The organism is Ruegeria sp. BG8 (genome assembly GCF_056538325.1).
In genome coordinates, this window is sequence record NZ_JBQFSZ010000001.1 from 1 (window position 1) to 222,609 (window position 222,609).

The 222,609-nt window shown below is 54.8% G+C and carries 228 protein-coding genes, 5 tRNA genes and 1 other RNA gene (1 of these 234 only partly in view); 118 read left to right on the forward strand and 116 right to left on the reverse strand.

Annotation, left to right across the window (positions count from 1 at the left end; translation table 11 throughout):
• The coding region (locus ACR0DG_RS00005) for an FAD binding domain-containing protein (RefSeq protein ID WP_480707004.1) at positions 1–626 on the forward strand (626 nt) is incomplete at its 5' end.
• Between the two features lie 36 nt (positions 627–662).
• On the opposite strand, the gene ACR0DG_RS00010 is transcribed toward ACR0DG_RS00005, so the two are convergent.
• Complete coding sequence (locus ACR0DG_RS00010; RefSeq protein WP_480693344.1) at positions 663–1,562, reverse strand: MurR/RpiR family transcriptional regulator; 900 nt, start codon at positions 1,560–1,562, stop codon at positions 663–665.
• 85 nt (positions 1,563–1,647) lie between these two features.
• Between ACR0DG_RS00010 and ACR0DG_RS00015 the strand changes: the two genes are divergently transcribed.
• The 3 genes from ACR0DG_RS00015 (at position 1,648) to ACR0DG_RS00025 (ending at position 4,201) form a co-directional block, all read left to right on the forward strand.
• The gene (locus ACR0DG_RS00015; protein ID WP_480693345.1) at positions 1,648–2,427 is read left to right on the forward strand and encodes a beta-keto acid cleavage family enzyme; all 780 of its coding nucleotides are present in this window, start codon (positions 1,648–1,650) and stop codon (positions 2,425–2,427) included.
• Positions 2,424–3,740 carry an aspartate aminotransferase family protein gene (locus ACR0DG_RS00020; protein ID WP_480693346.1) on the forward strand — a complete coding sequence of 439 codons (1,317 nt, stop codon included), beginning with the start codon at positions 2,424–2,426 and terminating at the stop codon, positions 3,738–3,740. Before ACR0DG_RS00015 ends, ACR0DG_RS00020 begins: the two co-directional genes overlap by 4 nt.
• Positions 3,741–3,811: 71 nt before the next feature.
• Entirely contained in the window at positions 3,812–4,201 is a 390-nt protein-coding gene (locus ACR0DG_RS00025) for a hypothetical protein (RefSeq protein WP_480693347.1), read from the forward strand.
• 50 nt (positions 4,202–4,251) lie between these two features.
• Here ACR0DG_RS00025 and infC read toward each other — a convergent pair whose 3' ends face one another.
• The 7 genes from infC to cobA all read right to left on the reverse strand — a co-directional run bounded on the left by infC (position 4,252) and on the right by cobA (position 9,874).
• Entirely contained in the window at positions 4,252–4,842 is a 591-nt protein-coding gene (gene infC, locus ACR0DG_RS00030; protein ID WP_480694947.1) for a translation initiation factor IF-3, read from the reverse strand.
• A gap of 117 nt (positions 4,843–4,959) precedes the next feature.
• Positions 4,960–5,793, reverse strand: coding sequence for a ferredoxin--NADP reductase (locus tag ACR0DG_RS00035; protein WP_480693348.1), 834 nt, complete (start codon positions 5,791–5,793; stop codon positions 4,960–4,962).
• Between the two features lie 104 nt (positions 5,794–5,897).
• Entirely contained in the window at positions 5,898–6,305 is a 408-nt protein-coding gene (locus ACR0DG_RS00040; protein ID WP_480693349.1) for a DUF934 domain-containing protein, read from the reverse strand.
• On the reverse strand, positions 6,302–7,063 hold the full coding sequence (locus tag ACR0DG_RS00045) for a phosphoadenylyl-sulfate reductase (protein ID WP_480693350.1): 762 nt from the start codon (positions 7,061–7,063) through the stop codon (positions 6,302–6,304). The genes ACR0DG_RS00040 and ACR0DG_RS00045 overlap by 4 nt, the downstream gene beginning before the upstream one ends.
• The gene (locus ACR0DG_RS00050; RefSeq protein WP_480693351.1) at positions 7,053–8,717 is read right to left on the reverse strand and encodes a nitrite/sulfite reductase; all 1,665 of its coding nucleotides are present in this window, start codon (positions 8,715–8,717) and stop codon (positions 7,053–7,055) included. Before ACR0DG_RS00050 ends, ACR0DG_RS00045 begins: the two co-directional genes overlap by 11 nt.
• Positions 8,718–8,783: 66 nt before the next feature.
• Positions 8,784–9,098, reverse strand: coding sequence for a DUF2849 domain-containing protein (locus tag ACR0DG_RS00055; protein ID WP_480693352.1), 315 nt, complete (start codon positions 9,096–9,098; stop codon positions 8,784–8,786).
• Positions 9,098–9,874, reverse strand: a complete 777-nt coding sequence (gene cobA / locus ACR0DG_RS00060) for a uroporphyrinogen-III C-methyltransferase (protein ID WP_480693353.1) — start codon at positions 9,872–9,874, stop codon at positions 9,098–9,100. The genes ACR0DG_RS00055 and cobA overlap by 1 nt, the downstream gene beginning before the upstream one ends.
• A 140-nt stretch (positions 9,875–10,014) precedes the next feature.
• Here cobA and ACR0DG_RS00065 point away from each other — a divergent pair, with 140 nt between their 5' ends.
• Positions 10,015–10,494 carry an Lrp/AsnC family transcriptional regulator gene (locus tag ACR0DG_RS00065; RefSeq protein ID WP_480693354.1) on the forward strand — a complete coding sequence of 160 codons (480 nt, stop codon included), beginning with the start codon at positions 10,015–10,017 and terminating at the stop codon, positions 10,492–10,494.
• 5 nt (positions 10,495–10,499) lie between these two features.
• On the opposite strand, the gene ACR0DG_RS00070 is transcribed toward ACR0DG_RS00065, so the two are convergent.
• Positions 10,500–11,681, reverse strand: coding sequence for a cytochrome P450 (locus ACR0DG_RS00070; RefSeq protein ID WP_480694949.1), 1,182 nt, complete (start codon positions 11,679–11,681; stop codon positions 10,500–10,502).
• Between the two features lie 47 nt (positions 11,682–11,728).
• On the opposite strand from ACR0DG_RS00070, the gene ACR0DG_RS00075 reads away from it, so the two are divergent.
• The 6 genes from ACR0DG_RS00075 (at position 11,729) to ACR0DG_RS00100 (ending at position 18,694) form a co-directional block, all read left to right on the forward strand.
• On the forward strand, positions 11,729–13,462 hold the full coding sequence (locus ACR0DG_RS00075; RefSeq protein ID WP_480693355.1) for a sensor histidine kinase: 1,734 nt from the start codon (positions 11,729–11,731) through the stop codon (positions 13,460–13,462).
• Complete coding sequence (locus tag ACR0DG_RS00080; protein ID WP_480693356.1) at positions 13,459–14,688, forward strand: sigma-54-dependent transcriptional regulator; 1,230 nt, start codon at positions 13,459–13,461, stop codon at positions 14,686–14,688. The genes ACR0DG_RS00075 and ACR0DG_RS00080 overlap by 4 nt, the downstream gene beginning before the upstream one ends.
• Positions 14,689–15,057: 369 nt before the next feature.
• Positions 15,058–16,059: a DctP family TRAP transporter solute-binding subunit gene (locus ACR0DG_RS00085; protein ID WP_480693357.1), complete on the forward strand. Its 1,002-nt coding sequence runs from the start codon at positions 15,058–15,060 to the stop codon at positions 16,057–16,059.
• 114 nt (positions 16,060–16,173) lie between these two features.
• Positions 16,174–16,851 carry a TRAP transporter small permease gene (locus ACR0DG_RS00090; protein WP_480693358.1) on the forward strand — a complete coding sequence of 226 codons (678 nt, stop codon included), beginning with the start codon at positions 16,174–16,176 and terminating at the stop codon, positions 16,849–16,851.
• Positions 16,851–18,227, forward strand: a complete 1,377-nt coding sequence (locus ACR0DG_RS00095; RefSeq protein WP_480693359.1) for a TRAP transporter large permease — start codon at positions 16,851–16,853, stop codon at positions 18,225–18,227. The genes ACR0DG_RS00090 and ACR0DG_RS00095 overlap by 1 nt, the downstream gene beginning before the upstream one ends.
• A gap of 155 nt (positions 18,228–18,382) precedes the next feature.
• Positions 18,383–18,694, forward strand: a complete 312-nt coding sequence (locus ACR0DG_RS00100; protein WP_480693360.1) for a DMT family transporter — start codon at positions 18,383–18,385, stop codon at positions 18,692–18,694.
• A 9-nt stretch (positions 18,695–18,703) separates the two neighbouring features.
• On the opposite strand, the gene tpiA is transcribed toward ACR0DG_RS00100, so the two are convergent.
• Entirely contained in the window at positions 18,704–19,453 is a 750-nt protein-coding gene (tpiA, locus tag ACR0DG_RS00105; RefSeq protein ID WP_480694951.1) for a triose-phosphate isomerase, read from the reverse strand.
• 54 nt (positions 19,454–19,507) lie between these two features.
• On the opposite strand from tpiA, the gene ACR0DG_RS00110 reads away from it, so the two are divergent.
• Positions 19,508–20,488, forward strand: a complete 981-nt coding sequence (locus ACR0DG_RS00110) for an isopenicillin N synthase family dioxygenase (RefSeq protein ID WP_480707006.1) — start codon at positions 19,508–19,510, stop codon at positions 20,486–20,488.
• On the opposite strand, the gene ACR0DG_RS00115 is transcribed toward ACR0DG_RS00110, so the two are convergent.
• The gene (locus ACR0DG_RS00115) at positions 20,485–20,850 is read right to left on the reverse strand and encodes a HesB/IscA family protein (RefSeq protein WP_480693362.1); all 366 of its coding nucleotides are present in this window, start codon (positions 20,848–20,850) and stop codon (positions 20,485–20,487) included. The genes ACR0DG_RS00110 and ACR0DG_RS00115 overlap by 4 nt on opposite strands.
• A 197-nt stretch (positions 20,851–21,047) precedes the next feature.
• Between ACR0DG_RS00115 and ACR0DG_RS00120 the strand changes: the two genes are divergently transcribed.
• Positions 21,048–21,374, forward strand: a complete 327-nt coding sequence (locus ACR0DG_RS00120; protein WP_480693363.1) for a hypothetical protein — start codon at positions 21,048–21,050, stop codon at positions 21,372–21,374.
• 71 nt (positions 21,375–21,445) lie between these two features.
• Here ACR0DG_RS00120 and ACR0DG_RS00125 read toward each other — a convergent pair whose 3' ends face one another.
• The 3 genes from ACR0DG_RS00125 to ACR0DG_RS00135 all read right to left on the reverse strand — a co-directional run bounded on the left by ACR0DG_RS00125 (position 21,446) and on the right by ACR0DG_RS00135 (position 23,071).
• Positions 21,446–21,808: an SUF system Fe-S cluster assembly protein gene (locus tag ACR0DG_RS00125; RefSeq protein ID WP_480693364.1), complete on the reverse strand. Its 363-nt coding sequence runs from the start codon at positions 21,806–21,808 to the stop codon at positions 21,446–21,448.
• A gap of 94 nt (positions 21,809–21,902) precedes the next feature.
• Positions 21,903–22,181 carry an NfeD family protein gene (locus ACR0DG_RS00130; RefSeq protein WP_480693365.1) on the reverse strand — a complete coding sequence of 93 codons (279 nt, stop codon included), beginning with the start codon at positions 22,179–22,181 and terminating at the stop codon, positions 21,903–21,905.
• Complete coding sequence (locus ACR0DG_RS00135) at positions 22,181–23,071, reverse strand: SPFH domain-containing protein (RefSeq protein ID WP_480693366.1); 891 nt, start codon at positions 23,069–23,071, stop codon at positions 22,181–22,183. Before ACR0DG_RS00135 ends, ACR0DG_RS00130 begins: the two co-directional genes overlap by 1 nt.
• 175 nt (positions 23,072–23,246) lie before the next feature.
• On the opposite strand from ACR0DG_RS00135, the gene ACR0DG_RS00140 reads away from it, so the two are divergent.
• Together ACR0DG_RS00140 and tgt are read left to right on the forward strand one after the other, a co-directional pair.
• Complete coding sequence (locus tag ACR0DG_RS00140; protein ID WP_480693367.1) at positions 23,247–24,158, forward strand: nucleoside hydrolase; 912 nt, start codon at positions 23,247–23,249, stop codon at positions 24,156–24,158.
• Between the two features lie 62 nt (positions 24,159–24,220).
• The gene (gene tgt, locus ACR0DG_RS00145) at positions 24,221–25,351 is read left to right on the forward strand and encodes a tRNA guanosine(34) transglycosylase Tgt (RefSeq protein ID WP_480693368.1); all 1,131 of its coding nucleotides are present in this window, start codon (positions 24,221–24,223) and stop codon (positions 25,349–25,351) included.
• Here the strand turns inward: tgt and ACR0DG_RS00150 are convergent.
• Positions 25,348–26,214: a hypothetical protein gene (locus tag ACR0DG_RS00150; RefSeq protein WP_480693369.1), complete on the reverse strand. Its 867-nt coding sequence runs from the start codon at positions 26,212–26,214 to the stop codon at positions 25,348–25,350. The two genes, tgt and ACR0DG_RS00150, sit on opposite strands and share 4 nt — an antisense overlap.
• Positions 26,215–26,555: 341 nt before the next feature.
• Between ACR0DG_RS00150 and lon the strand changes: the two genes are divergently transcribed.
• The 3 genes from lon to ACR0DG_RS00165 all read left to right on the forward strand — a co-directional run bounded on the left by lon (position 26,556) and on the right by ACR0DG_RS00165 (position 31,326).
• Positions 26,556–28,964: an endopeptidase La gene (lon, locus tag ACR0DG_RS00155; RefSeq protein WP_480693370.1), complete on the forward strand. Its 2,409-nt coding sequence runs from the start codon at positions 26,556–26,558 to the stop codon at positions 28,962–28,964.
• Between the two features lie 799 nt (positions 28,965–29,763).
• A complete protein-coding gene (locus ACR0DG_RS00160; RefSeq protein WP_480707008.1) occupies positions 29,764–30,717 on the forward strand; it encodes a hypothetical protein in 954 nt (317 codons plus the stop codon).
• Positions 30,718–30,846: 129 nt separating this feature from the next.
• Positions 30,847–31,326 (forward strand): hypothetical protein, encoded by a 480-nt coding sequence (locus tag ACR0DG_RS00165; protein WP_480707010.1) that lies wholly within the window; start codon positions 30,847–30,849, stop codon positions 31,324–31,326.
• Between the two features lie 872 nt (positions 31,327–32,198).
• Here ACR0DG_RS00165 and ACR0DG_RS00170 read toward each other — a convergent pair.
• The 5 genes from ACR0DG_RS00170 to ACR0DG_RS00190 form a co-directional block, all read right to left on the reverse strand.
• Positions 32,199–32,681, reverse strand: a complete 483-nt coding sequence (locus ACR0DG_RS00170) for a hypothetical protein (RefSeq protein WP_480693373.1) — start codon at positions 32,679–32,681, stop codon at positions 32,199–32,201.
• A gap of 44 nt (positions 32,682–32,725) precedes the next feature.
• On the reverse strand, positions 32,726–33,241 hold the full coding sequence (locus ACR0DG_RS00175) for a hypothetical protein (RefSeq protein ID WP_480693374.1): 516 nt from the start codon (positions 33,239–33,241) through the stop codon (positions 32,726–32,728).
• Positions 33,242–33,778: 537 nt separating this feature from the next.
• Positions 33,779–34,786 carry a tyrosine-type recombinase/integrase gene (locus tag ACR0DG_RS00180; protein ID WP_480693375.1) on the reverse strand — a complete coding sequence of 336 codons (1,008 nt, stop codon included), beginning with the start codon at positions 34,784–34,786 and terminating at the stop codon, positions 33,779–33,781.
• A gap of 129 nt (positions 34,787–34,915) precedes the next feature.
• A tRNA-Val gene (locus tag ACR0DG_RS00185) sits at positions 34,916–34,990 on the reverse strand.
• Between the two features lie 108 nt (positions 34,991–35,098).
• Positions 35,099–35,833: a hypothetical protein gene (locus ACR0DG_RS00190; protein ID WP_480693376.1), complete on the reverse strand. Its 735-nt coding sequence runs from the start codon at positions 35,831–35,833 to the stop codon at positions 35,099–35,101.
• Positions 35,834–36,173: 340 nt separating this feature from the next.
• Here ACR0DG_RS00190 and ACR0DG_RS00195 point away from each other — a divergent pair.
• From ACR0DG_RS00195 to uvrA, 3 genes are all read left to right on the forward strand, one after another.
• A tRNA-Asp gene (locus tag ACR0DG_RS00195) sits at positions 36,174–36,250 on the forward strand.
• Positions 36,251–36,295: 45 nt separating this feature from the next.
• Positions 36,296–36,372, forward strand: a tRNA-Asp gene (locus ACR0DG_RS00200).
• Between the two features lie 176 nt (positions 36,373–36,548).
• On the forward strand, positions 36,549–39,407 hold the full coding sequence (gene uvrA, locus ACR0DG_RS00205) for an excinuclease ABC subunit UvrA (RefSeq protein ID WP_480693377.1): 2,859 nt from the start codon (positions 36,549–36,551) through the stop codon (positions 39,405–39,407).
• Between the two features lie 27 nt (positions 39,408–39,434).
• Here the strand turns inward: uvrA and ACR0DG_RS00210 are convergent, their stop codons facing one another.
• The 6 genes from ACR0DG_RS00210 to ACR0DG_RS00235 form a co-directional block, all read right to left on the reverse strand.
• Positions 39,435–40,091 carry a site-2 protease family protein gene (locus ACR0DG_RS00210; protein WP_480693378.1) on the reverse strand — a complete coding sequence of 219 codons (657 nt, stop codon included), beginning with the start codon at positions 40,089–40,091 and terminating at the stop codon, positions 39,435–39,437.
• A 132-nt stretch (positions 40,092–40,223) separates the two neighbouring features.
• Positions 40,224–40,610 carry a hypothetical protein gene (locus tag ACR0DG_RS00215; RefSeq protein ID WP_480693379.1) on the reverse strand — a complete coding sequence of 129 codons (387 nt, stop codon included), beginning with the start codon at positions 40,608–40,610 and terminating at the stop codon, positions 40,224–40,226.
• 95 nt (positions 40,611–40,705) lie between these two features.
• A complete protein-coding gene (mmsB, locus tag ACR0DG_RS00220; protein WP_480693380.1) occupies positions 40,706–41,578 on the reverse strand; it encodes a 3-hydroxyisobutyrate dehydrogenase in 873 nt (290 codons plus the stop codon).
• A 1-nt stretch (position 41,579) separates the two neighbouring features.
• Positions 41,580–42,620 (reverse strand): enoyl-CoA hydratase/isomerase family protein, encoded by a 1,041-nt coding sequence (locus ACR0DG_RS00225; protein WP_480693381.1) that lies wholly within the window; start codon positions 42,618–42,620, stop codon positions 41,580–41,582.
• A 7-nt stretch (positions 42,621–42,627) separates the two neighbouring features.
• Entirely contained in the window at positions 42,628–43,770 is a 1,143-nt protein-coding gene (locus ACR0DG_RS00230) for an acyl-CoA dehydrogenase family protein (protein ID WP_480693382.1), read from the reverse strand.
• A gap of 117 nt (positions 43,771–43,887) precedes the next feature.
• Positions 43,888–45,003, reverse strand: coding sequence for a carboxylate-amine ligase (locus ACR0DG_RS00235; protein ID WP_480693383.1), 1,116 nt, complete (start codon positions 45,001–45,003; stop codon positions 43,888–43,890).
• Between the two features lie 130 nt (positions 45,004–45,133).
• Here ACR0DG_RS00235 and ACR0DG_RS00240 point away from each other — a divergent pair, with 130 nt between their 5' ends.
• Entirely contained in the window at positions 45,134–45,985 is an 852-nt protein-coding gene (locus ACR0DG_RS00240) for a class I SAM-dependent methyltransferase (RefSeq protein ID WP_480693384.1), read from the forward strand.
• Between the two features lie 70 nt (positions 45,986–46,055).
• Positions 46,056–46,532, forward strand: a complete 477-nt coding sequence (locus tag ACR0DG_RS00245; protein WP_480693385.1) for a fasciclin domain-containing protein — start codon at positions 46,056–46,058, stop codon at positions 46,530–46,532.
• A gap of 49 nt (positions 46,533–46,581) precedes the next feature.
• On the opposite strand, the gene ACR0DG_RS00250 is transcribed toward ACR0DG_RS00245, so the two are convergent.
• Positions 46,582–47,181: a L,D-transpeptidase gene (locus ACR0DG_RS00250; RefSeq protein WP_480693386.1), complete on the reverse strand. Its 600-nt coding sequence runs from the start codon at positions 47,179–47,181 to the stop codon at positions 46,582–46,584.
• A 178-nt stretch (positions 47,182–47,359) separates the two neighbouring features.
• Positions 47,360–48,859, reverse strand: coding sequence for a CoA-acylating methylmalonate-semialdehyde dehydrogenase (locus tag ACR0DG_RS00255; protein ID WP_480693387.1), 1,500 nt, complete (start codon positions 48,857–48,859; stop codon positions 47,360–47,362).
• A 103-nt stretch (positions 48,860–48,962) separates the two neighbouring features.
• On the opposite strand from ACR0DG_RS00255, the gene ACR0DG_RS00260 reads away from it, so the two are divergent.
• The 3 genes from ACR0DG_RS00260 to coaD all read left to right on the forward strand — a co-directional run bounded on the left by ACR0DG_RS00260 (position 48,963) and on the right by coaD (position 50,940).
• A complete protein-coding gene (locus ACR0DG_RS00260; protein ID WP_480693388.1) occupies positions 48,963–49,865 on the forward strand; it encodes a LysR family transcriptional regulator in 903 nt (300 codons plus the stop codon).
• Between the two features lie 60 nt (positions 49,866–49,925).
• Positions 49,926–50,363, forward strand: a complete 438-nt coding sequence (locus tag ACR0DG_RS00265; protein ID WP_480693389.1) for a CBS domain-containing protein — start codon at positions 49,926–49,928, stop codon at positions 50,361–50,363.
• An 85-nt stretch (positions 50,364–50,448) separates the two neighbouring features.
• Positions 50,449–50,940, forward strand: a complete 492-nt coding sequence (gene coaD, locus ACR0DG_RS00270; protein ID WP_480693390.1) for a pantetheine-phosphate adenylyltransferase — start codon at positions 50,449–50,451, stop codon at positions 50,938–50,940.
• Here coaD and gap (ACR0DG_RS00275) read toward each other — a convergent pair.
• From gap (ACR0DG_RS00275) to gap (ACR0DG_RS00285), 3 genes are all read right to left on the reverse strand, one after another.
• Positions 50,932–51,936 carry a type I glyceraldehyde-3-phosphate dehydrogenase gene (gap, locus tag ACR0DG_RS00275; RefSeq protein WP_480693391.1) on the reverse strand — a complete coding sequence of 335 codons (1,005 nt, stop codon included), beginning with the start codon at positions 51,934–51,936 and terminating at the stop codon, positions 50,932–50,934. The genes coaD and gap (ACR0DG_RS00275) overlap by 9 nt on opposite strands.
• Before the next feature lie 82 nt (positions 51,937–52,018).
• Positions 52,019–52,162, reverse strand: a complete 144-nt coding sequence (locus tag ACR0DG_RS00280) for a hypothetical protein (protein ID WP_480693392.1) — start codon at positions 52,160–52,162, stop codon at positions 52,019–52,021.
• Between the two features lie 71 nt (positions 52,163–52,233).
• Positions 52,234–53,235: a type I glyceraldehyde-3-phosphate dehydrogenase gene (gene gap, locus ACR0DG_RS00285; protein ID WP_480693393.1), complete on the reverse strand. Its 1,002-nt coding sequence runs from the start codon at positions 53,233–53,235 to the stop codon at positions 52,234–52,236.
• 183 nt (positions 53,236–53,418) lie between these two features.
• On the opposite strand from gap (ACR0DG_RS00285), the gene ACR0DG_RS00290 reads away from it, so the two are divergent.
• Positions 53,419–54,357, forward strand: coding sequence for a DUF808 domain-containing protein (locus tag ACR0DG_RS00290; RefSeq protein ID WP_480693394.1), 939 nt, complete (start codon positions 53,419–53,421; stop codon positions 54,355–54,357).
• Between the two features lie 47 nt (positions 54,358–54,404).
• On the opposite strand, the gene ACR0DG_RS00295 is transcribed toward ACR0DG_RS00290, so the two are convergent.
• Both ACR0DG_RS00295 and tkt read right to left on the reverse strand, forming a co-directional pair.
• Positions 54,405–54,755 carry a hypothetical protein gene (locus ACR0DG_RS00295; protein WP_480693395.1) on the reverse strand — a complete coding sequence of 117 codons (351 nt, stop codon included), beginning with the start codon at positions 54,753–54,755 and terminating at the stop codon, positions 54,405–54,407.
• A 163-nt stretch (positions 54,756–54,918) separates the two neighbouring features.
• Positions 54,919–56,940, reverse strand: a complete 2,022-nt coding sequence (gene tkt, locus ACR0DG_RS00300; protein WP_480693396.1) for a transketolase — start codon at positions 56,938–56,940, stop codon at positions 54,919–54,921.
• A gap of 234 nt (positions 56,941–57,174) precedes the next feature.
• Here tkt and ACR0DG_RS00305 point away from each other — a divergent pair, with 234 nt between their 5' ends.
• From ACR0DG_RS00305 to ACR0DG_RS00315, 3 genes are all read left to right on the forward strand, one after another.
• Positions 57,175–57,972 carry a hypothetical protein gene (locus ACR0DG_RS00305; RefSeq protein WP_480693397.1) on the forward strand — a complete coding sequence of 266 codons (798 nt, stop codon included), beginning with the start codon at positions 57,175–57,177 and terminating at the stop codon, positions 57,970–57,972.
• Positions 57,972–58,367 (forward strand): cell division protein ZapA, encoded by a 396-nt coding sequence (locus ACR0DG_RS00310; RefSeq protein ID WP_480693398.1) that lies wholly within the window; start codon positions 57,972–57,974, stop codon positions 58,365–58,367. The genes ACR0DG_RS00305 and ACR0DG_RS00310 overlap by 1 nt, the downstream gene beginning before the upstream one ends.
• Before the next feature lie 65 nt (positions 58,368–58,432).
• A complete protein-coding gene (locus ACR0DG_RS00315; RefSeq protein WP_480707012.1) occupies positions 58,433–58,714 on the forward strand; it encodes an MliC family protein in 282 nt (93 codons plus the stop codon).
• Here the strand turns inward: ACR0DG_RS00315 and grxD are convergent, their stop codons facing one another.
• The 5 genes from grxD to ACR0DG_RS00340 all read right to left on the reverse strand — a co-directional run bounded on the left by grxD (position 58,715) and on the right by ACR0DG_RS00340 (position 65,378).
• Positions 58,715–59,077: a Grx4 family monothiol glutaredoxin gene (gene grxD / locus ACR0DG_RS00320; protein ID WP_480693400.1), complete on the reverse strand. Its 363-nt coding sequence runs from the start codon at positions 59,075–59,077 to the stop codon at positions 58,715–58,717. It lies immediately after the preceding gene.
• Positions 59,078–59,259: 182 nt separating this feature from the next.
• The gene (locus ACR0DG_RS00325) at positions 59,260–59,496 is read right to left on the reverse strand and encodes a BolA/IbaG family iron-sulfur metabolism protein (protein ID WP_170354080.1); all 237 of its coding nucleotides are present in this window, start codon (positions 59,494–59,496) and stop codon (positions 59,260–59,262) included.
• A gap of 135 nt (positions 59,497–59,631) precedes the next feature.
• Positions 59,632–61,791, reverse strand: coding sequence for a phosphoribosylformylglycinamidine synthase subunit PurL (purL, locus tag ACR0DG_RS00330; protein ID WP_480693401.1), 2,160 nt, complete (start codon positions 61,789–61,791; stop codon positions 59,632–59,634).
• Positions 61,792–61,943: 152 nt separating this feature from the next.
• Positions 61,944–64,190 (reverse strand): mechanosensitive ion channel family protein, encoded by a 2,247-nt coding sequence (locus tag ACR0DG_RS00335; RefSeq protein WP_480693402.1) that lies wholly within the window; start codon positions 64,188–64,190, stop codon positions 61,944–61,946.
• Positions 64,191–64,469: 279 nt separating this feature from the next.
• Entirely contained in the window at positions 64,470–65,378 is a 909-nt protein-coding gene (locus ACR0DG_RS00340) for a LysR family transcriptional regulator (RefSeq protein ID WP_480693403.1), read from the reverse strand.
• Positions 65,379–65,547: 169 nt separating this feature from the next.
• On the opposite strand from ACR0DG_RS00340, the gene ACR0DG_RS00345 reads away from it, so the two are divergent.
• The 10 genes from ACR0DG_RS00345 (at position 65,548) to ACR0DG_RS00390 (ending at position 76,961) form a co-directional block, all read left to right on the forward strand.
• Positions 65,548–68,967 carry an indolepyruvate ferredoxin oxidoreductase family protein gene (locus tag ACR0DG_RS00345; RefSeq protein ID WP_480693404.1) on the forward strand — a complete coding sequence of 1,140 codons (3,420 nt, stop codon included), beginning with the start codon at positions 65,548–65,550 and terminating at the stop codon, positions 68,965–68,967.
• Positions 68,968–69,046: 79 nt separating this feature from the next.
• A complete protein-coding gene (locus ACR0DG_RS00350) occupies positions 69,047–69,925 on the forward strand; it encodes a lysophospholipid acyltransferase family protein (protein WP_480693405.1) in 879 nt (292 codons plus the stop codon).
• Positions 69,926–69,933: 8 nt separating this feature from the next.
• Complete coding sequence (locus tag ACR0DG_RS00355) at positions 69,934–70,743, forward strand: glutamate racemase (protein WP_480693406.1); 810 nt, start codon at positions 69,934–69,936, stop codon at positions 70,741–70,743.
• 93 nt (positions 70,744–70,836) lie between these two features.
• Positions 70,837–71,865 carry an N-acetyl-gamma-glutamyl-phosphate reductase gene (gene argC / locus ACR0DG_RS00360; RefSeq protein ID WP_480693407.1) on the forward strand — a complete coding sequence of 343 codons (1,029 nt, stop codon included), beginning with the start codon at positions 70,837–70,839 and terminating at the stop codon, positions 71,863–71,865.
• A 7-nt stretch (positions 71,866–71,872) separates the two neighbouring features.
• Positions 71,873–72,319, forward strand: coding sequence for a cytochrome c maturation protein CcmE (ccmE, locus tag ACR0DG_RS00365; protein ID WP_480693408.1), 447 nt, complete (start codon positions 71,873–71,875; stop codon positions 72,317–72,319).
• Positions 72,320–72,437: 118 nt separating this feature from the next.
• On the forward strand, positions 72,438–73,049 hold the full coding sequence (locus tag ACR0DG_RS00370; protein ID WP_480693409.1) for a holin-associated N-acetylmuramidase: 612 nt from the start codon (positions 72,438–72,440) through the stop codon (positions 73,047–73,049).
• Complete coding sequence (locus tag ACR0DG_RS00375; RefSeq protein ID WP_480693410.1) at positions 73,040–73,618, forward strand: holin family protein; 579 nt, start codon at positions 73,040–73,042, stop codon at positions 73,616–73,618. Before ACR0DG_RS00370 ends, ACR0DG_RS00375 begins: the two co-directional genes overlap by 10 nt.
• A gap of 75 nt (positions 73,619–73,693) precedes the next feature.
• Positions 73,694–75,658 (forward strand): heme lyase CcmF/NrfE family subunit, encoded by a 1,965-nt coding sequence (locus ACR0DG_RS00380; protein WP_480693411.1) that lies wholly within the window; start codon positions 73,694–73,696, stop codon positions 75,656–75,658.
• A complete protein-coding gene (locus ACR0DG_RS00385) occupies positions 75,655–76,110 on the forward strand; it encodes a cytochrome c-type biogenesis protein (RefSeq protein WP_480693412.1) in 456 nt (151 codons plus the stop codon). The genes ACR0DG_RS00380 and ACR0DG_RS00385 overlap by 4 nt, the downstream gene beginning before the upstream one ends.
• Before the next feature lie 74 nt (positions 76,111–76,184).
• Complete coding sequence (locus tag ACR0DG_RS00390) at positions 76,185–76,961, forward strand: enoyl-CoA hydratase-related protein (RefSeq protein WP_480693413.1); 777 nt, start codon at positions 76,185–76,187, stop codon at positions 76,959–76,961.
• Between the two features lie 3 nt (positions 76,962–76,964).
• Here ACR0DG_RS00390 and bmt read toward each other — a convergent pair whose 3' ends face one another.
• The gene (gene bmt, locus ACR0DG_RS00395) at positions 76,965–77,978 is read right to left on the reverse strand and encodes a betaine--homocysteine S-methyltransferase (RefSeq protein WP_480693414.1); all 1,014 of its coding nucleotides are present in this window, start codon (positions 77,976–77,978) and stop codon (positions 76,965–76,967) included.
• Between the two features lie 119 nt (positions 77,979–78,097).
• Complete coding sequence (locus tag ACR0DG_RS00400; protein ID WP_480693415.1) at positions 78,098–78,415, reverse strand: DUF1476 domain-containing protein; 318 nt, start codon at positions 78,413–78,415, stop codon at positions 78,098–78,100.
• A gap of 186 nt (positions 78,416–78,601) precedes the next feature.
• On the opposite strand from ACR0DG_RS00400, the gene purC reads away from it, so the two are divergent.
• The 7 genes from purC (at position 78,602) to ACR0DG_RS00435 (ending at position 87,979) form a co-directional block, all read left to right on the forward strand.
• Positions 78,602–79,357 carry a phosphoribosylaminoimidazolesuccinocarboxamide synthase gene (gene purC, locus ACR0DG_RS00405; RefSeq protein ID WP_480694953.1) on the forward strand — a complete coding sequence of 252 codons (756 nt, stop codon included), beginning with the start codon at positions 78,602–78,604 and terminating at the stop codon, positions 79,355–79,357.
• Positions 79,358–79,540: 183 nt separating this feature from the next.
• The gene (purS, locus tag ACR0DG_RS00410) at positions 79,541–79,771 is read left to right on the forward strand and encodes a phosphoribosylformylglycinamidine synthase subunit PurS (RefSeq protein ID WP_480693416.1); all 231 of its coding nucleotides are present in this window, start codon (positions 79,541–79,543) and stop codon (positions 79,769–79,771) included.
• 4 nt (positions 79,772–79,775) lie between these two features.
• Positions 79,776–80,819 carry a zinc-dependent alcohol dehydrogenase family protein gene (locus tag ACR0DG_RS00415; protein ID WP_480693418.1) on the forward strand — a complete coding sequence of 348 codons (1,044 nt, stop codon included), beginning with the start codon at positions 79,776–79,778 and terminating at the stop codon, positions 80,817–80,819.
• 12 nt (positions 80,820–80,831) lie between these two features.
• Complete coding sequence (gene purQ / locus ACR0DG_RS00420; RefSeq protein WP_480693420.1) at positions 80,832–81,500, forward strand: phosphoribosylformylglycinamidine synthase subunit PurQ; 669 nt, start codon at positions 80,832–80,834, stop codon at positions 81,498–81,500.
• A 36-nt stretch (positions 81,501–81,536) separates the two neighbouring features.
• Positions 81,537–83,315: a sensor histidine kinase gene (locus ACR0DG_RS00425; RefSeq protein WP_480693421.1), complete on the forward strand. Its 1,779-nt coding sequence runs from the start codon at positions 81,537–81,539 to the stop codon at positions 83,313–83,315.
• Positions 83,316–83,327: 12 nt separating this feature from the next.
• The gene (locus tag ACR0DG_RS00430; RefSeq protein WP_480693423.1) at positions 83,328–84,662 is read left to right on the forward strand and encodes a sigma-54-dependent transcriptional regulator; all 1,335 of its coding nucleotides are present in this window, start codon (positions 83,328–83,330) and stop codon (positions 84,660–84,662) included.
• Positions 84,663–85,168: 506 nt separating this feature from the next.
• On the forward strand, positions 85,169–87,979 hold the full coding sequence (locus ACR0DG_RS00435; RefSeq protein ID WP_480693425.1) for an Rne/Rng family ribonuclease: 2,811 nt from the start codon (positions 85,169–85,171) through the stop codon (positions 87,977–87,979).
• A gap of 44 nt (positions 87,980–88,023) precedes the next feature.
• On the opposite strand, the gene ACR0DG_RS00440 is transcribed toward ACR0DG_RS00435, so the two are convergent.
• A complete protein-coding gene (locus ACR0DG_RS00440) occupies positions 88,024–88,257 on the reverse strand; it encodes a sulfurtransferase TusA family protein (protein ID WP_480693427.1) in 234 nt (77 codons plus the stop codon).
• 105 nt (positions 88,258–88,362) lie between these two features.
• Here ACR0DG_RS00440 and ACR0DG_RS00445 point away from each other — a divergent pair, with 105 nt between their 5' ends.
• The 4 genes from ACR0DG_RS00445 (at position 88,363) to ACR0DG_RS00460 (ending at position 92,693) form a co-directional block, all read left to right on the forward strand.
• Complete coding sequence (locus ACR0DG_RS00445; protein ID WP_480693428.1) at positions 88,363–89,115, forward strand: cytochrome c biogenesis CcdA family protein; 753 nt, start codon at positions 88,363–88,365, stop codon at positions 89,113–89,115.
• 63 nt (positions 89,116–89,178) lie between these two features.
• Complete coding sequence (locus ACR0DG_RS00450) at positions 89,179–90,393, forward strand: hypothetical protein (RefSeq protein WP_480693430.1); 1,215 nt, start codon at positions 89,179–89,181, stop codon at positions 90,391–90,393.
• On the forward strand, positions 90,390–91,739 hold the full coding sequence (locus tag ACR0DG_RS00455; RefSeq protein WP_480693431.1) for a cytochrome P450: 1,350 nt from the start codon (positions 90,390–90,392) through the stop codon (positions 91,737–91,739). Before ACR0DG_RS00450 ends, ACR0DG_RS00455 begins: the two co-directional genes overlap by 4 nt.
• A 72-nt stretch (positions 91,740–91,811) precedes the next feature.
• A complete protein-coding gene (locus ACR0DG_RS00460; protein ID WP_480693433.1) occupies positions 91,812–92,693 on the forward strand; it encodes a fructose bisphosphate aldolase in 882 nt (293 codons plus the stop codon).
• A 6-nt stretch (positions 92,694–92,699) separates the two neighbouring features.
• Here the strand turns inward: ACR0DG_RS00460 and ACR0DG_RS00465 are convergent, their stop codons facing one another.
• The 4 genes from ACR0DG_RS00465 to fumC all read right to left on the reverse strand — a co-directional run bounded on the left by ACR0DG_RS00465 (position 92,700) and on the right by fumC (position 95,149).
• Entirely contained in the window at positions 92,700–93,302 is a 603-nt protein-coding gene (locus ACR0DG_RS00465) for a DNA-3-methyladenine glycosylase I (RefSeq protein WP_480693435.1), read from the reverse strand.
• A 64-nt stretch (positions 93,303–93,366) separates the two neighbouring features.
• Entirely contained in the window at positions 93,367–93,582 is a 216-nt protein-coding gene (locus tag ACR0DG_RS00470) for a ribbon-helix-helix domain-containing protein (RefSeq protein WP_480693437.1), read from the reverse strand.
• Positions 93,579–93,755: a DUF4169 family protein gene (locus tag ACR0DG_RS00475; protein WP_480693438.1), complete on the reverse strand. Its 177-nt coding sequence runs from the start codon at positions 93,753–93,755 to the stop codon at positions 93,579–93,581. Before ACR0DG_RS00475 ends, ACR0DG_RS00470 begins: the two co-directional genes overlap by 4 nt.
• Positions 93,755–95,149, reverse strand: coding sequence for a class II fumarate hydratase (gene fumC, locus ACR0DG_RS00480; RefSeq protein WP_480693439.1), 1,395 nt, complete (start codon positions 95,147–95,149; stop codon positions 93,755–93,757). Before fumC ends, ACR0DG_RS00475 begins: the two co-directional genes overlap by 1 nt.
• A gap of 249 nt (positions 95,150–95,398) precedes the next feature.
• On the opposite strand from fumC, the gene ACR0DG_RS00485 reads away from it, so the two are divergent.
• A complete protein-coding gene (locus ACR0DG_RS00485; RefSeq protein ID WP_480694955.1) occupies positions 95,399–95,920 on the forward strand; it encodes a hypothetical protein in 522 nt (173 codons plus the stop codon).
• A gap of 26 nt (positions 95,921–95,946) precedes the next feature.
• Here ACR0DG_RS00485 and ACR0DG_RS00490 read toward each other — a convergent pair whose 3' ends face one another.
• The 6 genes from ACR0DG_RS00490 to ACR0DG_RS00515 all read right to left on the reverse strand — a co-directional run bounded on the left by ACR0DG_RS00490 (position 95,947) and on the right by ACR0DG_RS00515 (position 99,937).
• On the reverse strand, positions 95,947–96,405 hold the full coding sequence (locus ACR0DG_RS00490; RefSeq protein WP_480693441.1) for an SspB family protein: 459 nt from the start codon (positions 96,403–96,405) through the stop codon (positions 95,947–95,949).
• Positions 96,406–96,480: 75 nt separating this feature from the next.
• Positions 96,481–97,734 (reverse strand): chromate efflux transporter, encoded by a 1,254-nt coding sequence (gene chrA, locus ACR0DG_RS00495; RefSeq protein ID WP_480693443.1) that lies wholly within the window; start codon positions 97,732–97,734, stop codon positions 96,481–96,483.
• A gap of 165 nt (positions 97,735–97,899) precedes the next feature.
• Positions 97,900–98,331: an ester cyclase gene (locus ACR0DG_RS00500; RefSeq protein WP_480693445.1), complete on the reverse strand. Its 432-nt coding sequence runs from the start codon at positions 98,329–98,331 to the stop codon at positions 97,900–97,902.
• A gap of 91 nt (positions 98,332–98,422) precedes the next feature.
• Positions 98,423–98,795: a transfer-messenger RNA gene (ssrA, locus tag ACR0DG_RS00505) on the reverse strand.
• A 37-nt stretch (positions 98,796–98,832) separates the two neighbouring features.
• Complete coding sequence (locus tag ACR0DG_RS00510) at positions 98,833–99,195, reverse strand: DUF4345 family protein (protein WP_480693447.1); 363 nt, start codon at positions 99,193–99,195, stop codon at positions 98,833–98,835.
• A 10-nt stretch (positions 99,196–99,205) separates the two neighbouring features.
• Positions 99,206–99,937, reverse strand: a complete 732-nt coding sequence (locus tag ACR0DG_RS00515) for a FadR/GntR family transcriptional regulator (RefSeq protein WP_480693448.1) — start codon at positions 99,935–99,937, stop codon at positions 99,206–99,208.
• A gap of 86 nt (positions 99,938–100,023) precedes the next feature.
• Here ACR0DG_RS00515 and ACR0DG_RS00520 point away from each other — a divergent pair, with 86 nt between their 5' ends.
• From ACR0DG_RS00520 to ACR0DG_RS00605, 18 genes are all read left to right on the forward strand, one after another.
• Complete coding sequence (locus tag ACR0DG_RS00520; RefSeq protein ID WP_480693450.1) at positions 100,024–100,815, forward strand: DUF2182 domain-containing protein; 792 nt, start codon at positions 100,024–100,026, stop codon at positions 100,813–100,815.
• 4 nt (positions 100,816–100,819) lie between these two features.
• Positions 100,820–101,524 (forward strand): DUF1326 domain-containing protein, encoded by a 705-nt coding sequence (locus ACR0DG_RS00525; protein WP_480693452.1) that lies wholly within the window; start codon positions 100,820–100,822, stop codon positions 101,522–101,524.
• Positions 101,524–102,030 carry a DinB family protein gene (locus ACR0DG_RS00530; protein ID WP_480693453.1) on the forward strand — a complete coding sequence of 169 codons (507 nt, stop codon included), beginning with the start codon at positions 101,524–101,526 and terminating at the stop codon, positions 102,028–102,030. The genes ACR0DG_RS00525 and ACR0DG_RS00530 overlap by 1 nt, the downstream gene beginning before the upstream one ends.
• Positions 102,031–103,134, forward strand: coding sequence for a dimethylsulfoniopropionate demethylase (locus ACR0DG_RS00535; RefSeq protein WP_480693455.1), 1,104 nt, complete (start codon positions 102,031–102,033; stop codon positions 103,132–103,134).
• A 49-nt stretch (positions 103,135–103,183) separates the two neighbouring features.
• Positions 103,184–104,179 carry an acryloyl-CoA reductase gene (acuI, locus tag ACR0DG_RS00540; protein ID WP_480693456.1) on the forward strand — a complete coding sequence of 332 codons (996 nt, stop codon included), beginning with the start codon at positions 103,184–103,186 and terminating at the stop codon, positions 104,177–104,179.
• Between the two features lie 185 nt (positions 104,180–104,364).
• Positions 104,365–104,928, forward strand: a complete 564-nt coding sequence (gene frr / locus ACR0DG_RS00545; RefSeq protein WP_480693457.1) for a ribosome recycling factor — start codon at positions 104,365–104,367, stop codon at positions 104,926–104,928.
• Between the two features lie 8 nt (positions 104,929–104,936).
• Positions 104,937–105,668: an isoprenyl transferase gene (locus tag ACR0DG_RS00550; protein WP_480693459.1), complete on the forward strand. Its 732-nt coding sequence runs from the start codon at positions 104,937–104,939 to the stop codon at positions 105,666–105,668.
• Positions 105,665–106,447: a phosphatidate cytidylyltransferase gene (locus ACR0DG_RS00555; protein ID WP_480693460.1), complete on the forward strand. Its 783-nt coding sequence runs from the start codon at positions 105,665–105,667 to the stop codon at positions 106,445–106,447. The genes ACR0DG_RS00550 and ACR0DG_RS00555 overlap by 4 nt, the downstream gene beginning before the upstream one ends.
• Positions 106,447–107,619, forward strand: a complete 1,173-nt coding sequence (gene dxr, locus ACR0DG_RS00560) for a 1-deoxy-D-xylulose-5-phosphate reductoisomerase (RefSeq protein ID WP_480693462.1) — start codon at positions 106,447–106,449, stop codon at positions 107,617–107,619. Before ACR0DG_RS00555 ends, dxr begins: the two co-directional genes overlap by 1 nt.
• 4 nt (positions 107,620–107,623) lie before the next feature.
• Positions 107,624–108,976 carry an RIP metalloprotease RseP gene (rseP, locus tag ACR0DG_RS00565; RefSeq protein WP_480693464.1) on the forward strand — a complete coding sequence of 451 codons (1,353 nt, stop codon included), beginning with the start codon at positions 107,624–107,626 and terminating at the stop codon, positions 108,974–108,976.
• Positions 108,977–109,064: 88 nt separating this feature from the next.
• On the forward strand, positions 109,065–109,193 hold the full coding sequence (locus ACR0DG_RS00570; RefSeq protein ID WP_480693465.1) for a hypothetical protein: 129 nt from the start codon (positions 109,065–109,067) through the stop codon (positions 109,191–109,193).
• A gap of 223 nt (positions 109,194–109,416) precedes the next feature.
• Positions 109,417–111,681 (forward strand): outer membrane protein assembly factor BamA, encoded by a 2,265-nt coding sequence (bamA, locus tag ACR0DG_RS00575; protein ID WP_480707014.1) that lies wholly within the window; start codon positions 109,417–109,419, stop codon positions 111,679–111,681.
• A gap of 7 nt (positions 111,682–111,688) precedes the next feature.
• Positions 111,689–112,273, forward strand: coding sequence for an OmpH/Skp family outer membrane protein (locus tag ACR0DG_RS00580; protein WP_480693469.1), 585 nt, complete (start codon positions 111,689–111,691; stop codon positions 112,271–112,273).
• A 72-nt stretch (positions 112,274–112,345) separates the two neighbouring features.
• Positions 112,346–112,819: a 3-hydroxyacyl-ACP dehydratase FabZ gene (gene fabZ / locus ACR0DG_RS00585; RefSeq protein WP_480693471.1), complete on the forward strand. Its 474-nt coding sequence runs from the start codon at positions 112,346–112,348 to the stop codon at positions 112,817–112,819.
• Positions 112,816–113,601, forward strand: a complete 786-nt coding sequence (gene lpxA, locus ACR0DG_RS00590; protein WP_480693473.1) for an acyl-ACP--UDP-N-acetylglucosamine O-acyltransferase — start codon at positions 112,816–112,818, stop codon at positions 113,599–113,601. The genes fabZ and lpxA overlap by 4 nt, the downstream gene beginning before the upstream one ends.
• Before the next feature lie 4 nt (positions 113,602–113,605).
• Positions 113,606–114,400: an LpxI family protein gene (locus ACR0DG_RS00595; RefSeq protein WP_480693475.1), complete on the forward strand. Its 795-nt coding sequence runs from the start codon at positions 113,606–113,608 to the stop codon at positions 114,398–114,400.
• Positions 114,400–115,554, forward strand: coding sequence for a lipid-A-disaccharide synthase (lpxB, locus tag ACR0DG_RS00600; RefSeq protein ID WP_480693477.1), 1,155 nt, complete (start codon positions 114,400–114,402; stop codon positions 115,552–115,554). Before ACR0DG_RS00595 ends, lpxB begins: the two co-directional genes overlap by 1 nt.
• Before the next feature lie 3 nt (positions 115,555–115,557).
• Complete coding sequence (locus ACR0DG_RS00605; RefSeq protein WP_480693479.1) at positions 115,558–116,133, forward strand: cadmium resistance transporter; 576 nt, start codon at positions 115,558–115,560, stop codon at positions 116,131–116,133.
• A 42-nt stretch (positions 116,134–116,175) separates the two neighbouring features.
• Here ACR0DG_RS00605 and mnmA read toward each other — a convergent pair whose 3' ends face one another.
• The gene (gene mnmA / locus ACR0DG_RS00610) at positions 116,176–117,321 is read right to left on the reverse strand and encodes a tRNA 2-thiouridine(34) synthase MnmA (RefSeq protein WP_480693481.1); all 1,146 of its coding nucleotides are present in this window, start codon (positions 117,319–117,321) and stop codon (positions 116,176–116,178) included.
• A gap of 128 nt (positions 117,322–117,449) precedes the next feature.
• Here mnmA and sciP point away from each other — a divergent pair, with 128 nt between their 5' ends.
• The 5 genes from sciP (at position 117,450) to ACR0DG_RS00635 (ending at position 123,104) form a co-directional block, all read left to right on the forward strand.
• Positions 117,450–117,743: a CtrA inhibitor SciP gene (gene sciP, locus ACR0DG_RS00615; RefSeq protein WP_480693483.1), complete on the forward strand. Its 294-nt coding sequence runs from the start codon at positions 117,450–117,452 to the stop codon at positions 117,741–117,743.
• A gap of 82 nt (positions 117,744–117,825) precedes the next feature.
• Positions 117,826–118,542, forward strand: coding sequence for a response regulator transcription factor CtrA (ctrA, locus tag ACR0DG_RS00620; protein WP_480693485.1), 717 nt, complete (start codon positions 117,826–117,828; stop codon positions 118,540–118,542).
• Between the two features lie 124 nt (positions 118,543–118,666).
• A complete protein-coding gene (gene ligA / locus ACR0DG_RS00625; protein ID WP_480693487.1) occupies positions 118,667–120,793 on the forward strand; it encodes an NAD-dependent DNA ligase LigA in 2,127 nt (708 codons plus the stop codon).
• Positions 120,790–122,880, forward strand: coding sequence for an ATP-dependent DNA helicase RecG (gene recG, locus ACR0DG_RS00630; protein ID WP_480693488.1), 2,091 nt, complete (start codon positions 120,790–120,792; stop codon positions 122,878–122,880). Before ligA ends, recG begins: the two co-directional genes overlap by 4 nt.
• Before the next feature lie 101 nt (positions 122,881–122,981).
• Complete coding sequence (locus ACR0DG_RS00635; RefSeq protein WP_480693489.1) at positions 122,982–123,104, forward strand: hypothetical protein; 123 nt, start codon at positions 122,982–122,984, stop codon at positions 123,102–123,104.
• 184 nt (positions 123,105–123,288) lie between these two features.
• Here ACR0DG_RS00635 and ACR0DG_RS00640 read toward each other — a convergent pair whose 3' ends face one another.
• Together ACR0DG_RS00640 and ACR0DG_RS00645 are read right to left on the reverse strand one after the other, a co-directional pair.
• Positions 123,289–123,927, reverse strand: coding sequence for a MarC family protein (locus ACR0DG_RS00640; protein ID WP_480693490.1), 639 nt, complete (start codon positions 123,925–123,927; stop codon positions 123,289–123,291).
• Positions 123,928–123,985: 58 nt separating this feature from the next.
• Entirely contained in the window at positions 123,986–124,438 is a 453-nt protein-coding gene (locus tag ACR0DG_RS00645; RefSeq protein WP_480693492.1) for an iron-sulfur cluster assembly scaffold protein, read from the reverse strand.
• A 48-nt stretch (positions 124,439–124,486) separates the two neighbouring features.
• On the opposite strand from ACR0DG_RS00645, the gene hisI reads away from it, so the two are divergent.
• Positions 124,487–124,876: a phosphoribosyl-AMP cyclohydrolase gene (gene hisI, locus ACR0DG_RS00650; RefSeq protein ID WP_480693494.1), complete on the forward strand. Its 390-nt coding sequence runs from the start codon at positions 124,487–124,489 to the stop codon at positions 124,874–124,876.
• On the opposite strand, the gene gluQRS is transcribed toward hisI, so the two are convergent.
• From gluQRS to ACR0DG_RS00670, 4 genes are all read right to left on the reverse strand, one after another.
• Positions 124,862–125,758: a tRNA glutamyl-Q(34) synthetase GluQRS gene (gene gluQRS, locus ACR0DG_RS00655; protein WP_480693495.1), complete on the reverse strand. Its 897-nt coding sequence runs from the start codon at positions 125,756–125,758 to the stop codon at positions 124,862–124,864. The genes hisI and gluQRS overlap by 15 nt on opposite strands.
• Positions 125,755–126,369 (reverse strand): class I SAM-dependent DNA methyltransferase, encoded by a 615-nt coding sequence (locus tag ACR0DG_RS00660; protein WP_480693497.1) that lies wholly within the window; start codon positions 126,367–126,369, stop codon positions 125,755–125,757. The genes gluQRS and ACR0DG_RS00660 overlap by 4 nt, the downstream gene beginning before the upstream one ends.
• A gap of 37 nt (positions 126,370–126,406) precedes the next feature.
• Complete coding sequence (trmFO, locus tag ACR0DG_RS00665) at positions 126,407–127,747, reverse strand: methylenetetrahydrofolate--tRNA-(uracil(54)-C(5))-methyltransferase (FADH(2)-oxidizing) TrmFO (RefSeq protein WP_480693499.1); 1,341 nt, start codon at positions 127,745–127,747, stop codon at positions 126,407–126,409.
• 252 nt (positions 127,748–127,999) lie between these two features.
• On the reverse strand, positions 128,000–128,785 hold the full coding sequence (locus ACR0DG_RS00670; protein ID WP_480693501.1) for an enoyl-CoA hydratase: 786 nt from the start codon (positions 128,783–128,785) through the stop codon (positions 128,000–128,002).
• Between the two features lie 57 nt (positions 128,786–128,842).
• Here ACR0DG_RS00670 and ACR0DG_RS00675 point away from each other — a divergent pair, with 57 nt between their 5' ends.
• Positions 128,843–129,286, forward strand: coding sequence for a PaaI family thioesterase (locus ACR0DG_RS00675; protein WP_480693502.1), 444 nt, complete (start codon positions 128,843–128,845; stop codon positions 129,284–129,286).
• A gap of 58 nt (positions 129,287–129,344) precedes the next feature.
• Here the strand turns inward: ACR0DG_RS00675 and ACR0DG_RS00680 are convergent, their stop codons facing one another.
• A complete protein-coding gene (locus ACR0DG_RS00680; RefSeq protein ID WP_480693504.1) occupies positions 129,345–129,572 on the reverse strand; it encodes a DUF1127 domain-containing protein in 228 nt (75 codons plus the stop codon).
• Positions 129,573–129,671: 99 nt separating this feature from the next.
• On the opposite strand from ACR0DG_RS00680, the gene ACR0DG_RS00685 reads away from it, so the two are divergent.
• From ACR0DG_RS00685 to ACR0DG_RS00700, 4 genes are all read left to right on the forward strand, one after another.
• Positions 129,672–131,075, forward strand: a complete 1,404-nt coding sequence (locus ACR0DG_RS00685) for an aminotransferase-like domain-containing protein (RefSeq protein WP_480693505.1) — start codon at positions 129,672–129,674, stop codon at positions 131,073–131,075.
• A gap of 163 nt (positions 131,076–131,238) precedes the next feature.
• Entirely contained in the window at positions 131,239–131,697 is a 459-nt protein-coding gene (gene rplM / locus ACR0DG_RS00690; RefSeq protein WP_170354147.1) for a 50S ribosomal protein L13, read from the forward strand.
• Positions 131,698–131,703: 6 nt separating this feature from the next.
• A complete protein-coding gene (gene rpsI / locus ACR0DG_RS00695) occupies positions 131,704–132,189 on the forward strand; it encodes a 30S ribosomal protein S9 (protein ID WP_170388395.1) in 486 nt (161 codons plus the stop codon).
• A gap of 162 nt (positions 132,190–132,351) precedes the next feature.
• Positions 132,352–133,842, forward strand: coding sequence for a tyrosine-type recombinase/integrase (locus ACR0DG_RS00700; protein ID WP_480693506.1), 1,491 nt, complete (start codon positions 132,352–132,354; stop codon positions 133,840–133,842).
• Positions 133,843–133,926: 84 nt separating this feature from the next.
• Here ACR0DG_RS00700 and ACR0DG_RS00705 read toward each other — a convergent pair whose 3' ends face one another.
• From ACR0DG_RS00705 to ACR0DG_RS00735, 7 genes are all read right to left on the reverse strand, one after another.
• Positions 133,927–134,397 carry a hypothetical protein gene (locus ACR0DG_RS00705; RefSeq protein WP_480693507.1) on the reverse strand — a complete coding sequence of 157 codons (471 nt, stop codon included), beginning with the start codon at positions 134,395–134,397 and terminating at the stop codon, positions 133,927–133,929.
• 24 nt (positions 134,398–134,421) lie between these two features.
• Positions 134,422–134,907 carry a hypothetical protein gene (locus ACR0DG_RS00710; protein ID WP_480693509.1) on the reverse strand — a complete coding sequence of 162 codons (486 nt, stop codon included), beginning with the start codon at positions 134,905–134,907 and terminating at the stop codon, positions 134,422–134,424.
• A gap of 4 nt (positions 134,908–134,911) precedes the next feature.
• Positions 134,912–135,358 (reverse strand): hypothetical protein, encoded by a 447-nt coding sequence (locus ACR0DG_RS00715; RefSeq protein WP_480693510.1) that lies wholly within the window; start codon positions 135,356–135,358, stop codon positions 134,912–134,914.
• Between the two features lie 40 nt (positions 135,359–135,398).
• Positions 135,399–135,974 carry a tyrosine-type recombinase/integrase gene (locus tag ACR0DG_RS00720; RefSeq protein WP_480693512.1) on the reverse strand — a complete coding sequence of 192 codons (576 nt, stop codon included), beginning with the start codon at positions 135,972–135,974 and terminating at the stop codon, positions 135,399–135,401.
• A gap of 162 nt (positions 135,975–136,136) precedes the next feature.
• Positions 136,137–136,421, reverse strand: coding sequence for a hypothetical protein (locus tag ACR0DG_RS00725; protein ID WP_480693514.1), 285 nt, complete (start codon positions 136,419–136,421; stop codon positions 136,137–136,139).
• A 158-nt stretch (positions 136,422–136,579) separates the two neighbouring features.
• Positions 136,580–137,167: a hypothetical protein gene (locus ACR0DG_RS00730; RefSeq protein ID WP_480693515.1), complete on the reverse strand. Its 588-nt coding sequence runs from the start codon at positions 137,165–137,167 to the stop codon at positions 136,580–136,582.
• A complete protein-coding gene (locus tag ACR0DG_RS00735; RefSeq protein WP_480693516.1) occupies positions 137,151–137,453 on the reverse strand; it encodes a hypothetical protein in 303 nt (100 codons plus the stop codon). Before ACR0DG_RS00735 ends, ACR0DG_RS00730 begins: the two co-directional genes overlap by 17 nt.
• Positions 137,454–138,186: 733 nt before the next feature.
• On the opposite strand from ACR0DG_RS00735, the gene ACR0DG_RS00740 reads away from it, so the two are divergent.
• Complete coding sequence (locus ACR0DG_RS00740; RefSeq protein ID WP_480693517.1) at positions 138,187–139,023, forward strand: heparin lyase I family protein; 837 nt, start codon at positions 138,187–138,189, stop codon at positions 139,021–139,023.
• A 49-nt stretch (positions 139,024–139,072) separates the two neighbouring features.
• Here the strand turns inward: ACR0DG_RS00740 and ACR0DG_RS00745 are convergent, their stop codons facing one another.
• The 9 genes from ACR0DG_RS00745 to ACR0DG_RS00785 all read right to left on the reverse strand — a co-directional run bounded on the left by ACR0DG_RS00745 (position 139,073) and on the right by ACR0DG_RS00785 (position 149,323).
• Entirely contained in the window at positions 139,073–140,233 is a 1,161-nt protein-coding gene (locus ACR0DG_RS00745) for an ABC transporter substrate-binding protein (RefSeq protein WP_480693518.1), read from the reverse strand.
• Between the two features lie 28 nt (positions 140,234–140,261).
• Complete coding sequence (locus tag ACR0DG_RS00750) at positions 140,262–142,148, reverse strand: AMP-dependent synthetase/ligase (protein WP_480693519.1); 1,887 nt, start codon at positions 142,146–142,148, stop codon at positions 140,262–140,264.
• 4 nt (positions 142,149–142,152) lie between these two features.
• Positions 142,153–142,926 carry an ABC transporter ATP-binding protein gene (locus ACR0DG_RS00755; protein ID WP_480693520.1) on the reverse strand — a complete coding sequence of 258 codons (774 nt, stop codon included), beginning with the start codon at positions 142,924–142,926 and terminating at the stop codon, positions 142,153–142,155.
• Complete coding sequence (locus ACR0DG_RS00760; RefSeq protein ID WP_480693522.1) at positions 142,923–143,687, reverse strand: ABC transporter ATP-binding protein; 765 nt, start codon at positions 143,685–143,687, stop codon at positions 142,923–142,925. The genes ACR0DG_RS00755 and ACR0DG_RS00760 overlap by 4 nt, the downstream gene beginning before the upstream one ends.
• The gene (locus ACR0DG_RS00765) at positions 143,684–144,781 is read right to left on the reverse strand and encodes a branched-chain amino acid ABC transporter permease (RefSeq protein ID WP_480693523.1); all 1,098 of its coding nucleotides are present in this window, start codon (positions 144,779–144,781) and stop codon (positions 143,684–143,686) included. Before ACR0DG_RS00765 ends, ACR0DG_RS00760 begins: the two co-directional genes overlap by 4 nt.
• Positions 144,782–144,785: 4 nt before the next feature.
• The gene (locus ACR0DG_RS00770) at positions 144,786–145,661 is read right to left on the reverse strand and encodes a branched-chain amino acid ABC transporter permease (protein ID WP_480693524.1); all 876 of its coding nucleotides are present in this window, start codon (positions 145,659–145,661) and stop codon (positions 144,786–144,788) included.
• Positions 145,662–145,734: 73 nt separating this feature from the next.
• Positions 145,735–146,763, reverse strand: a complete 1,029-nt coding sequence (locus tag ACR0DG_RS00775) for a zinc-binding dehydrogenase (RefSeq protein WP_480693525.1) — start codon at positions 146,761–146,763, stop codon at positions 145,735–145,737.
• Positions 146,764–146,963: 200 nt separating this feature from the next.
• Positions 146,964–147,422: a hypothetical protein gene (locus ACR0DG_RS00780; RefSeq protein ID WP_480693526.1), complete on the reverse strand. Its 459-nt coding sequence runs from the start codon at positions 147,420–147,422 to the stop codon at positions 146,964–146,966.
• Between the two features lie 263 nt (positions 147,423–147,685).
• Complete coding sequence (locus ACR0DG_RS00785; RefSeq protein ID WP_480693527.1) at positions 147,686–149,323, reverse strand: winged helix-turn-helix domain-containing tetratricopeptide repeat protein; 1,638 nt, start codon at positions 149,321–149,323, stop codon at positions 147,686–147,688.
• A 167-nt stretch (positions 149,324–149,490) separates the two neighbouring features.
• On the opposite strand from ACR0DG_RS00785, the gene ACR0DG_RS00790 reads away from it, so the two are divergent.
• Positions 149,491–149,907 (forward strand): hypothetical protein, encoded by a 417-nt coding sequence (locus ACR0DG_RS00790; protein WP_480693529.1) that lies wholly within the window; start codon positions 149,491–149,493, stop codon positions 149,905–149,907.
• A gap of 200 nt (positions 149,908–150,107) precedes the next feature.
• Here ACR0DG_RS00790 and ACR0DG_RS00795 read toward each other — a convergent pair.
• Positions 150,108–150,197: transfer RNA gene (locus ACR0DG_RS00795), tRNA-Ser, on the reverse strand.
• A gap of 124 nt (positions 150,198–150,321) precedes the next feature.
• Here ACR0DG_RS00795 and ACR0DG_RS00800 point away from each other — a divergent pair.
• The 9 genes from ACR0DG_RS00800 to ACR0DG_RS00840 all read left to right on the forward strand — a co-directional run bounded on the left by ACR0DG_RS00800 (position 150,322) and on the right by ACR0DG_RS00840 (position 157,312).
• Positions 150,322–151,164: a DUF2059 domain-containing protein gene (locus ACR0DG_RS00800; protein ID WP_480693530.1), complete on the forward strand. Its 843-nt coding sequence runs from the start codon at positions 150,322–150,324 to the stop codon at positions 151,162–151,164.
• On the forward strand, positions 151,164–151,964 hold the full coding sequence (locus ACR0DG_RS00805; protein ID WP_480693531.1) for a DUF2059 domain-containing protein: 801 nt from the start codon (positions 151,164–151,166) through the stop codon (positions 151,962–151,964). Before ACR0DG_RS00800 ends, ACR0DG_RS00805 begins: the two co-directional genes overlap by 1 nt.
• A 209-nt stretch (positions 151,965–152,173) precedes the next feature.
• A complete protein-coding gene (locus ACR0DG_RS00810; RefSeq protein ID WP_480693533.1) occupies positions 152,174–152,788 on the forward strand; it encodes a 50S ribosomal protein L21 in 615 nt (204 codons plus the stop codon).
• 11 nt (positions 152,789–152,799) lie between these two features.
• Positions 152,800–153,069 carry a 50S ribosomal protein L27 gene (gene rpmA / locus ACR0DG_RS00815; protein WP_010440093.1) on the forward strand — a complete coding sequence of 90 codons (270 nt, stop codon included), beginning with the start codon at positions 152,800–152,802 and terminating at the stop codon, positions 153,067–153,069.
• Positions 153,070–153,163: 94 nt separating this feature from the next.
• Positions 153,164–153,322, forward strand: coding sequence for a hypothetical protein (locus ACR0DG_RS00820; RefSeq protein ID WP_480707016.1), 159 nt, complete (start codon positions 153,164–153,166; stop codon positions 153,320–153,322).
• On the forward strand, positions 153,319–153,855 hold the full coding sequence (locus tag ACR0DG_RS00825; RefSeq protein ID WP_480693534.1) for a GNAT family N-acetyltransferase: 537 nt from the start codon (positions 153,319–153,321) through the stop codon (positions 153,853–153,855). Before ACR0DG_RS00820 ends, ACR0DG_RS00825 begins: the two co-directional genes overlap by 4 nt.
• 37 nt (positions 153,856–153,892) lie before the next feature.
• Positions 153,893–154,927 (forward strand): GTPase ObgE, encoded by a 1,035-nt coding sequence (gene obgE / locus ACR0DG_RS00830; protein WP_480693535.1) that lies wholly within the window; start codon positions 153,893–153,895, stop codon positions 154,925–154,927.
• Positions 154,915–156,021: a glutamate 5-kinase gene (proB, locus tag ACR0DG_RS00835; RefSeq protein ID WP_480693537.1), complete on the forward strand. Its 1,107-nt coding sequence runs from the start codon at positions 154,915–154,917 to the stop codon at positions 156,019–156,021. Before obgE ends, proB begins: the two co-directional genes overlap by 13 nt.
• A gap of 28 nt (positions 156,022–156,049) precedes the next feature.
• A complete protein-coding gene (locus ACR0DG_RS00840; RefSeq protein WP_480693538.1) occupies positions 156,050–157,312 on the forward strand; it encodes a glutamate-5-semialdehyde dehydrogenase in 1,263 nt (420 codons plus the stop codon).
• Here ACR0DG_RS00840 and ACR0DG_RS00845 read toward each other — a convergent pair.
• The gene (locus ACR0DG_RS00845) at positions 157,309–157,905 is read right to left on the reverse strand and encodes a histidine phosphotransferase family protein (RefSeq protein ID WP_480693539.1); all 597 of its coding nucleotides are present in this window, start codon (positions 157,903–157,905) and stop codon (positions 157,309–157,311) included. The two genes, ACR0DG_RS00840 and ACR0DG_RS00845, sit on opposite strands and share 4 nt — an antisense overlap.
• A gap of 43 nt (positions 157,906–157,948) precedes the next feature.
• On the opposite strand from ACR0DG_RS00845, the gene ACR0DG_RS00850 reads away from it, so the two are divergent.
• The 5 genes from ACR0DG_RS00850 to tsf all read left to right on the forward strand — a co-directional run bounded on the left by ACR0DG_RS00850 (position 157,949) and on the right by tsf (position 161,743).
• Complete coding sequence (locus tag ACR0DG_RS00850) at positions 157,949–158,131, forward strand: DUF3553 domain-containing protein (RefSeq protein ID WP_480693541.1); 183 nt, start codon at positions 157,949–157,951, stop codon at positions 158,129–158,131.
• A gap of 97 nt (positions 158,132–158,228) precedes the next feature.
• Positions 158,229–158,984 (forward strand): L-ornithine N(alpha)-acyltransferase, encoded by a 756-nt coding sequence (gene olsB, locus ACR0DG_RS00855; RefSeq protein ID WP_480693542.1) that lies wholly within the window; start codon positions 158,229–158,231, stop codon positions 158,982–158,984.
• A complete protein-coding gene (olsA, locus tag ACR0DG_RS00860; RefSeq protein ID WP_480693543.1) occupies positions 158,971–159,825 on the forward strand; it encodes a lyso-ornithine lipid O-acyltransferase in 855 nt (284 codons plus the stop codon). Before olsB ends, olsA begins: the two co-directional genes overlap by 14 nt.
• Positions 159,826–159,990: 165 nt before the next feature.
• Positions 159,991–160,791 (forward strand): 30S ribosomal protein S2, encoded by an 801-nt coding sequence (gene rpsB, locus ACR0DG_RS00865; protein ID WP_480693544.1) that lies wholly within the window; start codon positions 159,991–159,993, stop codon positions 160,789–160,791.
• 76 nt (positions 160,792–160,867) lie between these two features.
• The gene (tsf, locus tag ACR0DG_RS00870; protein ID WP_480693545.1) at positions 160,868–161,743 is read left to right on the forward strand and encodes a translation elongation factor Ts; all 876 of its coding nucleotides are present in this window, start codon (positions 160,868–160,870) and stop codon (positions 161,741–161,743) included.
• Positions 161,744–162,126: 383 nt separating this feature from the next.
• Here tsf and ACR0DG_RS00875 read toward each other — a convergent pair whose 3' ends face one another.
• From ACR0DG_RS00875 to ACR0DG_RS00885, 3 genes are all read right to left on the reverse strand, one after another.
• Positions 162,127–162,882 (reverse strand): LuxR family transcriptional regulator, encoded by a 756-nt coding sequence (locus tag ACR0DG_RS00875; RefSeq protein ID WP_480693546.1) that lies wholly within the window; start codon positions 162,880–162,882, stop codon positions 162,127–162,129.
• On the reverse strand, positions 162,879–163,328 hold the full coding sequence (gene aroQ, locus ACR0DG_RS00880; protein WP_480693547.1) for a type II 3-dehydroquinate dehydratase: 450 nt from the start codon (positions 163,326–163,328) through the stop codon (positions 162,879–162,881). The genes ACR0DG_RS00875 and aroQ overlap by 4 nt, the downstream gene beginning before the upstream one ends.
• A gap of 135 nt (positions 163,329–163,463) precedes the next feature.
• The gene (locus ACR0DG_RS00885; protein ID WP_480693548.1) at positions 163,464–164,459 is read right to left on the reverse strand and encodes an NADPH:quinone oxidoreductase family protein; all 996 of its coding nucleotides are present in this window, start codon (positions 164,457–164,459) and stop codon (positions 163,464–163,466) included.
• Positions 164,460–164,596: 137 nt separating this feature from the next.
• On the opposite strand from ACR0DG_RS00885, the gene ACR0DG_RS00890 reads away from it, so the two are divergent.
• Positions 164,597–165,415 (forward strand): SDR family oxidoreductase, encoded by an 819-nt coding sequence (locus ACR0DG_RS00890; RefSeq protein ID WP_480693550.1) that lies wholly within the window; start codon positions 164,597–164,599, stop codon positions 165,413–165,415.
• 24 nt (positions 165,416–165,439) lie between these two features.
• Positions 165,440–166,480, forward strand: a complete 1,041-nt coding sequence (locus ACR0DG_RS00895; protein ID WP_480693551.1) for a phosphotransferase family protein — start codon at positions 165,440–165,442, stop codon at positions 166,478–166,480.
• Here the strand turns inward: ACR0DG_RS00895 and ACR0DG_RS00900 are convergent.
• Positions 166,455–167,069, reverse strand: coding sequence for a DsbA family protein (locus ACR0DG_RS00900; RefSeq protein ID WP_480693552.1), 615 nt, complete (start codon positions 167,067–167,069; stop codon positions 166,455–166,457). The two genes, ACR0DG_RS00895 and ACR0DG_RS00900, sit on opposite strands and share 26 nt — an antisense overlap.
• 179 nt (positions 167,070–167,248) lie before the next feature.
• On the opposite strand from ACR0DG_RS00900, the gene ACR0DG_RS00905 reads away from it, so the two are divergent.
• Positions 167,249–168,478 carry a serine hydrolase domain-containing protein gene (locus ACR0DG_RS00905; protein WP_480693553.1) on the forward strand — a complete coding sequence of 410 codons (1,230 nt, stop codon included), beginning with the start codon at positions 167,249–167,251 and terminating at the stop codon, positions 168,476–168,478.
• Between the two features lie 49 nt (positions 168,479–168,527).
• A complete protein-coding gene (locus ACR0DG_RS00910; RefSeq protein ID WP_480693554.1) occupies positions 168,528–169,391 on the forward strand; it encodes an acyl-CoA thioesterase in 864 nt (287 codons plus the stop codon).
• Positions 169,392–169,393: 2 nt separating this feature from the next.
• Here ACR0DG_RS00910 and ACR0DG_RS00915 read toward each other — a convergent pair whose 3' ends face one another.
• From ACR0DG_RS00915 to ACR0DG_RS00970, 12 genes are all read right to left on the reverse strand, one after another.
• On the reverse strand, positions 169,394–170,161 hold the full coding sequence (locus ACR0DG_RS00915) for an SDR family oxidoreductase (RefSeq protein WP_480693555.1): 768 nt from the start codon (positions 170,159–170,161) through the stop codon (positions 169,394–169,396).
• 111 nt (positions 170,162–170,272) lie between these two features.
• Complete coding sequence (locus ACR0DG_RS00920; protein ID WP_480693556.1) at positions 170,273–171,502, reverse strand: acyl-CoA dehydrogenase; 1,230 nt, start codon at positions 171,500–171,502, stop codon at positions 170,273–170,275.
• 124 nt (positions 171,503–171,626) lie between these two features.
• Positions 171,627–172,316 carry a phosphate regulon transcriptional regulator PhoB gene (gene phoB / locus ACR0DG_RS00925; protein ID WP_480693557.1) on the reverse strand — a complete coding sequence of 230 codons (690 nt, stop codon included), beginning with the start codon at positions 172,314–172,316 and terminating at the stop codon, positions 171,627–171,629.
• 3 nt (positions 172,317–172,319) lie between these two features.
• Complete coding sequence (gene phoU, locus ACR0DG_RS00930) at positions 172,320–173,030, reverse strand: phosphate signaling complex protein PhoU (protein ID WP_480693558.1); 711 nt, start codon at positions 173,028–173,030, stop codon at positions 172,320–172,322.
• 16 nt (positions 173,031–173,046) lie between these two features.
• The gene (pstB, locus tag ACR0DG_RS00935; protein ID WP_170354173.1) at positions 173,047–173,844 is read right to left on the reverse strand and encodes a phosphate ABC transporter ATP-binding protein PstB; all 798 of its coding nucleotides are present in this window, start codon (positions 173,842–173,844) and stop codon (positions 173,047–173,049) included.
• A 10-nt stretch (positions 173,845–173,854) separates the two neighbouring features.
• A complete protein-coding gene (gene pstA, locus ACR0DG_RS00940) occupies positions 173,855–175,216 on the reverse strand; it encodes a phosphate ABC transporter permease PstA (RefSeq protein WP_480693559.1) in 1,362 nt (453 codons plus the stop codon).
• Entirely contained in the window at positions 175,213–176,685 is a 1,473-nt protein-coding gene (pstC, locus tag ACR0DG_RS00945; RefSeq protein ID WP_480693560.1) for a phosphate ABC transporter permease subunit PstC, read from the reverse strand. The genes pstA and pstC overlap by 4 nt, the downstream gene beginning before the upstream one ends.
• A gap of 83 nt (positions 176,686–176,768) precedes the next feature.
• Entirely contained in the window at positions 176,769–177,809 is a 1,041-nt protein-coding gene (locus ACR0DG_RS00950) for a substrate-binding domain-containing protein (protein WP_480693561.1), read from the reverse strand.
• Between the two features lie 185 nt (positions 177,810–177,994).
• Positions 177,995–179,041 (reverse strand): ATP-binding protein, encoded by a 1,047-nt coding sequence (locus ACR0DG_RS00955; protein WP_480693562.1) that lies wholly within the window; start codon positions 179,039–179,041, stop codon positions 177,995–177,997.
• A gap of 21 nt (positions 179,042–179,062) precedes the next feature.
• A complete protein-coding gene (locus ACR0DG_RS00960) occupies positions 179,063–179,584 on the reverse strand; it encodes a gamma carbonic anhydrase family protein (protein ID WP_480693563.1) in 522 nt (173 codons plus the stop codon).
• A complete protein-coding gene (gmk, locus tag ACR0DG_RS00965; RefSeq protein ID WP_480693564.1) occupies positions 179,581–180,222 on the reverse strand; it encodes a guanylate kinase in 642 nt (213 codons plus the stop codon). Before gmk ends, ACR0DG_RS00960 begins: the two co-directional genes overlap by 4 nt.
• Before the next feature lie 16 nt (positions 180,223–180,238).
• Positions 180,239–181,129, reverse strand: coding sequence for a YicC/YloC family endoribonuclease (locus ACR0DG_RS00970; RefSeq protein WP_480707018.1), 891 nt, complete (start codon positions 181,127–181,129; stop codon positions 180,239–180,241).
• A 243-nt stretch (positions 181,130–181,372) separates the two neighbouring features.
• On the opposite strand from ACR0DG_RS00970, the gene ACR0DG_RS00975 reads away from it, so the two are divergent.
• On the forward strand, positions 181,373–182,047 hold the full coding sequence (locus ACR0DG_RS00975; protein WP_480693566.1) for a PAS domain-containing protein: 675 nt from the start codon (positions 181,373–181,375) through the stop codon (positions 182,045–182,047).
• A 56-nt stretch (positions 182,048–182,103) separates the two neighbouring features.
• On the opposite strand, the gene ACR0DG_RS00980 is transcribed toward ACR0DG_RS00975, so the two are convergent.
• Positions 182,104–183,474 (reverse strand): class II 3-deoxy-7-phosphoheptulonate synthase, encoded by a 1,371-nt coding sequence (locus ACR0DG_RS00980; protein ID WP_480693567.1) that lies wholly within the window; start codon positions 183,472–183,474, stop codon positions 182,104–182,106.
• 169 nt (positions 183,475–183,643) lie between these two features.
• Here ACR0DG_RS00980 and ACR0DG_RS00985 point away from each other — a divergent pair, with 169 nt between their 5' ends.
• Entirely contained in the window at positions 183,644–184,648 is a 1,005-nt protein-coding gene (locus tag ACR0DG_RS00985) for a GlxA family transcriptional regulator (protein WP_480693568.1), read from the forward strand.
• Here ACR0DG_RS00985 and ACR0DG_RS00990 read toward each other — a convergent pair.
• A complete protein-coding gene (locus ACR0DG_RS00990; RefSeq protein WP_480693569.1) occupies positions 184,645–185,742 on the reverse strand; it encodes a PQQ-dependent sugar dehydrogenase in 1,098 nt (365 codons plus the stop codon). The genes ACR0DG_RS00985 and ACR0DG_RS00990 overlap by 4 nt on opposite strands.
• Positions 185,743–185,892: 150 nt before the next feature.
• Here ACR0DG_RS00990 and ACR0DG_RS00995 point away from each other — a divergent pair, with 150 nt between their 5' ends.
• The 6 genes from ACR0DG_RS00995 to ACR0DG_RS01020 all read left to right on the forward strand — a co-directional run bounded on the left by ACR0DG_RS00995 (position 185,893) and on the right by ACR0DG_RS01020 (position 191,996).
• Positions 185,893–187,074: an ABC transporter substrate-binding protein gene (locus ACR0DG_RS00995; RefSeq protein WP_480693570.1), complete on the forward strand. Its 1,182-nt coding sequence runs from the start codon at positions 185,893–185,895 to the stop codon at positions 187,072–187,074.
• A gap of 127 nt (positions 187,075–187,201) precedes the next feature.
• On the forward strand, positions 187,202–187,990 hold the full coding sequence (locus tag ACR0DG_RS01000; RefSeq protein ID WP_480693571.1) for an ABC transporter ATP-binding protein: 789 nt from the start codon (positions 187,202–187,204) through the stop codon (positions 187,988–187,990).
• The gene (locus ACR0DG_RS01005; RefSeq protein ID WP_480693572.1) at positions 187,987–188,817 is read left to right on the forward strand and encodes an ABC transporter ATP-binding protein; all 831 of its coding nucleotides are present in this window, start codon (positions 187,987–187,989) and stop codon (positions 188,815–188,817) included. The genes ACR0DG_RS01000 and ACR0DG_RS01005 overlap by 4 nt, the downstream gene beginning before the upstream one ends.
• A gap of 427 nt (positions 188,818–189,244) precedes the next feature.
• On the forward strand, positions 189,245–190,255 hold the full coding sequence (locus ACR0DG_RS01010; RefSeq protein WP_480693573.1) for a branched-chain amino acid ABC transporter permease: 1,011 nt from the start codon (positions 189,245–189,247) through the stop codon (positions 190,253–190,255).
• Positions 190,252–191,565 (forward strand): branched-chain amino acid ABC transporter permease, encoded by a 1,314-nt coding sequence (locus ACR0DG_RS01015; protein ID WP_480693574.1) that lies wholly within the window; start codon positions 190,252–190,254, stop codon positions 191,563–191,565. Before ACR0DG_RS01010 ends, ACR0DG_RS01015 begins: the two co-directional genes overlap by 4 nt.
• A 176-nt stretch (positions 191,566–191,741) precedes the next feature.
• Positions 191,742–191,996, forward strand: coding sequence for a hypothetical protein (locus ACR0DG_RS01020; protein ID WP_480693575.1), 255 nt, complete (start codon positions 191,742–191,744; stop codon positions 191,994–191,996).
• A gap of 41 nt (positions 191,997–192,037) precedes the next feature.
• On the opposite strand, the gene ACR0DG_RS01025 is transcribed toward ACR0DG_RS01020, so the two are convergent.
• The gene (locus ACR0DG_RS01025; protein ID WP_480693576.1) at positions 192,038–193,579 is read right to left on the reverse strand and encodes a helicase HerA-like domain-containing protein; all 1,542 of its coding nucleotides are present in this window, start codon (positions 193,577–193,579) and stop codon (positions 192,038–192,040) included.
• 435 nt (positions 193,580–194,014) lie between these two features.
• On the opposite strand from ACR0DG_RS01025, the gene ACR0DG_RS01030 reads away from it, so the two are divergent.
• Positions 194,015–194,605: an invasion associated locus B family protein gene (locus tag ACR0DG_RS01030; protein WP_480693577.1), complete on the forward strand. Its 591-nt coding sequence runs from the start codon at positions 194,015–194,017 to the stop codon at positions 194,603–194,605.
• Between the two features lie 57 nt (positions 194,606–194,662).
• Here the strand turns inward: ACR0DG_RS01030 and ACR0DG_RS01035 are convergent, their stop codons facing one another.
• The 4 genes from ACR0DG_RS01035 to ACR0DG_RS01050 are packed head-to-tail and all read right to left on the reverse strand — an operon-like array spanning position 194,663 to position 198,900.
• On the reverse strand, positions 194,663–195,871 hold the full coding sequence (locus ACR0DG_RS01035; protein ID WP_480693578.1) for a beta-ketoacyl-[acyl-carrier-protein] synthase family protein: 1,209 nt from the start codon (positions 195,869–195,871) through the stop codon (positions 194,663–194,665).
• 9 nt (positions 195,872–195,880) lie between these two features.
• The gene (locus tag ACR0DG_RS01040; RefSeq protein WP_170760709.1) at positions 195,881–196,138 is read right to left on the reverse strand and encodes an acyl carrier protein; all 258 of its coding nucleotides are present in this window, start codon (positions 196,136–196,138) and stop codon (positions 195,881–195,883) included.
• A gap of 32 nt (positions 196,139–196,170) precedes the next feature.
• Positions 196,171–197,262: a UDP-3-O-(3-hydroxymyristoyl)glucosamine N-acyltransferase gene (gene lpxD, locus ACR0DG_RS01045; protein ID WP_480693579.1), complete on the reverse strand. Its 1,092-nt coding sequence runs from the start codon at positions 197,260–197,262 to the stop codon at positions 196,171–196,173.
• A 36-nt stretch (positions 197,263–197,298) separates the two neighbouring features.
• Positions 197,299–198,900 carry a L,D-transpeptidase family protein gene (locus tag ACR0DG_RS01050; protein ID WP_480693580.1) on the reverse strand — a complete coding sequence of 534 codons (1,602 nt, stop codon included), beginning with the start codon at positions 198,898–198,900 and terminating at the stop codon, positions 197,299–197,301.
• 353 nt (positions 198,901–199,253) lie between these two features.
• Here ACR0DG_RS01050 and mepK point away from each other — a divergent pair, with 353 nt between their 5' ends.
• Positions 199,254–199,823, forward strand: coding sequence for a peptidoglycan L,D-endopeptidase MepK (mepK, locus tag ACR0DG_RS01055; RefSeq protein WP_480693581.1), 570 nt, complete (start codon positions 199,254–199,256; stop codon positions 199,821–199,823).
• Between the two features lie 330 nt (positions 199,824–200,153).
• Here the strand turns inward: mepK and ACR0DG_RS01060 are convergent.
• From ACR0DG_RS01060 to iscR, 10 genes are all read right to left on the reverse strand, one after another.
• A tRNA-Arg gene (locus tag ACR0DG_RS01060) sits at positions 200,154–200,230 on the reverse strand.
• 66 nt (positions 200,231–200,296) lie between these two features.
• Positions 200,297–201,517 (reverse strand): cysteine desulfurase, encoded by a 1,221-nt coding sequence (locus ACR0DG_RS01065; protein ID WP_480693582.1) that lies wholly within the window; start codon positions 201,515–201,517, stop codon positions 200,297–200,299.
• A 13-nt stretch (positions 201,518–201,530) separates the two neighbouring features.
• A complete protein-coding gene (locus tag ACR0DG_RS01070) occupies positions 201,531–202,097 on the reverse strand; it encodes a YIP1 family protein (RefSeq protein WP_480693583.1) in 567 nt (188 codons plus the stop codon).
• Positions 202,094–202,579 (reverse strand): YIP1 family protein, encoded by a 486-nt coding sequence (locus ACR0DG_RS01075; RefSeq protein WP_480693584.1) that lies wholly within the window; start codon positions 202,577–202,579, stop codon positions 202,094–202,096. The genes ACR0DG_RS01070 and ACR0DG_RS01075 overlap by 4 nt, the downstream gene beginning before the upstream one ends.
• The gene (locus ACR0DG_RS01080) at positions 202,579–203,859 is read right to left on the reverse strand and encodes a SufB/SufD family protein (RefSeq protein WP_480693585.1); all 1,281 of its coding nucleotides are present in this window, start codon (positions 203,857–203,859) and stop codon (positions 202,579–202,581) included. Before ACR0DG_RS01080 ends, ACR0DG_RS01075 begins: the two co-directional genes overlap by 1 nt.
• Positions 203,859–204,614, reverse strand: coding sequence for a Fe-S cluster assembly ATPase SufC (sufC, locus tag ACR0DG_RS01085; protein WP_480693586.1), 756 nt, complete (start codon positions 204,612–204,614; stop codon positions 203,859–203,861). The genes ACR0DG_RS01080 and sufC overlap by 1 nt, the downstream gene beginning before the upstream one ends.
• Before the next feature lie 96 nt (positions 204,615–204,710).
• Positions 204,711–204,980: a hypothetical protein gene (locus tag ACR0DG_RS01090; RefSeq protein ID WP_480693587.1), complete on the reverse strand. Its 270-nt coding sequence runs from the start codon at positions 204,978–204,980 to the stop codon at positions 204,711–204,713.
• Between the two features lie 3 nt (positions 204,981–204,983).
• Positions 204,984–206,504, reverse strand: coding sequence for a Fe-S cluster assembly protein SufB (gene sufB / locus ACR0DG_RS01095; protein WP_480693588.1), 1,521 nt, complete (start codon positions 206,502–206,504; stop codon positions 204,984–204,986).
• A gap of 19 nt (positions 206,505–206,523) precedes the next feature.
• A complete protein-coding gene (locus ACR0DG_RS01100) occupies positions 206,524–207,567 on the reverse strand; it encodes a cysteine desulfurase family protein (RefSeq protein WP_480693589.1) in 1,044 nt (347 codons plus the stop codon).
• A 60-nt stretch (positions 207,568–207,627) separates the two neighbouring features.
• On the reverse strand, positions 207,628–208,086 hold the full coding sequence (gene iscR / locus ACR0DG_RS01105; protein WP_480693590.1) for a Fe-S cluster assembly transcriptional regulator IscR: 459 nt from the start codon (positions 208,084–208,086) through the stop codon (positions 207,628–207,630).
• 177 nt (positions 208,087–208,263) lie between these two features.
• On the opposite strand from iscR, the gene ACR0DG_RS01110 reads away from it, so the two are divergent.
• From ACR0DG_RS01110 to ACR0DG_RS01135, 6 genes are all read left to right on the forward strand, one after another.
• Positions 208,264–208,917: an alpha/beta hydrolase gene (locus ACR0DG_RS01110; protein ID WP_480693591.1), complete on the forward strand. Its 654-nt coding sequence runs from the start codon at positions 208,264–208,266 to the stop codon at positions 208,915–208,917.
• The gene (locus ACR0DG_RS01115; protein ID WP_480693592.1) at positions 208,917–209,162 is read left to right on the forward strand and encodes a hypothetical protein; all 246 of its coding nucleotides are present in this window, start codon (positions 208,917–208,919) and stop codon (positions 209,160–209,162) included. The genes ACR0DG_RS01110 and ACR0DG_RS01115 overlap by 1 nt, the downstream gene beginning before the upstream one ends.
• The gene (locus ACR0DG_RS01120) at positions 209,159–210,316 is read left to right on the forward strand and encodes an HD domain-containing protein (protein WP_480693593.1); all 1,158 of its coding nucleotides are present in this window, start codon (positions 209,159–209,161) and stop codon (positions 210,314–210,316) included. Before ACR0DG_RS01115 ends, ACR0DG_RS01120 begins: the two co-directional genes overlap by 4 nt.
• 184 nt (positions 210,317–210,500) lie before the next feature.
• The gene (locus ACR0DG_RS01125; RefSeq protein ID WP_480693594.1) at positions 210,501–210,836 is read left to right on the forward strand and encodes an SMR family transporter; all 336 of its coding nucleotides are present in this window, start codon (positions 210,501–210,503) and stop codon (positions 210,834–210,836) included.
• A gap of 76 nt (positions 210,837–210,912) precedes the next feature.
• Positions 210,913–212,730, forward strand: a complete 1,818-nt coding sequence (gene typA, locus ACR0DG_RS01130; RefSeq protein WP_480693595.1) for a translational GTPase TypA — start codon at positions 210,913–210,915, stop codon at positions 212,728–212,730.
• A gap of 576 nt (positions 212,731–213,306) precedes the next feature.
• Entirely contained in the window at positions 213,307–214,059 is a 753-nt protein-coding gene (locus tag ACR0DG_RS01135) for a hypothetical protein (RefSeq protein ID WP_480707020.1), read from the forward strand.
• 99 nt (positions 214,060–214,158) lie between these two features.
• On the opposite strand, the gene ACR0DG_RS01140 is transcribed toward ACR0DG_RS01135, so the two are convergent.
• The 4 genes from ACR0DG_RS01140 to recA form a co-directional block, all read right to left on the reverse strand.
• A complete protein-coding gene (locus tag ACR0DG_RS01140; protein ID WP_480693597.1) occupies positions 214,159–214,782 on the reverse strand; it encodes a transglutaminase-like cysteine peptidase in 624 nt (207 codons plus the stop codon).
• A gap of 363 nt (positions 214,783–215,145) precedes the next feature.
• On the reverse strand, positions 215,146–215,433 hold the full coding sequence (locus ACR0DG_RS01145) for a DUF1330 domain-containing protein (protein WP_480693598.1): 288 nt from the start codon (positions 215,431–215,433) through the stop codon (positions 215,146–215,148).
• Position 215,434: 1 nt separating this feature from the next.
• Positions 215,435–218,104, reverse strand: a complete 2,670-nt coding sequence (gene alaS, locus ACR0DG_RS01150) for an alanine--tRNA ligase (RefSeq protein WP_480693599.1) — start codon at positions 218,102–218,104, stop codon at positions 215,435–215,437.
• A gap of 176 nt (positions 218,105–218,280) precedes the next feature.
• Positions 218,281–219,345: a recombinase RecA gene (gene recA / locus ACR0DG_RS01155; RefSeq protein ID WP_480693600.1), complete on the reverse strand. Its 1,065-nt coding sequence runs from the start codon at positions 219,343–219,345 to the stop codon at positions 218,281–218,283.
• Positions 219,346–219,537: 192 nt separating this feature from the next.
• Here recA and ACR0DG_RS01160 point away from each other — a divergent pair, with 192 nt between their 5' ends.
• Positions 219,538–220,131, forward strand: coding sequence for a gamma-glutamyl kinase (locus tag ACR0DG_RS01160; RefSeq protein WP_480693601.1), 594 nt, complete (start codon positions 219,538–219,540; stop codon positions 220,129–220,131).
• Positions 220,132–220,135: 4 nt separating this feature from the next.
• Here the strand turns inward: ACR0DG_RS01160 and ACR0DG_RS01165 are convergent, their stop codons facing one another.
• Together ACR0DG_RS01165 and ACR0DG_RS01170 are read right to left on the reverse strand one after the other, a co-directional pair.
• Positions 220,136–222,427: an ATP-binding protein gene (locus ACR0DG_RS01165; RefSeq protein ID WP_480693602.1), complete on the reverse strand. Its 2,292-nt coding sequence runs from the start codon at positions 222,425–222,427 to the stop codon at positions 220,136–220,138.
• Between the two features lie 104 nt (positions 222,428–222,531).
• Positions 222,532–222,609, reverse strand: the 3' end of a protein-coding gene (locus ACR0DG_RS01170) for an RsmB/NOP family class I SAM-dependent RNA methyltransferase (protein ID WP_480693603.1). It continues 1,080 nt past the right edge of the window; 78 of the gene's 1,158 nt are visible here — the last part of the coding sequence; its start codon lies beyond the right edge, outside the window; its stop codon occupies positions 222,532–222,534.

The window sequence follows — 222,609 nt, forward strand, 5'->3', positions numbered from 1 at the left end:
TGCAGGGGGTCTGTGTTGAGGATGACGGGTCCCTGGCTGTGGGCGGTGCGACAACCCATGCCACGGTGGCGCGCGAGGCCGCCGCGTCGTATCCGGCGCTGGCGGCGCTGGCGGGGCAGATCGGGGATCCGGCGGTGCGCAATCGTGGCACAATCGGTGGCTCGGTGGCAAATAACGACCCTGCGGCCTGTTATCCGGCCGGTGTGCTGGGGTCGGGCGCGACCATCGTGACGAATACGCGGCAGATCGCGGCGGATGATTTTTTCCAAGGCATGTTCACCACAGCGCTGGAGGACGGCGAGATCATCACCGGCGTCCGCTTTCCGGTGCCGCAGGCGGCGAGCTATCAGAAGTTCCTGCAGCCTGCGTCTCGGTTTGCATTGGTCGGCGTCTATCTGGCGCGGTTCGCAGATGGTGTGCGCGTTGCCGTCACCGGTGCCAGCGAGGATGGCGTGTTCCGCTGGTCCGAGGCAGAGCAGGCTCTGAACACAGAGTTCCGCGCCGATGCGCTGATGGACCTGCGTATCAACCCAGCCAACATGATCGGCGATCTGCATGGCAGCAAAGAATACCGCGCCCATCTCGTCAGCGTCATGACTAAACGCGCAATCCAAGCCTGCGCTTAAATCATTCAAAAGCCCCGATGTAACGGGGCTTTTGGATTATCTTTTGCCTATTCTGGGCAATTTGGCGGGCTGCAGATATGCACCTGTGTCTTCGCGCGCTTTTTCGTAGCGTTCGATCCGCACCCGCGCTTCCTCGCCACCAGCATCGAACAAATGACCCAATAGGCAATCCAAGACTGCGGCGGCACCTGAAAAGCTGGAGAAATGGTGGCGCGATTGGGTGCTGATCTGGAATGTAATATCCGGTTGGATGCCCGGCGCGATTACATCACTTTCCGATACAAGGATGACTTTCAGCTTCTTTTTGAGCGCGTAGCGCATGGTTTCGATTGTGTCAGCCGAGTAGGGCTGCATCGTAATAGCCAGCAAACAGTCACTGGGATCGGCGTCTAATAGATCGTCGATCGCAGACCCCATATGCCTAGGGATAAGGTGAATGCCGGGATGAGCCATCCGTCCTGCATAGGCAAAGTAATAGGCGAGGGCATAGCTGGCTCGTGTCGCTGTAACATAGCACCGTGGTGCTGTTTCGATGTATCCCAATGCTTGCGCCACTTTTGCGGGACTCATCAGGCGCAGAGAACGCATTGTCACGTTTTGTGCGTTCTGCGCAAGCTTGGCCTGCTTTTGGCTAAACGCGTCGCCTTCATGCATCGTCTTAAGCCAATCATTGCCTAAGTCCTCTTCCTTGTCGGTGACCAAAGCGTGGCGAAAGGGCGCTCGAAATTCCTCGAACCGTTCAAAGCCCATGTGCTGTGCAAGGCGCACAAGTACATTTGGGCTGACGCCAATATTCTCAGACGTAATGCGAATGGGATCCAGGCCGAAGTCGCCGGGATAATCTATCACGTATTTGGCCGCGGCCTGTAGGGCAGGCGGCATCCGTTCGATGGATTTTCGAAGTTTGGCGATAAGTTGGTTTGCGCTGTAGCTCATGAAAAAACATTTGTTATGGATTTTTAATATACAAAACGAAACCCCTGTTGGATAGGCGATTGTGGAACAAAGAAGAGTTTTCGTCATGCAGAAGGCCCAACAATCTGAAGTCTTGGCGAGGAAGCCGTATATCCTGGTTGCACCGAACGGGGCGCGTCGGTCTACGCGTGATCATCTTCGATTGCCAATACGCACGGAAGAAATTGTCGAGACGGCAAGAACTTGTTTTCGCGCAGGCGCAAACGGAATTCATTTACACATACGAGATGAACAGGGCGTGCATTCATTGGATGCGGGACGATACCGCGAAACTATCAGCGCCTTGGAGGAAGCTTGCCCCGAAATGGACGTGCAAATCACCACTGAGGCGGCAGGTCTATACGATGTGGCCGCTCAGTTGGATTGTCTGCGGCACGTGCGACCGAACTGGGCTTCGATCGCTGTTCGGGAAATTGCAAGATTACCGGAATTGGCTGACCACGTTTACGGGGCCTGCGCAGAACAGGGGACTCGCGTGCAGCATATTCTTTATGACACGCAGGATTTGACGCGACTGTCGCATTGGCAGGAAAGCGGAACAGTGAGACGCGGTCAGACGGATCGGTTGTTTGTTTTGGGGCGGTATACTCAGCGCATGACTTCCTCTCCTGAAGAGATGGATCAGTTTCCTGTTTCCGGCACGGACTGGATGGTTTGCGCTTTTGGCCCGCAAGAACACGCTTGTTTGCGTTTGGCCGCCAGCCGCGGTGGAGACGTCCGTGTTGGCTTTGAAAACAGTTTGACGGATTATCAGGAGACCCCTTGGGCGGACAACGCTGCATCCGTTGCCGCTTTGGCAGTGAGTTTGAGAGAGGTTAGGACATGAGCAAAGTCTTTCCACGTCATACCAAGTCGGTTCTGCCCATCGCAGCGGGCGGTGACGGAGCCTATTTGATCGACGATCAGGGAAAACGCTATCTGGATTGTGGTGATGCCGCCGTGTCCTGTTTGGGTCATTCGAATCCGGCTGTGATCAAGGCGGTTCAGGATCAAGTCGCTAAAATAGCATTTGCCCATACCGGTTTTATGACGTCGGAACCCGCTGAGGAACTGGCAGAACTGCTTATTAAGTTTGCCCCGGGCGCTTTGGACCGTGTCTATTTCGTATCGGGCGGGTCGGAGGCGACCGAAGCGGCAATCAAACTGGCGCGTCAGTATTTTCTGGAAACAGGGCAGCCGGAACGGCGTCATGTGATCGCCCGGCGCCAAAGCTATCATGGCAACACTCTAGGTGCATTGTCTGCAGGAGGTAATGCTTGGCGCCGTGCCCAGTTTGCGCCGATGTTGATTGAAATGACTCATATCGCGCCGTGTTACGAATACGCGGAAAAGCAAGAAGACGAGAGCAGTTTCGAATACGGCCAGCGTGTCGCAAGTGAGTTGGAAACCGAGATTTTACGCTTGGGTCCTGAAACGGTCATGGCCTTTATGGCCGAGCCCGTTGTCGGAGCGACACTGGGTGCGGTTCCTGCCGTCGATGGCTATTTTAGGCGTATCCGAGAAATTTGCGATCAATACGGTGTTTTGCTGATACTCGACGAAGTCATGTGCGGAATGGGACGCACGGGTTACCTTTTTGCCTGTGAGTACGAGGGGGTCTCGCCCGATATCCTATGTATCGCAAAGGGTCTGGGGGCAGGGTACCAGCCTATCGGAGCAATGTTGTGCACCGGTGCAATCTATGATGCGATCCGTGACGGATCGGGGTTTTTTCAGCACGGACACACCTATGTCGGCCACCCGGTCGCGACCGCCGCCGCGCTTGCGGTCGTGCGCGAACTTACAGAGCGGCAACTGCCGGAACGCGCCAGATTGATGGGGCACCGATTGCAGCAGGCTCTTGAATCAGCATTCGGTCAACACCTGCATATTGGCGACATTCGCGGCCGTGGATTGTTCCGGGGAATAGAACTTGTTGCTGACCGCGGTCAGAAAACGCCGTTTGACCCGAGTGTGGGCCTTGCAGGGAAAATCAAGAAAGCAGCGATGAACGAGGGGCTGATCTGTTACCCGATGTCGGGCACTCGCGATGGGCGTGTAGGCGATCACGTTCTGCTTGCACCACCCTTCATCATTGAAGACACACAATTGGACGAATTAATTGGCAAGCTAGGCAAAGCGATATCTGGCGTGATATAACACCTTTGTGATCTGACTTTCCGTTTTAACTCAATACAATGACGGAAAAATTTTTGACTAGGGCAGTGGTAATGATTGGTGATATTTGGTCGAGCTTTCGGAATCTCCCTACATGGGTTCAGGTTTGGGTTGCTTTGATACTTGTGCCAATCAATCTCGCGCCATTGGCGTTTCTGGATCAACCTCACGGTGAGTTGATTGCCGTTCTGGCCGTTACCGGAATGGCCCTGAATATTCCAATAATGCTGGCCGCACGGGGTATGAGCAAAGCTATGTCTCTGCCGCATTTATTGTGCTGGGGGCCCTTGGTCTTCGTGATTTCACTGGCTCTTGCCAGCGATGCACCGCTGTCACCCGAATACGCGGCGTTTTTGATCGTGCTGCTGACTGTAGATACGATCTCATTGGCGTTCGATCTGCACGACTCTTTTCACTGGGTAAAGTCTCGCGCCACCAAATAAAAAAGCCCCCTTAACGCGAAGGAGGCTTGGATGATCGCAGAAGCGTCTCGTTACTTCTGCGGAAGCGGTCCGATCATCATGATCATTTGACGACCTTCCATCTTGGGCATGTTTTCAATCTTACCCAAATCCTTGATGTCTTCAGCGACGCGTTCCAGCAATTCACGGCCCAAATTCTGGTGGGCCATTTCCCGCCCGCGGAAGCGCAGCGTAACTTTGACTTTGTCGCCCTTTTCGAGGAACTTGAAGACGTTCTTCATCTTAACGTCATAGTCATGCGTATCGGTGTTGGGTCGGAATTTGACCTCTTTCACCTCGATGACCTTTTGCTTTTTGCGGGCTTCGCTTTCGCGTTTCTGCTGTTCGTACTTGAACTTGCCAAAATCCATGATTTTGCAGACCGGCGGGTTCGCATTGGGCGAAATCTCTACCAGGTCAAGCCCGGCATCGGCAGCAAGTTGCATGGCTTTGGCGGGATGAACCACCCCGACGTTTTCACCTTCGGCACCAATCAGGCGGATTTCGGGGGCACGGATTCTTTCATTTACACGCGGGCCGGTATCTCTCTGAGGCGGCGCGTTGTGAGGTCTGCGAGCTATGGGTTCATTCCTTTGATGATTGCAGAAATTCGAGCCCGAAATTTAGACCGCCCGGCGCGCCGTTTCAAGCGCCATCCGCGGTGAAAAGGTCGAAATAATCAGGATTCACAGCAGGTTTATGCGCCGGTCAGGCCTATTCATAAGACCGGCGCAGTCAGTTTAGCCGACAAAGGCCTTTTCGATCACGAATTCCTTGGGCTCAGAGTTTGCGCCTTCGCGCAGGCCGAACTCTTCCAAGATCGCTTTGATATCCAGGTTGAACGCCAGAGAGCCACATACCATCGCACGGTCGGTTTCAGGCTTGATCCCGCCTTCGATGCCAAGATCTGCAAAGACGGTTCCGTCTTTAAGCAGGTTGGTGATGCGGCCCATCTTGGGGCTCTCTTCCCGCGTTGTGGTCGGGTAGTAGCGGATCTTGTCTGCAAAGCCTTCGCCCATCAGCTCTGCCAGCATCTCGTCCTGCCGGATGTTTTCAATCAGCTGCCGACCATATTCCAGCTCGGCCACTTCGCGGCATGTATGGGTGATGATGACTTCGTCATAGTCCTCATATGTCTGAGGTTCGCGCAGCAGCGAAGCAAAAGGTGCAAAGCCGGTGCCGGTGGCAAAGAACCACAGGCGCTTTCCGGGCAGCAAAGCGTCATGCACCAGCGTACCAACGGGCTTGGGGCGCAGAATGATCTGATCGCCTGTCTTGATGTGCTGCAACTTCGAGGTCAGAGGGCCGTCCTGTACCTTGATCGAGTAGAACTCAAGCTCTTCGTCCCACGAGGGCGAGGCGATGGAATAGGCGCGCAGCAGCGGCTTGCCGTTGTCACCCAGAAGGCCGATCATGACAAACTCGCCCGAGCGGAACCGCAGCGATGCGGGACGCGACACCTTGAAAGAAAACAGGCTGTCGGTCCAATGCTTGACGTCTGTCACGGTCTGGGCGTCCGGAAGGACGGGGGCCTTAACGGCGGTTGCTTCGGTCACGGGTTTCATCTCTGTCATCGTTTCACTGCCGGTTCGCTAAACCGACATCTCCGTTTAATCTTTGATCCACATCAGGAAAAGGGGCGAATTGCCCCTCTCGTTGCTTGCTGGCAAAGGCGGTGTTAACCGCGTAGGCGCGCTTGGTAGTTGTTTTCTTCCCAATTCGCCCGCGCCAACCATTGATCTTCGGGTTGGCGGCTGGCGAGATTGTGATCGATTTCGACCTCATCAAAGCCACTGCGGCGGGCCATGGTGAACTGATCCGCCAGTACATGGCCTTTGGCGCGCAAGCGACCAGTGTAGCCTTTCAAGCGCAGGGTACGCGCGATGGTAAAGCCGCGGCCGTCAGCGAAAGACGGGAAGTCAACGCGCACCATCCGCGCGTTTCCCAGCCGTTCAAACAACTGATCTGGATCGGTGTCCGAGCTGACATCCAGCGCGACCACATCGTTCGCAGCGTCTTCCAACGTGACGAACCCATCTGTCCAGTCGTCGGGGGCAAAGCCCTCATCCGTTACGATTACATTCATGTTTTCTCTCCGGCGCGTACCATCTTGCCGTCGACAAAATGGATACCGCATTCTTCTTTGTTCTGGTCGCGCCAACGCCCGGCGCGTGGGTCTTCGCCTTCTTTGACCGGAGATGTGCACGGCGCACATCCGATCGAAGGATATCCTTTAGCCACCAACGGGTGCCGAGGCAGGTTGTTTTCCACCATATAGGCACGCACATCTTCGGGCGCCCAATGGGCCAGCGGGTTGACCTTGATCCGGCCCGTTCCGTCCTCGACTTCAAAGAACTCGAGCGCGGCGCGGGAGCCCGCCTGAAACCGCTTTCGCCCCGTGATCCAACCGCAATAACCCGACAGGGCCTGTTGCAGCGGAAAGGTCTTGCGCAGATTACAGCACGCATCCATGTCCCGTATGCGCAATGCGCCATAGGGGTCTTCGCGCTGCACGTCTTCTTCATCCGCCCGGATGATCTTGACGTTCTTCAGGCCCAGACGCTCGCTGACTTCCTGTTGGTATTCCAGCGTTTCCGTAAACAGCATCTGGGTATCGATGAACAGCACCGGGGTCATTTTGTCGACCACCGCCGCCATATGCAGCAACACCACGGACTCGGCCCCAAAGCTAGAAACCAGGGCCAGGTCCTCAATCTCTTGGTTGGCACCATGCATCACGTCATGTGCACTGTGGTGCCGGAACCGGGCATTGAGCGCCTCGACCTTTTCGGTCAATTCGCGTCTTTCCTTGCCCAGCTCCGTCTGGATCAGGTCAAGCGGCATTCGCCCGAGCCTCGGGGTAGAGTGCTGCTTTGAACGGCGCCATGCCGACACGCCGGTAAGTCTGCAGGAATTCTTCCTCGGGGCTTTCGCGTTGTTCCAGATAAGTGTTCACGATCCGCTCGATGGCAGGGACGATCTCATCATAGGCAAAGCCCGGACCCGTGCGATCACCGATAGCAGCCGTCTCGGTGCCGTCGCCGCCCAGCGTGATCTGGTAGTTTTCGACGCCAGCGCGATCCAGACCCAGAATGCCGATATGACCCACGTGGTGGTGACCACACGCGTTGATGCAGCCCGAGATCTTGATCTTCAGGTGGCCGATATCATGCTCAAGCTTCAACTCATCGAAACGAGTTGCGATCTGCTGGGCGACCGGGATCGAACGTGCCGTGGCCAGAGCGCAGTAGTCCATTCCGGGGCAGGCGATGATGTCGCTGATCAGGCCAATATTGGCAGTGGCCAGTTCGTATTCCTTCAGCTTCGCGTGGATCGCGGGCAGGTCGGACTTGTGGACATGCGGCAGGATCACGTTCTGCTCATGACTGATGCGCAGCTCGTCATAGGCGAACTCTTCGGCCAGGTCGGCCATCACGCGCATCTGTTCAGCGGTCGCATCACCAGGCGTAGCGCCGTGCTTTTTGATCGAGATCGTGACAATCGCGTGGTCGGCGTTCTTGTGCGGCGCGATGTTGGTATCGACCCACGAGCGGAAGACCGGATCGTTGGTGTAAGCACTTTCAAAGGACGCAACCGAGGCTTCGCGGAAGGCTGGGGCCGCAAAGTGGGTTTTGATCTCTTCCAGCAGTGCCATGTCGGCGCCTTTGAACTGCGGGCGGACCTGCAGGAAACGCTCGTTGACCTTGGCGCGGATGGTGTCGATGCCGTTTTCATGAACGGTGATCTTGATACGCGCTTTGTACTTGTTGTCGCGGCGGCCGATCTGGTTCCAGACGGACACGGTCGCTTCAAGATAGGCCAGCAGATCGTCAAAGGCGACGAAATCGGACAATTCCTTGCCGATCATGGGCGTACGGCCCAGACCACCGCCCACGATCACGCGGGCACCCAGAACACCGTCACGCTCAACCAGTTGCAGGCCGATATCATGCGCTTTGATGACGGCGCGGTCGTTTTCGCTGCCGGTGATCGCGATCTTGAACTTGCGCGGCATGAACTGGAATTCCGGGTGATCGGTCGACCACTGGCGCAGCAGTTCGGCATAGGGGCGCGGGTCGGCGACTTCATCGGCGGCAGCGCCGGCAAAATGGTCGGCGGTCACGTTGCGGATGGTGTTGCCCGAGGTCTGGATGGCGTGCATGCCAACCTCGGCCAGCGCGTCCAGCATATCCGGCACGTCCTTCAGTTTCGGCCAGTTGTACTGGATGTTCTGACGGGTGGTGAAATGGCCATACCCCTTGTCCCACTTCTCAGCCAGCAGGGCCAGTTGGCGCATCTGCGCGCTGGACAGTGTGCCATAGGGAATGGCGACCCGCAGCATGTAGGCGTGCAGCTGCAGGTAGAGGCCGTTCATCAGGCGGAAGGGTTTGAATTCATCTTCGGTCAGAGAGCCGTCGATACGACGCTCAACCTGAGCACGGAACTGTGCGTTGCGTTCTGCCAAAAATGCTGTGTCGAACTCGGAGTAGCGATACATGATTAGCTGTCCTTAGTTGCAGCCCCGAACTTTGGGGCCTTGAAAGGGGAGAGAGAGGGCCTTTGATCAGGTCCGGGGCTGCGGGGAAGTTTCCTGTTTGCCATGGGCATAGTTGGACGGACCAGTCCGGCGGAAATCCTCCCGGAAATGGGTGGGTTCGGGGCCGTTCGCGCCGGCTACGGCATCAGCCAAATACGCACCGACTACCTTGCTTGCCTGACGTTCGGCATCCAGCAGGCGAACCTGCGCATGGGCCTCATCCGTGATCAATTCGGCCTCAGCCAGCTCACGCGACCAACGGTCATCTGCGGTCAGGTAGATGACGTCACCTTCCAACAGATCGTTGGCTGTGACGACTTTGGGGGTAAAAGCGCGGGCCATCAGGCGTGCTCCTTCTTGAATTCGGTCAGGGCTTTGGCCGCTTGGCGCGGTTCCAGCCCGTAAAAGGTCAGGGTCGGGCCGTACATTTCGGCGGCGTTCAAATCGTTGGGCAACTGGTCCAGATTGGTTGTCAGCACACGCTCGTCCGGGCGCGAAGCGTTTTCGACCAATGTGATGGGCGTGGCGCGATCCGCACCGTGCATGATCAGGCGGCCCTGAATAAACCGTGCGGATTTCTTGCCCATGTAAATCGCGGCAACCGAACCCGGACGCGCCAGCGCGACCCAGTCATGATCGGCGAAGCCTTTCATGTCATGCCCGGTCAGGAAGCGGACAGAAGAATTCCGACCACGGCGTGTGAGACTTTGACCTATGCCAGCAACAGCGGCTGAGGCTGCAGTGATACCCGGTACGATCTGCCACGGGATACCGGCGGCTTCGACGGCTTCGATCTCTTCATCCAGACGAGCGAATACGGTGGGGTCGCCCGACTTCAGGCGCACAACGCGGTGGCCTTTCGCGGCGTAGTTGACCAGCAGGGCGTCAATGTCTTCCTGTTTCCACGAGGGACCAAATCCCGCTTTGCCCACATCTACGAGAATGGCGGTTTTCCCGGCCAACTCCAGCACCTCGGCGCTGATCAGGCGGTCATGCAGAACGACATCAGCCTGCCCAAAGGCATTCAGTGCCTTGAGTGTCAGCAATTCCGGATCGCCCGGTCCCGCGCCGACAAAGTCGACGTGGCCTGTGCCATCATGTGAATGCGTTAACTGCATGTTTCGTTCCGTTCGTTTGACTTGACCTGCAATATAGGAAATATTCCCGGTATTGCGCCATATGGGCGATTAAATAAGAACACACGTTCCGTCAATGGCCTGATTTGGAACGTACGTGTCGAAACGAAGGGAAAATTGGAATGTCGGTGCGGATTGATGATACGGATCGGAAAATTCTGGTTGAGCTACAGCGTGATGCCAGTCAATCGCTGGACGAAATAGCAGCCCGCGTCGGTAGTTCCAAGACCCCGGTTTGGAATCGCATACGCAAGCTGAAAGGGGCTGGCGTCATCGGTCAACAGACCGTCCTATTGGATGCCGAAGCGCTGGGTTTTGAGGCGACATTCTTTGTGTTGATCCGTACCTCGGAACATGAGGCTGACTGGCAACGTCGGTTCCTAAAGGCCCTGCGCGATCGGCCCGAGGTTCAGGAAGCTCATCGGTTGGCGGGCGACATTGATTACATTCTGAAAGTTCGGGTCAAAAACGCCCGGGCCTATGATGAATTCTACCAGACCCTGATTTCAGAAGTGCGCGTTCATAACGTGACCGCTTTGCTGTCGATGGAAGAGATCAAGTCCACGACAATGCTGCCTTTGAACGCGCTGGCCAATGGCTAGAGGCACTAGACCTCGACCATTAGCCTGGTAAGCCCGTGAAAGTGATAACTGTTGGCGTATTCCGGCGCTGCGGCCAGTCTAAGGTTGGGGCAACGTTCGAACAGCACGGTCAACGCGATTTTCATCTCAAGACGTGCGAGCGGCGCGCCGACGCAAAAGTGCAAGCCGCCTCCAAAGCTTGCATTGGTCACGATTGCCCGCGATGGATCAAAACGATTGGGATTGTCCCAGACCGAAGGATCACGGTTTGCAGCACCAAGCAGTAATGCGACCTGATCGCCGCGCTTGAACCGATTTCCGAAAACTTCGGTGTCTTCGTATGCATAGCGTGTGAACATGTGCAGCGGCGGGTCGTAACGCAGCACTTCTTCAACCGCCAGATCGATGGGCTGTTGAAGAAACACGGCGATCCCCTGTGGTGTCTGCAAAATGGTTTTCACACCATTTCCCAGAGAATGCACCGTGGCTTCGTGACCTGCGTTCAGCAATAAGATGCAAGTCGCAACAAGCTCATCGTGGCTGAGCTTTTCCCCATCTTGTTCGGCTTCGATCAGACGTGTGATCAAATCATCCCGAGGGTCACTGCGGCGATCTTCGATGTAGTTTGTCAGAAACGCCGTGAACTCTTTCGCTGCCTTTGCGGCGTTGTCTTCGGTTTGACGGGTTCGGCTGGCCTGATACATGGCCACCATATCGTGGGACCATTGCAGAAGGCTGGGAGACATGTCTTCGGGTACACCCAGAAGGCGGCAAATGGTTATGACGGGGATCTGCGTGCAGTAATGTTCGAGCAGATCGAAAGCCCCGGTTGGGAACCCTTCGATCAGTGCATGGCTGAGGGCGTGGATCGAGGGCTCAAGCTGCGCTATGGCGCGTGACGTAAAAGCCCGCAACACCAAGGCCCGCAAGCGGGTGTGGCGCGGGGGTTCGGCCTCAAGCAGGGAATGCGCTTCGACGGCTAGCCAGGGTGCTATATGATCCGGTCCTTCCGTGATCAATTCGGGCGGTATTTCGCGGCCGAAACGACGGTCCTTCAAAAGGGAATGTACGGCCCTGTGCGAGACGGCCGCCACCATCTGATAGTCTTCCCAGAAAACGAGATCGCCTGATGCTCTGGCGTCGTCATAAAAAGGGTAGGGGTTTTGAACGAAATCCGGATCGACCGGAGATTGAATGACCGTCTTCATGCGGCGCAGACTTGCCATGCCGCGCGTCGAATGCAAGACCCTATGTCATGCAAAGAGTTTGGATCATCCTGAGTTTTCTTCTGGCGGTCGGAGCGCTGTCCGCCGGGGTGTGGTCATACGGCTACCGACAGGCGCTGTCACAGCTCAGCGAAAAGGCTGAGGCCGACCTTGAGCTTGCCGCAGACCGTCTAAGCACGCAGATGCAGGTTTATCAGGAACTGGCGGTTTTGATGGCAACGCATCCGGGTTTGCGTTTTCTGGAAACCGAGGCGCAACGTAAGACTGCGCAGGCCATGTTGCTGGACGTGGCCGATAAGACGGCGGCGGTAAACATGATGTACCTAGATCAACGTGGTCAGGTTTTGGCCGCCGCTCAGCCGGTCGCGCAGGGCAGCATGGCGGATCATCCAGCCTTCGAACGTGCGATGCAGGGCGCATTGGGCAGCGCGCATGGTGTGGATCCCAGCAACGAGGCTCGTATCTACACCTACGCAGCGCCCTCCTTTGATGCCGCTGGTCAGGTTGCAGGCGCGTTGATGGTCGTCGCGGACGTACAGGATGTTGAACAGACATGGCGCGGCAGTACCGAGGCCGTCTTCTTTGTAGATGCGGACGGTGTGGTCTTTATCTCGAACAGGTCCGACCTTTTGTTCTGGAGGCGCGCGCAAGGCCAGCAGGGACTATCGCCCCCAGAAGGCAACGCGGTTGATTTCGCGTCCAGCTTTGTTGGTGATCATGAATTGTGGCAACTGGGTTGGGGGCGTTATCTTCCTGAACGCGCTTTGCATTTGACGCTGGACTTACCGGTCATCGATATGACGGCCGAGGTGCTGGTGGATGTTGCACCGGCGCGCCGCCTTGCAGGCCTGCAGGCCGCAGCGGTTGCCGCCATCTGTTTTGCATTCGGCGCTTTGTTGTTTTTGGCAACGGAACGGCGCCGTGCGCTGGCGCAAGCCAATGTCGTACTCGAAAGCCGGGTGGCGCAACGCACGCAGGCGCTAACCGCGGCGAATACTGCATTGAAACGCGAAGTGCACGAACGGCAAGAGGCCGAGATCGCCCTGAAGCAAGCTCAGGAAGAGCTGATTCAGGCAGGTAAGCTAAGTGCGTTGGGTCAAATGTCAGCGGGGATCAGTCATGAGCTGAATCAACCCCTTATGGCTATTCAGCAGTTCGCAGATAACGGCGCTGCGTTCCTGTCAAAAGGCCGCGAAGAGCGCGCATCCGAGAACTTGACGCGTATCTCGGATATGGCATCCCGAATGGCGCGGATTATCAAGAATTTGCGCGCTTTTGCGAGAAACGAAAGTGAACCAATGGGAAAGGTTGATTTGGTTCAGGTAATCGAAACTGCTGTGGAACTAACCGAGGCTCGACTAAAGACGGAAAACGTTGCTCTGGATTGGACAGCTCCGCCGGGGCCGGTGTTCGCTTGGGGCGGGGAAGTGCGCTTGGTGCAGGTCTTCGTCAACCTTATCAACAATGCCGCTGACGCCATGAGCCAACAGGCGGACCGGCGAATTGGGATCGAGATACGCACGACAGACAAGCTGGAGGTCACGGTGCGTGATATCGGACCGGGGATCGAGAATACCGAAAAACTGTTTGAGCCGTTTTATACAACCAAGGCGGTTGGCTCCTCCGAAGGGATGGGATTGGGGCTTTCGATCTCATATGGTTTGGTTCAAAGCTTTGGGGGAAATATTCGGGGCGCTAACGTTCAGCCCGGAGCAGAGTTCACGGTTGAACTGGAGTATTACCGCGAAGATGAGGTCGCATGATCAGTAAAGTCCTTTTGGTTGATGACGATGCCGCTGTTCGCGAGGCTTTGGCGCAGACGCTAGAGCTTGCCGACTATGCGCCGATCACTGCGGGCTCGTTTGTGGCGGCCAAAGACCATATTCGCGAGGATTTTCCCGGTGTGATCGTGTCAGACATACGTATGCCCGGGCGGGACGGTTTTCACCTGCTGAGCTTTGCGCACGAGGTCGATCCCGAATTGCCTGTCATTCTTTTGACCGGGGAAGGTGATATTCCGATGGCTGTTCAGGCCATGGGCAAAGGCGCGTTCGATTTTTTAGAGAAACCCTGCGCTGCATCCGATCTTTTGGCGGTGCTGGAAAGGGCGATTTCAGCGCGCAATCAAGTGCTGGAGCAACGCGCGGTCAAACAGGAATTGGAGCGCGGTGATCCTGCTGCAAGGCTGTTGTTTGGTCTATCTCCGCAGGCCGAAGCGTTGCGGGATCGCGTGCGTACGGTTGCTCCGACCGGTGCCGAAGTACTGGTAACAGGTCCCGCAGGCAGCGGTATTTCCAAGGTGGCCGAAGTCATCCACCTGATGTCGCCGTTTGGACAGGGCCCGTTTGTAAAGCGGCCTGCATCAGGATTGACGGTTCAGGATTTGACCCAAATCTGCGAAGGGGCTGACGGAGGCTCTTTGTTCCTGGATGAAATTTCCGCAATGCCGCAAGCGACCCAGTATGCCGCGCTTGAATTGGTCGAGCAGGGGATAGGGGCGCGTATTCTGGCCGGAACGACGACGGATCTGGCGGAACTTTCGTCGAAAGGTGCGTTCAACGCCGATTTGTTTTACCGGCTGGACGTGATGCGTGTGCGCATACCATCATTGTCTGAGCGTCCCGAAGATATTCCTGTGATATTCAGGCACTATGTGGCGCAGGCGGCTGAGCAGGCTGGAATTGCGCCTCCGGACATCAGCTCGGAACATCTGGCATCCTTGATGGCGCAGGATTGGCCGGGTAATGCACGATCCCTAATGTCCGCTGCCATGAGGTTCGTTCTGGGAATGCCAGAGGAGGGAGCGCATTCCACCGAATTGGGGCTGAGTGAGCAAATGGCGCAGGTCGAACGCTCGTTATTGATCGCAGCGTTGGGGCGCCACAACGGCAAGGCCTCGGACGCGGCTAAAGCGTTGAAAGTGCCGCGTAAGACGTTCTACGACAAGCTTGCCCGGTACAAAATTCGACCAGAGGACTATCGAAGGTAGTAGAAGCTCCCGCCGACTTTTACTGCATTGTCATGCAGTTAAAGTCGTTGGGCCGAGCAGCCCGCTGACGCGGCCTGCGGACGCGCTGAGATTTTTGAGAACCGATTCTAAGGCGGCGAATCACAAACAGTGCGAAATTCCGCACAAATTGGGAATTGGGTGTGTGGATTTCCGCACTGCGAGCCCAGTGGCGCGAGCCCAGGTCCCGAATGCCTGCCTATAAGTGATTATGTTTTAATCAAAAATTTACCGAGTGCATCAATGGTCAACAAAAAGTTGAGTGGTACATATCGATTCGGTTCACTCCCCGTCATGTGGCGCATTGAGCGCTTCGAAGATCTATCTATGAAGTCTGGGAGGAAGAGACTGATGAAATTCCTGACAACGGCCGCAACCGCTGTTGCGCTGACAGTAACCGCCACCGCTGGCATGGCTGCCTGCGAAGACGGTGAAATTGTCGTCAAGTTCGCTCATGTAACCAATACAGACAAACACCCCAAGGGGATTGCGGCATCTTTGCTCGAGCAGCGGGTGAATGACGAAATGAACGGCGTCATGTGCATGGAAGTGTTCCCGAACTCGACCTTGTATAACGACGACAAAGTGCTTGAGGCGATGTTGCAAGGCGATGTGCAACTGGCCGCACCCTCACTGTCAAAGTTCGAGAAGTTCACCAAACAGTTCCGTCTGTTTGACTTGCCGTTCATGTTCAAGAACATCGACGCAGTGGACGCGTTTCAGGCTTCGGACGCAGGTCAGGCGATGAAAGACAGCATGCAGCGCCGCGGCCTACAGGGGCTGGCGTTCTGGCACAACGGTATGAAGCAGATGTCGGCGAACAAACCATTGGTTGATCCGTCGGATGCAGATGGTTTGAAATTCCGCGTGCAGTCTTCTGACGTTCTGGTGGCGCAAATGGAAGCCATCGGTGGAAGCCCGCAGAAAATGGCATTCTCGGAAGTATACGGTGCGCTGCAGCAGGGTGTTGTGGACGGTCAAGAAAACACTTGGTCGAACATCTACGGCAAGAAGTTCTTTGAAGTGCAGGACGGTATTACCGAAACGAACCACGGCATCATCGACTATCTGGTCGTGACATCGGTCGATTGGCTGGACAGCCTGGACCCAGAGGTTCGTGAACAGTTCCTGACCATCTTGTCCGAAGTAACCGAGACACGGAACAAAGAAGCGTTTTCTGTGAATGAAGCCGCCAAACAGTCTGTGATCGACGCAGGTGGAACCATTCGTGAGCTGACACCGGAACAACGTCAGGCGTGGGTCGACACGATGAAGCCCGTTTGGGACAAATTCGCGGGTGATGTCGGTCAGGACAAGATCGACGCTGCACAAGCAATCAACGCCGGGTTCTGATCCCGGTTCAGACAGCGCGTCGGGGGACTGGGGAGTTATCGACGCGCGGTCAGGGCGGGCCTGGAAGGCCCGCCACCCTTTACTCTCATCTACAAAAAATGCGGGGACAGAGAGATGTCTGGTGCGAAACCCGGCCAAGGCGGGCTGGTCGACCATATCGAAGAGACAATGATCGCGCTGTTGTTGGGCATTATGACGGTTGTCACATTTGCCAACGTGATCGCGCGTTTTGTCTTTAACTCCAATATTCTGTGGGCGCTGGAGCTGACGGTATTCACCTTTGGCTGGCTGGTGCTTTTGGGCGCATCCTACGCGGTGAAAAAGCACGCGCATCTGGGTGTAGACGCGATCCTGAACATGCTGCAACCCGCGCCGCGCCGTATTCTGGCGCTGATTGCGGTGGCCTGCTGTCTGGTGTTCTCGCTGCTGCTGCTCAAAGGGTCGTACGACTATTGGGCTGTTTTTGCAGACTTGCCGCCCACCTCAGGCCGATGGTTCCCAACCGGGTTCGATACCAGCGCGCGCAGTCAGAGTTTCTACGAAGTTGACGATATCCCAATGGTCGCTCCGCTGCGATTTCTGGAAGACATGATCAACTACGGCGAAGGATACGAGAAGATTCCCAAAGTCATACCTTACCTGGTTCTTCCAGTTTCGATGGTGCTGTTGGTGTTTCGGTTCAGCCAGGTTGCCGTTCAAATCTGGCGCGGCGAAACCGACCGACTTGTCGCCAGCCATGAAGTCGAGGACGAGATCGAAGAAGTCCGCGCTCAGCAAGGGGAGCAAAACTGATGGACGTCGTACTTCTATTCTCGATGGTCATCGGCCTGCTGCTGATCGGTGTTCCGATTGCGGTTGCGCTTGGCCTCAGCTCGACCCTGTTCCTGCTGATCTACTCTGACAGCTCGCTGGCTTCGGTCGCGGGAACGCTGTTCGAGGCGTTCGAGGGGCACTTTACCCTGCTGGCGATCCCGTTCTTTATCCTTGCCTCGTCGTTCATGACGACCGGAGGGGTGGCACGCCGGATCATCCGGTTTTCGATTGCTTGCGTGGGGCATTTGCCCGGTGGTCTGGCTATTGCGGGCGTGTTTGCCTGTATGTTGTTTGCCGCTTTGTCGGGGTCATCTCCGGCGACTGTTGTGGCCATCGGTTCGATCGTGATCGCGGGCATGCGTCAGGTGGGGTACTCCAAGGAATTCGCCGCCGGTGTGATTTGTAACGCGGGTACGTTGGGCATTCTGATCCCGCCGTCCATCGTTATGGTCGTCTACGCCGCCGCCGTTGAGGTTTCGGTCGGCCGCATGTTCCTTGCCGGTGTCATTCCGGGCCTGATGGCTGGTCTGATGTTGATGATCACCATCTACATAATGGCCAAGGTCAAGAACCTGCCCAAAGGCGACTGGAAGGGTTGGGGCGAAATCTTCACCTCGGCGCGCGAAGCCGGTTGGGGCCTGTTCCTGATCGTCATCATTCTGGGCGGTATCTACGGCGGTATCTTTACCCCGACCGAGGCTGCAGCGGTGGCCGCCGTCTACGCCTTCCTGATCGCCAGCTTTGTCTACAAGGATATGGGGCCGCTCAGCACAGAAGAGGGTACGCCGAACCTGCCGCTGATGAAGAAGCCCTATGCGCTGGTGACTGCGTTTTTCCACCCCGACACCAAGCATACGCTGTTCGAGGCAGGCAAGCTGACCGTCACGCTGCTATTCGTGATCGCCAACGCGTTGATCCTCAAACACGTACTGACCGACGAGCAGGTGCCCCAGCACATCGCCAGCGCCATGCTGTCGGCGGGTCTGGGTCCGGTGACCTTCCTGATCGTAGTCAACGTTATTCTGCTGATCGGCGGTCAGTTCATGGAGCCTTCGGGCCTGCTGGTCATCGTCGCACCGTTGGTGTTCCCGATTGCCATTGAGCTGGGCATCGACCCGATCCATCTGGGCATCATCATGGTGGTGAATATGGAGATCGGGATGATTACCCCTCCGGTTGGGCTGAACCTGTTCGTAACCTCGGGCGTCGCTGGTATGCCAATGATGGGCGTGGTCAAGGCAGCACTACCATTCCTGGCCGTGCTGTTCGTCTTCCTGATCATGGTCACGTATATCCCCTGGATATCGACTTTCCTGCCCAATACCTTCATGGGGCCAGAGATCATAACCAACTGACGACGATAAAACTATTCAGAACCGGGCAGGGAGACTTGCCCGGTTTTTTCATTCATACATTGTGAAATCAATTTGAGACCTTAAGTAAGGACCAAGGACGACCTTCCCATCATGGGCAATCATTCGGGACGACCCGAACGGATATGAGGTCCGACATGGCTTGGATTTATCTTCTCTTCGCTGGTCTTCTTGAAATCGTGTGGGCAATTTCCATGAAGCAATCGGCAGGCTTTACCCGGCTCTGGCCGACTGTGGTGATGAGCGTGTCAATGATAGGCTCATTTGGTCTTTTGGCCATGGCAATGCGCACCCTACCACTGGGAACCGCCTATGTGATCTGGACTGGTATTGGCGCTATGGGCGCGTTCTTGGTTGGGGTCACGTTTTTGGGCGAAAGCCTGAACGCCACAAGGGTGTTTGCGGCCGTGTTGGTTTTGGCCGGTCTTGTCACAATGAAACTGGCCTGAGCTGAACGCTCAGGCCTTTTGCAATGCTTCAATGATTCCCGAGAAATCCGAAGCCTTCAGGCTTGCGCCGCCGACCAGTGCACCGTCGACATTGGAAACGGCGAAGATTTCAGCCGCGTTGCTGGGTTTAACGGATCCACCGTAAAGCAGGCGAACCGACCGTCCGACACCTTCGCCAAAGCGGCGCTCAAGCCGCGCGCGGATAAAGTCGTGCACTTCGCCGATCTCGTCCAATGTCGGGACCTTTCCGGTTCCGATGGCCCAAATTGGCTCATAGGCCACGATCAAGTTTTCACCTGTGGATTGATCAGGAATCGACCCGGACATCTGACCGCCGATAATATCCAGCGTATTTGCGGCGTCACGCTGTTCCAGACTTTCGCCGACGCAGATGATGGCTTTCAGACCTGCATCCATGACGGCCCGTGCCTTGGCGCGGACATCTTCGTTCTGTTCACCATGGTCTTCGCGCCGTTCCGAATGCCCCAGAATGACCATGTCGGCCCCTGCATCGACCAGCATTTCGGCACTGACATCACCGGTATGCGCCCCAGATTCCGCCGCATGACAATCCTGCCCGCCGACCGAGATGCCGGAATTGCCAACAGTCTGAGCCGCACGATGAAGCAAGGTCGCGGGAGGGCAAATCAAAACGTCGACCGAAGGGGAAGGGAAGGCTTTGGCCAAAGTGTCGAGCTCTGCCAAGGCTGATGACGTTCCATTCATCTTCCAATTTCCCGCCGCTAGCTTGCGCCGCATCATAGATACCCCCAAATAAGCTGTTGTTTGCACTCCGGATAACACCACACAGGCGTGCTGACAATTCTGGTTGCGGAAGACGCCCCAAAACGGCAGATATCCCATGCAATCAATGAGGCCGGTATGATCAACGAACTGAACCTATCCAAGCTGGACCAACGCGACCCGACCGAGGTTGCTCGTTTGCTGCAGTCGATCAGCGAGGTTGGTTTCCTGACGGTTTCCAATACCGGACTCGATGCTGCCCGATGCCAACAGGTCATTGGCGCGTACCGAGAGTTTTTTCACTTACCCGTCGCGGAAAAAGAGCAGGTTGATATGGCGGCGACTGGCTCAAACCGGGGTTGGGGGGCATCACAGTCTGAACATGTCGACCCGAATGCAAACCCGGATTTCAAAGAGGTGTTCGATTGCGGCTATGAACTGCCAGCCGGCAACGCCTATCTTGATCGCGGGCTGAGCGTCTATGCACCCAATCTCTGGCCAAAGGTCCCAGGCGATTTCCAGAGGGTTGTTCAGGCCTACTACGCCGATGCCTGTGCGGTTGCGATGCGCGTTTTGCGAGCGATCGCATATGCCCTTGGCCGCAGCGCGGACAGTTTTGACAGCGCTTTCGAAACCCCGATGGCTTTGTTACGCGGAAATTATTATCCCGAGCGTCCTGCGTGGGCTGGCTCTCGGGATTTTGGCATCGGCGCACATACCGACTACGGATGCCTTACGCTTTTGGCGACAGACGGCACTCCGGGTCTTGAGGTGAAGATGCCCGATGGTCATTGGGAACAAATCACGGCGTCGCCCGGCACGTATGTTATTAACTTCGGAGAGATGCTGGAGTTTTGGACAGCAGGTCGGGTCAAAGCGACCCTTCACCGGGTAATCGGCGGGAATGAAGAAAGAATCTCGGTGCCGTTATTTTTCAACCCGTCTTACGACACCAATGTTGCCCCGCCTGAAGCGGACAAGGTTATCCGCGCGGGCGATCATCTGACACGCCGGTTCAACGAAACATACGTCCATTTGAAAGCGTCTTAGCCTTGGGTCGACAGGCTTTCATCAAACTTGATCGACTCACCGCAGCCACAGGCATCAACGACGTTCGGATTTCTGAACTTGAAGCCGGATTCCAGTAACGACACTTCGTAGTCGATCTCGGTGCCGAACAAAAACATCTGTGCCATGGGCGCGATCATGACGCGTGCGCCATCTTGCTCGACCACTTCGTCGTTGGCATCCGCTTCGTCGACATAGTCCATGGTATATTCCATACCCGCGCAGCCACCTTTTTTTACGCCAATGCGCAGGCCCGCGTGTCCGCCCGTTTCCATCAGGCGTACGATTTGAGCCGCCGCTTTAGGCGTCATCGTCACGGCTTGTTTGCCGGGAATGCCGAACATGGTGATCTCCGTTGTCGCGCGTCACACATAACTTAGTGGGGCGAGGCGACAGTCTCAAGTCATAGCAGGGCTTCTTACCTAACTTTTACGGTCAGGCAAATGTCGATGGTCGTCGATTTAACTTTGCTTGCCTTATGAAGCCTACGCGTCCTAGCCTTGTAAATATCGAGCATTTTCTGAAGAAACAGGAGGCAATCATGCACACAGGATTTAGAAAACTAACAATATTACATTTGCTTGTCCTTCTGTCCTTAACTGGCACCGCCGTAAATGCCGCGACTGAGGACAAGCGTCACCCAGTCAATTGCGCAACGGCCGAAGGTGATTTGCGTGCCATAGCGGCAGAACGAAAACATGCACAGGATCAACAGGTGGAAAGTGTAGCCGCCATTACACCAGCCGGAGCGTTGTTGGGCCTTGTGACAGGGACCGAGAAGAAAAGGTTATCCATGCTTTCAGGGGATTACGTAAAGCAGCTCGACCAAAGAGCTGACGAAATCAGGACCACTTGCGGGGTAGAATGACCCCTAAAACTTAAAAACCGCTGCACGGTGACAGCGGTTTTTCAAAGAAATCTTGTGTGTTTCGGCTGGGTTTACATGAAACCCAGTTCTAGACGTGCTTCGTCTGACATCATCTCCATGCCCCAGGGGGGCTCCCAAGTCAGTTCCACGTCAACATCTTTAACGCCGGCAACCGGTTCAATTGCCTCGACGATCCATCCCGGCATTTCGCCGGCAACCGGGCAGCCCGGAGCTGTGAGCGTCATGATCACCTTGACCGCATTGTCCTGAGCGATGTCTATCGTATAGATCAGGCCCAGATCGTAGATATTCACCGGTATTTCAGGGTCATAGACGGTGCGGCAAGCCTCTACCACTGCGTCATACAGCGGGTGCTCAATGGTCGAAGGCGCGATTAGTGGTGTGCCTTCAAACTGTTCACTCGGGTGAGTCATTCGTGCCTCGGGTCTGTTTCCTGAGCTTTTATATAGGGAAAGCCACGGGCAGCGTCCAGTAGTGCCGTGGCGCCCATTGAGGGCGCCGACGGATTTATTCGTTGATGTCGTGCTTGAATGTCTTCACCTGACCATGCGGCAAGGAAAACATTCGACGCAGAGCCAGCCATGCAACAAGCGACAATACCGCAAAGATCAAAAGCAGCACCGGCAGTGACGGGGCAATTCCTGGAACAACCAGCAACAGGCCCGTTATGGCGGCCCCGATGGCAAACCCGAGGAAGATGAACCCTGGCAGGACGATCTCCAGAATTCCCAGCGCCAAAGCAGCAGCCAGCCAGATCCACCATGTCAGCCAGAACGGATCGGCCATTATTTACCTCCCCTCAGCATTTTGAACGCATCGCCAAACGCCTCAAGCGCATTTGCGGGTAGGACAATTGTTTGTGCGCCATCGCCATTACCCAGAGCGTTAAGGGCTTCGACTTGTTTCAGTGCTACTTGATATTGAGCAGCCTCGATGCCGTTGTCCTGGATCGCTTTGGCGACAACGCCTGTTGCGTAGGCTTCGGCCTCGGCCTCAATCCGACGGGCTTTAGCAGATTGTTCAGCGGCGTAGAGTTCGGCATCCGCCTGCAACTCGACCGAGCGTTTCTGTCCTTCGGCTTCTGTCACCTGGGCACGGCGGGCACGTTCAGCGTTCAACTGCTGCAACATCGCATCACGCGTTGCCTGATCAAGGTTAACATCCAGAATTTCGGCGCGCGTCACTTGGATACCCCAATCATCCACGGCGGTTTCTACGCTTTCCTGAATGCGGGTGATCAACTGCGCGCGGTTCGACTGAACTTCGTCCAGATCCATCTTACCAATTTCTGCACGGACAATACCTGCAACGGTGGTCGCGATGGCGCCATCAACGTCGCGGATACGGTAAACGGTCTTTTCAGGCTCGAGAATCCGGTAGAAAACCGATGTGTCGATTTGAACAAGAACGTTGTCCTTGGTGATCGCGTCTTGCGTAGCGTTCGGCAACTGGCGCTCTAGAATAGATATCTTGTGACGCGCAACATCAAGAAAAGGGACGATAAAGTTGATGCCGGGGCCAAGTACCGAGTGAAGGCGTCCAAACCTTTCGACCACATATTTTTCCGATTGCGGCACGATTTTTATGCCTTTGAAAATCACAACGACGATCAGAACCGCCGCAAGCAGGTAAATGATATTCGATGAAAGCAATCCTATAATCTGGTCTTCGGTCATATCTGTCCTCGTTTATTGTGTACTATAGTATACATTTGGGTATTGAATCGCCCATTTTCAACTCAGGTATGGATGGAATAGCTGGTGATGCAAGTCTTTGAACCTGTATATGTGTTGGGGAAACAGCTAAATGTGGCTGCTTTGCATCCCTGGTTGATTGCGCTATCGGGCAGGGATGAAACTGATTATCGACACAGATCCCGGTATCGACGACGCAATGGCGATTGCCTATGCCGTTGCCGCGCCCGAGATAGACTTGCTTGGGCTAACAACGGTCTTCGGCAACACACACGTGCGTCAATCCAGCCGCAATGCCCGGTTTTTGCTGCATAAACTTGGATCGCCCGCTTCGGTCGCCGAAGGTGCAAAGGCCGCGCAGGGCAAGGATACTCACATACCATCTGATGGCGTGCATGGGCCCGAAGGGTTTGGTGACGTGGTCGATATCCCTCAGATCGGTGAAAATCATCGGTTGCAAGCAGCGGAATACCTAGTCGAAATGGCCAGAGCGCATAAGGGCGAACTGGTTGTTTGTGCAGTGGGTCCATTGACTAATGTCGCCGCCGCAATGCGCTTGGATTGTCAGTTTTCGTCCAATATCAAACGGTTGGTCATTATGGGTGGCGCTGTGTTTTGTCGCGGCAACGTCACAGACCACGCCGAGGCGAATATTTACCATGACGTCCAGGCGGCGGATGAGGTTTTCGCAGCTCCGCCAGAAACGGTTTTGGTGGGCTTGGATGTGACGCTAAAGACGCTCTACAAATCGGCCGATTTCGAGGCTTTGGCGTTACAGGCACCTGAAATCGGCGGTTTTATTCGAGATATTTCCAAGTTCTACCTGCGTTTCTACAAAGAAGTCAGCGGTTTGGATGGATGCGGCTTGCACGACTCAACAGCGGTAATCGCCTGCACACATGCAGCGATGTTTGATATGGTTGAAACCGGTATTTGTGTTGTTACAGATGGCCCAGAGTTTGGTGCAACACGAGTTGATGCGACACGGCCTGCGGTCCGCGTTTGTCGCGACGTCGATGGGGCGGGGGTCGTCGATCTGTTTACGAGACGGGTCGCATCACTTGCGTGACGGGTTGCAATAGGCACTTAGATCAGGCAAATGCTGGCCGGTTCTGATACCCTGAGGCCCCAATGACCGACCGTTTCTCATTTGATTTGAAAGCCACAGACGGCAAGGCCCGGACCGGTGTAATTCGTACACCACGTGGCGATGTGCGGACGCCCGCTTTCATGCCGGTTGGAACCGCGGCGACAGTCAAAGCGATGATGCCCGAAAGCGTGCGAGAAACTGGCGCGGACATTCTGTTGGGCAATACTTACCACCTGATGTTGCGTCCGACGGCCGAAAGGATCGACCGTCTGGGTGGATTGCATAAGTTCATGAATTGGGAACGACCGATCCTGACGGACTCGGGTGGGTTTCAGGTCATGTCGCTGGCCGGGTTGCGAAAATTGACGGAAAAAGGCGTGACCTTCAAATCCCATATTGATGGTTCGAAACATGAACTTACACCTGAACGTTCCATGCAAATCCAGCGATTGCTCGGGTCAGATATCGTGATGTGTTTTGACGAATGCCCTGCCTTGCCCGCGGATCGGGATCGCATTGCCGAGTCGATGCGGCTTTCAATGCGGTGGGCGCAGCGTTCGCGCGATGCGTTCGGTGATCGGCCGGGGCATGCTTTGTTTGGTATTCAACAAGGTGGGCTAGAGCAGGATTTTCGTGAGGAGTCCGCCCAATCACTTAAGGAGATCGGGTTTGAAGGGTACGCTGTCGGCGGTCTGGCCGTTGGAGAAGGTCAGGAGGCCATGTTTAGCGTCCTGGATTTCGCCCCTGATATGCTGCCGCAAGACAAACCGCGCTACCTGATGGGGGTCGGCAAACCTGATGATATCGTCGGTGCGGTTGCGCGGGGTATAGATATGATGGATTGTGTACTGCCGTCTCGGTCGGGGCGGACGGGGCAGGTCTTTACACGTTACGGTGTCGTGAACATCAAAAACGCCCGCCACGCTGACGATCCTAGGCCACTGGATGAAAAATGCACATGCCCCGCGTGTTCGCATTATTCCCGGGCCTACTTGCATCACGTTTTCCGCGCCAACGAGATGATCTCAGGTATGCTGCTGACATGGCATAACCTTCATTACTTTCAAGAGATTATGCAGGGTATGCGAATTGCAATATCCGCAGGGAGATTCGATCTGTGGCAGGCTGATTTCCATGCGCAACGCGCGCAAGGCGATATCGAACCTATTTAGCCGCGCAGCATCTGGCGTCCCTGAAGCGTTCCATCCCGTCGCCCCTGAAAGCGACGCTTCATGCTGTGAACGGTGTCCCGAAAGTCATTGGACAGGTACAGGAATAGTCGCCGCCCAGCGGGAACATTAATCAATTGTCGTGTATATTCGACGATGCACTTGTTCCCTTTTGGAAAAATTTTGACCTCAACGATTTGATCCGGGTCCCAGCCACCGGGTTTTGATTTTGCGCGGTACCGGAATGCCGTGTAAGGCTCGGCGTGTTCAACATAGACCTCCAGCGTGCCATTCTCAAAACCGTCCCGCCGCGGAAGGGTCATGACAAAACTGGCATCGCTGTTGTGCCCTGACGGCATGTATTCCACGTTTGGCCAATAAAAGGCGTTTTGGTTTTCGGGGGTCGGGAAAAAGGCTCGCCAAATTTCCTCGGGCGTTCCGACAAGACGAAACCTCTTGGTGTGCTTCTTCATGTCCTTCCTGTAAACATCTGAAAACCAAGGTCCATATAGTGCTGAAAAAACGGCCAATGGCAGCAGGCCGAGTAAAACACAGCTTGCCCAAGTTGGAATTTCAAACGCGGGCGCAAAGGTCCGAATACCTTGGTCAATTATCATGGCAAATGTCAGGCCAACCAAGAACACTTCGAGGAGAGGCAAGAGAACTGGCGCAATAACGGCCAGTACAACGATCGGAGTGCCCACGCAGATTGCAAGGACGATTGCCGCTGCGACCACCGCTAAGGGGCCACGGACTTCTACGGGCCAGTCTGCATAGCCAAATGCGATTCCGAAGGCATAGAAGATCGACAGCAAAACACTGCACAGAACAAATCGCCGATATTGAAGAAAAATGCGTGTTATCATTTGGCTGTCAGGTCCATACGAACGATGTTGCCTGAGGCAACTGAAGGTTGTTTTGCCATAACAAGACGTTTGTATTTGGGCTAAACTTTGACCATCGCTGGACAATGGCGCGCGTTTTTCACAGCTTTTTCAAACCGGTGTTACTTATCCCCAAAATTTGTCAAAGCGTCATGAATGTCGCCTTGCCCTTGCCGGGCACAACGTTCATTCTGCAACTTGAAAACCCGGCGATGAGGTTGAAAAAGGGCACGGAAGCCCCACCTTTATCGTCCAAACAGGAGACGGTCAGGCGTTGCCTCTAGAAGGGACCGGTGCCGTCTTGCCAATGATAAGGATAGAGCATGCAAGAGCCTCTTAATTCCTCGTACCCTGTACTGCCGCTGCGCGACATCGTGGTGTTCCCACATATGATCGTGCCGCTGTTTGTGGGTCGGGAAAAATCCGTCCGCGCACTGGAAGAAGTGATGCAGGACGACAAGCAGATTCTGCTGTCCAGCCAGATTGATCCGGGCGACGATGATCCGGTCGAGGACGGGATTTACCGGTCCGGTGTTCTGGCAAACGTTTTGCAGTTGCTGAAACTGCCGGACGGCACTGTGAAGGTGCTGGTCGAAGGGCAAGCACGCGTGCAGATCACCGAGTTTCTGGAAAACGAAGAGTTCTTTGAGGCACGCGCGGAATATCTGACCGAGATACCCGGCGACGTGACTACGACCGAGGCACTTTTGCGCACCGTCGCGGACGAATTCGAGCGTTATGCCAAAGTACGCAAGAACATCCCCGAAGAAGCGCTGACTGCTGTTGGCGAGACCACAGAGCCCGCAAAACTGGCTGATCTTGTGTCCGGTCACTTGGGCATTGAAGTCGAGCAAAAGCAGGAACTGCTTGAGACGCTTTCGGTCAGCGAGCGGCTTGAAAAGGTCTACGGCCTGATGCAGGGCGAGATGTCGGTGTTGCAGGTCGAGAAAAAGATCAAAACCCGCGTCAAATCCCAGATGGAGAAGACGCAGCGCGAGTACTACCTGAATGAGCAGATGAAAGCCATTCAGAAGGAGCTTGGCGATGGAGAGGACGGCAGTAACGAAGTTGCCGAACTGGAAGCCAAGATCACTGAGACCAAACTGTCCAAGGAAGCGCGCGAGAAGGCGGAGGGCGAGCTGAAAAAGCTCAAGAACATGTCGCCCATGTCGGCCGAAGCTACCGTGGTGCGCAACTATCTGGATTGGATCCTCGCCTTGCCGTGGGGCACGAAATCGCGTGTCAAAAAGGACCTGGGTCGCGCGCAAGACATTCTGGATGCCGATCACTATGGGCTTGAGAAGGTCAAAGAGCGGATCGTTGAGTATCTGGCGGTCCAGCAGCGCTCGAAAAAGCTGAAGGGCCCGATCCTGTGCCTTGTCGGCCCTCCGGGTGTGGGTAAAACCTCGCTGGGTAAGTCGGTTGCCAAGGCGACCGGGCGTGAGTTCATTCGCATCTCGCTTGGTGGCGTGCGCGACGAATCCGAGATTCGGGGTCACCGCCGGACTTACATCGGCTCGATGCCCGGTAAGATCATTCAAGCGCTGAAAAAGGCGAAAACCACGAACCCGCTGATCTTGTTGGATGAAATCGACAAGATGGGGCAGGATTTCCGTGGCGACCCGGCCTCGGCCATGCTCGAAGTGTTGGACCCAGAACAGAACAGCACGTTTATGGACCACTACCTTGAGGTCGAATACGACCTGTCCAACGTGATGTTCCTGACCACGTCGAACAGTTACAACATGCCCGGGCCTCTGCTGGACCGGATGGAGATCATCCCGCTGGCCGGTTACACCGAAGAGGAAAAGTCCGAGATCGCCAAGCAGCACCTGATCAGCAAGCAGGTCAAAAACCACGGCCTCAAAGCCAAGGAGTTTGAGCTGACAGATGACGCGCTGCAGTCCATCATCCGCACCTATACCCGTGAGGCGGGTGTTCGGAATCTGGAGCGTGAGATCGCCAAGGTGGCGCGGAAATCGCTGACCAAGATCATCAAGAAAGAGGCCGAATCCGTTACGGTAACGCCCGACAACTTGGATGAGTTCCTTGGCGTGCCCAAGTTCCGTTATGGTTTGGCGGAACAGGACGATCAGGTTGGTGTTGTGACCGGTCTGGCGTGGACTTCGGTCGGTGGTGACCTGCTGCACATCGAGGCGCTGAAATTACCTGGAAAAGGTCGAATGAAGACCACGGGTAAACTGGGCGACGTGATGAAGGAATCCATTGATGCAGCTTCGTCCTATGTGCGGTCGATCTCTCCGCAGATTGGGGTAAAGCCGCCCAAGTTCGACACGTTGGATATTCACGTACACGTTCCGGACGGGGCAACGCCCAAGGACGGACCAAGCGCCGGTCTGGCGATGGTGACATCCATCGTGTCCGTGCTGACCGGAATCCCGGTTCGTAAGGATATCGCCATGACGGGCGAGGTGTCACTGCGTGGTAACGCGATGCCGATCGGTGGCCTTAAAGAAAAGCTGCTGGCGGCTCTGCGTGGTGGGATCAAGACTGTGCTTATCCCCGAGGAAAACGAAAAGGACCTAGCCGATATTCCCGACAATGTGAAGGAAGGGCTAGAGATTATTCCGGTGACCCATGTATCCGAGGTGCTGAAGCAGGCATTGGTTCGTGAGCCTGAAGCGATCGAATGGGACGAAGCGGCTGAAGAAGCTGCTGCTGCTGCCGCTAAGACATCCGACAGCTCGGGTGCGGCGGCGACAACCCATTAATTTCAGAAAACTGTGGGCGGGGCTTATGTCTCGCCCATAGTTCTATCACACACGCACTTCGTCGGTAGTGAGACTAGTCCGGCAAAGAGGGGAATGGTGGGTGATAAGAGATTTGAACTCCTGACATCTTCGATGTGAACGAAGCGCTCTACCCAATCCTCACATGCAACAAGGTGCTGTATTCCACTGCCGCTACCAGCACCCTATTGGTTGGATGTCTAGAGTTGTCAGTGGTTTGAGCCTCTCATAGTCCAAATCAGTGCGCAAGCCCACAAGCGTGCTCCGCTCCAAGAAACTGTCTGCAAATCTGACCAGCATTGCAGCGCATGTGCAGCGGTGGCCACCTCATAAAAAGGGGTGTACGGGGGGATTTTGCTGCGCAGGATACTTAGATACCAGCTCGAAAAAATCTGCCGAAAATTTCTGTTCGGTTCAGGGCCGAACTCTGTCCATAAAGAGTGATTATTTGTGCAGCCCCATTTCTGTTAGTGGCATTGTACAAGCCTCTAGCATAGTTGTGAGATAGTAGAGCTAGTTAACCGCCTGCAACTGCTTCGGTGCTGAGCTTCAAGAACGGCAGCGGCCGTTTGAACCGTCGTCCCCGCCAAGTCCAACGAGTATCCCGGTTCTGTCCGCGAGCCGATATGCTACGAAAACGCTCTTCGATCTCTAGCTTATCGAAAATGCACTCTCAGCCATAGGTTGCATGGCGACCGAAAAAATGAAAAGTAACAGAAGACTGTCTTGAAATCAGAGTAAGCCATTGGATCAGCACAACAGAAAAGTCGCTATTTGCGACATGTTCGTAACTACGAACAAGAAACACGTTCTTCCAGAAAAAATGCTAGACCTGTTGAAGTTATTGGAAGCAAAGCTAGACGCGCTCGATACTTCAATGTCGAGAGTTGGTGGAGCGCGACAATACAATATTACCGACATTGATATACAGGAAAATGAGCAGATTGCGCTGCTATACATCTGTAAGAAAGACGAGTACGACGTCGATCCGGCATTTTCAAAGTCTGTCGGCAAAGGCAAGTTCCAGACCAGAATTGTCGAAAAGGAAGCTGGTGAAGGGGGTGGAGCCGGTGCACACGTAGCTATCCATCTTGTCCCAAAACCGATTAAAGACGGCTTCAGTTATTACATTGCAATTGAGAGTTCGAAGGGTTTGGGAAGGGCGATTACACAAGATTTACTGCGTGCAGCTTTCAAAGCAATTTACGACGACGACCAGCAATCCATGAAAGCGCTAAGAACGACGGGTGGCAATAAGAAACCCGAGCCATATCGACCAATGTTCACCGTGTCAGGTATGCCGAGAGACTTTTTGGAGGACGATTTAAAGAAGGGCGTGGGTGTCGGGCTGTTCATGCAGAAATACGTAAAAGAGACGAAGATAGCTGGAAAAGTCTCACACCTGCGTTCCGAAGAACGGCTTGCTCTTCTTCCAAACCCCGACAAAAAGGTAAATTTGCCGAAGACTGTTGATGGGCTAATTCAGCTTGTCAAAGGAATTCCGGGCAGGGCCACCGCCGCAGAATATCGTTACAAACGCGATGGTAGGCCACACAAGATTGCCTTCCGTATAATGGGCGCAAACGTAACTCTAGATGAGTTCCTAGTAATGTCTATAGACGTCGGTCCCACTCAGACAAAGATGGCTGCGATGTCAAAGGACGGAAAGATAATTGAAGAGTTTGCCGCGCTGATGAAAGCTAGCCTTCTTGCAAAAATTGCCTCTCTCAACTAGGTTTCAAATGAGAACAGAGGAAGAACATTGAGCTGGTACGAAGTAACGCGATGGTATGCTTATAGACGCATAGAGCACCCCTCTATGCGGTTCTACAACTTTACGTTCCCAATCGCTTTTGCCACTGGGATGACCGCGTTCACCGCGTTGGCACCGGCAGGAATTTCTTTGACAGATGTATCCAAAGCGATGGTGAGCGCCACAGCATTGCTGCCCGGTTTTTACATCGCCTCGTTGGCGGCGGTGTCGACGTTTGCGGGCATTCACATGGATGAAACTATGCCGGACCCTGCACCGGAACTATATATCAAGACCTTGCAAACTGAAGGCTCTGAGCAACTTACAAGGCGTATGTTCCTCTGCTACCTGTTCGGCTATCTATCTGTAGCGAGCCTATTTTTGGTGTTTTTTTCCATAGCTCTTGAGATGGTCCTTCCATCCGCCCGGCAATTGGTTGTTGCCCTACTTCCAATAGACTATGTCGAGGGTTTCATCTTTGGTGCGAAGACGTGTGTGTTGTTTGCGTTGTTTGCAATGCTGGGGAGTATTTTCATTACTTCATTGCAGGGCATTTACTATCTTATGGAGAGAATTTTTCAGCCAAACTGAGATTTGACGGCCTGCCTGAGCCGAAAACAATTCGTGGTTGTGGCATGTCTGGCACCATCTCAGTGATTTGCTTGTTGTCAATGTGGCGGGCTCGTCCGTCGCGTTGGAGAGGCAATTCGGCTTACGGTTGGCAACCCACCAGTGCAAATGCAGGACATAGCTTATAGGCAATGATCTTTAGAAACTCCGAGCCTGTGCGCGATCTCGGGACATAACATCCTAGAATTATGCGATCTGATTGCTGTCTCATGCGAACTAGCACTTGTTACGAGCGAGTGCGGAGAAAGTTGGCATTAAGCCTTTGCGCCGAATGCTTAATAACGGTCACGGTAGAACCACTTATGACACCTACCGTGTTCAAAGAAGACAGATGCCAACCCGCACGGGCGAGGCTTATGCCCCGCCCTTTGCTAAGTTGTCCCGCTTCCAAAGAGGTTGTAGGTTGCTGTAGTGGCAAAGTTCGATGAGGTGTTCCAAAGACCGGGCAGCCGAGAGAGGGGTAATGTGGTCCACCTCCCATTGACCGTACCGATCCCATGTCATGCCGTCCGAGAACCGAGCCTCTATGTGCCGCTTGAGTGTGTCCTTAGAGCAGCCGACCGAGTTGGACGGCCTCGCCCGACCCATAAGCACTTGTCCTGATCGGTTCAGTACCGACCTAAACATACGGTAAGAGGGATCGGTTGCCCGACATCTCCGATCCCGCTCCACTGTTTTCTCTGCGTTGCACTGCACGCATTGGCCGTTGCTAACGTACCGCTCAGCCATGTGCCCATACCTGCACGGACGACCCGTCCAGAAACGAGAAAGGCCGCGCAAGGCGGCCTCTTTACGGGTTAGGAACGTCTGTTCCGCTGTTATGTCGAATGGCATTAGGCTACTGCCGCCACCTGTCGACCCTCTACTCGGGCAAGCAACTCAATCTGTCGTTGGCCTTTGGCGCGAACCGGCCCACTGTTGACCTCACCCGAAAGCAGCCAGTTCAGCAGTAGGTTCCGCATTCTCCGAGATGGTATGTAGAGCGTAACTCTACGCCTTGGTGTGTAGGCGCGTTCGGTACCATTTAGCCCACCCACACGTATTGCAGACCGGAATAGCCACTGCACCAGTTCGGTCAACGCATAAGCATCAGAGAACCTATGAGCCTCCTTGCTGTCGCGCTTCATGCCTAGGAAGGTCAAGAGTTGCGGGTTGGGGTATTGGTCATATAGGTATACCGCTGTTGTGCACCCAATATGGTCATTGGTCCCGCGTGTGGTGTTTGGCACGAAGCTAACGCCGCTTGTGGTCCACACTTCATCAAAGACTTCTGTGTCCTTGTTGTACATCTCTTCTTTTAGGGCGCGTCCGAACATACGCGTATGCGTTGAGAGCCTGCCTGCCTTTGGCTTTTGGCCGGTCACTGCCCCATGCCACAGGTCACGTGCGCAAGTAAGCATAACGGTGTTGAGGTTTTTGCCATGCCAAGGCCGAGGTAAGCTGCATCAAAGTCAACTTTTCGGACTGTCTGTTCCACCTCGAAGGGGTTTACGACTTCGTCGATGATCATGTTGTATCTATCAAGTAGGTGATCGACTTCGATTGTCGGTTTGCCGTGGCTGTCGAACTCAGTACATCTCACAACCCCGGTGTCTTGGGTTGCCAGAGTTCCAAGTCGGTAGAAAAGTGCGTGCGTACAAGCGATTGATTTGCCTGCCCGGATCAACTTCTCGCAGTGATCGCTTTTGTTGCTACCGTTGTTAACGGGTTGTGTAAGAATGAAATCGGAGCCTTTTCGTGCATCTTCGATGAACCGTTCCACCTCACTCAGGTAAGGCACAACCGCAATGTACTTCTCCGACTTTTTGAAGCTGCGGTTGATCTCTGTGGATTTTCCATAGCCACACGGTTTATCGGCAATAGTGATATGCGGCATATAAGCCTCCTGTGTTCGGCCCATTGGACCAGATTGGGGAATGCGCTCAGGTGGATACCGAGCAAATGGAATTGCCCCGTTGGGGCGACTGGGAGAAAATCCCGGTGAACACGCAATGGTTAAATTGGAGGGATCAATAGCCCTCTATTCAGTACCTTTGCTTACAGGTCTGCGTGATTTTATGTTTACTTACAGGTTCTTATGCACCATCTACTCCACTCGCATTGGAGCGAGGAAAGTCGAAGATGATAGTGCACCCCGATCAACGCGGACCAAGCGCAATCTGATGCTCAATTGACGGAGGGGTTTTGCTCAATTGAGGGAGGGGTGACGCCGATTAGTTCATTAGACGGAGGGCTAACCCCGGTGTGTTCATAAGAGGAAGGGCTAATGCCATCTCCAAACGCGCGCGGGACAGAAAGCCAGCCACCGGACAGCCAAAAGGCAAGGGGGCACTGTTGTCGCTTGTTAGGGGGTAGGGTGGTCAAATCTGACGCTTCGCGAGACTACGACCACCCCGCACAGTATCATGCGGATTTAGGCATGTTCGACGGCTGCCAACTTTGCCACGATGTCATCGGTCTGCAGGTGCGTGTAACGCATCAACATCCGCAAATCCCGATGCCCGCTGATCATTTGGACCTGTGCCAGCGATAACCCGCTTTCCACAAAGCGGGACACGGCCTCGTGCCGAATGTCATGAAATGTAAGGTCAACCACGCCTGCCCGTTGTCTGAGACGTTCAAAGGCTAATCGCACGGAGTTACCAGACAGGGGCAAACACCGCTCGTCACCGCGTGGCAGGTCCATCAACACGGCAACGGCATTTGGGCTGAGAGGAACAGTACGGGCGCGACCGTTTTTTGTTTGAGGCAAGAACACTGTCCGACGTTCAAGGTCGACGTTCTTCCATTGCATTGACAGCAATTCCCCACGTCGCATCCCGGTCGCTAAAGCGAGCTTAAGTAGCGGTTCCATCAGCGGAGACCGAGCTTGGTTCACGGCACCCAACAGCGCGTGCCATTCACCTTCTTGCAATCGCCTCTCGCGGCGATTTTCAATCTTGGGTCTCCGAACAGGTCTGACCGGGTTTCCTTGCGGCAGGTTCTGCCCCCAATCCTCACAGGCGACATCTAGGGCGTGCTGTAACCAACCCAGCTCCCTCACCACAGTCGCCGCCTTCATGGCTTTAATGCGCTGGTCACGATAGTGGACAAAGTCAGGGGATCGTAACTTGCTGATCTTCATACCGGCCAGCTTGCGACCCCTCCGCAGGAACCCGTCGATTGCATAGGTTTCATTGTTCGCGCACCGTTTTGCGCTGGTCACGTCGTCCCGATATTTCTGAAGTACCTCACCCAAAGTCATCTCTGGAACATTGGCACCGGTTCTTGGAGCTAGCAATCCTCTGTCGGCGCTTAACTCCGTCTCTCGCGCCCACTTTGCCGCATCAGCACGCTTTAGGAAGGTCTTGGATCGGGATTGCCCGTCCTTCCGAACAGTCGCCTGCCACTTCCCGCTAGGCCGTTTTACGATTGTTGCCATGGCCCATATCTCCTGTGTTGGAGACATCTTTTCCGTTTAAGTGCAGCGGAGGCGCAGCGGGCACAGTTTCATGCGCAGCACAGTAACAGGTGCTAATCGCTTAAGTCCTTGATGAAATGAGAAGATTGATGGTGGGTGATAAGAGATTTGAACTCCTGACATCTTCGATGTGAACGAAGCGCTCTACCACTGAGCTAATCACCCATGAGCCGGCCTATTAGCGCGAGTCTTTTTGCTGCGCAAGGCAGGGTCGATATCTTCCCAAAGACATCAGGCAAAACGCGCCCCGAAGGTTTCGGGGCGCATTGTTTGTTATCCCGGCAGACCAGGCAATCTGGCCAGTACGCCGCGGCGTCCAAAAGTCGTTCCGCGTTCGTTGCCAAAGTTCACACGTACACCCACGTTGATATAGGCCTCATTCGAGCTGCCAGAGACCAGCGGTGAAGAGATATGGGCGACACCGACTTTGCCGTAAACCTCTGCATTGTCAGCAGCGGCATACGTAGCACCAAGGGCAAACAGGTTGTAATCCAGTGCGCCGATGAAATTGTCTACGATGTCAAAACTGGCGTTTAGTTCCCAATTGTCATTCAGGTCAGTCTTGGCCGCGATACCGAAAATAGTTCCGTCGAGATCAGAGACATTGCTTAGGTCATGACGGCCCAGGTAACCTTCGATCTCGGCGGGGCCGGCATCAAATCCGGCTTCGATTCCGTAGAAGTCAAAGTCGGCTTCGTCCAGATCCTCTTGGCCATAGAATGCACCGAAAGAGGCGTTTCCGCTTGTGTGCCAGTTGCCGTGCACTGTCCAGTTTGTGGCAGTTTCACCAAAGTCCTGAAAGCGGTATGCTCCCAGGTCCAATTGCGCGCTGAATGCGCGTGAGAAAGCAAGCTCACCTGAACCGTTTAGGTTGTACACATCGCCGAGGTCGGTATCAGTGAAAGTCGAATAGCCTAAATCAATGTAGCCACCGGAAATTTCGACGGCTTGCGCAGTTCCTACACTAAATGATGCAATTAATGCGCTGCAAATAAACAGTTTATTCACGTTTCTGCTCCGTTTTTGGTTTTGTTGCTTCAGGTTCTGAATTGAGACCTGATCAGCGGGCGCAGCCTTATGGTGATTCCTCTCCAGGGTGTATCGGTTGGCCGGAAATTTCCTATCCTGTTGCCAGGTAAACACATGCGAATATACACGTGCTGGGCCTGGGCCTTCGAAGCCCCCGAAAACGAATGCCTATATCAAGTGTGCAGGTCGGTACGCATCACGCCATTCAATCACGCACGGCGTAAAATTCCGGAATTCGGAAAAAACTTCAAAACGCCGCTTGACGCTGCCCGAGCCTAGCCATAATACACCCAAACGTTCAGCGACGAACGTGCAGCGGGCGGTTGTAGCTCAGTTGGTTAGAGTACCGGCCTGTCACGCCGGGGGTCGCGGGTTCGAGCCCCGTCAACCGCGCCATCGCTGCCATCCTTGGTCCAGGTCAAAGGCCACGAAAATAGATGCGCGGTTGTAGCTCAGTTGGTTAGAGTACCGGCCTGTCACGCCGGGGGTCGCGGGTTCGAGCCCCGTCAACCGCGCCATTTTTTTCTCAATCTTCGGTTTTAGACGATCCCTGCTCGGCAAAACGACAATCGTGATGAAATTTGTCAGTAGAGATCGGCAATAAACCGATTGTTCACTATTCGTTCTAACTTTTCTGTTGGAGACTCAGTGCCGCTCGCCTATTTCTAGGACACTTTTGTTTTGGGGGCCTAGCATGGCTGAGCTGAAGAATATTGAGGTGCGCGGAGCGCGCGAGCATAACCTCAAAGGTATCGACGTAGATATCCCACGGGACCAGTTGGTGGTTATCACCGGGCTGTCCGGGTCGGGTAAGTCGTCCCTTGCGTTTGATACCATTTATGCCGAGGGTCAGCGTCGCTATGTCGAAAGCCTGTCGGCCTATGCGCGCCAGTTCCTGGATATGATGGAAAAGCCCGATGTAGATCATATCAGCGGATTGTCCCCGGCAATTTCGATCGAACAAAAGACGACTTCTAAGAACCCACGTTCGACCGTAGGAACCGTGACTGAGATTTACGACTATCTTCGACTGCTTTTTGCACGTGCGGGAACCCCTTACAGCCCGGCCACAGGGTTGCCAATCGAAGCCCAGCAGGTTCAGGACATGGTGGACCGCATCATGGCCATGGAGGAGGGCACACGTGGCTATCTGCTGGCCCCGATCGTTCGCGACCGCAAAGGGGAATACAAGAAAGAATTCCTGGAGCTCCGTAAACAGGGTTTCCAACGCGTAAAGGTGGATGGAGAGTTCTATGAATTGGACGAACCGCCCACGCTGGACAAAAAGTTCCGCCATGACATTGACGTGGTCGTGGATCGTCTGGTTGTGCGTGAGGGTATGGAAACCCGGCTGGCGGATAGCCTGCGAACGGCGTTAGACTTGGCAGATGGGATCGCCATCCTTGAGACCGCGCCACGCGAAGGCGACCCCGAACGGATAACGTTCAGCGAAAACTTTGCCTGCCCGGTAAGCGGCTTTACGATCCCTGAAATTGAACCGCGCCTCTTTTCCTTCAACGCTCCGTTCGGCGCTTGCCCGGATTGCGACGGGTTAGGGGTGGAACTGTTTTTTGATGAACGCCTCGTCGTTCCCGACCAGACACTTAAGCTGTATGACGGTGCCTTAGCGCCGTGGCGCAAGGGGAAGTCCCCGTATTTTCTGCAAACGATCGAAGCGATTGCCCGGCACTACGAATTCGACAAGAACACTGCGTGGAAAGATCTGCCTGAAAAGGTCCAGCAGGTATTCCTGCGTGGTTCAGGCGACGAAGAGATACAGTTCCGCTATGACGAAGGTGGCCGCGTTTATCAGGTAACGCGCAACTTTGAAGGCGTGATCCCAAATATGGAACGGCGCTATCGTGAGACAGATAGCGCCTGGATTCGCGAAGAATTCGAACGCTATCAAAACAATCGCCCTTGCGGGGCGTGCCATGGGTTCCGGTTGCGGCCCGAAGCGCTTGCGGTAAAGATCGCTGGGCTGCATGTAGGCGAAGTTGTTCAAATGTCGATCAAAGACGCTCTGCACTGGGTTGAACAGGCTCCGAACCATCTTAGCACCCAGAAGAATGAGATCGCGCGTGCCATTCTCAAGGAAATTCGCGAGCGTTTGGGATTTTTGAATAATGTTGGTTTGGAATATCTTACACTGTCTCGTTCAAGCGGGACGCTTTCGGGTGGTGAAAGCCAGCGAATTCGCTTGGCCAGCCAAATCGGCTCAGGTTTGACTGGCGTTCTGTATGTGTTGGACGAACCCTCGATAGGTCTGCACCAGCGCGACAATGACCGGCTGCTTGGAACGCTGAAGAACCTTCGCGATCAGGGCAACACGGTGATTGTGGTCGAGCACGACGAAGAAGCTATCCGCGAGGCCGATTACGTTTTTGATATTGGCCCCGGCGCTGGTGTGCATGGCGGACAAGTGGTGAGCAAAGGAACACCAAGTGAAATCGCAGCGGATGCGGCGTCGATGACCGGTCAGTATCTGTCGGGTACCAGAGAAATCTCGGTACCGGCGGATCGCCGAAAAGGTAACAAAAAGAAAGTCAAAGTCGTCAAAGCTACGGGCAACAACCTCAAGAACGTTTCGGCCGAATTCCCGCTTGGGAAATTCGTGTGCGTGACCGGGGTTTCCGGTGGTGGAAAATCAACTTTGACCATCGAAACGCTGTTCAAAACGGCCTCTATGCGTCTGAACGGCGCGCGGCAAACTCCGGCCCCGTGTGAAACCATCAAGGGGTTAGAGCATCTGGACAAAGTTATTGATATTGACCAACGCCCAATCGGGCGGACACCGCGTTCAAATCCAGCAACTTATACCGGTGCCTTCACCCCAATCCGGGATTGGTTTGCGGGATTGCCCGAAGCGAAAGCACGTGGCTACAAACCCGGTCGTTTCAGCTTTAACGTCAAGGGTGGCCGGTGTGAGGCGTGCCAGGGTGATGGCGTCATCAAGATCGAAATGCACTTTTTACCGGACGTCTATGTGACCTGTGAAACGTGCAAAGGCGCGCGGTACAACCGTGAAACGCTTGAGATCAAATTCAAGGGTAAGTCCATCGCCGATGTCCTTGATATGACAGTGGAAGATGCACAAGAGTTCTTCAAGGCTGTGCCATCGATCCGGGATAAAATGGATGCACTGGCGCGCGTCGGTTTGGGTTACATCAAGGTGGGCCAGCAAGCCACGACTTTGTCGGGTGGCGAGGCACAGCGGGTCAAGCTGTCCAAGGAATTGTCCAAACGTTCGACGGGTCGGACATTGTACATCCTTGATGAGCCAACCACAGGATTACATTTCGAAGACGTCCGTAAGCTGTTGGAAGTTCTGCATGAACTTGTTGATCAGGGAAACACCGTCGTCGTGATCGAGCATAACCTGGACGTGGTTAAAACGGCTGACCACATCATTGATATTGGTCCCGAAGGTGGTGATGGCGGCGGTGAAATCGTTGCGACTGGCACCCCGGAAGAGGTTGCTCTGGTCGAGCGCAGTCATACTGGGCGCTACCTCAAGCAAATGCTTAATCCTGAACAGGTTGCGGCAGAATAAGTTCTGCCGCAGCTGTTGTTTCTTAGCCTAGTAGTGGGCGTATCTGAGCATGTGCCAATGAAGCAATAACGGCGGGAAAAACAGAAAAACAAAGCCGAAATAGTAGTAGGCAAAGAACATCAGCGGCAGCCAGAGTAGAACACCGATCAGGCCGACAAAACCCGAGATACGGGTTGCGATGTCAGGGGTTACAACCCTGTTCAAGCCGGCATGAAGCAGACGCCCTCCATCCAGCGGCATCAATGGCAACATGTTAAATACGGTTAGCCACAAGTTCAGTTCGGCTGCCACGGCCAATACCCATCCAAGCTGGGGCGAGGCAACCATCGGCTCCAACAGTGAACAAATTGCCCACAGGGAAAGGTTTACGATGGGGCCCATCGCAACAATCAGTTCGTCCTCATAGGATGAAGTTGATCGGGCATGTTCGCAAAACCCGCCGCCGCCCCAAAGGACCACGCGTTTGACGGGAATACCCTGAACAAGGCAGCCCCAAGCATGACCCAATTCGTGCAGAAGGATTGAGGCAAGTAAAATGGCCACAAATCCAAGCGCGTAGGGCAGGCTGTCTGGATCAAAGTTAAACCCAACAACGATCAGAACCAGGAAAATCAGGCTTTGACTAAACTGTATCGGAACATTCCACGGGCCGCGGAACTCAAATATCGTGGCTTCGCTGTTCATATTCAATCCTCGTAATAACGAGAATCGTGGTGACGCTAAATTGCGTCAAAAGTTAGGAGCTACCGCCATAGTTGCGTAAACGCGGTTCAATCCAACAAATTCTGTGGCTCGTTGGCCGCAGGTCTGCGTTTCTCAATAAAGGATATCAGCGACGGCACCGATCAGGTTCAGCACTTTCCGCGTCTCTGGATCAACGCGATAGACGTAATCGCCCGCGCGAATATAGCTGCCGCCCCGTTGCAGCCCATAGCGATAGGGGTCATTGATCCAACGGTAATCGCGGTTGATGAAGTCCCCATTTCGGTAGAGTTTCTTCGCCTGACCAGGAGGGACACAGGGAGCGTTTTTCTTGGCAAGGCCCGGCGGACAGTGTCCGGCTTTGCCTTTTACCAGTTGAGGATCGACACGGAACACTTTGTCACTGTGTTTGCTATGCCCTTTTCCATTACCTGCAATCCCTGCTGCAGGGCTAAGGGTCAGAGCCAATATGGACAGTGCGATAGGCAGCGCGCGCGACATGATGTTTTCCGAATACAACGATATGGTTTCATCATTACATGCGCACGCGGTGCTTTTGGGTCAACCCTATGGGCGACAACACGCCGAGCGCTGTGTCAACTTCGCCCACGCTTTTCAAAGCGCGGCAACATCGCCGAGAAATCCTTGCCCAGACCATCTTCTTCCTCGACAAACCGGGCGTAGAGTTCGGTTGCCGATTGACCCATGGGTGTATCTGCATCCGAGCTTTCGGCAGCTTGTTGGCTAAGACGCAGGTCTTTCAGCATAAGTTCTGCAGCAAAACCGGGTTGATATTCATTATCTGCAGGGCTGGCAGGACCAACGCCCGGGGCAGGGCAATAGGCGTTCATCGTCCAGCTATACCCCGAAGACGTGCTGACGACATCGAACATCTTTTGTCGGTCCAGCCCAAGCTTGTCAGCCAGCGCGAACGCTTCGCACGTCGCGATCATGGTGACACCCAAAATCATGTTGTTGCAGATCTTTGCGGCTTGCCCCGCGCCGGATACTCCGCAATGCACCGCTTTCTGACCCATGATGTCAAACAGCGGGGCGGCCTTGGCAAAGGCTTCGTCGCTCCCTCCGGCCATAAAGGTCAGCGTACCGGCCGCGGCGCCGCCAATACCGCCCGACACCGGAGCGTCCATGGCTTGCACGCCAACCGCGCTAGCCTGATCCGCAACTGCACGTGCGCTGTCCACATCCACCGTAGAACAGTCTACCCAAACAGAGCCGGAATCCATGGCAGGCAGGATCTCGTCCGCGACCGAGCGAAGGATTGGGCCGTTGGGCAGCATGGTTATGACAATGTCCGCTCCGGCAACGGCTTCGGCCCCGGACGATGCCATACTGACACCCGGGACATTAACATCTGCCATATCAAAACCGGTCACCTCGTGTCCGGCTTTGGCCAGATTGGCGGCCATTGGGTTTCCCATATTCCCGAGGCCGATAAACCCGATTTTCATTTCAATCCTCCTCGAATGTCAGGGTGTCCTTACCCAATGGCTGTAGCATTTTTGAAACGTCTACAGCCGGCACTGGTTGATCTTTGTACCGCCATTGCGGGTTGCGATCTTTGTCGATGATCTGGGCTCTGATGCCTTCCAGAAAATCACCATGTTCCATCGCGCGAAATGTAAACCGGTATTCCAGTTCAAGCGCTTTTCTGATGCTCAGGTTGGTGGAACGCAGCCGATGGAGTATCTCAATCGTGCATGCCATCGAAAGCGGCGCACTACGGTTCATAAGCTTTAAGGCATTCGCGGCGATCTCTTTGTCGGAATGGCGTAAGGTGTTTAGAACGTCCTGCAAGGTTTCGCCGTCAAAACACGCGTCTATATCGGTTTGAATGCTTGCCAAGGCACTGTCCTGCGGCGTTTCCGCATGGCTGGCCAAATGCTCAGGATCACCCGAAGCCTCAAGCATTTCGATTAGGTTAGGCCAATTCGCCTGTGGTATGTAGTGATCGGCAAACCCGGCGAAGATCGCGTCACTTGCGTTCATCCGATAACCGGTTGTTCCTAGGTATTCTCCGATCCGGCCGGGTGCGAGCGACAGCATCAAGGTGCTTCCGACATCAGGAACCAGCCCAATTCCACATTCAGGAAGGGCGATCTGACTGCTTTCGCCGACAACGCGATGGCTTCCGTGGCACCCGATACCTACGCCTCCGCCCATAGTGAAGCCTTGCAAAAAGCTCACGATTGGTTTGGGGTATTCGAAGATCAGGGCATTCAGTCGATACTCGTCGCGCCAGAACGTGCGGCCATAGCTGAAGTCACCTTGTGTGCCTGTGTCATACAATTCGGCGATATCGCCACCAGCGCAAAACGCCTTTTCACCTTCGGCGTCCAGAATGATCAGGTCAATTGAATCGTCTTCGCGCCAGTTACGCAGCGTGGCATCAATAGCCATGCACATATCGTAACTGAGAGCGTTCAGAGCTGACGGGCGAGTGAGGGTGATGCGCCCAGCGCGGCCCGTGGTTCGAATGTCGATATCTGCCATCTGATCCTCAGCGGTTGGCGATCATTTGCCGGGATACGATCACGCGCATGATCTCGTTCGTGCCCTCAAGGATCTGATGAACCCGCAGGTCGCGGACCAGTTTTTCGATGCCATAGTCGGCAAGGTATCCGTAGCCGCCATGCAACTGAAGACATTGGTCGACGACTTTGGAACCGGTTTCGGTGACGAACTTCTTGGCCATGGCACAGAACTTTGTTGCGTCCGGAGCATCCTGATCCAGTTTCCATGCCGCCTGTCGCAAAAAGGTGCGCGCAGCCTGCAACTCGATCTCCATATCGGCCAGACGGAACTGCAAAGCCTGAAACTGGTCGATCGATTGACCAAAGGCGCGGCGTTCCGACATGTATTGCAACGTCATATTCAAACCAGCCTGCGCCGCACCAAGCGAGCATGACGCGATATTCAAGCGTCCACCATCAAGGCCCATCATGGCGTATTTGAACCCGTCGCCTTCGATGCCGACAAGGTTTTCGGCCGGGATGGTACAATCATCGAATTGCACCTGCGCCGTGGGTTGGCTTTTCCAACCCATCTTCTGCTCAAGCGCGCCAAAGCTTAGACCTGGGGTGCCGTCTTCGACGTAAACGGTCGAAATTCCCTTTGGGCCGTCTTGTCCAGTTCGAACCATGCAGACATAGGCGTCGGAATAGCCACCGCCAGAGATAAACGCCTTACTGCCGTTCAGCGTGTAGCCGAGGTTTGTGCGGTCCGCGCGTGTTTTCAATGCCGCCGCGTCCGAGCCCGACCCAGGTTCCGTCAGGCAGTAGCTAAGCACAGTGTTCAAGCTGAGCACGTCGGGCATAACGCGGGCTTTGAGGTCGTCTCCGGCAAAGCTGTCCAGCATTTTGGCGCACATGTTGTGAATGGACAGAAAGGCAGCAACAGACGGACAGGCCATCGACAACGCCTCAAAAACCATCGTTGCATCAAGTCGGGACAAGCCCGAGCCGCCGTTGGTCTCGGGTACATACAAGCCACCGAACCCAAGTTCGCCCACGCGCGGCCATAGATCTTTGGGGATTGTGCCGTCTTCTTCCCATTGGCGGGCAAACGGGGCGATGTGTTCTTGCCCAAAGTCGTATGCCATGTCGAAGATCGCTGTCTGCTCTTCGGTCAGGGCGAAATCCATATCTTGCCTCCCACGTCGCCGGTCGAATTGAACGAGTGTTTATTTCTTAATCCTTACAGAAATTTTGCACGGTCAGCAATTGCCACAGCGCGAGAGTCCGCGGTTTAGGATCTGTCTTCACAAGTCGTGGTGGAACTCATCTATCAGATGCCGGACGACCGCTCTGCCGGGGTCTTCTCCGCGCGCTGCGGCTTCGGCGTAAACGCGGCGTTGGCGCGTTGCCGAGGTTCCGTTTTGCGCAATCTGCTGAAGCCGGGCCAGCTCGGTCATTGTGCCCAGCGCCTCGGTATCTTCAGCCAGCATACCCATCAATTCACCAATGAGTTCGGGCATGGGTTTGATGGATCGATCTCCAAAGTCGATCATGCCTTCGCCAACACCGTATCTTTGGGCCCGCCACCGGTTTTCGCCGATCAAAAACTGATCGTAGTGGCGCCACCGCAAATTTCGGTCTTTCAAGCGCATCAGCATGCGCGTCAGTGCCTGCACCATGGCTGCAAGGGACAGGGCGTGTTCCAATCGGGGCTGTACGTCCATGATCCGGGTTTCCAAGGTCGGAAAGCGATGCGAAGGGCGCAGATCCCACCAGATTTTGGACGTGTCTTCTATGACGCCTAGCTCGACCAGAATACCTGTGGTGCGTTCATAATCGCCCCAACTGGCATGTACTGGCGGCAACCCTGTGCGCGGCAGGTTGTCAAAAACGGTCAGCCGATAGGATGAAAGGCCAGTATCTTCGCCGTTCCAATAGGGGGACGATGTGGACAGAGCCAAAAGATGGGGCAGGAAATAGGATAATTGCGGCATCAAATCTGCGCGCAGGGCAGGGTCCTCGATGCCGATATGGACATGCATACCGCAAATCAGCATGCGCCGCGCGACACCGCCCAAAGCATGATGCAATGCATCGTAGCGGTCTTTCCGCGTATGGTGCTGTTTTTTCCAATCCGCGAACGGGTGACAGGATACGGCGATGGGCGCCAGGTTGTATTCGGCGGCACGCTGGGCCACGCAGCTGCGCAAACGTTTCAGGTCTTCCCGCGCTGAGCCGATTGTCGGATGGGGGCGGGTGCCCACTTCGATCTGGCATTGCAGGAATTCGGGGCTGACCTGACCCTGAAAATCGTTTTGACACGCTTCCATCAAAGCCGCGGGTGCCTCGGCCAGTTCAAGCGTATCGCGATCGACCAGAAGATACTCTTCTTCGATGCCCAGCGTGTATTCCTGCTGCATGGCGACCCTCGCTGCTGTATTCCGAACAGTGAATACGGAATTCAACTTCTTGCCAAGTGTTTAGCTTGCGAACCCCCCAGCCACAGCGATATGCAGCATGCAGGTATCTGTCAAAACCCGGAGTCCGCGCGTGAAACCCAGGAAATTCCCAAAGATCAACGCCGCATTGGACGAGTTGGGTGTAAAGCTTGTCGACAAAGTCGTCGAAAACGATGAGCGCGCCCGGCTGGAGGCATTCGAAAAAGCAGGTGGATTGACCAAACCAGCATATGCGTTGTCACCGGGGATGGAGGCGTTTGATATTGCCCCGCTGGTTTCGGAATATGCCGAACACGCCGATGCTTTGGCCGCGCTAAAGGATCCGGAACGGAACCAAACTGGGTACCGAACGGAAAACGGATACTACGACAGCCCTGACGCTGACGCGCTATATCTCATGATCCGGCGGTTTCAGCCCAAAAGAGTGATCGAGGTCGGCTGTGGAAACTCGACCCGCGTCACACGGCAAGCGATTATTGACGGCGGGCTGGACACAAAGATCACGGCAATTGATCCGTATCCGCGCGCAGATATCGCCCATGTCGTGGATCAATTCGAGCAAAAGCGGTTGGAAGAGGTTGATCCCACAGTGTTCGACCAGCTTCAGGCTGGGGACGTTCTCTTTATCGACTCCAGCCATGTTGTCCGCATGAGCAATGATGTCGCGCATCTGTTCTGCCGCATCATTCCTACCCTGAAGCCGGGGGTGGTGATCCACGTGCACGATGTTTTTTTACCGTATGAATACCCGAAACGTTTTTTCTATGACTGCCCTGGCTGGGGTGAGCAATACATGCTGCATGCGCTTTTGCAATCTGGCGCGTTTTCAATGCTTTGGCCCGGATACTACCTGCAGCAGGACCGCCCCGATGCAGTCGATGCGCTACCATTCTTAAGGGACGGCAGGGCACAGAGTATCTGGTTGCAGATCAAAGAAAATTGATATCAATGTGATCCGGTGCGACGATAGGTCCGTAACCCTTTTCATAACAAGCTGGAGAGGAGTTACAGCCATGTTCCGTCGCACACTCATGGGCGCCGCCGCCGCACTTGCACTGACACTGCCCGTCAAAGCACAAGCTGCCGACATCGTCGATACAGCCGTATCTGCAGGGTCGTTCAACACTCTGGTTGCCGCAGTGCAGGCCGCAGGTCTGGTCGAAACCCTGAAGGGTGATGGCCCGTTCACAGTTTTTGCCCCGACTGATGAGGCATTCGCGGCTCTGCCTGAAGGTACAGTTGAAACCCTGCTTCTGCCGGAAAACAAAGATCAGCTGGTCGAGATCCTTACCTATCACGTTGTGCCTGCGAAGGTGATGTCCGGTGACATCGCTGGTAAACGCGCCAAGGTTCTGACGGTTCAGGGCGACCGCCTGAGCGTCAACGCCAAGCGCGGCGTCAAGGTGAACGATGCCGAAGTTGTGCAGGCCGATATTGAGACAAGCAACGGTGTGATCCACGTCGTCGACTCGGTAATCTTGCCGGAATAAGATTGATATTAACAAAAAAGCCCCGGTCCTTGCGGCCGGGGCTTTTTTGTCAGACCAGACGGACTTGGGTTCCGATCTGGACCAGAGGATACAATTCCTCGACGTGCTGATTATAAAGTCCGATGCACCCGGACGAGCTTTGCCGTCCAATCTTGCGCGTATCGTGGGTGCCATGCACCAGATAAGCAGGCCATCCCAGATACATCGCGCGTGTACCCAGCGGGTTACCCGGGTCGCCGCCTTCCATCCGGATCGGCAGGGACGGATCACGCTCACGCATGGACGCGGTGGGGGTCCAGCTTGGGTGCTCGCGCTTGCGGACAACTTCGGTATATCCACGCTTGGTCAACTCTTCGCTCATCGGAACAGAACTGGGGTACAGTTTGTACGTCCCGTCGGGCCCCCAGTAGTGCACGGCGCGGCTTGTGATATCTGCCAGCAGGCAACCGGCACCTAACTCATCAAAATGATCCTGCCAGTTCTGCTGAGAAAAGGACGACACGTTACGACGCACCGGAAGTTGCGTGCTGATCGCATCTTCGGATTGCGGGAAAGCATCAGTACTTTGCGCGCGGACAAGCGCAGGCGTCGCCAAAAAGGATGCTGCCCCCAATAAGGCAGAGCGACGGGTGATACGAGGATTAGACAATTTCGCCTCCGGATCAGAAACTGCTCGAGCTTAATTTAGCCTAAAAATATTGGGAAAGACCCGCTTTTTAAAGATGTTGCAGTCTGAATTTATCGTGAGGCTCACAAAAACGTGGGTTTTGGCAGGTCGCCGCCGAAAAAACCGGCCCACAGGGGCCGGTTTCTGGTGTCGAAAAGACTTAGTCCATGGCTTTGAAGTTGAACTCGCCGCCCTCCTTGATGCCTGATGGCCACCGGGCCGTCACGGTTTTGGTGCGGGTGTAAAACTTGAAGCTGTCTGGTCCGTGCTGGTTTAAGTCGCCGAACATAGATTTCTTCCAGCCGCCAAAGGTGTGGTAGGCCAGCGGAACCGGGATCGGCACGTTAATACCGACCATCCCAATGTTAATGCGGCTGGCAAAGTCACGGGCTGTGTCACCGTCGCGGGTGAAAATAGCGGTGCCGTTTCCGTATTCGTGGTCCATCGCCAGTTTCAGCGCTTCTTCGTAAGAACCTGCGCGGACTGTCGACAGAACCGGGCCAAAAATCTCTTGCTTGTAGATGTCCATGTCCGGGGTGACATGATCAAAGAGGTGAGGCCCGACAAAGAAGCCGTCCTCATAGCCCTGCAAGCTGAAGTCCCGATTGTCTACGACCAGCTTGGCACCTTGTTCGACGCCAGAATTGATCAGACCAAGGATACGCTCTTTGGCAGCACCGGTTACAACCGGACCCATGTCGACGTCATCGCCAGCAGTATAAGGGCCAACTTTTAGCTTTTCGATACGGGGTACCAGCTTTTCGATCAGCGCGTCGGCAGTCTCTTCTCCGACTGGGACAGCGACGGAAACAGCCATGCAGCGTTCACCTGCGGCCCCAAAGCCCGCACCAACCAATGCGTCCGCGGCCTGATCCATATCTGCGTCGGGCATGACGATCATATGGTTTTTGGCACCGCCGAAACACTGTGCGCGTTTGCCATTCGCTGTGGCGCGGGAATAGATGTATTGCGCAATCGGGGTCGAGCCTACAAAGGACACGCCCTGAATGACTTCGCTATCCAACAACGTATCGACGGCCTCTTTGTCGCCATTTACGACTTGGAACACGCCTTTTGGAAGGCCCGCTTCGATGAACAGTTCGGCCAGCATCAATGGAACAGAAGGATCACGCTCGGACGGTTTCAGAACCACTGCGTTACCGCAGGCAAGCGCCGGACCCACGTGCCACAGCGGCATCATGGCCGGGAAGTTAAAGGGCATGATCGACGCCACAACGCCCAGCGGTTGACGCATCGAGTACATGTCGATGCCGGGGCCAGCGCTATCGGTGTATTCGCCTTTCAGCATCTGCGGTGCGCCAATGCAGTATTCGATGACTTCCAGCCCGCGTTGAAGATCACCCTTGGCATCGGGGATTGTTTTGCCGTGCTCGCGGCTTAGTGCTTCGGCCAATTTGTCCATGTCGCGATTCATCAGGTGAACCATCGCCATCATGACACGCGCGCGTCTTTGCGGGTTGGTCGCACCCCATTCTGGTTGCGCTGCAGCAGCGCTTTCAATCGCGGCTGTCGTCTCGGCAGCGCTGGCCATCGGGCATTTATACTGCACTTCGCCTGTGGCCGGGTTGAATACATCGTCAAAACGGCCGGATGTGCCAGCGACGTTCTCACCGTTGATGAAGTGGGACAGTTCGGTCATTGCGAATTCCTCCGATAATTTTGAGCGCAGAATAGGCTTGCATAAATCCTGTGAACAGAGGCAATGTCCCAAAGATGTTTTGCAAAAATGCAAAGGTTGATACGTGACTCCTAACTGGGATGACATGAGGGTTTTTCTGGCCGTCGCCCGCGAAGAAAGCCTTTCGGCGGCGGGGCGTCAGCTAAAGATTGATCCGGCCACTGTTGGGCGAAGGATCGCGCGGCTTGAGGCGTCGCTGGATACATCCTTGTTCACGAAATCGCAGCTCGGTTATGTCCTCACATCGGCTGGTGAGCGGTTATTGGACCACGGCATTAAGGCCGAAGAGGCGATGCGTTCGGCTGCAGGGGCTGTGGCAGGTTCTTCAAAGACCCTGAGCGGCCAGATTAGGATCGGTGCGCCAGATGGGTGTGCCAATTACCTGTTGCCGCAGGTTTGCGAAAAAATCTGCGATGCGAATCCCGATCTGGATATTCAAATTCTGGCGCTCCCACGCGTGATTAACCTGTCTCGTCGCGAGGCTGACATGGCCGTGACAGTCAGCGCGCCAACGGCAGGTAGGCTGGTGGTGCAGAAAATCACTGACTACAAATTGCACCTTGTCGCCAGCAAAGACTATTTGGCGAACCGCACTGGCATAGCAAAACCAAACGATCTGAACGGTCACAGGATGATCGGCTATATCCCAGACATGATTTTTGACCGGGAACTCGACTACCTTGTGGATATCGGAGTTGACCGTGTCGCGCTTGCATCGAATTCGGTGTCTGTGCAATTGCGTCAGGTTTCGCTAGGATCAGGTATTTGCATGGCTCATGATTTCACGCTGCCTTTTCACCCAAGTCTGAAAAAAATCCTGACAGAACAGGTGAGTTTGACGCGCAGCTTTCACCTGGTTCGACATCAGGGTGATCAGCGAAATGAACGGCTGAATCGTTTTGCACAGGCCTTAACCATTGGTATTCGGGAAGAAGTTGAGCGGCTTGAAGCCGAAGCTTCACCTTGACACATTCAAACATTCCGGCAACGCTTTGTAAAACAGACAGTTATTTCGGAGGTTACGTATATGCTTGTTCAGGCCATTCTGAAATCCAAGGCCACCGAAGGGGTTGAAACGGTCAACCCGGATATGACTGTGTCCGACGCGTCCAAAATTCTTGCGGAAAAGCGGATCGGTACGGTCGTGGTGTCCGAAGATGGCGGCGAAACAGCATCCGGCATTCTATCGGAACGTGATATCGTACGCGAATTGGCTGCCAGTGGCAGCGGATGCCTTAGCCAGCCTGTCAGCGCATATATGACCCGTGATCTGGTTACAGCGACCCGGCAAGACTCGGTCCAGGACGTTCTGAGCCGAATGACAGAGGGTCGTTTTCGCCATATGCCGATTGTCGAAGAGGGTAAATTGATCGGAATCGTTACACTGGGCGATGTCGTCAAAGCGCAGTTGTCTGAATTGGCGATGGAAAAAGAAGCGCTCGAAACAATGATTATGGGTCACTAATTCCAGGTGGCGACGCACCCGTCTATTGAACCTGCCGCAGAGTTGTGTTTGCTTGCGCAGAAATTTTGTTGCGCAGGAGGTCGCGATGAGGGTTGGATTATATCCCGGAACTTTTGATCCAATCACCTTGGGTCATATCGACATCATACGACGTGCGGCTGCCTTGGTGGATAAGCTCGTGATCGGGGTCGCCATCAACCGGGATAAGGGACCTCTGTTCACCTTGGAAGAACGCGTCGCGATGATCGAGGCCGAGTGCGCCCATCTGACAAAACAGACGGGAACCGAGATTGTTGCCCATCCTTTCGAAAACCTGCTGATCGACTGCGCCCGCGATGTTGGGGCGCAAATCATCGTGCGTGGCCTGCGGGCTGTGGCCGATTTCGAGTATGAGTTTCAGATGGTTGGGATGAACCGCGCGCTGGACGACTCGATCGAAACCGTTTTCCTTATGGCAGAGGCACGGCATCAGGCGATTGCGTCAAAGCTGGTTAAAGAGATCGCGCGTTTGAACGGAGACGTGTCGAAGTTCGTCACGCCCAGCGTCAACACAGCTTTGCGCGAGAGGCTAGGTTAGGGCACCCATTTTCGCAGCGGTATCCAGCATACGGTTCGAGAATCCCCACTCATTGTCGTACCAGGCAAGAACGCGCACCAACGTGCCGTCTGTCACCTTCGTTTCGGGCAACGACACGGTTGAACTGTGGGCGTCGTGGTTGAAGTCGACCGAGATCAACGGGCGGTTTTCTGCCGCCAAGACACCCGGAATCTTTGCGGCGGCCTCAATGAATAGGGCGTTAACCTCTTCCTCCGTGGTCGGGCGGGATACTTCTGCCACCAAATCAACAACCGAGACATTGGGCGTCGGAACACGAATTGCCTGACCTGTGAGTTTTCCAGCGAGTTTCGGTAAAACCAAGCCAACCGCTGATGCAGCGCCTGTTGTCGTTGGGATCATCGACAAGGCGGCCGCACGGGACAGATACGGATCTTTTCCCGCAGTGTCGTGGACGGGTTGGCTGGCGGTGTAGGCGTGGATCGTTGTCATATTGCCATGAACGATTCCCAAGCCACTGTCCAAAGCTGCCGCGACAGGCGACAAGCAGTTCGTAGTGCAAGAGGCATTCGAAACAACTGTGTCCTCAGCGGTCAGTTCGTTATCGTTCACCCCAAAGACGACAGTTTTCACAGCACCATCACCACGCGCTGGCGCGGAGATAAGAACCTTTTTTGCACCGTTTTCAAAATGGCGAGTCGCAGCTTCGCGTGTTCTGAAAACGCCGGTGCATTCCAAAACGACATCGACGTCGGACCAATCCAGTTTCTCAGGATCGCGTTCGCTGGTCAGCCGGATCGGACCTGCGCCGACATCCAGACCCGCATCTGTCAGTGTAACGGGTTTGGAGTATCTTCCGTGAACACTGTCAAATTCGAACAGATGAGCGTTCATCTCGGGTTTTGCCAGGTCATTGATGGCGACGATTTCTACATCTGTTCGACCGGTCTCTGTCAGGGCGCGCAGCACTCCGCGGCCAATACGTCCAAATCCGTTAATCGCCAGCTTCAATGTCATGGTCTTCTCCGTGCGGGTAGTGGCCAAAATCTGGTTAGCGCTAACAAAGCGGGATTGCTGAAAAAGTCAAGAAAAACCTATGTCAGCGCCAGAACGCGAGCCAGTCCAAAAACGCGTAAAGCTTTTTACCTAAAAAGATAAAATGCTCGGTGCCGAAAATGGCAAAATCCAGAATAAAGCCACCAAGAATCAGAAGGCCCAGCCAGATAGCTATTTGATTGGTCATGGTGGTCCCGAATAAAAACGCCCGCTCAGATAACCTGAGCGGGCGAATAGGTTCAAGAATTCGGTGGGGTCTTAGTTAAGGCGACCCATTGCAACCGCGACATCGGCCATACGCACCGAGAATGCCCACTCGTTGTCGTACCAGGCCAGAACGCGGACCATGCGGTCATTCACAACGCGGGTTTGGTCAGGTGCGAAGATCGAGCTTTCTTCGGTGTGGTTGAAGTCTGTGGAAACAAGCGGTGCAGGCTCATAGCCAAGAACACGCTGCATTGGACCTTGTGAAGCGTCGCGAACGATGGCGTTCACTTCGTCAACAGTCACATCGCGCCCCGCGCGGAAAGTCAGGTCGACTGCCGACACGTTCGGGGTAGGCACCCGGATGGCCGAGCCGTCCAAGCGTCCCTTGAGGTTTGGAAGGACTTCACCCAGTGCCTTTGCTGCACCGGTGGACGTCGGAATCATCGACATGGCAGCGGCGCGCGCGCGGTACAGGTCGCTATGGCGACGGTCCAGTGTCGGCTGGTCGCCGGTATAGGCGTGGATCGTTGTCATGATGCCGTGTTCGATGCCGATACCTTCGTCCAGCACCTTAGCAAGCGGAGCAAGGCAGTTCGTCGTGCACGACCCGTTAGATACCATACGATCATCTGCCGACAGGCTGTTGTGGTTGACGCCATAGACGATCGTTTTGTCGACGTTTTTACCCGGAGCGGACAGCAACACTTTGTGCGCACCACGTTCCAAGTGTGTTTTGGCTTTCAGACCATCGTTGAATTTGCCCGTACATTCCAGAACGACGTCGCAGCCTTCCCAGTCCAGCTCGTTCATGTCATAGGTCGAAAACATCTGCATCGGCCCGCGACCCAGATCCATTGTGTTGCCTTCGATGGACACGTCACGCGGAAAGCGACCGTGAATGCTGTCGTATTTCAACAGATGAGCTGTTGTCTCGAGCGGGCCGGTTGCGTTGACCTTGATCACTTCGATGTCGTTACGGGCAGAAGCCGCGATATGCGACAGCGTGCAGCGGCCGATACGGCCAAAACCATTGATGCCGACCTTGATGGTCATCTGACGTCTCCAAAATGCGCTTGCTCTTAGGGCCATATAGCGGCCCTCAAGCATTCCCAAAAGCCCAAAAGTGACATATTTTTAACGTGTTAGCGCAAACCTCTGCCGATTGCGCTAACGCTTGCGCTAGCTGTCCGATCAGGTAGGGTCACGCGTGCGACAGGTGGATAGAAAGGAATTGCCATGAGCGGTCTTTTGGCGCTGTTGGATGATGTTGCCGGGATTGCAAAAGTTGCTGCAGCCTCAGTGGATGACGTAGTAGCTGCGGCTGGCAAGGCAGGGGCAAAGACGGCCGGCGTGATCATCGACGACGCGGCTGTGACGCCAAAATACGTTCAGGGTTTCGCACCAGCGCGCGAGCTTCCAATAATCTGGCGCATTGCGCGCGGGTCGATCTTTAACAAGATCATTCTATTGCTGCCGGTCGCTTTGCTGCTGGCCAATTTTGCACCGTGGCTGATTACTCCGCTTTTGATGTTAGGGGGGTCATATTTGTGTTTTGAAGGGGCCGAAAAGATCTTCCATGTGCTGTTTCCTCACGGAAGCCACGTCATCGACGAGGACATGAAAATCCGAGACCCCGGCCACCTGGAGGAGCAGAAGGTCAAAGGCGCCATCAAAACAGATTTCATCCTGTCGGCCGAAATCATGACGATCGCACTTGCCGCCATTGAAGCGCCGAACTTTTGGATGCAGGCGGCGACGCTGGCGGTTGTTGGTATTGGAGTAACGGTGGCGGTCTATGGCTCGGTTGCGTTGATCGTCAAGATGGACGACGTGGGCCTGTTTCTTGCCAAAAACGCACTCACGCCGATTGGCCGCGGGACAGGACGAGGTCTGGTCAAGGCGATGCCAATCGTAATGAAGGTACTGTCAATTGTTGGGACTGCGGCAATGCTCTGGGTCGGTGGATCGATCATTATCCACGGGCTTGAAGTGCTGGGTTTTGGTTGGTTGGGCCACCACGTCCACGATTGGGCGCATGCGATAGGGCTGGCGGTTTCGGCACAGTACAGCGCTGCGGTGGAGTGGATAGCCAAGGCCACAATGGATGGTGTGTTTGGTCTGGCGTGGGGTTTGGTTCTGATCCCGGTGGCGACCAAACTGCTTAAACCGCATTGACCACATTGTGTGACCGCGCCGCCAAGTTGAGCGGCGCGGCGTGATACTTAGAACGCGTTGGGATTGCCGGATACGACGACGCCGGCACCGTCAACTTTGCCGTCCTTGAACAATGTGACTGCGGCCCCTTCGATCTTAAGGTCCCAACAGTTTTCCGGGTCGGTGCCATATTGGAAACACATACCGCTATCCGTCGCCTTCCACTTTCCGGTGTAGCCGTCGCCTTTGATGGTACCATCCGCAGCGTAGTATTCCGTGAATGCCCCTGAAAGCATCCCACCCTGATAGGTATGGTCACTCATGGCGTTTTGGATTTCATCCTTGGATGCAAAGTCACCGGCAAAAGCTGAAGTTGCGGTAGCGAGCGTGACGGCGCAAAGCGCAGCGCGGAGTTTCATGGCTCAATTCCCTGTGTTTATTCCAACTTCCTGCAGTTAAGTTGAATTGACCATAGGGACAGGGCAGGGTGGCTCACGTCCTGTCACCGTTCTGTGACAGATGTCCATGGCAACAAAAAAGGCGACCACAATGGGCCGCCTTTCCAGACAGATTAGTTGATGATCAACCCAGCAGTTCTTTGACTTTGGCAACAGTTGCTTCGGCAGTGATGCCGAAGTGCTTGTAAAGCTCGCCTGCAGGGGCGGACGCACCAAAGCTGGACATGCCGATAAAGCCTGCCTTGGCTTCGCGACCACGCTCACCCAGCAGCCAGCGGTCCCAGCCACCGGCCCGCACGGCGGCCTCGATGCCAACGCGGACGGCTCCAGCGGGCAGAACGCGTTTGCGGTAGGCTTCGTCTTGTTCAGCGAACAGCTCCATACAGGGCATGGAAACGACGCGAGTGCCGATGCCGTCAGCTTCAAGCATCGCTTTGGCTTCCATTGCCAGCGACACCTCGGACCCGGTGGCAATCAGGATGGCCTGACGTTTGCCTTCAGCCTCGGCCAGAACATAGGCACCTTGGGCAACCAAGTTTTTGGTCTTGTGATCCTTGCGCACGGTCGGCACGCCCTGACGGGTCAACGACAGGACAGATGGGCTTTCCTTGAAGGTCAGCGCCAACTCCCATGCTTCAGCGGTTTCAACGGTGTCGGCAGGGCGGAACACATATGTGTTGGGTGTTGCACGGCTGATGGCCAGATGTTCGACCGGCTGGTGGGTCGGGCCGTCTTCGCCCAGACCGATGGAATCGTGGGTCATCACGAAGACCGACGGGATTTTCATCAGCGCAGCCAGACGCATGGACGGGCGGGCATAGTCGGTGAAGGCCATGAAGGTCCCGCCATAAGGGCGGATGCCACCGTGCAACGCCATGCCGTTCATCGCAGCGGCCATGCCGTGTTCCCGGATCCCGTAATGGATGTAGCGGCCCTTGCGATTTTCCGGCAGGAACACACCCATATCGGCCGATTTGGTGTTGTTAGAGCCCGTCAGGTCAGCCGATCCGCCCACGGTTTCGGTCATGATCGGGTTCACGACGTTCAGAACCTTTTCAGAAGACGCGCGGGTGGCCAGCTTGGGCTGATCCTCGGACATCTGTTTCTTGAACGAACGGATCGCACCAGCCAGTTTCTTGGGTGCCTCAAACGCATAGGCGCGGTTGAACTCGGCCTGTTTGCGCTCGGACAGTTGCGCAAAGCGTTCTTCCCAAGCGGCACGTTCGGCAGCACCGCGCGCACCAATCGCTTCCCACGCGGCTTTCACATTCGCAGGAATCTCGAACGCGTCATGAGGCCAGCCATAGCCTTCTTTGGCGGCTTTCAACTGGTCTTGATCGGTCAGCGCACCGTGGCCTTTCGACGTATCCTGCGCCGCGTGACCCAGAGCGATGTGGCTTTCGCAGGCAATCATGGTCGGCTTGTTTGACTTTTTCGCCTGTACGATGGCTGCATCAATCGCCTGTGGATCATGGCCGTCGATCTCGATTACATGCCAGCCCGAGGCCGCGAAACGGCGCACCTGATCGGTGCGGTCGGCGATGTCGACAGTGCCGTCGATGGTGATGTTGTTGTTGTCCCAGAAAACGATCAGCTTGCTTAGTTCATGGCGCCCGGCCAGAGTGATCGCCTCTTGGCTGACACCTTCCATCAAACAACCATCGCCTGCGATCACGTAAGTGTAGTGATCGACGACTTTCTTACCGTAATGCGCGCGCTGAATCTCTTCGGCCATGGCAAAGCCTACAGCGTTCGAAATGCCCTGACCCAGCGGGCCGGTGGTGGTCTCGATCCCGTCGACCAGGAAATTCTCGGGGTGACCTGCGGTTTTGGCACCCAGCTGGCGGAAGTTCTTGATCTCGTCCAGCGTGACGTCCGAATGACCTGTGAGATACAGCAACGAATAGATCAGCATCGAGCCGTGACCGGCGGACAGGATGAACCGGTCGCGATCTGGCCAGCTTGGGGCCGAGGCGTCGAATTTCAGGTGCTTCTCAAACAGAACGGTGGCAACATCAGCCATGCCCATTGGCATGCCGGAATGGCCGGAATTGGCGGCGGCGACGGCGTCCAGGGTCAGGGTGCGGATGGCCGCAGCTTTGTCCCAATGTTCGGGGTTTGCATTGCGCAGCGCAGTCAGGTCCACGGGCGTTGTTCCTTTGGATTAAGGGCAGATTGCGCGCTCAATACCATTCAGTCCCCAAAGTGCAAGCAGAACTGGGGGTTACGATGCGATTGAGGTTCAAGAACGCATTCCAAGTGGTTGAAAGCAAACAGTGGGTATTTTCTACGGCATTGGGTTAGACTAGGCCAATACGTGGATTAAATTGATTCGTACAAACCACAGTACAAGGGACCTTGGACAAGAGGTGGCAGGGGCATGAGCCAGATCGAAGAATTACAGCGCCGTATTATCGCTGCGATGGAGCGGATCGGAACCGGGGTCGATGCCTTGCAAAACGCGGCGCCGGTCGAAGCCGGTGAAGATGAGACGCTGCGCGCGGCATTAGATGACGAACGGGTTGCGAACGCTCAATTGGAAGAGCGGCTGAAAACGCTTAAGCTGCGTCACGAGCAAGAAGTCGACGCCATGCGCGCCGACATGGAAAAGCTTCGAAACGTACCCACCGAAAGCCCTGAAACGGGCATGCTGCGCGAACAACTGGCCGAGGCGACCGCGAAACTAGCAGCGGTTGAGGCCGCGCGATCCGAGTTGGCAGAGGCAAAGGCCGCGCTCGAAAATCAGGACGAGGTGAATGCGCTTCGGGCTGAAAACGATCAACTGAAAAGTATCGCTACTGCGGCAGAGGCCCTTCAAACCGAAAACACTCGGTTGAAATCCGAACTTGCCGATAGTGAACGTGTCGCTGAGCTTAGCGCAGAGCTAGAGATGCTTCGCGCAGAACGCAGCAGCCACGGGGCAGCAATGTCTCGACTGGATGACGACTTGCAGCGCATGCGCAAGGCAAACGAACAATTACGCCAATCCGTAGATGAGCTGCGCGCGGCATCGGAAAACGGAATGACGGATGCGGAACTGTTGAACCGCGCCACAGTTGCCGAATTGGAAGCGACGCGTGCGGCGCAGGCGACGGATGCAGCCGAAGCCCATGCCGTGCTTGCACGATTGGAGCCCTTGTTATCGCAAGCTAAGCTGGCTGAAGGAGAGGTAGAGTAATGCCCGAAGTTACCATTCAAATCGGCGGGCGCGGCTTTGATGTATCGTGCCAGGACGGTGAAGAGGTTTTCCTGCAAGCTGCTGCCAAGTTGCTAGACGATGAGGCGCAGGTTCTGTCTGACCAGATCGGACGTATGCCAGAGTCCAGGATGCTGCTGATGGCGGGCCTTATGCTGGCTGACAAGACCGCCGCGACCGAGGACAAAATCCGCTCGCTAGAAGGGCAACTGGCTCAAGCTCAGGCAGAGGTTCAAGCTTTGCAAAATAAGCCGCAGCCTGCACCTGAAAGGGTAGAAGTTGCTGTCGTTCCTCCATCGGTGACGGATACGCTTGCTGAACTCGCAGCGCGTGCCGAAGCGCTGGCCTCGGTTGTCGAAGAGAAATCGGACGGATGATCCAGCGGACAGCATGTGTTGTGGGGCTGTGCGCGGGCGTTTTCGCTACATCAGCTTGGGCTCAGATGGATATTTTGCCCGTGACCTTTAACTGCGACGGTGGGGTCCAGTTGCAGGTGGCGTATTTCAACGCGCCGGACGGAACAAGCGCTGCTGCGATGATGGTCGATAACCAACTGGTCGCACTGCAGCAAACTGTAAGTGGATCAGGGATACGCTACGAATCCACCGGACCGAGTGGGCGTTACATCCTGAGGTCTAAAGGTTGGGATGCCACAGTCAGCTTCCTGGCGGCCGGTGATGCCGCCAGTGAAGATATCGTTCTTGAGAACTGTTCCAGCCGCTAATCAGGCGTTGGCTTCGCGAATTTTGTCGGCTGCATCCTTGTTGTAGCCGACTCCATTGTCGTCAAACAACGTGTCCAGCTCGCCGGACAAGGTCATCTCGGTGATGATGTCGCATCCACCTACGAATTCGCCTTTGACGTAAAGCTGCGGTACGGTCGGCCAATCAGAATAGTCTTTGATGCCCTGACGGACCTCTTCGTCGGCCAGAACGTTCACATCGGTGTAATCAACGCCCATGTAATTCAGAACACCAGCAACGCGGGATGAGAAACCACATTGCGGCATCTCCTTGGTACCTTTCATGTACAGCACCACATCGTTAGCTTTGACTGTTTCGTCGATCTGGGTTTTCACATCGATCATTTTGCGTTTCCTTCATAGATCGCGTCTATGGCTGACGTTTATTCCTTGTCGCCACGCGTTTTCGTCGTTTGTTTTCTTAACCAGGTCTAGGTCAGTTGCTTCCATTCCCAACGGTGATTTTTCATTTGGATCGGGCGGTTTCCAACCACCCATTGATTTGAGAACTTTCCAAAGAAACTTGATCATTCCGGCACTTTAGTAGTCAGCGCAAGCGCGTGCAGCTCTCCATCTGGGCCATCCATCTTGCCTTTCAAGGCCGCATAAACTGCGCGCTGTTGCTGGACACGGTTTTTACCGCGAAAGCTTTCATCCACGACCATGGCGGACATATGGACGCCGTCGCTGCCGCCAACCTGTATTTCCGCATCCGGAAAGGCTTCGCGCAGCAGGTGTTCGATTTCGTGGGCGCTCATCGGCATGTAGGTTACTCCTGAAAGTCTTTCCCAAGATGTAGAGCGCCAACGCGAGGCGCGCAAGGGTGTGAAAGGGGCTGTAAAACGACAAAACCTGCGCTCGGCAAAGCGCAGGTTTTTTAGCCATCCTATGATGAGGTTTTAAGCGACAGCCTCAGCAAAACTGTTGCGGAAGGTGGCAGTCATTTCGGACAGAGGGGCCTCGGAACTACCGATCCGCACATTTTCGCCGGTGAACCGACCGACTGAAACCAATGGAACGCCAGCCTGACCGGCCGCGATCATCAACGCTTCGGCCTGATCAAAGTTGCACGCTACGAGATAACGTGCCTGATCTTCGCCAAACAGAAAGTCAGTTGAAGCATCATCAAGATGCACACCAACCCCAGCCGCCTCTGCCAATTCGAAAGCTGCCAGTGCTAGGCCGCCGTCACCCAGATCTGTGCAGGCCTTGATCATCTCGCGGTTGGCACGGATGAAGTCGCCGTTGCGCTTTTCAGCCTCCAGATCGACATGAGGGGCGTCACCGTCTTCGCGGTTGAACACCTCCGCCAGCAGGGCGGACTGGCCCAGATGGCCCTTCGTTTCGCCAATAACCAGCGCGACATGGCCTTCGCGGACCTCATTGCCGATGATCTCATCGGTGTGGTTAAGCAGGCCGACCGCGCCAATGGTCGGGGTCGGCAGGATCGCCTGGCCGTCGGTCTCGTTATAAAGCGAGACGTTGCCAGAAACGATGGGCATATCCAGCGCGGCGACGGCTTCGCCGATGCCTTTGATCGCCCCAACGAACTGGCCCATGATCTCTGGCTTTTCAGGGTTGCCGAAGTTCAGGTTGTCAGTGGTTGCCAGGGGCTTGGCGCCGACCGCTGTCAAGTTGCGGTAAGCCTCGGCAACTGCTTGTTTACCGCCTTCAATCGGGTTCGCACGGACGTAACGCGGTGTGACGTCGCTGGTGAAAGCCAGTGCTTTGTCTGTGCCATGCACGCGGACCATGCCAGCACCCAACCCCGGAGTGCGGGCTGTGTCGGCCATGACCATTGTGTCATACTGCTCGTAGACCCACTGTTTCCCAGCGTAGTTGGGCGAAGAGAGCAGGGCGCGCAGACCGTCGATTGGGTCGATCTGCGGAACCTCGGCCAGTTCCTCGGCCTCTGGTGTGGCGACCCACGGGCGGTCATATTCCGGCGCGGTCGAGGAGAGTTTGGACAGGACCAGATCGGCTTTGACCTCGCCATTATGGACGATGAGGAAGCGGTCTTCGGCGATTGTTTCGCCAACAATGGCGAAATCCAGATCCCATTTTTCGAACACGGCGCGGGCCTCGGCTTCAAGCTCGGGCTTGAGGACCATCAACATCCGTTCCTGAGATTCCGACAGCATCATCTCATAGGCGGTCATGTTTTCTTCGCGCTGGGGAACGTTTTCCAGATCAAGGCGCACACCAAGACCGCCCTTATCACCCATCTCAACGGCGGAACAGGTCAGGCCCGCAGCACCCATATCCTGGATCGAGATTACGGCACCGGTCTGCATCAACTCCAGCGTCGCCTCCATCAGGCGCTTTTCGGTGAACGGGTCGCCGACCTGAACGGTAGGGCGCTTTTCTTCGATCGTGTCGTCGAATTCGGCCGAGGCCATGGTCGCGCCGCCGACACCATCGCGGCCGGTTTTGGCACCCAGATAGACGACCGGCATACCAACGCCCGAAGCGGCCGAGTAGAAAATCTTATCGCTGTCAGCCAGGCCAGCGGCAAATGCGTTTACTAGGCAGTTGCCGTTATAAGCTGGGTGGAAGCGAACCTCGCCACCAACGCACGGCACGCCAAAACAGTTGCCATAGCCGCCGATGCCTTCAACCACGCCGTTGACCAACTGACGGGTTTTGTGGTGACCGGGTTCACCAAACGACAGAGCGTTCATTGAGGCGATGGGCCGCGCACCCATGGTGAAGACGTCACGCAAAATTCCGCCGACACCGGTTGCGGCACCTTGGTATGGTTCGATGTATGAGGGGTGGTTGTGGCTTTCCATCTTGAACACCACCGCCTGACCGTCGCCGATATCTACAACGCCGGCGTTTTCACCGGGACCGCAGATCACCTGAGGGCCAGAGGTCGGCAGAGTGCGCAGCCATTTCTTGGAAGATTTATACGAGCAGTGCTCGTTCCACATGGCTGAGAAAATGCCCAGCTCTGTAAACGTCGGCTCGCGCCCAATGATCTCGAGGATCATATCGTATTCTTCGGGCTTGAGCCCATGTGCAGCAATCAGATCCGGGGTGATGGCGGGCTCTTGCATCGTTTGTCCTGTGTCCAAAGGGGCCGAGATTTCGCGCCTTTTAGGGCAAGGGCGCGCCCGTGGGAAGGGTCAAGACACCGCAGAGGTCAAAAGCACGGAAAATTTGGGGGTTTGAACCGCACCCAATACCATTTTGGGTGCGGTCAATAGGGTTAACCTTGGGCCGGGCCCTGGCCCTGATTAACGGCGTCGCTGGCCGCCGCGCCGATAGCTGCCTTTTGTTGATCGGTGATGTGCTCAGCTTCTTCTAACCCCGGAATCGCCACACGAACCTCGCGGCGGGCAAAGTCGATCCCGTTTTCCTTAAAGGCCGCTTTGACGCGGTTGAAGATTTCCTTACGAAGGGTGAACTGCTTGCCTGGCTTGGCCATGAATTTGCCGCGGATGATCATGCCCACGTCGTCAAAATCGAACACACCTTGCGACTTGAAGGGCTGCAGGAATCCGTCCTTGTGCAGTTCGTCTTCCATCATCTCGGCACCGATCTTCTTGAAGATCTTCTTGACCTTGTTGGGGTCGGTGTCGAAGGGCACTGTGAACTTCAGCTTCATGATGACCCAGTCGCGACTGTAGTTGGTCAACTTCTGAATCTCGCCGTACGGAATGGTGTGGACCGGGCCGCGATGATGGCGCAGCTGCATTGACCGGATTGAGATTTTTTCGACAGTTCCGGTCGTTCCGCCAACGTCGACATACTCACCCACCCGGAACGCGTCATCGATCAGGAAGAAAATACCCCCCACGATGTCCGACACCAGTTTCTGAGCACCAAAGCCAATGGCGAGGCCCAGGATACCGGCACCGGCCAAAAGCGGCGTGATGTCCAGACCCAGCGCGCCTAGCGCAAGAAGTATGAAGATCACAGCTATAGCAATCTGAGCCGTAACCCGCAGAAGGGGTAAAACAGTGGCCAGACGCGAACCACCCGCGCCGCCGCCTTCGCCAGCTTCTTCGTCTGGGCTCTGCCCAGAGGCGGTCATCTCTTTGGCAAGGCGGCGGTTAATCCAGAGTGAGACGACTTCGTTCAGAATGTAGCCCACCGCAATGATAATGAAGAACTGGATCAGACGACTGCCGGATTCGTCGCCGCCTCCCGCGATTTCTCGCAAGTCCAGGTCCCAGGCATTGGCGATCATCAGTATCACCAGAATGCCAGCCAATACGCGACCGATGCGAATGTAACTGCGTTTTGTCGACTTATAGGCCTGTTCGGCAATCGGGCCTTCGCCCAGCATGGGGGGCTGCAGGTGGCGTACAAGGCCGCGGATCAACGTATCCAGCGCGGGCGCGATCAACAGCCAGAACATCGTGGTGAAATGTGCGCCTTTGACCAACAGCGCAATCGTGGTTGGATCACGTTGAGCGACAAGGAACTCAACCAAAACCCAACTGGCGGCTGACACTCCAATTGCGAAGTAGGGGTAGTAATGGGCGACTTGCTCGTCGAACTGACTGTAGTCCGGATCGGTCCCCAACATCATTTGCGACAGACCTTCGCGTGCTGTCCACGCGATCAAGCCGATGTAAATATGAATGGCTGCGTTGAACCAGAAGATGATGCGCGTGTCTTCGCCAGTAACGCCATTCAGGTCGTTGAAGTGGATCAGGAACAAGGTGAACCCGATCAGGAACAAGAGGCCAATCAGATTTCGGTGCAAATACTGCGCCCAGTGGTCGTCGGTGTTAACCAAACGGTATTTTGGCTGTTTTGGGGCCAGCAGGAAGCGTGAAACAGCGGCACCAAGGCGGGGAATCCAGATCAGATAGAACACGAAAGGTGCGGCATAGGTGATCTGCTCTTGTGTGAGCACTGCGCGCCCTAAGGCGCGGATCACGACGTAGAACACCACAAGTCCAGCGATTTCGCGGCAAAAGCGGCGAAACAGGTAGTTAACGGCGCCCCAAAGGTCACCTTCATCGCCGACTTTCGATGTTTCGTGCCACTTGCGGGTCAACAGGTTGAACAGTTTTTCGGCCACAAAACCCGCGACAAGAACCGACAAAACCAAACCGAACAGAACAAATACGCCGGTTTCCCCGAATGTGGTGGAAAAGTTGCTGAACGCGACGACCTGAGCCGAGAAGATATTCGGTATCGTTGTCAGGACATGGGTCCAGGAGCCGACCATCTCGGCCCAGATTTCACTTATTTCCGTAAGTGGGTCTTCGACGTTTGCCTGTTCCGCGGCGCGTTGTTCGGCGACGGCGTCCAGACGCTCCAGCAGGATGGCGCGCACTTGATCGTCAGACATTCTGGCAACAAGATCATCGACCTGCTCGGGCGTTAAATTCTCAGGGATGGTGACTGGCGTAGGGGTGCCTGCCTCCTGAGCGGTAACAGGCCCGGCGACAATAACGGCCAAAATCAACGCCAGCAAAAGGCGGATGGGGTGAAACATCGAATCTGTCCTCGATCATGCGTCTTGGTAATTTTTTCGTGATCATACGGATAAGTATCGGATTTTCCCAGATGTTTCGTCGTGTTGAAGCGGGCTTCTGAACGCAAAGCCAAAAAAAAGGCCGAGCACTAAGCTCGGCCGTAGTCCAACAGGGAGGTATGAAGATGATGAGCGTTTCAGCATCACCGCCTTCGAGTGCTCATTTAGGGATCAGTTTGTTAACGATCAAGATTTAACAGGCTGTAGTTTCGGCATGTCCGCTATGCTTAGGGTGCATAGCTAGAGTTTTCCCATTTGCTTCAGCTGTTTGCGCTGCGCAATGATCTCATCCTGGACAAAGTCCCTAAAGGCTGCAACGCGTTTGGAATGGCGCAGTTCCTCGGGGTACGCGAGGTACACCGGTACGTCAGCCGTTTCTATGTCTGACAAGATGGGCACCAGATGCGAGAAATCCTGTGTCACATAGTCTGGCAAAACACCGATGCCCAAATTGTGAAGCACCCCTTGAAGCACCCCGAAGTAGTTGTTCACCGTCAACAAAGAGCCGGGATTGTACGTCATCAGATGGCGGACCATTGCGGCGCTGGCACCAACCTGCGGTGCAGCCGGTGTCTGGCAAATCAGACGATGTTTCGCGATGTCTTCAAGGGTTTTTGGGTGGCCAGCGCCACCGTCAAGATATTCCTGCGTTGCATAGAGCTGCATCTGGACCGTCATTAGCCGTTTGCGAACCAAATCAGCCTGACTGGGTTCTTTCATACGGATTGCGACGTCAGCTTCGCGCATTGGCAGATCAAGGACCCGTTCTTCAAGCATCAGGTCGATGTTAAGGTCTGGGTATTGTTCATAAAGTTTCGGCAGACGCGGTGCGAGCCAGAGCGTTCCGAAACCAAAAGTTGTAGTAACGCGCAGAACACCGAACACTTCTTCTTCGCTGTCCCGAATTCTGGCAGCTGCGGCGTCCAGGCGTTTTGACATGGCCGAAGTCGCATCGAACAAAAGCTCACCCTGTTCTGTCAGGATCAGGCCGCGTGCGTGCCGGTGGAACAATGTCGAATCAAGGGATTCTTCCAGTGCCCGAATTTGCCGGCTGACGGCGGATTGCGACAGATTCAGCTTGTCACCAGCGTGTGTCAGGCTGCCCGCATCCGCGACCGCGTGAAATATCCTAAGCTTGTCCCAATCCATCGCCGCAACTTTCGTTATCCTTCGGAACGCCTATATGAAATAGGTGATAACTTCCATAATCAAAGGCTGAAATCCTTATGATTCAGTGGATAAACTCTATGCAGGTCAGAAATGATGACCTATTATGTTCATAAATGAAGCACACTGATCTGACGAGGGGAGACGTCTGATGAGTCAGCCACATATAACTCTGAACGACAGGTTCGATCTGAAGAAAAGCCCGGTCTTATTGAACGGCACGCAGGCGCTTGTGCGCCTGATGTTGATGCAAAAAGCCAGAGATCGAAAGCTGGGGTTGAACACCGCTGGTCTTGTGACCGGATACCGTGGATCGCCCTTGGGCGCGGTCGATCAACAGATGATGCGCGCGCAGAAGCAGTTGGCCGAAAGCGATGTGACCTTCCAGTTTGGGTTGAATGAGGATCTTGCTGCGACGGCGTTATGGGGCAGTCAGCAGGCAGGTTTGCGCGGAGATGGTCTGTACGATGGTGTTTTCGGGCTTTGGTACGGCAAAGGTCCCGGGGTGGATCGTTCCGGCGACGTGATGCGCCACGCCAACATGGCCGGAACGGCCGAGCACGGTGGTGTTCTGATGGCGATGGGTGATGACCATACCGGCGAAAGCTCGACCGTCTTACATCAATCCGAATGGTCACTGGTCGACATGTACATGCCTGTCGTCAGTCCCGCAGGTGTCCAAGAGATACTGGATTACGGGATTTATGGGTTTGCGCTCAGCCGTTTTGCGGGTGTTTGGGTGGGGCTAAAGACTATGAAAGACACGATCGAGGTGACCTCGGTTGTGGATGGAAGCCCTGAGCGCATGAACGTAATCGTACCCGAATTCGACATGCCCGAAGGTGGTCTGAATATTCGGCTAGGCGATACGCCCCACCTGCAGGAGGGGCGTATTATCGACTACAAGCGCTTTGCGGCCGAGACGTTTTCTCACGCCAACAAGATGGACAAGCGCGTATGGGGTAAACCTGGTGCAAAGATCGGTTTCGTTGCGGCCGGTAAAAACTGGCTGGATCTTACCCATGCGCTGTCGCTTTTGAATATTGACGCCACCGAAGCTGAACGTCTAGGTATCACCACCTACAAGATTGGTCAGACATTTCCCTTGGACATGGCGGGCTTTCACGACTGGGCCGAAGGTCTTGATCTGATTGTTATCGTTGAGGAAAAGCGCAAGCTGATTGAGGTTCAGGTCAAAGAGGCCATTTTCGACGACCGGCGTGGTCGCCGTGTTTATGGGTGGTACAAGGGCGGGGCTGGAACGCTGCACCGCGAAGAGCTGTTCCCAACGCGCGGTGCCCTTGATCCCAACATGATCGCGGAAAAGCTGGGTGGAATTCTGATCGAAGAAGGTCGCGACACAGATGGTGTGCGGGCAGGTCTGGAAAAACTGACCGAGGCACGGCGGGCCGACAACGCCGAAGAGATCGCGACGCGACTTCCGTATTTCTGTTCAGGCTGTCCGCATAACAGTTCCACCAAAGTTCCCGACGGTAGCCGGGCTTATGCGGGCATCGGATGTCACTACATGGTCCAATGGATGGATCGGAACACCTCGGGTTTTACGCAGATGGGGGGTGAAGGGGCCAACTGGATTGGTGAGGCGCCGTTTTCAAAAACCAAGCATGTGTTCCAGAACCTCGGCGATGGAACTTACAACCACTCGGGCGTACAGGCGATACGGGCTGCTTTGTCTGCGGGCACCAATATTACGTTCAAGATCCTCTTTAATGACGCTGTTGCAATGACAGGTGGGCAAGAGAACGAAGGTGACCTGACCGCCGAACGCATCGTGGCCGAGGTCAAAGCCATGGGCGTCAAAGACGTGGTGGTCGTCTATGACGAAAAAGAGGATGTGAATTTCAAGGCTCTGCCCTCCGGGATCGAAGCATTTGAACGTGCTGAGTTGATGCATGTTCAGGAAAAGCTGCGTGAGGTCGAGGGAGTCTCGGTCATTGTGTACATCCAGACCTGCGCCGCGGAAAAGCGGCGCAGGCGCAAGCGTGGAACGTTCCCAGATCCCGACAAACGCGTGTTTATCAATACTGACATATGCGAAGGCTGCGGTGATTGTGGAACTCAGTCGAATTGCGTGTCAATCGTCCCCAAAGAGACCGAGCTTGGCCGAAAACGCGCGATCGATCAATCAAGCTGCAACAAGGATTTCTCTTGTCTTAAGGGGTTTTGCCCGTCTTTCGTGACGCTGGAGGGCGCGCAAATCCGCAAAGAGGCAACAACCAATATCGACCTGCCGGATTTACCCGCACCGACTCTGCCGCAGATCAACGGTACCCATAACGTGGTCATTACAGGGATTGGCGGAACCGGGGTTGTCACACTGGGTGCTGTGCTTGCACAGGCGGCCCAAATTGACGGGAAAGGGGCCGGCATGATGGAGATGGCCGGTTTGGCGCAGAAAGGCGGGGCGGTGCATATCCATTGCCGTCTTGCGAACCGACCTGAAGACATCAGCGCCATTCGCGTAGCAACGGGTGAGGCCCATGCGTTAATCGGCGGCGATCTTGTCGTCTCGGCAGGTGCAAAGACGCTTGGTTTGACGCGGTCCGGGCAAACAGGTGCCGTCGTGAACAGCCACGAAACGGTTACCGGCGATTTCACGCGCGATACCAAGTTCAGAATACCGGGTGACCGGCTAGAGCTTGCGTTACAGGCACGGCTCAAAGACGATGTTTCGTTGTTCGATGCAACCGACCTTGCGCGCGCTGTGATGGGGGACTCGATCTATTCGAACATGATGGTCTTTGGGGCCGCGTGGCAGCGAGGGTTGCTGCCGATCAGCCATAATGCCGTAATCGCTGCAATTGAACTGAATGGAACGGCGGTTGAGCGTAACAAACGCGCGTTTGATATCGGTCGCTGGGCCGTGTTGCACCCAGAAAAGGTGCGCGAGGTTTTGCAGCCGAACGTCACCGAACTCCCCCAAACGCCGGAACAGCGTATCGCATTCCGCGCGGATCATCTGAAGGCTTACCAAAGTGGCCGGTTGGCCAAACGGTATCGCAAGCTTGTCGAAGCGTTTGATGATGTCGAAATCCGCGATGCCGTTGCGAAAGGGTATCATAAGCTGTTGTCCTATAAGGATGAATACGAAGTGGCGCGATTGTTGCTGTCCACGCGGGAAAAAGCGGCTGCTGAATTCGATGGCGATTTCAAAATGACGTTTCACCTTGCACCACCGATCCTGGGTGGAACAGGTACTGACGGTCGTCCACGTAAACGGTCTTACGGAGAGTGGATGCAGGGCCCGTTGAAACTGATGAGCAAGCTCAAGGTTTTGCGCGGCACACCGCTGGATATCTTTGGCTACAGTGCCGAACGTCGCATGGAACGGGCTCTGATCAAGCAGTATGAACGCGACCTGAAAGAGGTTATGCCCATGATCTCTGACCAAACGCGTGATGCCGTCATTGCCTTGGCGCAGCTGCCTTTGGACATACGCGGGTTCGGCCCAGTGCTGAAGGAAAACGAAGCCAAAGCGGCAAAACGCCGAGAAGAGCTTTTGACCGTCATACGAAACGGAGGGCCGGATTTGCAGGCTGCTGCCGAGTAAATCGTCACAACTCTGTCACGATCACTAGGCAAAATCGTCTCTTACACCTATTTTGCAGGCACAAAATCTGGAGACTCCAATGCCCTCGCGCCGCCATGTCGCACGTGACATCTCGTATGCCTATTCCGCCGAGACAAAAGGCGGAAGAATGGTCATCAAGTTGATGGAGAACACGACGGGCCGTATGCGTCTGATTAAACGTGCTGACGGGTACGAAGAAGAGGTCGCTCAGGGCCGGGATTTCTGGGCTGTTATGGTTGAACGGTATGGGCTGTCATTGGACATAGTTAGCGGTTCGTTGTCGAATATTCCGAAGACCGGGCCGCTTATTCTGATTGCCAATCATCCTTACGGGATTCTGGACGGGATGATGATGGGGCATATCCTGTCGCAAGCGCGTGGTGATTTCAGGATTTTGGCCAACCACGTGTTCAGAAAAGCCCAGGACTTGAACAAAATTATCCTGCCGATTTCGTTCGATGAAACAAAAGAGGCAATGAAGCAAAACCTGGAGACTCGGAAAACGGCCTTGAATTACCTGAGCGATGGTGGCGCCATTGGAATATTCCCCGGCGGAACGGTCAGTACAGGTGTGAAACCGTTCTCGTATCCAATGGATCCGGGATGGCGTGGTTTCACTGCTCGGATGGTGGCAAAATCGAACGCAACGGTCGTGCCAGTATTTTTTGAAGGTCATACGTCGCGCTTGTTCCAGATCGCCAGTCATTTGCACAACACGCTGCGGATGGGCCTGCTGATAAAAGAGTTCAAAAAACGCGTCGATACGCCGGTTAAAGTGGTGATTGGCAATCCGATCGACCGCGACGTCTTGGATCCTTTGGCAAAGGATACGCGCAAGATGATGGATTTCCTTCGCAAAGCCACGTATGAGCTGTCTCCGAAGCCGTTGAAGTCTTATGATTACGGCTATGAATTCGAGGAACGGCATCGCGCCTGAAGGGGCAAATGGCAGTAGGTATTTTTGATTCAGGGCTGGGCGGTCTGACCGTATTGGACGCCGCGCAGAAGCATCTGCCTGAGGTGGATTTTCTGTACTATGCGGACAGTGCGCATGCGCCATACGGCGTGCGTGATGCTGAAGACATCTACGGGTTAACGCGCGGAGCGGTAAATGATCTGTGGTCCCGTGGATGTGATCTGGTGATTCTGGCCTGCAACACGGCCAGTGCGGCAGCGTTGCGCCGTATGCAGGAAGAAGGCGTTCCAGAAGGCAAGCGCGTGTTGGGCGTGTTCGTTCCGCTGATCGAAGCTTTGACCGAGCGGCAATGGGGTGACAACAGTCCGCCGCGCGAAGTGGCCGTGAAACACGTAGCCTTGTTCGCCACGCCTGCGACGGTTTCAAGCCGAGCGTTTCAGCGTGAGCTTGCCTTCCGAGCGATCGGGGTTGATGTCGAAGCACAGGCCTGTGGTGGGGTCGTCGATGCGATCGAAGACGGCGACATGATCTTGGCTGAAGCCTTGGTGCGCAGCCACGTTGATGCGCTCAAGCGCAAGATGCCCGAGCCTCAGGCTGCTATTCTGGGATGTACGCATTATCCGCTGATGGCCGAAACGTTCCAGCAAGCGTTGGGAGATGAAGTTCAGGTTTTCAGCCAGGGAGACTTGGTTGCAGAGAGCCTTGGAGATTATCTAAAGCGCCACCCAAATATGTTGGGGCAGGGCGCTGGCGGATTTCTGACGACAGGAAAGCCCGATGTGGTAAGCGACCGGGCCACGCAGTTCCTCCGACGAAAGATCACCTTCAAAGCGGTCTGACCTAGGTCAAGGACGACGTCCACCCGTTCCCGTAGTTCAAAAACCGTCGCATAGGCGGTCAAATCATGTGGCACACTAGAATAGAGGTCTGACATGGCCCACAAAATCGCAATCTTAGGCGCGTCCGGTTACACCGGGGCCGAGTTGGTGCGGCTGATCGCCGAACATCCGAATATGGAAATCAGGGCTCTTGCGGCTGAAAGAAAAGCTGGTCAGTCGATGGCGCAGGTTTTTCCCCATCTGCGCCACATGCAACTGCCGGACCTGTGCAAAATCTCAGAGATCGACTTTTCGCAGATTGACCTGTGCTTTTGCGCCTTACCGCACAAAACCAGCCAGGAGGTTATTCGTGACCTTCCCCGAAATTTGAAGATCGTCGATCTGTCCGCAGATTTCCGACTGAACGATCCCGCCGAGTACGAAAAGTGGTATGGAAACGCGCACGCCGCTTTGGATCAGCAGGACGAGGCGGTTTACGGTCTGACTGAATTCTACCGCGAAGACATCCGCGCCGCGCGGCTGGTCGCAGGAACGGGCTGTAACGCAGCAACCGGACAATACGTCCTTCGACCTCTAATCACAGCGGGTGTAATTGACCTGGACGATATCATTCTGGACTTGAAATGCGCGGTGTCAGGCGCGGGCCGGTCGCTCAAGGAAAACCTGCTGCACGCCGAGTTGAGCGAAGGCTACAACGCCTATGCTGTTGGCGGAACGCACCGTCATCTGGGCGAATTCGATCAGGAGTTTTCAGCCCTAGCCGGGCGTCCGGTGCATGTTCAGTTTACACCTCACCTTGTACCCGCCAATCGCGGGATTCTTGCTACGACTTACGTCAAAGGTGACCCGGCCAGCGTCTATGATACACTGGCGAAAACCTATGAGCACGAACCATTTATCCAGATGCTCCCTTTTGGTGAGACGCCGTCGACCCATCATGTTCGCGGCTCGAACTATTGCCACATAGGCGTAGTCGGCGACCGTATCGAACGTCGCGCCATAGTGATCGGTGCATTGGATAACCTGACAAAAGGTAGCAGTGGGCAAGCCTTGCAGAATGCTAACCTGATGTTAGGTGAAACTGAAACCGCAGGCCTGTTGATGGCCCCTCTGTTTCCGTGAGGATGACATGAAAACGCTCAAGAAACGCCGTCGCGTCCAAATCATATTGGTGGCTGTTGTCGCCCTTGTAGCCTCGACAGCGTTTATTGGGATCGCGCTAAAGGACGGGATCAATTTCTTCCGTTCACCAAGCGAAGTCATCGCTGAACCTCCTAAGCCGACCGAAGTGTTCCGGATTGGCGGTCTGGTCGAAGAAGGTTCGATTGTTCGCGGGCAGGGCGAAACGGTTCGTTTCGTTGTAACCGACGGCGGAGAAAGCGTGCCTGTAGCATTTACCGGCGTTCTGCCGGATCTGTTCACTGAAAACCAAGGTATGGTGGGCACGGGCAGCTACGTAAACGGCGTGTTTGAAGCCACTGAAATACTTGCGAAGCACGATGAAACCTACATGCCAAAAGAGGTCGTGGATGCCTTGAAAGAGCAGGGTGTCTACAAGGAAGCCGACGAAGGCTGATCCGCTAGAAAACTTGGTTTTTCGGGCGTTGCCTCTTTGAACAGGGCAGCGCCCGATTTTGTTGGAACACTTTAATTCTTTTCTTTCAGCCTTTGTGCAGCTCAACACAGAGGTTTCAATGCGTACAGTCCGGCAATTGGCCAATGAAATAGTATCGCGGGAAGGTGGGTTTGTTGATGATCCCGACGACCCGGGCGGCGCAACGAAATATGGCGTGACAATCCATACGATGCGGCAATTGGGTTTGGATTTAACCGGCGACGGGCAGGTCACGACAGCTGATGTTAAAATGCTCAGCAAATCTCAGGCGATGGACCTTTTCGTATCGCATTACTTCTACCGACCTCGGCTCGATCTTCTGCCGAAGGCAGCACAAGCGTCGGTATTCGATATGTACGTAAACGCCGGAAATCAGGCCGTTCGAATACTGCAAAAACTGCTGAAAGATATGGGTTTTGCGGTTGTCGTTGACGGTATGATCGGCCCGCAGACAGCACAGGCCTGTGCTGACGCGTCCAAGCCACATCCCACGTCGCTTAGGGATGCTTATGGGGTTGCGCGTCGAAACTACTATTTCCGTCTGGCTGACCGGCGACCGAACTCTCGAAAATATGCCCGGACACGGGCCGGTGGAAAGGGCGGGTGGATACGGCGGGCAGAGGAGTTCATCTCGGAAAAGTATCATCTTAGTGACGCGGAATTTAGACAAAGGATTTCAGGATGGGATTGATTTCAGGTTTCCTAAGTTTCTTGTTCGGCGATGGCCGCAACGTTGTCCGTGAAACCGCAGAAGTGTTTCGCGAAAACGCTGAAAAAGGTGCCCAGCGGGATTTGTCCTTGCGCCAACATGCGTTGATGCAATTCAGCGCCGAGTTCAATCATTCCGGAAAAGGTGTCTATGACCGGTTCATAGATGGTTTGAACCGTTTGCCCCGACCTGCACTTGCACTGGGAACCTTGGGCTTGTTTGTAGCGGCGATGGTGGACCCGTTGTGGTTTGCATCCCGCATGCAGGGAATTGCATTGGTGCCAGAGCCTTTGTGGTGGCTTCTTGGGGTGATTGTTTCATTCTATTTCGGTGCGCGTCATCAGGCAAAAATGCAGGATTTTCAACGCGAGATCGGAACTTCGATTGAACGCGTACCGATGGTTTTGCAAAACCTGCAATCACTCCAGAATTTGCGGGCAGAGTTTGTCGGCACTGCCGATACTGGCACGGATGTTGTTTTGGCGGAAAGTGTTACCAAACCGGACTCTAATCCAGCGCTGGAAGACTGGCGGCGTGAACGGAGGGCATAACCCGCGACACTTTGTGCTGTCCGTTGAGGCGAAAGTTATTGGTGATCGACGCCCTACAGGACTATATCCCAAGCCATGGTTACAGAGCTTGGACACTTCGCCCTTATTCTCGCATTTCTTGTTGCGATCGTTCAGTCGGTGGTTCCGTTGATCGGGGCCGCCAAACGTTGGTCGGGCTGGATGACATTCGGGGAAACGGCCGCGATTGCCCAGCTGGCATTGGTGGCGTTTTCTTTTGGCGCGTTGGTGTGGGCGTTCGTGACGTCGGATTTTTCCCTGCGGGTGGTGGTTGAAAACAGCCATTCCGCCAAGCCGATGCTCTACAAGTTCAGCGGCACTTGGGGGAACCACGAAGGCTCGATGCTGTTATGGGTTCTCATCGTCGCACTATTTGGCGGGATGGCAGCGGTATTTGGGGCGGGATTACCGCCCACACTTAAGGCGAGGGTCCTGGCGGTCCAGGCAGCCGTGGGTGTCGCGTTCTATGCGTTTATCCTGTTCACCTCTAACCCATTTGATCGTCTGGTCGTTGCCCCCTTTGACGGTCAGGACCTTAACCCCCTGCTGCAAGACCCCGGCTTGGCCTTCCATCCCCCGTTCTTGTATTTGGGGTATGTCGGCCTGAGCATGGCCTTCAGCTTTGCCGTTGCCGCGTTGATCGAAGGACGCGTGGACGCGGCCTGGGGCCGTTGGGTGCGGCCCTGGACGTTGGCGGCCTGGGTGTTCCTGACGATCGGGATCGCGCTTGGGTCGTGGTGGGCTTATTACGAGCTTGGCTGGGGTGGTTTCTGGTTCTGGGACCCGGTCGAGAACGCGTCGTTCATGCCTTGGCTATTGGCCGCAGCCTTGTTGCATTCGGCCATTGTGGTTGAAAAACGCGAAGCACTGAAAAGCTGGACCATTCTGTTGGCGATTATTGCCTTTGGCTTTTCACTCATTGGAACGTTCATCGTTCGCTCAGGCTTGCTGACATCGGTTCATGCCTTTGCCAACGATCCTGAACGCGGGGTTTTCATCCTGCTTATTCTGGTCGTTTTCATCGGTGGTGCACTGACCTTGTTTGCAGCGCGTGCCCAAGCGATGGAAGCTAAGGGCGTATTCGGAATGGTCAGCCGCGAGAGCGCGTTGGTGTTGAACAACATCCTTCTGGCTGTCAGCTGTTTCGTTGTTTTCTTTGGCACGCTTTGGCCCATGGTGGCCGAGATGGCTTTTGACCGGAAGTTGTCGGTTGGTCCTCCGTTTTTCAACGCAGCGTTTACACCGTTCATGATCGCGCTGGGTATTGTTCTGCCAGTGGGAGCGATGATGCCGTGGAAGCGCGGAAAGATCGGGAAAGCGGTTCATTCGCTGCGTTTTGCCTTCATACTTGCTGTTGCGCTGGCCCTGTTGGTTTGGGCGATGCAAACGGGACGCAGCGCGTTGGGGCCTGTCGGTTTGTTCCTTGGCGCTTGGATCACCTTCGGCGCGATCGTGGACTTGTGGAGCCGCACCGGACGAAAAGGAAACCTGCAACGCCTGTTCCGGTTGCCGGGTGCAGACTGGGGTAAAGCTGTCGCGCATAGCGGGCTTGGCGTGACGATGTTCGCCATCGCTGGGCTGACCGCGTGGGAAGTGGAAGACATTCGTGTCGCGCAACCCGGCCAGCCTTTTACAGTTGGTCAGTTCACTCTTACGCTTGAAGATGTGCGCCGGGTCGAAGGACCGAATTACTTCTCAACCACGGCTGATGTTCGGGTTGAGCAGAACGGACGCCAAATCGGTTCGCTGCACCCCGAGAAAAGGGATTACCCGGTTGCCCGCATGCCGACCACCGAGGCCGCGATCGACTATAAATTCCTTCGCGACTTGTATGTCGTAATCGGCGACCAGCAGGCCGATGGTGGATGGGTTATTCGAACCTATATAAAGCCGCTGGCCAACTGGATCTGGGGCGGGTGTATCCTGATGGCCCTCGGCGGTTGCCTTAGCCTGTCTGACCGCAGGTTCCGTGTTGCGGCTGGTGCGCGCAAGACACCTGCTGGCGGAGTGCCCGCGGAATGAAGCGCCTGATCTTGATCCTGGCGTTGCTCGCTTCGCCGGTTTTTGCAGTTCAGCCAGACGAGATCCTGGACGACCCCGCTTTGGAACAGCGCGCCCGCGATCTAAGCACCGGTTTGCGTTGCCTCGTTTGCCGGAATGAGAGCATTGACGAAAGCAATGCCGATCTGGCGCGTGATCTGCGCCTTTTGCTACGCGAACGCCTTGTTGCAGGGGATACCGACGAAGAAGCGATCGAGTTTATCGTCGCCCGTTATGGCGAATATGTTTTGCTGAGACCCAACGTGTCCGGGTCCAACATTGTGTTGTGGCTGGCCGGGCCCATCATGTTGTTGATCGCGGCTGCGATGGGGTGGAACTTTCTACGAAAGCGGTCACATGCGGAACATTCGGGTGAATCCGATACGCTCAGCGACGCTGAAAAGAAGCGATTAGAGCAAATTCTCAAAGACTGACCCTTGGTCGGTCTTTCCCTTATGGTCAGTTTGCGTCAGGGTCACCTCAAGGACTGACCCCGGGGGAGGCGCAAATGGACTACGAAACTCTTCTGCTTGATATCGCGGACGATCTGGCTGTTGTGACGTTGAATCGGCCCGACAAAATGAACGCCATGACCGCGCAGATGAGGGCCGAAGTGACCCATGCGATGAAACACGCGGCGCAAAATGCACGCGCGGTCGTGTTGACCGGGGCAGGGAAGGCGTTTTGCTCGGGTCAGGACTTGGGTGATGCTTCGAGCACGGGAAAAATCGATCTGGAGCGTACGCTGCGGGATGAGTATGAGCCCATGCTCGAAACAATCTACAACTGCCCGGTTCCCACAATTGTCGCAGTCAATGGACCTGCCGCCGGTGCGGGTGCCAACCTCGCGCTTAGCGCAGATATCGTGATTGCGGCGGAAAGTGCCTATTTCATGCAGGCTTTTGCGCAATTGGGTTTGCTGCCTGATGCGGGTGGGACGTGGTTCATGCCCCGACAGATGGGGTTTGCCAAAGCAATGGGTGCCGCCCTGTTTGCTGAGAAAATCAGCGCCCGACAAGCCGACGATTGGGGCCTGATCTGGGAGGCCGTTGCCGATGACGCGTTCGACGAACACTGGCGCCAGCGTGCCGCATACCTTGCTAAGGGTCCGACCGCGGGGTTCAGTGCCATCAAAAAAGCGATCCGTGGGACCTATGAAAAGTCACTGCCGCAGCAGTTAGAGATCGAAGCACATTTGCAAGGTGAATGTGGGCGGACGCGTGATTTCGCAGAAGGTGTGGTTGCGTTCATGCAAAAACGCCCCCCGAAATTCGAGGGGCGCTGATCGTTAAGCGCGACGGCGGCGACGTGTTCGGCGTTCGGGCGCGGCACCCTCTTCGGTTCCGTCTGAAGCAGAGGAAAACGGCCCAAGCGCATCCGTGATCTGATCCAATGTCGGACGCGCGCCACGCTCGGTCGTGTCCAACGCCTCGCGCATTTTGCGCAAGTGATCCGGCATTGTGCCGCAGCAACCGCCGATAATAGTGGCGCCCGCATCACGGGCCATTGCAGCATATTGGCCCATCAGTTCGGGCGTGCCGTCATAATGGATATGGCCATTGACGTATTTGGGAATGCCGGCGTTGCCTTTGGAAATCACCGGGCGTTCGGTACCCTGAGCGGCAAAGCCCAAGACGGTGCGCAAAATATCCGACGCACCAGTTCCGCAATTCGCGCCAAAAGCTAGCGGTGGGTTGGGCAACGTCTCGACCAGTTGCGCCAAATCAGCTGAGGTTACACCCATCATGGTGCGCCCGGCCGTGTCAAAGCTCATGGTTCCACACCAGGGCATGTCAGCCATCGCAAAGGCTTCGGCCGCCGCGCGGAATTCTTCTGGCGCGCTGATGGTTTCCAACCAAAGAACATCAGCCCCGCCTTCTTTGAGGGCCTCGGCCTGTTCGTGGAACATTTCAACGGCACCTGCGTGGGACAGGGCACCCACCGGTTCCATGATTTCACCTGTGGGACCGACAGAACCCGCAACAACAACGGTCCGACCGGCCTTGTCGGCCACTTCGCGTCCAAGTTCAGCGCCAATGCGGTTCAGTTCCCCGACCCGTGTATGCGCGTCATGCAATTTCAAACGTGCAGCCGTACCGCCAAACGTGTTGGTCAGGAAAAGATCGCTGCCCGCGTCGACTGAGCCTTGATACAAAGCGCGAATTTTATCTGGTGCATCTACATTCCAAAGTTCAGGAGCGTCACCCGATTGCAAACCCATATTGAAAAGGTTTGTTCCCGTAGCACCGTCGGCCAGTATAGCGTCTTTGGTTTCCAGGAGTTTACTAAGCGCGTTTGTCATTCAAGTTTTCCAAAACAGTCGTCACAGACGATAAAAACTAAGACGCCCCGTGTCTCACGACCGGGGCATCAAATCAAATTCATAAATCTCATGAAGATCATGAGGTGGGCATTTTGACCTTATTCAGCCTCGGTCAAAACCTGCGCTTTGGCCTCGGGCAGAAGCTCAGCCATTTTGGCACGAATCTCGTCGTCAGAGGACAAAGCACCAAGATCGCCCGAAACTTTGCGGACGACATCTTCGTGCCCGGCTTCTTCCATGTCCGCGATCACGACAGTTTTCGCATATTCTTCGGCGTCGGCACCGGCTTTACCCAGCTTTTCCGCGGCCCATAGGCCCAAAAGCTTGTTGCAGCGCGCCTGAGCTTTGAACTGCATTTCCTCATCATGAGCGAACTTGGCTTCAAAAGCGTTTTCGCGTTCGTCAAACGTGGTCATTGGTTGGGGACCTCTTGGATTACATCTTCTTGATTCATGATATGACTATTGCATCTCTCTGGTGCAAGGGATTTGCGCTGCGTCAAACCCTCTCGGTCTACTGAACTTGCGGGAACCGGGGCCTTGGACTATGAGAGCGCCAAGAAGCAGGGAAATCCCCCGCTCGTCAGTCTGGAAGGGTCGCTTATGGCGCGTCGCAAGAAAATCTATGAAGGCAAGGCCAAGATTCTGTACGAAGGCCCCGAGCCGGGCACAATTGTGCAGTATTTCAAGGACGACGCCACCGCTTTTAATGCGGAAAAGAAAGACGTCATTGACGGCAAAGGTGTTCTGAACAACCGCCTGAGCGAGTTCTTCATGACGGGCCTGAACCAGATCGGGGTGCCGACTCATTTCATTCGCCGCTTGAATATGCGCGAACAACTTGTCCGTAGCTGCGAGATCGTGCCGCTTGAGGTTATCGTGCGCAACTATGCTGCCGGGTCCATGTCAAAGCGTCTTGGGATCGCCGAAGGTACGCAATTGCCCCGTCCGATCGTCGAATATTGCTACAAAGACGACTCACTGGGTGATCCTCTGGTGACCGAAGAACATATCGCGGCGTTCGGATGGGCAAGTCAGCAGGACATGGATGATATCCTGAGCCTCGCTCTGCGCGTGAACGACTTTATGAGCGGCATGATGCTGGCTGTAGGTATCCGTCTGGTCGACTTCAAAATCGAAATTGGTCGCGTGTTCGAGGGCGATTTCCAGCGTTTGATCGTGGCGGACGAAATCAGCCCCGACAGCTGCCGCCTGTGGGACATCGAAAGCGGGCAGAAGTTGGATAAGGACGTGTTCAGGCGGGATCTGGGCAGCCTGACGGATGCCTATTCCGAGGTCGCGCGCCGTTTGGGTGTTTTGCCCCAAACCAACGTGACGAAGCCTACGTTGATCAACTGATCGACGGTTCGGAAATTCCGTTATGAAAACGCCGCTCGGTTGAGTGGCGTTTTTTTATGCCATTCGCGCGCATTCCTGCGGCAAACTGCGTTAAGACAAGGGTTGTCGAAACCCTTTTGTCGCGTTATCCCCCGCGCAACGGAACAGGGCCTGAATTCCAGGCCCAAGGTTGGAGTTGCAGGAATGAAAGCACGTGTGCATGTGATGCTCAAAAATGGGGTTCTTGACCCGCAGGGCGAGGCGGTACGCCACGCATTGGGTGCCATGGGCTTTGATCAGGTCGAAGGGGTTCGTCAGGGCAAGGTCATTGACTTGGAACTGTCCGACGGTGCGACCGAAGCTGATATCACCGAGATGTGCGAAAAGCTGTTGGCAAATACCGTGATCGAACGCTACGAGATCGAACTGGTTTAACCTGATGCGGGCAGCGCGTCTGATCACTTACCGTCAGCCTCTTGAGCTGATGGCGGTTCCCGATCCGGAGCCGGGCGAAGACGGCGTTGTTGTGCGGGTGCTGGCCTGTGGAGTGTGCCGGTCAGACTGGCATGCGTGGTCGGGCTCGGACCCGGATGTTGTTTTGCCGATGACCCTAGGTCATGAATTCTGCGGCGAAGTCGTCGCCGTTGGGGCAAGGGTTGATCGCTGGAAAGTGGGTGACCGGGTGATCGCGCCTTTCATTCTGGCCTGTGGTCATTGCCCTGACTGCGCGCAAGGGCATCAGACGATCTGCTCAAAGCAAGTCGTCCCGGGCTTCACTTGTGACGGGGCGTTTGCGGAATACATTGCCGTTGCGCATGCCGATGCGAACCTGACGGCTCTGCCGGAAACCATGGCACCTGAAATTGCGGCCGCTTTGGGTTGTCGCGTGACCACCGCATGGCAAGCCCTGATCGGCCGCGCTCAGATACAGGGCGGTGAGTGGTTGGCCATCTTTGGCGGGGGTGGTGTAGGGATCTCGACCCTGCTGCTGGGGAAAGCGCTTGGGGCACGGGTGGTTGTGGTCGACATTGTCGACGAAAAGCTAGCCTATGCCAAAAGCCTTGGAGCGGATGCGGTCGTGAATGCCGCGGCAATGGATGCATCTGAGGCTGTAAGAGAGATCACGGGCGGCGGCGCCCACGTCGCGATCGAGGCTTTGGGCTTTGAAACGACGACAGTTGCCGCCATGAAGTCCCTGCGCAAGCTTGGTCGTATGGTCCAGATCGGAATGCCAGCCGGGCAGCATACGAACATGTCCTTGCCCATGGACGCGCTGTATTCCGGCCAGTTGGCCATTTACGGCACCCGCGGTATGCCAAGCTGGCGTTATCCGTCTTTGTTGTCGCTGATATCCGGGGGCAATGTCGACCTGAGCCCGTTGGTGACACGTAAAATACCACTGAATGAGGTGAGCGAGGAACTCGCCGCCTTTGACCACCCAACGCCGCCCGGCGTTGCCGTGGTAACCGATTTTATCTCGTAGGAGGGTCCGCACATGCGCGCAGCCGTCATCGTTTTCCCCGGTTCAAACTGTGACCGGGACCTTGCAGTGGCCTTCGAACAGGCCGGGTTTCAGGTCGATATGGTCTGGCACAAAGATGCGGCTTTGCCGGATGGGGTCGACATTGTCGGAGTTCCGGGTGGGTTCTCCTATGGCGATTATTTGCGCTGTGGGGCGATCGCTGCTCAGTCTCCGATTTGTAAGGCTGTGGTCGAACACACGGAACGCGGCGGTTACGCCGTAGGAATTTGCAACGGCTTCCAAATTCTGACCGAAACCGGAATTCTGCCGGGCGCATTGCTGCGGAACGCGGGGCTGAAGTACATCTGCAAGACTGTAGGCCTGAAAGTTCAGACCAGCGACAGTGCCTTTACCCAAGGGTACAATGCAGGTGACGTGATCGGCGTGCCGATTGCACATCATGATGGAAACTATTTTGCCGATGACGCGACATTGTCCTCACTTCGGGATCAAGACAGGATCGCGTTCACCTATACCGAGAATCCAAACGGCTCTGTCGGGGACATTGCCGGGATATTGTCGGAAAACCGCCGCGTTCTCGGGATGATGCCACATCCAGAACGGGCAGCGGATCATGGCCATGGCGGCACGGATGGGACGGCATTGTTCCGCGCATTGTCAGGCGTTCTTGCGCCGGCGTGACTTGAGGTTACGGAACGGCCCGCGTAGTTTTCGGGGATGAGTTCCGATACCAATTCAGACTGGTCTTTTTTAACAAAACCTTTCCGCGGGGCGCCACTCGGTTGGCGCCTGCGCATAGCGGTTTCGATCCTGCTGATCGCTACCGTCGCGACGATATGGGTGACGAACCGTTTACTGACGGATCGGTTCACTGAATCGACGCGTAACAGAGCTGAATTGCGGCTGGCTTTGTATTCCGGGAACCTGCTGAGCGAGCTGCGCAGAAACTCGATCGTTCCGCAATTGTTGTCACGCGATCCAACGCTGATCTCGGCGCTTCAATCCAGCGATTATACGCTTTCTACACAAAGACTTATATCGTTTGTCGAGGAAATCGGCGCGGCCTCTCTGATGCTGTTGGATGGGGATGGCCGGACCGTTGCCGCAACGGACAGAAACCGTTTAGGCGAAGCGCACCGAAATTCGCCTTATTACGTGGATGCGGTCAGAGCCAATTCAACAATCTTCTCTGTGATCCAGAAAGAGGCGGGTGGTTACAGCTTTGTCTACTCACGGCGCATGGATGCCGGCTCGGACACTTTGGGCGTTATCGTCGTTGAGGTTGATCTGCAAAAGTTCGAACGCGCCTGGGCCGGTATTTCGGACGCGGTCATGGTTGCAGACAGTACCGGGACGATCATTCTATCGACCGAACCCAAGTGGCGGGGGCTGGAAGAAACCGCAGCTATGCAGCGTCAGCCACCTGAGGGTGCAATTGAACGTGCAATTCGGGCGACCACGGACTGGACGGCTTTGCCCCCGGATGCGTACCTGAAGGGCGAGGCGGTTATGCGGCTGGAAACGCGTATTCCGTTCCGGGGGTGGAAGATGACCTCGTTCACGACGTATTCGTCGATCCGCGAAAAGGTCAACAGCGTCATCGCCTTGGAAATTATGGGCTTTGCGATTCTCTTGGCGCTTGCGTTCTATGCGCTGAGCCGTCGGGCGACGTTCCGCATGGCACTGTTCCAACGCGAGTCGGCAGAGCTTCGCGCATTGAACGCAAGGCTGCAGCGGGAAATTGCTGAACGTGAACGGGTCGAGAAAACGCTGGAAGTCGCCGAACAAACGCTTGCTCAGAGCTCTAAATTGGCGGCGTTAGGGGAAATGTCGGCTGCCGTCAGTCATGAGTTGAATCAACCTCTGGCTGCAATGAAAACCTACCTGGCAGGGGCAAGACTTTTGCTGCGCCGGAACCGTCCGGAAGAAGCCTTGGCGAGCTTTGGTCGAATTGATGGTCTGATCGAGAGGATGGGCGCCATCACCCGGCAGCTCAAGTCTTATGCGCGCAAGGGCGCAGATGCGTTTTCCCCTGTAAATCTTGGTGAAGCGCTTGCCTCGGCCTTGTCGATGATGGAACCACAGCTGCGCCAACGACAGGTCAAGATCACTCAGATATTGCCCGAAGAACCCGTAATTACGATGGGTGACCGGATGCGTATCGAGCAGGTTATGGTGAACCTCTTGCGCAATGCGCTGGACGCTACCAAATCTGTATCAGAGCCAGACGTCGAAATAATTCTGGCTGCCGGTGACAAAGCGGTGTTGACTGTAAGAGATAACGGGCACGGGATCGAAGACATCGAAAACCTGTTTGAGCCGTTTTACACGACCAAGCAGCCTGGCGATGGGGTCGGACTGGGGCTTGCCATCTCGTCCGGGATCGTGAACGACCATGGCGGTCGGCTGACCGCGCGCAACAGCCCGAACGGCGGTGCGGTTTTTGAAATGCAGCTGCCGATACTTGGAAGTGACGGCCTAGAGGCTGCGGAATAACGAGGAAAGACTATGGCACAGGCCATGAAAATTGCCATTGTGGATGACGAACAGGACATGCGCCAGTCGATCAGCCAATGGCTTGCTCTGTCGGGGTACGACACTGAAACCTTTTCGAGCGCCGAGGATGCGCTCAAGGTTTTGGGGCCTGAGTATCCAGGAATTGTCATTTCTGACATCAAGATGCCAGGGATGGACGGCATTCAATTGCTCAAGAAACTGATGGGTGCCGATAGCACTTTGCCGGTGATCATGATTACCGGGCACGGGGATGTTCCGATGGCGGTGGAAGCCATGCGTGTTGGTGCATTCGATTTTCTTGAAAAACCGTTCAACCCGGATCGCATGTCCGAATTGGCAAAACGCGCCAGTAATGCGCGACGTCTAACGCTGGATAACCGGGCCTTGCGGCGCGAATTGTCCGACGGCACGCAGATCATGAACAAACTGATCGGCGCGAGCCCGGTAATGGAGCGCTTGCGCGAAGATATTCTGGATCTGGGACAAGCCGACGGACATGTCCTGATTGACGGTGAAACCGGAACGGGCAAGACGCTTGTGGCTCATGCCCTGCATGCGGTCGGAAGCCGGGCGGGCAAGAAATTCGTTCTGGTGTCCTGTGCGGCACTGGAAGAAGAGGCGCTGTCCAAGCGTCTGTTCGGCCCGATGATGCCAGAAGATGCACAACTGCCTGCGATTGAAGAAGCGCGAGGCGGAACGCTGGTTCTGGAAGATATCGAGGCCCTGAGTGATACCCTGCAGGCGCGGCTTTTGAGCGTTATGAACGATCAGGGGACACCGGCCGAGACACGCATCATTGCGATCTCGAATTTGCAAGAAGCGGGCAAAACCAGTGAGGACGTTTTACGCCCGGACTTGTTTTATCGCCTTGCTGCGTTGCGGATTACGATGCCTCCGTTGCGTCAGCGTGGGGAGGATATCCTAACTTTGTTCACTCGCCTCAGCGAACAATTTGCCGAGGAATATGGGTGTGACGCGCCGCAGGTCAGTGCGCAGGAGGCGGCCCAGTTACTTCAAGCACCGTGGCCCGGTAATGTGCGGCAGTTGATCAATATTGCCGAGCGGGCAGTGCTGCAGTCGCGGCGCGGGTCCGGGACTATAGCGTCGTTGCTGATGTCAGACCATGAAGAAATGCAGCCCGTTATGACGACTGAAGGCAAGCCGCTTAAGGAATATGTCGAAGCGTTTGAACGCATGTTGATCGATAACACGATGCGGCGGCACAAGGGCTCGATTGCTTCGGTCATGGATGAGCTTTGCCTGCCGCGGCGTACGCTGAACGAGAAAATGGCCAAGTACGGGCTTCAGCGCTCGGATTATCTGTAGAGGAGGGGGCCAGCCCCCTCTTGAGCCTATGGCTCAATTCACCCCCGGGATATTTTGGGCCAGATGAAGGATCCCGACTGCGTTCGTGCGGCGGTATGCAGTTTGCCCATTGTCTTTTCCACAGGACTGCTTTTATTGTGTCCGAACGGGCTGGGCTTTTTTTGTGCCCACAAGTCCCGATCTTTGAGTTTCGCTGCGACGCCGCAGGTGGTGACAAAAGTCCCACGCTGGCCAAGCAGACCGATTGTGCCCCGAATAGGGGCAGTTGAACGCCTGAACCCGCGGATGCGGGTGAAAGGAATAAATGGGCAGGCAGCTTTTAAAAATGTCTGTCGGAGAAGAACCGCGATGACGCGCGCGCAACGATTGAGTTTGAGGGCAGGGGGCCAAAGCGCCAGACCCTGCCGCGCGCCGTCCGAAATCGCCCATACAAGACACCACCCCAAAAGCGCCTGTCCTCCAGGATGGGTAAGGACAACGCGTTTGGCGCGGTGCACCAAGGAAACATGGCTAAGAAAATGCTTATCGATGCCACCCACGCGGAGGAAACCCGCGTTGTGGTGGTTGACGGAAACAAGGTCGAGGAATTCGATTTTGAATCTGAAAACAAACGCCAGCTTGCTGGCAACATCTATCTAGCAAAGGTAACTCGGGTCGAGCCGTCCTTGCAGGCGGCCTTTGTTGACTATGGCGGAAACCGGCATGGTTTTCTGGCGTTTTCAGAAATTCATCCGGACTATTACCAGATCCCCGTTGCTGACCGTGAAGCGCTCATGGAAGAAGAGCGGGCTTATGCCGAGGCGATGAAAGCCCGGGATGAGGCGGAAGAGGCCAAGCCAAAGAAGCGCCGTTCACGCTCGCGGACCAAGGCGGCGGATGTGAAAACGGATGACGTCGTTGAAACGATGGAGGTTTCTCAGGAACCCTCCGGGATGGAAACTATCGACCTGGATGACAGCGATGAAGCAGCGGACCTGTCTGTCCCCGAAGGCACATCGCCCGTGGATCTGGTTGCCGAGACACCGGTAGAGGAACCTGAGGACGACGTCGCCGCTGATGAAGCTGTCGAAGTTTCGTCTAGTGACGAAGTTGTGGGCGACGATGCGGAGCAGTCATCTACTGTCGAAGACGAAGCGGACAGTGATACCGAAGTCGAGGCTCCGATTGCTGAGGATGTTGATCCGCAGGTCGAAGTGGCAGCCGTTGAGGATACTTCCGAAAGCGATGAAGCGGTTGAAGAAGAAACTTCGGCAGATGAGGCGGCGACCGACGAGGTTGGAGCCAAAACTGGGACCGAAACCGACGAGGAAGCCGAAGAACGCGCAGATGCTGCCGCAAAGGACGATTCGATTGAATCTGTCGCTGACGAGGATGACAGCGAGGACATTCGCCCTCCGCGCAAACCTCGTCCGCGCCGTTATAAGATCCAAGAGGTCATAAAAGTTCGGCAGGTTCTTCTGGTTCAGGTAGTGAAGGAAGAGCGTGGGAACAAAGGTGCCGCTCTGACCACCTATCTGTCGCTGGCGGGACGTTATTGCGTTCTGATGCCGAATACCGCGCGTGGTGGTGGCATCAGCCGCAAGATCACCAACGCCCCGGATCGGAAAAAGCTAAAGGAAATCGCCGCCGATATAGATGTGCCAACCGGCGCAGGTCTGATCATTCGAACGGCCGGGGCCAAACGCACCAAGTCCGAGATCAAGCGAGACTACGAATATCTGCAGCGGATGTGGGAACAGATCCGCGAACTAACACTGAAGTCTATCGCACCTGCGAAGATCTACGAGGAAGGTGACCTGATCAAGCGGTCGATCCGTGATCTTTATAACCGCGATATCGACGAGGTTCTGGTTGAAGGCGAGGCGGGCTATCGCATCGCCAAAGACTTCATGAAAATGATCATGCCGTCGCACGCGAAGAACGTGAAACGGTACGAAGATTCTTTGCCTCTTTTCGCGCGGTATCAGGTCGAAAGCTATCTTGCCGGTATGTTCAACCCAACCGTCCAGCTCAAATCTGGTGGGTACATCGTAATTGGCGTGACCGAAGCATTGGTGGCAATCGACGTGAACTCGGGTCGGGCAACCAAGGAAGGCTCGATCGAGGATACGGCCTTAAAGACCAACCTCGAGGCTGCCGAGGAAGTTGCGCGGCAATTGCGGCTGCGCGATTTGGCCGGTTTGATCGTCATAGACTTTATCGACATGGACGAGCGCAAAAATAACTCGGCCGTTGAAAAGCGTCTGAAGGAAAAGCTGAAAACCGACCGTGCACGAATTCAGGTCGGGCGGATTTCAGGCTTTGGCCTGCTTGAAATGAGCCGTCAGCGCTTGCGCCCAGGCATGCTTGAGGCGACGACCCAGCCTTGCCCGTCGTGCCATGGCACTGGTCTGATCCGTTCTGACGACAACATGGCGCTGAGTATTCTGCGTCAGATCGAAGAAGAAGGGACGCGCCGTCGGTCGCGTGAGGTATTGATCCGCTGCCCCGTCAGCATTGCCAATTTCCTTATGAACCAGAAGCGTGAACATATCGCTCAGATTGAAGGTCGGTATGGTTTGTCGGTTCGGATCGAGGGTGACGTGCATCTGGTCAGCCCGGACTTTTCCATGGAGAAGTTCAAGACAGCCAGCAGGATTGTTCCTGAAGCAAGCGCACCGGTCGTATCGGTCGACGCCTCTCTGATGGATTTGGTGGATGCCGATGAAGAGGAAAAAGTCGAAGACGATGCCCCTCAGGCTGAAGAGGAAAGCAAGCCCAAACGTAAGCGTCGGCGTCGGCGTCGTAAGAAAAGCAATGGTAATGGTGACGCAGCAGAGGTGAACGCCGACGAAATCGAAACGTCGGAAGAGGCGGCTGTTGAAGAGACACCGGCAGAAGCCGATATGCAGGAGGCAGCCGAAGAAGAGGTTGCCGCCAAGCCAAAGCGTCGACGCGCTCCGCGCCGTAAGAAAAAAGAAGAAAAGGCGGATGATGTAGAAGCCGCATCCACCGAAGATTCGACCGGTGAAGACCAGCCTTCGGACGAAGATGCAGCATCGCAACCTGAAACCGAAGCGGCCGAAGTGCCTGCCGAAGAAGAGGTTGCGGATAAGGCGGACGCAGGCGACGAAGTGACGTCTGATACTTCGGATGCGGTGGAGGAAACGCAAGACGAGGAGGCCGCGCCCGTTACCGAGGACGCAGCCGAACCTGAGCCAGAGCCAGCTGTGGAAGAAGCCGTTGCCGAGCCTGTGGCTGAGGAACCTGTTCTTGAGGTCGTTGCAGAAGAACCAGCCAAGCCGAAAAGACGAGGTTGGTGGTCATTGGGACAGTAAACACAAAGGCGGGCCATTCGGTCCGCCTTTTTAATTACCAGCGCTTATCCGGTCTTTTGAATCGTATAGATCTGGTGACCGTTCTCTTCTTCCTGAGAGATGAGGCGATGCCCGCTTTCAGTACAAAAATGTGGGACATCGACCACTGCGGCGGGATCGTCTGCGATTAGGCGCAACAATGCACCTTCGGGCATCGATTTGAGACGTTTACGCGCTTTTAACACGGGTAGGGGACAAAGAAGCCCTAATGCATCAAGTGTTTCGGATGGATTTGACATAAGGACCAGATATTTCCACTTTGGGTTGGTGTCCAGCGTGCAACCACGAGGATGTGACTGAATGGCCCCGTGACGCGGCCCGCTTCATAACATATGTGCTGAAACATGTTCGGAATAGATATCATAGACGCAGGCCTGCTACCTGCCATGTTCATCGCAATGCTCGGAGGGCTGATCAGCTTTCTGTCACCCTGCGTTCTGCCCATCGTTCCGCCCTATCTGGCGTATATGAGCGGTGTATCGATTAACGAGATGCAGGATCAGGCTCAAGCACGCCGCAAGGCGACGCTCACTGCGTTGTTCTTTGTGCTTGGGTTGTCTACGGTTTTCCTTTTGCTGGGCTTTACCGCTTCGGCCTTTGGGGCATTTGTTCTGCAGAATCAGGTTTTGTTCGCAAAACTGTCGGGCGCAGTGGTAATCGTGTTCGGGCTGCATTTTCTGAACGTTTTCCGCATCCCGTTTCTGGACCGCGAAGCACGCATTGAAACCGGTGATTCCGGTGGATCTGTGTTCGGTGCGTATATTCTGGGGCTGGCTTTCGCATTTGGTTGGACACCATGTATTGGCCCCCAACTGGGTGCGATCCTTTCCTTGGCAGCTTCTGAAGCCTCAGTTGCTAGAGGGACGTTGCTGCTGGGCGTTTACGCTGCGGGTCTGGGTATTCCGTTCCTGCTGGCGGCGATGTTCCTGAACCGCTCAATGAAGTTCATGAACAAGATCAAGCCTCACATGGCCACTATTGAGAAAGTGATGGGCGGGCTTTTGCTGTTCGTTGGAATCATGCTAATCACTGGCCTGTTCACTGAGTTCAGCTTTTGGCTGCTGGAGACATTTCCGGCATTGGCAAATTTTGGCTAACGCGCTGATCTGACTTACCTTGCCGATAACGCTGCGCTAACCTGCGCAGCAGAAGGTAAGTGAATGAGCAGCCAAAACAATCCAACCAAGGTCCGAAGGCGCCGGGTGTTTTACATACCCGGTTATGACCCGATCCATCCGCGTCGGTATCGTGAGTTGTATCGCACCGAAAGCGCAGTGCAGGCGTCGATATCCGGGTACAGTGTTTCGGTTTCTGCCAAAACTGGTGATGGTCCTTATGGGTGGCGCGTGCAATCCACACAGGACAACACCGAGGTTCACACCGATATCGACGTTCTCGTCTGGTCTGATCTTGTACGAGACAGCATGGCGGTGTCGATCCCACGCACTTATGTTCAGCTGTTTCGGACTGCGTGGATCTATATCTCTAGTGGCGCATTGGCGCGATTGATGCGCTTGCGCAAAGGGCCTGTCATAGCCGCATTATACCCGGTCGGAATGCTGTTGGCACAGCTGGCTCTTTCCTTGGGTTTGGTGTGGTTTGTCACAGCGCTGCTGCAACCCTATTTGGCCCTAGCGGCGATTGTCCCAGGCTTTCTGGCGGCCTACGCGTTGCTGTATTGGTTTCGCAAAATCGACAACCGGTTGTTCGCTTACTACCTGATGCAAGACTATGCGTATTCAGCTGCTCAAAACGGAGAGATGTCAGTTGAGTTGCGCGAAAGACTGTCCGAGTTCAGCGCTTTGATAGCAGATGCGCTAAGCGAAGAAATCGACGAAGTTCTGGTCGTAGGGCACAGCTCAGGCGCTCATCTTGGAGTAAGGGTCTTAGCTGATGTGCTGCGTGCCACACCGTCGACTAAGGCCACCCCCGCGTTGTCTTTTTTGTCGCTGGGCCAGGTGACACCTATGGTTTCTTTTTTGCCCAAGGCGCATGCGCTTCGGAACGACCTGCAATACCTATCCGAGCATGACAATATTACCTGGGTCGATGTATCCGCGCCGGGCGACGGATGTGCCTTTGCACTGTGTGACCCGGTCGCGGTCAGCGGTGTCGCGACCGAGCGTAAGAAATGGCCATTGGTTTTGTCGGCTGCTTTTACCCAAACCTTATCCGCCGAACGCTGGAAAGAGCTGCGCTGGCGTTTCTTCCGGATACATTTTCAGTATCTTTGCGCATTCGATCAGGTCGGGTCATACGATTATTTTCGAATTACCGCCGGACCTGAAACACTCGGACACCGCTTCTACGGTCGCGCGCCTTCGAAATCGCGTATCGATAAGGCCGTGTCCAAATACCGGTCGATTGCGCCGTGACGCCGCCGAAACCACCTGTACGCCCGGATAAAGTCTCGCTTTGGCGGTACCTGAAGCTGTTTCGAAGGGACATCCTGTCTGCGCAACCTCAACGATTGTATCGGGCGTGGATGGCAGAGTTTCGGACGCCGTTCTTCCGGTCGTTTCTGATCAATGAACCCAAACTCATTGAAGAGGTGCTGAGGAAAAACCCGGATCGGTTCCCGAAATCCAACCGTATCAGCGAAGGGCTGCGGCCATTGCTGGGGGAGTCCGTGTTTTTGACCAACGGTGCGACCTGGGAAAGGCAACGCAGAATTATTGACCCTGCTTTCGAAGGCGGGCGATTGAAAGACACATTCCCAGCCATGCAAAGTGCGGCCGAGGCGATGGTGAACAGGCTGCGCGCGCTGACGGGGACCGAGGTTGAGTGCGAAGAACTAACCAGCCATGCTGCGGCCGACGTCATTTTTCGCACGCTGTTTTCGGTTCCAATTGATCATGACGTTGCCACAAAGGTGTTTCACCGGTTTCGTACGTACCAGCGAGAACAGCCGTTGCTCAATATCGCGGCGTTTATTCCTTTACCTCAATGGTTACCGCGCTTGCACTCGCGGCGCACCCGCAAGAACGCCAAAGAAATCCGCGCATTGATCAAAACCCTTACCGAGGCACGTGCTGAATTGATCGCCAGTGGAAATGCTCCGAATGATCTGGCAACCAAGATCATGACAACTCCGGACCCCGAAACCGGGCGCTGCTTTGATACGGATGAGATGATCGATCAAGTCGCCATCTTCTTTTTGGCCGGCCATGAAACCAGTGCTTCGGCGCTGGCTTGGACGTTGTACCTGATGGCGCAATACCCTGAATGGCAGGAAAAAGTTGCCGAGGAAGCGGTACAAGTGTCTGGTGCCCCGGCGACGGGTGTGTCGCAACTTAAGCTCAGCCGTGATGTTTTTCGAGAAGCTTTACGTCTCTATCCACCAGTACCGATGATGGTACGAGAGGCGACGTGCCCAGAGCGATTCAGAGATCGCGCCGTTCCCAAAGGTGCCCAGATCGTCATCAGCCCATGGCACCTGCACCGGCATGAACGGATGTGGGATCAACCCGATGCGTTCGACCCCGAAAGATGGAGCACGAAAAACGGAAAGAAGTGCCAAAGAGAGGCCTATATCCCATTTTCAGCCGGTGCACGGGTATGCCCCGGTGCCGGATTTGCAATGGTGGAGGGGCCTTTGATCTTATCCACTTTACTTCGAAACTTTAGGTTTGAGCGCGTGGACGGCAAAACGCCGTCACCTGTCGCGCATCTAACCGTTCGTTCTGAGGATGGAATTTGGTTGCGGTTGGTTGAGCGCTAACAAACTACCATCCAAATGCGCGTTGCTGTATGCGGTTGAAAACAGCGGAATCATTTCGAACGGGAATATAAGATGTCCAAATCAGAACAGCGCGAACAAATGTCCAATGGTGCAGGTTTCATCGCCGCTTTGGATCAAAGTGGTGGTTCGACGCCAAAGGCGCTGGCGCTTTACGGGGTAGAGGCATCCGAATACGGCTCGGACGAAGAGATGTTCGGCGAAATTCAAAAAATGCGGGCCCGTATTATCCTCGGCGACGGGTTTACCAAGAACAAGGTTATTGGCGCTATCCTGTTCGAACGTACGCTGGGTGAAGAGATTGATGGCCGGAAAGTTGCCGATTTTCTTTGGTCCGTGAAGGGTATTGTTCCGTTTCTCAAGATTGACAAAGGCTTGGAAGACGAGGCGAACGGCGTTCAGTTGATGAAGCCGATCCCAGGCTTGGCCGAAACGCTCGCCAAAGCCGAAGGTGTGTTTGGCACCAAAGAACGTTCGGTCATTCACGAAGCAAATGCCGACGGGATCGCCGCTGTGGTGGCACAGCAGTTTGATGTCGCGCGTGAGGTCGTTGCTGCAGGAATGGTTCCCATCATCGAGCCTGAAGTAAACATCAATTCATCCACTAAGGCCGAGGCTGAAGATATTCTGAAGGCTGAAATTCTGAAGAACCTCGACCAACTGAATGATGATCAGGATGTCATGCTAAAGCTGACCATCCCGTCCAAGGCCAACCTGTATGACGAAGTAGCTGATCACCCGCGCGTGGTTCGTGTCGTTGCTCTGTCGGGTGGTTATTCGACACAACAGGCTTGTGAGTTGTTGGATCAGAACGAAAAAATGATCGCGTCCTTCTCGCGTGCATTGACCGAAGGTTTGTCGAAACAACAGTCAGACGCGGAATTCAACGCTGCGTTGGCTGGTAACATCGATAAGATCTACAGCGCCTCTGTCTAACAGAACTCACTGTGGTTTTTGGAAATCGCGGCGCATCTGCGCCGCTTTTTCGCGCATAACACATCCCAAGGCGTGGTCGTTGATCAGACCCATTGCCTGCATAAAGGCAAAAACGGTTGTGGGACCAACGAACTTCCATCCCCGTTTTTTCAAATCCTTCGACATCGCGATGGATTCGGCCGAGGTTGATACAGATTGCGGGGCAGGTGGGGTCTCGCTTTCGTATCGCCATACATAGGATGCAAGCGATCCTTCCTTGGCTATCAATTCCTGCGCGCGGCTTGCGTTATTGATCACGGCTTCGATTTTTCCACGGTGTCGTACGATCCCTGCATCTTGCAACAAGCGTTCAGTGTCGTGTTCATCAAAGCGCGCAACGGCGTCGATCTTAAAGCCCTCAAAGGCTTTGCGAAAGTTTTCGCGCTTTGACAGGATCGTGCGCCAACTGAGACCAGACTGAAAACTTTCTAAGCACAGTTTTTCGAACAAACGCTGATCGTCTGCAACCGGATAGCCCCATTCGTTGTCGTGATAGGCAAAGAATTCCGGTGCGGCCTGGCACCAGGAACAGCGCGGTTTACCGTCTGGTCCAAACACTGTTTGACTCATGGTTGTACCCCTTTTGTTCCAATCCAGCCTACATTGAGCTGAACCGAACACGCAACTGTCGAATTCACGAACGATACCAATTCAAAACAAAAACGCGTATCGCGGAAGCAAGGCCAATATCGGGTCCGCGCTCAACATCAATTTGCGCAGCTAGCACGTTGATTGGTATATCTTTGTGCTTTGCAATATCCCGAAACGCCTGCCAGAATTCATCTTCTAATGACACAGATGTTCGGTGACCTTTCAGAGTCAGCGAACGCTTTACAGGCCGACCACTCATTCGTCTAACTCGTGGTTATCGAGGTCTTTGCGCTGTCTGTCCTGCTGCTTTCTGACCGCGTCTTTTTCCGCCTTGCTGCGTCCAAAAGAGATCGCATTTTCGTCGGCGCGGGCTTTTTTCTGAGCCCGCGCTTTTTCCTTTCGGTACCGGTTTAGGTTAACCGGCTTACCCATTAATCTTTGGGCCCAATCATCTGTTCGGGTCGAACGACAGCATCAAACGTTTCTTCGTCCACAAACCCCAGCGCGATGGCTTCTTCTTTCAATGTGGTGCCGTTTTTATGAGCCGTTTTTGCAACCGTCGTCGCGTTGTCGTAACCGATTGTCGGAGCAAGCGCAGTGACCAGCATGAGCGACTCTTTCATCAGCTTTTCAATCCGCGGCTCGTTGGCCTGAATGCCCACCAACATCCGTTCAGTAAAGCTGTCTGCGGCGTCGCCCAGCAGTTGAATGGACTGAAGAAGGTTATAGGACATCATTGGGTTGTAGACGTTCAGCTCAAAATGCCCCTGGCTACCAGCAAATTTAATTGCTGCGTCATTGCCCATGACATGAGCGGCAACCTGCGTCAGCGCTTCGGCCTGGGTTGGGTTCACCTTGCCTGGCATAATCGAGGATCCCGGTTCATTTTCCGGGAGGATCAACTCTCCCAAACCGGAGCGAGGACCCGATCCTAACAGGCGGATATCGTTAGCGATTTTGTAACAGCTGCCTGCGATGGTCGCCAAAGCTCCGGACAAGAACACCATGGCATCATGAGCAGCCAGCGCTTCGAATTTGTTTGGCGCGGTGACGAAGGGCAGCCCCGTAATCTCTGCCATGTTCGCTGCAACGGCTTCACCCCAACCATTTTGGGTGTTCAGACCTGTGCCGACAGCCGTGCCGCCCTGTGCCAACTCATAAATTCCCGGCATGGCTGCTTTGACGCGCGCGATACCTTGACGAATTTGGTGTGCATACCCCCCAAATTCCTGCCCCAATGTCAGTGGCGTGGCGTCTTGCGTATGGGTCCGGCCGATCTTGATGATGTCTTTGAACTCATCAGATTTTTGTTCCAGACCAGTGGCCAATTTTTCCAAACCTGGCAGCAACACGTCGCGTACACTCATCGCTGTGGCGATATGCATTGCGGTCGGGAAGGTGTCGTTCGACGATTGACCCATATTGCAGTGATCATTGGGGTGCACTGGGTCTTTTGAACCAATTACGCCGCCCAAAATCTCAATAGCCCGGTTCGCAATCACTTCGTTCGAGTTCATGTTGGATTGAGTTCCGGACCCGGTCTGCCACACAACCAGAGGGAAGTTATCATCGAACTTGCCCTCAAACACTTCGCCAGCGGCCTGAATCACAGCGTCGGCGATCCTGGCATCCAGTTTACCCGTCGCCTTGTTTTCCATTGCGCAGGCTTTCTTGATGACACCAAGCGCGCGAACGATCGCGACCGGCTGTTTTTCCCAACCGATTGGAAAGTTCATAATCGAACGCTGAGTTTGGGCCCCCCAGTATTTATCAGAAGGAACCTCGAGCGGGCCAAAGCTGTCGGATTCGGTGCGGGTCTGAGACATCGGTCACTCCGTCTTGTATACAGTCGCATGCCGTTTACCTGCAGCAACGCCGCCATGCAATCGGCCAGTTGCGCGCACCTTAAACTTAAGCCTCTGAAAGGTATAGATCGGCATTAGCGACATTTTTCTTTTGCTTAATCACCTTGGCCCCATTGTGTGCGACCGCAGGTGAGCTACAATATCCATAAAGAGATTGTGGAGGGTACTGTGCTGCTATTTCAACGGAGACACGCCCTGAAACTAAGCACTTTGTTTTTAGGTGTATTGCTGGGCTTCGCGCTATTCAGCCCATCAGCGCGCGCAAGTGTCATTGAACCCTTTGTCGGGGACTACGTGGGCTCTGCAAATGTGGTGGATACCGACGGAAGCGAAATGCCCCGGGACATGAGTGTTTCGATCCATCCAACTAAGGACGGTTTTAACGTTAGTTGGAAAACCACCACGTACAAAGAGGATGGGCGCGTCAAAGAACAGTCGTTTTCGATAGACTTTCGGCAATCAGAACGATCTGACGTATACTCTGCTGCGATGAAGCGGAACGTGTTCGGGCATGAAGTGCCCTTGGATCCGATGCTTGGTGAGCCGTTTGTCTGGGGGCGGATAGAGGGCGATACGCTAACCGTGTTTTCGTTGTTCATAGACGACCGGGGGGGCTATGAGCTCCAGCAATTCGACCGAACCCTAGCCGAAGGGGGGCTGAACCTGTCGTTCTCGCGTTTCCGCAATGGAGTGAAATCGCGATCCGTAGACACGTTTCTTAAGCGCGAATAAGCGTTTAGCCCAGCTGTGAAGGCAGATTATTTCCGGAAACTGTCTAGGGACACAACATCCGCATCATGTTGGTCGTTCTGAACTTCGACCTCAATCGGCTCTTCTTCAAGCTCGAGCTCTTCGGTTTCGTCCTCTGGGCTTTCGAAACGCAGTCCGAATTCTACAGACGGGTCCACGAATGTCTTGATAGATGTATAGGGGATATAAAGTGGCTCTGGCGCGTCGCCGAAATTCAGCGTTATGGCAAAACCGGTTTCACCGACTTCAAGGTTTTCGAACCAGTGCTGCATCACGATCGTCATTTCGTCGGGGTATCTTTCCCGTAGCCAATCGGCCAATTCGACCCCGTCTTGCCGTGTGTCAAAGGTAATAAAAAAATGATGCGCGCCCGGCAGGCCGTTTTTCGAAACGCTTGTCAGAACCGTCTTAATAAGCCCACGCATCGCGGTGTGCATCAGGTTCCCGTAATCAATGTCCTGCGACATGTGTCATCCTCAAAAATGGTGCCTCCAGCATAAGGGATTTCGCTGGAAACGAAAGTCCGAGAGTGCTGGGATTGTTCATAGAACGTGAAAACCGATCCCCGCCGCAGCCATAACAGCCAGCGTCAGCGCCATGCCAAATTTGAACTTAAATATCAACACCCAAGCGATCACAGTTAGGCAAACTGCGCTCAGGTCTAAATCAGACAAGCTGGGCCAAGGGTAAGTGAACATCCACCATGTTTTTTCCGAAACCTGATGAAAGATCACGTTCAAGCCAAACCACACTGACAAATTAAGAATCACGCCAACGACGGCTGCTGTAATTCCGTTCAATGCGGCAGCCAGACGGGGGCGTTTTCCTAGCTGGTCCAAATGCGGAGCCGCTATGAAAATCCATAGAAAGCAGGGCACGAAAGTTGCCCAAAGCGCCACAAGACCAGCGGTAACGGCCAACCACGGGCCGCCGCTCAATTGTCCGGCCAACATGGCGACGAACTGGGTAACCAATATCAACGGCCCGGGCGTTGTCTCGGCTAGTCCTAACGCGTCAATCATCTGCGCTGTGCTAACCCATTGATATTTGTCCACGACGGTTTGGGTCATGTAGGCCAGTACAGCGTATGCGCCCCCAAAAGTAACCACCGCAAGGCGCGCAAAGAACCACCCAATATCTGCGAGCAAATTGTGACCCGAGATACTCAGCACAACCAGAGGAGCTAACCACAGTGTCAGCCACAGCACGCCAGTTCGAATTTGGTCACGCGGCTTTGTGGTCGTGGGGGGAATAACCGGGGAGTTTGCTGCGCTGAAACGGAAAGCACCCCATATGCCGGCAACCAAAATGATAAAAGGGAACGGAAGGTTAAGGGCAAAGATTGACAGAAAGCTCAAACCTGCCAACGCGTAGTGCTCAGCACTCGTCATGGCTTTGCGCGTAAGGTTATTCAACGCCTGTAAGACGATGACTATGACTGTAGCTTTGACGCCCAAGAAACCCGCTTGGACGAGGGGCAGGGTACCAAAAGCGGCGTAAAGTCCAACCAGTACAGCGATGACGACCGCGCCTGGGATAACGAAAAGCCCGCCAGCGATCAGCCCCCCTTGAACACCGCGTAAACGCCAACCTGCGTATGTGGCCAGTTGCATGGCTTCGGGACCCGGAAGCAACATGCACAAGGACAAGGCTCTTAGAAACGTCTGTTCGTCCAACCAGTCACGTTTTTCCACCAGTTCTTGCTGCATCAGGGAAATCTGAGCTGCCGGCCCTCCGAAGGATAACAGGCCTATCCGACCGAAGACCCTGATCAATTCCGAAGCAGTAGGCGCCATTGCATAGGATCCATCGATCAGTTTGTAGGTTCTTCCCCTTCGTTTTGACCTGTATGCCTCAGAGCGCAAGCAAGAACGATGGTTTTCCCACAAAAAGCCCGGTTTTGCTTCCCTAGACCAAGTTAATCAAGCTGATGTTAAGCTGGCTGAATGACCCGCAAGTTGTCACGCCCAATCCAGCCTTTGACCCGTCATGCACACGGGCAAAGTGTCTTGTGGGAACTGACCGAGTTGTTCGAACAGAGAAATGAAGTCGAACTGGTTATACGCTTCGACCACGCGGCCATTTTTGATGCGCCCGATGATGCTGCCGGTTGCCTGAAGTGGGGCCCCGTTGTCGGCACGAGTGGTGCTGAGATGGATAATAGCGGAAACCCAATCGCCATCTTCAATTACTTTCGGCAGGTTCACTTCAATGTCACCAAGGATGTGTCGGAAAGCCATAACTAAATCGCGAAACTCGTCAGCTCCAACCTGCATTTCGGGGATTAGCCCTTCGGTCATTACTTCGGGTGCAAAATACCTGTCGATGGCATCCGTATCGCCCTTTTCCCAAACTTCGGAATACCATTCCCTGAGCACTTCTGCGTGTGACATCTCGGCCCTCCTGACTTTTACGGAGAGCATGCGCAAAAGGAGTGAACAAACTCTGAACAAGCGCGAAAATTGCCGAACATGACTGAAGGGAAATGCAGGTTTCTGTTGCCAGGTACCTGCGAACCCCGCCTTACGCGGCTAGGCGTAAGGGCTTAAGTTTCGGTCTTGTTACTGCTTACGCAGCAACTGCAACCGGAGCACGATTGTCGTTTGCAATTGTACTATTTTCGCCGGTAACGGTGGCAGACAGCCGAGACAAAGCTAACCCCTTTAGACGTTCGTCGATCCTGTTTCGGCCCCCCGATACTGAAAGTGATCCCCAAACGAAGGATACGTCCAGCAGATTTATGGTGGAGCCGCCGGGTACCGCCCCCGGGTCCGATCCGCTTATTACGAGCGCGTTTATGTCCATAGTCCCGAAGGACATAACTTATATAGGGTAGCCTATGATGGGATGCAATTCCGGAATTTATTTGATGAATATCTTTCGATTTCCGTAATTTATCCGGTTCTGCTAAAGTTTGCCAATATCAACCAAAGCGCAAGAACCAATTCGATTCCACCAAAAGTGGCCGCTTTGACCAGAGGTGGGTTGTCCAGAACAACCGAGACAAACCGCCCAAGCGCTGCGCCTGCGTACACGACGCCTAGCATTGTATAGGCCATAGGCGCGTTGAGCCAAATGACAGCGATGCCGGTAACCACAAAAAGGCCACCGACAGATGCCCTCATCTCGCTTAGACCCATGTTGCTGTTTGTTGGCGCCAAATCCAACGAGGCAGCCGTCCAGGCAGGTGCGAGAAAACCAAATAGTCCAAATGCGATCGTAAGAAGGGCAGCAATGATGTTTAATGTCGAAACCATCTGATCCTCGTCAGGTCGCCTTACGGCGCTTCTCAGCCACATCTATAGCTAGTTTTCTGGTGTACTTTTCAAGCTTTACCAGCGTTTCATCAACCAAGGCAGCGTCGCCGGTTTCTAGGGCATCGGCAATTTGAGTGTGCAGCGCGATGATCTCTTCGCGAGAGCGGGCTGTAAAGGTGATCATGTTCATCAGCGGCTGCATCGCCTCAACAGCACCGGCCAGTTGATAGGACAGAACAGGATTTCCCGCGCCGTCCACCAACGCACGGTGGAATGCAACGTCGGACGCGCAGAACGCCTCATCCGTCAGTCCGGGCTGCGCTTGACGAAAGATCTCAGCTCTCATGGTGGCCAGTTGGTCAGCCGTACGCCTTTTTGCGGATAGGGGCGCGCAGGCCCGTTCCAGCGCATAGCGCGCCTCGCATGCTGTATCGAAGCTGACAGCATTCATCGACAGCAACAGCGTAGACGTGGTGATTTGTTGGGAATACGCGTCTTCAAAATTCAAGCGGTTCACGAAAGCCCCACCGGTCGCGCCCCGTTGCGTCCGGATCAGGGATTGAGCGGCAAGCCTCTTTAACGCCTCTCGCACAGTAGGACGGGACACCTGAAACTGATCGGCAAGTTCAGATTCCGACGGAAGACGTTCATCGACAATCAATCTGCCCGAGATAATCGCGTCGCGAATGGCTTGCGCGATCTGCGCCGAAAGATCAGCGGGTTTTTGCGGGTCAATTTTCATATTCCTGGAACCGTAGGTACGTTTTTATTTGTCTGACATTTAAAAGTCTGACATTTGAAAAGCAAGAACTGAGTCGGGAGGAGCAAATGAGTCGCGCTGTTTTACGCAGTGGCTTGTGGCTGGGGTTTTACGCCCTGATCCTTTGGGCGTGGTGGGTCATGTTCACCATGAGCCGCAACATGGACCTGGATTGGATCGGCAGACCTGGTCCCATGGGGCAAGCCATGGCTGCGATGGACCCCCGTATGGACATGTATATGCCGATGGCAGAGTTCGGCCCATTGTTCTGGATGTGGGCGATCATGATGGCTGCTATGATGCTGCCTACGCTTGTTCCCACGTTGCGCAGCTATGACGACCTTATCCGTAGCGCAAATGGGACGCGGGCAGGGTGGCTGGGCGTTCTGTCGGGTTACTTCATTGTCTGGGTCGGGTTCGCCGCGTTGATCACCGGTTTGCAGCTTGCATTGCTGTTTGGTGGCGTGATTGACATGCTGGGCGTGGCCAAGTCCGGATTTGTAGCCGGAGGTCTTATGATCGCCGTTGGCGCATTTCAATTCACCCGCGCGAAAGAGGTTTGCCACGGCGTCTGTCATGCCCCGATGAACTACTTTCTGGGTCATTGGAAGACCGGGTTTGCCGGCGGTGTGAAAATGGGTCTGGGGCTGGGCGCGTTTTGCGTAGGCTGCTGCTGGGGCTTTATGGCTCTGGGTTTTGTTGGCGGTGTAATGAGCCTTCTGTGGATGGGCCTTGCCACGCTGTTTATGGTTCTCGAAAAACTTCCCCAAATCGGTCATGCGCTCACGCGACCGCTGGGTTTTGCACTTATCGCAGGTGGTCTTGTCCTGCTTATCTATCCCTTTGCTTACGGAGGATAACCTTATGGCTAAAAACAGAAAACCAGAGGCGGACCGCTTGCCGATCAGCCAACGTATCGACAGCCGTATGCCTAATCCCAAAAGGCGCGAGATGAGCCCGACAGAATGGGCGATCAAGGGTGAGTTGATCCTGAACTGTTCCTGCGACGTGTTCTGTCCCTGCGTTGTGTCATTGGGTGCGCACCCTCCGACCGAAGGGCACTGCCATGCTTGGATGGGCGTTATCGTTGATGAGGGTCACTTTGAGGGCGAAGATCTGTCTGGCCTGAACGTGGGCCTGTTGGTGGATATTCCGGGTCGTATGGGGGAAGGTCAGTGGAAAGTTGCCGCCTATGTCGACGAACGTGCCAGCGGCAAAGCCTATAACGGTCTATTGCAGATTTTCAGCGGTCAGGCAGGCGGTACAACTGGCTTGTTCACTATGTTGGTCAGCGAGATCATCGGTGCCGAGCGGGCACCGGTTCAGATTGAACGCGATGGCAATAAGCGCCGCATCATGATCGGGCGTAAAATTCAGGGTGAAATCGAAATGCTCAGCGGTAAAGATGCCGATCATCCGGTTATGGTAACCAACTCAAAATACTGGATGGGGCCCGACATCATCGTTGCGCGTGGTACGAAATCCAAGGTGCGCGACTATGGCCGCGTTTGGGACTTTGGCGGCAAATCCGCCGAAATTTGCCCGATTGACTGGCACGGACCCAAGTAATGATAACCGCGGCCTATGCACAAGAAATGGCACGCTATAATCGCTGGCAGAACAGTCAGTTGAAAGGCTTTCTTTCGGCGCTTTCGCCCGAGGAGCTAGCTTGTGAGCGAGGCGCATTTTTTGGCTCGATCCTTGGTACGGCGAACCATCTGTTGTGGGGCGATTGGATATGGATATCCCGGTTTGACAAAGGTGAGGCGCCAGTGGGCGGAATACCCGAAAGCAAGACACTATGTGCTGAACTGAGCGAATGGTTGCCGCTGCGAGATACGATCGACAGCCGTATCGAAGACTGGGCGAGCACTTTGAACGATGGCGAACTTTCGGGCTCATTCACATGGTTCTCGGCTGCAAAACAAGACGATGTAACAAAGCCTTATGCGCAATGCGTAATGCACTTTTTCAACCACCAGACACATCATCGCGGTCAGCTTCATCAGATGTTGACCGAAACAGGATCGGCGGCCCCGGTCAGTGATCTGGTTTTTCTGCCGCAGGAGGTCTGAGTGGCACAGGTATCGTTTTCGCGCCGGTTGCGTCGAACACCGTTTTCCGAGGGTGTGCAAGCCGCGGGGGTTAAGGCCTTTACGGTGTACAACCGTATGTTGCTGCCGACGGTCTTCGAGTCGGTTGAGGCCGACTATCGCCATCTCAAGTCCCATGTTCAGGTCTGGGACGTTGCGTGCGAGCGGCAAGTTGAACTGCGTGGTCCGGACGCAGCGCGTCTTATGCAGATGCTGACACCCCGCGATCTACGAGGCATGTTGCCGGGGCAGTGTTACTACGTTCCGATTGTGGACGAAACCGGCGGGATGTTGAACGACCCCGTTGCCGTCAAACTGTCCGAGGATCGCTGGTGGATTTCTATTGCTGACAGTGACTTACTGCTTTGGGTTAAAGGCATCGCCAATGGCTACAGGCTGGACGTTCTGGTAGACGAACCCGACGTGTCACCGCTGGCCGTCCAAGGCCCGAAGGCGGACGAGCTGATGTCGCGAGTATTCGGCGAAAGAGTTCGGGATATCCGCTTCTTCAAATTCGATATGTTCGAGTTCGAGGGCCGGGATCTGGCGGTTGCACGGTCGGGGTACTCAAAGCAAGGTGGGTTTGAAATCTACGTTGAAGGATCCGACATTGGGATGTCGCTTTGGAACGCCTTGTTCAAAGCTGGCGAAGACCTGAACGTACGCGCGGGTTGTCCAAACCTGATCGAACGGATCGAAGGCGGTTTATTGTCTTATGGCAATGACATGACAGACGACAATACTCCGCATGAATGCGGTTTGGGTAAGTTCTGCAACACCCATACAGCGATCGGCTGCATCGGTCGGGACGCATTGTTGCGTGTCGCAAAGGAAGGGCCGGTGCAACAAATTCGACCGATCGCCATAGATGGCGACGCGGTTCCGCCCTGTGACCGGCCTTGGCCGGTATTTGCTGGTGGTAAGCGGGTGGGGCATGTGACTTCGGCCGCGTGGTCGCCGGATTTCGAAACCAACGTTTCGATCGGAATGCTGCGCCTCAGTCATTGGGACGCAGGTACGCAGGTCGAAGTGGAAACTCCTGACGGGATGCGAAACGCGATTGTGCGCGAAAAATTCTGGGTATGATCACCTCCGCTTTAGGCTGTGATCTGTTGATAACGAAAGGAATATTGTGATGTTCAACGCACTGGTCATGGACAAGGATGAAGAAACTGGCTTGGCTAGCCCATCGGTCAGGCAACTGTCGGTAGATGATTTACCAAATGGTGAAGTCACCGTTGCCGTCGAGTATTCCACGGTCAACTACAAGGACGGATTATGCATGTCTCCGAAAGGGGGCGGATTGGTTCGCAACTATCCGCATGTTCCGGGTATCGATTACAGCGGCACGGTCGAAGCGTCCTCGGATGATCGTTATAAACCGGGCGACAAGGTCGTTCTGACAGGTTGGCGCGTGGGTGAGGCGCATTGGGGCGGCTATTCACAAAAGGCCAACGCTTTGGCCGATTGGTTGGTTCCGCTTCCAGAGGGGCTGGATACACGTCAGGCGATGGCGGTGGGAACAGCCGGATTTACTGCAATGTTGGCGGTTATGGCACTGGAAGATCACGGTCTTAAACCCGACCATGGACCGGTTCTTGTGACGGGTGCCGCAGGCGGTGTCGGCTCCGTTGCAACGGCGATCCTTGCAAATCTGGGTTATGAGGTTGCAGCTGTGACAGGCCGGGCAGAAGCTGGTGAATACCTCAAGTCGCTTGGTGCAACAACGATTGTGCCGCGCGATCATCTCAACGAAACGGTCAAACGTCCGCTTGAAAGTGAGACCTGGGCAGGCTGTGTGGACGCGGTAGGCGGTGATATGCTGGCCCGCGTGCTGGGGCAGATGAAATACGGCGCGTCCGTTTCCGCAGTTGGCCTTGCCGGGGGCGCTGGGTTGCCGGCAACGGTTATTCCCTTCCTTCTGCGGGGCGTGAATCTGCTGGGCATCGACAGCGTGATGCAGCCTTTCGACAACCGGGTGCGCGCATGGAAACGTGTCGCCACGGACCTGCCGATGGACAAGCTTGAAGCCATGGTTCACCCCGCTGGCCTCAGCGATTTGCCACAATTGGGTGCAGATATCCTGAAAGGACAGGTCAAAGGCCGTGTCGTTGTGGACGTAAACGCCTGAACCTAAACCAAGTCTGTAGATCGGCCGAGCCACGCTGCGGCCGATCTCTTTGCCTACGAATGACCGCGAAAATGCCGGAAACAGCTCTGGTCATTGGCGCATTTCCCGAGCACTATTGCTATACATCCCGATTGTGATGGCTTATGAGCCTTGCAAACAGCACCGGAAGACGGGGAGTGAGCAGAATGTCTGACGATTTTGAACTGGACACCGACGATCTGAAGCGCCGCATGGATGGCGCGATGGCCAATCTCAAGACCGAGTTTGCGTCTTTGCGGACGGGGCGGGCATCAGCTTCGATGCTGGAACCGGTCATGGTTGATGCCTATGGATCAATGACGCCCATCAACCAAGTTGGTACTGTTAACGTACCCGAGCCACGAATGGTGACAGTCAATGTCTGGGACAAAGGTCTTGTCGGCAAAGTTGAAAAGGCCATTCGGGAGAGCGGTCTGGGGATCAACCCTCAACTAAACGGCACCATTATCATGCTGCCGATTCCCGAGCTTAACGAAGAACGTCGCCGTGAGCTTGGTAAAGTTGCGGGGCAATATGCTGAACATGCACGGGTTTCGATCAGAAACGTACGTCGGGACGGCATGGACCAGATCAAGAAAGCCAAGGCGGATGGGATGTCTGAGGACGATCAAAAGCTCTGGGAAAGCGAAGTTCAGGATCTGACCGACGAGATGATCAAAGCTGTGGACGCCGCGCTAGAAACCAAGCAATCCGAGATTATGCAGGTCTGAGCGAGAAAATGCCTGATACTGCGCATACGACCCCGATCGATGGCCCGCATCACGTTGCCATTATCATGGATGGCAACGGGCGGTGGGCGCAGGCGCGTGGTCGCCCCAGGCTATTTGGGCATCAGGCCGGTGCTCGCCGCGTACGGGACGTTGTCGAAGCCTGTCCGGAACTCGGCATTAAGTACCTGACTGTTTTTGCTTTTTCCACTGAGAACTGGAAACGCACTCAGGCGGAAGTGTCTGGTCTAATGAGTTTGTTTCGACGCTACATAATCAAGGAAACAACAAACTTAACCAAAAATGGGGTCCGCGTGCGCTTTATTGGTGATCGCGTGCGCCTTGACACCAAGTTAGTGGACCTCATGGACACGCTTGAGGATGCCACCAAGGATAACGATCTGGTGCACCTGACCATTGCGCTGAACTATGGCGGGCGGGATGAAGTTGCGCGCGCAACCAAACGCTTGGCCAAAGATGTCGCGGAAGGACGCTTGAAGCCTGAAGAGGTGGATGAAGAAACCCTCCCTAAATATCTGGATACACATGTTCTTCCAGATCCGGATTTGGTGATCCGTACAAGCGGTGAGGCTCGGATTTCAAATTTTCTTCTTTGGCAGTCGGCCTATTCCGAATACGAGTTCATCGATACGCTTTGGCCAGACTTTACCGCCGAAGAACTGGGCCGCCTGTGCCGCAACTTCGGAAGCCGCGAGCGGCGCTACGGAGCGGTTCCAGCATGAGCGAAGGCCGATGGTCTGACCTTACCGCGCGTGTTCTGTCTGCCGCCGTTCTCGTCGCGATCGGCGCGATCGAAGTTTGGCTCGGCGGGCTGTGGTTCGAGGCGTTTATTGCCGTGGCGTGCGGTTTGATGACCTGGGAACTGGTTCGCATGATTGACCCAGTCAAACCAGGCGTTGCGATCCAGCTTTCCATTTTGACCGGTGTCGCTGTGGTGCTGAGCTACCATCTACCGCCCCTGTACAAACTGCCATTTTTGCTAGCGCCCGCGTTGGTCGGGGCCGGGCAGGTGAGCCGTGCGAAGGGAACCTATGCGCTCTTTGCGATTTGGATCGCAGCCGCTGGTTTGGGCTTTATTTCCATCCGTGAGAACATGGGGTTCGGCTGGATGGTATGGTTGATTTCAGTGGTCGTTGCAACTGATGTTGCTGGTTATTTTGTCGGCAAGGCTATCGGCGGCCCAAAGTTTTGGCCCAAGGTCAGCCCCAAGAAGACGTGGTCCGGCACTGCCGGAGGATGGGCCGCCGCTGCATTGGTGGGTGCTGTTTTTGCGGTGTATGCCGGATTCGGGTTTTTGTTTGTTGTTGTCTCTGTGTTGGCTTCGATGGCCAGTCAGGCAGGCGACATCGTTGAAAGTGCCACTAAACGCAAATTCGGCGTGAAGGACAGCTCTAACCTTATTCCCGGTCACGGCGGGTTTCTGGATCGGTTCGACGGTATGATGGGCGCAGCCTTGTTCGTACTGATTGCCGGTTTGCTATATGCGCCAGGGACGATGTAATGCGCAGAGTAACGATTTTAGGTTCTACGGGTTCGATCGGGCAGAACACTCTGGATTTGATTGACCGAGCCCCTGATGCCTATGACGTCGTTGCATTGACTGGTGGCGCGAATATTGAGCAACTCGCTCGAGACGCACGCCGTCTGAATGCACAGATTGCCGTTACTGCCCACGAAGACCGCTTGGACGACTTGCGGGAAGCCTTGGCTGGCAGCAATGTTGAGGTTGCCGCAGGTGCCGCTGCGCTGACCGAAGCTGCCGCTCGGCCCGCAGATTGGGTTATGTCCGCAATAGTGGGTGCCGCTGGCTTGCCACCGGGGCTCGAGGCGCTGAAGCAAGGGGCAACACTAGCCCTTGCGAACAAGGAAACCTTAGTCTGCGCAGGCGCTTTGGTCCTCGAAACCGCACAAAAGTTTGAGGCACGTTTGTTACCCGTGGACAGTGAGCATTCCGCGGTGTTTCAGACGCTCAACGGCGAAAAACTCGATACGGTCGAACGGATCATTATCACCGCTAGTGGCGGTGCTTTCCGCGACTGGCCTTTATCGGATCTCGCTTCGGCCACGGTTGAACAAGCCTCAAACCACCCGAACTGGAATATGGGGCAACGCATTACAATCGACAGCGCGTCGATGTTCAACAAGGCGCTGGAGGTCATAGAAACAAAAGAATTTTTCGGCGCTTCCCCGAACCAGATAGAAGTCGTTGTTCACCCGGAATCCATCGTTCATGCATTGGTGGGCTTCAACGATGGAGCAGTGATGGCGCATATGGGTGCCCCGGACATGCGGCATGCCATTGGCTATGCGCTCAACTGGCCTGACCGAAACGACTTGCCGGTTGAACGCTTGGACCTCGCCAAGCTTGGTCAACTTCGGTTCCACCAACCCGATGAAGCGCGGTATCCGGCCTTAAGGCTCGCGCGCCACGTGATGGAGCAGGGCGGTCTTTCCGGTGCGGTGTTCAACGCAGCAAAGGAGCGCGCGCTGGATCATTTTATTGCTAAGAAAATCCGGTTTCTTGAAATGGCTGAGATGGTTGAGATCGTGCTTAACCGGTTTGAAGGTGAAAATAGTGTGATTGATGCGCCTCTCACACTTGATAACATACTGCAAACGGACCATTTGGCACGGATGTGGGTGGATGAGGCCGTAGCCCAACGAGCAGGATAAAACTTTGGACGTACTTTCTCTGATCCCTCAATTTGGCAATTTGCTCTATACGATAGCAGCGTTTGTTATCGCGTTGTCCGCGATCGTGGCGGTGCATGAGTACGGACATTACATCGTTGGCCGCTGGTCAGGCATTCATGCCGAAGTATTTTCGATAGGTTTCGGGCCTGTTTTGTGGAGCCGCGTCGACAAACGCGGTACGCGGTGGCAAATCGCGGCCTTGCCGTTTGGGGGATACGTCAAGTTTCTGGGAGATGCGAACGCCGCTTCGGGCAAGGACGAGGCAGCGATGTCAGAAATTTCGCAACAGACTCCGGAACAGTTGCGCCGCACAATGCATGGAGCACCTCTTTGGGCCCGCGCAGCAACAGTTGCAGCAGGCCCGGCGTTTAATTTCGCGATGTCGATCCTTGTCTTCGGTCTGATTTTTCTGTCGCAAGGCGTGACCAAAGACCCGCTCACTATTGGAAAGCTGTACCCGTTGCCGGGAACGGTTCAGGAACTGCGGGAAGGGGACGAAATCGTTGCCATCGCCGGTGTGCCATTGCCTGACTTTGATCAAGATGAATCGTGGTCCGAGTTCGTTGATGCGTTGCCGATGCAACCGGTTCTTGATTACACCGTTTTACGCGATGGCGAGACGTTGGACGCAACCGGGCCATGGCTATTTCCTGCTTTAATCCAACAAGTTGTGCCACGCAGTGCAGCCATGGATATCGACCTAAAGCAAGGTGACGTGATCTCTGCAGTGAATGGTGAACCTATTTTCGCGTTTGATCAGTTAAAAGAGTTCGTCGAAGGATCCGACGGCAAAGCTCTTTTGCTGGACGTCTGGCGCGATGGGGCCGATTTGGAGTTTGCACTCGTACCGCGTAGAACCGACGAGCCACAGAGCGACGGCGGTTTTGTCACCCATTGGCGCATTGGTATTGTCGGTGGAATGATGCTGGAACCCGAGACCGTCCCAGCCGGTTTTGTAGAGTCGTTCACGGGTGGCGTTCGCCAGACCCTTCGAATTGTCGATGGCTCATTGTCGGGTCTGTGGCACATGATCACGGGTGCGATCAGCACTTGTAACATGTCAGGACCGATTGGAATTGCTGAGACGTCTGGTGCCATGGCCAGCCAAGGTGCACAGAACTTTATCTTTTTCATCGCCGTGTTGTCTACGGCTGTTGGGCTTCTAAACCTGTTCCCGATACCGGCTTTAGACGGCGGACATCTTTTGTTTTACGCCTATGAAGCCGTGGCAGGTAAGCCACCAAGCGACGGGGTACTGCGGGTATTGATGGGTATAGGCGTCTCGTTGATCCTCGGACTGATGGTATTCTCAGTGACCAATGATCTGTTTTGCTAAATAAGGCACAGACTGCGCGTTGTAGCCCAAATCCTGCCTCATTTGGACGTTATCTTCGTCTTGAACTTATAACGCCCTAGAGGTTGCTATGACACGAGCGCTGAAAAAGTCGTACAAAAGCTTCAGCTTCTTATTTGTGCTGAATTGGGACTCGATTCTGTTTTTCGGGGCCACCGCTCTGGCCATGTTGGGATGCGCCTTTTTGCTGACCATGTGATTCTCGGCGGCAAATAAAAACGTCAGTAAGCGGCCCACTCGGCCGCTTTCCTTTTTTGGCCTTTTGACAAGGTAAATTAATCTCGCTACTCACCATTAAAGTCCTAATATTTTGGGTAGAGAAAAATATGACTGATAGGCGAGGCGCAGGCACATCCTGCGGGGGGCAGAAGCGAGCAAACAACATTTTGTGGCGCGCGCTATCCGCAGTTTCTTTTGTGTTTATGGTTGGTTTTATTGCTGCACCGCAAGCAGCACAGGCGCAGAATTTTACCATCAACTCGTTCGATGTTGACGGAAACCAGAGGATCGAAACTGCGACGATTATTTCGCAAACAGGTATCCAACCGGGGCAGACCGTTTCCGCTGGCGAATTGAATGACGCCTTTCAGCGTTTGCTTGACAGTGGTCTTTTTGAAACAGTCGAACTGACACCTCAGGGCAGCACCTTGCTGATTGAGGTCCAGGAATACCCAACGATCAATCAGATTAGCATCGAAGGAAACAGACGCGTCAAAGACGATGTCCTGATCGAAGCTATCTCGTCTCAGCCGCGCCGCGTGTTTACTCCGCAAGTCGCGGAAGCCGACGCAGATCTGATCGCGCAGATATATTCAGCGCAGGGTCGTGTGTCTGCGACGGTTATCCCGCGGATCATCCGCCGGAGCGATAACCGCGTCGACTTGGTCTTTGAAGTTGCCGAAGGAACGACCATCGAAATCGAGCGCGTCAGTTTTGTTGGAAACCGCGCGTTTTCAGACCGTCGACTGCGCCGTGTTCTTGAAACCAAACAGGCAAACGTACTTCGGACCTTCTTTCGGGGTGACACGTTCATCGCCGACCGGATTGAATTCGACAAACAGGTTATCCGTGATTTCTACCTGTCGCGCGGTTATGTAGACTTCCGCGTCAACAGCACCAATGTGGAGTTCACGCAAGAGCGTGACGCGTTCTTCCTGGTGATGAACATCACAGAAGGGCAGAAGTTCTCGTTTGGTAATATCACAACCGTCAGCGAGATCCCCGGTGTGAACGCTGCAGAGTATCAAGCAGCTTTGAAAATTAAGCCCGGTGTCACATATACCCCGTCCTTGGTCGAGAATTCCATCGCGCGCCAGGAACGTCTGGGGATCAAACAGGGCGTGGATTTCCTGCGGGTGGAGCCACGCGTTACCCGGAACGCACGCGATCTAACGCTAGACGTCGAGTTTGTTCTGACCAGAGGCCCTCGCATTTTTGTTGAGCGGATTGATATTGAGGGCAACACAACGACATTGGACCGTGTCATCCGACGTCAGTTTGACACTGTTGAGGGTGATCCCTTCAACCCGCGTGAAATCCGGCAGGCTGCAGAACGTATCCGCGCCCTTGGGTTCTTTGCGTCTGCGGATGTAGAGCCGCGCGAAGGATCGAGCCCCAGCCAAGTTATCGTGGATGTCGACGTAGAAGAACAGCCGACAGGTTCTTTGAGCCTTGGCGGTAGTTTCTCGGTCTCGGACGGCTTCGGGATCGCAGTCGGCTTGAGCGAATCCAACTTTTTGGGACGTGGTCAAACTATCGGCCTGAACCTATCGACCGCGCAGGATGCGGAACAATACACTCTTAACTTTACCGAGCCGTTTCTGCTGGGGCGCAGATTGCGCTTTGACTTAGGTTTGGGACTAGCAACCACCAACTCAAGCTTTGCAAGTTTCGACACTGAACGCCTCTTCTTTAACCCGCAACTCAGCTATGCCATTGGTGAGCTTTCTTCCTTGCGCCTACGCTACAACTGGGAAGAGAGCGAAATGACTCAACAAAGCGGTGAGGTCAACGGAGCCGTAATTGCTTCTGAAATCGCTCAAGGTGAGCGGACTGCCAGCTCACTGGGTGTTTCCTATGTTTACGACAGCCGTTTGGGTGGCCTGAACCCAAATGCAGGTGTTCTCTTCGAAGTCGGTGTTGATGCAGCAGGACTGGGTGGGGACAATGAATTCTACCGAACCACTGCTCGTGCCATTGCCCAGCAGCGCGTTCTGAACGAAGAAGTTGTTCTGCGTGCGTCGCTGGAACTTGGCGCGCTGCGTTGGACCGGTGACGACTTTAGCAGGACGATTGACCGCTTTGTATTGGGACCCAACACATTCCGTGGGTTTGAACCTTCGGGGATCGGACCTCGCGACTTGTCAAACGGACAGGATGATGCGATCGGCGGCAACTATTTCTGGGTGGCTCGCTTTGAAGCGGACTTCCCCTTGGGCCTGCCAGAGGAACTTGGGCTCCGCGGTGGTCTCTTCTATGACGTTGGCAACCTCTACAACCTCGATGACGTAAACACTGCGGGCGCTGATATCGTGGGTGAGGATGGCTCGATCCGCCATGTGATCGGTGTCTCAGTTCTTTGGGATACGCCTTTCGGGCCGCTGCGCTTCAACTTCTCCAAGGCTTTGGTGAAAGAAGACTTTGACCAAGAGCAGAACTTTGACCTGACTATTCAGGCCCGGTTCTGAGCCATTCATGGGCGGCTTTCTAAAGTCCAGTCTACAGGGCCCTTTGTGGGCCCTGTATGTTTTTCTGGTTGCCCTTTTTGCCGTGCCCGCTCAGGCGCAACAACTGGGCATCCCGCAAACATCAGTGCTGACGATCTCCAGTGAGAGGCTTTACGCAGACTCGGCTTTCGGTCGGAGGGTCTTGGGTGAGATTGAAGCCGAAGGCGCATTGCTATCGGAAGAAAACGAACGGATCGTGGCCGAGCTTAGTAAAGAAGAAAAAGAACTGACCGAACAGCGCGCGCAATTGTCCCCCGAAGAATTTCGGCCATTGGCAGAGGCCTTCGATCAAAAAGTGCAATCTCAACGAGATGGACAGCGGGCCAAACTGGACGCTTTGGCGCGTCGCAACGAAGAAGCACAGCAGCTTTTCTTCGAGACGATCCAGCCGGTGTTAATTGATCTTCTGCGCGAGTCGAGTGCTACGGTTATCATTGAACGGTCCAGCGTCTTTCTAAGCTCGGACCGAACGGATGTGACCGACACCGCCATCGCACGGATCAACGAAAGGATCGGGGACGGAAGCGCCCTGGAAAACAGAACCGAACAATAGGTTTGCTTGCCCTTGGGGCGCGGTGTTGCTAACCACGCCTCAATGAGAAATCCATAGCAGGACAAAGACAAGATGACCACGGAAACCAAAAGCGCAGACATTCAGCTGATCCAGCGGATATTGCCGCATCGTTACCCGTTTCTGCTGGTCGACAAAGTCGTGGATATTTCCGGGTATCATTCTGCCGTCGGCATTAAAAACGTCACCATGAACGAACCCCACTTCCAAGGGCACTTCCCCGGGACCCCGATTATGCCGGGCGTCACAATCGTTGAGGCCATGGCGCAGACTGCGGGTGTCATGCTGGGCGTGGGAATGGATGTGATCGACAGCGAGCTGCTCATCTATTTCATGAATATCGACAAGTGCAAATTCCGCCGCAAGGTCGTTCCCGGCGACGTATTGGAAATGCATGTCGAAACCGTGCGCGGCAAAAAGGGCGGCAAGATCTTCAAGTTCAGTGGTCGCGCGACCGTTGATGGTGAAGTTGCCGCGGAAGCCGAATTTTCTGCCTATGTCGATTGGGACATGGAAAAAACAACATGAGCGGCATCCATCCAAGCGCAATTGTCGAAGATGGCGCGCAGATTGGTCAAGACTGCGTCATCGGACCGTTCTGTTATGTTGGTAGCAAAGTAAAACTGGCGGACCGGGTCGAGTTAAAATCACATGTGGTCGTCACGGGTGAAACCTCTGTCGGCGAAGAAACAATCATCTTCAATTTCTCGGTCATCGGTGAAATCCCGCAGGATCTTAAGTTTGGCGGTGAAGACACCAAGCTGGAAATCGGCAAACGCAACCGTATTCGCGAACATGTAACGATAAACACCGGAACCAAGGGTGGCGGTGGTGTCACGCGGATCGGCAATGATTGCTTGTTTATGGCCGGTGTGCATGTCGCCCATGACGTACAGATCGGGAACCGGGTGATCATGGTGAACCATGCTGGTGCTGCTGGCCACTGCATTATCGAAGATGATGTTATTGTCGGCGGTATATCGGGATTGCACCAATGGGTACGTGTTGGCCGGGGCGCAATTATCGGGGCGCTGACCATGGTTCCAAATGATGTCATTCCCTACGGCCTTGTCCAGGCACCGCGCGGGGAACTTGATGGTTTGAACCTTGTCGGCCTCAAACGGCGCGGGGTATCACGCGAGGATATCTCGGCCCTGCGGGCTGCCTTCAAGGAACTCTCGACTGGTGAGGGAACCTTTATGGAGCGCGCGCAAAGGGTCGGTGCCGACAACGAGAGCGACTATGTCCAACGAATCGTGGATTTCGTGACAGGTCAATCGGACCGCTCATTCCTTACCCCTAGGAAGTGATCCGATGCTGGCCTTGATTGCTGGAACAGGTGTTCTGCCCGGTGAAGTGGTCGCGCAATTGCAGGAGCGACCGCTGATCTGTGCTATGGAAGGTTTCGAACCTGACTCGGTTGTCGCCGATATTGTATTTCCGTTGGAACATCTTGGTTCATTCATCGCAGAGCTTCAGGCTCGGGGCATTACAGACCTTTGTTTGGCAGGTGCCGTTCGGCGTCCTGCGGTCGACCCGACGCGTATTGATGCCGCAACTATGCCGCTGGTGCCCATTATTCAAAAAGCGATGACGTCAGGTGACGACGGTGCCTTGCGTGCAGTTATGGGGATATTCAAGGACGCGGGCCTGACGATGCGTGCCGCTCACGAGATCGCGCCCGGCTTATTGCCGCCGCTCGGGTGCCTGACCGAGGCGCAACCCTCCGAAAGCGACCTGTCAGACGCGGACCGTGCCGCCGGCATTTTGATTGGTATGGGGGCCGCAGATATCGGGCAAGCTTGCGCGGTATCAAAGGGTCAGGCGCTGGCGGTGGAAAGCATTTATGGAACGGCATGGATGCTGCAATCGTTGACTCAAAGGCCCGACGCCGGTGGCGGTATTTTGTTCAAAGGACCCAAGCCCGGACAAGACCGCCGTGCGGATTTGCCAGCGATTGGGCCGGACACGCCCGCCAGCGTAGTGGCCGCAGGATTGTCAGGCATTGTCGTCGAAAAGGGCGGTGTATTTGTTCTGCAAAAAGACCGCGTCATCGAGGAATGCAACCGTCTAGGTATCTTCCTTTACGTACGCGAGCGGACGAATTGATGCGTGTCTTTCTGGTCGCTGGTGAACCATCGGGCGACCGTTTGGGCGGCGCTTTAATGCAGGGTTTGCAAGAACTTCATCCTGACGTGATCTTTGATGGCGTCGGGGGGCCGCTGATGCAGGCACAGGGACTGGTCAGTCGCTTTCCGATGGCGGAGTTGTCAGTCATGGGTTTGGTCGAGGTTCTGCCGAAATTCTTCCATCTTAAACGTCGAATATCCGAGACAGCGCAGGCCGTTCTCGAAACCAAGCCCGATGTCCTGATCACAATTGACAGCCCTGATTTTTCGCTACGCGTTGCAAAGCTGGTCAAAGCCCAAAGCGACATCCGGACAGTTCACTACGTGGCCCCCAGCGTATGGGCCTGGCGACCGGGACGGGCGGACAAAATGGCCAAGGTGATTGACCATGTTTTGGCGCTATTGCCGTTCGAGCCACCCTATATGGAGCGGGCAGGGATGGAGTGCGATTTTGTCGGCCATCCCGTCGCCAGCGAACCCGCAGCTGCCGACGAGGACATTCGCGCCTTTCGTCAGACGTATGGTCTGGGTGATGCACCGATTGTGCTGGCATTACCCGGATCCCGCCGCGGAGAAGTCGACAGGCTGGCGACTGTCTTCGGCGATGCTTTGCGTTTGTACATAAACGATCATCCGAATACACGGGTCGTTGTGCCAACGGTGGCTCATATGGTCGACGCCGTTTCAGAACACTGTAAGGCTTGGCCGGGATCGCCAGTCATAGTAGACACTCGCGCTTTGAAATCAGACGAGGCCGCGCGCGTTAAACGCGCCGCTTTTGCGGCCGCTGATTTGGCTCTGGCGGCATCGGGTACTGTTTCCCTTGAACTGGCCGCGCAAGCGACGCCAATGGTGATCGCATACCGGCTAAGCTGGCTGACCCAGAAAATGGCTGAGCGGATGGTCAAGCTAGATACGGTCACCTTGGTAAACCTTGTTTCTGAGACCCGTACAGTCCCCGAATGCCTGTTGGATGATTGCCAGCCCGAGCGCATTGCTGCAGCCTTGGGTGCAGTCGCCAAGGATCCACAGGCGCAACGCCACGCAATGGATCTTACGATGGAGCGTCTGGGCCGTGGTGGTGAGGCACCCGGACTGCGCGCTGCCCGAGCCGTTTTGCAAAGAATGTCCTAGCCAATGCTGGAACAAATTCTGTTTGCACTGTCCGCATCCATCGTGACGATCTCGACCAATCTCGACAACTTGGTCGTACTCTTCGGCTTTGTCATGGTCAGCAACGCGCGCCGGGCCGTGGCCGGGTTTGCCGCAGCTCAGATTTGCGTTTTGCTCGCTTCGTTGGCCATAGCGAGCGGCCTTAGCCAAAGCGGCTTTCTGACATGGATCGGTTATCTGGGTATCATTCCGTTGGTTTTGGGGCTGCGGGGCCTTTGGCACCAATACAATCAAGATCACACCGCTGATGTTCAGGACCGCAGTGATACTTCTTCCATTCTTGTCTTGTTTCTAAGCCTGTCCATCGACACGTTGGCTGCGATGACGCCGCTAATGGCGGATTCAACAGCGCCATTCCGCCTAGCTGCTTTGATCGGCGCCGGGTTGGCGATTGCAGCACTGGCAATCATCGCGTTGGTAGGAGCGCCGCGCGCCCAAAGCCTCGCCCCACGCTTTGCAAGGCTCGAGCGTTTTACTCCGTACGTCATGATCTCGGTCGGGTTATACATTCTGGTGAACACGCCCACTGACGTTCTTTGAGTTCAACGTTTTTTTGGCGCGCTGCCCAAGATGTTCCTGCGCTCAATACCCGCGCCAGATCCATCCTCCACCAAAGATGCGACTACCCTCCGATGCGTAAAACACACAGGCCTGGCCGGGTGACACGCCTTCTTCCGGGGTCAGCAGTTCAACTTCGGCTGTCGTTTCTGACAGAGGTCTTACGATTGCTTCGCGCGGTGGACGGGTTGATCGGACTTTGACCGAAACATGCCACTCTTTTTGCGAGGTGAACGGAGCATCGCCAAGCCAGTTGATTTCACGCACAGGAATTGTACGCGTCGCCAAAAGATCTTTTGGGCCGACGACCACCTGTTTTTTATCGACGTCCAGTTTGACCACGTAAAGTGGCTCGCTTAGACCACCGATACCAAGGCCACGGCGCTGACCGATTGTATAGTGAATAACGCCGTTGTGCTGTGCCAAAACGCGACCGTCGGCATGGACGATCTCGCCCGGCTCGGCCGCACCTGGCCGAAGCTTTTCAATCACGCTGGCATAGTTGCCGTTAGGAACAAAACAAATATCCTGACTGTCCGGCTTGTCAGCGACTGCCAACCCATATTGCGCCGCCATCTCACGCGTTGCGTCCTTTGAGGGCAGGTGACCCAGCGGAAAGCGCAGGAAGTCCAGTTGCTCGGGCGTTGTCGAAAACAGGAAATAGGATTGATCCCGGTTTGCGTCTTCAGCGCTATGCAATTCCGGGCCGTTGGGGCCCATCTTGCGTTGGATGTAATGTCCGGTGGCCATGCAGTCGGCCTCGAGGTCCTTTGCCGTTTCCAAAAGATCCTTGAACTTTACCCGCTCATTGCAACGAATGCAGGGGACAGGGGTCGCGCCCGCCAGATAACTATCGGCGAATTCGTCAATCACCGCGTCCTTAAAGATGTTCTCATAGTCCAACACATAGTGAGGAAAGCCGCGTTCCTCGGCTACACGTCGCGCATCGTGGATGTCGATCCCCGCACAGCATGCGCCTTTCTTGGCCAACGCCGCACCATGATCGTAGAGCTGGAGCGTAACGCCCACAACATCATAACCCTGATCGGCCAGATGTGCGGCCACAACAGAACTATCCACACCTCCGGACATGGCTACGACCACCCGTGTCTCAGCGGGCGGTTTGGCGAAGCCAAGCGAGTTCAGCGGTGTCTCGGTATCGAGTGCCATGACGATTCCAGTGCGGGTTAAGAAAGACCGGCAGAATATAGGAAAATTCTACACACTCTCAAGAGGCGGTTTCACCGCACATTAAGTAGGCTCGGGTCAGCTTTGTGGTAACTGGAAAGGTATGAACGATGTATTTGCACAAAGTTGAAGGCCCAAGATCCGTAACTCTGCCGGATGGAACAGTTTTATCGCGTGCAGACCTTCCGCCGGACGACACGACCCGTTGGGTGGCATCACGTAAGGTCATTGTCGTCCGCGGCGTTCTTTATGGGCTGATCAGCTTATCGGATGCGAAAAAGCGTTACGGCCTCAGCGATGAAGAGTTCAACTCGTGGGTCTCAGCAGTTGCCGAACACGGAACTGATGCTTTGAAGGCAACGGCGCTAAAAAAATATCGACAACCTAAAGATGAAAGTGAATAAACGATTCAACGGTAACGTCAGATTAACCATTTTTACGCAGGCTCAATTTGAATTGGTAAATTGAACCGAATTGGAGCAGTGAATGCGCATACTACTTGTCGAGGATGACCCAACGACATCCAAAAGCATCGAATTGATGTTGACGCACGCAAACCTCAACGTCTACGCGACAGACTTGGGTGAAGAGGGAATAGACCTCGCCAAACTCTACGACTACGACCTTATTCTATTGGACTTGAACCTGCCTGACATGAATGGTCATGAGGTTCTGCGGCAGTTGCGTATCGCACGAGTAGAAACACCTATTCTGATTCTCTCCGGAGCCGATGATACCGAAAGCAAGATCAAAGGCTTTGGCTTCGGCGCTGACGACTACATGACGAAACCGTTTCATCGCGAGGAACTGGTGGCGCGAATCCACGCCATTATTCGCCGGTCCAAAGGTCATTCTCAGTCGATCATTCACACAGGCCGTGTGGCGGTGAACCTTGACGCAAAGACTGTCGAGGTTGAGGGCAAAACAGTCCACCTGACTGGCAAAGAGTACCAGATGCTTGAATTGCTCAGCCTCAGAAAGGGAACAACGCTTACCAAGGAAATGTTCCTCAACCACCTATACGGTGGCATGGATGAACCTGAACTGAAAATCATCGACGTGTTTATTTGTAAATTGCGTAAGAAACTCAGCAACGCGACCGGCGGCGACAACTATATCGAAACTGTTTGGGGCAGGGGCTATGTGCTGCGCGATCCTCAGGCAAACAGCGTGGATGCGCGTCGTATCGCCGTAGGAGCCTGAACTTTCGGCTGCTCCTGGTTCCTTTGGTCCGGTGTAACTCCCTCACTCACGAAACAGCACATCTGGACCTGACCATGACCTCGCCCTATCACTGAGGTCCAAGAATACGTGACAGGGCGAGGCCATGAGCAATTCAATACCGGTTTCAGAGCTGACTAAAGAACAGGCGCGAGAAGAGCTCGCGTATCTTGAAAGTCAGCTTTCGCGCGCAAATCGCCTCTACCATGCTGAAGATGCACCGGAAATCTCGGACGCAGAATACGACGCGCTGAAGGCCAGAAACTCCGCCATCGAAAGCCGTTTTCCGGATCTGAAACGTGCAGACAGCCCCTCGGAAAAAGTGGGGGCGAGGGCGTCAGATGGGTTTTCAAAGGTCACACATGCCGTTCGCATGCTATCCTTGGGAAATGCCTTCGAAGATGAAGACGTGAAAGACTTCGCAAAGTCCATTCGGAAATACCTTGGTTTGGACGAAGCAGCTCCGCTGGCGTTTACGGCCGAGCCAAAGATTGATGGGCTTTCGCTCTCTCTCCGATACGAAATGGGAAAACTGGTTCAGGCCGCCACCCGAGGCGACGGTGAAGTCGGAGAAAACGTAACCCAGAACGCAAGAACGATCGGGGATATCCCACAAGAGCTTGCAAATGCACCAGGCGTGCTGGAAGTTCGCGGTGAAGTCTACATGTCCCACGCGGATTTTGACACCTTGAACGCAAGAAAAGCGGCAGCAGGGGAAAAGACCTTTGCTAACCCCAGAAACGCTGCAGCAGGCTCTTTGCGGCAACTTGATGCCTCTATTACCCGTTCTCGGCCTCTAAAGTTTTTTGCCTATGCTTGGGGGGAGCTATCGCAGCCTTTGGCGGACACACAGTCTGGCGCGATTGAAAGATTAAAAACGTTGGGATTCTCGACCAACCCGCTGACAGAACGTTGCGAAACGCCCGAGCAGCTGCTGTCGCATTATCGTGGGATTGAGGCGCAACGATCCACATTGGGTTATGATATTGACGGCGTTGTCTACAAAGTGGATGATCTATCGCTTCAGGCCCGTTTGGGATTTCGGTCAACCACACCACGATGGGCGATCGCGCATAAGTTCCCTGCCGAGCTCGCCTGGACACGCCTTGAAGCCATCGACATTCAAGTCGGACGCACAGGTGCGCTTAGCCCGGTGGCCCGCCTTCACCCAGTGACGGTTGGAGGGGTGGTTGTGTCGAATGCCACGTTGCACAACGAAGACTATATCGCAGGCATGGATGCCAAAGGGGTTCCTATCCGTGATGGCAAGGATATCCGTGTTGGCGATTGGGTACAGGTTTATCGGGCGGGCGATGTCATCCCAAAACTGGCAGACGTCGACACCTCCAAGCGTCCTCAATCGGCAATTCCTTTCGTGTTTCCCGTGACTTGCCCAGAGTGTCAAAGCGATGCTGTACGCGAGGAAGGTGACGCCGTGCGTCGATGCACTGGAGGCATTATTTGTCCGGCACAAGCCGTTGAAAAGCTGAAGCACTTCGTATCTCGCAAAGCGTTCGACATCGAGGGGCTCGGGGCCAAACAGATTGAAATGTTCTACGAAGACCTCGACTTGCCGATCAAAACGCCGGTCGACATTTTTACCCTCCAGACCCGAGATGCTGCAAACCTGAATAAACTTGCGAACCGTAAAGGATGGGGCGCCCAAAGTGCTGGAAATCTGTGGAGTGCCATCGACGAGAAGCGCGATATCCCGTTCGGCCGACTTCTGTTTGCACTTGGCATCCGCCACATGGGCGAAGCGGCCTCGAACCTCGTGGCGAACCACTATGGCGAATGGGGTGAGTTTGAACGCGCAGTAACCGCTGCCGCCGCCTTCGAAGGGCCAGAATGGGACGACTTGCTGGCCATAGACGGCGTCGGTGAAGTTATGGCGCGCGCCTTGGTTTCGGCGTTTGCACAAGACGCAGAACGCGAGATGATTGACGCACTTGTGGATCAACTCAATGTACAAGAGGCCAAGCGCCCGGATACATCGGGAAGCCCTGTAGCGGGAAAAACCGTTGTTTTCACCGGGACGCTAGAAAAGATGACCCGCGCCGAGGCGAAAGCCCGGGCCGAAGCATTGGGTGCCAAAGTGTCGGGGTCGGTCAGCAAGAAGACGGATATTTTGGTTGCGGGGCCCGGGGCTGGGTCAAAGGCCAAAAAAGCCGCTGAACTTGGGATTGAAACCTTGGACGAAGACGGGTGGTTGCACCTGATAGGCACGGCATGAGCGGACGTCCTGAGCTTTTGTTTCCGCTGTTTGCGCGACTTGAGACGTTGGACGGTGTCGGTCCAAAGATCGCTCAGATCATGGCGCAGACGGGGATCGAGACCCCTCGGGACGTCCTGTTCAACCTGCCTTATGCCGTCGTCGATCGCCGTCGACGTGATACGATACAGGGCGTCGACTTGCCAACGACCCTAACGGTCGAAGTCACGGTTGGCGCACATCGTCCAGCACGTAACAAGGGCGGCGCGTATAGGATCCATGTCGAAGACGCGCAATCTGACTTTCAACTGGTTTTCTTCCACGCCAGAGGTGATTACCTGAAAAAGCTTCTTCCTGAAGGTTCGCGGCGTGTCATTTCCGGCAAACTCGAACTGTTTGATGGGCTCGCCCAGATGGTTCATCCAGATCATATGCTTCCGGTTGAGAATGCAGGAGATATTCCAGAGTTTGAGCCGGTTTATCATTTGAACCAAGGGGTTACCCAGAAAACTGCATTCAAAGCTGCGCGAAGTGCTCTGTCAAAGTCGCCTGCGCTGGAAGAATGGATCGACCCAACGCAGGTTCTGCAACAAGGCTGGCCAAGCTGGCACGAAGCGATTTTATCTGCGCATAACCCAAAAGGGGCCGACGACGTATCTGCGCACGCGATTTCGCGTCAAAGACTGGCGTATGATGAGCTGTTTGCCCATCAGGTGACACTGGCCTTGGCAAGACAGAGGGAACGCAAGGCCCGTGGATTGGTCAGCGTCGGTACAGGTGCATTGCAAGCTAAAGTCCTGTCTAGCCTTCCTTATAGCCCTACTGGTGCTCAGACCCGCGCGATAGACGATATCTCCAAAGACATGGCGTCGCAGCATCGCATGAACAGGCTGCTGCAAGGGGATGTAGGCGCTGGTAAAACTCTGGTTGCCTTCATGGCGTTGCTGGTCGCTGTCGAAGCGGGTGGTCAGGGCGTGATGATGGCACCGACTGAAATACTCGCGCGCCAACACCTGGAAGGGTTACGCCCACTGGCCGAAGACGCAGGCGTCGTCCTTGAGATTTTGACTGGCCGTGACAAAGGCGCAGAACGGCGCGCCAAACTGGCCGCCCTGAAACGAGGTGACATTCACATCCTTGTTGGGACACATGCGGTATTTCAAAGTGATGTCGAATTTAATGGGCTGCGTCTGGCAATCGTGGACGAACAACACCGCTTTGGCGTGCGTCAGCGCATGGAATTATCCGAAAAAGGGCAGGGTGCGGATGTTTTGGTCATGACTGCCACGCCGATACCTCGCAGCCTTGCGTTGGCCCAATACGGGGACATGGATGTTTCGATTCTGGACGAGAAACCTCCGGGGCGGAAACCGATAAAAACGGCTGTCATTAGCACCGAACGCATGGATGAAGTCGTTGCGCATCTGAGACGAGCTATTGACGAGGGCCGTCAATGCTATTGGGTTTGTCCGCTGGTCGACGAATCCGAAGTGTCCGACCTGACCGCGGCCGAAGAGCGTTTCAAACGCCTGCGCGCTGTTCTGGGGGAAGGTGTTGTCGGTCTGGTTCACGGGCAGATGCCCCCCGCGGATAAGGACGCAGCAATGAGCGCCTTTCAGGAGGGGCAAACCAAGGTACTGGTCGCAACGACTGTGATCGAGGTTGGGGTCAATGTACCCAATGCTTCGATCATGGTGATCGAGCGTGCAGAAATCTTTGGGCTTGCTCAATTGCATCAGTTACGCGGGCGTGTGGGGCGGGGCAGCGCGGATTCCACTTGTCTGTTGATGTACCAGCCCCCGCTAAGTGAAGGCGGGCGCAAAAGGCTGGAAGTGCTAAGGGAAACTGAAGACGGCTTCAAGATATCGGAAACCGATCTGCAAATGCGCGGCGCTGGAGATCTGATCGGAACAGCGCAATCCGGTTTGCCCAAATTTAAGATCGCTGATCTCGAGCGTCAGGCGAGCCTTATGGCCATCGCACAAACCGACGCGAGAACACTGTTGAGCAAAGACCCAAAACTGAGTTCAGCAAGGGGACAGGCCGTTCGCACACTGCTTTGGCTTATGAAACAGGATCAAGCGATACGTTTGATATCAGTAGGTTAAGTAAAAAGTTCGCAAATGTTCTCATAAAGTTCTTTACCGAGTCGGAAAAATATGAGAACAAAAGGTCAACAAAGGATTAATTCTCTGACCGGAGGTGACCCATGCTGACACAGATCAAGACCGCTATAAGTCGCTCGCAAGCAACTCTGTTGCAGGATGCTGCGGGTGCGGTTTCTCTGGTTGTGATTTTGATGGTTGCCCTTCACGTACCCGGAGTGTTCTGACCCTTTCTGCCTGCGATCTCATGCCGATCAAGCCGCTCTGTCATCCCCATATCAGTCAAGGGTGACCTGCCTGTCCCAATTCCCTTGAGGGGGCCATGCCTCGGCCTCATGCGGTATTCCGGACCCCACATGAGACACGCATAGACTGCCGCCGCCCTTTCGCCCGGAAGGTGCGGCGGTTTTTTTATAACTGACCAGTTTTCATGATTTCCAGCATCGCCGACAGTACCGAGTTCACCGCAACCGACGCTAATATCATTCCCATGACGCGGCTGATGATGGCGGCCCCCGAATGACCGATCAGCCTGATGATCGGCTCTGCCAAGAGCATTAAAACAAAAGCCACCGCAACAACTGAAATCATGACCAACGCCGTGATGCCCTGATCCGCCAGGCTATATCGGTTGTTGTCTGTCAAGATCACCACGGCCAGCATAGCACCAGGTGACGCCAACGAAGGCACAGCCAGAGGAAAGATTGCAGGATTGTGTTGATGCAGCTTGTCCTTTTGATCGTCTTTGGCCGCTTTTCGCTCAAGATCCTGTTTGCTTTCCCCAAAGATCATGGTCAGCGCGAACAAGAACAGAATTATTCCACCGGCCACCTGAAATGAATTCAGGCCGATATCCAATGCCTCGATCAGTAACTGACCAAACACCAGGAAGAACAGAAGAACCCCGGCACTGATGATCGATGCGACCAGCGCCATCTTCCGTCTGGCTGCGGCCTCGAGGCCTGCCGTGACCGCAATGAAAACTGGGATTGTGCCGATTGGATCTATTACGACCCAAAGCGTCACGAAGTGTTCGAGAAGATTGTTCAAACCGGTCACTCCCCTGATTTCACAGGAGGTTAGACTGGTTCACGAAAAAACGCCACGCTCAGGCGCAATTTGCCTGTTCGGCCTGTTCCATTGCTTCGGCCGTGGCGTCCATCGCCAATAGAATGGATGCGTGCCGGTTTTTGTAGTCGCGTGCGGGCATCAGGACTTCCAACCCGTCAAACGGCGCATCCGGGGCAGGGCCATCCTTTTTCAGCATCGCTGAAAGCTGATCCCGCGCGGTTTCCACCTGAGCCCGCGTCGCGCCGATAATAGCGCTGCCAACGACAGAAGCTGACGCCTGACCCAAGGCGCAAGCTTTGACATCCTGACCAAAGGCCGAGATTCGACCGTCGTCAACCTTGACGTCTACGGTCACCGTGGATCCACATAATGGAGAGCGTTTTTTCACCGTCGCGTCCGGGTTCTCAAGCCGTTCCAAATGAGGAATATCAGAAGCCAGCGCCAAAATGCGGCCAGAGTATAGCTTGATCAGGTCGTTTTCGCCGGACATGGCTTTCCCTCGTTGACTGTTCCCCATACATAGTGAGCATCCACCCGGATGCAAAAGGTTTTTAGCATGTCTGCGACAGTCACGTTCGACCCCTTAACACTAAAGTATAATGACGCAGGCTTAATTCCGGCCATTGCACAGGATGAGGCCACTGGCGAAGTTCTGATGATGGCATGGATGAACGTACAGGCCGTTTCGAAAACGCTGACATCAAAGCGAGTGACCTATTGGTCGCGTTCGCGTCAGGCATTTTGGGTGAAGGGTGAAAGCTCGGGTCATGTGCAGGAGCTGGTTGATCTGCGTGTGGACTGTGACCGTGATTGCCTGTTGCTGGTTGTGCGCCAAACCGGTCCTGCCTGCCACACCAATCGGCGCAGTTGTTTCTACACCGCTGTCCGCGACGGTGAAGAGGTCGAGCTCATGTCACCGATGATTTAAACCCAACATTGACCGAATTTCTTGAGCGCTGATCCCGTCAAAGCGGTACTTTGTTATAGCCCGGGCATCGTCCCGTTTAGCCAGCCGTTTACCTGCATCGTCACGCACCAGTTTGTGATGATTATAAACGGGCGTGGGTAGGTTGAGCAGCGCTTGCAGCAGTACATGGATGCGCGTTGCCTCAAACAAATCCTGACCACGAACTACGTGAGTGATTTCCTGCTGCGCGTCATCCAACACAACGGAAAGGTGATAGGACGTTCCCATGCCGCGCCTACACAGGACGACATCACCTATTGTGGTCTGAAGCTCCGAGGAACTGAAGGAAATCCAACCGGATTCTCCCTCAGGGCCCATTCCTGTTTCAGTAAAGCCGGCTTTGTTTCTGGCATGCTGGCCAAACAGGTGATCCGCTTGGTCAATGGCCGCTTCAATATCAAGCCGCAGCGGGATATTCTGCGGCATAGGGCCGATCCGGGCTGTCTTGTGGCGGCATGTGCCGGGGTAAATTAATCCGTCAGGGCCATGTAATGGCGCGCCTTCCTGCGGGGCGCTGATCGCTGCGGCGATATCTCGTCGATTGCAAGTGCATGGGTACAGCAATTCTTGCGCCCAAAGCCGCTGCAACGCTTCGTCGTATGCGGCCAGCCTTTCAGATTGGCGCATCACGGGGCGCGGCCAAGTCAGGCCAAGCCATTCCAGATCACTGTAGATCTCTTCCTCCCACTTCAGGCGAGACCGTGACTGGTCGATATCTTCGATCCTGAGCAGGAAAGAGCCGTTATTGGCCGCTGCCATATCGCTGGCAAGCATGGCGGAATACGCATGCCCCAGATGCAGCGGACCGGTCGGAGATGGAGCGAACCTTGTGGTGAATGTCACGCTTTTTCAACAATATAGACGTCGGAATTAAGTCCCGCACCCGGCAGGTGAGGACCGTATTCCCGAAATAGCAGCCGCGCTGCGCCCATATCAAGCCAATCATTCAGACGGGTCGTATACGAGTGATCCTTAAGTGTATGATCGTTAAACGAGAAAGCCAGAATCCCGCTCTTGGGCAACGCATGCATCAGCATGTCAAACACCTCTGGCGGAGCAGCCCCGGCACCGATCACACCGACCGCTGCAATTACATCATATGCGCCTTGTTTCACTGGGGTTTTGTTTTCCAGATCAAACAGGATCAGGTCCCGATAAATCCCTTTGGTCGCGGCGCCATCCAGCATTTCCTGGGTCGGGTCCATCCCGTCGATCACCTGAAACCCAGCCGCCCTCAGGGCTTCGCCCGACAATCCGGTACCGCATCCATAATCAAGAATAGGCTTTGTAGGCTGCGGTAGCTTGGACCATAGTGCATCGGCGACACGGGTGGGCGTGACGTATCCATTAGATCCCACCTCAGAGTCGTAAGAGGCGGCCCATTTTCGAAAGTGTTCGCGGGTGGCTTCGGGTGTGCTCAGCTTGTAGACATCGTCGAGAAATTTATCTGTCATGCACCGATGTTAAGCCGCTGGCCCTGTCTGCGTCCAGTCAGCAATGCGTTAACCAGTTATTCCACTCGGATTTTGCACGGTCCGTATAGGCTTTGTACCGGTCTTTTCGGCCACGACGTCCGCCTTTCAAACCATCGACCGGACGGAACAGGCCGAAGTTCACGTTCATCGGCTGAAACGTTTTGGCTTCTGCACCGCCGGTAATGTGGTGGATTAGGGCACCCATCGCACTGTCCTGCGGAACCTCAGGCAACGTAAGCCCCAAGATTTCCGCGGCTGCCAGACGCCCAGCAAGCAAGCCCATGGCAGCGCTTTCAACATACCCCTCAACACCTATGATCTGACCTGCGAACCGGATATTTGGCTTCGACTTCAGGCGCATCTGCGCGTCCAGCAGAGTAGGGGAGTTGATAAAGGTATTGCGGTGAATGCCCCCAAGACGGGCGAAACTGGCATTCTCCAAACCGGGGATCATGCGGAACACTTCGGTCTGAGCGCCGTATTTCATCTTGGTCTGGAAACCAACAATATTGAACAATGTTCCCAATGCATTGTCCCGCCGCAGCTGAACCACGGCATAGGGTTTCACGTCTGGCTGATGCGGGTTGGTTAACCCAACAGGTTTCATGGGGCCATGGCGCAAGGTCTCACGCCCTCGCTCGGACATAACCTCGATCGGTAGACACCCGTCGAAGTAGCCTGCGGTTTCACCCTCGTGGAACTCTGTCTTGTCTGCAGCCAACAGCGCGTCAATAAACGCTTCGTATTGATCACGATCCATAGGACAGTTCAGATAGGCCGTGCGTTCCTCTTCGGTTTCGCCTTTGTCATAGCGCGACTGCATCCATGCTTGGCTCATGTCGATGCTTTCGGCATATACAATCGGCGCGATGGCATCGAAAAAGGCTAAGGCGTCCGCGCCGGTTTCAGCGCGAATAGCTTCACCCAAGGCGGAGGATGTCAGCGGCCCGGTCGCAATGATCCAGTGACCCTCTTCCGGCAGGGTCGTAACCTCTTCGCCCGTAATCTCGACACGTGGGTGCGCGCGCAGCTTTGCGGTGACGGATTCCGCAAAAGGATCACGGTCGACGGCAAGCGCGCCACCGGCAGGCAAACGGTGGGCATCGGCTGTGGTCATAATCAAGCCATTGGCTGCGCGCATTTCCCAATGCAACAAGCCCACGGCGTTTTGTTCGTCATCGTCCGAGCGGAACGAGTTCGAACATACCATCTCGGCCAGGTTTCCTGTTTGGTGCGCAAAGGTGCCTACTTGGGGCCTCATTTCGTGGATCACCACATCCACACCCATTTCCGCCGCCTGCCAGGCTGCCTCGGACCCGGCCATGCCGCCGCCCACGATATGCAATTTCTGTGTCATGCGCTGCCACATAGGGCACAGGAAAGCGCAACGCAAACCAATGCGTCTGGTTCTTTTGAATTTTAGGGAATTTTGGGGTCGCCGCTGCGGGAATGTCGACGCCGGTGAGAGAAACCAGCTGGAGGGACCTTCCGCCCACGGCGACCCAAAAGAGTATCCAAGGCCTTAGCCTTGTCTCAGCATTGCCACAGTGTTGCCCTTTTGGAAAGTCCAAAATACGAACAGTGGCGAAAAAAACACATTACATTTGAGCTATTGCTGCCAATTTGGGGGTCGTTTTTCGATAAACGCCGAAATCCCTTCCTCTGTATCCCGATGCAGCATGTTCTGCGCCATAACCTCTCCGGTATAGGCGTAGGCTTGTTCGATGGGCATATCCAGCTGTTGATAGAACGCCTGTTTGCCAATTTTGACTGCAGACCCAAGCTTTTTGGCCAACTGATCTGCAAGCGCCTGTGTTTCGTGTTCCAGCAGCATCTCGGGGACGACCCGATTAACCAACCCAAGTTCAGACGCGCGCTCGGCCGAAATAAAATCCCCCGTCGTCAGCATTTCGAACGCCTGCTTGCGGGGGATGTTGCGACTTAGGGCTACCATCGGCGTAGAACAGAACAGGCCAATATTTACACCGTTTACGCCGAACCTTGTCCCCTCGGCTGCGACAGCCAGATCACATGTGGCGACCAATTGACAGCCAGCGGCGGTCGCGATCCCATGCACCTGCGCGATGACAGGTTGGGGCAGGGACTGGATCGACAGCATCATTTTGGCGCAGCGTGCAAACAAATCTTGGAAATAAGCTTTGCCGCCATCCTCGCTTTGTCGTCCGGCCGTCATCTGTTTCAGGTCGTGGCCCGCACAAAACGCTTTGCCTTCGCCGGAAAGGATAACGGCACGGACCGAAGGATCATCGCGCAAAGCATCGAATTCGGCCTGCAACGCTGCCAGCATTTCATCGCTTAGGGCATTCAGACGATCCGGCGCGTTCATCTTGATCCTGGCGACCGCGTTTGCGTCGCTACGTTCCAGAATTCCCATCTTGCCCTCCGATCTGATGTGGGCCAACTCTAGGTCGGCAGATCGAGGAGGGGAAGTATGTCATTAGCGTTGAACCGCCAAGAGTTGACGGACTACCTGAAACAAGTGTTCCCACAGGTCCATCGCGACTTTGTCGTCGAAGAGCTGAGCGAAGACACCATAACGATGCGGCTTGTGGTCGAAGACAGGCATCTTCGCCCCGGTGGAACAGTTTCTGGCCCCTCGATGTTCGGACTGGCTGATGTCTGCGTTTACGCGATCATTCTGGCGCGGAAAGGTCGGCAATCCCTTGCGGTCACCACGGGATGTTCGATGGATTTCATGCGCAAACCGGATGGCGATCGAGACATGATTGCACAATGCAGGCTTTTGAAACTGGGCAAGTCGCTCGCGGTTGGCGACGTTCTTATGTATTCGGACGGATCGGACAAGCCCGTGGCGCGCGCGACTATGACATACTCATTGCCGCCCGAAGGGTCAGCGGCTGCTGCTTTTGGATAAAAAAGTGGCCGGGACAAGCCCGGCCCAGGAAGAGGTCCCGAATGGGACTGGGGATTTCTTATTCGTGCCAGAACGGCCGATTTACTTCGCGATTGGCCTGATATCGGGTCAACCCGACATCCCGCAGTAAACGATCTTCCAGTTTTGACAAATTCACACGACTGCGTCGCTGGCGTTCCCATTTTGTGACTGTCGCCGCAAAACGCACGGCCAGCGATGCGATCAGCGGCAGCCGTGGGCTGTCGTTCAGCAACATGAGGGCGGGTGTGTGCATTGGGCGTGTCATGATGGGTATCCTTTCAAATTGTATTGACACAAAGTATAAATGTTCGGTACACGTGTTTGATACATTCAGGATTGTGTCAAAATCAAAGGAAGAATTGTAATGGATACAATTTGGCCGGACTCGCTGCCAAAATCCAAGGGTCCCAAGTACACATTGGTGGCTGACACAATCCGAAAAGCCATTGATAACAAATTACTGGAGGTTGGGACCAAGCTGCCTCCGGTAAGAGAATTGGCGTATCGGCTACAAATCACACCGGGGACAGTTGCGCGGGCCTACACGATTCTAACTGACGAAGGTTTGCTACAGGCCGAGGTCGGGCGTGGTACATTTGTTGCGCCCCCCAAATCGCCCATTCTGGATGATGTTTGGGCACGACAATTGCATTTGCGCGATGACAAGTACAACGCCAATGTCAGTCTCTTCAGTCCGCGTCTGGCGGATATGGGGCAGGTGTCTTTGATCCGGGAGTGTCTGCAAAAGGTCTCACAAGCTGATCCGGGACTGTTTCTGAATTATCCGACCCGGGATGCATACAAACCGATGCGTCAGGCCGTGGTGGATTGGTTGTCAAATCTGCCGTTGGGTGCGGTGTCTCACGATGACGTGGTTCTGACACACGGAGGCCAGAACGGACTGTGCCTTGTATTCCAAACAATCCTGCGCGGATCGAAACCGGTCGTGCTGGTCGAAGACCTGTCTTATGCAGGGTTCAGACGGGCAGGGGAACTGATGCGTGCGGATGTTGTTGGCGTAAAGATGGACAAGTGGGGCATTGACCCCAAGGCGATGGAGCATGTGCTGCGTCAAACGCCCGCCCAGGCGGTCTGTGTCTCACCCGAGGTGCAGAACCCGACGGGGGCGCACACACCGTTGGAACGCAGAAAAGAAGTGGTGGACGTGGCCCGCCGCTTTGATCTGCAAATCATCGAAGACGATTGTTATCGCATAGGGGACGCGCGCGAACCCAGTTATCGTGCCCTGGCACCGGAACGGGGATGGCATGTCTCGTCGATCTCGAAAACACTGACGCCTGCCTTGCGTGTCGGATTTGCCATCGCCCCTCGCGAACGTAGCGGAGACCTGCGCCGTTCCGCCGAATACGGGTACTTCGGTCTCGCGCAACCGTTGGCCGAGCTGACGCGGTTGATTTTATCCGACCCCAGAACGCGCCAGATCGCGCGGGATGTGCGCGAGCGTATGGGCGATTATGTCCGCGTGACAGTTAACGCGTTGGGTGGCTTTGATCTGAATTGGGCACCGGACGTACCCTTTGTGTGGCTGAACCTTCCGTCGGGCTGGCGCGCCGCTGCGTTCAGCCGGGCTGCCGAGCGCGAGGGCATTCAACTGCGCTCGGCTGATGAGTTCGCTTTGCGGGACGGACGTGCCCCAAATGCGGTTCGCATAGCGATGAATGGGCATGTGTCGCTTGAACGGTTCGAGGATGCGATGCAAAAGCTGCGCAGGTTGTTGGACAATCCTCCTGAACAAATAAGCGTATAAAGTTGGGGTAAAATAATACCTATTTTTTAAGCTGTTGTTTTTAATACATTTAAAAGACATTAGGGTTGTTGACGCGCGCTGCGCACGCCTCTAAATACGCTCCATCGAATTCGGGCCGCTCCGCACGGGGGCGGTCTTTCACATCAAACAGGACTATCCTGCCATGAAAACCTTTTCTGCAACACCTGCAGACATCGACAAGAAATGGATCCTGATCGACGCCGAGGGCGTTGTTCTGGGCCGTCTTGCCTCGATCGTCGCCATGCGCCTGCGTGGCAAGCACAAAGCGTCGTTCACCCCGAACATGGACATGGGCGACAACGTCATCGTGATCAACGCTGACAAAATCCAGATGACCGGCAAGAAGCGCGAAGAAAACTTCTACTGGCACACTGGCCACCCGGGCGGCATCAAATCCCGCACCAAACAGCAAATCCTGGAAGGTGCCCACCCCGAGCGCGTCGTAACCCAAGCGGTCAAGCGCATGCTGCCGGGCAACCGTCTGGCGCGCAAGCAGATGACCAACCTGCGCGTTTACGCTGGTGCCGAGCATCCCCACGAGGCGCAAGCGCCCGAAGTTCTGGACGTGAAGTCCATGAACAAGAAAAACACCCGGAGCTAATGACCGATGGCTGATCAGATCAATACTCTCGAAGAGCTGAGCGCCGTCGCAGGCGTTGAAACCGTGGCTGAAGAAGTCATCGCACGCGAGCCCGTTCGTGACGAGCTGGGCCGCTCCTACGCCACCGGCAAACGTAAAGACGCTGTTGCCCGCGTTTGGATCAAGCCGGGTTCCGGCAAGGTCACCGTGAACGGCAAAGATCAGGACAAGTACTTTGCGCGTCCCGTTCTGCAGCTGATCCTGCGCCAGCCGTTCCAGGTTGCCGGTGTAGAAGGTGAGTTCGACGTTGTTGCAACCGTCAAAGGCGGTGGCCTGACCGGTCAAGCCGGTGCGGTCAAACACGGCATCTCGAAAGCGCTGCAGCTGTACGATCCCAGCTTGCGCGGTGCACTGAAAGCCGCTGGCTTCCTGACCCGCGACAGCCGCGTTGTGGAACGTAAGAAATACGGTAAGCGCAAAGCGCGTCGTTCGTTCCAGTTCTCGAAGCGCTAACGCAGAACGACAAAAAATTCAACAAAATCAAACGCTCACTTGCAAAAGTGGGCGTTTTTGTTTGGTAGCAGTTTGTTAGCAGAATATTGAAGTCATTGACGTTTAAGTTTAGCGATTTTAGCATAACCGTAGCAGTTACAGCATCTTTTTGGCAGGCAGCGGTTGGCATTTTACGAAGACAGACATGAGCACTACGGTGGAGCTCTTTTGTTATTTAGGCGTAACCTGTCTGTCGCAGTGCCAAACTCCAAAACACATCGCGCTGCAAACTGGTATATGCGGCTTAAGATTGCTGGACACAAAGGCTACATCACGCGCAGCACAAAACTTGCGAAGTACGAAGAAGCGTTTGTTTATGCGCAGGCTGAGTTTTTGCGATTGCAGCAGGCGGCGCGGCTTGGGCATAGCTTGGACGAGTATACGTTTGAGCAGCACTGGAACGATTGGTACGAGCGCAACCTTCGTAGTGGTACCTGGAAAGAGCAACGCGCGCTTTGGCACAAGCGCTACTTCAACCGCTATTTCAAAGAGTACTTCTCGCACGCAGACAGCACATCAATGCTGCTCAATGATATCACGCCGCAATGCGCGCATGGGTATTGGGATTGGCGTAGAGCTTACTGGCTAACTGACAAGGGCGTTAAGCTGCGTGACTACAATCCAAAAAGACGCAGCAACAAGACAAACGGCACTGCGAACGCGAAGGAGTTGCCAGCGATTAAGACGCTGCAGATGGAGCAAAGTGCGCTTAATCAGATCTTCTACGACGCATTTGAACGCGGACGTACACAGCAGGTGTTCAAACTGCGTGTTGCAGAGCGCGGGCAAACACCAAACAGGCGTGCTGGCTTTGATACTGGCAAAGAGTATGCAGTGCTTGTTCGCAACCTGCGTAGCTACAGGGATTGCGTTGGGCGGTTTGCGAGTACAGGCTTGAACGCCTGGCACAAGATGCAGCGTGCACAGCTATCCCACTTCATCATGTTCCTGCTGCACAGCGGTTTACGTGTGGGCGAGGCGCGAGAGATGAAGTGGAGCGATGTGAAGCTGGACGAAGAAGTAGACGGCGAAGAAGAGTGCATTGCGGAAGTGCGTGTGAGCAAGGCGACGAAGAAGAACGAAGTGCGCTACGTGCAGACACAGCCAAGCGCAAACAAAGCACTCAAAGATTGGTTTGAAATCACGCCGTACAAAGAGCGAAACGATTGGGTGTGGTTTGGGCAGAAGCGAGACGCGCATGGCAAGGCACAGCAGATTGGCGATCTCAATAAAAGCTTCCAGCAGTATCTACGCGCGATTGACTTTGATGGTAGAAAAGACGGCTTACTGTTGAACAGGGACGGCGACAGACGCAGCTTGTATAGCTTGCGGCACACATACGCGACGCTGCGCTTGGAGAAGGGCGATGTGAGCGTTTACGACTTGGCGCTGAACATGGGCTGCAAGGTCAAGCAGATTGAATCCCATTACAGCCACGTAGTTTCAAAACAGCGCAGGCAGCAGATTACTAAAACAAACAGAAGTAAGAGTGTGAGCGCTAGGGCTGACATGGCTGACGAAATTAATGAGACACTGGCGGAGGTTTTACGACAATACAAAGCTGGTGAAATTAGCGAGAAAGCATTTTTGGCAATTGCAAAGGGCGCTGAGTAGTATTCTAGCAGCGCAGCAAGACGTTTTTAGAATAGAGCAGCAGGAGGAAGATGAAAAATAGAATGGTAGGCATAATTTTGCGACTTAGCTCAGCTTTTCAAGCATATCTTTCCAATATTCCAGCACTTCGTCCGCAGTGTTCTCAAAGTCTACCTTCGTTCCGCCGTCATCAATAACAACAACTCCGCGACCGTATTTGCTTACACCCCAAACTGCCTCACCCCACTTGCTCTCAATTGCTGTGGTGTCCGTTATGTGCGTTGCTTGAGTTGATGGTGACGACAGCAACACATGCTTGGAAGCGTTAGCTAGGTCGCGCATATATTTGAACGCTGGGCATGCGTTTTGGACGTGGGCGTTGAAGTCATTAGCGCTGCACAAGCTACCGCCCATCTTGTTCCCGTATGTGTGCCACATCCATTCGTGCATACTAAACAGTGAGCCCGCCAAGTTGTAAGCAGCTGGCAGGCTGGAGGGCTGAGATTTGTACTGCTGCAAGTTGTAAGCAACAACATGATCAAAGTATTCTTGCGCTGTGCCAATAGCCTTCATCATGTAGCCCCCACATTAAAGTAGTCGTTACAGCCCAAGTGCCGCTAACAAGCTTTCCCAATAGTCTTGCACTTCGTCCGCACAAAACTCAAAATCTACCCGTAAGTCACTGTCTGCAATAGATACTACGCCTCTGCCGCCAATTTTTGCCGCGCCAATAAATCCCTTGCCAATAACGCTTTCTTGTCCGCTAGTGTGTGTGATGTGGGTTGCTTTGGTTGAGGCGCTGGTGAGGGATACGTGCTTAGAAGCATTGGCTAAATCACGTATGTACATGAAGGCATTGCAGTGCTTTTGTACGTACCCGCAAAAGGCACCTTTGTTTTTGAAGCTTGTGTTGAAGTGCGCTTTCAGTTGCGCCTCGTGCCCGTCCCAAAGCCATTCATGCATACTAAAAAGTGAGATGGCGAGATTGAATGCAGACGGCAAGTGGTTTGGCTGCTGCTTGTACTGTTGCAGGTTGTAGCCAACGACTTCGTCGAAAAACTCTCGTGCAGTGCTTATAGTTGTCACTTGTCTAACCCAAATTCAGCATTCCTAACAGCCATTGTGTGCCAACCGCGCCAAATGCGCCAAGCAAAACGTATACAAATCGTTCTTCCCACTTTCGTGCAATTTCCTCCAAGTAAAGCTGTCCTTTTGCCTTCATAAACACACGCTCATCGTTTGCGTTCATTGAGCCAGTGGACTTTATTCCGTTGTATTCAACTTCGCCTTTGTCATTTTGTGGCAGTCGCAGCATGTGCAAAGTGACTGCCAACGAGTGTTCACGCATGTTTTCAGCGCCAGCGACTGGCGTATGGTTGAACGAAATTCCTAAGTAACCTTCTTCTATAAGCATAGTAAGCGGGTACATTTCAGTGTGCGACACTGGCTCTTTGCTCAGTACACTTGCAGCTTCTTCAACGCTTATTTCGCCCTGTTTCGCGACCGCTGCTAGTAGTCGCCTAAATCTTTTGTCCATAAAGCCATCCCTGTACCCTTTGTACGCAACCAACCAGCTGCTACGTGACAAGCTCAATAGCATTCCGCAGCTTGTTTTCGTTGTAGTCAATGTACCTCTGCGTTGTGCTTATGTCCTTGTGTCGAGCCAGCGCCTGTATCACGCGCACATTTACGCCTTTGTCCGCAAGCTCCGTTAAAAACTGCCTGCGACCACTGTGGCTGCTTGCGCCTTTTACGCTGGCAAGCTCGTAAAACCTGGCAAACAAGTTGACTATCGTTTGTGCGCTAAAGCCGCCGCGTTTCGCGCTGAAAAACAGCGGGGCGGTAAGATTGCTGACGTGACGTGGATAGGTGGACGCAAATGTTGCGAGTGCCTTGTTCAGCCGCTTGCTCACAAGCACCGTTCCAGCCTCATCGCCTTTTGTTTGCGTAGCCGCCAAGTACACAGTGTTGCGCACGTTGCCTTGCTCGTCATACACGTCACCAACTTTCAACGCTGCAATTTCGCAAGCGCGTAAACCAGCAAAAAAGCTGAAAGCAAAAATTGCATGATTTCTTGCGCTGTAGCGATGTGCGTCAATGATAGCGTATAAGCGTTTCTGTTCTGCCTGCGTCAGTAGCTTTGCTTGTTTCATGTCTCACCAAAAATGTGTGTTGTTGCCACAAGTCATTGTAAATTCGCACATTTTGCAAAGCGATTGAAAAATGCAGAGGTATTAAACCTTTGTTTTCAAATGCGGTTCAGTGAAAATGTTTGATATTATGAAGTTTATAACAAAACCGAATTTTTTAACCGCTTACGCAATTTCAGAAATCTTGTGCTTGTGTAGTAAGTAGTCGCTCAACAGCCGCTCCACTTCTTCCAGCCCCCGCTTGCCTCTACTGTCGCCACGCTCAGCGAGTCTTGCCCGCGTATGCGCCAAGCAGTTAATCGCAGCGTCAACGCTAAAGTCCTGTCCCGCGTGTTTTTGCCAAGCAAACCAGTTCCTGTTCTTCCTGCACCAAGTCCTGCTTAGCTCTTCTGCCGTTTCAATCTCGTCAATCTCAACTAGCTTCATGTATGTGTAGTTCATCAATTTCATGTCTGTTTACCTTTGCTCGAAATCTTCGTTTGTTTTGAAATGTTTAGATTTGGCAAAAATTAGGGATTAGCTACAAACATCGTTTGTAACTTTAAGCGTTTTCGCCCTTTGCGCATCATCAAGCTTTGCCGTGTTTCAGCGCGTGCAGTACCCGTCTGCTATGTAAGTCCCAGTGCAGCGCAATCATTCGCACTGCAGCCAAATTCATCTGCCCCCCAACTGTGCAATCTCAGCAACCTGCGCAGTTGTGCCAAGTTGCGATAGCTTAGGGGATTGTGTTTTGGAGGATGGAGCGATGACGCTGACAAGCAAATGCTGTCAGCGCCTAGCCTTCCATATTCATGCAGCACGTAGGCAGATGCAGCTTTGTTGCAGCGCACAGCCTCAATCTGTGTTTCTTCAGCACTCATTGTCCACCTGTTCATCTTTGCCCACTTCAGCCTCGCCAGTTCTGCATACAGCTTTGGGTCGCTGTTTGGCTTGGCTAGGAAATGGAAGTGAAGGTTTGTGCCGCTGGTCCCCAAGTGCTTAAAAACAAGCCGCTTGTGTCGCATCCCAACATTTTCAACCGCTTTGCCGTAGTATGCTCTATCAAGCGCGCTCAAACAGTTACGTACAGTTTGTTCGCCCCGCGTTTCGTTCGTTGCACTGCCATCAATAAATTTCAGTGTCCCAAAAACAGTAAAGCCTTGCTGTTCAATCCAAAACTGTAGCTGCTGCCATGCTATATTATCTGCGTAGTTCATTTTTCTTCGTTACTTGCACTGGTTTGATAGGCGCTTGAGGGCTTGCCGCGCTGGACTTGCGCGCAAGTTTGTTGCGTGCTTTTTCAGCTTTTGAGCTTGTGCCACGCTTTTTGGCGCTGTCCTTCAGTTCAGTCAGCCGCTGCTGCCTTCCGCTTTGCTCACGCAACATCTGTCGTAGCATCAAAACTGTCATGTCCATCGCAGCCTGCTGCCCGCCCTCATCAAGCTGCATGTATTCCGCAAACGCTAGCTCAAGCTGTCTCTGCAACATGCCAATGTCGTTCATTTGTCTGCCTCCAAAGTTATTTATGCTTTGGGGGCAAAGGATTAGTGGTAGCGGACACGGTAACTAGACGAAGAACTTAAAGTGTTGTAAATAAACAATAAATTATTTATGAGGGAAGACTGTGATGGCGACAGAATGCTTTGGAAGGACGCGACTGGCAACTGTGTTGTGGTTGCTTAGCGCTATGGCGGCAGTTGGCGAAGAGGCAGAGTGGCGCGCTCTATACGACTGCGCGGAAGAGCACGCTGCGAATGTTGCTAGGGTAGTTGTTAGCGTGGATGAAGGTGCTGGATTGATTGTGGAAGTGCTATGCTTGGACGAAAGTACTGCAGTAGCTAATGCTATGATGGGAACGCGGAGTGATGTGGTTGAACAGAGAGGCAGTTTTGGCGCTGCATATACGAGTTTTCTGAGCGTTATAACGCGAGAGATGAGAGCGTTGATTTACGCAACGAAACTTGAGCAGAGTTGATGAGTTAGCAGTTTATTAGCAGGTACATTTACTACACATAAACACTTGATATTAAATTAAATAATAGACATGACGGTTAGCTAAGCGTTAATCGCTGCGAAAACCAAATTGGAAAGGGCTCGCATTTGCGGGCCCTTTTTCATTTGGACATTTATGTTTTTCTTATCGTTGACCCTCTGATTGGCAAGAAATAGCCTTTCATCACGGGACGACCGCTTAGCCAAACGGGCGGCACAGGATGCAATTTAAGGACAGATTAAAATGACTAAAACCACTTTGGCCAAGTTTCTGTTTTCGATAATTGTTACTATTTGCCTCACGAATACCGCGTCAGCCGACCGTTTGGGTTTCGGGCGGTTTGAAATAGATGCTTCGACCCTCCCTAAGTCCTATCAGCGTTTGCGCAAGATCGAAGGCATCAAAGCAAAGCGTATCCACGCCTTTTCGATCTACGGGGGAGAATGTGCTTCTCCCAGCTATGGGGACGGTACGGTCAAGGGCGATTGCTCGTACGGGTCTGTCCGCTCTTGGCTTAGGGAATCCAAAAGTGATGGCCGCTGGGTTTTCCCGCAACCAACCGAAGCCTGGTATGGCTGGGACATGTTGATCCCGGAGACTTTTCCAACTCTTGGCACGCAGACATACGGACAATACACATTCGTTGGGTGGAAAGGATATCGTTGTTCCCACGCGTCAATATCCCATTCAACGCGCAAAGGAGAAAATGGAACGATCTATTTGCGGCTAGAAAAACCTGTTGGTGACCCATCAAATCATGACTGCAAAGTAACTGCAGAAATTCCTCTGATGAAAATGAACCAGTTCAAAGGTCAATGGCGAAACTTCCGAATATTTGCCAAATGGACCGATCAGCCGGATGGGCAAATTATCGTGTATTTAGACGGTAAAAGGGTCGCAAATTACAATGGCCCAACTTTGAACGTTCCTGTAAATGACGCGCACGAAAAAGCAAAAATGAACCATTTTGATTTTGGCATTTACTTATGTTGCACGGCGGGAGTGAGGAATATTAAGTCGGGAACCGTTTACTTTGCGAATGTAAAACGCGCTGGAAGTCAAAAGAAGTTGGCGAAATAGAAGCGGTTTAAGGAGGAGCGATCACGCAATCGCCCCTCCTATTTGCAATTCACTCTTCGTAGACGATCTTCCAACCGCCATTTTCCACGACGCTTACATATACTGAGTCTGCGCCCTGATGGTCATCCGGCCCGTAAGTAATGTGGTTGCCGACCAGTTCATCTTGATAGTCCAACGACTCCATCGCAGCGATAAAGTTTTCATGTGTCAGGTCCGGGCCTGCGGCCTCTAGCGCTTTGACCATCATCTCAGCCGCCGAATATCCCAACATCGCGAAGCCCACCGGGTCTTCGCCCGTTGCCGCTTTGTATTCTTCGATGAACGCAGCAGGAGCAGGTTCATCCGCGCGCGCCCAAAGGTCTTGCCACGAGGCTGCCGCGTAAAAGCCGTCGGTAACACCACCGGGTACTTGCGCGACTACGGTCAGGAAACTGGCCGAAGTGCCCAGAAACTTCATGTCTTCCAAACCCATTTTCTTGGCCGTTCCGACAACGGTTATGGCCTGGCGTACTCCCAGCGCCATCGTGACGATATCGCACCCTTCTTCTTTGAGCTTACTGAGTGAGCCCACAAAGTCGGTCTCATCGGGTTTGTGGGTAGTTTCAGCCGTAAATTCGATCCCAGCCTCTTCCGCACCGGCCTTGCTGCCTTCCAGAATTTCTTCCCCGAAGTCAGTGGGCAGATACATTGTGCAGACTTTTTGCGAACCGAATTGGTCAGCCAGATATTTCACTCCAACCCGGCTTTGATCGTAGTAGGTCGAGAACGATGTGAACTTGTTGTTCATCGGCTCTTGCAGCATCTGACGTGCAGCGGTCAGTGGAGCGACGTTCGGAATGCCCTTCGGGTCCAGTAACTTGAACCCGGCCAGGTTCATCGGCGTACCCAAGGATTGCATCATCGCAAAAACTTTGTCGCGGTTCAGTAGCTTGTTATAGCCCTGCATGGCGCGCGGCATTTGATAGCCGTTATCTTCCACAACAAAGCGAATGGTGCGCCCATGTACGCCGCCTTCGGCGTTAACGCGGTCAAACACGACGTTTGCACCCTTAGTCGCGGGGACTCCGACAGCAGCAAAAATACCGCTTAGATCATTGACTGAACCGATAACGATTTCATCATCAGACACGCCCTGCGTCTGGGCACTGGCCAGTGTCGCCGTCGCGGTCAAGGCTGTCGCTGCGGCCAAGCGTTTGATCAAAGTCCTCATTTTTTCCTCCCTTTGGGTAAGCCCCTAACTATTTGTACATGTCTTCAATAAGATGTCCGTGCTTGTTTTCGACAAAGCTGCGCTTCAGTTTCATTGTGGCGGTCAGTTCGTCGTCGTCCGCTGTCAAAAGAACGTCGATCAGGCGAAAGTCTTTGATCTGCTCAACACGTGCGAAGTCTTTGTTGACCGTCCCAACCTCTGCTTCGATCAGAGTTCGGATTTCGTGCGCAGCACACAAGGACGCAAAATTCGAAAACGGTATCTTTCTGTCCTGCGCGAATTTTTCGACATTTTCCTGATCTATCATAATCAACGCCGTAAGGAACTTGCGTTTATCACCGATTAGTATAGCGTCCGAGATATACTGACTAAACTTAAGGCGGCTTTCGATCTCGGCCGGGGTTATGTTTTTTCCGCCCGCTGTGATGATCACATCCTTCAAGCGCCCGGTGATCGTGACGAAACCTTCGTCGTCGATTTGGCCCATATCGCCGGTGCGAAGCCATCCATCTGCCGTAAAGGTCTCGGCGGTTTTCGCGTTATTGCGCCAATACCCCTGAAACACGTTCAGACCCTTGATCTGGATTTCGCCCTCATCAGAAATCCGCACCTCGGTTCCGGCAACTGCGCGCCCGATTGAGCCTATACGGTTGTTTTCGATGGTGTTCAGCGTCGCAAGGCCGGACGTCTCGGTCATCCCGAAACCTTCGATTAAAGGCACCCCAATGGCCCAATACCATTTCAGCAACTCGGTCGAAATCGGGGCTGCGCCAGTTCCTCCGCGACGCAATTTATCCATTCCCAGCATCCGCCGCAGGTTGCGCAAAACCAACCGATCCCACAGCCAGAACTGCGCCGCAGCGGCTGCAGGCACGGGTTTGCCTTCGTTGATGTATTCTGCCCGCGCAAAACCGGCTTTCAACGCCATTTCAAAGGCAGCTCGACCGGTCGAAGTGGCGTCCTGCAGCATGATCTGTACCTGGGAATAGATCTTTTCCCAGACCCTCGGCACCGCAGTGAATGTTGTTGGTGAAACTTCCTGCAGATTGGAAAACACTGTTTCCGGGCTTTCGGCGAAATTCACCGTGCATTTTCCGGCTAGCGGGAAATAGACGGAAACGTCGCGTTCCAGAATATGACAGAGGGGCAGAAAACAAAGTTGCTCGTCTGTTTCAAACGTCGGGAGGGAATGTGCGCCGGCTTCGATCCCCGCCAGAATATTCTCATTGCTCAGCATCGCTCCCTTGGGCATTCCGGTTGTACCAGAGGTATAGACCAAAAGGGCTGTATCCTGCGGCGATGTCAGTGCGATCTCGGCCTCGAACCTGTTGGGTTCCTCGGCTTGGGCCTGCCGTCCGATATCATAGAGCGCTTCGATCATCATACAGCGGTCGTGTTTCAGATCGTGCAACCCTTCGTCTTCAAGAATTATAACGCCCAACAGCCCCGGTACTTCGCCTTCGATCTCGAAGAACTTGTCCAGTTGCTCTTCGTTTTCGACCACAAGAAAACGGCTGTCGCTGTCATTGATGAGATATCGAAGCTGGCTTGCGGAATCCGTGGTGTACACGCCCGACGCGATGCCGCCGACGCACTGAATGCCCATGTCAAACCACGCCCATTCCTTGCGGTCCTCGGACAGGATTGAGACGACTTCGCCCCGTTGCAACCCCAGCTTACGAAGGGCCAGACCGATCCACTGGGCGTGTTGCCAATAGTCGGCCCACGAATAGGACTTCCATATGCCGAAGTCCTTTTCACGATGCGCGGTTCGACGCCCAAGCTCTGCGCAGCGCTTTTGAAAAAGCTGGCCGATCGTAGCACATTCATCAACCAGTACCGGCCGCTGTCCCGGCGTTGCGTTAAACTGAACGCCATTGATTTTTTTCTGAGGGTGCAGGGTGCTGATGTTCAAAAACTCACCTCCACGTCTTCTTACGTTTCCAGCGGCGGTTTTCTCGGGATCCTTCCTCCTGAACACCTAGGTAAAAATTCTGGATGTCCTCAGACTGCATCAGAACATCGGCGGCACCATCCATTACAATGCGTCCGACCTCCATCACATAGCCATGGTGCGCCAGTTGTAACGCGGCATTGGCGTTTTGTTCGACCAGCATCATGGTCATATTCTGCTCGTCATTCAGACGTTTGAGAATACCAAAGATCTCTTGAACAAGAAGGGGGGACAATCCCAGCGATGGTTCATCCAACAGCATGATCTTTGGGTTTGCCATCAGTCCCCGGCCAATTGCCAGCATCTGCTGCTGACCGCCCGAAAGCGTCCCTGCTTCTTGGTTCCGCCGCTCTTTCAGGATTGGAAAGTACGAGAACACAAGATCCCGATCATGGTCAATCTGACCCTTATCGTTCGAGGTATAGGCCCCAAGGCTTAGATTTTCATCCACGGTCAGCAGCGGGAACATTTCGCGCCCTTCGGGGACGTGGACGATCCCTTTCTGAACAACTCGGTGAGGTTCCGAACCCTGAATTTCCACACCTTCAAAGACGATTTTCCCTTTTTCGGGGTCCATAACGCCTGACACGGTCTTCATCAGGGTCGTCTTGCCTGCACCATTGGCACCAAGGATTGACACTATCTGCCCGGGACGAACGTCAAGTGACACGCCGCGAATGGCCATGATCGGACCATAAAAGCTTTCGATGTTTCGAATGGTCAAAATGGGCTCGCTCATGATGCTTTCCCAAGATAGGCCTCGACCACGGCTGGATGAGACTGAACCTCAGCGGGTGTTCCAAGCGCCAGCATCGCACCGTCGGCCATGGCCAGAACGCGATCTGACACGCCTGAGACAAGGCCCATGTCGTGTTCGACCATCAGCACGGTGATGCCCATTTGCCGCCGAATATCGTCAATCCACCAGCGCATGTCCGTCGTCTCTTCAACAGAAAGGCCCGAAGCTGGTTCGTCCAACAACAAAAGCTTTGGCTCGGTCGCCAGCGCGCGCGCGACTTCGACCACCTTTCGGACGCCGTAAGGCAAGCCCGAGATCATCTTGTCGCGGTAGGGCTGCAGGTCGAGAAAGTCGATAATTTCCTCGACTTTTTCGCGACTTTCGATCTCTTGCCGTCTTACCGATGGCAGGAATAGTACTTCGGAGAACAGGTTGGTTTTCCGGTGGCGATGCCGTCCAACCAGCAGGTTTTGCAAGACGGTTGCATGCTCGAACAATTCGATGTTTTGGAATGTACGCGCCACGCCAAACGCGGCAACCGCCGAAGGTTTAACCTGCAACAGGTTGTGCCCGTCAAAGCGGATAGAGCCTGCAGCCGGGTCGTAAAACCGGGAGATAAGATTAAAGACCGTGGATTTCCCGGCGCCGTTGGGCCCGACAATGGCAAAAACCTCACCGGCCTGAACCGAGAATGACAGGTCATTCACCGCCGTTAACCCGCCGAACCTGAGGGTGACGTTTTCAAAATCCAGCAAGCTCATCGCAGGCGGTCCGTCTTGAGGTAGGACTTTTGACGCTTGAACATGTCTTTGCGGTAGAACGGGAAGAGCTCGAACCAGATGCGGATTTTGAGCCAGCGACCGTACATTCCCATCGGTTCAAACAGGATGAAGGCGATCAGGATCATTCCGAACATACCAAACTCCAACCCCGGAATAGCAACAGTATTGCCACCAAATACAGCGCCCACATACTCTTTCGAAATGGATAAGAACTGAGGCAGAAACCCGATGACAATGGCCCCCAGAAATGCGCCGTGGATCGAGCCCAATCCTCCGATTACGATCATCATAAGCAGCTGAATTGAAATGACGACGCTGAAGGTTTCGTTGTTGAATGCACCGGCGTACATTCCCATCAGCGCACCCGCCCAGCCAGTAACGGCGCAAGACAGCGCAAATGAGATCATCTTGGTTCGTGCAATATCCACACCCATCGCCTGCGCCGACACCTCAGAATCGCGAACGGCGATAAAACTACGCCCCAGCGGTGCGCGTAGTAGATTGATATAGCCAAGCGTCACCAAGACAGCGACAGCCAATACAAGCCAAAAGAACTGTCGAGGCGTTCCCCAGCGATCAACCAGAGTGCCAAAGATCTCGACACCACCCATGAATTTGCCAGCCACGCCTCCGGTAATCGGTTCAGCCAACACAATCACATCGTCCATCAGGATCGACAGGGCCATTGTAAAGATCGCTAGATAAATACCGTGCAACCGAAGGGCAGGGACGGCCACCGTGACGCCAGCAATACCGGTCAAGATGCCAGCCAGTGGAAAGGCGATCAAAAAGGGTACGCCAGCCTCGATCAGAATGACATTTGCGTAACAGCCGAAAGCCAGAAAAGCGGCATGCCCAAGACTGACCTGACCCGTGTGGCCCGTCAGGATCATTAACCCCAATCCAGCGATTGCCCATATCAGAACGTTTGTTAGCTCACCCAGATAAAAGTCATCCAACCACCACGGTGCGGCTGCAACAATTGCCAATAAAACAAGGTAAAGCGTTAGCTGGTACCCGTCTTTCCAAGGGCGGATATCCTGCATGTAACTGGTTTTGAAGATAATCCGCATGTGGTTAAACTTTCTTGACCCGAACCTGGCTGAACAGCCCGTTCGGGCGAAAGATCAAAACGGCAAGCAGCAGTGCGTAGGGGGCAACCTGACTGTAGCCGGCCGCAATATACCGGCTGGCAAAGGGTTCGATGACGCCGACTATTAACCCTCCGGCCAGCGCTCCGGGCAGGCTGCCAAAGCCGCCAATCACAGCGGCGGCGAACGCTTTGATACCCAGTAGGCCAGTTGTTGGATCGACTGATCCTTTCGCCGCAAACAAGATCCCAGCAATTCCGGCAACCACCCCGGCCAGCGCCCAAATGAACCCCTGAACACGCTTGACCGGAATGCCCATGTAGTATGCCGCAAGTTGGTTTTGCGATGCACCCTGCATTGCCAATCCAAGTTTGGTGCGGCTGAAAAAGACGTACAAACCCCAAGTAAGCAGGACGGTGACAATAATGACCGCGACGTCCTCCATCCCCAAGACGAGGCCGCCAAATCGCACGTCCTTACCGGCCAGCGGGTTTTGCAAGGTTTGCGGCTCGTGCCCCCATATCAGGCCAGCGACAAAACGGATAACGAAGCCCAAAGCAATGGTCAGTATCACAACCGCGGTCTGACTTTGCCCGAACAGCTGTCGGATAATCAACCTGTCCAGCAGATACCCCAAAGCGCCCATAATCGACAGAGATACCGGCAAGGCCAGCCAGAATGGCAATCCCATATATTCGGTATTCGTCAGCCCAATCGTCACAAAGGCGCCGAGCATCATGAAATCGCCCTGCGCAAAGTTCACAGCCTCGGTCGCCTTGTAGATCAGAACAAAACCAAGCGCGATCAAGCCATAGACACAGCCATTTGCCAGCCCGCTGATCAGCAGCTGCGCATTATCCAAATTCACCTCCCAATGCCGGTTTTCCCGACTTGCTTGGAACCGGGGGCTTAAATCACCCTCCGCCTGTTCCTCACTATGGCGTGATAATCACCTTTCCGTCACTCTTTTTCAGCGCGTCAGCCAAATCTGAGATTATATTTTTCAAAGTAAGTCGTTCCGAAACATCAGTTTTCCATCGTCCATCGGAGAACCGAGCTTGCACCTCGCCCACAACACGCATCTGGTCATTCGGTGGTGTCGACATCATCCACTTAGTTAGCCAAAAGCCTTCGATCCTTTTGCCCATGAAAATCAACTGGCCTGTTTGCGTCAGTGTCGGCAATTCGGGGCTTAACTTGCCATAACAAATCCAGCGCGCCTCGTTCGGCATAGCGCAGAATATCTGTTCCGAAATCTGGTCCGCGACCGCATCAAGGAAAACACGTGGTTTCAACTGGGTGCTGAGCGCACGGAAATTGGACAGCATGTCAGGGTCTGACGTGTCCAGTACGGAGTGGGCTCCGTGGTCTTTCAGGTTTTCGACCGCGCTCGCGCGCCGCACCAGAGCGATAGGTTTCAATCCCATATCACGCCCAAGGCTGCACATCAGCTTACCCAACTGACTGGTCGCCGCAGAAACGATAAACGCATCGCCTGCGCCTTTGGCGATATCGACCATTGCCATCGCTGTCATTGGATTGACAATCTGAGCAGCCCCATCCTCGTCCGAAATGTCGGGACGAAGAGGTATGCACATCAGGGCTTGCGTCACAACATACTCGGCCCATGCACCGGAACCAGCAACCACAAAAGCCACGCGTTGACCTTGCAGCGCCTCGGCCCCTGAACCGGTTGCGACGACATCTCCGCACCCCTCAAAACCGGCAGGTGCGCCTTTGACGCGGGGTTGCCCATATTCGCCCTTAACGAAGTGCAGGTCAGACGGGTTCACAGACGCAGCCCGCATTCTGATCAGGACTTGACCGGGGCCAGGTGTCGGCACGGGGATCGTTTCTTCAGCCAACCAGTCTGCTGCGTTTTCGATAGATGGACCCGTCGCATTACCGGAATAGCCGTCATGTGTTTGAATAATGGCGCGCATTGTTGAAGGTAGCGTGGTCATTTTGCGTCCTTATTTACTTGAACCGATCGCGTTCAAGCGAAGCACAAACACTGTGTACCACGCGAAAACTGCTCGGTTTCTGAATACGTTCAGCCAAACAAATGCTAAAAGGAAGGTCAACGTGGATGCGTTGTGACGTGGGGACATGGGAATTCCGCACCGAAGTAGCGGCCGCCACCTTGGTGACGGCCGCCACGTGTTCATTGCTGGGACAACAGCGCCCGAAGTTCCAAAAGCTTTTCGGAAATAGTCTCTGGTGAGGCCTTGATCTCCTCCAGGATTGCCAAAGCCTGGGTTTTAAGACTTTCGGTCAGTTCACTCTCCTGCACCGAGGTCATCAAGGTTTCATAATCGAAGTTCTGAACCGCAAGCGAGCCGTCCTCGATCCACGAATTCAACAGATCCTGTCCTTGATTTGCCAAGGACGCGACTTCGTCAGCGGCTTGATCTGCCAATTCGGTGGCTGCTTGACCAGCTTGCTCACTCGCCTCAGAGGCCTGTTCAACCACCGAGTCGACCGCATCACCTACTGCGTCGCCTGTATCCTGCGCCGCCGATTGAATCTGTTCGGCTGGCGTGGGCTCGGGTTTGGTCAGGTAATAATAGAGACCGGCTCCGAGACCGGCGACGATAACACCTAGGACAATTGTGCGCGACATGCGTGTCTCCTGCTAAAAATGCACAGCTTTGAGGTGTTCCAAGGTTATTGACAAACAAAGGGGAAATCCCTCGGGTTCGCGGCACAATAGGGAAATGGGCTGCACTACGCCTATCCGGGAAAAACGTTTGGCAAGAACACGCCATTGTCGAACGCTGCGTCATAAAACGGTTGGGAAATGAGCTGGGATCAACGACGTTTTGACCCCGCCAAAAGAATTTAGTCCCTGCGGCTTATTTGTTTGGAGGCTTTGCTGTTGGGGGCTTACTCAGGCACGCCGGCACTTTGCAAACTGGCCAACCAAATTCTTCTGTTCTCAGGGTGGTTCTTGGAACCCGCAAATTGCCGTCGCATCGCAGAAATAGAGAGCTTTGGGTTAATCTCCAACGCGTCGTTGACGGCTTTTTGCGCCTCTTCGGTCTTGCCGAGTTCTGCCAGGTTCGCGGCACTGAGAAGGTGGTGAAACAGACGCCATGTTTTGCTGGTCGCAACCGCACCGAGTTGGCGTGAGGCTTCCAACGCTTCTTCGTAACGCCCGAGGTGGAACAGGATATGACCCTTATAGAAAAACATGTTCTGCAACATGGGATCGCGCGGGCTTAACCTGATCGCCATCTCAATCTCGGGCAGGGCCTTTTCCTGCATGCGAAACCAATCGTATGTATGCGCCATCTCTAACCGAATGCGGGCATCGTTGGGGTTCAGAGCGACAGCACGTTCAAGATTCGCAATGGCCGGATCAGCCTCGCCGGTAAAACGGTAGATATAGCCCAGTGCGGCGTGGGCCTGCGCATCCTGATCGTCTAACTCAATTGCGCGTTTTGCCGCTTCGGTCGCGGCAATCAGCGTGTCCTGAGGAGATTCTGACCACTGAAAGAAGAAAATGGTCCCCAAAGCGCGGGCCAAAAGGCTGTATGCCGCCGCAAAGCCCGGATCAGCCGCGATGGCCTCTTGCGCGAACTCCACTGCTTCCCGCTGCGCGTCTTGCGAGAATACGGACTGTTGCGCCCGACCGCGGAGATAAAGATCCCAGGCATCCATATCCTCGGTGGGCTTTTTCTGTGATCTTGCCTGATCTGACTGGATGATCTCGGGCAATAACTGCCCTGCGATTGCCTGACTGATTTCGTCCTGAACGTCAAAGACATCGGTCAATTGCCGATCGAACACCTCAGCCCAGATGGTCTCGGCGCTGTCTACATCGACAAGTTCACCGCTGACGCGAAGCTGGTCATCCGCGCGTCGAACGCTTCCACGTACAACGTAGCCGACGCCAAGATCGCGGGCGATCTCAATCGGGTTGGATTGGTCTTCGGCGTAAGACAACATGGTCGCACTTGAGACGACGAACAGGTCCCGGTTTCGCGAAAGATGCGCAATCAGATCATCCGTAAGGCCATCGACAAAATACTGACCGGTTTTTCCCTCACCAATGTTGTCAAACCGTACGACGGCCAAGGCTGGCTTCCCTGTGTCGGGCAACCTCTGTCGATCCGCGAATATGGAGAACGACATCAGGACTATAGCCAGAACCAGCAAAGCCCCGGCGATAAGAACGCCACGGCTTTGTATTTTCGGGGCGGGTTCCTGCAGTTCTTCGCCCACGGCAACAGGGGCTACGAACTGAAATCCGCGTTTTGGGTAGGTTTTTATATACTCAGCGCTTGCGGCAGAGTCGCCCAACGCTTTGCGCACGGACCGAATACGTGTGTTCAGGGCGGCATCCGTGATAGCAGCCCCATCCCAAATCTCGTCGATAATGTCCTGCTTGCTGACAATCCGCTCGCGGTTTTTGACCAATAGCTCCAGCAGCTGAAGGGCTTGTGGCTCTAAAGCGACCGGTTCACCAAGGCGGCTCAACCCTTGTGTGGGATCAAGCTGGAAATCCAAAAAACGATACATACTGCAATTTACACACCGAAATGCCTCTCGCTCAACGAAGTTTGCGAATTGTCATATGGATGTCAGAAAAAATCAGCTTTCGATCAAGCCTGTCCAATCAAGTGGAAATAGCCTTCTGATGGGGCGCATCCTCCCTTTAACGCCCCCAGCGACACAGGAGACAGGACATGAAACGGTTTTCAACATTTTGCGCGGCAACAGCCCTTATTTTCGCAAGCAGCGGGGCATTTGCAGAAACAGATTTAGAAAAGGCACTAGGCGAGGGCGGCGAACGTCTGAATGCTGATCAGATTGCCGAACTCTTGATTGGCAACACGGTCACCGCAACTGCCGGAGAAAAGACATTTCGCTTCTTTTATGACCCCAATAACGTCATTACCGGAGAGTTGACGAATGGCGGTTGGAGCGGTGCCGGAAGCTTTGCCATTACCGATACCGACCGCGTTTGCGTATCAATGGCGGCGGACAATGGCCGTTACCGTTGCATGACAGTTCTGCGCGTGGGCGATGCCGTACATAAATTCAGCGCTGAGGGAAAAAGAACCTTCGAACTGCACAGCTTTGAGCCGTCTACCGGACTTTGATCCCTCAAAGTGTTTCAGCACGAAACCAAACTGTCATCGACCCATTCAGGCTTGATGGCAGTTTTACGTTTTCTCAGCGCGGCTGCAGCCTTATTCGTCCCGCTCGTTACATACGCATAGGGCGGGCGCCTAAACCTGTTCGCTTCAAAACACCCGAAATTTAACGAAAATGGCCACAACGCACATTTGAAAAGGGATAGTGGCGGAGAGACAGGGATTCGAACCCTGGGTGGGCTTGCACCCACAACGGTTTTCGAGACCGCCCCGTTCGACCACTCCGGCACCTCTCCGCGGGGGTCTGTGAGGGGGGGATTTAGTGAGGAACGCGCAGGGGTGCAAGCATAAAATTCCCCAAATTCACTATGACGGGATTTTCCATTGCCAGACGCCATAAAACACCTAGGCTCTGTTGGCATGAGACACTTCTATCGCACCACCGTTTTACCGCTCTGTCTGCTTTTGCTCACGCTTTTCGCTTTTCCACTGTCCGCTATGGCAGCCGAACGTGACCGGATAGAGGCTTTTTTAACCACGACTGGATTTGATGTCGCCCTTGAAAGCATTGCGCTTGCCTCTGCATCGGCACCGCGAATGCTGGGTATAGACCCTGACGGGTTCGGCTCAGATTGGTCGAGGTTGACCGAAGAAGTGTTTGACACCGAGGACATGCATGAAACGGCGGTCTCAATCCTTGAGCAAACGCTGAGTGACGATGCTTTGAACCACGCGGTGGAATTCTATGCCTCAGACCTCGGCCAAAGACTGGTCGAAGCTGAAAACGCATCACATTTGGTGGAAGATGATGACGCCAAGGATCGCGAAGGCCAAGAGATAGTATCGGGGCTGATTCAGCAGGGCTCTCAACGTGTCGAAGAACTAAAGCGCATGAATAGTGCCATTGACTCCAGCGGCACCGCTTTGCGTGCCTTGCAAGAAATACAAGTTAGGTTCCTGTTGGCGGCCAGCGCCTCGGGTGTCATTGACCTGCAGATGGGAGCAGACGACCTGCGCGCGCTGATGAAACAGAACGAGGCCGGGATGCGACAGGCCTTGCAGCTTTCTGCACTGGCGGGGGCCGCTTACACATACCAGGATTTCTCCGATGACGAGGTCATTGCTTATGCCGACGCTCTGGAACAGCCGCTGATGCAAGAAGTCTATGAACTGTTGAACGCGATCCAATATGAAATCATGGCCATGAAATTCGAGGTTCTGGCCGCGAGAATGGCGGACTTGCATCCGGCGCAGGATATCTGATGCGCGGGCTGATCACCTTTTTGATTTTGACCTTTTGGGCCGCTCAGGGAATTGCGGACGAAAAGGTTGACCGTCTGATGTCGGCCATCAGGCTGGATCAGGTGATCAGCATTCTACGAGACGAAGGTCACGTGCACGCGCATGATCTGAATGAAACTCTTCTGGGGAATGCGGGCGGCGCTTATTTCAACGATCAGCTGGATAGCATTTACAACAAAGACTGGATGCACGACCAAATATCCAGCGTCTTCGCAGACAGCTTGACCGAGTCCGAATTGGACCGCGCAATCGTGTTCTTTGAAAGCGATCTGGGGCAGGCTGTGATCTCGCTCGAAAACTCGGCCCGGTCGGCGATACAGGATGACGCCATCCTGGAAATGGCAAAGGACAGCTACTTTAACAGCGATGAGGACAACGCGCTTTTTCAGCTTGTTGACGAATACATCGAGGTGAATGATCTGGTCGATCAAAACGTTCAAAGCGCGATCAGTGCAGATTTCAACTTTTTCCGGGGTCTGAACGAAGATGTCGGCGGAGATGACGCGGAGCTGTTGGCCCAGTTGCTCGCTGAAAAAGACAACATCGCCAGAGAAACCGAAACCTGGCTTTTTTCGTTTCTGTTGATGGCATACCAGCCATTGGATGAAAGCGAGATGCGCGAGAACATAGCCTTTTCGCGAACGCAGACGGGGCGCGCCGTAAACAAGGCGTTTTTTGACAGTTTCGACCGGATGTATGATCAGATATATTACCGACTTGGACTGGCCGTTTCGCAGGCCCTAAGGGGTTCAGATCTTTAACCCCGCTTTTGATGTTGACTTTCCATCCCATTCCGTGAATAAGCGCGCATCCCGGCCGGTTCTTCCGCGCCGGGTCTCGTTATTATTGACCCATAGGGCATCGCCCACGGGTCGTCACACAGCCCGAAAAGGGCGCGCTGTTCGAGGTGGCGAAAGCCAGCAACACCCAAACGGGGACCACAGAACGCGGTTTGGAAAAGGAAAGACGCATGTTTGCGGTCCTCAAGACTGGCGGCAAGCAGTACAAGGTTCAGGCGGGTGATATCCTCCGCGTTGAAAAGCTGGCTGCCGACGCAGGTGAAAAAGTTCAATTCAACGATGTTCTGATGCTGGGCGGCGACGCTCCGGTTGTTGGTGCACCTTTCGTTGAAGGCGCAGGCGTACAGGCCGAAGTGATCGAACAGATCAAAGGTGACAAGGTCATCAAATTCGTCAAGCGCCGTCGTAAGCACAGCTCGAAGCGTACCGTTGGCCACCGTCAGAAACTGACCCTGGTCAAAATCACCGACATCCTGTCGTCGGGCGCTGACAAGTCGGGCATCAAAGCTGCAACCGGTTCGGCACCGGCTGGCGAAGCGGCACCTGCTGCAAAGCCTGCCAAGAAAGCTGAAGCCAAAGCAGAGGCACCCGCCGCTGCGGCTGCTGCCGACGATCTGACCAAGCTGAACGGTGTCGGCCCTGCCGCTGCCAAAAAGCTGAACGACGCTGGTATCGAGAGCTTTGCCGCTCTGGCCGCCTTGTCGGACGAGCAGATTGCTGCTATCGACACCATCAAAGTGAAACCCGAATGGGTTGAGCAAGCCAAAGAGCTGGCTCAAGGCTAAGGAGAGAGAGAATGGCACATAAAAAAGCTGGCGGTTCCTCCCGTAACGGTCGCGACTCAGCTGGTCGCCGCCTTGGCGTAAAACTGTATGGTGGTCAGGCGGCCATCGCAGGCAACATCATCGTGCGTCAGCGCGGCACCAAGTTCTGGCCGGGCGAAGGCGTGGGCATGGGCAAAGATCACACCATCTTTGCAACTGTTGATGGCGCCGTGAAGTTCCACAAGGGACTCAAAAACCGCACCTTTATTTCGGTCCTGCCAGTGGCGGAGGCCGCAGAGTAAGCCGAAACCCTAAAGGTTTAGAAATAAATGGGGGACCGGCAGAAAATGCCGGTCCCCTTTCTCGTTTTTAACACAGTTTTGAAATATGAGCCCGATGACAAACGCAGCAAGCACCATACCGCCCCTGTTTCAGGGACGTATTGCCCATGCGGTTGAAGATCGTCTGGGCCGCAAATATCTGATGTGGACGTTAATTGGTTTTGCTGTTGCGTCTGCAATTTACGTGTTGTTCGGAGGAGGAACGCACTCATGAAACTTGAGGCAATCATAAATCAGCCGGTCATAGAAACCGAGCGGTTCGACCTGCGCCCATTGCGTCGGTCGGATATGGGTCTCATTGAGCATTACGCAGGCGACGAACGGGTCGCGCGTATGACCACGACAATTCCGCATCCATTACCTCCGGGTTCGACCGAAGCCTTTGTGACACGCGCTATGTCCGAAGAGCGGGATGAAGATGTCTGGGCCATGGACGCAACCAAAGATGGCGGGCCCGAACTTATCGGCCTGATCTCGTTAACGCGTCTGGACCGCAACCAGTCCGAGGTCGGCTATTGGGTTGCACCGATCTACTGGAATACCGGCATTGCCTCGCTGGCCGTCGAAGCTCTGGTTAACGCCAACCCTCTTGAGAACGCAAATATGTTCGCCAGCGTGTTTCAGGATAACCCGGCTTCGGCGCGGGTACTGACACATTGCGGGTTCGAATATTTGGGCGATGCAGAAAGCTATTCGGTGGCGCGCGACGCGAACGTGCCCACCTGGACATACACTAAGAAACTGTGACTTGTGGCCGATGGGGCCTTTGCAGTAGGGGACAGTCATGAAATTTCTCGATCTTGCAAAGGTCTACATCCGGTCCGGGGCCGGTGGGGGCGGCTGCGTCAGCTTTCGGCGCGAAAAATACATCGAATATGGCGGCCCTGATGGCGGCGATGGCGGCAAGGGCGGCTCCGTCTGGGTTGAGGTCGTGGACAGCCTGAACACGCTGATCGACTTCCGCTATCAGCAGCATTTCTTTGCCAAGAACGGCCAGCCCGGCCGCGGCCAACAACGGACCGGCAAGGATGGCGATGACATCGTGCTGCGCGTACCTGTCGGGACCGAGATTCTGGACGAGGACGAAGAGACCGTCATCTGTGACCTGACCGAGGTGGGTCAGCGTGTGCTGTTGGCCAAGGGTGGCAACGGCGGCTTTGGCAACCTGCATTTCAAATCGGCCACCAACCAGGCTCCGCGCCGCGCCAATCCGGGGCAGGCGGGGATCGACCGCACCATCTGGCTGCGGCTCAAGCTGATTGCTGATGTGGGTCTGCTGGGAATGCCCAACGCAGGTAAGTCGACGTTTCTGGCAGCGACCTCGAACGCGCGGCCCAAGATTGCCGATTACCCGTTCACGACCCTGCACCCCAATCTGGGCGTCGTGGGCGTGGACAACGTGGAATTCGTTGTCGCTGATATCCCCGGCCTGATCGAAGGTGCCCATGAGGGGCGCGGGATTGGAGACCGTTTCCTCGGCCATGTCGAACGGTGTGCCGTGTTGCTGCATCTGGTTGATGGTACATCGGAAACTGTCGCCGAAGACTACCGCACCATCATTCACGAACTTGAAGCCTATGGCGGTGAGCTGGCCGAGAAACCCCGCATCACCGTGCTTAACAAGATCGACGCTCTAGATGATGAAGAACGCGATGAGGCTTTGGCCGAATTGCAGAATGCGGTCGGCGGTCCTGTCATGACAATGTCCGGAGTGGCTCATCTGGGTGTGACAGAAGTTCTTCGCGCCTTGCGCGGCCAAATAGATGACAATCGGGTGCGTCAAAAGCCCGTTGAGGAGGCGCAGCCTTGGCAACCCTGAAGGCCGCAAAACGTCTTGTTGTCAAAATCGGGTCGGCGCTGCTTGTCGATCGGACAACAGGTCTTTTGCGGTCGCAATGGCTGCACTCCCTCGCGCAGGACGTGGCGTGGCTCAAAGGGCAGGGCACAGATGTGATCCTCGTGTCCTCAGGCTCGATCGCGTTGGGTCGGGGTGTTCTGGGTCTCGCGGTGCAGGACTTGCCGTTGGAACAATCTCAGGCTGCAGCAGCGGTTGGGCAGATCCGCCTTGCCCGCGCCTATGAAGAAGCTTTGACACCCTACGACATCACGACAGCGCAGGTTCTTGTAACGCTGGAAGACAGTGAAGATCGCCGTCGTTACCTGAATTCGCGCGCGACGCTTGAAACCCTGTTGGGCTTGGGTGTTGTCCCCATTGTCAACGAAAACGACACGGTCGCCACAGACGAAATCAGATATGGCGACAATGACCGACTGGCGGCTCAGATCGCAGTCACTGTCGGTGGGGATCAGTTGATCCTTCTTTCTGACGTTGACGGGTTTTATTCAGGCAACCCGTCTGAGGATGCCACGGCCACGCGGTTCGACGTGATCGAGAATATTACCCCGGAAATTGAAGAGATGGCGGGTGATGCCGGGTCCGGTTTGTCTAAAGGGGGCATGAAGACCAAATTGTTGGCGGCTAAAATGGCAACTGCTGCAGGCTGCACAATGGCCATTACCGAAGGATCACCGCTGAACCCTTTGAAAACGCTTGAGAACGGTGCAAATTGCACGTGGTTCACGGCGACGGTCGATCCTCACGCGGCCCGCAAGCGTTGGATTTCGGCGATGAAACCACGCGGGGAAATCGTAGTGGACTCTGGCGCGGCGCGCGCGCTTGAAAATGGCAAAAGCCTTCTGCCTGCGGGTATAGTCGAAGTGACTGGTGATTTTGGCCGCGGTGATCCGGTTGCTATTATGGATCCCCAATCCCGGCGGCTTGCGCAGGGGCTCAGCCGCTACACCGCGCAAGAGGCCGACGCGATCAAAGGGCGCAAGTCCTCTGAGATTGAACTGACACTTGGCTATCCCGGTCGGGCCGTTCTGATCCATCGGGACGATTTGGCGCTGTAACTCATAGTTTCACTGAAAGGCACCCAAGATGAAGGACTTCGACAGCATTCCCGCGCTGATGGCTGACCTCGGAACAAAGGCCAAGGCTGCGGCTGCCGAATTGGCCTTTGCCTCGGCCGAGCGCAAGCACGCTGCTTTGATCGCGGCGGCCGATGCGGTTTGGTTGAACCGGGCACAGATCGTCGACGCCAACAAAAAAGACCTTGAGTTTGGCCGTGAAAAAGGTCTGAGCCCAGCTATGATGGACCGTTTGATGCTGGATGAGGCGCGCATTCAAGGCATGGTCGACGGCTTACGTACTGTGGCCGAGCAGACCGATCCGGTGGGTGAGGTCATGACCGAGTGGGATATGCCCTCGGGCCTTCACATCCAAAGGGTTCGCACGCCTTTGGGTGTGATTGGCGTTATCTACGAAAGCCGACCCAACGTGACGGCGGATGCAGGTGCGCTTTGTCTGAAGTCTGGTAATGCTGTGATCCTACGTGGCGGTTCTGAAAGCTTCCATTCGTCAGGGGCAATACACGCCTGTTTGGTCGAGGGGCTGAAAGCCGCGAACCTGCCTGAGGACGCAATTCAGCTTGTCCCGACCCGGGATCGCGCCGCCGTGCAGGAATTGTTGACGATGACGGATTACGTCGATGTCATCGTTCCGCGTGGCGGAAAAGGTCTGGTTGGCTTGGTGCAGCGCGAAGCGCGGGTGCCGGTCTTCGCGCATCTTGAAGGGATCGTCCATATCTACATCGACAAGGCTGCAGACCCGCAAAAAACTCTGGACGTTGTGCTGAATGCCAAAACCCGCCGCACAGGTATCTGCGGCGCCGCTGAATGCCTGCTAATCCACCAAGACATCGCTGAAACTTTGGGCCAGGACGTGATCGCCGCTTTGCTGGCTGCTGGTGTAGAAGTGCATGCCGAAGGCGTGTTGGCCGCGAATGGCACAGTCGCGGCATCAGTGGAGGATTGGGGGAAAGAGTTCCTCGACAGCATTATTGCTGCGAAACCGGTTGCTGACATCGATGAGGCCATTGCCCATATCCGCCAGTTTGGTTCCAATCATACGGACTGCATCATGACCGAGGATTCCTCGGCCGCCGCTCGTTTCTTTGAGCGTCTCGACAGCGCAATCCTGATGCACAATGCCTCGACCCAGTTCGCCGATGGCGGAGAATTTGGCATGGGCGCCGAAATCGGCATAGCAACGGGCAAAATGCATGCCCGCGGTCCAGTCGGCGCTGCGCAATTGACGAGCTTTCAGTATCTCGTACGCGGAAGCGGCACGGTCCGGTCTTAAAAGCGGATCGCAACACGTGTCGCCGTCGTCTCAACGGTGACACGTCGCCCCATTGCGGCTGCTGTATCTGGCAACAAAGCAAACTGGACCTGCGCCGGCGTGACTTTGCCAGGAAAATTACCCTTGGGCATATTGTTCCAAAGGGTGCTGTCGATATTCAGTTTATCGGCGACCCCAGCGACGACCCACGCATTGCCTTCACAGCGAACAGTCACCTCGCCACCGAAAGGCATCGCGCTTTCGCAGCACATAAGCGCCAAAAACGCGAGCTTGACCTGGTTGCGCGGCACAGGTTCGGTCACGTGCCAATTGACCCGCACTCGGCCAGCACGTTCGACATCGCGCAGCAGTTCGTTAACCTCGGCGCGTCCCAGGGGTTGGTCGCTGGCCGATCCAAATGCCACCCGAAAGAACCGGATGCGCGCGCCTGCGCTTCCAACACTGCCTGCGATCAATTCCATCTCAGGGCCTTGGACAGCGCCGACCATTTCAAGCAACTCAAGACCATTGGTGATTGCCCCGATCGGGCTGATCAGGTCGTGACAGATCCGCGAACCAATCAGTTCGGCCAGGTTGACGTCTGACGCACTCATGCGTACCTCCTGCTGTATCTGCCGCCGGACCCGGAGCCCAGTCATGTCAGACCTAAATGCCATTCTCGCACCGGGGATGTTTGTCCGCCACCCCGATTTTCCCGATTGGGGCATTGGACAGGTTCAATCCAATATCGGAGGCAAGATCACCGTAAACTTCCGCGAGCAGGGGAAGGTGGTGATTGACGGAACGCGCATCGCCCTTATGCCGGTCTTTGATCCATGAAACTGGTTTAGGAAAGGTTAACGCATAAAGGGTTTGCCTCGTGTTGCCATTCCCCCAAAACCTGCGGTATCAGCGCTGAAACCAAACGGAAGCACTGATGCCGGAAACAGGCCCATCCTTCACTGTCAAACTTGCTGAAAACGAGGGCGAACTGCGCGCGGCACAACGCTTGCGTTACGACGTTTTCGTCCGCGAACTCGGCGGCGGTGGTGAGATGGTCGACCACGACAATAAACTCGAGCAGGACCGTTTTGATCCCTATTTCGATCACATGCTGGCAATTGACGACCAGTCAGGCGAAACTGTAGGCGTTTACAGACTGTTACCGGGCGAACGTGCTGCAGAATTGGGCCAGTTCTACTCTGAGGATGAATACGATCTGACCGTTCTCAAGAACAGCGGTCGCAAGCTTCTGGAGTTGGGGCGGTCGTGCCTGCACAGGGATTACAGGGGTGGAACAGCCATGTACCACCTTTGGAACGGCTTGGCCGACTATGTAAACAAAAGAGAGATCGAAGTTCTTTTTGGCGTCGCCAGCTTCCACGGAACCGATGTCTCTGCCCTTGAGCAACCTTTGTCTATGTTGCATCACAACCATCTGGCGCCCGTCGATTTAAGGGTCCGGGCACAGCCCGAGGTATTCCAGTCAATGGATCTGGTCGCACCTGACGCGTTGGATCGCCGCGCAGCTATGGTGCAAGTTCCGGCACTGATCAAAGCGTATCTGCGTCTGGGCGGATTCGTGGGCGAGGGGGCATTCATCGACCATGCCTTCAACACCACTGATGTATGTCTGATACTCGACACTGCCCGGATGAATGATCGTCAGCGGCGTATCTATGGCGGAGCCTAAATTCGTGAGTGATGCGTCCTGGCAAAGCGAAGAAGCGCCTGACCCATTTGAGTTGGGCGTTTTAGGATGGGGGCTGGTGCTATTACGAGGACTACCGCTCGCCGTGCTGGTTTTTGGCGGCCTCGTCATTTTGTTGATTGTTCGTTTGATCGAACGTCCGTTTTTTGGAGTACACCGCCCAATCACGCCGTTCATAACGCAATTCGTTTGTCGCAACGCATTCCGAATCCTTGGTATGGGCTTTAGCGCGTCGGGTGCTCTGATGACGCAACGCGGGGCGGTTGTCGCCAATCATTCCTCGTGGCTGGATATCTTTGCCCTGAATGCCCGTAAAAGGGTCTATTTCGTGTCCAAGGCCGAGGTTGCCAAGTGGCCGGGAATAGGCTGGTTAGCGCGCGCAACTGGAACCGTTTTTATCGAGAGAAACCGCAAAAAGGCGCGCGAGCAAACGCTGCTGTTTCAGGAACGTCTGACTGCCGGGCACAAACTGTTGTTCTTCCCCGAGGGCACCTCGACCGATGGGTTGCGCGTTTTACCTTTCAAAACAACACTTTTCGCTGCTTTCTTCACAGATGAGCTGCGCGACTTCATGTATGTGCAACCCGTGACCGTCATCTATCATGCCCCAAACGGGCAGCCGAACCGCTATTATGGTTGGTGGGGCGACATGGATTTTGGCCCGCATCTGTTAAAGACATTGGGCGCCCGCAGACAGGGCTCGGTCGAACTGATCTATCATACACCCGCCAAAGTCAGCGATTTCGAAAACCGCAAGGCGCTGGCTGCCCATTGCGAAGCGGCAGTGCGGCACGCCCACGCGTTTGCGAGACTTGAAAAATAAGGGCAATTGGCCCTTGCGCTGCATTAAAACCTGCCGTATACGCGCGCCATTCAAACCCGCAGGCGGGGTTTGGGCTTTTTGAGGGAGACATCCTCATCAAGACCGCCGGTTGGAGCATCCGCTTCTTTCACCCCCGCCAAGGCGTAAACCGGAAAAGGAAATAGCATGGCTCTTCCCGAGTTCACCATGCGTCAGCTGTTGGAAGCTGGCGTTCACTTTGGTCACCAGACACAGCGTTGGAATCCCCGCATGGGCCCGTTCATCTACGGCTCGCGCAATGGCATCCACATCATGGACCTGACCCAGACCGTTCCTATGCTGGATCAGGCTCTGCAGGCCGTTCGTGACACCGTTGCAAAAGGTGGCCGCGTTCTGTTCGTTGGTACCAAGCGTCAGGCTGCCGGCCCGATCGCAGAAGCCGCTGAAAAGTCGGCTCAGTACTACATGAACCACCGCTGGCTGGGCGGCACGCTGACCAACTGGAAAACCGTTTCCCAGTCGATCAACCGTCTGAACCAGATCGACGAAGCAATGGAATCGGGTGCCGAAGGCCTGACCAAGAAAGAGCGTCTGGGCATGGAGCGTGACCAGCAGAAGCTGCAGGCGTCGCTGGGCGGTATCCGCGAGATGGGCGGCGTTCCTGACCTGCTGTTCGTCATCGACGTCAAGAAAGAAGCACTGGCCATCGCCGAAGCCAACAAGCTGGGTATCCCGGTTGTGGCTGTTGTCGACACCAACTGCTCGCCCGATGGTGTGGATTACATTATCCCCGGCAACGACGACGCAGCGCGCGCCATTGGCCTGTACTGTGACCTGGCCGCTCGTGCCGCTCTGGACGGTATGACCGCTCAGATGGGTGCTGCAGGCGTTGACCTGGGTGCATTCGAAGAAGCACCAGTTGAAGAGGTTGTCGCCGAGGAAGCCGCTGACGCAGAAGCTGCACCTGAAGCTCCTGCCGAAGCGTAAGCTGCCCGTCACGTAAATGACATATGAGGCAGGGTATGACCTGCCCCAATTCCGTTTGAATTGAGGAGAGCCAAAGATGGCAATCACAGCAGCAATGGTGAAAGAACTGCGCGACTCGACCGGCGCAGGCATGATGGACGCGAAAAAAGCGCTGACCGAAACCGGCGGCAACATGGACGAAGCCGTCGATTGGCTGCGGACCAAAGGTCTGGCCAAAGCGGCCAAGAAATCGGGCCGTACCGCAGCAGAAGGTCTGGTTGCTGTTCACGTCAATGGCGGCAACGGTGTTGCTGTCGAGGTGAACTCGGAAACCGACTTCGTTGCGAAAAACGCTGAGTTCCAGGAAATGGTCGGCAAGATCGCCTATGCAGCCGAAGGCGTCGACAATGTCGAGGCTCTGCTGGCAGCCGATCTGGGCGGCAAATCCGTTGCCGACACTCTGACCGACAAGATCGCCACCATTGGTGAGAACATGTCGGTGCGTCGTATGGCGAAACTGTCGGGCGACACTGTTGTGTCCTACGTCCACAACGCAGCCACCAACGGTATGGGTAAAATCGGCGTTCTGGTTGCACTGACCGGTGGCGACGAAGCGATCGGCAAGCAGGTTGCGATGCACATCGCAGCTGTGAACCCCGCCGCTCTGTCCGAGGCCGACATGGACCCGGCTGTTGTCGAGAAGGAAAAGCAGGTTCAGATGGACATCGCTCGCGAATCCGGCAAACCGGAGCAGGTGATCGAAAAAATGATCGAAGGCCGCATGAAGAAGTTCGTGGCAGAGTCGACCCTCCTGAACCAGCAGTTCGTGGTGAACCCTGACCTGACCGTTGAAGCAGCGGCCAAGGAAGCGGGCGCAACCATCACCGGCTTTATCCGTTTGGAAGTTGGCGAAGGCATCGTGGTCGAAAAAGAAGACTTCGCAGCCGAAGTTGCCAAGGCCGCTCAGGGCTAAGAAAAATCTCCGGGCTTCGTCAGAGGTCCGGAACAAGACGTTAGAAACCGGTCATGCATAGCGTGGCCGGTTTTTTGTTTCCAAGAAACCAGGCAACAAAAAAGGCGCCGAAGCGCCGCAACTGTAAGGATAGGATGAGGGGCCCCGCATGATGGGGATGGTCGAGGCCCCCCAAATTTCCGGCATTGGTACGCGGATAAATAAACGCCCCTTTGCCAGAGCGGTCGGAGAGCCCTGAAATTACAAAGATCCGACCAAATGTTCCCAGGCTAAAGCCACCACTCACGGAACAGTATCAGTTTGCAATTTTGGCCCCGGATTCGGAAAGTCATGATTTCCTTACCCTACGTAAATTGACGCCCAAAAGCGTCAAATCCGAAGCCTTATGCCTCCATAATGAACATCTGGTTCTGTAGTGATGCTTTTAGCACCGCTTGTGCGGTGGTCTCAACCGCCAGCGACTCACGCGCAAGGCGCAGATGCTTTTCCACGGTGGCCGAAGTGAGGCCCATCAACAACGCGATATCTTGCGTGGTTTTGCCGTCGCCCACCCATTCCAAAGCTTCTCGCTGCCGCTTGGTCAACGCGCGGTTTGGGGCATTGTAGGGCAGGGTGAGAATCTTGAGATGTGCGACATTGTTCATCAGCAAAATGTCTTCACCATGCTCGGCCCATATCGCGTCGACCTCTTGCTGTGAACGACCGCCAGACGCCGACAGCGAAATAGCCCCCTTGGAACGAACGGACACTGAGTTGAAGCTGACGGTATAGCCCGCGACAACACCCTGAGATCGGTTAAAGTCGATAACCTGCTGCTCTTTCGGGGACAGCGTACCTTCCAGCATCATGTCCTGCGTCATTTGCCAGCTGGCTGCGCCCTCATGCTCGAGCGCCCATTTCAGCATCGGCGCATGGAAATAGAGGCCCCGACGCAAGAAACCATCCAAGTAGTCTTTGCCGTGGTTGGTGAGAATTGTAAAATCCTCAGGATCCCCCAGGGACGTTTCCGTCTTGTACCGGGTATAACCGTACAGCAGCCGGTCAAACCCAAATTCGGCCATTTGCCGACAATGGGCATCCCAAAGCTCTTCCAGCGTTTTCGTGTAGCTGAGAAAATACAGGTACTCACCCAGCTTCATACACGACCTCCACCTTCGAGGTGTGCCAACAGCGCATCTAATGCCAGGACATAGCCTTGGGGGCCGAACCCACAGATCTGACCCAGTGCAACTTTCGAAATAAATGACTGATGCCGGAATGGTTCGCGGGCGTGGATGTTGGACAGATGAACTTCGACAACAGGAAGCTCGACCGACGCAATGGCATCCATCAGCGCTATGGACGTATGGGTATAGGCGCCAGCATTCAGAACAATACCATCCTGCGTGCCCTTGGCCGCATGAATTGCGTCAATAAGCACGCCTTCGTGGTTGGACTGTAGGTGCGCAACCTCGATTCCGATGGATTTTCCGTGGTTAAGGCACAAATCCTCAACCATCTTCAGTGTTGTATGACCGTAAACCTCTGGTTGCCGTGTTCCCAGCAGATTAAGGTTAGGCCCGTTCAAAATCAGAGCTTTGTGCATGGTCTCACTGTTCCCATTTACTGGGTTCATAAACGCGAACGGGTGGGTGTGTCCACCGCCTGTGCACTTATCGCGATAGTAGGATGCGTCGAAACAACAACTATTGCTGTGGTTTGAAGAGGCAACAAACCAAAGTCAGGGCATTGTAATTACAATCTTACCGAGAGCGGACCGATCGGATATTTGCACCAACGCATCCTGGGCCTGTTCCAGCGGGAACATTGCACTGATACGCGGTCTTATTTTGCCTGCGTTATACAGTCCAAAAAGCTCCCCAACATTTTTGGAATGACCGACTGGATCGCGAAAAACAGACGCGCCCCAGAACACGCCAACAATCTGACATCCCTTTAGCAGGGGCAGGTTAAGGGGTATCTTCGGAATGCCTGCAGGGAAACCGACGACCAGATATCGACCGTTCCATGCCATGCTTCGCAAGGCGGGTTCTGCATAATCGCCACCGACGGCATCATAGACAACGTCTACACCGTTTGGCCCCGCCAACCTCTTGATTTCGGCGGAGAACGCTTTTTGCGCATCCCGATCCATTTGCCTTGAATAGACGATGGTTTCATCCGCACCGATCTGTTTGCAAAACTCTGCTTTCTCGTCGGAAGAAACCGCAGCGATCACCCTTGCACCGGTTGCCTTGGCAAGTTCAATGGCAGCCGTTCCAACCCCACCTGCGGCACCAAGTATCAGCACGGTTTCACCAGCAGTTAGGCCCGCCCGATCCTTCAGCGCATGATAGGAGGTTCCGTAGGTAAAGATAAAACACGCAGCCTCTTGAAAAGGCATGGATTCCGGGAATTTAATCGCCGTTGACGCTTTGATCGTCAAATGAGTTGCAAACCCACCGTGGCCCGTCAGGGCAAGGACGCGGTCGCCTTTACTAAACCCGTTGACGCCTTCGCCGACGGCCAAAACCTCACCCGCGACTTCCCCACCGGGAGCGTAAGGTCGGGGCGGTTTTATCTGGTAAAGGTCCTGAATCATCAAGGTATCGGGAAAGTTCACTCCCGCGGCCTTAATGCCGATCAACAGCTCGCCTTTTCCGGGTACCGGGTCGGGCAGGGTGGTGAGCTCTAGTGTTTCGGGCCCACCCGGGGCGACGCTGAGTAAAGCTTGCATGTTGACCCTATTGTCCTTGTTATTCAGTTACCACGAACTTTGGTGCAGACGCCGGTGTTGTCAAGAAACCGTCAAGGTGCAAACGTCGCTAACATCGCAGCCAACCAAGTTGCCCTAGACGAACGAAGGAGCAGGACATGACCCCCGAAAAACTATTCTCACTGCAGGGTAAAACCGCCTTTGTGACCGGCGGCGCCACAGGGATCGGTCGTATGGCCGCCGAAGCCTTGGTCAGGGCGGGTGCACGCGTGCTGATTGCTTCCCGTAAAGGAGATGCTTGCGAGGCTGTTGCGGCAGAGCTGAACGAACTTGATGCTTCGGGCACTGCCGAAGGCTTTGGTGGTGACGTCAGCACCAAGGAAGGCATCGAGGAGATGGTTTCCGAGGTTAAGAAACGAACGGATAAACTTGATATACTTATGAATAACGCAGGTGTATCGTGGGGGGCGCCAATGGGTCAGTTTCCTTATGAGGCGTGGGACAAGGTCATGTCCGTAAACGTCGCTGGTATCTTTGACCTGACCCAAAAGCTTTTGCCGATGCTCATGCAGTCCGCAACGCCAGACGATCCAGCCCGCGTCGTGAATGTCGGCTCTGTCATGGGCGAAGTGCCCATGGGAGACGGGGCATATAGTTATTCGGCGTCCAAGGCCGCCGTTCTGCACCTGACAAAGATTCTCGCCAAAGAGATGTCCCCGTACCATATAACCGTGAACGCATTGGCACCCGGGCCCTTTGTCTCGCGCATGACGGCTTTTGCGACCGCTGATGAGGATACACGTGCGCGCGTCGGCAAATCTGTTCCTTTAGGGCGCGTAGGGTCCGAGGACGACATCGCGGGTTGTATGCTGTTTTTGTGCGGGCGCGGCGGCAGCTATGTGACCGGTGCCGTGATCCCCGTCTCAGGCGGTATCAATGTTGTGACGGCTGGCAATATCTTTGCCGAAGCGCTGTAGCATGGCACCGCGGAAGGAGCGGATATGACACAGAACACCACGTTGGACCTCACGGCTGTCGACCAATACCTAAAACAGCACCTGGCGGGCTATCAGGGTCCGTTAGAGGCGACCAAGTTCGCTGTCGGCCAATCCAACCCGACATTTGAACTGCGAACGCCGTCAGCTACTTACGTTTTACGCCGCAAACCACCGGGAATGCTGCTGAAATCCGCCCATGCAGTCGAACGTGAATTCCGTGTTCAGCAAGCGCTTGCCGCGACAGACGTGCCTGTCCCCAAAATGTACCTGCTCTGCGAGGATGAGAGCGTTATCGGCTCGTCTTTCTACGTCATGGAACACCTTCAGGGGCGCGGTTTTCTTGAACCAACGATGGATGGCGAAGACAATGAAACCCGGCAAGGCGTCTTTGACGAAATGAACAGGGTTCTGGCGGCGTTGCACGGAGTAGAAATCGAGGAAGTCGGTCTGTCGGATTACGGTCCGCCCGGAAACTACTTTGAGCGTCAGATCTCTCGTTGGACAAAGCAATACCGAGCCAGCGAAACAGAAACGATCGCTGAAATGGACGAGCTCATCACGCGCCTAGACAGTGCGATGCCTGAAGACGACGGACAGCGTACGCTGGTGCACGGTGACTACAGGATCGATAATATGCTTTTCGAAGTCAGTGGATCCCGGTGCGTCGGTCTTTTGGATTGGGAGCTTTCGACAATCGGCCATCCTTTTGCCGACTTGGCCGCTGTCATCATGCAATGGCAAATGCCACCGGGTAAAGAAGGGCGCGGATTGGCTGGAATTGACCGAGGAAAACTCGGCATACCGTCCGATCACAAATTCATAGAAAGCTATTGCCGCCGTCGTGGGATATCCTCGATCGACAATTTCGGCTTTTATTTAGGGTTCAACTTTTTCCGCATGGCAGGGATTCTGCAAGGCGTGTACAAGCGGGCGCTTGATGGGAATGCATCAGACCCAATACGTGCCCAAAAACTGGGGGCTTACGTACCGATGTTTGCCCAGCACGGGCTCGCGGCCGTCAACCAAGGGAAAGGTGCTGATTAAGCTCAACTTCCAGATTGGGTAAACTGTTTTTGCCAAAGAACATCTCATTTTCTAAGAACATGGCGGGTACACCAAATACGCCCTTTTTCACGGCCGCCTTGGACTGATCCTTGAGACGTTGCTTAATATCAGGACGGGTCATCGCTTCCCGCAATTTTCGAACGGGCAGGTCGTTCTCGCGCAAAATATCCGTCAAAATGGTCAAGTCATCTGCCTTTTGGCCGTGCACCCAAATCGCATCAAATATCGCACTTATATAACTGCTTTCCCATGATTTTCCCTGCGCATACATAGCCCCACGCATGGCGAATTTTGTATTGAGCGGGAAATGCGGACTCATGTGGAAACTAATCCCGCGCCGCCGTGCAAAACGATGCAGATCGTGTGTTAGGTAAGCCGTCTTTTGGCGATTTTCAGAAAACGCGTGAAACGGGCTTTGGTTATTCGTCGCCTTGAACACGATGGACAGTAGAACAGGCACCATGTTCACACCAACCCTGTGCCGTGCCGCGATATCCGGCAGAATCTTATGGGCCAGATAAGCGTTTGGACTGCAGAAATCATACATAAAATCGATAGCTTGGGTCATTTTCCTCTCCCGTACCGAAGAATTACAGCGAAACCCACAACAACTCGAATCTGTAACAACCTGAGTGTACCACTTGCCTGACAAACCCAGAGGAAAATAAGAAAAGCTGGTTTTTCCTGTTAATTGACCCTTCTTTTGAGCAAGGTAACGCTTGCGCCGGTCAGGAGTTTTGAGAACCGATGAACCAACAGATTTCATTTGATGCACAACGACTGACCCGCATCCGGGACTGGATGCAAAGATATGTCGACGACCGAAAATACGCCGGCTGTTCCTTTCTGCTGCACCGAGGCGGTGATGAGGTTTTTTTCCACTCGACCGGTCAACGCAGCGTCGAGCGTGGCTTGCCTTTTGAACGGGATACGGTTGCAAGAATCTATTCCATGACAAAACCGATAACTTCGGTTGCACTTATGATGTTGGTTGAACGTGGCTTGTTTCACTTAGACGCGCAACTGTCGGATTTTATTCCCGAGTTTCGCGATATTCACACGCTGATCCCCCAAGCAGGAAGGCTGGATCAGACAGAGCCCGCGTCGCCGATAACCCTGCACCATCTTCTGACGCACACCAGCGGCCTCAGCTATCCCTTTAACCCAGGCATTGTGCCCAAGGCTATGGATGAGCTCGACCTTATCTTTTCACCGGCTCAGGGTCCACTGAAGGACCGTGTGGCCGAACTGGCTAAACTACCGTTGGCATTTCAACCCGGGACACGGTGGGAATATTCCGTTGCGATTGACGTGCTGGGCCGGGTGATCGAAATCGTCTCTGGGCAGCCCCTGGACCAATTCCTTGCGGAAAATGTCCTCGCACCCTTGGGAATGACCGACACAGGTTTTTCAGTGCCAAACGGGGCAGGGGATCGCTTCGCCTCTCTTTACACTCCGTTGGCCGGTGACGCGATGGCTTTGAACTCTGCCGAGAGCGGAGGCGACTCTCTACGTTTGGTCGACGAAGCCGGAAACTCGCCATTTGAACGAGCCACCTTGTTCTCAGGTGGAGGAGGGCTGGTTGGTACAATAGACGATTATGCCAAGTTCGCTGACATGCTCAGAAACCGCGGTTCCTTTGAACAAGGCCGTATTCTAGGGCCTAAAACGGTAGATTACATGCTTTCCAACCACTTGCCGGGCGACATTGCATCAATGGGTCCTCAGAGTTTCGCTGAACAACCGATGGAAGGCATGGGTTTCGGACTAGGGGGCGCTGTCATTATCAACCCGGCCAGAACAAAAACTCCGGGTTCCGTGGGCGACTTCAGCTGGGGTGGCATGGCATCCACTTTCTTTTGGGTCGATCGCCAAAACGACACAACGGCTGTGTTCTTCACTCAGTTGTCGCCATCCAGTTCATACCCGTCACGGGCCGAACTCAAAGCGCTTGTCCTTGGGGCAATGATTGCTTGAGCATTCCTAGCTTGATACTCCGACTAACAAAGTGAATTGGAGGGTCAAGATGACCGAAGCAGAACGAATTCTTCTTGATCTGTTGAATGTTGAGCGGCTTGAAGTTGATTTGTACCGCGGCGTCGGCTCTGGCGGAGAAACACCAACTCGAATTTTTGGCGGGCAGGTTGTTGCCCAAGCACTGGCCGCCGCCTACAGAACAGTCGAAGATCGGCTGTGTCACTCTTTACACGCCTATTTCATCCGTCCAGGCGATCCCTCTATTCCCGTTGTTTATCAAGTTGATAGAGCCCGAGACGGAGGTTCCTTCACAACCAGGCGCGTTGTGGCCATTCAGCACGGAAAACAAATACTTAACCTTTCCGCGTCATTCCACATCCGCGACGAAGGTTGGGAACATCAACATCCCATGCCCGCTATGGACGCTCCGGAGAATTACCCCGCGAGAACAGACTTACGGCAGCGTTACACGGATATCGTTCCGCAAAAACTACGTGGTGAACTTTTACGCGAAAGACCGATTGAAGTCCGCGAAGTCAGCCATTTGAATCCGTTTGACCCCGAGAAATCTGATGATCGGAACCAGGTGTGGTTTCGAATGAAATCAGCCACAGAACAGGATGAAATAACGCAACAATTACTGCTGACATATGCATCCGACATGTACCTGATGAGTTCCGGGATGCGTCCGCACGGGCTGAGCTGGTTTACCGGAGAAGTGAACAGCGCAAGCTTGGATCACGCGCTTTGGTTTCACGCACCCGTCCGTTTTCAAAACTGGCATCTTTACGCAATGGACTCGCCATGGGGCGGGCAGGGACGTAGCTTCAATCGCGGCTCGATCTACGCCGAGAATGGAACACTGGTCGCTTCGGTTGCACAGGAAGGCCTTATGCGCAGGGTAAAAAGATGAGTTTAATTATTTTCTACAAATATCTGATTTAACTTACGCATTCCGCCCAGCCAACGATCGTAGTCCTCAGTTTTATGCCGTATATAATCCAAGACTTGAGGATGTGGCAGTATCAGGAACTTTTCCTCAGCGATCGCTTTTACACAGGCTGAGGCAACTTCGTCCGGTTCTAACATTCCGTCTATGGCAGCCACCGAATCCTCGTGTCCGCGGGTCATTTCCGAACGCACGGCCTGTGGGCACAGAACAGAGACCCGCAAACCTTTATTTCCGTAGGTCAATGACAGCCACTCGGCGAACCCGACCGCGGCATGTTTGGAAACGCCATACGGTGCAGCGCCGGGCTGATTCAGCAATCCGGCCGCCGAGGCCGTGGTCATAATATATCCGCCGCCACGTTCAACCATGCGCGGAACAAGATGCCGAGCGGTCCAGATATGTGACATAACATTGATCTTCCAGATACGGTCCCAAGCTTCATCGGGCACTTCCAGACCACCAAGTGTCAGAATACCGGCATTCGCACAGAAAAGATCAATTAGTCCAATGTCTTGCTCGACGCTATTGATCAGCGCTTCAGTATCGCTTTCTTTTGATACATCACATTTAAACGCAAAGCCGGAAATCTGTCGCGCAACGCTTTCGGCTCCGTCATAGTCGATATCGGCACAAACAACCCGCGCGCCTTCATTCGCAAAGCGCAGTGCTAGACCTTTGCCGATACCGCCAGCAGCACCTGTGACTACGACCGTTTTTCCGTTCAAATCCATTTATCATCCCAGCGCTGTGTTTACAGGAGGATCGTAGGCCTTTGGCTGCAAATGAAAAGAACGGATCCGGGCTACTTATTTATTTACCATAATACCGATTATACGTTTTACCTAATAAAACGCCTGTAGCCCCGTCTGCGCTCGTCCTAGGATCAATGCGTGGACATCATGCGTGCCTTCATACGTGTTTACAGTCTCTAAATTCACCATGTGCCGGATCACCTGAAACTCAAGTGAGATCCCGTTCCCACCATGCATGTCGCGTGACATCCTTGCGATATCCAGCGCTTTCCCGCAGTTGTTTCTTTTGACGATCGAGATCATCTCTGGCGCGGCTTTCGCATCATCCATCAAGCGACCAACCTGCAAACTTGCCTGCAAACCCAACGCGATTTCGGTTTGCATGTCCGCCAACTTGCGTTGGAACAACTGAGTTTGAGCCAGCGGCTTATCAAACTGCTTTCGGTCCAGCCCATATTGACGTGCCGCATGCCAGCAGCATTCGGCTGCACCCATCACACCCCAGCTAATGCCGTAGCGCGCGCGGTTTAGACATCCAAAGGGTCCCTTCAAACCCTGAACGTGCGGCAGCAATGCGCTCTCGTCGACTTCGACTCCGTCCAGAACAATTTCACCGGTGATTGAGGCGCGAAGACTCAATTTGTTTTGTATCTTTGGCGCACTCAGACCTTTGAGGCCTTTTTCCAGCACAAACCCACGTATCGTGCCACCATGCGCGTCGGACTTTGCCCAAACAACAAAGACATCCGCAATTGGTGCGTTGGAAATCCACATCTTGCTGCCCGTCAAGCGGTAGCCACCGTCGATTTTCTCAGCCCGTGTTTTCATCCCAGCTGGGTCGGAACCCGCGTCAGCCTCGGTCAAGCCAAAGCAGCCAATCCATTCTCCGCTGGCAAGTTTTGGCAGATACTTTTGGCGCTGTTCTTCGCTGCCATAGGCATAAATCGGGTACATAACCAACGAGCTTTGAACCGACATCATCGAGCGATACCCAGAGTCGACACGCTCAACCTCGCGTGCAACGAGGCCGTATGACACGTAGCCGCCGCCTAGCCCGCCGTATTCCTCTGGGATCGTGGTGCCCAAAAGGCCCATTTCGCCCATTTCACGGAAGATTTCCGGATCGGTTTCTTCCTTCTGGAATGCTTCGGTCACGCGTGGTTGCAGCTTTTCTTGCGCATAAGCTTGTGCGGACGCTGCAATCATACGCTCGTCTTCGGTCAGTTGGTCCGACAAGCGGAACGGATCGTCCCACGTGAACTGCCCCAGATCAGGCGCATCCTTGGCACGCAAGGCGGGTTTTGTATCATGAGCGTTCATGGCAGTTCTCCGGGTCATCAACTTGAGCGCAAGCTAACCCAGTGACGCGGCAAAAAACAGTCAGAGTTTCGCATCTACCCATGAGCAAAACTCATAAGTTCGTGCGATGCCCCTGCCCCGTTTGTCAGCCCAATGCGTATCCGGCACCCCGAACTGTCCGCACCGGATCTTCGCCACCATGCTGTGTCAGCGCCTTGCGCAAACGCCCAATGTGGACGTCTACAGTGCGCGTATCCACATAGATGTCACGCCCCCAAACCCGGTCAAGCAACTGTTCACGGCTCCAGACACGACCCGGCTTTTCCATGAATGTGCTTAACAGGCGAAACTCGGTTGGGCCCAGTTTCAACGGTTTGCTATCACGGCTGACCTTATGTGTCTCAGAGTCCAGAATGATGTCATCGAACTCCAGGCGTATTCCTACTGTTGCTGGGCGTACGCGGCGTAGCTGAGTCCGGACACGCGCCATCAACTCAACGATCGAATAGGGTTTTACAACATAGTCATCCGCACCCGTTTCCAATCCACGTACCTTGTCGACCTCTTCTGTGCGGGCCGACAGCATGATGATTGGGATGGACCGGGTGTCGGGTCGGGATTTTAGGCGGCGGCATACCTCAATGCCGCTCAGGTTCGGCATCATCCAATCCAGCACGACAATGTCCGGATGCTCTTCGTCAACCAGTAGCATCGCCTCGTCACCGCTGGCAGCTTTGGAAACGCGAAACCCTTCGGCCTCGAGGTTATAGGCAAGCACTTCGCGTTGCGCCGGTTCGTCTTCAACGACCAGAACTGTTGGCTGATCAGCAGACATCAATCAGACCTCCTGCGGGGTGTGCGATGTTATATCGGCCTTCGGGCGCGCCTCTGGCGGACGCTCGCCGGTCACCAGATACACGACCTGCTCGGCAATAGCGGTCACGTGGTCGCCCATACGCTCGATATTCTTGGCGATGAAATGCAGATGCATACACGAGGAAATGTTACGCGGATCCTCAGCCATGAAGGTCAGGAATTCGCGGAACAGACCGTTATACATCTGGTCCACTTCTTCGTCACGGTTGATGACATCGGTGGCCAATTCGGCGTCTCGCTGAATATAGGCATCCAGCGCATCACGCAGCATCACCTCAACCTCGCGTGCCATGCGGCGAAGAGCTGATGCGCTGCCGTTGATCTCGCCTGCATTGACAAGAACAGTGGTTCGTTTTGCGATGTTTTTTGAATAATCGCCAATACGTTCAAGGTTGCCGGCCACTTTCAGCACTGACAGAACCAGACGCAAATCGCTGGCGGTGGGCGCGCGCAGCGCGATCAAGCGCGCGGTTTCCTCATCGATCAGCTCTTCCAACGCGTCGATGGCTTTGTCGCCCTGACGGACCTGCTGGGCCAGTTCCTCGTCGCGGGTTTCCAGGGACCTGGCCGCGCTCATGATGGCCGCTTCGACCAGGCCGCCCATCTTCATGATGTGGGCCTGAATTGCTTCGAGGTCGCGGTCGAAAGCGGATGCAATATGTTGTTCGGTCATGCTCAAATACCTGTACTCAGCCGATCCGGCCGGTGATGTAGCTTTCGGTGCGGGGATCTTCGGGGTTGGTGAAGATTTGCCCCGTCTCGCCAAACTCGACAAGGTTGCCCAGGTGGAAGAACGCCGTCTTTTGGCTAACCCGCGCGGCCTGCTGCATCGAGTGGGTCACGATCACCACCGAATAGCGCGAGCGCAGTTCGTCGATCAGTTCTTCGACCTGCGCGGTTGCAATTGGGTCCAAGGCCGAGCATGGCTCGTCCATCAACAGAACCTCGGGCTCGGTCGCGACGGCGCGGGCGATACATAGGCGCTGCTGCTGACCGCCGGACAGGCCGGTTCCAGGGGCGTCCAGACGATCCTTGACCTCATCCCAAATCGCGCCGCGGCGCAGGGATTTCTCAACGATCTCATCCAGTTCCGCCTTGTTCTTGGCAAGGCCGTGGATTCGCGGGCCATAGGCCACGTTGTCATAGATCGATTTGGGGAACGGGTTGGGTTTCTGAAACACCATGCCCACCTTGGCGCGCAGCTGCACCGGGTCGACGCGCTTGTCATAGATATCCTCGCCATCCAACAGGATATCGCCCTCGACCCGGCAGATGTCGATCGTGTCGTTCATCCGGTTCAGACAACGCAGGAACGTGGACTTGCCGCAGCCCGACGGACCGATAAAGGCGGTCACGGTCTTGTCTTCGATCTGAACATCCACGTCCTTGATGGCGTGAGTGTCGCCGTAATAGACCTGAACCTTGTTCGCGGCGATTTTAATGGCTTTGGAGTCCACGGCTCTCTCCACTCGTGTCATGTCGTTCATAATAAGCCCCTTACCAGCGGCGTTCAAAGCGGCGGCGCAGGATGACCGCGATGGTGTTCATTGTCACAAGGAAGATCAACAGGATGATGATGCCCCCCCATGCGCGTTCGTAAAAGGCCGGGTCGGCGCGTTTGGACCATTCGTAGATCTGCGCTGGCATAGCCGAGTTCGGAGACAGGAAGCCCGCCACCAGACCGTCCGGCGGGTTCGAGGCGATAAAGCCCACCATCCCGATCAGCAGCAGCGGCGCGGTTTCGCCAAGCGCTTGCGCCAGACCGATGATCGTACCAGTCAGGATGCCGGGTGCGGCCAGCGGCAGAACATGGTGGAACACCGCCTGCATTTTCGAGGCCCCTACCCCCAAAGCCGCGTCCCGGATCGAAGGCGGCACGGCTTTCAGAGACGCGCGCGTCGAGATGATGATCGTCGGCAGTGTCATCAGCGTCAGCACCAGACCACCCACCAGCGGGGCTGAGGTTGGCAGGTGCATGTAGTTGATGAACACGGCCAAACCCAGAATACCGAACACAATCGACGGCACAGCGGCCAGGTTCGAGATGTTAACCTCGATGATATCTGTCAGCCGGTTCTGCGGCGCAAATTCCTCAAGATAGATCGAGGCGGCAACCCCAATCGGCAGCGCCAGCGCCAGCACCACGAACATCATGAACAGCGACCCCAGCATCGAGACACCGATCCCCGCAGCCTCGGGCCGTTGGTCGGACGCGTCCGAGCCTAAGATGAAATCCGGGTTGAACGCCTTGTACAGAACGCCCGCATCCCGCAGTTGATCGACGAAATCCAGCTGAGCGACCGTGATGCTTTTGTCATTGGCGATGGAGTCGCGTGTGACGCGGCCCTTCATGTAGCCATCAACGCGGCTGTTGACCAAAAAGCGGAAGCTGACGGTTTTGCCGATCTCATCGGGATTAGCGATGACAAAGTTCCGCAACTCGGCCTGAGCAGCCTTGGACAGGATACCGCCCATTTCCTTTGGGCTAAGGTCTGTCTGGATGCCCAGCTCTTGCACTTCGGCCTCAATCGCCGAGGCGATCAGTGGCGCATAGCCAAAGGTCGAGACCTTCTTGATCTCATCGATATTGCGGTTGCCGTTCTTGTCCAGCTTGTCTTCCTTCAGCTCGACATTCAGCTCAAGAAAGCTCTGCTGGAAGGCACCGGTCCCGGCGGTCACAATGTTGGTGACCAGAACAATCAGCATCAACAAGCCAAGCGCGATGGCCGCGATACCGTACATTTTGAACCGGGTTTCGGCAGCGTTGCGACGTTTGGTGCGCGTGTCCTGCTCGAACAGCGAACCGCCCTTGGGCTTTGCAGCCGGAGCAGCGGCGGGTGTTTGGGAAATGTCGGTCATTCGTACTGCTCCCGGTATTTGCGTACGATGTAGAGGGCAAAGATATTCAGCCCCAGTGTGATGATGAACAGGGTCAGACCCAGTGCAAAGGCCACCAGTGTTTCCGCGCTGGCAAAGTCGGTATCGCCGGTCAACTGGCTGACGATCCGCGTGGTGATCGTGGTCATCGCCTCAAACGGGTTGCCCGAGAATTTGGCAATAGCACCAGCGGCCATCACAACGATCATCGTCTCACCGATGGCACGGCTGGCAGCCAGCAAGATCGCACCAACGATCCCCGGCAGCGCGGCGGGCAGAACCACCTGACGCACGGTTTCTGATTTGGTCGCGCCAAGACCCAAAGAGCCATCGCGCATCGATTGCGGTACCGCGTTGATGATGTCGTCCGACAGCGACGACACAAACGGGATCAACATGATGCCCATTACCAGACCGGCCGTGAGCACGGCATTGGAACTGGCCATCCATCCAACCCCAAGCGCTCCGCCGTCCCCGAACAGGGAAACAAGCGCAGGGCCGACTGTCAGCAAAGCAAACAAGCCGTAGACGATGGTGGGAATCCCCGCCAGGATCTCAAGCAAAGGTTTGGCTGCAGAGCGTACTGCTCCCGACGCGTATTCCGACAAGTAGATTGCCGCGAAAAGACCGATCGGCACCGCAACCAACAGCGCGATCAGCGAGATATACAGCGTGCCCCACAAGAGCGGCAAAATAGATAGCTCACTGCCACCGCGAAAGTTCGGGGCCCATGTGCTGCCAAAGAAAAAGTCTTTCCAGTCGTGCAGCTTAAAGAAATTGAGCGTTTCGAAGAACATCGAAAGAACAATGCCGACCGTGGTCAGAATGGCGATTGAGGCCGCCAGAAGCAGCAACGCCAGAACGCCCTGCTCAACCACATTGCGCGCACGAAACTCTTTATGAGTACGTATGTACGAGAAGGCACCACCCAGAAGCGCTACAAAAAGCACAATCACCTGCATCGCAACCGTTCCCGTTGCGGTCATGCTGCGATATTTCTGCGCCGCGTTCAGGATGGGTTTGGTTATGTCCTGTGTGAGGACCTGCCCTGCATCTTTTAGTTGCTGGGTAATCGTTTCAATATCTGCGTCAACGTTCCTTGCCTGAGCCTCGCTTATTGCACCCAGGCCGACGGCTCCGTCCAACCCGTCTGCAACACGGCGTACTTCGCTCAGCACCAATCCACGATCAGAGCCCTCGGCGATGACCGTGTCCGGAATCATGCCCGAGATCGTGTTGTTTATGACCAAAGGCTGGGCCAACAACCAAACGATCAATAGCCCCAAAGCGGGCACTATCGCGGTCAAGGCAACATTGTACCCGTAGTAGGATGGCAAAGAATGCAAGTCGCGCGCATCACCGCCAGCGGTAGCCAAGGCCCGCGAACGTCCTGTGAAAAAACCAATCACTGCCAGAGCAAGCAGGATGAGCAGCAGCCAAGATAACGACATTTTAGCCCCATTGGGATGGCAGTGGCAGAGTCAAAAAGAACCGGGGCGCGCTTAGACCGCCCCGGTTCCATAAGCAAGGGGTATTAGGAACCGCCGCCCAGAACGGTTTCGTTCGCAACTGCTTCCTGAACTTTTACCAGCTCAGGGTCCGAAACCAGACCGTACTCGGCCAACGGGCCATCGGGGCCAGCGATCTCGTCTGCGACGAAGAACTCAGCATATTCTTTCAGGCCGGGGATCACGCCGATGTGGGCTTTCTTGACGTAGAAGAACAGCGGACGCGAGACCGGATATTCGCCGGTTGCGATCGACTCGGTCGACGGAACGATACCGGACATGGTCGCAACCTGCAGCTTGTCGGTGTTGTTCTCATAGAACGCCAGACCAAAGACGCCAATGCCGTCTTTGTTGCTGTCGATACGGGCCAGAGTTTCAGTGTAGTCGCCGTCGATGTCGACCGAAACGCCGTCGGTGCGGATCGCGATGCACTGCTTTTCAGCGGCTTTCTTGTCGTCGCCGGCTGCTGCTTTGAAGACTTCGAAATCGCCCAGGTGCTCACACCCTGCCAGGATAACCTTGTCTTCGAACACTTCACGGGTGCCGTGCTTGGTGCCCGGGATGAAGGTTGCGATCGGCTGCGCCGGGAAGTCCGGGTTCACGTCGGCCCAGGTCTTGTTGGGGTTGTCGACAACCTCGCCGTCTACGACGATTTTCGCGGCCAGCGCTTTGTACCAGTCTTCCGGCGTGAACTCGAACGAGTTGCCGTTGATGTCGGATGCGAAAACGATGCCGTCATAACCGATCTGAACTTCGATGATGTCGGTTACGCCGTTTTCGGCACATGCTTTGATTTCTTTTTCGCGGATGGCGCGCGATGCGTTTGCAACGTCGATGGTGTTTTCGCCAACACCTTCACAGAAACGCTTCAGGCCAGCCGAAGAACCACCCGATTCAACAACCGGTGTCGGGAAATCAAAGTTTTCACCGAAGGCTTCCGCTACGATCGAAGCGTAAGGCAGAACAGTCGAAGAACCAGCAACCTGTACCTGGTCGCGCGCAGCAGCAGCAGTAGCCGAAACGGCAGCGATAGTCAGAGCCGAAGCCGACAGTTTTACAAAGGACATCTCAGTCTCCTTGAGAAAGATGGATAATGATCACCCCCATGATGATCTTGCCGCACCCCTAAGAGCCGCGCGTAAGCCTTTTGTGACAGGTTTGTAACGGTTTTATGACAACCGAATTTGTTCACATGAAAATCGCGGGATGTTTTGTCGCGGCCCACTACCTCATGGGCGACCTAAAAGGCCATTCACATCGGCAAAATGACTGTAAAAACAGAACCTTTACCCAAATCACTTTCAACCCGCAGGCGCCCTCGGTGGCGATTTACGATGTGTTTTACAATTGCCAGTCCAAGACCTGTTCCGCCCAATTGTCGCGACCTGTGACTGTCGGCTCGGTAGAATCGCTCTGTCAGACGCGGCAGGTGAACAGCATCGATTCCAGGGCCATTGTCGGCGACCTGAACACGTACCGCTGGCCCGCGCATCGCCGTATCCCGATCAGAGGCGAAGATGCTGACATCGACGCGTCCGCCCTTGCTGCCGTACTTAATCCCGTTTTCGATCAGATTGGTGAAAACCTGCCGCAACTGATCGCTGTCCCCGGCAATCGAAATCGGCTCCTGCCCCTCATTTAAACCAAGTTCCACACCGGCACTTTCAGCCAGAGGCCGAAGACTCAGGATCGTTGACCGCAACAAACCGGTAAGCTGGACCTGCTGTTTCGGGCGCACGCGCTCTTCGCTTTCGACGCGGTTCAGCGACAGCAGGTCATCGACCAGCCGATTCATACGGCTGGCTTCATCTGTCATGATCTGAAGGAACCTGTCGCGCGCAGCACTGTCATCACGGGCCGGACCACGCAATGTCTCGATAAAGCCCATCAGAGCGGTCAAAGGCGTCCTAAGCTCGTGGCTGACATTGGCCACAAAGTCACGCCTCATCTGTCCCGCCTGCTCCAGATGTGTGACATCCTGGAAAACGGCCAGCACCGCCCCACCAGAGACGGCCCCGACACCATTCATATAACGAAATTCAACTTCAAAAGTGGTGTCCTGCGCGCCATCGTTAGATAGGTGCCGGGTCTTGGCCGGGCCTTTGGTGCGAAGGCTCTGTTCCATCGCCTCAATAACTTGGGGCTGTCGAAGGATTGTCGCAAAATGCCGGGTTTCTATGTTTTGACCCAGCAGTGTTTTGGCGTCGGTGTTCGCTGCAATTATCCTTTCGGTCTGGTCCACCAGTAATGATGGCAAGGGAATGGCCGAGACGATCTCGCTAAGCTGCGCTTCTGGCATTTTTCTTTCTTTCCGAGGACTTCAGACAGGTTTCAGATTTTCCCGGAACCTACGCATATTGTTCTGGTAGTGTTGCGCGCTCAGCGTCAGCTTTTTTGCCGATGCTTCATCAAGCTGCCGCACGACCTTGCCCGGTGATCCCATCACTAGCGAATTATCTGGGATTTCCTTTCCTTCGGTGATCAACGCACCCGCTCCGATCAAGCAATTCTTGCCGATCTTTGCACCGTTCAAGACAATGGCGCCCATCCCGATCAACGAGTTTTCGCCGATCGTACAACCGTGCAGCATGACCTTGTGGCCAATCGTGCAGTTTTTCCCGATGGTCAAAGGGTACCCGGGATCAACATGCATCACGCAGTTTTCCTGTACGTTCGACCCTTCGCCTACGCGAATCTCTTCGTGATCGGCCCGAAGCGTGCTGCAAAACCAGACCGAGGCCCCCTCGTCCAGAACAACCTTCCCAATCAGATTGGCATCCGGCGCAACCCAAGTATCAGCGTGGAGTTGCGGCGTGAGGTCACCTAATGCGTATATGGTCATGATTGTCCCTCGAATTCGCTTTGCAGGGTGCGAACGTGGTTTTGCAACTTGGGCTGTTGAATGCGTCGCATTCTTTCGGCGCTGACGATGGTTTTCAGCTTTTCCTCGGTTGCATCAAGATCATCGTTGATCAGCACATAGTCGTAGTACCCCCAGTGACTGATCTCATCCCAGCTTTTCATCATACGTTTGGCGATCACGTCTTCGCTGTCCTGACCGCGGCTTTCCAACCGGCGACGCAGCTCAGGGATCGAAGGCGGCAGGATGAAAATGGACAGCGCATGTTTACCAAGGTCCGAATTCCGTATCTGCACCTCACCCTGCCAGTCCACGTCAAACAGAACGTCTTTGCCGCCATTGATCGACTGACGCACAGGGCCTGCAGGTGAGCCATAGAAGTTGCCAAAGACATGCGCGTGCTCAAGCATTTGCCCTTCGGCCACTTGCTGGCGGAATTCATCCTCGCTCAGGAAGAAGTACTCACGACCGTGTTCTTCACCGGTACGAGGGGCACGCGTTGTGGCCGAGACCGAGAACTCCAGATCGGTATCCCATTTCATCAACCGCTTGGCCAGGGTCGACTTCCCTGCCCCCGACGGTGAAGACAAAATGATAAGTAGGCCGCGTCGATCCGCCATTTGGGCGCTCCTGTCTTTATTCCACGTTCTGCACTTGCTCGCGCATCTGGTCTATTACGGCCTTCAACTCAAGCCCAACTGCGGTCAGATCTGCGCTTTGCGCCTTGGAGCAAAGTGTATTTGCCTCTCGATTGAATTCCTGCATCAGGAAATCCAGCTTGCGTCCGACCGCAGCATCCTGTTGCAGCAGGTCGTGTGCTGCAGCGACATGCGCCTTCAACCGGTCGATTTCTTCTGTAACGTCCGATTTGACGGCGATCAGCGCGAGTTCCTGTGCCAGACGATCAGGTTCAACCCCCTGTGCATTGTCCAGCACCCGCGCAAGATTTTCTTTCAGCGTTTCGGTCATTTTATCTTTGCGCAGTTCGGCCAGCTCTGCGGCGCGCCCGGTCAATTCGGCGACCTCTTCCAGCTGACCACCCAGAATCGCGGCCAGAGCCTGACCCTCGCTTTCGCGCATGCTGATAAAGTCGGCCAGAACGTCCGAAAATTCGGTTTTCAACTGCTCGACCAAGGGTGCGGGATCATCCACGTCACTGCCACCGTCGATCATACCCTTGAGCGATAGAAGATCGGCTGCGGAAGATGGAGCCAGCGTTACGTTCTGCTCGGTTGCCATCTCTTGTGCGCGTGACAATGCAGTGAGTACGGCCGTCATGGCCGCCTCGTTCAGAACGATATCCGGTACAGATTCGTCCCTGCTGAGCCGTAGCGACAGCGTTACGTTTCCACGATGTAGGGACTTAGATAACGTCGCACGCAAAGCGGCCTCGAGACCCGTAAGCCAGTCCGGCATGCGCAGTCGCAGGTCCAGCCCTTTGCCATTCACACTGCGCAGCTCCCACGTCCAGTTATGTGGCCCAAGCTCACCTTTCCCAGATGCGAATGCGGTCATGGATCTGATCATGCGGGCCCTTTCCGTCGCTGCGTGTCTTCACGTTCTGAGCGCACCTAATGGTATTGCTGCGTACAGGGCAAGAGTTAGCTGAGTTTGTCTATTCAGCGCTCAAGTTAACCATTCATTAAAGAATTCATCCAAAATTGAATAAACCCGTGTCAATTTGGCTGTTGTCAGCGCTGGTCTCCTTGGGGTGCCCCCGGTATCTGGCATTTTAGGAAAATCGTGGTCAAACGTTGCTAGGGTAATGAAATGAAATCCTTTTTCGGGAATGGATCCGGGTCAAGCTTTGGAAAGATCGTCGCTATGGACCGATTTGACAGTGGTCGCAGCCTGTCGCCCATCCGACAGGCCGAGGCCTATTGGACAGCGTTACTAACCGGCAACAGCGTTCCGATGCGGTCGCAAATCGATCCGCGTGGGCTGGAAAGCATTCTGGAATATACCTTTATCCTGGAGCGCATCGCTCCTGGACTTGCGCGTTTTCGGCTAGCCGGAAGCCACCTGAACAAACTGGCCGGTATGGAAGTTCGCGGCATGCCACTGACCGCCTTTTTCGAAGCTAACGCCAGAGCTTCCGTTACGAATGTTTTAGAACAGGTGTTTGCGTCACCTGCAGTTGCTGAATTGAAGCTTGAGTCGCACGGAAAACTTGGCCGCACGCGTCTAGAGGGGCGCATGATCTTGCTGCCGCTGAAAAGCGATCTGGGCGACATCAGCCGTGTACTCGGAGTGATGATCAGCGACGGTGCTGTCGGCGCGACTCCCAGACGTTTTGAAGTCAAAGACCACTCGCTGAGAAAAGTCTCAGACATTCAGACACCTCAACCCGCACAAAAACACGCGTCGGCTGGTTTTGCGGAAGACCCCACAGATTTCAAGCACGCGGGCTCGCACCTGCGGTTGGTTGTCTCGCGCGATGAATGATAGCCAAAATGAAAAAGGCGGGCCATGCGACCCGCCTTTCATGGTTACTATTAGCCTTAGCTGACGGCGCGTTTGGAGCGATCGCGACGCAGGTTCGTCAGCTCCTCTGCAACCAGGAACGCCAGTTCCAGCGACTGCGACGCATTCAGGCGAGGATCACACGCTGTATGGTAGCGGTCAGAAAGATCTTCTTCGGTCACCGCACGAATACCACCAGTGCATTCGGTGACATCCAAACCTGTCATCTCAAAGTGCACGCCGCCGGGTACAGTGCCTTCGGCCTGATGCACGCCAAAGAAGTCCCGCACTTCGTGCAGGACCGAGTCGAACGGACGTGTCTTGTAACCCGTCGCCGATTTGATCGTGTTGCCGTGCATCGGATCACAGACCCAAGTTACAGTGGCACCCTCTTCTTTGACGGCTTTGATCAGACGTGGCAGATGCTCACCCGCTTTACCTGCACCGAACCGGGCGATTAGGGTCAAGCGCCCTTCTTCGTTTTCGGGGTTCAACTTGGACATCAGAACCTTGAGGTCTTCGGCGGTAGTGGTCGGGCCACATTTCAAACCGATCGGGTTTTGAACACCACGGCAGAACTCGACATGTGCACCGTCGGGCTGACGGGTGCGGTCGCCGATCCAGATCATGTGACCAGAGCCTGCAAGCCAGTTGCCCGAGGTCGAGTCCAGACGGGTCAGTGCCTCTTCGTATTCCAGCAACAGCCCTTCGTGGCTGGTGTAGAATTCGACGGTCGAGAACTCGTGCGTGGTGTCGGCTGTGATTCCGGCCGCATCCATAAAGTCGATCGTGTCCTGAATGCGGTCCGCGATCTCGGAGTATTTCTGAACGTCCTGCTCATCCGTGAAGCCCAGGGTCCACGAGTGCACGCGGCTCATATCCGCGAAACCACCAGTCGAGAAGGCCCGCAGCAGGTTCAGGGTTGCCGCCGCCTGCGTATACGCTTGCAGCATCTTCGCCGGATTCGGAATGCGCGCTTCGGGTGTGAACGCCAGTTCGTTGATAATGTCGCCGCGGTAGCTAGGCAGCTCAACACCATCGACCACCTCGGTCGGCGCGCTGCGCGGCTTGGCAAATTGACCCGCCATACGACCGACTTTGACGACCGGTACCTTGGCGCCATAGGTCAGGACCATAGCCATCTGCAGCATTACCTTGAACGTGTCACGGATCGCATCCGCGCTGAATTGTTCAAAGCTTTCAGCACAATCCCCGCCCTGTAACAGGAAAGCTTCGCCACGGCCGGCGGCACCCAGATGCTGTTTCAGACGCCGCGCCTCACCTGCAAAGACCAGCGGGGGATACTGTGAAAGCTGGGCCTCGACCTTGGCCAGTGCGGCCGCGTCGGTATAATCTGGCATCTGAACCCGGGGCTTGTTGCGCCAGTTCGTTTTTTGCCATTCGGTCATAGCTTTGATCTCCGCTGAAGTATTCAGGTCGTCTCTATACAAAATGCAGCGAAGAGTGACCATATCCGATTTGCGCCCCTTGACGTCGTAAACAAGCTTTGATCATGGTGGCTGCCAAATCTGTCGCTGGGCCTACAGCCGCCGGGCGCCGAATCAAGGAACCCTCGCCATGCAAGAGCAACGCCAAGTTGTCACGGTGGAAGACACTGCGGCCAACCCGCGGAATTTCGTGTTTGTACTGTTGGACAAGTTCTCATTACTCTCGTTTGCCTCAGCGTTAGACAGCCTGCGCATTGCAAACCGCATGGCGGATAGAGAGCTTTATTCCTGGACTGTTGCGGGCGAAGGCGGCGAAACAGTGAAATGCTCGGCCGGAACTGAGTTCAAGCTGGACACTGATCTGGCGGAACTGCAGCGCGATGATGTGATCATGATCTGTGGTGGTGTCGATGTTCAAACGGCAACCACAAAGAAAGTTCTCAACTGGGTGCGCCGCGAAGCGCGGCGCGGGTTACGTATCGGTGGTTTGTGCACCGCGGCCTACTCCCTTGCCAAAGCCGGATTGCTGGATGGCAAGCGCGCCACAATCCACTGGGAAAACGCAGACAGTTTCATCGAAGAGTTCGATGAGGTCGAACTGACAAAATCAGTATTCCAGATTGACGGCAACCGGATGACCACCGCCGGGGGAACCTCTTCGATTGACCTGATGCTCAAGCTCATTGCGGATGACTATGGTGAAGATCTGGCGAATGCCGTGGCCGACCAGATGATCTACTCGTCGATCCGCACTGACCAGGACACTCAGCGGTTGTCGACACCGACCCGTATTGGCGTGCGCCACCCGAAGCTGAGTCAGGTCATCATGATGATGGAAAAGAACATCGAAGAGCCGATCTCGCCCTCGATTTTGGCCAAGGATGTGGGCATGTCCACACGCCAACTGGAACGGTTGTTCCGCCGCTATCTTAGCCGGTCACCCAAGCGCTATTACATGGAACTTCGGCTGCACAAGGCACGCAACCTTCTGATGCAAACGGATATGAGTGTCATCAACGTGGCGCTTGCCTGCGGTTTCGCCAGCCCCTCGCATTTCTCAAAATGCTACCGCGCCCACTACAACACGACCCCATACCGTGAGCGTGGGGCCCAGAGCGGGCGGTTGTCGGTCTAGTTAGGGGTCATGCGGTAAACCGCGCCCTGCCCAACTGAAACGAACCAGATCGAACCATCGGGAGCTTCGACGATATCACGAACGCGCTCTGTCTCGGGGCCTTCGATCTGTTCGACTTCGGTCAGAGGAGAACCCTCAAGACGGGCGATATAGTCAAACTTGAGGGAACCCACAAAGATATCACCCGCCCAACGCGGCCAGAGCTTGCCGGAATAAACCATCAAACCAGAAGGCGCTATCGAAGGATCCCAATAGTATTGGGGTTGTTCCATGCCCGGTTTAAAGCTTCCCTCTCCGATTGCTTTTCCCGAATAATGTCTCCCATAGGAGATGACGGGCCACCCATAGTTGCGCCCTGGCTTGACCAGATTTACTTCATCCCCACCGCGCGCGCCATGCTCGGATGTCCATAATTGGCCTTTGCCATCCAAACCTGCACCCTGCGGATTTCGATGACCGTAGGACCAAATCTCTGGCCGAATATCCGATTGCCCGACGAACGGGTTATCAGACGGCACTGACCCATTTCGATTGATCCGGATGATCGAACCAATATGGTTTGATTTGTCCTGCGCTTGCGGACGATCCCCACGGTCGCCGATCGTCACGAAAAGCGTGCCATCATCCGCTTCAACCACGCGCGACCCAAAGTGTCGACCACCTGACCCGCCCGGGACCGCTTCGAATAACACGCGCAGATCATTCAGACGACTACCGTCATCGGACAATCGAGCCACAGCGACAGCCGTTCCAGCCTTACTACCCTGAGGTTTCGAGTAGGTCAGGAAAACCTCGCGGCTGATCCGAAAATCCTTTGCCACGGTGATGTCCAGCAAACCGCCTTGCCCATTCGCCGCGACCTTTGGAACACCACGTAGTTTTTTGGCTTTTCCTTCAGAAACGAACAACAGGTCGCCATCACGCTCTGTGACCAGAAACCCGCCGTCCGGCAGCACACCCACGGCCCACGGTGTATCCAGCCCCGTTACCATGGCATCCACACGCACCGACCCTTGCGAAGTAGCCAGCACCTCGGCCCGAGCAAGGCCCATGCTCAGCAAAAGAACCAGAATCGCAAATGCACTGAATTTCATGTTCTCAACCTCTGACACGACGCACTACGCCTATGAGGATAAATAGAATTCCCAGACGCAAAGACACGTTTGCGTTAGGACTTTTCTTTTCCGGACAGCTTGCCTAGGGTCTTGGCCAGAACGAATACGTTCACAATAGGGAGTAACCATATGAAAAAGCTGCTTACAGCAACTGCAGCAACCGCTCTGCTTTCGGGCACAGCTATGGCCGAAGACGTAACGCTTGGCGTTCTGTTTGGCTTTACCGGACCGATTGAATCCCTCGCCCCAGCTATGGGTTCGGGTGCGGAAATGGCGATGGCCGAAGTTACCGAATCCGGAAAGCTTCTGGATGGCACCAAGGTGACCGCGTCACGCGCCGACACGGGATGCATTGATAACGGTCTGGCGACCTCAAACGGTGAGCGCATGATCGGCGACGGAGTTGCCGGCATTATCGGCGGCGACTGCTCTGGCGTCACCGGCGCGATCCTTCAGAACGTCGCGATTCCGAATGGCATGGTGATGATCTCGCCATCGGCTACCTCGCCCGGTCTGTCGACCATGGAAGATAACGGCCTGTTTTTCCGCACCGCACCGTCGGATGCGCGCGAAGGTCAGGTGATGGCCGATATCCTGAACGATCGCGGCATCAGCTCGATCGCTCTGACCTACACCAACAACGACTATGGCAAGGGTCTGGCAGACGCGATCCAATCCTCGTTCGAGGCGTCGGGTGGTGAAGTGACCATCGTTGCCGCGCACGAAGACGGCAAAGCCGACTACTCGGCCGAAGTGGGCGCGCTGGCTTCGGCCGGTGGCGACATTCTGGTTGTTGCGGGCTATCTGGACCAAGGCGGTCTGGGCATCATCCAGTCCGCGCTGGACAGCGGCGCGTTTGACACCTTCGGTCTGCCGGGCGGCATGATCGGTGACTCGCTGCCTGCAAACGTTGGCCCTGACCTGAATGGCTCGTTCGGTCAGATCGCCGGTTCTGGCGGTGAAGGTGCTGAAAAGTACTTTGCCATGGCCGAAGCCGCGGGCTTTGACGGCTCGTCGCCTTATTCACCAGAAAGCTATGACGCGGCTGCGCTGTTCATGCTGGCGATGCAAGCCGCAGGGTCGACCAACCCGGCCGAGTACGGTGCCAAGATCATGGACGTTGCCAACGCCCCGGGTGAGAAAATCTATCCCGGTGAACTGGCCAAGGGTCTGGAATTACTGGCTGCAGGGCAAGAGATCGACTATGTCGGCGCGTCGGGTGTTGAGCTGATCGGCCCTGGTGAAAGCGCAGGCTCGTATCGCGAGATCGAAGTCACCGACGGCGAAAACAAGACCGTCAGCTTCCGTTGATCCGACGTTAACAGTCATAAAAACAAGCAGCCCGGGCCTTGTGTCCGGGCTGTTTCAATGAAAAAAGGCCGCACCTCGGACACCGGGGGTGGGACAAGAACGCCGAAAACGGCGGCTAGGGGAAAAGATGATCGTCGTCGAAGACGTGCACAAGCATTTCGGCGGGTTTCATGCGGTGGACGGGGCATCGCTGGAAATCCAAAAGGGCTCGATCACCGGTCTGATCGGGCCGAACGGTGCCGGAAAAACCACTCTGTTCAACGTGATCGCGGGCGTGTTGCCGCCGACCAGCGGCAAGGTTTTCATGGATGGTGAGGATATCACCGGCCTGCCCCCGCATGAGCTGTTTCACAAGGGCCTGTTGCGCACCTTCCAGATCGCGCACGAGTTTTCCTCAATGTCCTGCCGCGAGAACCTGATGATGGTGCCGGGCGCGCAATCAGGTGAATCGCTTTGGAACACATGGTTCGGGCGCAAGCGGATCGCCGATGAAGAACGCGCGCTTCAAGCCAAGGCTGACGAAGTGCTTGAGTTCCTGACCATCGAACATCTGGCCGATCACAAGGCCGGTCAGGTCTCGGGCGGGCAAAAGAAACTGCTGGAACTTGGCCGCACCATGATGGTCGACGCCAAGATCGTGTTTCTGGACGAGGTCGGCGCGGGCGTGAACCGCACCCTGTTGATGACCATCGCCGACACGATCCTGCGCCTGAACAAGGAGCGCGGCTATACCTTCGTCGTCATCGAGCATGACATGGATTTCATCGGCAAGATCTGCGATCCGGTCATCTGTATGGCTGAGGGCAAGGTGCTGGCCGAAGGTACGCTGGACGAGATCAAAGCCAATGAGCAGGTGATCGAAGCCTATCTGGGCACCGGCCTCAAGAACAAAGACAAGCTGGAGGCCGGGGCATGAGCGACAACCCTTATCACGACGACAAGGGCAACAAAGACGCGTCGATCACCAACCCACATGGCGCGGGCACCATGACCCCCGCCCACCGCAAAAGCGGTGAGACGCATAAGGTTGATGGCGGTCCCTTCCTGATCGGTGACACCATGACCGGCGGGTATGGCAAGGGACCCGACATCCTGCACGACTGCACCATTGCCGTCGACAAGGGTGAGATTGCTGTGATCGTCGGCCCCAACGGTGCGGGTAAGTCCACCGCGATGAAGGCCGTGTTCGGAATGCTGGATGTGCGCTCGGGCGCGGTTCGGTTGGATGGTGAGGATATCACCGCGCTGACCCCTCAGGATCGGGTGATGCGCGGGATGGGCTTTGTGCCTCAGACGTCGAATATCTTTACCTCGATGACGGTAGAAGAGAACCTTGAGATGGGTGCCTTCATCCGTCGCGACGATATTTCTGAGACGATGGAGCAGGTCTATGACCTCTTCCCGATCCTGCGCGACAAGCGCAACCAAGCAGCCGGAGAGCTGTCGGGCGGTCAACGCCAACAGGTCGCCGTGGGCCGCGCGCTGATGACTCAGCCGAAGGTGCTGATGCTGGACGAACCGACCGCCGGTGTCTCGCCCATCGTGATGGATGAGCTGTTCGACCGGATCATCGAGGTCTCTCGCACCGGGTTGCCGATCCTGATGGTCGAACAGAACGCCCGTCAGGCGTTGGAGATCGCGGACAAAGGATATGTGTTAGTTCAGGGTCGCAACGCTTATACCGGCACGGGCAAAGAACTGCTGGCAGATCCTGAAGTGCGCAAGAGTTTCTTGGGGGGCTGAGGATGAATTTTTTTTTCACAGTGCCGCTGTTTTGGTTACTCCAAGCGTCCGTTCTTTGGGCCGCCTGGGATCAAACAGGATATCCTGCAAATTGCACTGTTTATTCCGCGTGCGAGAACGAAGTTTGTGTGCGTGCAACAGTGCCTCTTTACTCTCTTACTCTGATCCGTGAAGGAGATTCGTACTTTCTGTTAGGCAAAGCGAACGAGCGTCGAAAACTCGGGTTTTTCGCAGAGCCGGTCAATGCAGCACGTTACCTTAGCGAAAACCCTAGACCTGATTTTTCGACCATCGTGATACCAAACAATGAAATCGCCGATGCATTTGGCCTGAACTTAATCCCACTAGTTCATCGTAGAGACCGTGTTGTCATGTCTAATCGGATCACGAAATTTATTTGTAGCGCTATTGGAGATGGGCTGTACTAATGGACTTCCTCAACGCTTTTGTAGCGCTCTCCAACTTCGTTCTTGTTCCCGCAATCGCTTATGGCAGCCAGTTGGCGCTGGGCGCTCTGGGGGTGACGCTGATCTATGGAATCCTGCGGTTCTCGAACTTTGCCCATGGCGACACGATGGCCTTTGGCGCGATGATTGCTGTGCTGGTCACATGGGGACTGCAAGCGGCGGGTGTCAGTTTCGGGCCGCTGCCGACCGCTCTGCTCGCCCTGCCCTTTGCTATTCTGGGCTGTATCGTTCTGGTGCTGGTCACGGACCGGCTGGTTTACAAATTCTACCGCGAACAAAAGGCCAAGCCGGTTATTCTGGTGATCGTGTCGATGGGCGTGATGTTCATCATGAACGGTCTCGTGCGGTTCATCATCGGACCAGATGACCAACGCTTCTCGGACGGAGCGCGCTTCATTATCTCGGCCCGTGATTTCAAGGCGATGACCGGGCTGCGTGAGGGGCTGGCGATCAAGACCTCGCAGGGCATCACTGTTATCGTGGCCGTTGTAGCGGTTGCGCTGCTGTTCTGGTTCCTGAACAAAACCCGTACCGGCAAATCGATGCGCGCGTATTCGGATAACGAAGATCTGGCACTGCTGTCCGGTATCAATCCCGAGCGCGTGGTGATGATCACGTGGATTATTGTGGCAGCTCTGGCAACCACGGCGGGCGTGCTTTACGGCCTCGACAAAAGCTTCAAACCCTTCGTCTACTTCCAGCTTCTGTTGCCCATTTTTGCCTCGGCCATCGTAGGTGGGCTCGGCAATCCGCTGGGTGCGATCGCAGGTGGATTTATTATCGCCTTCTCTGAGGTGACCATCACCTATGCGTGGAAAAAGGTGCTGACATATCTTGCACCGGAAAGCCTGGAGCCTTCGGGCTTGGTTCAATTCCTGTCCACCGATTACAAGTTCGCCGTCAGTTTTGCTATCTTGCTGATTGTACTGCTGTTTAAGCCCACGGGTCTGTTCAAGGGGAAAGCGGTATGAGCGAGCCAGTCAAAAACACACTGCTTTTCGTTTTGGTCGCAGGCCTGATCCTTTTGACCGGTTTTACGCAGAGCTGGAACGCGGCAATCCTGATCCTGAACATGGGCCTGATCTCGGCGATCATGTCGATTGGGGTGAACCTGCAATGGGGTTTTGCGGGGCTTTTCAACGTGGGCGTGATGGGGTTCGTCGCGCTGGGCGGGCTGGCCGTTGTGCTGGTGTCGACCCCGCCCACGCCCGGCGCGTGGTCCAGCGGTGGGTTCGGTGTCATCCTCGCGCTACTGCTGGGGGCAGCGACCGTGGTTGCGGCAGTGATGATCGCCAAGAAAATGCCAAAAGGGCGGACACAAACGCTTGCGATCATCGGAATTCTGATCGTGGGCTTTTTCATATACCGCGCGATCTTTGACCCGAATGTTGCCGCGATTGAGGCGATTGACCCCGCCGTCGCGGGCAATATCGGCGGGCTGAACCTTCCGGTTTTGCTGGCCTGGCCCGCAGGTGGTTTACTGGCTGCGGGCGCGGCCTGGTTGATTGGCAAGACTGCTTTGGGTTTACGATCGGATTATCTTGCTATTGCGACGCTCGGAATTGCCGAGATCATTATCGCGATTATGAAGAACGAAGACTGGCTGGCACGCGGGGTCAAGAATGTATACGGCATCCCACGCCCTGCCCCGGTGGTTGGGTATGAGGTCGATCTTCAACAGGATCCCGGTTTTATCGCGCGCGCAGACTGGCTGGGGATTGACCCGGTCATCGCGTCTACGCTGTCGGTTAAGTTGGGCTATTCCCTGTTGTTCATGATCGTTCTGCTTGCGCTTTTGTGGATGGCGCAAATGGCGTTGAAAAGCCCGTGGGGCCGTATGATGCGCGCGATCCGTGACAATGAAGTCGCGGCTGAGGCGATGGGTAAGGATGTAACCCGCCGCCACTTGCAGATCTTTGTACTGGGATCCGCCATATGTGGCATTGCAGGTGCAATGATGACCACGCTGGACGGTCAGTTGACTCCGGGCACATATAATCCGCTGCGCTTCACGTTTCTGGTCTGGGTTATGGTCATCGTCGGCGGCTCGGGTAACAACTTTGGGGCCGTTCTGGGTGCCTTTCTGATCTGGTTTCTGTGGGTTCAGGTCGAACCGATTGGGCTGTGGCTCATGAACCTGATCACCTCTGGCATGACGGACGGAAGTGCCCTGAAAACTCACCTGGTGGAAAGCGCCGCACATATGCGCTTGTTCACGATGGGGCTGATATTGCTGATTGTGCTCAGGTTCAGTCCACGCGGGCTTATTCCCGAGAAATAGGCATTAGATGCTAAAAGAAAACAGACCGCGCCTGATCATGGGCGCGGTTTCTTGATTTAGATCCGCAGGGCGTTTAGACGGTTTCCAGTGGTCCTTGAACCAACCTTTTGGCGTTTACGGGAATTTATCTTGTTAAGCCAATAGTGCGATAAACTTTAATAGAACAAAGAGTTCACATGACGCCGATGCTGACCAAACCACTTATCCTTCTGCCATTGCTCGTTGGGCTTGCTGGCTGTGTTCCCAGCCCGGAAGACTTTGAGTCCACTCCGGTAAAAGTCCAGACCCCCAAAGGCGAAGTGACCTGTCAGCTGTATCGTCAGGATCGCGTGAGTTGGGACCGCGCCATCGATTTCCCTGCGACCGAAATGACCGTTCCAGAGGCTGATGCCTACTGCAAGCAAGAAGGTCAGCGCCGCCTGAAAGGCTGACACACAAAGCGGGAGGGTTTGAGCCCTCCCCACCGCGTCGGTTATCTGTTTTTGAACAGCCCACCCAGAATACCGCGTACAATCCGTCTGCCCGTGGTGCCCTTTAGCTCTTTGATGACGGCTTCACTCATGGCGGTGGCGAACGTATCCTTTTTTCGCACAACCCGCGAAGACGACCGCCCGACTCTGCCTCCGGAATATCGCCTTGCGGTCGCAAATTCTCGTTCCGCGACGGATTGCGACTCTATCTGTTCTTCGGCTTCGGCGGCTTCTTTCGCTGCAGCGTCGGCCCGAGCCTGAAGAATTTCAAATGCAGATCGCCTGTCTTTCAAAGTCCCGTATTTCACCTGCATGGGCGAAGCTTTTACTATCGACTGACGTTCAGCCGAGCTTATCGGCCCCAGTTGTGATCCCGGCGGTCTGATAAGGGTTCGTTCAACCATCCCCGGTACGCCCTTCTTTTGCAGCATCGACGTCACGGCCTCGCCAACACCGACTTCTCGGATTGCGGATTCTGTGTCAAAGGCCGGATTCTCGCGATAGGTCTCAGCGGCAAGGCGCAGGTTCTTGCGGTCCCTCGCGGTAAAGGCACGCAACGCGTGCTGTACGCGATTTCCCAACTGTCCAAGAATATCCTCGGGTATGTCGGCCGGATTTTGCGAAATGAAATAGACACCAACGCCTTTGGATCGGATCAAACGTGCCACCTGTTCGACCTTGTCGACAAGTATTTTGGGCGCGTCGTCAAACAGAAGATGCGCCTCGTCAAAAAAGAAGACCAGTTTCGGTTTATCCGGGTCTCCAACCTCTGGCAATTCTTCGAAAAGTTCGCTGAGCAACCACAAAAGAAACGTTGCATACAGTCGCGGCGACCCCATCAACTTGTCAGACGCAAGGATGTTGACCGCACCATGTCCATTTTGGTCCGTTTGCATTAGATCACTAAGTTCCAACGCCGGCTCACCAAACAGGTTGTTCCCGCCTTGGTTTTCCAGCACCAGCAGACGACGTTGGATGGCACCAATCGAAGCCGTCGACACGTTTCCGAACCTGAGGGACAACTGGGTTCGGTTTTCACCGATCCAAACAAGCAACGACTGCAGGTCCTTGAGATCCAAAAGGGGCATCCCCTCATCATCCGCTACCCGAAAGGCGATGTTCAGAATGCCTTCCTGCGCTTCGCTCAGGTCCATCAGGCGTGATAGCAGCAGCGGTCCCATCTCGGTTACGGTCGTGCGGACCGGATGTCCCTGCTCACCGAACAAATCCCAGAAGGTTACAGGGCATGCAGCGTACGCATAATCAGAAAACCCTATCCGTTCCGCGCGATCACGAAATGCCCCGTGCAGTTTGTGCGATTCACTCCCGGCCTTGGCCAATCCGGAAAGATCACCTTTCACATCAGACAGAAAAACCGGAACGCCCGCTTTAGAAAACCCCTCGGCCAGAATTTGCAAGGTGACTGTTTTGCCGGTCCCTGTCGCGCCAGCGATCAGGCCATGTCGGTTGGCGTATTCCAAGCTCAGAGTTTGCGGCTGCGCATAGTCTTTACCACCACCACCCAGAAAGATATTATTTCCCATTGCTTTAACGCCCTGATTTCCACCGATCTGGGACCACCATACAAATTTAATAATTGCCTGCGATAGTCTATTTGCCGCCTCAGCCTAGCGTGGTTTGGGCGGCAAACTTCCTCCCTGTCGACTGGCCGCGCCTTCGGGCGCGGTTTTTTTCGCAGAAATGGGGCTTTGACATTAATTTTTGACGTTAGCAGTTGACCGGTGGCCTCCCCTTTCGTAACGTCTGCGCATAACTAAGTCGGCCAGTCCGACGGGGAGAAAATTATACGAAAGGGAGCCGCTCCACCGGCTCCCTTTTTCAATGTCAGAACTCGCTCTAGCGCGCCCGCGAATGGCAAAAATCTGATCACACCCTTGATATCGGCCGCTTAAGGACTGACACCTTCTCATAAGAGTGTTAGACCGAGCAAAAAGCTCAATCACATTGCCGAGGCATACATGATCAAGAAAACACTATCCTTCAGCCTTGTTGCGACGGCCCTATGGTGTGGCGTGTCATTCGCACAAGAAGCATCCGAAGAAACGGAAACCCCACCAGCCCAAACCGACCTGGACCTTGGTGAGACAGGACCCCGCGTGGGTGAGCAATACCTCAAGGAAGAGGTGGGTGATTGGGCAATCATGTGCATCAAGACCGACACCGATGCAGACCCATGCGCCATGCGGCAAATCCTTGTGGGCAACCAAGGTCAGCCTATCGCCGAAATCACGGTTGAAAAGCTTCCCGAAACTGCCCCGGCCGCAGCAGGCGCTACGGTCATCGTGCCACTTGAGGTTCTGCTACAGGCACAACTGGCCCTGTCAATCGACGGCGCGCCCGGTAAGCGCTACAACTTCCATCACTGCAATCCCGTGGGCTGCCTTGCGCAGTTGGGCTTTACAGCCGAAGACGTTGCTGCGATGAAAAGCGGCTCTAAGGGAACATTGTCGATGGTGCCGTTGGTTGCACCTTCTCAGCTGTTGCAGCTTGAAATCTCGCTGGCAGGTTTCACCGCAGGTTTTGACGGGCTGGAAATCAACGAAAACTGAAGTTTGAAATCAATTGCGGGTGGCTGGGTAAAATAGCCGCCCGCTAAGATGCGCCCGTCAGACTTTTTTCATCGCAAGTACAGCGTTCAAGCCGCCAAAAGCAAAAGCATTGCTCAGGGCAATCTCGACCTTGGCGTCCCGAGCGTCGTTTGGCACCACGTCCAACGCGCATTCCGGGTCTGGTTCTTCATAGCCGATGGTCGGCGCGATTACCCCATCGCGCAAAGCCATGATACAGGCCAACAGTTCGACCGCACCGGTGCCGCCAATCAAATGGCCATGCATGGATTTCGTGGAAGAAATCATCAAATCATCCGCATGCGGCCCGAAAACATCTGCCACAGCAGCGCATTCCGTTTTGTCGTTTGCCGCTGTTCCGGTGCCATGGGCGTTGATGTAGCCAACCTGATCTGCGTTCAGTTGCGCGTCAGCCAACGCCCCGGACATAGCCCGAGAAGCGCCTTGTTTACTTGGCATCACTATGTCGGCCGCGTCGGAAGACATTGCGAAGCCAACGACCTCACACAAAATATCGGCGCTGCGCGCGCGCGCATGCTCGAACTCTTCAAAGACAAAAACCCCGGCGCCTTCGCCTTGAACCATCCCGTTACGGTTCGCACTGAATGGGCGGCAGGCGTCTTTGGACATCACACGCAGCCCCTCCCACGCCTTTACGCCACCAAAACACAGCATGGATTCAGAGCCGCCCGTCAACATGGCCGGAGCCATACCGCTGCGCACCATCTGAAAAGCCTGCGCCATTGCATGGTTTGAAGACGCGCACGCTGTCGAGACGGTAAAGCTGGGCCCCTTCAGATTATGCTCCATCGAAACGTGGCTGGCCGCCGCATTGTTCATAAGCTTGGGCACGACGAAGGGATGCACCCGGTTTTTTCCGTCTTCGTAGACAGAGCGGTAGTTATCGTCCCATGTCGAAACACCACCGCCCGCAGTGCCTAAGACCACACCCGATCTGGCCGCCAGTTCGCCATGGAATTCGATGCCAGATTGATCGATCGCCTCTTTGGCGGCTGTCAGCGTGAACTGTGTGAACCGGTCGTAAAGGCTCATCTGCTGGCGGTTAAAGCGTCCCTCAGCCTCGAACCCACGAACCTGACCACCGATCTTGATGGCCAAGCGTTCGACATCGCGGAACTCGAGCGCGGAAATTCCGCAACGCCCCTCACGCATCGCCTCAAGCGTCGCGGGAACCGAGTGGCCTAACGAGTTGATTGTCCCGGCACCAGTAATAACAACGCGTTTCATGGCCGCGCGTCAGACCTTTTCCGACACAAGTTTTTCTATCCCAGCGATAATCGCCGCAACGTTAGAGATATCGAAATCACTTGCCGTGGGTTCATTGGCATTGAACGGCACAGAGATGTCGAATTCTTCCTCTATCGCAAAGATACTCTCGACCAGCCCAAGGCTATCAATGCCCAGATCCTCGAGCGTACTTTCGGGCGTCACGTCCGAAGGCTCCAGCACGGCCTGTTCGGCAATGATGGCAATGACGCGGTCTGTGATGCTCATGTCGATCCTCTGATTATCACGTTGAGGATGATTTAATCGCTCGACGACTGTTTGGAAACAGCCTTTTTCAGCGCCTCGACGTCACGCGCCAACCGGGGCAAGCGGCGCTGGGCTTTGTAAATGTCAGTATGCGTTTCCATCTTAATTCCGGGATATCCCATAATCACGCGCCCAGCCGGTACGTTCGACAGGATTTTGGTTCCCCCGCCCGAGATTACGCCATCTCCGATAAAGATGTTATCGACAACACCGGTCTGCCCACCGAGAACAACGTTATTCCCGATTTCGACCGATCCCGATACGCCCGTTTGTCCGCACAGCAGGCAATCGTTGCCCACGCGCGTGTTGTGTCCCACATGAACCAGGTTATCCAACTTGGACCCATTTCCGATCCGGGTGTTCCGGATCGTGCCGTTGTCGACGGTACTATTGGCACCAACCTCGACGTCATCCCCGATCTCGACCGCGCCCAAAGAATGAATGCGCAACCAGCTTTGAGCCCGAGCATCACCTTTGTCGCCCATTGTCTTACGAACATTCTCAACATCGGACACTTCGGGTGTCACATAGCTGAAGCCATCACCACCAATGCGGGCACCCGGTTGCGCCATGAAACGATCACCAATCTGCGCGCGCGCGCCAATGCTAACCATTTCGCGCAAAACAGCGTTTTCGCCAATAACAGCATCCATCCCAATCGTGCAATGCGGGCCTATGACAGCCCCTGCTCCGATGCGAGCGCGAGGGCCGACGACCGTCAGTGGACCGATCGAAACGTCCTCTCCCAGCACTGCTGAAGGGTCGACAACGGCAGAAGGGTGAATGCCTGCTTCGACGCCCTGCCCTTTGTCCAGTCTCGCAGTTATTCCGGCCATCGCCATACGCGGCCGGGCAACAAAAATAGCGGCGTCCAACCCAAAAGACTGCCAATCAGCCCCTTCCCACAACACAGCTACCCGAGCAGCCCCTGCCGTGAGAGCTTCGGCATATTTGGGAGACATTGCCATCGCCAACTGTTCTGGCCCAGCATCTGCGGGCTCGGCAGCACCACTGATGACAAGGTCAAGGTCGCCCTGGCATTCAGCACCCAGCGCTTCGGCGATTTCCTGAACAGTATATTGCATGTCGGGCTTCCCGGATCTTAGGGTTCACCCCGGTGCTTACCCCTGAACGTCCGGCAGGGCCACCCCTGCTTTTTGCAATGCGTCCCAGATTTTCTGGTCTCGGCCATAGACATCCCGCCGGTACTGAGCATCCCCCTTAGGGCCAATATATGCCGTACGATAAATCAGGTGCACAGGTACATGCTTCTCCAATGGAACTGTCGTTTCCTTACCAGTGGCAAGGATACGCTGGAAAAATGCTTTGGGGTCTTCTTTCTGTTTGGCCAGAAGAGCATAGGCAAACTCGAAAGGCTGCGCCAATCGGATGCATCCATGTGAAAAGGCCCGCGTTTCCCTTGCGAACAAACTTTTCTGTGGAGTATCATGCAGATAGATATTGTACTTATTCGGGAACATGAACTTCACAAGACCCAACGCGTTGCTTTGGCTAGGCGGTTGGCGCATGGCAAACGGGAAATTGCGGGCAGTGAACTGAGTGAAATCCACCGCCCCCCTGTCAATCTGACGCCCACTCCGGTCCGTGATGTGTATATGGCCAACCGCATTTGGGTCGGATTGCAGTTGCGGCAGATATTCCTTGGTGATGATCGAGCGTGGGACATACCAGCTTGGGTTAATGACCATATGCTCCATTTCGTCCGAGAACTCGGGGCTCCGACGATCATGGACGTTCTTTCCGATGACCGCCCGCGTTTCAAATGTCACCAAACCATCATCGACAATCTTGGCCGAGAAATCAGCCTGATTGACCAGGATATGCCGCTCACCCCGTTCACGTGGCAACCATCGTTCCCGCTCCAGCGCAACATAAACAGCCTTGAGCCGCTCGGCCGCGCTGCGGTTTAGTTCGGTAATTGTGCCTTGGCCTGCCACACCATCGGCCGCCAGACCATGCGAAGTTTGAAACTCTTTCACTGCGGCCAGCATCGCGTCATCGAATGTCGGACTCGCAGTGGGTTTGAGGTACCCCATAGAAACCAAACGATTGCGCAGTTTGATTACGTTTTTGCCGCTGTCGCCGTATTCCAGTTTGTCGACAGGAACACCCGCGCCCCAACCGCCTTGGTCCACAAGCTTTTGCAGAGCGACTTTTTGCTTCATCAGCGCGCGGTACTGCGCCGTTTGCGGGGCGAGCTGATCGAAATAGGCAACATCCCAATCCAACAGACCTTTCAGGTGTTCTTTTTCCGATTTTCGCTCGACCTTTCGAACCAGCCCTTCGTCAATAGTCGACGGTCGCAATGCGCCCGAATACAGATCGTTTGCGTAGGCGACGAACGCCCGGCTCAACGCGATTTCCGCAGCGCCTAAATCCCGCAGCGAACGCGCATCAGACATAAGGGCAACCAACCCTTCAACATCGTAGGTCTGTTTGGGTAACCCGTGCATATGAGCAGACGACAGCGCCTGAATCAGCCTAGCCCGACGTGCCTGATGTTGTGGTGTCGATCCGACCCAAATCGGTGCAAAGCCGTTTTCGCGATAAAACTCGGCGACCTGTGTTCCCGAAGGCGCAAATTCCGCAACAGCCATTTGAAACCCGGTCGAGGGCACCTCTTGCGTGGTTGCAAAAGCTGCTGTTGCCCCCAAAAAGGCGGCCACCGCTAAGGAAGAAGACGCACGAAAGAATGCTCGCATCGGATACCCTGAATATACAAAGACTTAAGCGCTTACATGAGCGCGTCGAACAAATATGGTTATTGCCCGACACCATTGTCTATTCACAAATGCATCAATTCAGCGCTTATGTTTCGGCGTGATGCGCGTTTGCATCGCCACTGGCGATCTGGGCAATTTTGCCTCAAGTTTAGACGAAAAATCGTCATCTGCGCAAAAAACTGCCGAAAATTCCCCCTTGAAAAGGTGATTTTGAAAGACTTCTTGGCGGTCTTTTAGGTCTATGCCATAAAAACGCCATCTGGGATGGGAAAAAATTAAGAACGCGCGCGTAACATCGTGTGCAGGCAGGAACAGTACGGGACGAAACAAAAATGACTACGAGCAGTTCCTCGGGCTTGACCCGGCGGGCCCTTTTGGGCGCATTCGCCGCAACCGCAGTTGTTGCAGCACCGACATATTCCAATGCAGCAGGTTTTCTTCGCGGCGGCGGTGATATTCGCCGTATTCGTATGTATTCCGGTCGCACTGGCGAACGTATCGATATGATATATTGGGTCGACGGCAAATACATCAAGGATGCTGTCAAAGAAGTGAACAACTTTATGCGCGACTGGCGGACGGATCAGGTCAAGGACATGGATCTTCGCACAATCGACATCATGGCGGCCTCTCACAACCTGCTGGACGTTAGCGAGCCTTACACGCTGCTGTCAGGATACCGCTCACCTCAGACAAACGCGATGCTTCGGTCCCGCTCGCGTCGTGTTGCCAAGAACTCGTTGCACATGAAGGGTCAGGCGGCTGACCTGCGCCTGTCTTCGCGCTCTGTTTCTCAGGTGGCCAAGGCGGCGATGTCTTGCCGTGCGGGCGGCGTCGGGAAGTACTACCGCTCGAACTTCGTGCACATGGATTGCGGTGACGTCCGTTCTTGGGGCGGATAACGCTTACCCGTTACTAGGTTTATTTAGACCAGGTGGCGCGATCGATTTGATCGCGCTTGTTCTGTTTTTAGTTCTTATTTGATCACGGCTCGCTGGATACCTAAGCGCAGTTTTTTCTGAGCTGTTTGAGTTTCTGTTCCGAGAGTATCCAAGCGAAACAAACCCAGATAATCTGTTGCAACAAACAACTCTGAACGAACGCCAGTCGTTGTTACGAGTGTGAACGGCACAACCCGCTAACCTCAAGTAGACAAGGCATCTTTCCCATTGGCGAACAGCGTCTGCTGCTTCCAAGACAAAAGCCTGTGGCACCCTACAACTACGAGAAAATGGCGCACCTGAGAGGATTCGAACCTCTGGCCTCTGCCTTCGGAGGGCAGCGCTCTATCCAGCTGAGCTACAGGTGCCTTGGACGTTAGCTAACCTTGTTCCGATCCGGGTGCAACTGGAAATCGACCCGGATCAGGATGTGATCAGGCAAACAAATCATGCGCTAATTCCAGCGCGTCGACCAGCGTATCAACCTCGTCTGTCGTGTTGTACAGGCCAAAGCTGGCCCGGCACGTTGCAGCGACCCCAAAGAAATCCATCAGGGGGCCCGCACAGTGATGACCGGCCCGAACAGCCACGCCTTTTTTGTCCAAAATGGTAGAGACATCATGTGCATGCCCTGCCCCATCCAGAGTAAAACTGAAAATGGCCGCCTTGTCGGGCTGTGTCCCTTGGACCTGCAACCAGTTCAGACCTGACAGCTTTTGTACCGCATAGTCGCGCACTCCGGCCTCGTGTGCGGCGATGTTGTCCATCCCCAGATCCATCATGTACTCCAAAGCAACACCCAGCCCGATTGTCTGAACGATACCAGGTGTGCCAGCTTCGAATTTCATCGGTGGATCGTTGTAAGTCACTTCGTCTTTGCTGACCTCCTTGATCATATCGCCGCCGCCAATAAAGGGGCGCATCTCAGCCATCCGTTCGGACTTGATATAGATCGCCCCTGATCCGGAAGGGCCATATAGTTTGTGACCGGTGATCGCGTAGAAATCGCACCCGATATCCTCGACATTCACCGGCATGTGCACCGCGCCCTGGCTTCCGTCGACCAGAACCGGCACGCCTTTGGCATGCGCGCCTTCTGTTATGGTCTTGACGTCAACAACGGTGCCCAAAACGTTTGAGCAATGCGTTACGGCAACCAGCTTTGTTTTTGAGCCAATCGCGTCGATAACGGCCTGGGGATCAAGGCCACCGTTCGCGTCCACGTCGATCCATTTCAACACAACACCTTGCCGTTCGCGCAGGAAGTGCCACGGGACGATATTGGCGTGATGCTCCATCACGCTGAGAACGATCTCATCCCCTGCCTGAAGGCGCGGCATTGCCCATCCATAAGCGACAAGGTTGATCCCTTCGGTCGTCCCCGAGTTCAGGACAATTTCATTCTCATTCGAAGCCCCCAAAAACCGGGCGATCGTGCCACGAACGGACTCGTATTTTTCAGTCGCCAGGTTTGAGAGATAATGCAGTCCCCGATGAACGTTTGCATATTCTTCGGCATAGGCGCGCGTCACAGCGTCGATGACAACCTGCGGCTTTTGGGCCGAAGCTCCGTTATCAAGATACGTCAGCGGCTTACCATTGACCTCTCGAGACAGGATCGGAAAGTCCGCACGGATTTTCTGCACGTCATACATGGTGTTTTCTTTCCTATACCGGGCCGGCTGGAGTTAAGGCGAGGACAAAGGGCACCGCAACCAAAGCAGATAGGGCGATGACCCCAAAAGACTTCAGGATAGACCCGAATTTATGCGCTTCATTAATGAAATGCAGCGTGACGTAAAGGCTGACAATTGCTGTCCCCAACAAAAGCATCACCATCAGGAACGGCACAACAAGGGAAACGAGCAGAGTAACCAACAGAGCGGCAACCTGAAGAAACTGCAGCCAGACCGAAAGGATCATGATGTCCGGAAACCTGGCAACTCCCCCCATCAGCCGTCCGATGATCAAAAAGGCAAAAATACTCAGCATCATAGTGCCAGCCGATCGAATAAGACCAATCAAGACAGGCTCGGCCGGAGTTATAGGTTCACCCTCCGGTACCGGCATCAGTTGGTCTATTCCGACCTGAACCAGACCATTCAGAACAACGGCCAAGAAAAACGCCAGCCAAAGCGCCTCGCGCCCGGGCCGAAATTCCAGCAATTGACGGGCCGCCGCGGCGGGGTTGGTCAAGGTCAAGACCACCAGATTGATCAGGGCCTGAGCATTCATTCCGGATACCTTTGCACCTGCCTGAGGCCCGACAGCCAGAACCACAGGAAGAAAGCGCACCAAACCAAACCGACAATTGTCAGGGTTGGGCCCGGTCCTATGAAACCCGCTACCAATCCGTTCAGAAGCAGTAAGGGCGTCGAAGATAACAGCGCCCAGAACAAAGCAACCCGCGCGCCATAGGCCGTCCCCTTGCCGCCGACCATCCGAGCGGCCCCATAGGACACAAACGCCAGGGCGTAAAAGAACAGAGGCAGGATAATGACCGTGCCCAAAAGCGCACCGCCCATGAGCATGTTCAGCTCCAGACCTTCAAGATGGGCACGACGCGACAGGCTGGGCAGTTGCGCGATAAAGGCAACGACGCAAAAGGCCATCACGAAAACCAAAGCGCGGTCTTCTCGCTGACCCAAATCAAGAAGCCGGCGCACCACGCGCCCCGGCCCCCGATAGGTAGCAACTATATCCGACGTCACCGGCATCAGCTGTGACGCGACAACCAGCCTTCAAGGCGATCAACAATCGCCTGAGCCAAGGTATCATCCTCGATCTCGTCAACGGCTTCTGCCAGAAACGCCAGCGTCAACATATTCGTGGCATCCTTGGTCGGAACCCCGCGAGAGCGCAGGTAAAACAAAGCCGTTTCATCAATCGCACCTGACGTTGAGCCGTGTGAACACGCAACATCGTCCGCGTAGATTTCCAGCTCAGGCTTGGCAAGAAACTGGCTGTCATCATCCAACAACAATGACTGGCTGATCTGATAGCCATCGGTTTTCTGGGCGCCTTCCTTAACAAGGATCTTGCCTTGGAAAACCCCGGTGGCACCGTTGCGCAGAACCTTCTTGAACACCTGGCGACTTTCGCAGTTCACCGCGTCATGGGTCACAAAAACCGTATCATCATGGTGAAAATCACCATCGCCGACACAGGCACCGGCGACATGAGCGACGGCGTCATCTCCGGTCAGTTCCACGACCTGTTCGTTGCGTGTCAGAACACCATTCACTGTTAAGGTGAAAGACTTGTAGACAGACTCCTTACCCAAACGTGTGAACATATGCGTGGCAGCCCTGCGCTCATGATCGCGACCTTGCGCGCGCACATGATGCAGCGTGCCCTCGTCAGCGATGTCAATCTCCATGCACTTGTTAAACCGCGAAGCTGCCGGACCATTTTCGAGGATCGTAACCTCGGCCCCGCTTTCGACACGGATAATATGGTGCAACATCGCATCCGATGTCTCAGAAGCATGCCTATATACAAAGCTGATCGGCTTGGACGGTTTGCCCGTCACATGAATTGCAATTCCGTCTGCAGCAAAGGCCGTGTTCAGCGCAGCCAACGGGCGCTGAACGGGTACCTGACCCCGTGCTTCAAGAACGCCATACAACTCTTTGGCCCAGTGAATATCCTTGAAGCAAATGTCCTCGATGCGGTCGATCGTGACACCTTCCAAGGACAGATCGTCGGATTCTTCGGGGCTGAAAACACCATCCACGAAAACGATCTTCAACCGGTCCAGATCGCTGAACAGCATCGCCTCATCCGCGTTAAACAGTGCGGCTTTAGGCGCTTCGGGTGAGATCAGGGTATCTGGTTGGGTGTATTTCCAATATTCATCCCGCCGGCCCGGCAGGCCCATTTCCTGCACACGTGCCAACGCATCCTCACGCGCAGCGCGTGTGCAGCTGGCATCGGGCATCACCAGATTGGCGAGACGCGCCTCGGTTGCGGTTTGTTTTACTTCGGGCAAAGCCATCAGTTCACCTCGGCCAGAATATCGGCATAGCCGTTGTTTTCGACTTCCAGCGCCAGATCGGGGCCACCGGTTTTGACGATTTTCCCATCCGCCATGATGTGAACGACATCAGGTTTAATATGGTCCAGAAGACGTTGATAATGGGTGATAACCAGGAAACCCCTGCCTTCGTCACGCAGGGCATTCACACCCTCGGCCACCAGCTTCATGGCGTCGACATCCAGCCCCGAGTCCGTCTCGTCCAAGATGCACATCTTGGGTTCCAGCATGGCCATTTGCAGAATTTCGTTCCGCTTTTTCTCACCACCAGAGAAACCGACATTCACCGGGCGCTTTAGCATGTCGGCATCAATCTTCAGGGATTTCGCCTTTGCCCGCACAACTTTCAGGAAATCGGCCGCCGACAGTTCTTCTTCGCCACGCGCCTTGCGCTGAGCGTTCACCGCTGTGCGAAGGAAGGTCATATTGCCAACACCCGGAATCTCGACCGGGTATTGGAACGCAAGAAAGATCCCTGCCGCAGCGCGTTCTTCAGGCTCCATCTCAAGCAAGTCTTCGCCATCCAGTGTGGCCGAACCTTCGGTGACATCATATCCGTCCCGCCCTGACAGCACATAGCTGAGGGTCGACTTGCCCGAGCCATTCGGCCCCATGATCGCATGCACCTTTCCGGCTTCGACCGCCAGATCGACGCCCTTAAGGATCTGCTTTTCTTCTTCTTCGAGTTTGACGTGCAGGTTTTTGATTTCCAGCATGTTTTTTCCTTTTGCGCATCGCAAGGGCGCGTGGCCCGGTTTATCCTTCTAAGGCTGTAGATCCCGTTCAATCACAGCCACCAATAGTCCCAAAATTCACCCGCTCCAGTAGGCTCGGACTTTCTGCAGTTGGCCTTTCCATGTACCAAAGACCAAAAGGGAAAGTCCGCCCAACAAAAATAAGCTGATGAACCCCGCAATAGGGCCATTCATTAAAAACGCCGCCAATATGACCGCCGCGAAAGCGCTCAATAATGGAAGCACGACCCGCCGCGTCGCCCAGACGACACCCACAGCACGAGCGCCTTCGCTGGCGTTTTGTCGAAACACCTCGGCTTCGATCTTTGGGTCGATGGGAGCGGGCATGGATCAGCCCACGGAACCTTCTAGCGAGATCGCCACAAGCTGTTGGGCTTCCATCGCAAATTCCATCGGGAGTGCCTGCAAAACGTCCTTGCAGAACCCGTTGACGACCAGCGCCACGGCCTCTTCTTCGTCCATACCGCGCTGACGGCAGTAGAACAGTTGATCGTCATCGACCTTAGACGTTGTCGCTTCGTGTTCGACGCGGCTGGAGTTATTCTTGACCTCGATATAGGGCACGGTGTGGGCACCACATTTATCGCCGATCAGCAAGCTGTCACATTGTGTGTAGTTCCGGCTGTCTTTGGCCTTTTGATGCATGGAAACCAACCCACGATACGTGTTTTGGGCTTTCCCTGCGCTGATCCCTTTGGACACGATCCGCGACTTGGTGTTTTTACCCAAGTGGACCATCTTGGTGCCCGTGTCGGCCTGCTGATAGTTGTTTGCGATGGCGATCGAGTAAAATTCGCCCTGGCTTTCGTTACCACGCAGGATGCAGGACGGATATTTCCATGTCACAGCGGACCCTGTTTCGACCTGCGTCCACATCACCTTGGAGCGGTCGCCCCGGCAATCTGCGCGTTTGGTTACGAAGTTGTAGATACCGCCTTTGCCGTTCTCATCGCCGGGGAACCAGTTCTGAACGGTCGAGTATTTAACCTCGGCGTCTTCTTCGATGATGATCTCGACAACAGCGGCATGCAATTGCGCCGTGTCGCGCTGCGGAGCCGTGCATCCCTCCAGGTAGGAGACATACGAGCCTTTGTCCGCGATGATCAAAGTCCGCTCAAACTGTCCTGTGTTTTCGGCGTTGATACGGAAATATGTGCTCAGCTCCATCGGGCAACGCACACCCGGCGGGATGTAGACGAACGAGCCGTCCGAAAAGACCGCAGAATTCAGCGTCGCATAAAAGTTGTCCGAAACGGGCACGACCGAGCCCAAGTATTTCTTAACCAATTCCGGATGCTCTTTGATCGCTTCAGAAATCGAACAGAAGATAACACCGGCTTTCTTCAGCTCTTCCTGGAAGGTCGTCCCAACAGAAACCGAGTCGAAAACAGCATCGACCGCGACCTTACGGCCTTCGGCTGGCATATTCTCTGCGCCTTCAACACCGGCAAGAATCATCTGCTCTTTCAGGGGGATACCCAGCTTTTCGTATGTAGCCAGAAGCTTGGGATCGACATCATCCAGCGACTTTGGCTTTTCTTCCATCGATTTGGGGCGCGCATAGTAGTACTGATCCTGAAAGTCGATCTTGGGATAGCTGACCATTGCCCAGTTCGGCTCATCCATTTTGGTCCAGCGCTCGAACGCGGCCAGACGCCATTCGGTCATCCACTCCGGTTCTTCGTTTTTCTCCGAGATCAGACGGACGATATCGGGATTCACACCTTTCGGTGCGTATTCCATCTCGATATCAGTCTCCCACCCATATTTGTAAGTGCCGACTTCTCGCACCGCGTCCACGGTTTCCTGATCGACACCTTCTTTTACTTGGGTCTGGTCCAAAGCGGCCATTAACACACCCTCCGTCAGATCACGCTGCACGCGCGCGATGCTTTTTCTCTTTTTCCAGCCACGTTTCGGCGAAACGCAGCACATCTTCTTCCGTTGTCAAAGGACCCAGCGAAACGCGTATCGCGCTGGCTGCTGTGACCTCGTCGTAGCCCATCGCAGTCAAGACTGCGCTGGCGCGAACCTTGCCGCTGGAACAGGCAGAGCCCGCACTTACCGCAAAACCCGACAAATCCATCTGCATAACCTGCGTCTCACCTTTCCAACCGGGCGTGGCAAAACACAGCGTGTTTGGCAGTCGTTCCTCGTCTTTCCCGACAAAAATAGTAGATTTAGAACCAGCCTCAAGGGCCTTTTCTAGAATATTTCTAAATTCTTTGATTTGGTCCCAAACTCCATTAGCCAAATCACGAGCCGCTGCTTCAGCTGCGGCACCGAACCCCGCGATTCCAAACACGTTTTCCGTGCCAGAGCGACGACCCATTTCCTGACCACCGCCCTTGATACGTGCAGCCAGATCCGTGCCGCGCTTCATCACAACAGCGCCGATGCCCTTAGGCCCGCCCAATTTATGTGCAGAAACCAACGCCATCTGAACGTCCAGCCAGTTAAAAGCCAGCGGCAACTTACCGAACGCCTGCGTGGCATCTGTCACAGCCAAGCCGGAGGGTAACTGCTGAACAATACCCGTCTCTGAGTTCGCAATTTGCAACGTTGAAAGACTCGGGTCTGGCACAGACACATGCCCTCTCTCCGACACCTGTAAATCTTCTATAGTCCATGCTCTTACCGCATCGTGTTCAACTGCTGCGCCGTGAATTTCCCGCCCTTCAAGCGCTAATGCAGCCCCCTCGGTCGAGCCCGAAGTAAATACGATGTCTGCACCATCCGCGCCAAAAGCAGACGCAATCTGAGCTCGGGCACGTTCGACCAGTGCCTTTGCAGCGCGCCCCTCGGCGTGTACCGAAGACGGGTTGCCGCACACATCCATTGCCGCGATCATCGCTTCTCGCGCCTCAGGTCGAAGCGGCGCAGTCGCGTTGTGATCAAGGTAAACACGAGTCATGGATGCACCTTATTCGCGACCCGGCCACGTGTAGAAAAATGCAGGCTTCCTGTTTTCATGTCACTCGTCCACGACCGCGAACAGGCTTGGGACCGCCGGGCAAGGTGCCAGATCGTTTTTGATCACGTCAGACAAGCGCGTCTGGTGCAAAAACACATAAACATGGGCGCTTAGCCCTTCCCACAAACGATTGGTCAAAGACTGAGCTCGACTTCCCGAAGATGCTCCTGACGCACCTGCACCTTTCTGCAAAGCATCAACCGTTTCATCCACCGCAGACAGAATCTCAACGACCCGAATTTCCGACGGTGGACGCGCAAGACGGTATCCACCACCAGGCCCGCGAACCGAGGCGACAAGCTCAGCCCGACGCAGCTTAACAAACAACTGCTCAAGATACGGCAGAGAGATGTCCTGGCGATCGGAGATTTCGCTTAACGTCACCAAGCCATCGGAAGGCTGAAGGGCGATATCGGCCAAGGCCACCATCGCATAACGACCTTTAGTCGAAAGCTTCATTGTCATTCCCTCATGGCAGTTTACGCGCGAAATCATTGACGCCGTCGCCGCCAGTGCGTATCTCCGACTGACAGCGCAAAAGCGCTTAGCAACACAATTAGAACCGTTCTAAGGTGCCCGACGATTATCGTCAAGTATTTACGGGCCCAAAGACGTAAAGACAGGACCGACGCACACATGCCCGAGGTGATTTTTCCCGGACCCGAAGGCCGCCTGGAAGGCCGCTACCACCCGCAAAAGGAAAAAGACGCACCGATCGCCATCGTGCTGCACCCGCATCCTCAGTTCGGCGGGACCATGAATAATAAGGTGGTCTATAACCTGCACTATGCGTTCTACAACATGGGCTTCACCGTGTTGCGGTTCAATTTTCGCGGCGTGGGTCGCAGCCAGGGTGAATACGATCAGGGCGTGGGCGAACTCAGCGATGCGGCATCGGCACTGGATTACCTGCAGTCGATGAACAACAATTCGAAACACTGCTGGGTCGCAGGCTTCTCCTTCGGCGCGTGGATCGGGATGCAATTGTTGATGCGTCGACCTGAAATCACCGGATTTATCAGTGTCTCGCCCCCTGCGAATATGTACGACTTTTCGTTCTTGGCACCCTGCCCTTCGTCTGGCCTGATCATCAACGGATCGTCCGACCGGGTTGCTCCGCCGTCTGATACGACCGCTTTGGTGAACAAGCTGCACGAGCAAAAAGGTATCACCATCACGCATAACGAAGTCGAAGGCGCTGATCACTTTTTCCAGGATCGCCATATGGACACGCTGATTACCGACGTCAGCGATTACGTGAAACGCCGCCTAACCGAGACCACACGCTGATGTCAGAAACGCTTTCCACCCTCGCGGCGAAGCTGGCCGAAGACACGGTCAAAGTCATGGATGAAACCGGTGACGATCGCTTTTACGTCGAGGTTGGTGAGCTTCTGGGTGCATCTTCTCAAACCCTGGAAGAAGCATTCCTGACCGAAATTCGGGTTCGACTGGCAGAGCGGAAAGCCCGCCAGTTCGTGATCCAAAGGTTGGCGAAGCACAGACAAAAAGTTAAGGCGATCGAAAAGCAATGACCGAACGGCTGCCGGCGCAAATCGAATTTCTTAGCCGCGCGGACTCATTAAAATCGGTTGAACGCGCGAATACCCTACTGGACCAATCCCGTCGGGAAAACTCGGCCGAGCATAGCTGGCAATTGGCTTTATGGGCTCTGGTTATGGCCCCCTATGCGGATAGCTCAGTTAATATCGACCGCGTCATTCGCATGCTTTTGCTGCACGACCTTGTCGAGATCATAGTCGGCGACCACCCGATTCATCTGGAAACCGATTGGCAAGCTGTAGAACAGGCCGAGCATCAAGCGGCTACCGAACTTTTCGCCATGCTCCCTAGTGACCAAACGAACGAGTTTCTATCGCTGTGGCGAGAATTCGAGGCTGACGCGACACCTGACGCAAAATTCGCCAAGTGTCTGGATCGTTGCCAGCCGCTTTTTCAGGTGCTCTGCGCCCCGGCTCCAAACCCCGACCACTTGACTGTGGTACGTGAAAACCTGAACGGTGGGCGCGCTGCGTATTTGGAACAAGCATTACCGGATGCATATGCCCTTGCGGTCGCGTGGTTGGAAAGACAAGACCATACACAATCAGGTTTTTCGGACCGCATTCCCTTTCTTGCTGAAAGTGACAAACTGAAATCCGTGAACCGAGCCTCGCGGCTTTTGTCCGGAGGTCGCTTTGAAAACTCGGCAGAACATTCATGGCATATTATGCTATATGCGTGGGTTCTGTCTGAATATGCAGCACCTGAGGTCTCATTAAACCGCGTTCTCAAAATGTTGTTATTGCACGATATTGTCGAGATCGACGCGGGTGATCACCCGATCCACGGGCAGGTGGACCACGCAGCGCAAGAGGCCGAGGAACAAGCAGCCGCAGATCGCTTGTTTGGTATGCTTCCGGCGGATCAAAAAGATGAATTCCGCGCAATTTGGCAGGAGTTCGAGACAGCCGAAAGCCCAGACGCCCGTTTTGCGAAGGCCATTGATCGTTTCCAAACTCCAATCGGAAATCTGGCAACCGGTGGCGGGTCTTGGGTCGACTACAAGGTTACGCTGCAACAGATTGAGGACCGCGTAGGCGCACCAATCACACGTGGCGCACCACAGCTTTGGGCGTGGTTACGACCTCAATTGGAAACGTATTTCGCAGAAAACATGCCCGCGTGAAAGTTGCATATGCCGGCTCAGCACTTTTCGAACCGGAAAAACTCGTTTTTCAACTCTTATACAATAGCTTACATATTTTTTATAAAGTAACCTTCATCAACATAACTCGTGTGAAAAATTGCGCTTGCCACAGGCCCAGGAATAGTGCTCAACCCGCAAAACAGCTTCCTTGAAGGGGTGTGCCTTGCCAAAAGCCTATCTTATTCTCTTGCTGGCCGTCACAGCCGAAACCATCGGCACCACAGCACTGCAGGCCAGCCAACAATTTACCCGTTTTTGGCCAAGCGTGTTGGTCGTCATCTCATACGGAGTCGCGTTTTACTTTCTCGGTCTCACCTTGAAATACATGCCGGTTGGAATCGTCTATGCGATCTGGTCGGGAATGGGCATCGTCCTGATCGCAATCATCGGCTTTCTCGTTTTTGGACAACGTCTGGATTGGCCAGCCGTCATTGGTTTGGGCATGATTTTGGCAGGAATCCTGATCATCCACCTGTTTTCCAAGACTGCAGGCCACTGAGCACCGGTTAGGGCTGGTCTATTTGGTCAAACCGGGTTATGCGCGCGGCAACTTCCCGTTCAAAGGCTGACCTCTCATGGACCTGCGCAATATCGCAATCATCGCTCACGTGGACCACGGCAAAACGACCCTGGTGGACGAGCTGCTAAAACAATCCGGCGCGTTCCGGGAAAATCAGGCCGTGGCCGAACGCGCCATGGACAGCAACGATCTGGAGCGCGAGCGCGGGATCACCATCCTTGCCAAAGCCACCAGCGTTGAATGGAAAGGCACGCGCATCAACATCGTCGACACCCCCGGCCACGCCGATTTCGGCGGCGAGGTCGAACGCATCCTGTCGATGGTCGACGGCGTTGTCCTGCTGGTTGATGCCGCCGAAGGTCCGATGCCGCAGACTAAGTTTGTCACCTCCAAAGCGCTGGCGCTGGGCCTGCGCCCGATTGTAGTCCTGAACAAGGTCGATAAACCCGATGCCGAGCCTGACCGCGCACTGGATGAATGCTTTGACCTGTTCGCTAACCTTGGCGCGGATGACGACCAACTTGATTTCCCAGCCATGTACGCCTCAGGCCGCTCAGGTTGGGCGGATATGGAGCTGGACGGCCCTCGCAAGGACCTCACCGCCCTTTTCGACTTGATCGTGGATCACGTTCCTGCTCCCAAGCAAGCTGACCGGAAAGATGAGCCTTTCCGCATGCTGGCAACCACTTTGGGCAGCGATCCTTTCATCGGTCGCATCCTGACCGGTCGCGTAGAAAGCGGTACGTTAAAGGCTGGTGACACCCTCAAGGCGCTCAGCCGCGATGGAACGCAAATCGAAAACTTCCGCGCCTCAAAGATCCTGGCCTTCCGCGGGTTGGCACAACAGCCGATTGACGTGGCTGAGGCCGGCGACATTGTCACCATCGCGGGCATGAGCAAAGCGACAGTGGCCGACTCACTGGTTGCACCTCAGGTCGAAGAGGCGCTTCCCGCACAGCCAATCGACCCGCCCACCATCACCGTCACCTTTGGCATTAACGACTCGCCGCTTGCGGGGCGTGACGGCAAAAAGGTGCAGTCCCGCGTGATCCGCGACCGCTTGATGAAAGAGGCGGAATCAAATGTCGCCATTCGCATCACCGACACCCCTGGCGGCGAAGCCTTTGAAGTCGCGGGTCGTGGCGAATTGCAAATGGGCGTGCTGATCGAAAACATGCGCCGCGAGGGTTTCGAGCTGAGCATTTCGCGCCCCCAAGTGCTGTTTCAGGAAGAAAACGGTCAGCGCATGGAGCCCATTGAAGAGGTCACCATCGACGTCGATGATGAGTTTTCGGGCGCCGTTATCGAAAAAATCACCGGAGCACGTAAAGGCGAATTGGCAGAAATGCGTCCGGCCGGCGTCGGAAAGACCCGCATTATCGCCTATGTCCCCTCACGGGGCCTAATCGGTTATCATGGGGAATTCCTGACCGATACGCGCGGCACCGGCGTGTTGAACCGGGTGTTCCACGGCTGGGCTCCGCACAAGGGCCCAATCCCCGGGCGTCGTGCAGGCGTTCTGATTTCCATGGAAAACGGTCAAGCCGTTGCCTATGCACTTTGGAACCTTGAGGAGCGCGGCCGCATGTTCGTCGGGCCACAGGCCGACGTGTATCAAGGCATGGTGATTGGTGAACATTCGCGAGACAACGATCTCGAAGTGAACCCACTGAAGGGAAAGAAACTCACGAACGTTCGCGCAAGTGGTTCAGACGACGCAGTTCGACTAACACCTCATATCCAGTTTTCGCTGGAAGAGGCGATCGCGTATATCGACGATGACGAATTGGTTGAAGTAACGCCAAACGCTGTACGTCTGCGGAAACGGTTTTTGGACCCACACGAGCGCAAACGGATGGCCAAATCTGCCTAGTCCCTACAGTGATATCGTTCACACTTCGGAAACATTGAGCCACTTGTGACATTTTTGCGTACATTGTCGCAATTGCAATAAAAAGAACGCGCGCTGAACCGGCACGTGTTCTTTTTGTTTTTTAACACTTTTCCATTTCTACGGGAATTTTCTGAAAAATTCCCATGCTCGCACAGCTTGAAAATAAGGCGAAGAATGGATGTATTTATGTCCAAAGTATGGCACCAACGTGCTTAAGAAGCCTGAGTTAAAGAGTACTAAGGAGCGTTAAGATGCGCGTTAAGTCCCATTTGTTAACTATTGTATTTGTTTCTGCAACCTTTCCGTTAGTCACAACCGGAGCGGCAAACGCTGCGGAAAAATGTACCGTTAAAACTGCCCGCCAATCTGTTTCGACCGAAACACTCTGTGATTGTAAGGTCGTTGACGCTCGGATGTTGCGCTACATCCAGCGCAGACCAGATTTTGAAGATATTCTGGCAAGAACACTGGATAGCTGTCCCGCTTTCGCTGCAGTACTGACGGATATCCCGACGGCAACTATCTCGGCCTCTCAGAGAACGGGGGAAGGTGCTGATGAGAATAGTGCCGGTACAGCCGGCGGTGGTGGAACCGGCGGTGGTGGAACTGGCGGCGGCGGAACCGGCGGTGGTGGAACTGGCGGCGGCGGAACTGGCGGTGGTGGAACCGGCGGTGGTGGAACCGGCGGTGGTGGAACTGGCGGTGGTGGAACTGGCGGCGGCGGAACTGGCGGTGGTGGAACCGGCGGTGGTGGAACTGGCGGCGGCGGAAACGGCGGTGGTGGAACCGGCGGTGGCGGAACCGGCGGTGGTGGAACTGGCGGCGGCGGAACCGGCGGTGGCGGAACCGGCGGTGGTGGAACTGGCGGCGGCGGAAACGGTGGCAGCAACGGCGGCCCTGGGAATGGCAACGGAAACGGTGGCAACCCTGGCAATGGCGGCGGCAACACTGGCGGCTCAGGACCAGGAACTGGCAACGGTGGCGGAAACAACGGTAACGGAAACGGCGGCGGCGGTTCCGGCAACGGTGGCAGTAACGGAGGTAATGGCGGCCAAGGCGGAAACGGTAACGGCGGCAACAATGGCGGCCCCGGAAACGGCAACGGCAACAGTCCTAACTCTGGGAACGGCGGTGGAAACACCAGCGGATCCGGTCAAGGTTCTGGCAACGGCGGCAGCAATAACGGAAATGGAAACGGTAACGGTGGCTCCGGAAACGGTGGAAATTCCGGCGGCGTCGGTGGCGGCAAAGGTGGAAAAGGCGGGACGATTAACTAACGCAACGGTCGTCTATACACCTACCTCATGAAACACGTGATCTGACCATCATCCAACGTTTCAAAAACATAAGGGCGCCCTTTACGGCGCCCTTTTTTAGCGTTGCGTTGGCAAAATGAACACTGGAAAATCAGCTCTTACGATAGACGCCTACCCAATTTTCGGGCTGTCTTGGATCCTGCATACGAAGGAAAAGATAACGTGTATCGGACCAAGGTTTGATCGAGTTGGTAAGATTGTCCAAAACCAAGTCACCGGCTGCTGACCGATAGACCAATACGGCATGCGCATTTCGTCTTGTGTCGAGCACAGTCGCGATCAGCAGCTTGCTCGGGTCAATGCCCGCTCGGATAAGGTCTCGTTTCTTTAGCAGCGCAAAATCTTCGCAATCGCCGCCGCGACGGGTGGGCAAGGCCCACCGTTCAATCGTGCGATACTGTGACTGGTCAGTAACCTCGCGCGTTGTCCGATTGATCTTGCGGTTCACGCGCTTAACAATCTGCATTTCCTGGTGGCTGGTCAAAACGACCGAAGCGCCAGTTGAACATGCCCATGAATACTTATGGCAAAGTTGACGAGCCCCGGCCGGAGGCGGGGTAGACACCACACTTTCGATAAAGTTGCCTTCGCTTGCTTGGGCGTTTGTTCCCGCCAAAAAGCCAGCAAAAACAATAGCCGTAACGCTCGCAATCTTCCCTGAAATTGGGAACGCATGCCCAATGACAGTTCTTAGTACGCCTTCAACCGGATTCATGCCTGTCCCTCGATCCTAGCCTCTGTGTGCGATTGCCAACAGGCCGGACCGTATCCCCATTTAGGAAACTATCGGTAAACGGGTGCGGCAGCGCAATCTGAGGAAACGATGCGTGGGAAAAAAGGCGGAAATTCGTCACTCAATATGACCATTTCGCGCAGGAATTATGGGACGATAGCCACATTTGCGGCCCGGCTTACGAAGAGTCAGCTGAACCCAAGAATATAAGGCTTTGATTTAAATAGAATTTCAATCTACAGGCATCTCAGTGGATTCGGCCACAATTCACAATTTTGAACTTGGCCGAAATCCGCCCATCTGATGTTGTGCCCGACCGTCACCGCTCGGGCAAAACGAATGATTCTACTCGGTAATTTCCACAACCACCAATTCGCGCTCACTGGCGCCGCGGGCAAAATCCAATGCCTTTTGGTAGTCGTCGGAATTATAGCATTCCACGGCCGCTTCAACAGAAGGGAAGCGCGCCACGACGTTTCTAGGGCGCTCCTTTCCTTCCAACTGCACATATCTTGCCGCGCGCGCGATGAACTCACCCCCGTGCTTGGCAATAGCTGGTCCGGCCAGTTCGGCATATTTTCCGTAGGCTTCTGTGTCTGTTACCGTGACATGAGCAATCCAAAGTGCAGCCATTTTACCCCTCCAACACTTGTTCTGCGGCTTTGATCGCCGCATCCGAATTCGAAGCGTCCTTGCCGCCACCTTGCGCCATGTCCGGACGTCCACCGCCGCCTTTGCCGCCAAGCTCTGCAACTGCGGCCCGAACAAGATCAACCGCTGAGACCTTGTCAGTCAGATCGGTCGTCACGCCTGCAGCCACGGCGGCCTTTCCGCCAGCATCCGCGATCAAAAGAACAGCACCTGATCCGAGGCGGGATTTGTGTTCATCAATCAAGGCGGGCAAGTCCTTGCCTGAAACGCCTGTCAGCGCCTGCGCAAGGAACGGAACTCCGTTTACATCCTTGGCCTCAACACTCCCCTGACCGGAACCACCAGCCATCGCCAGATCACGGCGCAACTGCGCCACCTCGTTCTGAAGCGACTTGCGCTCATCCAACAAGGATTTCACTCGGCTTACCACGTCATCTGGTTGCGCTTTTAACTCAGCCGCGAGTTGGCCCAGCCGTTGATCCTGTGCAGACAAATGCCGGAAAGCTTCGTCACCGGTCAAAGCTTCGATCCGGCGCACACCCGCGCTACTTGCGCTGTCACCCAGCACAACAAAGGTTCCAATATCGCCAGTCTGACGGACATGGGTTCCTCCGCACAGTTCAATCGACCAAGTTTCTCCATCCTGACCTTTGCCTGTCGGAGACTTGCCCATCGAAACAACACGGACCTCATCGCCGTATTTCTCACCAAACAGCGCTTGCGCACCAAGGGCACGCGCGTCGTCCGGGGTCATAATCCGGGTCTCAACCACTGAGTTCTGGCGGATGAACGCGTTGACTTCTTGCTCGACCGTCTGAATTTGCTCAGTAGTCAAAGCCTTTGAATGACTGAAGTCGAAGCGCAGCCTGTCAGAAGCGTTCAGCGAACCGCGTTGCGCAACATGGTCACCCAGCGTTTCCCGCAATGCTTCGTGCAACAGGTGTGTTGCCGAGTGGTTCGCCCGGATCGAAGAACGGCGGGCATGATCAACCTCAAGCTCGACCGCGTCCCCTTTGGACAGGCTCCCTTTATCGACCGTTACCTTATGGGCATACACCTTGCCTTCGGCAAATTTACGCGTGTCTTCGACGCGTGAAACATCGTTGCGCTCTTCCAGGCGGCGAAGTTCGCCCGAGTCACCGACCTGCCCGCCTGCTTCGGCATAGAACGGTGTCTGGTTCACTACGACCCAACCGGTGCCGCCTTCCTCAATCGTGTTGACCAAAGCACCGTCAACAACCAGCGCAGCGATTTGTCCTTCAGCTTTCTCAGTTTCATAACCAAGGAAGTCTGTCGCACCCGCTGCATCGAGAACATCGAACCAGACGGCCTGATCGGCGGCCTCTCCGGATCCCGCCCAAGCAGCGCGGGCCTTGGCCTTTTGTTCCGCCATGGCTGCATCGAAACCATCCACATCCACGGTCCGCCCTTTTTCGCGCAGAGCATCCTGCGTCAAATCCAGCGGAAACCCATAAGTGTCATAAAGTTTGAACGCAGCATCACCGGGCAATGCGGCCCCATCCGCCAAACCAGCGACTTCGTCGTCCAACAGTTTGAGACCCCGATCCAGAGTCTGTTTGAACCGGGTCTCTTCGAGCAACAGAGTCTCTTCGATCAGTGACTGAGCTTGGCCTAGCTCTGCGTAATGTGCGCCCATCTGTTGAACCAGCGTCGGAACCAGGCGGTGCATAACCGGATCTTTGGCCCCCAGTAGGTGCGCATGACGCATGGCGCGCCGCATAATCCGGCGCAAAACATATCCACGTCCGTCATTGCTGGGCATTACACCATCGGCGATCAGGAACGAGGTCGAGCGCAGGTGATCCGCAATCACACGGTGATGCACGTTCTGATCGCCGTAAGGATCAACATTGGTCACATCCGCCGACGCCTCGATCAGAGTCTTGAACAGATCGGTGTCATAGTTGTCGTGGCTGCCCTGAAGCAGCGCACCAATGCGTTCCAAACCCATGCCTGTGTCGATCGACTGCATGTCGAGCTCCACCATCGAGCCGTCTTCGAACTGCTCGTTTTGCATGAAAACGACGTTCCAAATTTCGATGAAACGATCGCCATCCTCTTCGGCTGAACCCGGAGGGCCTCCCCAAATATGGTCACCGTGATCGTAGAAAATTTCTGTGCATGGACCACAAGGCCCTGTTGGCCCCATCTGCCAGAAATTGTCATTGGTTGCGATGCGAATGATCCTATCCTCAGGAACACCAACTTTTTTCCAGATCTCGAATGCCTCGTCATCGGTATGGTAAACGGTCGTTAGCAAACGCGTTTTATCAATCCCGAATTCTTTGGTGATCAGCTCCCATGCAAAGGGGATGGCTTCGTGCTTGAAGTAATCCCCAAATGAGAAGTTCCCCAGCATTTCAAAGAATGTGTGGTGGCGTGCAGTGTAGCCCACGTTGTCCAAGTCGTTGTGCTTACCGCCAGCACGTACACATTTCTGTGCCGTGGTTGCGCGCGAATAGTCCCGCGTTTCGAGGCCGGTGAACAGGTTTTTGAACTGCACCATTCCGGAATTGACGAACATAAGCGTCGGATCGTTGCGTGGAACCAATGGGCTGGACGCAACCACCTCGTGCCCCTGCTTGGAAAAGTATTTCAGAAAGGTCGATCGTATATCGTTCAGCGTGGGCATCAGGCTCTCTCAGCGCGCAGTCGTTTGGGTTTGCAAAGGTTTAGCCCTGCGCCCGGGAAGTGTCCACAGGTCAGGCACCACAGAACGAAACAAGGCAGCCCAATGGACCGCCTTGTTACAGAATTTTTAACGCCGTCTATCCGGCACAGTTTTCAGTTGTTCCCTTCAGCCGCGCTTCATGCTTCCAAGATATCGTCATCCTCGGTTTGCGGCGGCATATCAAAGTCCAAACCGTGTGCAGCCCTGATTTTATCCTCAATCTCAAGCGCGACGCGGCTATTGTCGCGCAGATATTGCTTGGCGTTCTCACGCCCCTGCCCGATCCGTTCGTCGCCGTAGCTGAACCATGAGCCCGATTTTTCGACCACACCAGCTTTTACGCCTAGGTCCAAAAGCTCACCCATTTTTGAAATACCTTCGCCATACATGATGTCGAATTCCACCTGTTTGAACGGCGGGGCCACCTTGTTTTTGACGACTTTCACACGGGTCTGGTTGCCTACAACCTCGTCACGGTCCTTGATCGCGCCGATACGACGGATATCCAGACGGACCGAGCTGTAGAATTTGAGTGCGTTACCACCAGTAGTGGTTTCCGGGCTGCCGAACATAACGCCAATCTTCATCCGAATCTGGTTGATAAAGATGACCATGCAGTTCGAGCGGCTGATCGAGCCGGTTAGTTTACGCATAGCCTGGCTCATCAAGCGGGCCTGTACGCCGACATTGCTGTCGCCCATGTCGCCTTCAAGCTCTGATTTCGGCGTCAGCGCTGCAACCGAGTCGACCACAACCATGTTCACCGCACCCGACCGCACCAGAGTATCGGTGATCTCAAGCGCCTGTTCGCCGGTGTCAGGTTGTGAGATCAGCAGCTCATCCAGATCAACGCCCAGCTTGCGTGCATATTGCGGATCCAGCGCGTGTTCCGCATCCACGAACGCGCAAACACCGCCGCGTTTCTGCTGTTCTGCAATACAATGCAGCGTCAGCGTGGTTTTACCCGAGCTTTCAGGGCCGTAGATCTCGACAATCCGGCCCATCGGCAAGCCACCAATTCCTAGCGCAATATCCAGACCCAGAGATCCGGTCGAGCTGGCATCGATGTCCTGCTTGGCGTCTTCGCCCAGCTTCATGATCGAGCCCTTACCGAACTGCCGTTCGATCTGCGCCAATGCGCTATCCAACGCCTTTTGCTTATCCGCGCTTTTCTTGTCGTTCATTGTCAGAAGATCCGCCATTGTCCTGTCGCCTTCTCTTGTGTCACACCCTTGAACGGGCGGCAATCACTGCTTTGTTCGCCTCTTGTTCCTTATGGGACCAAAAAGAGAACATTTCAACTAAAACTTACAATACTTACTGTTGGGCAATTGTGTTAAAGAGTCGTTTACGCCAATCTGTCACGGTCAAATATGTCCAGAACGGGTGGGTAAATGCTTGTTTTCTATAAGGAACGCCTTGCGTTTCTGGCTGTTCCCAAAACGGGCAGCACAGCCTATCACACAGCTCTAAAGGATCGGGCTGATTTCGTCATTTCAGGCCCGCCCGATCTGAAACATGCGCCGGTTCGACGGTTTGACCGATTTTTTCAGAATATTTTTCGAAAAATGTATGACACCGAGCTTGAGGTCATGGCAGTGGTGCGGGAACCGGTTGATTGGCTGGGAAGCTGGTACAGGTTTCGCGGTCGGGACGCACGCATCGGCCACCCTCATTCGACCCATGACATGAGCTTTGATGATTTTGTTCTGGCTTACATGCAAAACCCAAGACCCGAGTTTGCCGACGTTGGCAGCCAAAGCCAATTCTTCCGAACACGCAGCAACGGCCGTGGGGCCGATCACGTGTTCAAATATGAAAACCAGAGCAAAATACTGGAATTTCTTGAAAACCGCCTGGAAATGAAAATCTCACTCGCTCAGGAAAATGTTTCTCCGAAACGGGATATGTTCTTGAGCGACCACACCAAGCAAAAATTCCACCAACAATATGCGGCAGAGTTTTCCTGTCACGAAGCCGCACTATAGCGGATCAATTCAGCTGGCGAAAAACGGTTTCTGTTAGCTGTGTCAACGAAAACGGTTTGGGCAAAAACGCAGAATTGGCGACCTCAGGCCCGGAATCACCAAACGCGCCTTCGGTGTAACCCGACATGAAAATAACCTGAACATCCGGGCGGTTCGCCAACGCCTGGCGCACCCAAGTTGGGCCATCTAGACCGGGCATAACGACGTCTGTAACGAAAACATCCACATGCAGAGAGCTGTCTTCTAATAGGCGCAATGCCTCTTCACCCGAGTCGGCTTCCAGAACCGTGTACCCCTTTAGCCGCAGCGCGCGGGTGGCGAAAGCACGGACCGGAGCCTCGTCTTCGACCAATAAAACGACACCCTCACCCTGCCGACCCGTTTGCGCAGCATGCGGCGTGTCATGTGGCACTTCCACAGTTTGCGGCTGGGTCGACACCGGCAAGAATACCGTGAATTCGGTACCCCTCCCCACGATGCTATCGACAAAGATGAAACCGCCTGTCTGTTTGACAATGCCGTATACGGTGGACAGGCCGAGCCCCGTGCCCTCACCCGTTCTTTTGGTCGTATAAAAAGGCTCAAACACTTTTTGCAGTTTGTCGGCAGGTATACCGGTGCCGCTGTCGATTACTTTGACAGTCACGTATTCACCCGGCTGAACGGCGGCACGGTCCCGCCGAAGCGGTTGGGTTAATGTGACAACCTCGGTCTCGATCCGCACCTCGCCACCATCTGGCATGGCATCGCGGGCATTCACCACAAGGTTCATGAATACTTGTTCAAGCTGCCGTTTGTCAGCGCGCACTGGTTTGAGTACAGGATCGTGGCTCAGCGTTAACCTTACCTTTTCTCCAACCAGTCGGTTCAGCAAATGGATCAGGTCAGAAATCGTATCGCGCAGGTCCAGAACTTCGGGCTGAAGGGTTTGTTTTCGGGAAAATGCCAGCAACTGGCTAACCAAGGCCGCCGCACGATTTGCGTTTTGATTGATCTGAACAAGATCACTGTAATTTGGGTCATTCTGGTCGTGTCTTAGCAGCAAGAGATCGCAGTGCCCCGAAATGGCGGTGAGCAAGTTGTTAAAATCATGTGCAACACCGCCCGCAAGTTGCCCGACTGCTTGCATTTTCTGTCCCTGCACGAATTGCGCCTCGAGCGTCTTTAATTCGGTCGCGTCGTTCAGAACAGCGATCAAAGACACCTGCCCATCGTTGACAATTCGGTTTAGCGTGACCTGTACAAATACCTCTTTGTCCTGTCTGGACAGCCGCAAGAATTCCGAGCCAGCCACAGCATTCTCCGAAGCCGCGCGTATCAGCCAGTCATGGATCGGATAACCCAAACCCTGCATGACGTCGGCAACGTTGGTTTCGTAAGGTGTTACCCCTCCCACCAATTTGGTCGCCAACTTGTTGGCATCCAACACTAAACCTTCGGGTGACAGGCACATAACGGGCACGGGCAGTTCAGCGAATGGGGTCCCTGACGTAGGCTTGTCCGCCCCGGATAGCGGCAGAATGAGAACATCTCTGGCCGCTCCTGCTCGGGATAATTCGTAAAAAACGACCGACGTTGTGCCCTGTGCCGTTTTGATCTGAGCGATTTCTCCGGATGACGGAGGATTTTCTGCTAACGCATGTTTTTCACCGACCACTTGGCAGCCCAGAACGTGTTCAGCCATTGCGTTGGCGCGCAGCACCGTTCCATTTCTTCCAAGAGTCAAAACCGGGGCCGACATGCCGGTCCATTGACTTTGAGCGTCCAGATGAAACCGCCAACAGAACACATTTTGACCAACGGCAAAGACAGAGACGGGAATAGAAGCTCCGACGCTCACGATCTCTTCACTCGCCCTGCCGTGAATCTCTGCCAAAGACTGCAAACGGAGAAGCACAGCAGCCGGATTGGCGATTGTTGTTTTCAAACACGTATTCAAACTTGACCCAGAGCGAGCTTGAAACCGGTTTTGAGCCTCGGAATTTGCCGACAAAATCCGACCGTCTGCATCAGCAAGCAAGCAGGGAAACGAATCTTGTTCCGCAAAGATCGCCATTACCCTGACTTCGCGTGCCGCAGACCATTCTGACAACCACCCCTTAAGGGCAAGCAAAATGCAGGCGCATAGCAACGAGATCGCTGCGACTGTAAATTCCGGCACCCATCCTAATGGAATTGCACCCGTGTAGGCGGCCAAAAGGAGGAGTATTCCCAAAACGGTTGTGGACGCCAAGCGAGCCAAGTCAGGAAATTTTCGAAATGATGGATAAGGATAGAATTCAGTAGTCTCGGGCATAACAACTCAGGTCATCGGGCTTTCTGGTACTGAGCCCAAATTTGGTTAATGACCGCTTAAGTTTACGCGGAAAAATATACCTAAGGTTGTTAATTTTTGACCCATTACCGCGTCAAGTGTGAAGAGAAAAAGCCATCCGTTCCGTGCGAAACAAGCCACGTTTTTCGGAACGTTTCGCGCCA

What these genes read in the sequence shown, in the direction of transcription:
- ACR0DG_RS00010 (WP_480693344.1), bottom strand. Translation starts at nt 1,562, where the DNA reads ATGAGCTACAGCGCAAACCAACTTATCGCCAAACTTCGAAAATCCATC.
- ACR0DG_RS00015 (WP_480693345.1), top strand. Translation starts at nt 1,648, where the DNA reads ATGCAGAAGGCCCAACAATCTGAAGTCTTGGCGAGGAAGCCGTATATC.
- ACR0DG_RS00020 (WP_480693346.1), top strand. Translation starts at nt 2,424, where the DNA reads ATGAGCAAAGTCTTTCCACGTCATACCAAGTCGGTTCTGCCCATCGCA.
- ACR0DG_RS00025 (WP_480693347.1), top strand. Translation starts at nt 3,812, where the DNA reads ATGATTGGTGATATTTGGTCGAGCTTTCGGAATCTCCCTACATGGGTT.
- ACR0DG_RS00035 (WP_480693348.1), bottom strand. Translation starts at nt 5,793, where the DNA reads ATGACAGAGATGAAACCCGTGACCGAAGCAACCGCCGTTAAGGCCCCC.
- ACR0DG_RS00040 (WP_480693349.1), bottom strand. Translation starts at nt 6,305, where the DNA reads ATGAATGTAATCGTAACGGATGAGGGCTTTGCCCCCGACGACTGGACA.
- ACR0DG_RS00045 (WP_480693350.1), bottom strand. Translation starts at nt 7,063, where the DNA reads ATGCCGCTTGACCTGATCCAGACGGAGCTGGGCAAGGAAAGACGCGAA.
- ACR0DG_RS00050 (WP_480693351.1), bottom strand. Translation starts at nt 8,717, where the DNA reads ATGTATCGCTACTCCGAGTTCGACACAGCATTTTTGGCAGAACGCAAC.
- ACR0DG_RS00055 (WP_480693352.1), bottom strand. Translation starts at nt 9,098, where the DNA reads ATGGCCCGCGCTTTTACCCCCAAAGTCGTCACAGCCAACGATCTGTTG.
- cobA (WP_480693353.1), bottom strand. Translation starts at nt 9,874, where the DNA reads ATGCAGTTAACGCATTCACATGATGGCACAGGCCACGTCGACTTTGTC.
- ACR0DG_RS00065 (WP_480693354.1), top strand. Translation starts at nt 10,015, where the DNA reads ATGTCGGTGCGGATTGATGATACGGATCGGAAAATTCTGGTTGAGCTA.
- ACR0DG_RS00070 (WP_480694949.1), bottom strand. Translation starts at nt 11,681, where the DNA reads ATGAAGACGGTCATTCAATCTCCGGTCGATCCGGATTTCGTTCAAAAC.
- ACR0DG_RS00075 (WP_480693355.1), top strand. Translation starts at nt 11,729, where the DNA reads ATGCAAAGAGTTTGGATCATCCTGAGTTTTCTTCTGGCGGTCGGAGCG.
- ACR0DG_RS00080 (WP_480693356.1), top strand. Translation starts at nt 13,459, where the DNA reads ATGATCAGTAAAGTCCTTTTGGTTGATGACGATGCCGCTGTTCGCGAG.
- ACR0DG_RS00085 (WP_480693357.1), top strand. Translation starts at nt 15,058, where the DNA reads ATGAAATTCCTGACAACGGCCGCAACCGCTGTTGCGCTGACAGTAACC.
- ACR0DG_RS00090 (WP_480693358.1), top strand. Translation starts at nt 16,174, where the DNA reads ATGTCTGGTGCGAAACCCGGCCAAGGCGGGCTGGTCGACCATATCGAA.
- ACR0DG_RS00095 (WP_480693359.1), top strand. Translation starts at nt 16,851, where the DNA reads ATGGACGTCGTACTTCTATTCTCGATGGTCATCGGCCTGCTGCTGATC.
- ACR0DG_RS00100 (WP_480693360.1), top strand. Translation starts at nt 18,383, where the DNA reads ATGGCTTGGATTTATCTTCTCTTCGCTGGTCTTCTTGAAATCGTGTGG.
- tpiA (WP_480694951.1), bottom strand. Translation starts at nt 19,453, where the DNA reads ATGCGGCGCAAGCTAGCGGCGGGAAATTGGAAGATGAATGGAACGTCA.
- ACR0DG_RS00115 (WP_480693362.1), bottom strand. Translation starts at nt 20,850, where the DNA reads ATGTTCGGCATTCCCGGCAAACAAGCCGTGACGATGACGCCTAAAGCG.
- ACR0DG_RS00120 (WP_480693363.1), top strand. Translation starts at nt 21,048, where the DNA reads ATGCACACAGGATTTAGAAAACTAACAATATTACATTTGCTTGTCCTT.
- ACR0DG_RS00125 (WP_480693364.1), bottom strand. Translation starts at nt 21,808, where the DNA reads ATGACTCACCCGAGTGAACAGTTTGAAGGCACACCACTAATCGCGCCT.
- ACR0DG_RS00130 (WP_480693365.1), bottom strand. Translation starts at nt 22,181, where the DNA reads ATGGCCGATCCGTTCTGGCTGACATGGTGGATCTGGCTGGCTGCTGCT.
- ACR0DG_RS00135 (WP_480693366.1), bottom strand. Translation starts at nt 23,071, where the DNA reads ATGACCGAAGACCAGATTATAGGATTGCTTTCATCGAATATCATTTAC.
- ACR0DG_RS00140 (WP_480693367.1), top strand. Translation starts at nt 23,247, where the DNA reads ATGAAACTGATTATCGACACAGATCCCGGTATCGACGACGCAATGGCG.
- tgt (WP_480693368.1), top strand. Translation starts at nt 24,221, where the DNA reads ATGACCGACCGTTTCTCATTTGATTTGAAAGCCACAGACGGCAAGGCC.
- ACR0DG_RS00150 (WP_480693369.1), bottom strand. Translation starts at nt 26,214, where the DNA reads ATGATAACACGCATTTTTCTTCAATATCGGCGATTTGTTCTGTGCAGT.
- lon (WP_480693370.1), top strand. Translation starts at nt 26,556, where the DNA reads ATGCAAGAGCCTCTTAATTCCTCGTACCCTGTACTGCCGCTGCGCGAC.
- ACR0DG_RS00160 (WP_480707008.1), top strand. Translation starts at nt 29,764, where the DNA reads ATGTTCGTAACTACGAACAAGAAACACGTTCTTCCAGAAAAAATGCTA.
- ACR0DG_RS00165 (WP_480707010.1), top strand. Translation starts at nt 30,847, where the DNA reads ATGACCGCGTTCACCGCGTTGGCACCGGCAGGAATTTCTTTGACAGAT.
- ACR0DG_RS00170 (WP_480693373.1), bottom strand. Translation starts at nt 32,681, where the DNA reads ATGTTCGGACGCGCCCTAAAAGAAGAGATGTACAACAAGGACACAGAA.
- ACR0DG_RS00175 (WP_480693374.1), bottom strand. Translation starts at nt 33,241, where the DNA reads ATGCCGCATATCACTATTGCCGATAAACCGTGTGGCTATGGAAAATCC.
- ACR0DG_RS00180 (WP_480693375.1), bottom strand. Translation starts at nt 34,786, where the DNA reads ATGGCAACAATCGTAAAACGGCCTAGCGGGAAGTGGCAGGCGACTGTT.
- uvrA (WP_480693377.1), top strand. Translation starts at nt 36,549, where the DNA reads ATGGCTGAGCTGAAGAATATTGAGGTGCGCGGAGCGCGCGAGCATAAC.
- ACR0DG_RS00210 (WP_480693378.1), bottom strand. Translation starts at nt 40,091, where the DNA reads ATGAACAGCGAAGCCACGATATTTGAGTTCCGCGGCCCGTGGAATGTT.
- ACR0DG_RS00215 (WP_480693379.1), bottom strand. Translation starts at nt 40,610, where the DNA reads ATGTCGCGCGCGCTGCCTATCGCACTGTCCATATTGGCTCTGACCCTT.
- mmsB (WP_480693380.1), bottom strand. Translation starts at nt 41,578, where the DNA reads ATGAAAATCGGGTTTATCGGCCTCGGGAATATGGGAAACCCAATGGCC.
- ACR0DG_RS00225 (WP_480693381.1), bottom strand. Translation starts at nt 42,620, where the DNA reads ATGGCAGATATCGACATTCGAACCACGGGCCGCGCTGGGCGCATCACC.
- ACR0DG_RS00230 (WP_480693382.1), bottom strand. Translation starts at nt 43,770, where the DNA reads ATGGATTTCGCCCTGACCGAAGAGCAGACAGCGATCTTCGACATGGCA.
- ACR0DG_RS00235 (WP_480693383.1), bottom strand. Translation starts at nt 45,003, where the DNA reads ATGCAGCAGGAATACACGCTGGGCATCGAAGAAGAGTATCTTCTGGTC.
- ACR0DG_RS00245 (WP_480693385.1), top strand. Translation starts at nt 46,056, where the DNA reads ATGTTCCGTCGCACACTCATGGGCGCCGCCGCCGCACTTGCACTGACA.
- ACR0DG_RS00255 (WP_480693387.1), bottom strand. Translation starts at nt 48,859, where the DNA reads ATGACCGAACTGTCCCACTTCATCAACGGTGAGAACGTCGCTGGCACA.
- ACR0DG_RS00265 (WP_480693389.1), top strand. Translation starts at nt 49,926, where the DNA reads ATGCTTGTTCAGGCCATTCTGAAATCCAAGGCCACCGAAGGGGTTGAA.
- coaD (WP_480693390.1), top strand. Translation starts at nt 50,449, where the DNA reads ATGAGGGTTGGATTATATCCCGGAACTTTTGATCCAATCACCTTGGGT.
- gap (WP_480693391.1), bottom strand. Translation starts at nt 51,936, where the DNA reads ATGACATTGAAGCTGGCGATTAACGGATTTGGACGTATTGGCCGCGGA.
- ACR0DG_RS00280 (WP_480693392.1), bottom strand. Translation starts at nt 52,162, where the DNA reads ATGACCAATCAAATAGCTATCTGGCTGGGCCTTCTGATTCTTGGTGGC.
- gap (WP_480693393.1), bottom strand. Translation starts at nt 53,235, where the DNA reads ATGACCATCAAGGTCGGCATCAATGGTTTTGGCCGTATCGGCCGCTGC.
- ACR0DG_RS00290 (WP_480693394.1), top strand. Translation starts at nt 53,419, where the DNA reads ATGAGCGGTCTTTTGGCGCTGTTGGATGATGTTGCCGGGATTGCAAAA.
- ACR0DG_RS00295 (WP_480693395.1), bottom strand. Translation starts at nt 54,755, where the DNA reads ATGAAACTCCGCGCTGCGCTTTGCGCCGTCACGCTCGCTACCGCAACT.
- ACR0DG_RS00305 (WP_480693397.1), top strand. Translation starts at nt 57,175, where the DNA reads ATGAGCCAGATCGAAGAATTACAGCGCCGTATTATCGCTGCGATGGAG.
- ACR0DG_RS00310 (WP_480693398.1), top strand. Translation starts at nt 57,972, where the DNA reads ATGCCCGAAGTTACCATTCAAATCGGCGGGCGCGGCTTTGATGTATCG.
- ACR0DG_RS00315 (WP_480707012.1), top strand. Translation starts at nt 58,433, where the DNA reads ATGGATATTTTGCCCGTGACCTTTAACTGCGACGGTGGGGTCCAGTTG.
- grxD (WP_480693400.1), bottom strand. Translation starts at nt 59,077, where the DNA reads ATGATCGATGTGAAAACCCAGATCGACGAAACAGTCAAAGCTAACGAT.
- ACR0DG_RS00325 (WP_170354080.1), bottom strand. Translation starts at nt 59,496, where the DNA reads ATGCCGATGAGCGCCCACGAAATCGAACACCTGCTGCGCGAAGCCTTT.
- purL (WP_480693401.1), bottom strand. Translation starts at nt 61,791, where the DNA reads ATGCAAGAGCCCGCCATCACCCCGGATCTGATTGCTGCACATGGGCTC.
- ACR0DG_RS00335 (WP_480693402.1), bottom strand. Translation starts at nt 64,190, where the DNA reads ATGTTTCACCCCATCCGCCTTTTGCTGGCGTTGATTTTGGCCGTTATT.
- ACR0DG_RS00340 (WP_480693403.1), bottom strand. Translation starts at nt 65,378, where the DNA reads ATGGATTGGGACAAGCTTAGGATATTTCACGCGGTCGCGGATGCGGGC.
- ACR0DG_RS00345 (WP_480693404.1), top strand. Translation starts at nt 65,548, where the DNA reads ATGAGTCAGCCACATATAACTCTGAACGACAGGTTCGATCTGAAGAAA.
- ACR0DG_RS00350 (WP_480693405.1), top strand. Translation starts at nt 69,047, where the DNA reads ATGCCCTCGCGCCGCCATGTCGCACGTGACATCTCGTATGCCTATTCC.
- ACR0DG_RS00355 (WP_480693406.1), top strand. Translation starts at nt 69,934, where the DNA reads ATGGCAGTAGGTATTTTTGATTCAGGGCTGGGCGGTCTGACCGTATTG.
- argC (WP_480693407.1), top strand. Translation starts at nt 70,837, where the DNA reads ATGGCCCACAAAATCGCAATCTTAGGCGCGTCCGGTTACACCGGGGCC.
- ccmE (WP_480693408.1), top strand. Translation starts at nt 71,873, where the DNA reads ATGAAAACGCTCAAGAAACGCCGTCGCGTCCAAATCATATTGGTGGCT.
- ACR0DG_RS00370 (WP_480693409.1), top strand. Translation starts at nt 72,438, where the DNA reads ATGCGTACAGTCCGGCAATTGGCCAATGAAATAGTATCGCGGGAAGGT.
- ACR0DG_RS00375 (WP_480693410.1), top strand. Translation starts at nt 73,040, where the DNA reads ATGGGATTGATTTCAGGTTTCCTAAGTTTCTTGTTCGGCGATGGCCGC.
- ACR0DG_RS00380 (WP_480693411.1), top strand. Translation starts at nt 73,694, where the DNA reads ATGGTTACAGAGCTTGGACACTTCGCCCTTATTCTCGCATTTCTTGTT.
- ACR0DG_RS00385 (WP_480693412.1), top strand. Translation starts at nt 75,655, where the DNA reads ATGAAGCGCCTGATCTTGATCCTGGCGTTGCTCGCTTCGCCGGTTTTT.
- ACR0DG_RS00390 (WP_480693413.1), top strand. Translation starts at nt 76,185, where the DNA reads ATGGACTACGAAACTCTTCTGCTTGATATCGCGGACGATCTGGCTGTT.
- bmt (WP_480693414.1), bottom strand. Translation starts at nt 77,978, where the DNA reads ATGACAAACGCGCTTAGTAAACTCCTGGAAACCAAAGACGCTATACTG.
- ACR0DG_RS00400 (WP_480693415.1), bottom strand. Translation starts at nt 78,415, where the DNA reads ATGACCACGTTTGACGAACGCGAAAACGCTTTTGAAGCCAAGTTCGCT.
- purC (WP_480694953.1), top strand. Translation starts at nt 78,602, where the DNA reads ATGGCGCGTCGCAAGAAAATCTATGAAGGCAAGGCCAAGATTCTGTAC.
- purS (WP_480693416.1), top strand. Translation starts at nt 79,541, where the DNA reads ATGAAAGCACGTGTGCATGTGATGCTCAAAAATGGGGTTCTTGACCCG.
- ACR0DG_RS00415 (WP_480693418.1), top strand. Translation starts at nt 79,776, where the DNA reads ATGCGGGCAGCGCGTCTGATCACTTACCGTCAGCCTCTTGAGCTGATG.
- purQ (WP_480693420.1), top strand. Translation starts at nt 80,832, where the DNA reads ATGCGCGCAGCCGTCATCGTTTTCCCCGGTTCAAACTGTGACCGGGAC.
- ACR0DG_RS00425 (WP_480693421.1), top strand. Translation starts at nt 81,537, where the DNA reads ATGAGTTCCGATACCAATTCAGACTGGTCTTTTTTAACAAAACCTTTC.
- ACR0DG_RS00430 (WP_480693423.1), top strand. Translation starts at nt 83,328, where the DNA reads ATGGCACAGGCCATGAAAATTGCCATTGTGGATGACGAACAGGACATG.
- ACR0DG_RS00435 (WP_480693425.1), top strand. Translation starts at nt 85,169, where the DNA reads ATGGCTAAGAAAATGCTTATCGATGCCACCCACGCGGAGGAAACCCGC.
- ACR0DG_RS00440 (WP_480693427.1), bottom strand. Translation starts at nt 88,257, where the DNA reads ATGTCAAATCCATCCGAAACACTTGATGCATTAGGGCTTCTTTGTCCC.
- ACR0DG_RS00445 (WP_480693428.1), top strand. Translation starts at nt 88,363, where the DNA reads ATGTTCGGAATAGATATCATAGACGCAGGCCTGCTACCTGCCATGTTC.
- ACR0DG_RS00450 (WP_480693430.1), top strand. Translation starts at nt 89,179, where the DNA reads ATGAGCAGCCAAAACAATCCAACCAAGGTCCGAAGGCGCCGGGTGTTT.
- ACR0DG_RS00460 (WP_480693433.1), top strand. Translation starts at nt 91,812, where the DNA reads ATGTCCAAATCAGAACAGCGCGAACAAATGTCCAATGGTGCAGGTTTC.
- ACR0DG_RS00465 (WP_480693435.1), bottom strand. Translation starts at nt 93,302, where the DNA reads ATGAGTCAAACAGTGTTTGGACCAGACGGTAAACCGCGCTGTTCCTGG.
- ACR0DG_RS00470 (WP_480693437.1), bottom strand. Translation starts at nt 93,582, where the DNA reads ATGAGTGGTCGGCCTGTAAAGCGTTCGCTGACTCTGAAAGGTCACCGA.
- ACR0DG_RS00475 (WP_480693438.1), bottom strand. Translation starts at nt 93,755, where the DNA reads ATGGGTAAGCCGGTTAACCTAAACCGGTACCGAAAGGAAAAAGCGCGG.
- fumC (WP_480693439.1), bottom strand. Translation starts at nt 95,149, where the DNA reads ATGTCTCAGACCCGCACCGAATCCGACAGCTTTGGCCCGCTCGAGGTT.
- ACR0DG_RS00490 (WP_480693441.1), bottom strand. Translation starts at nt 96,405, where the DNA reads ATGTCGCAGGACATTGATTACGGGAACCTGATGCACACCGCGATGCGT.
- chrA (WP_480693443.1), bottom strand. Translation starts at nt 97,734, where the DNA reads ATGGCGCCTACTGCTTCGGAATTGATCAGGGTCTTCGGTCGGATAGGC.
- ACR0DG_RS00500 (WP_480693445.1), bottom strand. Translation starts at nt 98,331, where the DNA reads ATGTCACACGCAGAAGTGCTCAGGGAATGGTATTCCGAAGTTTGGGAA.
- ACR0DG_RS00510 (WP_480693447.1), bottom strand. Translation starts at nt 99,195, where the DNA reads ATGGTTTCGACATTAAACATCATTGCTGCCCTTCTTACGATCGCATTT.
- ACR0DG_RS00515 (WP_480693448.1), bottom strand. Translation starts at nt 99,937, where the DNA reads ATGAAAATTGACCCGCAAAAACCCGCTGATCTTTCGGCGCAGATCGCG.
- ACR0DG_RS00520 (WP_480693450.1), top strand. Translation starts at nt 100,024, where the DNA reads ATGAGTCGCGCTGTTTTACGCAGTGGCTTGTGGCTGGGGTTTTACGCC.
- ACR0DG_RS00525 (WP_480693452.1), top strand. Translation starts at nt 100,820, where the DNA reads ATGGCTAAAAACAGAAAACCAGAGGCGGACCGCTTGCCGATCAGCCAA.
- ACR0DG_RS00530 (WP_480693453.1), top strand. Translation starts at nt 101,524, where the DNA reads ATGATAACCGCGGCCTATGCACAAGAAATGGCACGCTATAATCGCTGG.
- acuI (WP_480693456.1), top strand. Translation starts at nt 103,184, where the DNA reads ATGTTCAACGCACTGGTCATGGACAAGGATGAAGAAACTGGCTTGGCT.
- frr (WP_480693457.1), top strand. Translation starts at nt 104,365, where the DNA reads ATGTCTGACGATTTTGAACTGGACACCGACGATCTGAAGCGCCGCATG.
- ACR0DG_RS00550 (WP_480693459.1), top strand. Translation starts at nt 104,937, where the DNA reads ATGCCTGATACTGCGCATACGACCCCGATCGATGGCCCGCATCACGTT.
- ACR0DG_RS00555 (WP_480693460.1), top strand. Translation starts at nt 105,665, where the DNA reads ATGAGCGAAGGCCGATGGTCTGACCTTACCGCGCGTGTTCTGTCTGCC.
- dxr (WP_480693462.1), top strand. Translation starts at nt 106,447, where the DNA reads ATGCGCAGAGTAACGATTTTAGGTTCTACGGGTTCGATCGGGCAGAAC.
- ACR0DG_RS00570 (WP_480693465.1), top strand. Translation starts at nt 109,065, where the DNA reads ATGACACGAGCGCTGAAAAAGTCGTACAAAAGCTTCAGCTTCTTATTT.
- bamA (WP_480707014.1), top strand. Translation starts at nt 109,417, where the DNA reads ATGGTTGGTTTTATTGCTGCACCGCAAGCAGCACAGGCGCAGAATTTT.
- ACR0DG_RS00580 (WP_480693469.1), top strand. Translation starts at nt 111,689, where the DNA reads ATGGGCGGCTTTCTAAAGTCCAGTCTACAGGGCCCTTTGTGGGCCCTG.
- fabZ (WP_480693471.1), top strand. Translation starts at nt 112,346, where the DNA reads ATGACCACGGAAACCAAAAGCGCAGACATTCAGCTGATCCAGCGGATA.
- lpxA (WP_480693473.1), top strand. Translation starts at nt 112,816, where the DNA reads ATGAGCGGCATCCATCCAAGCGCAATTGTCGAAGATGGCGCGCAGATT.
- ACR0DG_RS00595 (WP_480693475.1), top strand. Translation starts at nt 113,606, where the DNA reads ATGCTGGCCTTGATTGCTGGAACAGGTGTTCTGCCCGGTGAAGTGGTC.
- lpxB (WP_480693477.1), top strand. Translation starts at nt 114,400, where the DNA reads ATGCGTGTCTTTCTGGTCGCTGGTGAACCATCGGGCGACCGTTTGGGC.
- ACR0DG_RS00605 (WP_480693479.1), top strand. Translation starts at nt 115,558, where the DNA reads ATGCTGGAACAAATTCTGTTTGCACTGTCCGCATCCATCGTGACGATC.
- mnmA (WP_480693481.1), bottom strand. Translation starts at nt 117,321, where the DNA reads ATGGCACTCGATACCGAGACACCGCTGAACTCGCTTGGCTTCGCCAAA.
- sciP (WP_480693483.1), top strand. Translation starts at nt 117,450, where the DNA reads ATGTATTTGCACAAAGTTGAAGGCCCAAGATCCGTAACTCTGCCGGAT.
- ctrA (WP_480693485.1), top strand. Translation starts at nt 117,826, where the DNA reads ATGCGCATACTACTTGTCGAGGATGACCCAACGACATCCAAAAGCATC.
- ligA (WP_480693487.1), top strand. Translation starts at nt 118,667, where the DNA reads ATGAGCAATTCAATACCGGTTTCAGAGCTGACTAAAGAACAGGCGCGA.
- recG (WP_480693488.1), top strand. Translation starts at nt 120,790, where the DNA reads ATGAGCGGACGTCCTGAGCTTTTGTTTCCGCTGTTTGCGCGACTTGAG.
- ACR0DG_RS00635 (WP_480693489.1), top strand. Translation starts at nt 122,982, where the DNA reads ATGCTGACACAGATCAAGACCGCTATAAGTCGCTCGCAAGCAACTCTG.
- ACR0DG_RS00645 (WP_480693492.1), bottom strand. Translation starts at nt 124,438, where the DNA reads ATGTCCGGCGAAAACGACCTGATCAAGCTATACTCTGGCCGCATTTTG.
- hisI (WP_480693494.1), top strand. Translation starts at nt 124,487, where the DNA reads ATGCAAAAGGTTTTTAGCATGTCTGCGACAGTCACGTTCGACCCCTTA.
- ACR0DG_RS00660 (WP_480693497.1), bottom strand. Translation starts at nt 126,369, where the DNA reads ATGACAGATAAATTTCTCGACGATGTCTACAAGCTGAGCACACCCGAA.
- trmFO (WP_480693499.1), bottom strand. Translation starts at nt 127,747, where the DNA reads ATGACACAGAAATTGCATATCGTGGGCGGCGGCATGGCCGGGTCCGAG.
- ACR0DG_RS00670 (WP_480693501.1), bottom strand. Translation starts at nt 128,785, where the DNA reads ATGGGAATTCTGGAACGTAGCGACGCAAACGCGGTCGCCAGGATCAAG.
- ACR0DG_RS00675 (WP_480693502.1), top strand. Translation starts at nt 128,843, where the DNA reads ATGTCATTAGCGTTGAACCGCCAAGAGTTGACGGACTACCTGAAACAA.
- ACR0DG_RS00680 (WP_480693504.1), bottom strand. Translation starts at nt 129,572, where the DNA reads ATGACACGCCCAATGCACACACCCGCCCTCATGTTGCTGAACGACAGC.
- ACR0DG_RS00685 (WP_480693505.1), top strand. Translation starts at nt 129,672, where the DNA reads ATGGATACAATTTGGCCGGACTCGCTGCCAAAATCCAAGGGTCCCAAG.
- rplM (WP_170354147.1), top strand. Translation starts at nt 131,239, where the DNA reads ATGAAAACCTTTTCTGCAACACCTGCAGACATCGACAAGAAATGGATC.
- rpsI (WP_170388395.1), top strand. Translation starts at nt 131,704, where the DNA reads ATGGCTGATCAGATCAATACTCTCGAAGAGCTGAGCGCCGTCGCAGGC.
- ACR0DG_RS00705 (WP_480693507.1), bottom strand. Translation starts at nt 134,397, where the DNA reads ATGATGAAGGCTATTGGCACAGCGCAAGAATACTTTGATCATGTTGTT.
- ACR0DG_RS00715 (WP_480693510.1), bottom strand. Translation starts at nt 135,358, where the DNA reads ATGGACAAAAGATTTAGGCGACTACTAGCAGCGGTCGCGAAACAGGGC.
- ACR0DG_RS00720 (WP_480693512.1), bottom strand. Translation starts at nt 135,974, where the DNA reads ATGAAACAAGCAAAGCTACTGACGCAGGCAGAACAGAAACGCTTATAC.
- ACR0DG_RS00725 (WP_480693514.1), bottom strand. Translation starts at nt 136,421, where the DNA reads ATGAAATTGATGAACTACACATACATGAAGCTAGTTGAGATTGACGAG.
- ACR0DG_RS00730 (WP_480693515.1), bottom strand. Translation starts at nt 137,167, where the DNA reads ATGAACTACGCAGATAATATAGCATGGCAGCAGCTACAGTTTTGGATT.
- ACR0DG_RS00735 (WP_480693516.1), bottom strand. Translation starts at nt 137,453, where the DNA reads ATGAACGACATTGGCATGTTGCAGAGACAGCTTGAGCTAGCGTTTGCG.
- ACR0DG_RS00740 (WP_480693517.1), top strand. Translation starts at nt 138,187, where the DNA reads ATGACTAAAACCACTTTGGCCAAGTTTCTGTTTTCGATAATTGTTACT.
- ACR0DG_RS00745 (WP_480693518.1), bottom strand. Translation starts at nt 140,233, where the DNA reads ATGAGGACTTTGATCAAACGCTTGGCCGCAGCGACAGCCTTGACCGCG.
- ACR0DG_RS00755 (WP_480693520.1), bottom strand. Translation starts at nt 142,926, where the DNA reads ATGAGCGAGCCCATTTTGACCATTCGAAACATCGAAAGCTTTTATGGT.
- ACR0DG_RS00760 (WP_480693522.1), bottom strand. Translation starts at nt 143,687, where the DNA reads ATGAGCTTGCTGGATTTTGAAAACGTCACCCTCAGGTTCGGCGGGTTA.
- ACR0DG_RS00765 (WP_480693523.1), bottom strand. Translation starts at nt 144,781, where the DNA reads ATGCGGATTATCTTCAAAACCAGTTACATGCAGGATATCCGCCCTTGG.
- ACR0DG_RS00775 (WP_480693525.1), bottom strand. Translation starts at nt 146,763, where the DNA reads ATGACCACGCTACCTTCAACAATGCGCGCCATTATTCAAACACATGAC.
- ACR0DG_RS00780 (WP_480693526.1), bottom strand. Translation starts at nt 147,422, where the DNA reads ATGTCGCGCACAATTGTCCTAGGTGTTATCGTCGCCGGTCTCGGAGCC.
- ACR0DG_RS00785 (WP_480693527.1), bottom strand. Translation starts at nt 149,323, where the DNA reads ATGTATCGTTTTTTGGATTTCCAGCTTGATCCCACACAAGGGTTGAGC.
- ACR0DG_RS00790 (WP_480693529.1), top strand. Translation starts at nt 149,491, where the DNA reads ATGAAACGGTTTTCAACATTTTGCGCGGCAACAGCCCTTATTTTCGCA.
- ACR0DG_RS00800 (WP_480693530.1), top strand. Translation starts at nt 150,322, where the DNA reads ATGAGACACTTCTATCGCACCACCGTTTTACCGCTCTGTCTGCTTTTG.
- ACR0DG_RS00805 (WP_480693531.1), top strand. Translation starts at nt 151,164, where the DNA reads ATGCGCGGGCTGATCACCTTTTTGATTTTGACCTTTTGGGCCGCTCAG.
- ACR0DG_RS00810 (WP_480693533.1), top strand. Translation starts at nt 152,174, where the DNA reads ATGTTTGCGGTCCTCAAGACTGGCGGCAAGCAGTACAAGGTTCAGGCG.
- rpmA (WP_010440093.1), top strand. Translation starts at nt 152,800, where the DNA reads ATGGCACATAAAAAAGCTGGCGGTTCCTCCCGTAACGGTCGCGACTCA.
- ACR0DG_RS00820 (WP_480707016.1), top strand. Translation starts at nt 153,164, where the DNA reads ATGACAAACGCAGCAAGCACCATACCGCCCCTGTTTCAGGGACGTATT.
- ACR0DG_RS00825 (WP_480693534.1), top strand. Translation starts at nt 153,319, where the DNA reads ATGAAACTTGAGGCAATCATAAATCAGCCGGTCATAGAAACCGAGCGG.
- obgE (WP_480693535.1), top strand. Translation starts at nt 153,893, where the DNA reads ATGAAATTTCTCGATCTTGCAAAGGTCTACATCCGGTCCGGGGCCGGT.
- ACR0DG_RS00840 (WP_480693538.1), top strand. Translation starts at nt 156,050, where the DNA reads ATGAAGGACTTCGACAGCATTCCCGCGCTGATGGCTGACCTCGGAACA.
- ACR0DG_RS00845 (WP_480693539.1), bottom strand. Translation starts at nt 157,905, where the DNA reads ATGAGTGCGTCAGACGTCAACCTGGCCGAACTGATTGGTTCGCGGATC.
- ACR0DG_RS00850 (WP_480693541.1), top strand. Translation starts at nt 157,949, where the DNA reads ATGTCAGACCTAAATGCCATTCTCGCACCGGGGATGTTTGTCCGCCAC.
- olsB (WP_480693542.1), top strand. Translation starts at nt 158,229, where the DNA reads ATGCCGGAAACAGGCCCATCCTTCACTGTCAAACTTGCTGAAAACGAG.
- olsA (WP_480693543.1), top strand. Translation starts at nt 158,971, where the DNA reads ATGGCGGAGCCTAAATTCGTGAGTGATGCGTCCTGGCAAAGCGAAGAA.
- rpsB (WP_480693544.1), top strand. Translation starts at nt 159,991, where the DNA reads ATGGCTCTTCCCGAGTTCACCATGCGTCAGCTGTTGGAAGCTGGCGTT.
- tsf (WP_480693545.1), top strand. Translation starts at nt 160,868, where the DNA reads ATGGCAATCACAGCAGCAATGGTGAAAGAACTGCGCGACTCGACCGGC.
- ACR0DG_RS00875 (WP_480693546.1), bottom strand. Translation starts at nt 162,882, where the DNA reads ATGAAGCTGGGTGAGTACCTGTATTTTCTCAGCTACACGAAAACGCTG.
- aroQ (WP_480693547.1), bottom strand. Translation starts at nt 163,328, where the DNA reads ATGCACAAAGCTCTGATTTTGAACGGGCCTAACCTTAATCTGCTGGGA.
- ACR0DG_RS00885 (WP_480693548.1), bottom strand. Translation starts at nt 164,459, where the DNA reads ATGCAAGCTTTACTCAGCGTCGCCCCGGGTGGGCCCGAAACACTAGAG.
- ACR0DG_RS00890 (WP_480693550.1), top strand. Translation starts at nt 164,597, where the DNA reads ATGACCCCCGAAAAACTATTCTCACTGCAGGGTAAAACCGCCTTTGTG.
- ACR0DG_RS00895 (WP_480693551.1), top strand. Translation starts at nt 165,440, where the DNA reads ATGACACAGAACACCACGTTGGACCTCACGGCTGTCGACCAATACCTA.
- ACR0DG_RS00900 (WP_480693552.1), bottom strand. Translation starts at nt 167,069, where the DNA reads ATGACCCAAGCTATCGATTTTATGTATGATTTCTGCAGTCCAAACGCT.
- ACR0DG_RS00905 (WP_480693553.1), top strand. Translation starts at nt 167,249, where the DNA reads ATGAACCAACAGATTTCATTTGATGCACAACGACTGACCCGCATCCGG.
- ACR0DG_RS00910 (WP_480693554.1), top strand. Translation starts at nt 168,528, where the DNA reads ATGACCGAAGCAGAACGAATTCTTCTTGATCTGTTGAATGTTGAGCGG.
- ACR0DG_RS00915 (WP_480693555.1), bottom strand. Translation starts at nt 170,161, where the DNA reads ATGGATTTGAACGGAAAAACGGTCGTAGTCACAGGTGCTGCTGGCGGT.
- ACR0DG_RS00920 (WP_480693556.1), bottom strand. Translation starts at nt 171,502, where the DNA reads ATGAACGCTCATGATACAAAACCCGCCTTGCGTGCCAAGGATGCGCCT.
- phoB (WP_480693557.1), bottom strand. Translation starts at nt 172,316, where the DNA reads ATGTCTGCTGATCAGCCAACAGTTCTGGTCGTTGAAGACGAACCGGCG.
- phoU (WP_480693558.1), bottom strand. Translation starts at nt 173,030, where the DNA reads ATGACCGAACAACATATTGCATCCGCTTTCGACCGCGACCTCGAAGCA.
- pstB (WP_170354173.1), bottom strand. Translation starts at nt 173,844, where the DNA reads ATGAACGACATGACACGAGTGGAGAGAGCCGTGGACTCCAAAGCCATT.
- pstA (WP_480693559.1), bottom strand. Translation starts at nt 175,216, where the DNA reads ATGACCGACATTTCCCAAACACCCGCCGCTGCTCCGGCTGCAAAGCCC.
- pstC (WP_480693560.1), bottom strand. Translation starts at nt 176,685, where the DNA reads ATGTCGTTATCTTGGCTGCTGCTCATCCTGCTTGCTCTGGCAGTGATT.
- ACR0DG_RS00950 (WP_480693561.1), bottom strand. Translation starts at nt 177,809, where the DNA reads ATGTCCTTTGTAAAACTGTCGGCTTCGGCTCTGACTATCGCTGCCGTT.
- ACR0DG_RS00955 (WP_480693562.1), bottom strand. Translation starts at nt 179,041, where the DNA reads ATGCCAGAAGCGCAGCTTAGCGAGATCGTCTCGGCCATTCCCTTGCCA.
- ACR0DG_RS00960 (WP_480693563.1), bottom strand. Translation starts at nt 179,584, where the DNA reads ATGACCATATACGCATTAGGTGACCTCACGCCGCAACTCCACGCTGAT.
- gmk (WP_480693564.1), bottom strand. Translation starts at nt 180,222, where the DNA reads ATGGCGGATCGACGCGGCCTACTTATCATTTTGTCTTCACCGTCGGGG.
- ACR0DG_RS00970 (WP_480707018.1), bottom strand. Translation starts at nt 181,129, where the DNA reads ATGATCAGATCCATGACCGCATTCGCATCTGGGAAAGGTGAGCTTGGG.
- ACR0DG_RS00975 (WP_480693566.1), top strand. Translation starts at nt 181,373, where the DNA reads ATGAAATCCTTTTTCGGGAATGGATCCGGGTCAAGCTTTGGAAAGATC.
- ACR0DG_RS00980 (WP_480693567.1), bottom strand. Translation starts at nt 183,474, where the DNA reads ATGACCGAATGGCAAAAAACGAACTGGCGCAACAAGCCCCGGGTTCAG.
- ACR0DG_RS00985 (WP_480693568.1), top strand. Translation starts at nt 183,644, where the DNA reads ATGCAAGAGCAACGCCAAGTTGTCACGGTGGAAGACACTGCGGCCAAC.
- ACR0DG_RS00990 (WP_480693569.1), bottom strand. Translation starts at nt 185,742, where the DNA reads ATGAAATTCAGTGCATTTGCGATTCTGGTTCTTTTGCTGAGCATGGGC.
- ACR0DG_RS00995 (WP_480693570.1), top strand. Translation starts at nt 185,893, where the DNA reads ATGAAAAAGCTGCTTACAGCAACTGCAGCAACCGCTCTGCTTTCGGGC.
- ACR0DG_RS01000 (WP_480693571.1), top strand. Translation starts at nt 187,202, where the DNA reads ATGATCGTCGTCGAAGACGTGCACAAGCATTTCGGCGGGTTTCATGCG.
- ACR0DG_RS01005 (WP_480693572.1), top strand. Translation starts at nt 187,987, where the DNA reads ATGAGCGACAACCCTTATCACGACGACAAGGGCAACAAAGACGCGTCG.
- ACR0DG_RS01010 (WP_480693573.1), top strand. Translation starts at nt 189,245, where the DNA reads ATGGACTTCCTCAACGCTTTTGTAGCGCTCTCCAACTTCGTTCTTGTT.
- ACR0DG_RS01015 (WP_480693574.1), top strand. Translation starts at nt 190,252, where the DNA reads ATGAGCGAGCCAGTCAAAAACACACTGCTTTTCGTTTTGGTCGCAGGC.
- ACR0DG_RS01020 (WP_480693575.1), top strand. Translation starts at nt 191,742, where the DNA reads ATGACGCCGATGCTGACCAAACCACTTATCCTTCTGCCATTGCTCGTT.
- ACR0DG_RS01025 (WP_480693576.1), bottom strand. Translation starts at nt 193,579, where the DNA reads ATGGGAAATAATATCTTTCTGGGTGGTGGTGGTAAAGACTATGCGCAG.
- ACR0DG_RS01030 (WP_480693577.1), top strand. Translation starts at nt 194,015, where the DNA reads ATGATCAAGAAAACACTATCCTTCAGCCTTGTTGCGACGGCCCTATGG.
- ACR0DG_RS01035 (WP_480693578.1), bottom strand. Translation starts at nt 195,871, where the DNA reads ATGAAACGCGTTGTTATTACTGGTGCCGGGACAATCAACTCGTTAGGC.
- ACR0DG_RS01040 (WP_170760709.1), bottom strand. Translation starts at nt 196,138, where the DNA reads ATGAGCATCACAGACCGCGTCATTGCCATCATTGCCGAACAGGCCGTG.
- lpxD (WP_480693579.1), bottom strand. Translation starts at nt 197,262, where the DNA reads ATGCAATATACTGTTCAGGAAATCGCCGAAGCGCTGGGTGCTGAATGC.
- ACR0DG_RS01050 (WP_480693580.1), bottom strand. Translation starts at nt 198,900, where the DNA reads ATGCGAGCATTCTTTCGTGCGTCTTCTTCCTTAGCGGTGGCCGCCTTT.
- mepK (WP_480693581.1), top strand. Translation starts at nt 199,254, where the DNA reads ATGACTACGAGCAGTTCCTCGGGCTTGACCCGGCGGGCCCTTTTGGGC.
- ACR0DG_RS01065 (WP_480693582.1), bottom strand. Translation starts at nt 201,517, where the DNA reads ATGTATGACGTGCAGAAAATCCGTGCGGACTTTCCGATCCTGTCTCGA.
- ACR0DG_RS01070 (WP_480693583.1), bottom strand. Translation starts at nt 202,097, where the DNA reads ATGAATGCTCAGGCCCTGATCAATCTGGTGGTCTTGACCTTGACCAAC.
- ACR0DG_RS01075 (WP_480693584.1), bottom strand. Translation starts at nt 202,579, where the DNA reads ATGCCGGTGACGTCGGATATAGTTGCTACCTATCGGGGGCCGGGGCGC.
- ACR0DG_RS01080 (WP_480693585.1), bottom strand. Translation starts at nt 203,859, where the DNA reads ATGGCTTTGCCCGAAGTAAAACAAACCGCAACCGAGGCGCGTCTCGCC.
- sufC (WP_480693586.1), bottom strand. Translation starts at nt 204,614, where the DNA reads ATGCTGGAAATCAAAAACCTGCACGTCAAACTCGAAGAAGAAGAAAAG.
- ACR0DG_RS01090 (WP_480693587.1), bottom strand. Translation starts at nt 204,980, where the DNA reads ATGCCCGCTCCCATCGACCCAAAGATCGAAGCCGAGGTGTTTCGACAA.
- sufB (WP_480693588.1), bottom strand. Translation starts at nt 206,504, where the DNA reads ATGGCCGCTTTGGACCAGACCCAAGTAAAAGAAGGTGTCGATCAGGAA.
- ACR0DG_RS01100 (WP_480693589.1), bottom strand. Translation starts at nt 207,567, where the DNA reads ATGACTCGTGTTTACCTTGATCACAACGCGACTGCGCCGCTTCGACCT.
- iscR (WP_480693590.1), bottom strand. Translation starts at nt 208,086, where the DNA reads ATGAAGCTTTCGACTAAAGGTCGTTATGCGATGGTGGCCTTGGCCGAT.
- ACR0DG_RS01110 (WP_480693591.1), top strand. Translation starts at nt 208,264, where the DNA reads ATGCCCGAGGTGATTTTTCCCGGACCCGAAGGCCGCCTGGAAGGCCGC.
- ACR0DG_RS01115 (WP_480693592.1), top strand. Translation starts at nt 208,917, where the DNA reads ATGTCAGAAACGCTTTCCACCCTCGCGGCGAAGCTGGCCGAAGACACG.
- ACR0DG_RS01120 (WP_480693593.1), top strand. Translation starts at nt 209,159, where the DNA reads ATGACCGAACGGCTGCCGGCGCAAATCGAATTTCTTAGCCGCGCGGAC.
- typA (WP_480693595.1), top strand. Translation starts at nt 210,913, where the DNA reads ATGGACCTGCGCAATATCGCAATCATCGCTCACGTGGACCACGGCAAA.
- ACR0DG_RS01135 (WP_480707020.1), top strand. Translation starts at nt 213,307, where the DNA reads ATGAGAATAGTGCCGGTACAGCCGGCGGTGGTGGAACCGGCGGTGGTG.
- ACR0DG_RS01140 (WP_480693597.1), bottom strand. Translation starts at nt 214,782, where the DNA reads ATGAATCCGGTTGAAGGCGTACTAAGAACTGTCATTGGGCATGCGTTC.
- ACR0DG_RS01145 (WP_480693598.1), bottom strand. Translation starts at nt 215,433, where the DNA reads ATGGCTGCACTTTGGATTGCTCATGTCACGGTAACAGACACAGAAGCC.
- alaS (WP_480693599.1), bottom strand. Translation starts at nt 218,104, where the DNA reads ATGCCCACGCTGAACGATATACGATCGACCTTTCTGAAATACTTTTCC.
- recA (WP_480693600.1), bottom strand. Translation starts at nt 219,345, where the DNA reads ATGGCGGATCTTCTGACAATGAACGACAAGAAAAGCGCGGATAAGCAA.
- ACR0DG_RS01160 (WP_480693601.1), top strand. Translation starts at nt 219,538, where the DNA reads ATGCTTGTTTTCTATAAGGAACGCCTTGCGTTTCTGGCTGTTCCCAAA.
- ACR0DG_RS01165 (WP_480693602.1), bottom strand. Translation starts at nt 222,427, where the DNA reads ATGCCCGAGACTACTGAATTCTATCCTTATCCATCATTTCGAAAATTT.